This is a genomic window from Actinomadura rudentiformis (assembly GCF_008923185.1).
Classification (GTDB): domain Bacteria; phylum Actinomycetota; class Actinomycetes; order Streptosporangiales; family Streptosporangiaceae; genus Spirillospora; species Spirillospora rudentiformis.
In genome coordinates this window covers 171,620-398,426 of sequence record NZ_WBMT01000005.1, presented here as the reverse complement: position 1 = coordinate 398,426, position 226,807 = coordinate 171,620, and the positions used below count along the sequence as shown (strand labels likewise).

General features: G+C 70.1%; 215 protein-coding genes and 2 pseudogenes (1 of these 217 only partly in view). 105 read left to right on the top strand and 112 right to left on the bottom strand.

Annotated elements, in window-relative coordinates:
- Nucleotides 1-473 precede the first annotated feature (473 nt).
- The 3 genes from F8566_RS13260 to F8566_RS13245 form a co-directional block, all read right to left on the bottom strand.
- Entirely contained in the window at nt 474-677 is a 204-nt protein-coding gene (locus F8566_RS13260) for a hypothetical protein (RefSeq protein WP_151560482.1), read from the bottom strand.
- A gap of 138 nt (nt 678-815) precedes the next feature.
- Nucleotides 816-1,190, bottom strand: coding sequence for a DUF6086 family protein (locus F8566_RS13255; RefSeq protein WP_225993124.1), 375 nt, complete (start codon nt 1,188-1,190; stop codon nt 816-818).
- Between the two features lie 552 nt (nt 1,191-1,742).
- Nucleotides 1,743-2,345 carry a hypothetical protein gene (locus tag F8566_RS13245; RefSeq protein ID WP_151560480.1) on the bottom strand — a complete coding sequence of 201 codons (603 nt, stop codon included), beginning with the start codon at nt 2,343-2,345 and terminating at the stop codon, nt 1,743-1,745.
- Nucleotides 2,346-3,391: 1,046 nt separating this feature from the next.
- Here F8566_RS13245 and F8566_RS13240 point away from each other — a divergent pair.
- On the top strand, nt 3,392-3,721 hold the full coding sequence (locus tag F8566_RS13240; protein WP_151560479.1) for a hypothetical protein: 330 nt from the start codon (nt 3,392-3,394) through the stop codon (nt 3,719-3,721).
- Nucleotides 3,722-4,403: 682 nt separating this feature from the next.
- On the opposite strand, the gene F8566_RS13235 is transcribed toward F8566_RS13240, so the two are convergent.
- The 7 genes from F8566_RS13235 to F8566_RS13205 form a co-directional block, all read right to left on the bottom strand.
- Nucleotides 4,404-5,099 carry an SAM-dependent methyltransferase gene (locus F8566_RS13235; RefSeq protein ID WP_225993123.1) on the bottom strand — a complete coding sequence of 232 codons (696 nt, stop codon included), beginning with the start codon at nt 5,097-5,099 and terminating at the stop codon, nt 4,404-4,406.
- A gap of 569 nt (nt 5,100-5,668) precedes the next feature.
- Complete coding sequence (locus tag F8566_RS13230; protein ID WP_151560478.1) at nt 5,669-7,390, bottom strand: ABC transporter ATP-binding protein; 1,722 nt, start codon at nt 7,388-7,390, stop codon at nt 5,669-5,671.
- Nucleotides 7,387-9,120 (bottom strand): ABC transporter ATP-binding protein/permease, encoded by a 1,734-nt coding sequence (locus tag F8566_RS13225; protein ID WP_151560477.1) that lies wholly within the window; start codon nt 9,118-9,120, stop codon nt 7,387-7,389. The genes F8566_RS13230 and F8566_RS13225 overlap by 4 nt, the downstream gene beginning before the upstream one ends.
- 42 nt (nt 9,121-9,162) lie before the next feature.
- Complete coding sequence (locus tag F8566_RS13220) at nt 9,163-10,026, bottom strand: ABC transporter ATP-binding protein (RefSeq protein ID WP_151560476.1); 864 nt, start codon at nt 10,024-10,026, stop codon at nt 9,163-9,165.
- A gap of 32 nt (nt 10,027-10,058) precedes the next feature.
- The gene (locus tag F8566_RS13215; protein ID WP_151560475.1) at nt 10,059-11,132 is read right to left on the bottom strand and encodes a FecCD family ABC transporter permease; all 1,074 of its coding nucleotides are present in this window, start codon (nt 11,130-11,132) and stop codon (nt 10,059-10,061) included.
- On the bottom strand, nt 11,119-12,156 hold the full coding sequence (locus F8566_RS13210) for a FecCD family ABC transporter permease (RefSeq protein WP_151560474.1): 1,038 nt from the start codon (nt 12,154-12,156) through the stop codon (nt 11,119-11,121). Before F8566_RS13210 ends, F8566_RS13215 begins: the two co-directional genes overlap by 14 nt.
- Complete coding sequence (locus tag F8566_RS13205; protein ID WP_151560473.1) at nt 12,153-13,142, bottom strand: ABC transporter substrate-binding protein; 990 nt, start codon at nt 13,140-13,142, stop codon at nt 12,153-12,155. Before F8566_RS13205 ends, F8566_RS13210 begins: the two co-directional genes overlap by 4 nt.
- 282 nt (nt 13,143-13,424) lie before the next feature.
- On the opposite strand from F8566_RS13205, the gene rpsR reads away from it, so the two are divergent.
- The 3 genes from rpsR to F8566_RS13190 are packed head-to-tail and all read left to right on the top strand — an operon-like array spanning nt 13,425 to nt 14,934.
- Nucleotides 13,425-13,691 (top strand): 30S ribosomal protein S18, encoded by a 267-nt coding sequence (rpsR, locus tag F8566_RS13200; protein ID WP_151560569.1) that lies wholly within the window; start codon nt 13,425-13,427, stop codon nt 13,689-13,691.
- 35 nt (nt 13,692-13,726) lie between these two features.
- Nucleotides 13,727-14,203 (top strand): Fur family transcriptional regulator, encoded by a 477-nt coding sequence (locus F8566_RS13195; protein ID WP_151560472.1) that lies wholly within the window; start codon nt 13,727-13,729, stop codon nt 14,201-14,203.
- Complete coding sequence (locus F8566_RS13190) at nt 14,200-14,934, top strand: class I SAM-dependent methyltransferase (RefSeq protein WP_192809657.1); 735 nt, start codon at nt 14,200-14,202, stop codon at nt 14,932-14,934. Before F8566_RS13195 ends, F8566_RS13190 begins: the two co-directional genes overlap by 4 nt.
- Before the next feature lie 123 nt (nt 14,935-15,057).
- Here the strand turns inward: F8566_RS13190 and F8566_RS13185 are convergent, their stop codons facing one another.
- Nucleotides 15,058-15,360, bottom strand: a complete 303-nt coding sequence (locus F8566_RS13185) for a hypothetical protein (RefSeq protein WP_151560470.1) — start codon at nt 15,358-15,360, stop codon at nt 15,058-15,060.
- Between the two features lie 134 nt (nt 15,361-15,494).
- Here F8566_RS13185 and F8566_RS13180 point away from each other — a divergent pair, with 134 nt between their 5' ends.
- Nucleotides 15,495-15,782: a transcriptional repressor gene (locus tag F8566_RS13180; protein WP_151560469.1), complete on the top strand. Its 288-nt coding sequence runs from the start codon at nt 15,495-15,497 to the stop codon at nt 15,780-15,782.
- Nucleotides 15,783-16,036: 254 nt separating this feature from the next.
- Here F8566_RS13180 and F8566_RS49825 read toward each other — a convergent pair whose 3' ends face one another.
- The 5 genes from F8566_RS49825 to F8566_RS13160 are packed head-to-tail and all read right to left on the bottom strand — an operon-like array spanning nt 16,037 to nt 17,288.
- Entirely contained in the window at nt 16,037-16,432 is a 396-nt protein-coding gene (locus tag F8566_RS49825; RefSeq protein ID WP_192809656.1) for a hypothetical protein, read from the bottom strand.
- Nucleotides 16,433-16,444: 12 nt separating this feature from the next.
- Nucleotides 16,445-16,609, bottom strand: a complete 165-nt coding sequence (rpmF, locus tag F8566_RS13175) for a 50S ribosomal protein L32 (RefSeq protein WP_151560468.1) — start codon at nt 16,607-16,609, stop codon at nt 16,445-16,447.
- Between the two features lie 15 nt (nt 16,610-16,624).
- Nucleotides 16,625-16,930 (bottom strand): 30S ribosomal protein S14, encoded by a 306-nt coding sequence (rpsN, locus tag F8566_RS13170; RefSeq protein ID WP_151560467.1) that lies wholly within the window; start codon nt 16,928-16,930, stop codon nt 16,625-16,627.
- Nucleotides 16,930-17,166: a 50S ribosomal protein L28 gene (rpmB, locus tag F8566_RS13165; protein ID WP_151560466.1), complete on the bottom strand. Its 237-nt coding sequence runs from the start codon at nt 17,164-17,166 to the stop codon at nt 16,930-16,932. The genes rpsN and rpmB overlap by 1 nt, the downstream gene beginning before the upstream one ends.
- Nucleotides 17,166-17,288 (bottom strand): 50S ribosomal protein L31, encoded by a 123-nt coding sequence (locus F8566_RS13160; RefSeq protein WP_151560465.1) that lies wholly within the window; start codon nt 17,286-17,288, stop codon nt 17,166-17,168. Before F8566_RS13160 ends, rpmB begins: the two co-directional genes overlap by 1 nt.
- 65 nt (nt 17,289-17,353) lie before the next feature.
- On the opposite strand from F8566_RS13160, the gene F8566_RS13155 reads away from it, so the two are divergent.
- Nucleotides 17,354-18,526, top strand: coding sequence for a CobW family GTP-binding protein (locus F8566_RS13155; protein WP_151560464.1), 1,173 nt, complete (start codon nt 17,354-17,356; stop codon nt 18,524-18,526).
- 33 nt (nt 18,527-18,559) lie between these two features.
- Here F8566_RS13155 and F8566_RS51080 read toward each other — a convergent pair whose 3' ends face one another.
- From F8566_RS51080 to F8566_RS13130, 6 genes are read right to left on the bottom strand one after another with little or no spacing between them, the layout of a single operon-like run.
- Complete coding sequence (locus tag F8566_RS51080; protein WP_225993122.1) at nt 18,560-18,721, bottom strand: hypothetical protein; 162 nt, start codon at nt 18,719-18,721, stop codon at nt 18,560-18,562.
- Nucleotides 18,722-18,765: 44 nt separating this feature from the next.
- Nucleotides 18,766-19,479 (bottom strand): anchored repeat-type ABC transporter permease subunit, encoded by a 714-nt coding sequence (locus tag F8566_RS13150; protein WP_225993121.1) that lies wholly within the window; start codon nt 19,477-19,479, stop codon nt 18,766-18,768.
- Nucleotides 19,476-20,291 carry an anchored repeat-type ABC transporter ATP-binding subunit gene (locus tag F8566_RS13145; protein ID WP_192809655.1) on the bottom strand — a complete coding sequence of 272 codons (816 nt, stop codon included), beginning with the start codon at nt 20,289-20,291 and terminating at the stop codon, nt 19,476-19,478. Before F8566_RS13145 ends, F8566_RS13150 begins: the two co-directional genes overlap by 4 nt.
- A complete protein-coding gene (locus F8566_RS13140; protein ID WP_192809654.1) occupies nt 20,292-21,269 on the bottom strand; it encodes a TIGR03773 family transporter-associated surface protein in 978 nt (325 codons plus the stop codon).
- Entirely contained in the window at nt 21,269-22,846 is a 1,578-nt protein-coding gene (locus tag F8566_RS13135; RefSeq protein ID WP_151560462.1) for an anchored repeat ABC transporter, substrate-binding protein, read from the bottom strand. The genes F8566_RS13140 and F8566_RS13135 overlap by 1 nt, the downstream gene beginning before the upstream one ends.
- A 34-nt stretch (nt 22,847-22,880) precedes the next feature.
- Nucleotides 22,881-24,845 (bottom strand): TIGR03773 family transporter-associated surface protein, encoded by a 1,965-nt coding sequence (locus tag F8566_RS13130; protein ID WP_151560461.1) that lies wholly within the window; start codon nt 24,843-24,845, stop codon nt 22,881-22,883.
- A gap of 224 nt (nt 24,846-25,069) precedes the next feature.
- On the opposite strand from F8566_RS13130, the gene F8566_RS13125 reads away from it, so the two are divergent.
- Both F8566_RS13125 and F8566_RS13120 read left to right on the top strand, forming a co-directional pair.
- The gene (locus F8566_RS13125; RefSeq protein ID WP_151560460.1) at nt 25,070-25,717 is read left to right on the top strand and encodes a choice-of-anchor M domain-containing protein; all 648 of its coding nucleotides are present in this window, start codon (nt 25,070-25,072) and stop codon (nt 25,715-25,717) included.
- A 45-nt stretch (nt 25,718-25,762) separates the two neighbouring features.
- Nucleotides 25,763-26,401, top strand: a complete 639-nt coding sequence (locus F8566_RS13120) for a choice-of-anchor M domain-containing protein (RefSeq protein WP_151560459.1) — start codon at nt 25,763-25,765, stop codon at nt 26,399-26,401.
- A 63-nt stretch (nt 26,402-26,464) separates the two neighbouring features.
- On the opposite strand, the gene F8566_RS13115 is transcribed toward F8566_RS13120, so the two are convergent.
- From F8566_RS13115 to F8566_RS13100, 4 genes are read right to left on the bottom strand one after another with little or no spacing between them, the layout of a single operon-like run.
- Nucleotides 26,465-26,890 carry a MerR family transcriptional regulator gene (locus tag F8566_RS13115; protein ID WP_151560458.1) on the bottom strand — a complete coding sequence of 142 codons (426 nt, stop codon included), beginning with the start codon at nt 26,888-26,890 and terminating at the stop codon, nt 26,465-26,467.
- A 21-nt stretch (nt 26,891-26,911) separates the two neighbouring features.
- Nucleotides 26,912-28,315 (bottom strand): chromate efflux transporter, encoded by a 1,404-nt coding sequence (gene chrA, locus F8566_RS13110; protein ID WP_151560457.1) that lies wholly within the window; start codon nt 28,313-28,315, stop codon nt 26,912-26,914.
- The gene (locus F8566_RS13105) at nt 28,312-28,743 is read right to left on the bottom strand and encodes a chromate resistance protein ChrB domain-containing protein (RefSeq protein ID WP_151560456.1); all 432 of its coding nucleotides are present in this window, start codon (nt 28,741-28,743) and stop codon (nt 28,312-28,314) included. The genes chrA and F8566_RS13105 overlap by 4 nt, the downstream gene beginning before the upstream one ends.
- Nucleotides 28,740-29,309 (bottom strand): Chromate resistance protein ChrB, encoded by a 570-nt coding sequence (locus F8566_RS13100; RefSeq protein ID WP_225993120.1) that lies wholly within the window; start codon nt 29,307-29,309, stop codon nt 28,740-28,742. Before F8566_RS13100 ends, F8566_RS13105 begins: the two co-directional genes overlap by 4 nt.
- 245 nt (nt 29,310-29,554) lie before the next feature.
- On the opposite strand from F8566_RS13100, the gene F8566_RS13095 reads away from it, so the two are divergent.
- The 4 genes from F8566_RS13095 to F8566_RS49820 all read left to right on the top strand — a co-directional run bounded on the left by F8566_RS13095 (nt 29,555) and on the right by F8566_RS49820 (nt 32,224).
- The gene (locus tag F8566_RS13095; RefSeq protein WP_151560455.1) at nt 29,555-29,929 is read left to right on the top strand and encodes an arsenate reductase/protein-tyrosine-phosphatase family protein; all 375 of its coding nucleotides are present in this window, start codon (nt 29,555-29,557) and stop codon (nt 29,927-29,929) included.
- Nucleotides 29,930-30,330: 401 nt separating this feature from the next.
- Nucleotides 30,331-31,308, top strand: a complete 978-nt coding sequence (locus tag F8566_RS13090; RefSeq protein ID WP_151560454.1) for an ABC transporter ATP-binding protein — start codon at nt 30,331-30,333, stop codon at nt 31,306-31,308.
- Nucleotides 31,305-32,072, top strand: coding sequence for an ABC transporter permease (locus tag F8566_RS13085; RefSeq protein WP_151560453.1), 768 nt, complete (start codon nt 31,305-31,307; stop codon nt 32,070-32,072). The genes F8566_RS13090 and F8566_RS13085 overlap by 4 nt, the downstream gene beginning before the upstream one ends.
- Nucleotides 32,069-32,224: a hypothetical protein gene (locus F8566_RS49820; RefSeq protein ID WP_192809653.1), complete on the top strand. Its 156-nt coding sequence runs from the start codon at nt 32,069-32,071 to the stop codon at nt 32,222-32,224. Before F8566_RS13085 ends, F8566_RS49820 begins: the two co-directional genes overlap by 4 nt.
- A 17-nt stretch (nt 32,225-32,241) precedes the next feature.
- On the opposite strand, the gene F8566_RS13080 is transcribed toward F8566_RS49820, so the two are convergent.
- The 6 genes from F8566_RS13080 to F8566_RS13055 all read right to left on the bottom strand — a co-directional run bounded on the left by F8566_RS13080 (nt 32,242) and on the right by F8566_RS13055 (nt 37,786).
- Nucleotides 32,242-32,859: a TetR/AcrR family transcriptional regulator gene (locus F8566_RS13080; protein WP_192809652.1), complete on the bottom strand. Its 618-nt coding sequence runs from the start codon at nt 32,857-32,859 to the stop codon at nt 32,242-32,244.
- A gap of 140 nt (nt 32,860-32,999) precedes the next feature.
- Nucleotides 33,000-34,079 (bottom strand): cation diffusion facilitator family transporter, encoded by a 1,080-nt coding sequence (locus F8566_RS13075; protein ID WP_151560451.1) that lies wholly within the window; start codon nt 34,077-34,079, stop codon nt 33,000-33,002.
- A 168-nt stretch (nt 34,080-34,247) separates the two neighbouring features.
- On the bottom strand, nt 34,248-34,724 hold the full coding sequence (locus tag F8566_RS13070; RefSeq protein WP_151560450.1) for a GNAT family N-acetyltransferase: 477 nt from the start codon (nt 34,722-34,724) through the stop codon (nt 34,248-34,250).
- 214 nt (nt 34,725-34,938) lie between these two features.
- The gene (locus F8566_RS13065; RefSeq protein WP_151560449.1) at nt 34,939-35,913 is read right to left on the bottom strand and encodes an NHL repeat-containing protein; all 975 of its coding nucleotides are present in this window, start codon (nt 35,911-35,913) and stop codon (nt 34,939-34,941) included.
- A 44-nt stretch (nt 35,914-35,957) separates the two neighbouring features.
- Nucleotides 35,958-36,842 (bottom strand): SDR family oxidoreductase, encoded by an 885-nt coding sequence (locus tag F8566_RS13060; RefSeq protein WP_151560448.1) that lies wholly within the window; start codon nt 36,840-36,842, stop codon nt 35,958-35,960.
- A 2-nt stretch (nt 36,843-36,844) separates the two neighbouring features.
- Nucleotides 36,845-37,786, bottom strand: a complete 942-nt coding sequence (locus F8566_RS13055) for an EamA family transporter (protein ID WP_151560447.1) — start codon at nt 37,784-37,786, stop codon at nt 36,845-36,847.
- A gap of 94 nt (nt 37,787-37,880) precedes the next feature.
- On the opposite strand from F8566_RS13055, the gene F8566_RS13050 reads away from it, so the two are divergent.
- The 6 genes from F8566_RS13050 to F8566_RS13025 all read left to right on the top strand — a co-directional run bounded on the left by F8566_RS13050 (nt 37,881) and on the right by F8566_RS13025 (nt 42,502).
- The gene (locus F8566_RS13050; protein ID WP_151560446.1) at nt 37,881-38,405 is read left to right on the top strand and encodes a MarR family winged helix-turn-helix transcriptional regulator; all 525 of its coding nucleotides are present in this window, start codon (nt 37,881-37,883) and stop codon (nt 38,403-38,405) included.
- Nucleotides 38,406-38,548: 143 nt separating this feature from the next.
- Complete coding sequence (locus F8566_RS13045; protein ID WP_151560445.1) at nt 38,549-39,109, top strand: RNA polymerase sigma factor; 561 nt, start codon at nt 38,549-38,551, stop codon at nt 39,107-39,109.
- Nucleotides 39,106-40,092 (top strand): zf-HC2 domain-containing protein, encoded by a 987-nt coding sequence (locus tag F8566_RS13040; RefSeq protein WP_151560444.1) that lies wholly within the window; start codon nt 39,106-39,108, stop codon nt 40,090-40,092. Before F8566_RS13045 ends, F8566_RS13040 begins: the two co-directional genes overlap by 4 nt.
- Nucleotides 40,089-40,784, top strand: coding sequence for a hypothetical protein (locus F8566_RS13035; protein ID WP_151560443.1), 696 nt, complete (start codon nt 40,089-40,091; stop codon nt 40,782-40,784). Before F8566_RS13040 ends, F8566_RS13035 begins: the two co-directional genes overlap by 4 nt.
- The gene (locus F8566_RS13030; RefSeq protein WP_151560442.1) at nt 40,781-41,608 is read left to right on the top strand and encodes a hypothetical protein; all 828 of its coding nucleotides are present in this window, start codon (nt 40,781-40,783) and stop codon (nt 41,606-41,608) included. The genes F8566_RS13035 and F8566_RS13030 overlap by 4 nt, the downstream gene beginning before the upstream one ends.
- A gap of 33 nt (nt 41,609-41,641) precedes the next feature.
- Nucleotides 41,642-42,502 (top strand): ABC transporter ATP-binding protein, encoded by an 861-nt coding sequence (locus F8566_RS13025; RefSeq protein WP_151560441.1) that lies wholly within the window; start codon nt 41,642-41,644, stop codon nt 42,500-42,502.
- An 8-nt stretch (nt 42,503-42,510) separates the two neighbouring features.
- Here the strand turns inward: F8566_RS13025 and F8566_RS13020 are convergent, their stop codons facing one another.
- On the bottom strand, nt 42,511-43,152 hold the full coding sequence (locus F8566_RS13020; RefSeq protein ID WP_192809651.1) for a TetR/AcrR family transcriptional regulator: 642 nt from the start codon (nt 43,150-43,152) through the stop codon (nt 42,511-42,513).
- Between the two features lie 86 nt (nt 43,153-43,238).
- Between F8566_RS13020 and F8566_RS13015 the strand changes: the two genes are divergently transcribed.
- From F8566_RS13015 to F8566_RS13005, 3 genes are all read left to right on the top strand, one after another.
- Nucleotides 43,239-43,862 (top strand): DUF2867 domain-containing protein, encoded by a 624-nt coding sequence (locus F8566_RS13015; protein WP_151560439.1) that lies wholly within the window; start codon nt 43,239-43,241, stop codon nt 43,860-43,862.
- A 103-nt stretch (nt 43,863-43,965) separates the two neighbouring features.
- Nucleotides 43,966-44,163, top strand: coding sequence for a DUF5999 family protein (locus F8566_RS13010; protein ID WP_151560438.1), 198 nt, complete (start codon nt 43,966-43,968; stop codon nt 44,161-44,163).
- Between the two features lie 103 nt (nt 44,164-44,266).
- On the top strand, nt 44,267-45,142 hold the full coding sequence (locus tag F8566_RS13005; RefSeq protein ID WP_151560437.1) for an FAD:protein FMN transferase: 876 nt from the start codon (nt 44,267-44,269) through the stop codon (nt 45,140-45,142).
- Between the two features lie 59 nt (nt 45,143-45,201).
- On the opposite strand, the gene F8566_RS13000 is transcribed toward F8566_RS13005, so the two are convergent.
- Both F8566_RS13000 and F8566_RS12995 read right to left on the bottom strand, forming a co-directional pair.
- Nucleotides 45,202-47,343 (bottom strand): ATP-binding protein, encoded by a 2,142-nt coding sequence (locus F8566_RS13000; RefSeq protein WP_151560436.1) that lies wholly within the window; start codon nt 47,341-47,343, stop codon nt 45,202-45,204.
- Nucleotides 47,344-47,428: 85 nt separating this feature from the next.
- Nucleotides 47,429-49,795, bottom strand: coding sequence for an ATP-binding protein (locus tag F8566_RS12995; protein WP_225993119.1), 2,367 nt, complete (start codon nt 49,793-49,795; stop codon nt 47,429-47,431).
- Nucleotides 49,796-50,128: 333 nt separating this feature from the next.
- Here F8566_RS12995 and F8566_RS12990 point away from each other — a divergent pair, with 333 nt between their 5' ends.
- Nucleotides 50,129-50,329: a DUF5999 family protein gene (locus F8566_RS12990; protein WP_151560434.1), complete on the top strand. Its 201-nt coding sequence runs from the start codon at nt 50,129-50,131 to the stop codon at nt 50,327-50,329.
- Nucleotides 50,330-50,681: 352 nt separating this feature from the next.
- Here the strand turns inward: F8566_RS12990 and F8566_RS12985 are convergent, their stop codons facing one another.
- A complete protein-coding gene (locus tag F8566_RS12985; RefSeq protein WP_225993118.1) occupies nt 50,682-52,991 on the bottom strand; it encodes an ATP-binding protein in 2,310 nt (769 codons plus the stop codon).
- A 261-nt stretch (nt 52,992-53,252) separates the two neighbouring features.
- Nucleotides 53,253-54,182 (bottom strand): RNA polymerase sigma-70 factor, encoded by a 930-nt coding sequence (locus F8566_RS12980; RefSeq protein ID WP_151560432.1) that lies wholly within the window; start codon nt 54,180-54,182, stop codon nt 53,253-53,255.
- Nucleotides 54,183-54,377: 195 nt separating this feature from the next.
- Between F8566_RS12980 and F8566_RS12975 the strand changes: the two genes are divergently transcribed.
- The 5 genes from F8566_RS12975 (at nt 54,378) to F8566_RS12955 (ending at nt 60,031) form a co-directional block, all read left to right on the top strand.
- Nucleotides 54,378-55,889, top strand: a complete 1,512-nt coding sequence (locus tag F8566_RS12975) for an MFS transporter (RefSeq protein ID WP_151560431.1) — start codon at nt 54,378-54,380, stop codon at nt 55,887-55,889.
- Nucleotides 55,890-56,085: 196 nt separating this feature from the next.
- Nucleotides 56,086-56,637: an RNA polymerase sigma factor gene (locus tag F8566_RS12970; protein ID WP_151560430.1), complete on the top strand. Its 552-nt coding sequence runs from the start codon at nt 56,086-56,088 to the stop codon at nt 56,635-56,637.
- Entirely contained in the window at nt 56,634-57,740 is a 1,107-nt protein-coding gene (locus F8566_RS12965) for a CU044_5270 family protein (protein WP_151560429.1), read from the top strand. Before F8566_RS12970 ends, F8566_RS12965 begins: the two co-directional genes overlap by 4 nt.
- A 167-nt stretch (nt 57,741-57,907) precedes the next feature.
- Nucleotides 57,908-58,957 carry a serine hydrolase domain-containing protein gene (locus F8566_RS12960; protein WP_192809650.1) on the top strand — a complete coding sequence of 350 codons (1,050 nt, stop codon included), beginning with the start codon at nt 57,908-57,910 and terminating at the stop codon, nt 58,955-58,957.
- A gap of 87 nt (nt 58,958-59,044) precedes the next feature.
- The gene (locus F8566_RS12955) at nt 59,045-60,031 is read left to right on the top strand and encodes a hypothetical protein (RefSeq protein WP_151560427.1); all 987 of its coding nucleotides are present in this window, start codon (nt 59,045-59,047) and stop codon (nt 60,029-60,031) included.
- A 138-nt stretch (nt 60,032-60,169) separates the two neighbouring features.
- Here F8566_RS12955 and F8566_RS12950 read toward each other — a convergent pair whose 3' ends face one another.
- Nucleotides 60,170-60,760, bottom strand: coding sequence for a TetR/AcrR family transcriptional regulator (locus tag F8566_RS12950; RefSeq protein WP_151560426.1), 591 nt, complete (start codon nt 60,758-60,760; stop codon nt 60,170-60,172).
- A gap of 57 nt (nt 60,761-60,817) precedes the next feature.
- On the opposite strand from F8566_RS12950, the gene F8566_RS12945 reads away from it, so the two are divergent.
- Both F8566_RS12945 and F8566_RS12940 read left to right on the top strand, forming a co-directional pair.
- On the top strand, nt 60,818-61,252 hold the full coding sequence (locus F8566_RS12945; protein ID WP_225993117.1) for an ester cyclase: 435 nt from the start codon (nt 60,818-60,820) through the stop codon (nt 61,250-61,252).
- Nucleotides 61,252-61,725: a DUF3237 domain-containing protein gene (locus F8566_RS12940; protein ID WP_151560425.1), complete on the top strand. Its 474-nt coding sequence runs from the start codon at nt 61,252-61,254 to the stop codon at nt 61,723-61,725. Before F8566_RS12945 ends, F8566_RS12940 begins: the two co-directional genes overlap by 1 nt.
- A 40-nt stretch (nt 61,726-61,765) precedes the next feature.
- Here the strand turns inward: F8566_RS12940 and F8566_RS12935 are convergent, their stop codons facing one another.
- The 3 genes from F8566_RS12935 to F8566_RS12925 form a co-directional block, all read right to left on the bottom strand.
- Nucleotides 61,766-62,521, bottom strand: coding sequence for a hypothetical protein (locus F8566_RS12935; RefSeq protein WP_151560424.1), 756 nt, complete (start codon nt 62,519-62,521; stop codon nt 61,766-61,768).
- Nucleotides 62,521-63,078, bottom strand: a complete 558-nt coding sequence (locus tag F8566_RS12930; protein ID WP_151560423.1) for an RNA polymerase sigma factor — start codon at nt 63,076-63,078, stop codon at nt 62,521-62,523. The genes F8566_RS12935 and F8566_RS12930 overlap by 1 nt, the downstream gene beginning before the upstream one ends.
- Before the next feature lie 72 nt (nt 63,079-63,150).
- Complete coding sequence (locus tag F8566_RS12925; protein WP_151560422.1) at nt 63,151-63,702, bottom strand: hypothetical protein; 552 nt, start codon at nt 63,700-63,702, stop codon at nt 63,151-63,153.
- A gap of 166 nt (nt 63,703-63,868) precedes the next feature.
- On the opposite strand from F8566_RS12925, the gene F8566_RS12920 reads away from it, so the two are divergent.
- Nucleotides 63,869-64,747: a glycoside hydrolase family 19 protein gene (locus F8566_RS12920; RefSeq protein ID WP_151560421.1), complete on the top strand. Its 879-nt coding sequence runs from the start codon at nt 63,869-63,871 to the stop codon at nt 64,745-64,747.
- Between the two features lie 57 nt (nt 64,748-64,804).
- Here the strand turns inward: F8566_RS12920 and F8566_RS12915 are convergent, their stop codons facing one another.
- Entirely contained in the window at nt 64,805-65,005 is a 201-nt protein-coding gene (locus tag F8566_RS12915) for a hypothetical protein (RefSeq protein WP_151560420.1), read from the bottom strand.
- A 214-nt stretch (nt 65,006-65,219) separates the two neighbouring features.
- Complete coding sequence (locus F8566_RS12910; RefSeq protein WP_151560419.1) at nt 65,220-65,468, bottom strand: ATP synthase subunit c family protein; 249 nt, start codon at nt 65,466-65,468, stop codon at nt 65,220-65,222.
- A 415-nt stretch (nt 65,469-65,883) separates the two neighbouring features.
- Between F8566_RS12910 and F8566_RS12905 the strand changes: the two genes are divergently transcribed.
- The 10 genes from F8566_RS12905 to F8566_RS12860 all read left to right on the top strand — a co-directional run bounded on the left by F8566_RS12905 (nt 65,884) and on the right by F8566_RS12860 (nt 77,781).
- Nucleotides 65,884-66,912 carry a LacI family DNA-binding transcriptional regulator gene (locus F8566_RS12905; RefSeq protein ID WP_225993116.1) on the top strand — a complete coding sequence of 343 codons (1,029 nt, stop codon included), beginning with the start codon at nt 65,884-65,886 and terminating at the stop codon, nt 66,910-66,912.
- Between the two features lie 85 nt (nt 66,913-66,997).
- Nucleotides 66,998-68,152, top strand: a complete 1,155-nt coding sequence (locus tag F8566_RS12900) for a mandelate racemase/muconate lactonizing enzyme family protein (protein WP_151560418.1) — start codon at nt 66,998-67,000, stop codon at nt 68,150-68,152.
- A complete protein-coding gene (locus F8566_RS12895; RefSeq protein WP_151560417.1) occupies nt 68,149-69,156 on the top strand; it encodes a zinc-dependent alcohol dehydrogenase in 1,008 nt (335 codons plus the stop codon). The genes F8566_RS12900 and F8566_RS12895 overlap by 4 nt, the downstream gene beginning before the upstream one ends.
- A 39-nt stretch (nt 69,157-69,195) precedes the next feature.
- Nucleotides 69,196-70,245 carry a hypothetical protein gene (locus tag F8566_RS12890; RefSeq protein WP_225993115.1) on the top strand — a complete coding sequence of 350 codons (1,050 nt, stop codon included), beginning with the start codon at nt 69,196-69,198 and terminating at the stop codon, nt 70,243-70,245.
- A gap of 26 nt (nt 70,246-70,271) precedes the next feature.
- On the top strand, nt 70,272-71,399 hold the full coding sequence (gene chvE / locus F8566_RS12885) for a multiple monosaccharide ABC transporter substrate-binding protein (protein ID WP_151560416.1): 1,128 nt from the start codon (nt 70,272-70,274) through the stop codon (nt 71,397-71,399).
- A 5-nt stretch (nt 71,400-71,404) separates the two neighbouring features.
- A complete protein-coding gene (gene mmsA / locus F8566_RS12880) occupies nt 71,405-73,018 on the top strand; it encodes a multiple monosaccharide ABC transporter ATP-binding protein (protein WP_151560415.1) in 1,614 nt (537 codons plus the stop codon).
- A complete protein-coding gene (gene mmsB / locus F8566_RS12875) occupies nt 73,015-74,274 on the top strand; it encodes a multiple monosaccharide ABC transporter permease (RefSeq protein WP_151560414.1) in 1,260 nt (419 codons plus the stop codon). The genes mmsA and mmsB overlap by 4 nt, the downstream gene beginning before the upstream one ends.
- A 49-nt stretch (nt 74,275-74,323) precedes the next feature.
- Nucleotides 74,324-75,715: an aldehyde dehydrogenase (NADP(+)) gene (locus tag F8566_RS12870; RefSeq protein WP_151560413.1), complete on the top strand. Its 1,392-nt coding sequence runs from the start codon at nt 74,324-74,326 to the stop codon at nt 75,713-75,715.
- Complete coding sequence (locus F8566_RS12865; RefSeq protein ID WP_151560412.1) at nt 75,712-76,872, top strand: aldose epimerase family protein; 1,161 nt, start codon at nt 75,712-75,714, stop codon at nt 76,870-76,872. Before F8566_RS12870 ends, F8566_RS12865 begins: the two co-directional genes overlap by 4 nt.
- Before the next feature lie 48 nt (nt 76,873-76,920).
- The gene (locus tag F8566_RS12860) at nt 76,921-77,781 is read left to right on the top strand and encodes an SMP-30/gluconolactonase/LRE family protein (RefSeq protein ID WP_151560411.1); all 861 of its coding nucleotides are present in this window, start codon (nt 76,921-76,923) and stop codon (nt 77,779-77,781) included.
- Here the strand turns inward: F8566_RS12860 and F8566_RS12855 are convergent.
- The 10 genes from F8566_RS12855 to F8566_RS12810 all read right to left on the bottom strand — a co-directional run bounded on the left by F8566_RS12855 (nt 77,670) and on the right by F8566_RS12810 (nt 86,731).
- A complete protein-coding gene (locus F8566_RS12855; protein ID WP_264159307.1) occupies nt 77,670-78,299 on the bottom strand; it encodes a molybdopterin-dependent oxidoreductase in 630 nt (209 codons plus the stop codon). The genes F8566_RS12860 and F8566_RS12855 overlap by 112 nt on opposite strands.
- 66 nt (nt 78,300-78,365) lie before the next feature.
- Nucleotides 78,366-78,737: an STAS domain-containing protein gene (locus tag F8566_RS12850; RefSeq protein ID WP_192809649.1), complete on the bottom strand. Its 372-nt coding sequence runs from the start codon at nt 78,735-78,737 to the stop codon at nt 78,366-78,368.
- A gap of 55 nt (nt 78,738-78,792) precedes the next feature.
- A complete protein-coding gene (locus tag F8566_RS12845; RefSeq protein WP_151560409.1) occupies nt 78,793-79,869 on the bottom strand; it encodes a mandelate racemase/muconate lactonizing enzyme family protein in 1,077 nt (358 codons plus the stop codon).
- Nucleotides 79,866-80,675: an SDR family NAD(P)-dependent oxidoreductase gene (locus tag F8566_RS12840; RefSeq protein ID WP_151560408.1), complete on the bottom strand. Its 810-nt coding sequence runs from the start codon at nt 80,673-80,675 to the stop codon at nt 79,866-79,868. Before F8566_RS12840 ends, F8566_RS12845 begins: the two co-directional genes overlap by 4 nt.
- Nucleotides 80,672-81,553 carry an ABC transporter permease gene (locus tag F8566_RS12835; RefSeq protein ID WP_151560407.1) on the bottom strand — a complete coding sequence of 294 codons (882 nt, stop codon included), beginning with the start codon at nt 81,551-81,553 and terminating at the stop codon, nt 80,672-80,674. The genes F8566_RS12840 and F8566_RS12835 overlap by 4 nt, the downstream gene beginning before the upstream one ends.
- A complete protein-coding gene (locus F8566_RS12830; protein ID WP_151560406.1) occupies nt 81,550-82,485 on the bottom strand; it encodes an ABC transporter permease in 936 nt (311 codons plus the stop codon). Before F8566_RS12830 ends, F8566_RS12835 begins: the two co-directional genes overlap by 4 nt.
- Entirely contained in the window at nt 82,485-83,657 is a 1,173-nt protein-coding gene (locus F8566_RS12825) for an ABC transporter ATP-binding protein (protein WP_225993114.1), read from the bottom strand. Before F8566_RS12825 ends, F8566_RS12830 begins: the two co-directional genes overlap by 1 nt.
- On the bottom strand, nt 83,654-84,934 hold the full coding sequence (locus F8566_RS12820) for an extracellular solute-binding protein (protein WP_151560405.1): 1,281 nt from the start codon (nt 84,932-84,934) through the stop codon (nt 83,654-83,656). Before F8566_RS12820 ends, F8566_RS12825 begins: the two co-directional genes overlap by 4 nt.
- Before the next feature lie 29 nt (nt 84,935-84,963).
- Nucleotides 84,964-85,974 (bottom strand): LacI family DNA-binding transcriptional regulator, encoded by a 1,011-nt coding sequence (locus tag F8566_RS12815; RefSeq protein WP_151560404.1) that lies wholly within the window; start codon nt 85,972-85,974, stop codon nt 84,964-84,966.
- A gap of 76 nt (nt 85,975-86,050) precedes the next feature.
- Entirely contained in the window at nt 86,051-86,731 is a 681-nt protein-coding gene (locus tag F8566_RS12810) for a FadR/GntR family transcriptional regulator (protein ID WP_151560403.1), read from the bottom strand.
- A gap of 148 nt (nt 86,732-86,879) precedes the next feature.
- On the opposite strand from F8566_RS12810, the gene F8566_RS12805 reads away from it, so the two are divergent.
- The 4 genes from F8566_RS12805 to F8566_RS12790 are packed head-to-tail and all read left to right on the top strand — an operon-like array spanning nt 86,880 to nt 91,263.
- Entirely contained in the window at nt 86,880-88,193 is a 1,314-nt protein-coding gene (locus F8566_RS12805) for an ABC transporter substrate-binding protein (RefSeq protein ID WP_151560402.1), read from the top strand.
- On the top strand, nt 88,194-89,096 hold the full coding sequence (locus tag F8566_RS12800) for a carbohydrate ABC transporter permease (protein WP_225993113.1): 903 nt from the start codon (nt 88,194-88,196) through the stop codon (nt 89,094-89,096).
- A gap of 5 nt (nt 89,097-89,101) precedes the next feature.
- Nucleotides 89,102-89,932 (top strand): carbohydrate ABC transporter permease, encoded by an 831-nt coding sequence (locus F8566_RS12795; protein WP_151560562.1) that lies wholly within the window; start codon nt 89,102-89,104, stop codon nt 89,930-89,932.
- The gene (locus F8566_RS12790; protein ID WP_151560401.1) at nt 89,929-91,263 is read left to right on the top strand and encodes a glycoside hydrolase family 36 protein; all 1,335 of its coding nucleotides are present in this window, start codon (nt 89,929-89,931) and stop codon (nt 91,261-91,263) included. Before F8566_RS12795 ends, F8566_RS12790 begins: the two co-directional genes overlap by 4 nt.
- 283 nt (nt 91,264-91,546) lie before the next feature.
- Here the strand turns inward: F8566_RS12790 and F8566_RS12785 are convergent.
- Nucleotides 91,547-92,518, bottom strand: a pseudogene (locus F8566_RS12785) (S1 RNA-binding domain-containing protein); the annotation flags it as partial.
- Nucleotides 92,519-92,733: 215 nt separating this feature from the next.
- Between F8566_RS12785 and F8566_RS52245 the strand changes: the two are divergent.
- Entirely contained in the window at nt 92,734-92,862 is a 129-nt protein-coding gene (locus tag F8566_RS52245; RefSeq protein ID WP_264159306.1) for an LPFR motif small protein, read from the top strand.
- A gap of 166 nt (nt 92,863-93,028) precedes the next feature.
- On the opposite strand, the gene F8566_RS12780 is transcribed toward F8566_RS52245, so the two are convergent.
- Nucleotides 93,029-93,760: a DUF72 domain-containing protein gene (locus F8566_RS12780; RefSeq protein ID WP_151560399.1), complete on the bottom strand. Its 732-nt coding sequence runs from the start codon at nt 93,758-93,760 to the stop codon at nt 93,029-93,031.
- A 153-nt stretch (nt 93,761-93,913) separates the two neighbouring features.
- Here F8566_RS12780 and F8566_RS12775 point away from each other — a divergent pair, with 153 nt between their 5' ends.
- From F8566_RS12775 to glgX, 4 genes are all read left to right on the top strand, one after another.
- On the top strand, nt 93,914-94,330 hold the full coding sequence (locus tag F8566_RS12775; protein WP_151560398.1) for an acyl-CoA thioesterase: 417 nt from the start codon (nt 93,914-93,916) through the stop codon (nt 94,328-94,330).
- 47 nt (nt 94,331-94,377) lie between these two features.
- Entirely contained in the window at nt 94,378-94,926 is a 549-nt protein-coding gene (locus tag F8566_RS12770) for a DUF4262 domain-containing protein (protein WP_151560397.1), read from the top strand.
- Between the two features lie 25 nt (nt 94,927-94,951).
- Nucleotides 94,952-95,569 carry a GNAT family N-acetyltransferase gene (locus tag F8566_RS12765; RefSeq protein WP_151560396.1) on the top strand — a complete coding sequence of 206 codons (618 nt, stop codon included), beginning with the start codon at nt 94,952-94,954 and terminating at the stop codon, nt 95,567-95,569.
- Nucleotides 95,570-95,678: 109 nt separating this feature from the next.
- Nucleotides 95,679-97,778 carry a glycogen debranching protein GlgX gene (glgX, locus tag F8566_RS12760; RefSeq protein ID WP_151560395.1) on the top strand — a complete coding sequence of 700 codons (2,100 nt, stop codon included), beginning with the start codon at nt 95,679-95,681 and terminating at the stop codon, nt 97,776-97,778.
- Nucleotides 97,779-97,794: 16 nt separating this feature from the next.
- Here glgX and F8566_RS12755 read toward each other — a convergent pair whose 3' ends face one another.
- Complete coding sequence (locus tag F8566_RS12755) at nt 97,795-98,205, bottom strand: hypothetical protein (RefSeq protein WP_151560394.1); 411 nt, start codon at nt 98,203-98,205, stop codon at nt 97,795-97,797.
- Between the two features lie 237 nt (nt 98,206-98,442).
- Here F8566_RS12755 and F8566_RS12750 point away from each other — a divergent pair, with 237 nt between their 5' ends.
- Nucleotides 98,443-99,147, top strand: coding sequence for a pyrimidine reductase family protein (locus F8566_RS12750; RefSeq protein ID WP_225993112.1), 705 nt, complete (start codon nt 98,443-98,445; stop codon nt 99,145-99,147).
- Here F8566_RS12750 and F8566_RS12745 read toward each other — a convergent pair.
- The gene (locus tag F8566_RS12745) at nt 99,132-99,818 is read right to left on the bottom strand and encodes a dihydrofolate reductase family protein (protein ID WP_151560392.1); all 687 of its coding nucleotides are present in this window, start codon (nt 99,816-99,818) and stop codon (nt 99,132-99,134) included. The two genes, F8566_RS12750 and F8566_RS12745, sit on opposite strands and share 16 nt — an antisense overlap.
- Before the next feature lie 88 nt (nt 99,819-99,906).
- Here F8566_RS12745 and F8566_RS12740 point away from each other — a divergent pair, with 88 nt between their 5' ends.
- Both F8566_RS12740 and F8566_RS12735 read left to right on the top strand, forming a co-directional pair.
- Nucleotides 99,907-100,983, top strand: coding sequence for an ATP-dependent DNA ligase (locus tag F8566_RS12740; protein WP_151560391.1), 1,077 nt, complete (start codon nt 99,907-99,909; stop codon nt 100,981-100,983).
- An 8-nt stretch (nt 100,984-100,991) separates the two neighbouring features.
- Nucleotides 100,992-101,165, top strand: coding sequence for a hypothetical protein (locus F8566_RS12735; protein WP_151560390.1), 174 nt, complete (start codon nt 100,992-100,994; stop codon nt 101,163-101,165).
- 1 nt (nt 101,166) lies between these two features.
- On the opposite strand, the gene F8566_RS12730 is transcribed toward F8566_RS12735, so the two are convergent.
- Nucleotides 101,167-103,599 carry a HelD family protein gene (locus F8566_RS12730; RefSeq protein ID WP_151560389.1) on the bottom strand — a complete coding sequence of 811 codons (2,433 nt, stop codon included), beginning with the start codon at nt 103,597-103,599 and terminating at the stop codon, nt 101,167-101,169.
- Nucleotides 103,600-103,843: 244 nt separating this feature from the next.
- On the opposite strand from F8566_RS12730, the gene F8566_RS12725 reads away from it, so the two are divergent.
- The gene (locus F8566_RS12725) at nt 103,844-105,532 is read left to right on the top strand and encodes an alkaline phosphatase D family protein (protein ID WP_151560388.1); all 1,689 of its coding nucleotides are present in this window, start codon (nt 103,844-103,846) and stop codon (nt 105,530-105,532) included.
- A gap of 84 nt (nt 105,533-105,616) precedes the next feature.
- Here the strand turns inward: F8566_RS12725 and F8566_RS12720 are convergent, their stop codons facing one another.
- Nucleotides 105,617-107,083 (bottom strand): sulfatase family protein, encoded by a 1,467-nt coding sequence (locus F8566_RS12720; RefSeq protein ID WP_151560387.1) that lies wholly within the window; start codon nt 107,081-107,083, stop codon nt 105,617-105,619.
- Nucleotides 107,084-107,255: 172 nt separating this feature from the next.
- Here F8566_RS12720 and F8566_RS12715 point away from each other — a divergent pair, with 172 nt between their 5' ends.
- On the top strand, nt 107,256-108,701 hold the full coding sequence (locus F8566_RS12715; protein ID WP_151560386.1) for an aldehyde dehydrogenase family protein: 1,446 nt from the start codon (nt 107,256-107,258) through the stop codon (nt 108,699-108,701).
- 33 nt (nt 108,702-108,734) lie between these two features.
- Here the strand turns inward: F8566_RS12715 and F8566_RS12710 are convergent, their stop codons facing one another.
- From F8566_RS12710 to F8566_RS12700, 3 genes are all read right to left on the bottom strand, one after another.
- Entirely contained in the window at nt 108,735-109,232 is a 498-nt protein-coding gene (locus F8566_RS12710; protein ID WP_225993111.1) for a GNAT family N-acetyltransferase, read from the bottom strand.
- Between the two features lie 57 nt (nt 109,233-109,289).
- Nucleotides 109,290-109,757, bottom strand: coding sequence for a hypothetical protein (locus tag F8566_RS12705; protein ID WP_151560385.1), 468 nt, complete (start codon nt 109,755-109,757; stop codon nt 109,290-109,292).
- A gap of 112 nt (nt 109,758-109,869) precedes the next feature.
- Nucleotides 109,870-110,091, bottom strand: a complete 222-nt coding sequence (locus tag F8566_RS12700) for a DUF4236 domain-containing protein (RefSeq protein ID WP_151560384.1) — start codon at nt 110,089-110,091, stop codon at nt 109,870-109,872.
- Nucleotides 110,092-110,328: 237 nt separating this feature from the next.
- Here F8566_RS12700 and F8566_RS12695 point away from each other — a divergent pair, with 237 nt between their 5' ends.
- Together F8566_RS12695 and F8566_RS12690 are read left to right on the top strand one after the other, a co-directional pair.
- The gene (locus F8566_RS12695) at nt 110,329-112,281 is read left to right on the top strand and encodes a Xaa-Pro dipeptidyl-peptidase (RefSeq protein WP_225993110.1); all 1,953 of its coding nucleotides are present in this window, start codon (nt 110,329-110,331) and stop codon (nt 112,279-112,281) included.
- 253 nt (nt 112,282-112,534) lie between these two features.
- Nucleotides 112,535-114,826: a VPS10 domain-containing protein gene (locus F8566_RS12690; protein WP_151560383.1), complete on the top strand. Its 2,292-nt coding sequence runs from the start codon at nt 112,535-112,537 to the stop codon at nt 114,824-114,826.
- A gap of 102 nt (nt 114,827-114,928) precedes the next feature.
- Here F8566_RS12690 and F8566_RS12685 read toward each other — a convergent pair whose 3' ends face one another.
- Nucleotides 114,929-115,945 carry a DNA polymerase domain-containing protein gene (locus tag F8566_RS12685; RefSeq protein ID WP_449691556.1) on the bottom strand — a complete coding sequence of 339 codons (1,017 nt, stop codon included), beginning with the start codon at nt 115,943-115,945 and terminating at the stop codon, nt 114,929-114,931.
- 179 nt (nt 115,946-116,124) lie between these two features.
- Here F8566_RS12685 and msrB point away from each other — a divergent pair, with 179 nt between their 5' ends.
- Nucleotides 116,125-116,526: a peptide-methionine (R)-S-oxide reductase MsrB gene (msrB, locus tag F8566_RS12680; protein ID WP_151560381.1), complete on the top strand. Its 402-nt coding sequence runs from the start codon at nt 116,125-116,127 to the stop codon at nt 116,524-116,526.
- Nucleotides 116,527-116,613: 87 nt separating this feature from the next.
- Nucleotides 116,614-117,204: a TIGR04222 domain-containing membrane protein gene (locus F8566_RS12675; protein WP_192809648.1), complete on the top strand. Its 591-nt coding sequence runs from the start codon at nt 116,614-116,616 to the stop codon at nt 117,202-117,204.
- Nucleotides 117,205-117,226: 22 nt separating this feature from the next.
- On the opposite strand, the gene F8566_RS12670 is transcribed toward F8566_RS12675, so the two are convergent.
- The 3 genes from F8566_RS12670 to hemG form a co-directional block, all read right to left on the bottom strand.
- Nucleotides 117,227-117,823, bottom strand: coding sequence for a hypothetical protein (locus F8566_RS12670; RefSeq protein ID WP_151560379.1), 597 nt, complete (start codon nt 117,821-117,823; stop codon nt 117,227-117,229).
- 111 nt (nt 117,824-117,934) lie between these two features.
- The gene (gene hemQ, locus F8566_RS12665) at nt 117,935-118,705 is read right to left on the bottom strand and encodes a hydrogen peroxide-dependent heme synthase (RefSeq protein ID WP_151560378.1); all 771 of its coding nucleotides are present in this window, start codon (nt 118,703-118,705) and stop codon (nt 117,935-117,937) included.
- Nucleotides 118,614-120,149 carry a protoporphyrinogen oxidase gene (gene hemG / locus F8566_RS12660; RefSeq protein ID WP_151560377.1) on the bottom strand — a complete coding sequence of 512 codons (1,536 nt, stop codon included), beginning with the start codon at nt 120,147-120,149 and terminating at the stop codon, nt 118,614-118,616. Before hemG ends, hemQ begins: the two co-directional genes overlap by 92 nt.
- Before the next feature lie 88 nt (nt 120,150-120,237).
- Between hemG and F8566_RS12655 the strand changes: the two genes are divergently transcribed.
- Nucleotides 120,238-121,401 carry a hypothetical protein gene (locus F8566_RS12655; RefSeq protein ID WP_151560376.1) on the top strand — a complete coding sequence of 388 codons (1,164 nt, stop codon included), beginning with the start codon at nt 120,238-120,240 and terminating at the stop codon, nt 121,399-121,401.
- Nucleotides 121,402-121,443: 42 nt separating this feature from the next.
- On the opposite strand, the gene hemE is transcribed toward F8566_RS12655, so the two are convergent.
- On the bottom strand, nt 121,444-122,511 hold the full coding sequence (gene hemE, locus F8566_RS12650) for a uroporphyrinogen decarboxylase (protein WP_151560375.1): 1,068 nt from the start codon (nt 122,509-122,511) through the stop codon (nt 121,444-121,446).
- Between the two features lie 281 nt (nt 122,512-122,792).
- On the opposite strand from hemE, the gene F8566_RS12645 reads away from it, so the two are divergent.
- From F8566_RS12645 to F8566_RS12630, 3 genes are all read left to right on the top strand, one after another.
- Nucleotides 122,793-122,990, top strand: a complete 198-nt coding sequence (locus F8566_RS12645; RefSeq protein WP_151560374.1) for a hypothetical protein — start codon at nt 122,793-122,795, stop codon at nt 122,988-122,990.
- 217 nt (nt 122,991-123,207) lie between these two features.
- Nucleotides 123,208-123,789: a DUF3000 domain-containing protein gene (locus tag F8566_RS12640; protein WP_225993109.1), complete on the top strand. Its 582-nt coding sequence runs from the start codon at nt 123,208-123,210 to the stop codon at nt 123,787-123,789.
- 352 nt (nt 123,790-124,141) lie between these two features.
- The gene (locus tag F8566_RS12630) at nt 124,142-125,395 is read left to right on the top strand and encodes an HRDC domain-containing protein (RefSeq protein ID WP_404800299.1); all 1,254 of its coding nucleotides are present in this window, start codon (nt 124,142-124,144) and stop codon (nt 125,393-125,395) included.
- Between the two features lie 43 nt (nt 125,396-125,438).
- Here F8566_RS12630 and F8566_RS12625 read toward each other — a convergent pair whose 3' ends face one another.
- The 5 genes from F8566_RS12625 to F8566_RS12605 form a co-directional block, all read right to left on the bottom strand.
- Nucleotides 125,439-125,801, bottom strand: a complete 363-nt coding sequence (locus F8566_RS12625; RefSeq protein ID WP_151560373.1) for a hypothetical protein — start codon at nt 125,799-125,801, stop codon at nt 125,439-125,441.
- Nucleotides 125,802-125,990: 189 nt separating this feature from the next.
- The gene (locus tag F8566_RS12620; RefSeq protein WP_151560372.1) at nt 125,991-127,181 is read right to left on the bottom strand and encodes an ABC transporter permease; all 1,191 of its coding nucleotides are present in this window, start codon (nt 127,179-127,181) and stop codon (nt 125,991-125,993) included.
- Nucleotides 127,178-127,861 carry an ABC transporter ATP-binding protein gene (locus F8566_RS12615; protein WP_151560371.1) on the bottom strand — a complete coding sequence of 228 codons (684 nt, stop codon included), beginning with the start codon at nt 127,859-127,861 and terminating at the stop codon, nt 127,178-127,180. The genes F8566_RS12620 and F8566_RS12615 overlap by 4 nt, the downstream gene beginning before the upstream one ends.
- Nucleotides 127,858-128,898, bottom strand: a complete 1,041-nt coding sequence (locus F8566_RS12610) for a peptidoglycan-binding protein (protein ID WP_225993108.1) — start codon at nt 128,896-128,898, stop codon at nt 127,858-127,860. Before F8566_RS12610 ends, F8566_RS12615 begins: the two co-directional genes overlap by 4 nt.
- A complete protein-coding gene (locus F8566_RS12605; protein WP_151560370.1) occupies nt 128,895-129,404 on the bottom strand; it encodes a hypothetical protein in 510 nt (169 codons plus the stop codon). Before F8566_RS12605 ends, F8566_RS12610 begins: the two co-directional genes overlap by 4 nt.
- A 222-nt stretch (nt 129,405-129,626) precedes the next feature.
- On the opposite strand from F8566_RS12605, the gene F8566_RS12600 reads away from it, so the two are divergent.
- Complete coding sequence (locus F8566_RS12600; protein WP_151560369.1) at nt 129,627-130,187, top strand: Pycsar system effector family protein; 561 nt, start codon at nt 129,627-129,629, stop codon at nt 130,185-130,187.
- 164 nt (nt 130,188-130,351) lie between these two features.
- Here the strand turns inward: F8566_RS12600 and F8566_RS12595 are convergent, their stop codons facing one another.
- A complete protein-coding gene (locus F8566_RS12595) occupies nt 130,352-131,323 on the bottom strand; it encodes a hypothetical protein (RefSeq protein WP_151560368.1) in 972 nt (323 codons plus the stop codon).
- Nucleotides 131,324-131,416: 93 nt separating this feature from the next.
- Nucleotides 131,417-131,593, bottom strand: a pseudogene (locus F8566_RS52925) (helix-turn-helix domain-containing protein); the annotation flags it as partial.
- 322 nt (nt 131,594-131,915) lie between these two features.
- On the opposite strand from F8566_RS52925, the gene F8566_RS12590 reads away from it, so the two are divergent.
- Nucleotides 131,916-132,710: an SDR family NAD(P)-dependent oxidoreductase gene (locus tag F8566_RS12590; protein WP_151560367.1), complete on the top strand. Its 795-nt coding sequence runs from the start codon at nt 131,916-131,918 to the stop codon at nt 132,708-132,710.
- Here F8566_RS12590 and F8566_RS12585 read toward each other — a convergent pair.
- Both F8566_RS12585 and F8566_RS12580 read right to left on the bottom strand, forming a co-directional pair.
- Complete coding sequence (locus F8566_RS12585; protein WP_151560366.1) at nt 132,707-133,918, bottom strand: cytochrome P450; 1,212 nt, start codon at nt 133,916-133,918, stop codon at nt 132,707-132,709. The two genes, F8566_RS12590 and F8566_RS12585, sit on opposite strands and share 4 nt — an antisense overlap.
- Nucleotides 133,919-133,930: 12 nt before the next feature.
- Complete coding sequence (locus F8566_RS12580; RefSeq protein WP_151560365.1) at nt 133,931-134,425, bottom strand: hypothetical protein; 495 nt, start codon at nt 134,423-134,425, stop codon at nt 133,931-133,933.
- A gap of 57 nt (nt 134,426-134,482) precedes the next feature.
- On the opposite strand from F8566_RS12580, the gene F8566_RS12575 reads away from it, so the two are divergent.
- The 3 genes from F8566_RS12575 to F8566_RS12565 all read left to right on the top strand — a co-directional run bounded on the left by F8566_RS12575 (nt 134,483) and on the right by F8566_RS12565 (nt 137,084).
- Entirely contained in the window at nt 134,483-135,094 is a 612-nt protein-coding gene (locus tag F8566_RS12575) for a TetR/AcrR family transcriptional regulator (RefSeq protein ID WP_151560364.1), read from the top strand.
- Nucleotides 135,095-135,222: 128 nt separating this feature from the next.
- Nucleotides 135,223-135,876 carry a response regulator transcription factor gene (locus F8566_RS12570; RefSeq protein WP_151560363.1) on the top strand — a complete coding sequence of 218 codons (654 nt, stop codon included), beginning with the start codon at nt 135,223-135,225 and terminating at the stop codon, nt 135,874-135,876.
- Entirely contained in the window at nt 135,873-137,084 is a 1,212-nt protein-coding gene (locus F8566_RS12565) for a sensor histidine kinase (RefSeq protein WP_225993107.1), read from the top strand. Before F8566_RS12570 ends, F8566_RS12565 begins: the two co-directional genes overlap by 4 nt.
- Here F8566_RS12565 and F8566_RS12560 read toward each other — a convergent pair.
- Nucleotides 137,032-138,921 (bottom strand): AMP-binding protein, encoded by a 1,890-nt coding sequence (locus F8566_RS12560; protein ID WP_225993106.1) that lies wholly within the window; start codon nt 138,919-138,921, stop codon nt 137,032-137,034. The two genes, F8566_RS12565 and F8566_RS12560, sit on opposite strands and share 53 nt — an antisense overlap.
- A gap of 252 nt (nt 138,922-139,173) precedes the next feature.
- On the opposite strand from F8566_RS12560, the gene F8566_RS12555 reads away from it, so the two are divergent.
- The 5 genes from F8566_RS12555 (at nt 139,174) to F8566_RS12535 (ending at nt 146,080) form a co-directional block, all read left to right on the top strand.
- Nucleotides 139,174-140,376, top strand: coding sequence for a thiolase family protein (locus tag F8566_RS12555; protein WP_151560362.1), 1,203 nt, complete (start codon nt 139,174-139,176; stop codon nt 140,374-140,376).
- Nucleotides 140,373-142,475, top strand: coding sequence for a 3-hydroxyacyl-CoA dehydrogenase NAD-binding domain-containing protein (locus F8566_RS12550; protein ID WP_192809647.1), 2,103 nt, complete (start codon nt 140,373-140,375; stop codon nt 142,473-142,475). The genes F8566_RS12555 and F8566_RS12550 overlap by 4 nt, the downstream gene beginning before the upstream one ends.
- A 163-nt stretch (nt 142,476-142,638) precedes the next feature.
- A complete protein-coding gene (locus F8566_RS12545) occupies nt 142,639-144,123 on the top strand; it encodes an amino acid permease (RefSeq protein WP_151560361.1) in 1,485 nt (494 codons plus the stop codon).
- A 71-nt stretch (nt 144,124-144,194) separates the two neighbouring features.
- Nucleotides 144,195-145,550: an FAD-dependent oxidoreductase gene (locus F8566_RS12540; RefSeq protein ID WP_151560360.1), complete on the top strand. Its 1,356-nt coding sequence runs from the start codon at nt 144,195-144,197 to the stop codon at nt 145,548-145,550.
- 164 nt (nt 145,551-145,714) lie between these two features.
- Entirely contained in the window at nt 145,715-146,080 is a 366-nt protein-coding gene (locus F8566_RS12535; RefSeq protein ID WP_151560359.1) for a hypothetical protein, read from the top strand.
- Nucleotides 146,081-146,129: 49 nt separating this feature from the next.
- Here F8566_RS12535 and dxs read toward each other — a convergent pair whose 3' ends face one another.
- Nucleotides 146,130-148,043 (bottom strand): 1-deoxy-D-xylulose-5-phosphate synthase, encoded by a 1,914-nt coding sequence (gene dxs / locus F8566_RS12530; RefSeq protein ID WP_151560358.1) that lies wholly within the window; start codon nt 148,041-148,043, stop codon nt 146,130-146,132.
- Between the two features lie 175 nt (nt 148,044-148,218).
- Between dxs and idi the strand changes: the two genes are divergently transcribed.
- The 8 genes from idi (at nt 148,219) to F8566_RS12490 (ending at nt 155,001) form a co-directional block, all read left to right on the top strand.
- On the top strand, nt 148,219-148,800 hold the full coding sequence (gene idi / locus F8566_RS12525) for an isopentenyl-diphosphate Delta-isomerase (protein WP_151560357.1): 582 nt from the start codon (nt 148,219-148,221) through the stop codon (nt 148,798-148,800).
- Nucleotides 148,801-149,012: 212 nt separating this feature from the next.
- On the top strand, nt 149,013-150,332 hold the full coding sequence (locus F8566_RS12520) for an ABC transporter substrate-binding protein (protein ID WP_151560356.1): 1,320 nt from the start codon (nt 149,013-149,015) through the stop codon (nt 150,330-150,332).
- The gene (locus F8566_RS12515; RefSeq protein WP_318836405.1) at nt 150,329-151,294 is read left to right on the top strand and encodes a carbohydrate ABC transporter permease; all 966 of its coding nucleotides are present in this window, start codon (nt 150,329-150,331) and stop codon (nt 151,292-151,294) included. The genes F8566_RS12520 and F8566_RS12515 overlap by 4 nt, the downstream gene beginning before the upstream one ends.
- 68 nt (nt 151,295-151,362) lie before the next feature.
- Nucleotides 151,363-152,166, top strand: coding sequence for a carbohydrate ABC transporter permease (locus F8566_RS12510; RefSeq protein WP_151560552.1), 804 nt, complete (start codon nt 151,363-151,365; stop codon nt 152,164-152,166).
- Nucleotides 152,167-152,268: 102 nt separating this feature from the next.
- Nucleotides 152,269-153,129 carry a hypothetical protein gene (locus F8566_RS12505; protein ID WP_151560355.1) on the top strand — a complete coding sequence of 287 codons (861 nt, stop codon included), beginning with the start codon at nt 152,269-152,271 and terminating at the stop codon, nt 153,127-153,129.
- Nucleotides 153,122-153,706, top strand: a complete 585-nt coding sequence (locus F8566_RS12500) for a class F sortase (RefSeq protein ID WP_225993105.1) — start codon at nt 153,122-153,124, stop codon at nt 153,704-153,706. The genes F8566_RS12505 and F8566_RS12500 overlap by 8 nt, the downstream gene beginning before the upstream one ends.
- Nucleotides 153,707-153,912: 206 nt before the next feature.
- Entirely contained in the window at nt 153,913-154,356 is a 444-nt protein-coding gene (locus F8566_RS12495; RefSeq protein ID WP_151560353.1) for an ASCH domain-containing protein, read from the top strand.
- Between the two features lie 261 nt (nt 154,357-154,617).
- The gene (locus F8566_RS12490) at nt 154,618-155,001 is read left to right on the top strand and encodes a Uma2 family endonuclease (protein WP_225993137.1); all 384 of its coding nucleotides are present in this window, start codon (nt 154,618-154,620) and stop codon (nt 154,999-155,001) included.
- Here the strand turns inward: F8566_RS12490 and mug are convergent.
- Nucleotides 154,988-155,548 carry a G/U mismatch-specific DNA glycosylase gene (gene mug, locus F8566_RS12485; protein WP_151560351.1) on the bottom strand — a complete coding sequence of 187 codons (561 nt, stop codon included), beginning with the start codon at nt 155,546-155,548 and terminating at the stop codon, nt 154,988-154,990. The two genes, F8566_RS12490 and mug, sit on opposite strands and share 14 nt — an antisense overlap.
- Nucleotides 155,549-155,663: 115 nt before the next feature.
- Between mug and F8566_RS12480 the strand changes: the two genes are divergently transcribed.
- Entirely contained in the window at nt 155,664-157,199 is a 1,536-nt protein-coding gene (locus F8566_RS12480; RefSeq protein ID WP_225993104.1) for an FAD-binding oxidoreductase, read from the top strand.
- Nucleotides 157,200-157,205: 6 nt separating this feature from the next.
- On the opposite strand, the gene F8566_RS12475 is transcribed toward F8566_RS12480, so the two are convergent.
- Complete coding sequence (locus tag F8566_RS12475) at nt 157,206-157,925, bottom strand: sulfite exporter TauE/SafE family protein (RefSeq protein ID WP_151560349.1); 720 nt, start codon at nt 157,923-157,925, stop codon at nt 157,206-157,208.
- Between the two features lie 65 nt (nt 157,926-157,990).
- On the opposite strand from F8566_RS12475, the gene F8566_RS12470 reads away from it, so the two are divergent.
- A complete protein-coding gene (locus F8566_RS12470; RefSeq protein WP_151560348.1) occupies nt 157,991-158,602 on the top strand; it encodes a LysE family translocator in 612 nt (203 codons plus the stop codon).
- Between the two features lie 58 nt (nt 158,603-158,660).
- Here the strand turns inward: F8566_RS12470 and acnA are convergent, their stop codons facing one another.
- Nucleotides 158,661-161,426 carry an aconitate hydratase AcnA gene (gene acnA / locus F8566_RS12465; RefSeq protein ID WP_151560347.1) on the bottom strand — a complete coding sequence of 922 codons (2,766 nt, stop codon included), beginning with the start codon at nt 161,424-161,426 and terminating at the stop codon, nt 158,661-158,663.
- A gap of 371 nt (nt 161,427-161,797) precedes the next feature.
- Between acnA and F8566_RS12460 the strand changes: the two genes are divergently transcribed.
- The 3 genes from F8566_RS12460 (at nt 161,798) to F8566_RS12450 (ending at nt 164,436) form a co-directional block, all read left to right on the top strand.
- A complete protein-coding gene (locus F8566_RS12460; protein WP_151560346.1) occupies nt 161,798-162,550 on the top strand; it encodes a PadR family transcriptional regulator in 753 nt (250 codons plus the stop codon).
- Nucleotides 162,551-162,552: 2 nt separating this feature from the next.
- Nucleotides 162,553-163,050 carry a DUF1707 SHOCT-like domain-containing protein gene (locus tag F8566_RS52240; RefSeq protein WP_192809646.1) on the top strand — a complete coding sequence of 166 codons (498 nt, stop codon included), beginning with the start codon at nt 162,553-162,555 and terminating at the stop codon, nt 163,048-163,050.
- 156 nt (nt 163,051-163,206) lie between these two features.
- Nucleotides 163,207-164,436, top strand: coding sequence for a M28 family metallopeptidase (locus F8566_RS12450; protein WP_151560344.1), 1,230 nt, complete (start codon nt 163,207-163,209; stop codon nt 164,434-164,436).
- 20 nt (nt 164,437-164,456) lie between these two features.
- On the opposite strand, the gene F8566_RS12445 is transcribed toward F8566_RS12450, so the two are convergent.
- Entirely contained in the window at nt 164,457-165,122 is a 666-nt protein-coding gene (locus F8566_RS12445; RefSeq protein WP_225993103.1) for a response regulator, read from the bottom strand.
- Nucleotides 165,119-166,381 (bottom strand): sensor histidine kinase, encoded by a 1,263-nt coding sequence (locus F8566_RS12440; RefSeq protein WP_225993102.1) that lies wholly within the window; start codon nt 166,379-166,381, stop codon nt 165,119-165,121. The genes F8566_RS12445 and F8566_RS12440 overlap by 4 nt, the downstream gene beginning before the upstream one ends.
- A gap of 130 nt (nt 166,382-166,511) precedes the next feature.
- Between F8566_RS12440 and F8566_RS12435 the strand changes: the two genes are divergently transcribed.
- Nucleotides 166,512-169,067, top strand: coding sequence for an ABC transporter permease (locus F8566_RS12435; RefSeq protein WP_151560343.1), 2,556 nt, complete (start codon nt 166,512-166,514; stop codon nt 169,065-169,067).
- Nucleotides 169,068-169,101: 34 nt separating this feature from the next.
- Here F8566_RS12435 and F8566_RS12430 read toward each other — a convergent pair whose 3' ends face one another.
- The 5 genes from F8566_RS12430 to edd all read right to left on the bottom strand — a co-directional run bounded on the left by F8566_RS12430 (nt 169,102) and on the right by edd (nt 174,304).
- Nucleotides 169,102-170,307, bottom strand: a complete 1,206-nt coding sequence (locus tag F8566_RS12430) for an amidohydrolase family protein (protein WP_151560342.1) — start codon at nt 170,305-170,307, stop codon at nt 169,102-169,104.
- A 42-nt stretch (nt 170,308-170,349) separates the two neighbouring features.
- Entirely contained in the window at nt 170,350-170,730 is a 381-nt protein-coding gene (locus F8566_RS12425; RefSeq protein WP_151560341.1) for a PPOX class F420-dependent oxidoreductase, read from the bottom strand.
- A gap of 120 nt (nt 170,731-170,850) precedes the next feature.
- On the bottom strand, nt 170,851-171,480 hold the full coding sequence (gene eda, locus F8566_RS12420; protein WP_151560340.1) for a bifunctional 4-hydroxy-2-oxoglutarate aldolase/2-dehydro-3-deoxy-phosphogluconate aldolase: 630 nt from the start codon (nt 171,478-171,480) through the stop codon (nt 170,851-170,853).
- Nucleotides 171,477-172,487: a glucokinase gene (gene glk, locus F8566_RS12415; protein ID WP_151560339.1), complete on the bottom strand. Its 1,011-nt coding sequence runs from the start codon at nt 172,485-172,487 to the stop codon at nt 171,477-171,479. The genes eda and glk overlap by 4 nt, the downstream gene beginning before the upstream one ends.
- On the bottom strand, nt 172,484-174,304 hold the full coding sequence (gene edd / locus F8566_RS12410; RefSeq protein WP_151560338.1) for a phosphogluconate dehydratase: 1,821 nt from the start codon (nt 174,302-174,304) through the stop codon (nt 172,484-172,486). The genes glk and edd overlap by 4 nt, the downstream gene beginning before the upstream one ends.
- Nucleotides 174,305-174,423: 119 nt before the next feature.
- On the opposite strand from edd, the gene F8566_RS12405 reads away from it, so the two are divergent.
- The 11 genes from F8566_RS12405 (at nt 174,424) to F8566_RS12355 (ending at nt 187,520) form a co-directional block, all read left to right on the top strand.
- Nucleotides 174,424-175,536 (top strand): ROK family transcriptional regulator, encoded by a 1,113-nt coding sequence (locus F8566_RS12405; protein WP_151560337.1) that lies wholly within the window; start codon nt 174,424-174,426, stop codon nt 175,534-175,536.
- 199 nt (nt 175,537-175,735) lie between these two features.
- Nucleotides 175,736-177,016, top strand: coding sequence for an extracellular solute-binding protein (locus tag F8566_RS12400; RefSeq protein WP_151560336.1), 1,281 nt, complete (start codon nt 175,736-175,738; stop codon nt 177,014-177,016).
- Nucleotides 177,016-177,948: a carbohydrate ABC transporter permease gene (locus tag F8566_RS12395; RefSeq protein ID WP_151560335.1), complete on the top strand. Its 933-nt coding sequence runs from the start codon at nt 177,016-177,018 to the stop codon at nt 177,946-177,948. The genes F8566_RS12400 and F8566_RS12395 overlap by 1 nt, the downstream gene beginning before the upstream one ends.
- Nucleotides 177,945-178,808 carry a sugar ABC transporter permease gene (locus F8566_RS12390; protein ID WP_151560334.1) on the top strand — a complete coding sequence of 288 codons (864 nt, stop codon included), beginning with the start codon at nt 177,945-177,947 and terminating at the stop codon, nt 178,806-178,808. Before F8566_RS12395 ends, F8566_RS12390 begins: the two co-directional genes overlap by 4 nt.
- Nucleotides 178,809-178,817: 9 nt before the next feature.
- Complete coding sequence (locus F8566_RS12385) at nt 178,818-180,482, top strand: glycoside hydrolase family 13 protein (protein ID WP_151560333.1); 1,665 nt, start codon at nt 178,818-178,820, stop codon at nt 180,480-180,482.
- 55 nt (nt 180,483-180,537) lie between these two features.
- Nucleotides 180,538-181,563 carry a LacI family DNA-binding transcriptional regulator gene (locus F8566_RS12380; RefSeq protein WP_151560332.1) on the top strand — a complete coding sequence of 342 codons (1,026 nt, stop codon included), beginning with the start codon at nt 180,538-180,540 and terminating at the stop codon, nt 181,561-181,563.
- A gap of 148 nt (nt 181,564-181,711) precedes the next feature.
- A complete protein-coding gene (locus F8566_RS12375) occupies nt 181,712-183,013 on the top strand; it encodes an ABC transporter substrate-binding protein (protein ID WP_151560331.1) in 1,302 nt (433 codons plus the stop codon).
- 149 nt (nt 183,014-183,162) lie between these two features.
- On the top strand, nt 183,163-184,146 hold the full coding sequence (locus F8566_RS12370; RefSeq protein WP_151560330.1) for a carbohydrate ABC transporter permease: 984 nt from the start codon (nt 183,163-183,165) through the stop codon (nt 184,144-184,146).
- The gene (locus tag F8566_RS12365) at nt 184,143-185,030 is read left to right on the top strand and encodes a carbohydrate ABC transporter permease (protein WP_151560329.1); all 888 of its coding nucleotides are present in this window, start codon (nt 184,143-184,145) and stop codon (nt 185,028-185,030) included. The genes F8566_RS12370 and F8566_RS12365 overlap by 4 nt, the downstream gene beginning before the upstream one ends.
- Nucleotides 185,027-186,454, top strand: coding sequence for a GH1 family beta-glucosidase (locus tag F8566_RS12360; protein ID WP_151560328.1), 1,428 nt, complete (start codon nt 185,027-185,029; stop codon nt 186,452-186,454). The genes F8566_RS12365 and F8566_RS12360 overlap by 4 nt, the downstream gene beginning before the upstream one ends.
- Nucleotides 186,455-186,500: 46 nt before the next feature.
- The gene (locus F8566_RS12355) at nt 186,501-187,520 is read left to right on the top strand and encodes a LacI family DNA-binding transcriptional regulator (RefSeq protein WP_151560327.1); all 1,020 of its coding nucleotides are present in this window, start codon (nt 186,501-186,503) and stop codon (nt 187,518-187,520) included.
- Between the two features lie 78 nt (nt 187,521-187,598).
- Here F8566_RS12355 and F8566_RS12350 read toward each other — a convergent pair whose 3' ends face one another.
- The 13 genes from F8566_RS12350 to F8566_RS12290 all read right to left on the bottom strand — a co-directional run bounded on the left by F8566_RS12350 (nt 187,599) and on the right by F8566_RS12290 (nt 202,997).
- Nucleotides 187,599-188,996, bottom strand: a complete 1,398-nt coding sequence (locus tag F8566_RS12350; RefSeq protein ID WP_225993101.1) for an endo-1,4-beta-xylanase — start codon at nt 188,994-188,996, stop codon at nt 187,599-187,601.
- A 334-nt stretch (nt 188,997-189,330) separates the two neighbouring features.
- Nucleotides 189,331-190,308: an aldo/keto reductase gene (locus F8566_RS12345; RefSeq protein ID WP_151560326.1), complete on the bottom strand. Its 978-nt coding sequence runs from the start codon at nt 190,306-190,308 to the stop codon at nt 189,331-189,333.
- Nucleotides 190,309-190,356: 48 nt separating this feature from the next.
- Nucleotides 190,357-191,682, bottom strand: coding sequence for a pectate lyase family protein (locus tag F8566_RS12340; protein WP_151560325.1), 1,326 nt, complete (start codon nt 191,680-191,682; stop codon nt 190,357-190,359).
- A 43-nt stretch (nt 191,683-191,725) separates the two neighbouring features.
- On the bottom strand, nt 191,726-193,075 hold the full coding sequence (locus F8566_RS12335) for a Gfo/Idh/MocA family oxidoreductase (protein ID WP_151560324.1): 1,350 nt from the start codon (nt 193,073-193,075) through the stop codon (nt 191,726-191,728).
- The gene (locus tag F8566_RS12330) at nt 193,072-194,403 is read right to left on the bottom strand and encodes an ABC transporter substrate-binding protein (RefSeq protein WP_151560323.1); all 1,332 of its coding nucleotides are present in this window, start codon (nt 194,401-194,403) and stop codon (nt 193,072-193,074) included. The genes F8566_RS12335 and F8566_RS12330 overlap by 4 nt, the downstream gene beginning before the upstream one ends.
- 115 nt (nt 194,404-194,518) lie before the next feature.
- Entirely contained in the window at nt 194,519-196,099 is a 1,581-nt protein-coding gene (locus F8566_RS12325) for a glycoside hydrolase family 43 protein (protein ID WP_151560322.1), read from the bottom strand.
- Nucleotides 196,087-197,004 carry a DUF6807 domain-containing protein gene (locus tag F8566_RS12320; RefSeq protein WP_225993100.1) on the bottom strand — a complete coding sequence of 306 codons (918 nt, stop codon included), beginning with the start codon at nt 197,002-197,004 and terminating at the stop codon, nt 196,087-196,089. The genes F8566_RS12325 and F8566_RS12320 overlap by 13 nt, the downstream gene beginning before the upstream one ends.
- Entirely contained in the window at nt 197,001-198,167 is a 1,167-nt protein-coding gene (locus F8566_RS12315; protein ID WP_225993099.1) for a Gfo/Idh/MocA family protein, read from the bottom strand. The genes F8566_RS12320 and F8566_RS12315 overlap by 4 nt, the downstream gene beginning before the upstream one ends.
- 16 nt (nt 198,168-198,183) lie before the next feature.
- A complete protein-coding gene (locus tag F8566_RS12310) occupies nt 198,184-199,221 on the bottom strand; it encodes a mandelate racemase/muconate lactonizing enzyme family protein (protein WP_151560546.1) in 1,038 nt (345 codons plus the stop codon).
- A gap of 86 nt (nt 199,222-199,307) precedes the next feature.
- Nucleotides 199,308-200,219: a 5-dehydro-4-deoxyglucarate dehydratase gene (locus F8566_RS12305; RefSeq protein ID WP_151560321.1), complete on the bottom strand. Its 912-nt coding sequence runs from the start codon at nt 200,217-200,219 to the stop codon at nt 199,308-199,310.
- The gene (locus tag F8566_RS12300; RefSeq protein ID WP_151560320.1) at nt 200,219-201,151 is read right to left on the bottom strand and encodes an NAD-dependent epimerase/dehydratase family protein; all 933 of its coding nucleotides are present in this window, start codon (nt 201,149-201,151) and stop codon (nt 200,219-200,221) included. Before F8566_RS12300 ends, F8566_RS12305 begins: the two co-directional genes overlap by 1 nt.
- Nucleotides 201,148-202,080, bottom strand: coding sequence for a carbohydrate ABC transporter permease (locus F8566_RS12295; RefSeq protein WP_151560319.1), 933 nt, complete (start codon nt 202,078-202,080; stop codon nt 201,148-201,150). The genes F8566_RS12300 and F8566_RS12295 overlap by 4 nt, the downstream gene beginning before the upstream one ends.
- Nucleotides 202,077-202,997, bottom strand: coding sequence for a carbohydrate ABC transporter permease (locus F8566_RS12290; RefSeq protein WP_225993097.1), 921 nt, complete (start codon nt 202,995-202,997; stop codon nt 202,077-202,079). Before F8566_RS12290 ends, F8566_RS12295 begins: the two co-directional genes overlap by 4 nt.
- 325 nt (nt 202,998-203,322) lie before the next feature.
- Between F8566_RS12290 and F8566_RS12285 the strand changes: the two genes are divergently transcribed.
- The gene (locus tag F8566_RS12285; RefSeq protein ID WP_151560317.1) at nt 203,323-204,324 is read left to right on the top strand and encodes a LacI family DNA-binding transcriptional regulator; all 1,002 of its coding nucleotides are present in this window, start codon (nt 203,323-203,325) and stop codon (nt 204,322-204,324) included.
- Nucleotides 204,324-205,382, top strand: a complete 1,059-nt coding sequence (locus tag F8566_RS12280; RefSeq protein WP_151560316.1) for an aldose epimerase family protein — start codon at nt 204,324-204,326, stop codon at nt 205,380-205,382. The genes F8566_RS12285 and F8566_RS12280 overlap by 1 nt, the downstream gene beginning before the upstream one ends.
- Before the next feature lie 57 nt (nt 205,383-205,439).
- Here F8566_RS12280 and F8566_RS12275 read toward each other — a convergent pair whose 3' ends face one another.
- The 7 genes from F8566_RS12275 to F8566_RS12245 form a co-directional block, all read right to left on the bottom strand.
- Entirely contained in the window at nt 205,440-206,174 is a 735-nt protein-coding gene (locus F8566_RS12275; RefSeq protein WP_151560315.1) for a cupin domain-containing protein, read from the bottom strand.
- Nucleotides 206,168-207,085 carry a DUF6807 domain-containing protein gene (locus F8566_RS12270; RefSeq protein WP_151560314.1) on the bottom strand — a complete coding sequence of 306 codons (918 nt, stop codon included), beginning with the start codon at nt 207,083-207,085 and terminating at the stop codon, nt 206,168-206,170. Before F8566_RS12270 ends, F8566_RS12275 begins: the two co-directional genes overlap by 7 nt.
- Nucleotides 207,085-208,197, bottom strand: coding sequence for a Gfo/Idh/MocA family protein (locus F8566_RS12265; RefSeq protein ID WP_151560313.1), 1,113 nt, complete (start codon nt 208,195-208,197; stop codon nt 207,085-207,087). The genes F8566_RS12270 and F8566_RS12265 overlap by 1 nt, the downstream gene beginning before the upstream one ends.
- Complete coding sequence (locus tag F8566_RS12260) at nt 208,194-209,642, bottom strand: glycoside hydrolase family 30 protein (protein ID WP_225993096.1); 1,449 nt, start codon at nt 209,640-209,642, stop codon at nt 208,194-208,196. The genes F8566_RS12265 and F8566_RS12260 overlap by 4 nt, the downstream gene beginning before the upstream one ends.
- Nucleotides 209,643-209,721: 79 nt before the next feature.
- Nucleotides 209,722-210,630: a carbohydrate ABC transporter permease gene (locus tag F8566_RS12255; RefSeq protein ID WP_225993095.1), complete on the bottom strand. Its 909-nt coding sequence runs from the start codon at nt 210,628-210,630 to the stop codon at nt 209,722-209,724.
- Nucleotides 210,627-211,655 carry a carbohydrate ABC transporter permease gene (locus tag F8566_RS12250; protein ID WP_151560312.1) on the bottom strand — a complete coding sequence of 343 codons (1,029 nt, stop codon included), beginning with the start codon at nt 211,653-211,655 and terminating at the stop codon, nt 210,627-210,629. Before F8566_RS12250 ends, F8566_RS12255 begins: the two co-directional genes overlap by 4 nt.
- 7 nt (nt 211,656-211,662) lie before the next feature.
- Entirely contained in the window at nt 211,663-212,958 is a 1,296-nt protein-coding gene (locus F8566_RS12245; RefSeq protein ID WP_151560311.1) for an extracellular solute-binding protein, read from the bottom strand.
- 270 nt (nt 212,959-213,228) lie between these two features.
- On the opposite strand from F8566_RS12245, the gene F8566_RS12240 reads away from it, so the two are divergent.
- From F8566_RS12240 to F8566_RS12220, 5 genes are all read left to right on the top strand, one after another.
- Nucleotides 213,229-214,317: a LacI family DNA-binding transcriptional regulator gene (locus tag F8566_RS12240; RefSeq protein WP_151560310.1), complete on the top strand. Its 1,089-nt coding sequence runs from the start codon at nt 213,229-213,231 to the stop codon at nt 214,315-214,317.
- A complete protein-coding gene (locus tag F8566_RS12235; RefSeq protein WP_151560309.1) occupies nt 214,289-216,655 on the top strand; it encodes a glycoside hydrolase family 3 N-terminal domain-containing protein in 2,367 nt (788 codons plus the stop codon). Before F8566_RS12240 ends, F8566_RS12235 begins: the two co-directional genes overlap by 29 nt.
- Nucleotides 216,655-218,202 carry a glycoside hydrolase family 43 protein gene (locus F8566_RS12230; RefSeq protein WP_151560308.1) on the top strand — a complete coding sequence of 516 codons (1,548 nt, stop codon included), beginning with the start codon at nt 216,655-216,657 and terminating at the stop codon, nt 218,200-218,202. The genes F8566_RS12235 and F8566_RS12230 overlap by 1 nt, the downstream gene beginning before the upstream one ends.
- A gap of 164 nt (nt 218,203-218,366) precedes the next feature.
- A complete protein-coding gene (locus F8566_RS12225) occupies nt 218,367-220,949 on the top strand; it encodes a cellulose binding domain-containing protein (protein ID WP_151560307.1) in 2,583 nt (860 codons plus the stop codon).
- 247 nt (nt 220,950-221,196) lie between these two features.
- Nucleotides 221,197-221,406: a hypothetical protein gene (locus tag F8566_RS12220; RefSeq protein WP_151560306.1), complete on the top strand. Its 210-nt coding sequence runs from the start codon at nt 221,197-221,199 to the stop codon at nt 221,404-221,406.
- A gap of 50 nt (nt 221,407-221,456) precedes the next feature.
- Here F8566_RS12220 and F8566_RS12215 read toward each other — a convergent pair whose 3' ends face one another.
- From F8566_RS12215 to F8566_RS12200, 4 genes are all read right to left on the bottom strand, one after another.
- A complete protein-coding gene (locus F8566_RS12215) occupies nt 221,457-222,194 on the bottom strand; it encodes an alpha/beta fold hydrolase (RefSeq protein ID WP_151560305.1) in 738 nt (245 codons plus the stop codon).
- Nucleotides 222,195-222,427: 233 nt separating this feature from the next.
- Nucleotides 222,428-224,149, bottom strand: coding sequence for a glycoside hydrolase family 6 protein (locus F8566_RS12210; RefSeq protein WP_151560304.1), 1,722 nt, complete (start codon nt 224,147-224,149; stop codon nt 222,428-222,430).
- A 98-nt stretch (nt 224,150-224,247) separates the two neighbouring features.
- Nucleotides 224,248-225,732, bottom strand: a complete 1,485-nt coding sequence (locus F8566_RS12205) for a cellulase family glycosylhydrolase (RefSeq protein ID WP_151560303.1) — start codon at nt 225,730-225,732, stop codon at nt 224,248-224,250.
- A gap of 14 nt (nt 225,733-225,746) precedes the next feature.
- Entirely contained in the window at nt 225,747-226,526 is a 780-nt protein-coding gene (locus F8566_RS12200; protein WP_151560302.1) for a LolA-like protein, read from the bottom strand.
- A gap of 227 nt (nt 226,527-226,753) precedes the next feature.
- Between F8566_RS12200 and F8566_RS12195 the strand changes: the two genes are divergently transcribed.
- On the top strand, nt 226,754-226,807 hold the 5' end (the start) of the coding sequence (locus F8566_RS12195; protein WP_225993094.1) for a LacI family DNA-binding transcriptional regulator. The gene runs 1,191 nt beyond the window's last position; only the first 54 of its 1,245 coding nucleotides appear in the window; it begins with the start codon at nt 226,754-226,756; its stop codon lies beyond the right edge, outside the window.

Genomic DNA, 226,807 nt, shown 5'->3' with positions numbered 1-226,807 from the left:
GTGCTGTGTCATCGGCTACCTCCAGTCGGTCCCATCCGTCCCGCGACACCGATGGCCGGCCAGGCCCACCATGATCCAGCGGGAGCTCGCGTGGACGGTGATGTCCACGGGCAATCACGCTAGGTGCGGATCGGTAGCCAGCGCTTCTCGATTCCTGACCGGTCTGGTCACCTGATTCGCCACGGACGACAGCAACCACCTTCCCAATCAACATGAGGGCGCGGGGAGCCAGAACGTCAACATGTGCGAAAACCACTGCCCGGTCCGCTTGGGCGGCGCGCCCGAAGCGGTAGGGCACACTGCCTGCAGGCGTCCCCGCAGGAGCGGTGCGGGCGGCCGGTGGGTACCGCCTGCAGGAGTTTCCCGTAGCGGGGGCGGTGTGAGCTGTCAGGCTGGCACGGTGGCGGCGATGGTGAGGTAGGGGCCCAGGCCGGTGCAGGTCAGGGTCTGGCGCAGGGGGTGGCGGGGTTGGATCAGCAGGAGCCGTCCGCGCCCTTGGCGGTGATCTGTTTCCAGGCGCGGATCGGCAGGTTCAGCCCGGAGGAGTCACACAACAATGGATTCAGCGCGATCCTGGGCGGTGCGGCCTGCTGCGCTGCGGCGTGCAGCGTGTCGTCGAGGTGCGGGTGCAGCACCGGCACGGTGGCCATGTCCAACTCACCGCGCAGCACCAGCACTGCGCTACAGATCTGGTCCCAACGGGGAGGACGAGCTGGCCGTTGACGCCATCGCCTCCAACGACAGCTTCGGCATAGCGCACATGTTCCCGCGAACGCGTGTGAGGCGGTGCCGGAACTGCACAGATTCGAGTGCGGTCACCAGGCCATCGCGCTCTCGTGGCGGCGGCTGAGCTCTTGCAAGGCTTTGATGCTCGGGTCCTCGCTGGACGACCTCACCGTCGGCGGCTCGCCGCCACCGCGTTCCACCAGGGCCATTCCGGTGGCGAGAAAGCCCTCCATGAGCGATCGGAGAATCACGTGGTTCGAACGGGCGTACTCGCGAATCAGGGCGTCGATGAACAGCGTGAACGTCTCCATGTTGATCTCACACTCGTCCGCTTGCATGGGCCCGAGGCCGGACGGGAGATCAACGTGCAGGGCGAAGGATTCTGCGGCGCGCACGAATAGGTGGGAAACACCCATCGAGGGGTTCCATAGAACACGACCGCTGACTTGGAAGTACTGACTCATCCATCCTCAGTCTCTGTTGCCTGCCTCAATCGCGAGTTGAGGTCGACTGGCCGGTGGTCTCTTTCTGGCAGACGACCTTCGTCGATGCGGTCGGCGATTTAGATCGTGACGCCTTCGGGGTTCATCCCGAAGGCTGCAGCGACGGGTTCGGGGTCCATGGTGTCGACCATGCGGATGGAGCGCAGCACGCGAGGCCGAGATGCCGCACAGGTCCAGGACGTGGCTGACATGCGCGATCAAGCCGGAGCCTTCCCGGCCTTGGTGCCTCGGGTGACCATGAGGTGAGGGTCGTCGGTGTGCTGGGTCTGGCAGTGGGCCAGGCAGCGTCGCAGGACCGTCCAGCTCGCCCGGGTCCATCGGACCGGGTGCGGTCGCTGTGACCAGCAAGAATAGGCCGAACCAGCACACGGTCCAGAACGAGCGCGCCATCTGGTCCGCAACCAGCCTGCGACCAGCAAGGCAGGATGGGATTCCCTCAATGGCACAAAGCGAACTCCTCGACGCCTGTGTCACCACCGTCCCGAGCCCGATCGGTCACGCGCCTTCTGGTCACTATCCTGCATATGGCTCGGCGAGGAGGCCGAGGATGGTCTGGTCAGCCTCGGCAGACAGATCGAGGCTCGCCAGCATCTCGCGCCGTGCCGCCAGCTCGCGGAGGACACGGCCTGGCCCGTAGCGGGAGATCGTGTAACCGTCCTCGGGATAGACGGCGGCCTCCCAGAGAGGGCGACCGAACCCGTCGATGACCAGGCCCTGGCCGTCTTGGCGGTCCACTTCCCGCCAGTCGAAGTCCGGGCCCGCTTCCTCGATGGCCTCGCGAGCCAGGCGTTCCTCGCCGCGCCACCGCTCCAGCAGCAGGTCGGCGACCGGATCAGAGGGGGCACCACTCTGGGTGAAGATCGGCTGCCACAAGGGCCGGTAGCCGGGCATCCCGGCGTACACGTACGCCAGCAGCCCAATAAACACCGGGCGTTGGGTGCAGCGGGCCCGGATCTCCTGGTTAGCGTGAGGCTGGGCGGCCGAATGCCGGGCGCAGGAACGCAGATGCCGATCGAGCGCCGGAGGCAGCGGCGGACACTCATTCAGGTCCATCCGTCCGCCGTACTTGGCATCCGCGGCCAGGTGGCGGTCGAGAAACCTCGCGATGACGGTCAATGGACGCTCCAGGCACGCAGGGCTTGGCAAGAACGGTAGGAGGAGGCGGCCGTGCGCGGCAGGAGTCTTGGAGGCAGGGTCAGCCGGCCATTGGCCAGGTTCCGCATGAGGCCGATGCCCGCCGGTGGCGTGGTAGACGCGTCGCGTTTGCGACGGCAGTCCGCGCAGGATGTTCCACCATTTCATGTGCGCGAAGGCATGCTCGACACGGGCGCGGACCCGCTTGTGACCAGTGTTGAGCTCGATCTGCGAGGCGGGCAGCTCGCCACCGTCGCCGGGGGCACCGGTAGGGCATGATGACCTGCGCATTTCCTTGATAGCCGCCCTCGGCCATCACGTTGACGCCATGGCAGGCTCGGTCGGCACCCGAGTCGCGGAACGCGGTGCAATCATTGTGGTCGCCCGGCACCGGCCGCCCGACTTCGACCGCCGGCCCGGCAGTAGCATCCGCAGATCACCCGGCGGCTGCCCGCTGAGCACGCCCGCCATGATCGCTCGATCGCCGGTGCCGGGGAACAGAGCATGGCAAGGATCTCCCGGACCTCATCACCCTCCTGGAGCGGCATGTCGACCTCGGCAATCTGGAACCGGAACCGCACCGTGCGATCCCGGCGTCCTCGATCCTGACGCACACCGCGATCAAACGGTGCCCAGGCATCAATGACTCCCCAACAGTTCGGTGATGAAGTCACTCGACCGGAGCGACACCAGCCGATCAATGCCTCAAGTTCGCTGACAAATGCCTACGGATGCCTGGCCTTCGATGGCAATGCCGCGGATTCACTGGCGAGGGACAGCCACTGTCCTGTCTCAATGAGGATGACGCGGAGATGGTGCCCTGGGGTCGCCTGTGGTGTTGGTGTAGTTGGGCCATCCGCGAAGCGTGCGGCTCGTTCTCAGTGAGCAACCTGCCCAGCTCAACTGGGTCCTTACAGAAAAGCCGCACCTTCCCGACTCTTCACTCAAATGATCATCAACTGCTAGTGTCCGACGCGGAGGGCCGGGCAGCACTGGTGGGGTCCTTCTGGGGAACGGAAGGATCCATCGTGAAAAGAGTTCTCAGTACCTCCGCAGCGCTGGCCGCCTTTGCTCTCGCAGGAGTGGGACTCGCAGGTCCGGCCTCTGCCGCCCAGGTCCAGTCGGCGGCGTCCTGCCCGATCTCCAAGGTCAAGGCGAAGGAGAATCTGAAGATCCGCGTTTCGCCGACCAACAGCACCACCTTGGGGCTGATGCTCAAGGGTGCCGTCTCCTGCAGCTTCGACTTCAAGGCGGGCACTACCTACACCGCCTGCGGCGCGCGCGACAACCACTACTCCAAGATCACTTCCAGAGGCATCACCGGCTGGGTCGTCGACACCTGCCTGCTCCCTGCCTGAGCTGCTCCCTCGACCTGAGCCCTGACCTCTGCTCCGGCGGCGACTTGAGCTGCCGCGCGTACAACATCGCGGGCCTTGAGTGTGCCGCCTAACTGCTCGGCATGGTTGTCCGGCTCGGTAACGCGATCCCAGAGTGCCGCGTCCAGGGCGGAACGCAGCTGGGTGTAGCTCGCGCTCAAGGACGATCTGAACTGCTGGGACCTGGGGATGTGCGGAAGAGGTCTTCCGACCAAGGTGCGCCAACAGCCACATCGTGGCCTTCGAGCCCAAAGCTCGTCAGCCGGATCTCAGGCACGCGCAGCGTGGCCCTGTCCATCAGCGTCGCGGCGGGCAAGCGCGTCGAGGACCACCAGACGCTGCAGGCGATGACCACCGGATCGTCGACGACGTGCTCTGCGACGCGGGCCGTCCCGCGCCCGGCCAGAGGCGGTGATCGTGATCGCGTCGGTGGGCCTCACCACCAGGTGAGTCGGCCCGACCGCGTCTGACGGCCGGTCGTCGAGGCCGACAAGATCCGGGCTCCAGTCAGTGTCTGCGGCAGGTCGGCGCACGGTCGCCGAGGCGGGACCTGGGCAGGTTGGAACCGTGGCCGGAGGGCGATCAGGGAAAGGGGTACTCGTGGCTCCTCCGATGCAGCCTTGCACTCGGCGAAGACGATTCGACCTCGCGCATTCCGAATGCTTCAACTGTGATGCAAGGGGTGCTTGGTGTACGTCACCGGAATCGATGTGATGGGCTCATCGAGGGTGACCTCGGGTCGACGGCGAGCAACTGCGCGAACGTAGCCGAGGTGGCGTCCCTGGTCGGTGGCGAGGGCGTCGATCTCTGCCCGGTTGCCGGGGGCGACGGTGTGCTGCCATTCCAGCCAGTGTTTCCAGCCGTCGGTCATGGTGTCGGCCACCTCGACGTGGGCGATGGTGCTGCGTTCCCAGTGTTGTCGCCACCAGCCGGCCGAGTGCAGGCAGGCCATGCTCGGCTCCCACCACGCCTTGAGATGGTCTGGGACAGGACCGTCGATCTCCTGGACGAGCCCGGCACCGGCGATCCCGATCTGGCCCCCGGGTTTGACGAAGCGGGCGAGATAGTTCAGATAAAGGTCATCGGTGCCGTAGTAGACGAACGAGTCGATGCTGAGGATGGCGTCGAAGAAGCCGGCGGCGAACGGCAGCGCCCGGGCGTCGGCGTGGATCGGGAAGACGGCGTTTTCGGTACCGGTGTCGCGGATGCGTGTTAGGCGTTCGTCGGCGCTGAACCACAGGTCGGTGGCCCACACCTGCACATCGAACTCCTGGTGCAGGAAGATCGACGACGCCCCGCGGCCGCACCCGAGATCCAGGACCGCATTCCGGGCCGCAGGTGCATCGCCTCGGTCAGCCATTCGGTCAGCCACAGTGAGTTGGCTCCGCCGCTGACGCTGGAGCGAATCCAGTCCTGGTGATAGCGCGACGTTCGCGGAAACCGCTGCGCCTGTGACGAGGGTTGTGTGGTCATGCCCCCATAGTCGCCGGACTGCTCGGTCGGGCACATCCGTGCGGGCTACTGATGTTGGCTGGGCGCGAACGCACGCAACTGGGTTCGATTGGCCGTTCCGGTTTTGGTCAGGAGTCGGCTGACGTGCGTTTTCACGGCTCATACGGACAGATGCAGGCGTGCTGTGATCTGCGCGTTGCCCAGCCCTTGGGCGACCAAGTCGAGCACCTCCATCTCCGGTGATGCCGAGTGCGCGCAGTCGGGGTGGCACCGTCGTGCCCGGGTACGGCGGGGCGGCGCCCCGATCAGCCGCAGCTGTGCCGCCAGCTCGGCGCAGCGGCGCGCTGGATCGGTTGACCAACCGGCCTCCAGCCATCTGGATCCCCAAAACCGCCTGAGCCATGAAGGCGAAGAGATGCCTGTGAGCCAGAGACTCCTCGACGCTGCGCCGGGTGTCGGCTCTTGTGAGGGTGTCGTTCAGCTTCGGCTTTCGCTTGAGGTTCGGGTCAGCAGGCGGGTCAGTGCGCTGGGGGCTGCGGTGAGGGTGGCCCAGGTGCCTTCTTCGACGATCCGGCCGCTTTCGATGACGGCGATCTGGTCAGCGCGGCGGATGGTGGCTGGACGGTGGGCGATGACGATCGTGGTGGTGTCGCGTGCACCAAGGCGGCGGGCGAGTTCGGCGTCGCCGACCGTGTCGATGTGGGCGGTGGCTTCGTCGAGGATCAGCACTCTGGGGTCGGTCAAGAGGGCTCGGGCGAGGGCGACGCGGGCTCGTTGGCCGCCGGAGAGGGTTGCGCCGCGTTCTCCGACGATGCTTTCCAGACCGTTGGGAAGGGTGGCGGCGATCCGGTCCACGCCGCACTGTTCGATGATGTGGTCGAGGCGTTCGGCGGTGGCCTGGGGAGCGGCCATGCGCAGGTTGTCGCGGAGCGTTCCGTGGAACAGGGCGGCGTCCTGGCCGACGAGGGCGACGGCAGAGCGCAGGTCGTCGTCTGTCAGATCCCTCAGGTCGACGGCTTCGTGGACGTTGGTGAGTTCCACCGTGCCTTCGGTGGGATCCCAGAAGCGGGCCATGAGGTGGGCCAGTGTCGTCTTGCCTGCGCCGGAGGCTCCGGCCAGTGCAATGGTGCTGCCCGGGGGGACGGTGAGGTCCAGGCCGCGCAGCACGGGGGTGTCGCCGTAGGAGAAATGGACGTTGCGTAGGTGGACACCGAGCGGTCCGTCAGGAAGCGGCCGCGGTCGCCGAGGGGGCGGCGCGGTCGGCGGGGCGGTGGTCGCGGCCTTCACCCGTGCGGCGGCGGCACGCAGGCTGCCGGCTTGGCGCAGGGCGTCCGCGGAGGCGGCCACCGGGGCAAGAATCGAGACCGCCAGCGCCAGTGCGGCCGGAGCCCAGGTGTCCTTGCCTGTGACGGCGGTGACCACGGCGATCAGGGCCAGCGCCACCAGGACATCTTGGACGGCGGTGAAGGCGCCGTCGTGACGGGCCTCCGCGCGCTGGGCCAGGGCGAGCCGGTGGCCGGCGTCGACAAGTCGCCGGCGGTGCCGGTCGAAGGCGTCGCGGGCAAGGAGTTCGCGCATGCCGTCGACGGTCTCGACAGCGTCGGCCGACAGGCGGGCCGTGGCTGTACGGACCTCTTCCCCGCGGGCGGTTCGGCCGCGGTCTCCCAGGAACGGATGCGCCATCAGAGCGACGGCCGTGGGCAGGACGGCGAGGGCCAGCCAGGGGTCGAGCACGCCGAGCGCGATCGTCCCGGAGCCGACGACCACGCCGGAGGCCACCAGTTGGGCGGTGGCGTGGGCGTAGAAGAACTCCAGCTTCTCGATGTCGTTCATCGCGGTCGCCGCCAGGTCCCCGCTGCGCCGCCCGGCGATGCGGGCGGGGGCGCTGCGGGAGAGGCCGTCGTAGATGCGCACCCGCAGCTCTGCGAGCACCCGATACGCCAGGTCGTGCGACAGGTCCATCTGCCGCCAGGTCGCGACGGCACGGAGGAGGACCAGCCCGGCGAGGGCGCAGACGGTGGGGAGGCCGGGTGCGGCTCCGTCGATGACGGCTCGTCCGACGCTGTGTGCCGACCAGGTGACCAGGACGATGAGCGCGACCTGGTCGGTCAGGCACGCGACCATCGTGCGCAGGACCATCCGGCGGTGCGGCCGCAGGGCGGGAAGGAGTCCGCGCAGGGCGTGCGAGCGGCCGCTCATCCGGTCTCTCCGTGGCTCAGGTCGGCGGTGGCCAGCGCCGTGTAGGTGCCGCCCGTGCCGACCAGGGTGTGGTGGTCACCGACCGCGTCGACGCGGCCGTGGTCCAGGACCACGATCTGGTCGGCGTGCCGGACGGCGGCCAGCCGATGGGCGACGATCAGACAGGTCCGGTCCCCCGCGGCCCGGAGCAGCATTTCGGTGATCTCGTGTTCTCGCCGTTCGTCCACCGCGCTGGTGGCCTCGTCGAGCAGCAGGAGCGGGGCGTCGCTGAGCAGCGCGCGGGCCAGGGCCAGGCGCTGGCGCTGGCCGCCCGACAAGGTGGCGCCGCGTTCTCCCAGTACGGTCGCGTACCCGTCGGGGAACGCGGCGATCTCGTGGTGGATCCCGGCGTCGCGGCAAGCGGCGAAGAGCCGCCCGTCGTCGGCGTCGGGATCGGCCAGCCGCAGGTTGTCGGCGATGGATGCGGCGAAGAGATGGACGTCCTGGGAGACCACGGCGACGGAACGGCGCAGCGCGGTCAGCGACAGTTCGCGGAGGTCGACGCCGTCCAGCAAGATCGCTCCGCCGTCAGGGTCGTGGTGGCGTTGCAGGAGTGCCAGGAGTGTGGACTTGCCCGCTCCGGACGGTCCGACCAGCGCGGTGGTGCGGCCCGCGGGACAGTGGAAGTCGATGCCGTCGAGGGCGGGACGGTCGGCGCCCGGATAGCTGAAACGGACGTTGACGAACGAGACGGCGGGCGGCTCCGACACTGGATGTGTGAGCGTCCCGGTGTCCGGCACGAGGGGCCGGGCGGTGCGCAGCGCCGCAATTCCGTCGGCGGCGGAGACGCCCACGTATCCGGCGTGCCATTCCCTGGACAGGTCGCGCAGTGGCCGGAAGCACTCGGAGGCGAGCATCAGCAGCAGGTAGGACTCGGCGCCCGTGGCCCGGCCGGTGGCGGCCGACAGGCAGGCCAGCAGGACGGCGAGGAGGGTGCCGGCCTGGATGGCCAGGTCGGTGAGGCCGGTGTCGACCAGCGAGACACGCAGCTTGGCGACAGTGGCCCTGTGCAGGTGCTGTGACCGTTCTTCGAGGGACGCGCGCTTGCGCAGGACGGCTCCGGTCGCGCGCAGGGTGGGCATCTGCTGCAACGCTTCCAGGTAGTCGGCGGCCAGGTCTTCGTAGCTGTCCCAGTGCTCTCTGCCGCGCTCCGCCAGCGCGCGGTCCCACAACCGCGGGACAAGGAGCGCCAGCACGACCGCCACGGTGAGGACGGCGGCCGCTTGCGCGTGGATGACGGCGATCGCCACCAGCAGCGCGGGTGTGACCAGGCACACCGCGGCGAACTGCGGCAGGTAGCGCGACAGGTAGGTGTTGACGCCCTCGACACCGTCGACCACGGTGGCGCGCAGCGCCCCGGCCCTGGCGGTCCCGAGGTGCGCCGGCCCGAGACGGCTGAGCTGGACGAGCAGTTCGTCGCGCAGCTCCGACCGGATCCGTGCTCCGGCGTCGGCGGCGGTGATTCGCTGCCGCCAGGTGAGGAGCGTGCGCAGGAGCAGCACCGCGGCGACCGCACCGAGCAGCACCGGCAGCCGGTCGGTACGGCCACGGACCAGGGCGGCGAGGGCCATGGCGAGCAGCACTGCCTGGGCGGCATGGGCGCAGGTGACCGCGATCAGCAGGCCGGTGGCGCGCACCAGAGGAGCCGGAGCGGTACGGGCCGCACGCAACAGCTCGGGGTGAAGCATCATCGGCGGTCGCTCCCGGGATAAGGAGGGATGGGGAAAGGGTGTTCAAGGGAGGCGGAGGGGCCGATCGGGATAGCAGACCGGCCAGCCGCGCTCGGGATCGCGGCCGACCCGTCCCTCGATGCCGAACACCTCCCGAAGCAGTCCGGGCGTCACCACACTGTCCGGCGGGCCCTCCGCGGCCACGTGCCCGTCCCGCAATGCCACCAGACGTTCGGCGAAGCGAGCGGCCAGGTCGAGATCGTGCAGGACCATCAGGACCGTGAGCCGCCGCTCGTCGCGGAGCCGTCCCACCAGTTGCAGCACTTCCAGCTGGTGCCGCAGATCCAGGTAGGTGGTCGGCTCGTCGAGCAGCAGGACGGGTGTGTCCTGGGCCAGTGCCAGGGCGAGGCGCACGCGCTGCCGTTCGCCGCCCGACAGCGCGTCCACCGGCCGGTCCGCCCAAGCGTCGACGCCGACGTCCCGCATCGCCCGGACGGTCACCTCGTCATCGCCGACGCGGAGCATGCCCAGCGGACCTCGCGCTGCGTAGCGGCCCTGCCGGACGAGCTGGCGTACGGTCAGCCCCGGCACGGCGGGGGCTGCCTGATGGAGCAAAGCGACCTTGCGGGCCGCCTCGCGGCGTGAGGTCCGGGCCATGTCGGCACCGTCCACCGACACCCGTCCCGACTCCGGACGTAGCACGCCAGCGGCAAGGCGGAGCAGGGTGCTCTTGCCGCAGCCGTTCAGGCCCACCAGGGCGACGAACTCGCCGGGCCGGACCCGAAGGCTCACCCGGTCGAGCACCCGCCGGCCGGGATAGCCGAAGCTCACCCGGTCCACGTCCAGTGCGGCCGCAGGCCCGGGGGTGGGAGCGTCCGCGGCCGAATCGGTGGTCGCGGACTCGGGATCGCCGATCAGCTCTGACACGGTCGGTGCACTCCTCGTTCGGAAAGGACGGATCACGGTTCGACGGCATGCCGGCGGGCGACCACCAGGAGCACGCCGGCGCCCACGAAGGTGGTGACGGCGCCGACCGGGACGCTGAGCTGCTCGGCTCCCCAGGCATTGACCGCCCGCGACATCAGCTGGGCTGCGGCGTCGGCTCCGCACACCGCGACGGCGCCGGCGAGCGCCGCCCCGGGCAGCGCGACGCGCAGGTCGGCCCCGAACAGGGCCAGCGCGGCATGCGGCACGACGAGTCCGATGAATCCGAGGGCCCCCACCGAGGCCACCGCTCCCGCAGTCAGGGCCACCGCGCACAGCAGCGCCAACCCGCGTGCCCTGGCCGGGGCCAGGCCCGCCGCCTCGGCCACGTCCTCGCCGCAGCGCAGCAACATGAGGGGACCGGCGGTCAGGCAAGCCAGAACGCCCCAGCCCAAGGCCCAGGGCCAAAGCAGTGTCCAGTGCTGCCAGGTGCGTGCCTCGGTGGTACCGACCATCCACTGCACGACGCTGCCGATCTCACCCGGCGCAGCCAGCAGGGTCACCGCCGTCAGCCCACCGAGGGCCGCCGAAACGAGTACGCCGTGCACCGCGATCCCGGCCGGGTCGGCGTGTCTGCGGCCGGTCAGCAGCCACAGCAGGCCCGCTCCTCCGAGGCCGCCGCCGACCGCGGCGAGCATGACGGCGGCCGGTGACGCCCAGTCGGCCAGGCCCGCTCCGGTGGCGGCGACCGCGCCGAGCACCGCGCCAGGGGTGACGCCGGTGACCTCGGGCGCCGCCAGCGGGTTGCGCAGGGCCGCCTGGAGGATCAGACCCGCGAGGCCGAGCGCGGCTCCGGCGCCGAGCGCCACCAGCACCCTGGGCAGCCGGACCTGCCAGACCAGGTGGTGCGCCGTCGAGTCCGCCGCGCCGCCGGTGAGTGCCTGCCACGTCTCGCCGATCGACAGAGCCCGTCCCGCGACGAGGTCGAGCATGGCCGCCAGCGGGACGGCGAGCAGCAGCGCACCCAGGACGAGCACGGGCCGTCGCCAACGTGGCGTGGACCGTTCCGGCTCAGGAGCCGCGGTAGGCGCGCGCTCAGTGAGCGTCATCGGGCACCCCTCTCGGCTCGGTACGCAGGCCGCGCCGCAGCGCCACCCTCGGGGTCCGGAGGCCGCGCAGGAGCGCCACCCCCAGGGGTATTCCGACCAGCGCGGTCCAGGCCCCGACCGGGGTCTCCACCGGCTTGAGCGCCAGCCGGGCAGCCTGGTCGGCCCATACGGTGACCACCGCCCCCCACACCACCGCCCAGGGCAGCCAGCGCACCACGTCGGCCTCCGGGCGCAGCCGCCGTGCCAGGTGCGGGGCGAGGAAACCGACCCAGGCGATCGGGCCGCAGACCGCGACCACCGGGGCGATGAGCAGCACGGCGACGGCCAGCGCGCCCAGCCGCGCATGCCGCACCCGGAGCCCGAGGGCGGCGGCGTCCTCGTCGCCGAGCCGCAGCACGGCCAGCATCGGGACGCACAACACCAGCAGCGGCACGGCCGCCAGCAGCCACGGCCAGACGCCCTGCCAGGCCTGCCAGGTACGGCCGGACAGGCTGCCCAGCAGGTAACGGAAGATCACCTGGAGATCGAGCTGGTCGGCCATGAGCATCAGCACCAGCAGCGCGGCCTGGAAGGCGGCCGCCACTGCCGCCCCGGTGAGCAGCACCGCCGACGGGCTGCGGCCGAACCCGGCCGCGACCAGCGTCACCACCCCGCCCAGCGCGGCCCCCGCCAGGGCGAGCATCGGATACGCCCAGCCGGGCAGCGCGAGCGTGAGGACCAGCGGAGCGGCGACGCCCAGGGCCGCGCCCGAGGAGACGCCGAGCATCTCCGGCACGGCCAAGGGGTTGCGCAACGCCTCCTGCATGACGAGGCCGGCCGCACCGAGGCAGGCGCCAGCGACCAGGGCCAGCAGCAGCCGCGGCAGCCGGATCTCCCGGACCACCAGAGCCTCAAGCCCGTCCGCCGGACCGCCGGGCGCCAGGGCGGCCAGCCGGTACGGCGGGATGTTGGGCGTGCCGAGGCAGAGCGCGCAGAGCACCGCCGCGACCAGCAGCCCCGCCGCCAGAGCGACCGTCCGGCTCATCGCAGTGCGGCCGTCGCCTCGTCCAGGACGATGCCGAGGGACCGGGTGCCGCGGCCCTTGGCCCACACCTCCGGGTCGACCTCGATCACTTTGCCGTTCTTGACCGCCGGGATCTGCGACCACAGGGGGTTGCTCCCGGCCATCTTCTCCGACAGCTTCTTGCCGGGTGCCCCGAACGCGATCGTCTCGACGAAGAGCACGTCGACGTCCTTGGCCAGGATCTCCTCCAGGCTGTAGGTGCCCTCGATGCCCCGGTCCTTCCATGGATAGTCGGAGATCTGGGGGAACATCCCGGCGGCCACGTCCCTGCCCGGCGAGGCCACACCGAAGTTCTCGTCGCTGCCGAACACGATCAGCGCGGTCTTGCCGCTCTTGGCCTTCTCGGCGCGGGCCAGCTTGTCGCGCAGTCGCTGTTCGGCGGCGACCGCCTTGTCTCCCCGGCGGGTCAGCGCGGCCAGGTCGCGCAGGTAGGCGACGCTGTCCTGCCATTTGGTGGGCTGCACGGCCCAGAACGTGGTGGCGCCCCGCAGCGCCGGGGCGAGCTTGCCGTGGGTGTCCTCAAGCCCGATGACCAGATCGGGCTTGTGGGACAGGATCGCCTCTACCTCAGGGCTGATGAATCCCCCTGGGATGACCGCGACCTGCTTGGCCTTCTCCTTGCCGAGGAACTGCGGATGGGCCAGGAGCAGGGAGTTGGTCGCGGTCGGCACCATGCCGAGCTCGGTCAGCATGTCGTCGCAGAGGGCGACAAGGCAGACGATGCGTTCGGGTGTGCGCTTGGGCGCGACCTTCTGACCCCGCACGTCGGTGATGCTGTCGGCGTCGGCGACCGGTGAGACGGGAGCCAGGCTCGTGGCCGCACCGCTCTTGGCGCCCGCGCCCGCACCGGGACCTTCGTCAGCGGAGTCTCCGCCACAAGCGGACAGCACGGCGCCGGCGATGGCGAGCACGACGGCATGCCGCAGGAGGCGGTTCAGAGTGCGCATGATCGGGGGTCTCTTTCGTTCTGGAGCGGTCGCACGCCGGTGGAAGTCGCCTCACCCAGGCGTTCCCGCAGGCAGTGCCTCGGGATGATAATCGTTTTCATTGCCTTTGTACACTCGTCGAACGCCGGGGCCGGACCCTGCAGATGAAAACGATTATCGCTATCATCTCACCATGAAAGGTCGGCGGGCGATCGTCCGCGCCCACTGCGTCGCCGGCCGCCCACCCTCGCCTCACGACAGGTCCAACATCGACGAGAGCCCGAAAGGAACGTGCCAGTGACCATGTCCCGGCACCGCCGCCCCGAGCGGCGCCCCGAGCGGCGCCACAAGCCGAACCCGCTGCACGGCATCACCTATGTCGATTACAAGGACGTGGACCTGCTGCGGCGGTTCATCTCCGACCGCGGCAAAGTCCGCAGCCGCCGCGTCACGGGCGTGACCCCCCAGCAGCAAAAGCAGCTGGCCAGAGCGATCAAGAACGCGCGCGAGATGGCACTGCTCCCCTACGGCTCCCCACCCTCAGCCAGGAAGGCGGGCGGGAGAAAGTGAGCCCCGCGATCGGCCCGCGGTAGCCGGACTGGATCATGGGCGTTGACGAGCGGTCCACCGCGTCTGAGGACACCCGCGACCTTCGGGCTTGGGGCATCCCCGCGACGGCGCGCCGGCTGTTGGTACTGGAGGCGCTGGCCAGGCAGACCGTCCCACGGAGCGCGAACGAGATCCATGTGGAGCTACGCGCCCATGGCGTGAAGATCGGTTTGACGACGGTCTACCGCGCGCTCGCGACGCTCAGCCAGACCGATCTTGTGCACGCCTTCGAACGCGGCGGCGAGACCGTCTACCTGAAATGCGGCGAACACCGCCACATCCACCTCATCTGCCGGACCTGCGGGCAGGTCTTGGAAGCGGAGCTACCCGCGCTTCGCGGCCCCGCCGGCGGCGGGCGGGTGACCGACTTCCTGGCCGAGGAGGTCTACGGCACCTGTGGGGGCTGCCGGAGCAGGACCTTCCGAACACCGCCACCTCGGTCGTCTCCGACCTCCGCGAAAGGACCCCGATGAACGAGACAGCACGCGCCGAACACGGGCTCGGATACGCCGTCAACGCGCCGTACTACGACCTGATCTTCCCGGCTCCGGTACGGGCGACGCTGGAAGGCGCTCTTCAGACGCTGCTGCCGAACGCGCGTGCCGTCGCCGAAATCGGCCCTGGCACGGGAATCTTCACCGAAGCCCTGGCCCGCCTGCTCGGCCCCAAGGCCGAGATCTTCGCCATCGAACCCGCGCGCATCATGCGCGCAGCCCTGATGACACGGCTGGCACGATTGCCCGAGGCGAACGTGACGGTGCTTCCCGACGACGCCCTCACCGCGGAACTCGATGTCGAGCTCGATGCCGTCGTCCTCTTCAACCTCATCATGCACTTCGGCCCGGATGACCGCGCACGCTTGTGGCGCAAGTGGGCCGGCGCCCTGCGTCCCGGCGGGACGCTCATCATGGAGACCCAGTTCCCGCAGAAGGCGACCGCCGTTCCGGAAGCAATCGTGCCCGGCGGCGTCCTCGGACGGCACCGCTATGACACCGTCGCCCGCGCCGACGTCATCGACCAGGACCGGATCCGCTGGCTGATGACCTACCGCACCTGGGCAGGCAACGATCTGGTACGCACGGAGACTGCGGATTTCGACTGCTACGTGATCTCCGATGAGCTTCTCGCGCAAGAGCTCTCGGCCGCCGGGCTGGTTCCCCACCCGGCGGCACCCGCAGATATCCAGGCTTGGCAGCGCCCCTAGCGAGTCGCTCCTCGGGGAGGAAACTCTATTCACCGGCATACATTTTCAGGTGAAATGCTTTTCGCGTTCGCGAGGGGCGGGGCAGGCTGCCCGGCTAGCGGTCCCTCTCAGCGGCACGAAGGGTCAGTGGTCGTCCCAGTGCCCGTTGTGTGCCGCGTGGCGATGCCCGTCGTGCAGGTAGTCGACATGGTCACCGTGAGGGACGGCGACGTGGCCACAGCCGTGCCCGTGCTGATGCTCATGGGCCTCGTGCACCACGTGGCCGGCCAGGGCGCATTCGTCGACATGGTCATCGTGTACGCGGTGGATGTGGCCGTCATGCAGGTAGTCGAGGTGATCGTTGTGCGGGAACGCCGCATGGCCGCATCCCTCGCCGTGAACGTGCTGGTGATCGCTGTGCGTACGGTGCTCGGTCTCAGTACTCACTGCCAGACTCCTTGCCGCGAAGGAATTCTGCACTCGTCGCGGGCGTCACTACAGCTCTCAACTGACAGAAGGAGCTGCGGAACGCTCCCATCACAAACACATTAACACCTGGCAATCCACTATCCATTGGCCACATGGCTGCGATGGTCACGGGCGCTTGTGCGAGGAGTGGTCCCGGCACCCTTCCTGTCAGGTGCGGCGAGCGGCTGTACCGGCCGCGCCCCGCCGACGGGCACCGCCACTATCTGATCTGCCGATCGTGCAGCCGCAGCCGACCGGTGGACTCCGAGGCGGTGGAGGCATGGGCCGACCACGTGGCCAAGGCCACCGGATTCGCCGCGGTCGAGCACACCGTCGAACTCGCCGGGATCTGTGCCGCCTGCCGGCCCGCCGGCCACGAGGAAGGATCGTCATGCCGCTAGGAGCCAGCCCACCCCGGCGACGGCCGCAGACGCTCGCACTGAAGCAGACCGTGCGCCGCTCTCGGGCTGGACGACGACACGGCGGTGACTCAGCAGCTGGCCTGCACCGAGCCCGGCTGCCCGCCGATTGGACTCCCGGGCCCGCCTCTGAGCCAGATATCCGGCCAGCCTCGGACAACCGTTGGTCACCGGGCGATCCGGCAGGCGAGCCATGTGGAGTACGCCCGCGGCCGTCGGGCGTGTGAGCCACTGCGTCAGGCGGGCTGCCACCGGACGCGAAGCCGCGGATCGAGTCGATCGGCGTCCAGATCACCATCTGCCAGCCAAGCCTCGACGGTCTGGACGTCATCTCGGCTGACGACCGGTCCAACAGCAATCGCCGCACCGTACGGCTGTCGAGCGGTGTCGCAGGGTTGGACCAGTAGATAGCAGCCGCTGTCGTGCGCCGCACCTGCCTGGCAGCGCGGCGCACGAAGCAGGCAGCCGGTGCGGACGAGCACGCCTTGCGGGCATTGCCTGACGACGGCGGCCAGCCATGGCATGAAATCCGGACCGGACCCGTGCGGACGACACGGACCCGCCTGGCAGACCACCGCGGTGAACGGCTGGTCGGTCACTGAAACGGCGTGGGGACTGTCCACGCTGGTCATCCCAGCAAGAGGTCAGGCGCGGATGAGCCCGGTCTGGTAGGCGCGGACAAGGCGGCGCGGCACCAGCACCTCGCGGCCCTCGACGGTGATGGGGACCAGGTCAGCAGCCTGCGCCTTCCACTGGGAACGGCGATGCCGGGTGTTGGATCGGGATTTCTTTCGCTTGGGCACGGCCATGACGGTTCGTTCTCCTTACCAGCTGGATTTGGTGACGCCGGGCAGTTCGCCGCGGTGTGCCATCTCCCGGAAGCGGACCCGGGAGAGGCCGAACTTGCGCAGGTGGCCTCGGGCGCGGCCGTCGACGGCGTCCCGGTTGCGCACGCGGGTGGCGCTGGCATCGCGTGGCTGGCGGCGCAGCTCCGCGACGGCCGCCGCACGGATCTCCTCGGCGGTGTGCGGGCTGTTGATCAGGCGTTTGAGCTCCGCGCGGCGGGCGGCGTGGCGCTGCACGGTCGCCTTGCGGCGCTCATTGGCGGCGATCTTGCTCTTCTTGGCCATCAGACCTTCTCCCCCTGGGCACGGATGCGCGCCACGGCCGCCTCGATGCCGATCTTGTCAATCGTCTTGATGCCGCGGGCCGACAGGCGCAGCCGCACGTATCGGCCCTCGCTCGGCAGCCAGTAACGCTTGGACTGGATGTTGGGGTTGAACCGGCGCGAGGTGCGCCGGTGCGAATGCGACACCTTCTTGCCGAACTTCGGCTCGGCACCGGTCAGCTGGCACCGCGCAGCCATCAGCGCCCCCCGTAGCGCTGCTTGAAGCGCTCGACGCGGCCGGCGGTGTCGAGCGTGCGGGCACGGCCGGCGCGGAAGACCACCGGATGGTGGTCAGGGTGAATTAGCTCGTTGCGAGCCATCGGATCTCCTCTCGACCCATGGCATGATAACGGAAACGGTTTTCATTTTCTGCCTGGGAGGTCCGATGTCCGTTCCCGTGGTGCTTGTGGCCGGGCTGCACGGTCCCGCCCGCACCGCCGTCGTCGACCGGTTGCTGCGCGAGCACCCCGGCTCCGTGGCGATCCATCACGAACTGCGCCGGATCACCGACGGGGAGGCCGTCAGGATCGTCCGCGACGCCGGCGGGACCAGGCAACGAGCGCAGGTCCGCCTCGCGCACGGATGCACGACGTGCACCGTCCGTGAGGACCTCATCCCCCAGCTCCTGATGCACGGCCCTCACACCGGCCTGCTCGTCGTGGATCTGTGGGACTCCGTCGAGCCCAGGACCGTGGCCGAAGCCCTCGACCACCCCGATCTGCGTGACGATCTGCGGCTCACCGCCGTGCTGGCCGCCGTCGACCCCGAACTGGCCCCCATTGACATCTGCCGCGGCGAGACGCTGGCCGAGGCGGGCAAACCGGCCGCCGCCGGTGATGAACGTCACTTCGCCGAAGTCCTGGCCCGGCAGATCGAGTACGCCACCACCCTCGTTCTGCCCGAGGTGATCCCCCTGCCACTGCCGCAGGCCGAGGAGGAGGCCGTCGACCTGTGCCGTGAGATCCTCGGCCATCTCGTCCCCATGACTCCGGTCATCTCGCCCGGGCAGCCCCTTCCCACGCTCACCGGCTCCGCATTGTGCACCGAGGAGCTCGCGACCATGGTCGATCCGGCCACCGCGCAACTGCCAGGCGAGTCACACACCCCCGCCGCGCACACTGTCGTCTGGCGGCGGACCCGCCCGCTGCATCCGGAACGGTTCTTCGACGCCCTGGACGTCCTGGCCACCGAGTCGGTACGCAGCCGTGGCCGGTTCTGGCTCGCCAACCGCCCCGACCGCATGATCGCCTGGGATGCGGTCGCCGGCATCGTCACGATCGAGGACGCCGGCCCCTGGCTGGCCGCCCTCCCCGACGCCGCATGGGAGATGGTGCCGCCCGCCCGCCGGCTGGCCGCGGCCCTCGACTGGTCTCCCGGCACCGGCGACCGTGTCCAGCACCTGGTCTTCACCGGTCCCGAGCTGGACCGCCGGGAGATCCACGTGCTCCTCGACTCCTGCCTGACGGTCCCTGAGGCCTCCGCCATCGGCGACGACCCCTTCGCCCCCTTCCTCGATCTTCCAGATGGCCCGCATGTCGACACCCGGCCGAACCGATGACAGCGCCAGTCATCACAGGGAAAGCCTTGAGGGTCAGCCGCCGATGGCCACGGGGTCGGGGATCTCGCGCGGCGGTGTGTCGTCCGTCATCGTGTGCCGCCGCCCGCGGGTGGTGCGCAGGCGGGCGATCAGGCCGTGGCGTGGGGCGGCGCACCAGCAGACCAGGAACATCGCGGTCACGACGAGCACGATCATTCCGCCCGAGGCCAGGTTGCAGGTGTAGGAGAGGTACAGGCCGATCAGGGAGGCAGCCGCCCCAGCACCGGGCCGAGGATCATCATCACGCCGAGCCGGTCGGTGAGCAGCCGGGCGCAGGCGGCCGGTGTGATCAGCAGCGCGAGCACCAGGATGTTGCCGACCGCCTGGATGGAGATCACGATCGCGACCGTCACCATCGAGTACAGCGCCAGGTCGAGGCCGAACACCGGCAGGCCGGCGGCGCGGGCGGTCTCGCGGTCCAGGCCTACGGTGACCAGTTGCCGGTGCAGCAGGAGCACCAGCAGCAGTAGCCCGGCGCCGGTCAGCGCCACCGTCAGGACGTCTGCGTCGCTGATGCCGAGGATCTGGCCGAACAGGAATGACTCCAGTGAGCCGCTGTAGCCGGGCGCGGTGCTCAGAATGACGATGCCCAAGCCGAACGCGGCGGCGAAGAAGACCCCGATGACACTGTCCTCTTTGAGCCGCCGGTTCTGGGCGAACACCGCCACCAGCAGCGCGGTCAGCAGGCCTGCTACCGCGCCGCCGAGGGTGAGGTTCCAGTGGAATACGAAGGCCACGGCGACACCGGGGAAGGCCGAGTGGGCCACCGCGTCGCCGATGAAGGCCATGCCGCGCAGCACGACATGGCAGCCGATCACGCCACAGACGATGCCGCACATGGCCGCGACCAGGAAGGCGCGCCGCATGAAGACATGCTCCCAGGGCCCGGCCAGGAAGTCGGCCAGCGCGCTCACGCGGACGCCTCCAGGAACTCCAGGAAGCGGCCGTTGCGGGCTCCGCCGAAGGCGCGCAGCCAGACTGCGGGGTCGCGCAGCTCCGAGGGTGGCCCGTCGGCGATCACGGTCTCGTTGAGCAGGCACAGCCGTCCGCAGGTGAGGGCCGCACCCTGCAGGTCGTGGGTGGTCATCAGTACCGCCTTGTCCTCGCGCAGCCGCTGGAGCAGTTCGATGAGCAGTTCCTGGGTGGGCACGTCCAGGCCGGTGAACGGCTCGTCCAGCAAGAGCAGCCGTGGCCGCAGTGCCAGCGCGCGGGCCACCAGCACCCGTTGGCGTTGTCCACCGGACAGTTCCCCGATGGGCCGCCTGCGCAGATCCGCCATGTCGACGCGTTCCAGCGCCTCTGTGACGGCGGACCGGTCGTCCCGCCCGGCGCGGCGGAACCGGCCGAGATGGTGGATCCGGCCGCTCATCACGGCTCTTTCCACCGAGATCGGGAAGTCCCAGGCGAACTCGTGGCGCTGCGGTACGTAGCCGACGGTGCCGCGGGCCGCCGCGGGCGGTACGCCTTCGATCCGTATCCGGCCGGAGACCGTGGAGATCAGGCCCAGGGCGGCGCGTAGCAGGGTGGTCTTGCCGGCGCCGTTCGGGCCGATCAGTCCCACGAGCTCACCGACGGTGACACGCATGCGCACGTCGGTCAGGACACGGCGTCCGCCCAGCTCCACGGCCAGGTCTTCGACGTCAAGAGCCGGCAAGGCCGGGGACTGATCGGCCACGGCGAGTTCCGCGTTCGAGTCAGCGTTCGGGCCCGAGGTGGTCCTGGACATTCAGGCCTCCTTTCCGGCCGCCGCAGCCGCGCGGCGGGAGGGCCTCCGCGCCATGACCGTGATGGTGATGGCGACCACGACCGCCGCCCCCGCGACGCCGATGATCAGCCAGGCCCATCCGGGGAAGCCCTGGCCGGATTCGGCGCGTCCAGTACCGGGGGTCGTGCCACCGGCGACGAAACCCGCCGGCGCCGGGACGCTGAACGCCGCGTCGGGAGATCCTGCGCCGACGAAGATGCGCAGCAGGCGCCGGTCGTTGACCTGCCTGCCGTCCAGGGTCCGTCCGCTGATGTCGATGTCCAGCAAGTAGGTGCCCGGCGCCGAGAACACCCAGTTGCCGTGCGCGTGGGTGTTCAGATCGATGCCCATCTGCTGCGGATAGGGCCGCGAACCGTCGAAAAGGACCTTCGGAGCGCCGAAGTCGCCGTTGACGAACAACGCGAAGCGTCCAGGGCCGGTGACCCCGCGCAATGACCAGGTCACCTCGCGGTTGATGGTGGAGGCGACCTGCGGGTCCTGGGTGTTCCAGCCGGGCCAGAGCACGCCTTGCTGCTGCACCTGCGGCAGGACCCACACCTCGGTCCCCGGCTTGCCGAGAAAGGAGAACTGGCTGCCTTCGGGGACCTTGACCTTGGCCGCGTCCACGGTGTGCAGGACGACGTCCTCCACGTTCCGCCACACCGGCGGGCGTACGGTGTCGTCGCGGACCTGCACGGTCCACTTGCCGTCGAGGAAGCGCGGCCCGATGTCGACGTGCCCGTCTGCGATCACTGTCCGTCCGGTGACGGTCCGTTCCCCGGCCTGGACCGAGGGGGAGGGCGACGGCGTGACCCGCGCCGCCGCCTGGACCGAGGGGTGGAGCGACGGCGTGACCCGCGCCGCCGCGTCCACCGCCGGCAAGAAGGACATGACGGCGGCGGCGAGCGCCGCGAGCAGGCCGGTCCAGCCGGCTGCCGTCCTGGGCCTCAGGTTGGACATCAGGCGTCTCCCAGGCATTTGCGCAGTTCGGTGGCGTTGTGCCGCATCATGGCGACGTAGTTGCGTGCGGCGTCGTCGAAGGCGTCGCCGTAGAGCTTGCAGACCTTGACACCCTGGTCCTTGGCCACCTGGGTGAGCACCGCCGAGCGCCGCGCGAGGCCCGGTTCCATGAAGACCGCGGGAACCCGCAGGTTGCGGATGGTCTGGGTGAGCTTGGCGACCTGCTCGGCGCTGGGTTCCTGGGCGGGGTTGGGCACGACGAATCCGGCGACGGTCATGGAGTACGCCTGGGCGAGGTAGCCGAACGCGTCGTGTGTGGTGATGAGTTGCCGCCGATCGGCCGGGATCTGCGCGACCTGTGCGCGGACGAAGGCATCGAGCTTGTCGAGGTCGGCCAGGTACGCGCGGGCGTTCCGGTCGTAGTCGGCGGCGTGGCCGGGGTCGCGTTTGCGCAGTGTGTCGCGGATGAGCTGGACGTAGGCCTTGGCGTTGCGGACGTCCTCCCACAGGTGGGGGTCGATCTCACCGTGCACGTGCTTGCCGATCACCGCCTGCGGCAGCTGGTGGACCTGTGCACCGGGCTTGCCCAGGAACGAGAACGCGCGATCGTCAGGGACCTTCTCCAGAGCCCGGTTCGGCACGTCGATGATGACGTCCTTGACCGGCACCTTGCGCTGAGCCGCGGCGGCGCCTCCGGGGGATCGCGCCCCCGGCCGTCCGATGTCGGTCCAGGCGTACAGCTCGGCGCCGTCCAGATCCACCGCCAGGTCGGTGTGACCGTCGTCGAGGATCGTCGCCTTGTCGGCTCCGCCGATCGTGCGGGGATCGACGCCGACGGCGAAGGTGAACGTGCCCTTGCCCATGGGGACCGGTGCTGTGTTGGCGTTGCGCAGCTTGGCCTCCAATGTCAGCCGGTAGACGCCGGGCTTGGAGAACGCCCAGTTGACGTGCGTGTGCGCGGCGGGCGGCAACGCGACGACATCCTTGGCGTCCAGCCCGTCGGCAGAGTTGAAGTACACCTTGGGCTGGCCGAGCGCCTCGGTGAGGTAGACCGCCAGCTCACCGGGGCCTTCCAGGTCGGTCGCCGCGAGCTCAACGTCCGACGACCGTGTCGCCCCCCGCCCGGTGCCCTCGCCGCGAACAGCCAGGCCGAGCCAGATGACGTCGAGGCCGATGTTCTCCACCAACGGGATGACGTTGGCGCCGTACGATTCGGCGGCCTCGGCCAGTGAAACGTTCGGCACGCCCTTGCGGACGTTGGAGTCGATGGTCTTGATCAGTGAGTGTTCTTCGAGCAGCAGGTGGTTGGTGAACGTCGCATCCGCCTTCGAGACCTTGGCCGCGTCAGCGGGCGCCGGCTCGTAGGAGTGCGGATCGCCGCCCGGGGGCACGATCGAGTCGACGCGCACCCGGTCACCGCCCACGTTCTTGACCAGGTCGGCCAGGATCTCGGTGGTCGTGACCACCCCGAGGGCCCCGCCGCCGGCCCGGTCGCGGCCACCCGCGCACCCCGTCGCCAGCACGATCAGGGCCACGATCGCTGCGCCCGCTCGTGCGGCCCGATGAAGGACGTGCATGGGCCTCCCTACCTCTCCGCCAGGAACGATCACGTCACACATCGGTCGGCGTGCCGGTCCGGCGGCGCCGGACGAAAGTGAGGCCGACGGTCGTCCCGCCGGCCGCCAGCAGGGCCGCGCCCAGCCCGGCCGGAACCAGGAGCGCGGATCCGGTGAAGGGCAGCTTGCCCGTGCGGCAGGCGTTGGGGCCGCTCACCGCCCGGCTCGGCGACGGGCTCGGCGAGGTGCTCGTGGTGGCCGTGCTCGTCGGCGTGCTCGTCGGCGTGCTCGATGCCGCGCTCATGGGTGTGCTCGACGCGGCCCTCCGGGCCGTCAGCGGCCGCAGCCCGGCCGACTGCGGTGAGGCCCCCGATGCCTGAGCCGATCTGGGGTCCACGTTGCCGACCGCGAATGTGACCACCTCGGTGTCACTGGACTTGGCGCCCGATGCCAGCGTCGCGGTGTGGGTGAAGGTGGCCTTGTAGATGCCTTCCTTGGTGAAGGCCCAGTTGCCGTGCGCATGTGTGCCCAGCCGGATGCCGTAGGTATCGGGCATCCCGTCCCCGCTGTTGAAGATGATCCTCGGTTGGCCGAACGTGCTGTACTCATAGACGGCCAGGGTCCCCGGGCCCTCCACCTTGTCCAGCGACCAGGAGATGTCGCCCTTGACCTGAGAGCTTCGCAGCTCTTCGGTGTTCCAGCCGAGCCAGGGGACGCCCGCCTTCTGGGTTTGCGGGATCTGCCAGATCCTCGACCCCGGGCTCCCCAGGAAGCCGAACCCCGCCGGCACCTGCGTGGCGGCCTCCGCCTTGAGGTGGAACACGACCGCGGAGGGCTCCCGCCACGTCGTCCGGCCGGCCTGCGTGCCGTCCTTCACCGCCGACTGCAACCCGCCGCCCATCACACGGGCGGCGTAGTCGACGTGGCCGTCGTCCAACACCACCTTCTCGGTCGAAGGGCTCCCGCCGCCGTCGCCATCACCATCGCCGTCGCCACCACCTGAGCCGGAGGGCGTCGGGGTCGCGCATTTGGCGCTCCCCGCGGCGTCCCCACTGCCCCCACCTCCAGAGCCACCACCGCCACCGCCACCGCCACCACCGCCGCCCGGCGACCGCGTGGCCGAGGGACTGGCGCTCGGACGAGGGGGGCCCGGCGTTGTCGGCCGTGGTCCAGGCGTCGTGTTACGTGTCGGACTGGTCGTGGGCGAGGTCGTCGGCGTGACCGTCGGTGAGGTCGTCGGGGTCACGGTCGGAGTGACCGTCGGAGTTGTCGTGGGAGTGGGGGTGACCAGTTCGGGGGGCACGTCGCCCGCGATCGTGCCGCCCACGTACCAGTTCAGCGTCACGGGGGCGGCGACGTGCCTGGTGCCGTTCTTGTCGGTCGCCGCCACCTCGAACGTCAACGAGTAGGCGCCCAGAGCGCTGAACGCCCAGTTCACATGGTGGTGCGTGCCGACGGACTCCTTGAAGGTCTTGAACTGGGCGTCCGCCGAGCTGAACAGCCGCACCGGGAGACCGGCCCCGTCGACGTTGAAGATCTCCAGCACCCCTGGCCCGGTGAATCCGATCAGCGTGAGCTCGACCGTGCGGGCGCCGAACTCGAAGATGTCATGCGGCAGGTTCTCGGTGGACCAGCCCGGCCAGATCAGCCCCGGGACCTCGAGCTCCGGCGCCACCCACACCGGGCTTCCCGGCGCACCGAGGAAGGCGAAGTCCGTTCCTTCGGGGACCGGCAGCTTGGAGTCGGCATTGTCCTTGAGCTGGACGACCACGTTGCCCGGGTCCTCGATCTCAAAGGAGCCGGTGGCGCCGATGCGCGTGCGCACCCGTAGAGCGCCGCCCTCGTACACCGGGTCCAACAGGTCGGCGTGGATGTCGTTGATGACCCGTCTCGTTTGGGGGGCGGACGGTTCTGCGGGAGTGGCGAGTACAGGCACCGCCGGCACCGCGGCGAGCAGGGCGAGCGTCGCCAGGCCCGCGATTCCCAGCAACAAGCGGCGCCCCGGCATGGTGCGTCGCATCAGAGGCGCTCCTTGTGATCGATGACGGCGGTTCCTGTGGCGGCCCAGGTCGGCCCTGAGAGTCGAGCGGCAACGACCACATGAAAATGATTACTATTTTCGTTATTGTCGATCAAGGTGCCCGACCTGTCCGACTTCGGCCAGCCGCGAGTGAGTGAAAATGATTATCGTTCACTCCATTCGGGCGCACCCCGCGCTCTCACCCCTCCGAAGGAGTCCTCACAGTGCAGCCACGCTCTGCGCTCTCGCTGATCTCGGCCGTGCTCGCGGCGGCGCTCATCAGCGCGGTGCCCGCCCACGCCGGCGGGCGCGTCACCTTGGACACCGGCCATGTGGACGTGATCGACATCGAGTACGAAAACGGCGCGCTCGAGGTGCACGTCCACGACGAGACCGTCGAGCCGGACGTGACCAGGGAACCCGGCGAGGTCCTCTTCCGGGCCCTTCCCGAGTCGCGCACGACCGTGCCCGACGGCTCCGCGTACGCCTTCCTCGGCAAGCCAGGGGCACCCGTCTGGGTGCTTCCGGAGGTCGATGACCCTGGTCTGCTCTGGCCCGGCGTCAGCACCGAGGAGTTGTCCTCGGGCGTCTTCTCCGCCGACTCGGTCACCCTCAAGCTCAGGAACGTCCGTGGCCCAGGCCGGTTCAGCATCTTCACCGAAGGCGCCGCCGGCGCGCCCGACGTCCTGGTCAACTCCGGCGACGGCCTGCCCGACGCCACGGCCCTGTCCGTCGGCGGCCACAAGCACGCCAGCTGGGCGTTCTCCGCGCCCGGGACCTACTGGCTGACGTTCCAGGTGACCGCTCAGCTCACCGGCGGCAGTCAGCGGGTCGCCTCGGAACCGGTGACCTACCTCTTCAAGGTCGGGTGAACGGAAATGACGCCTCACATCCCTTCGACCCGTAGGAGCACGGCCATGCTCGGAGCCCGGGCCGTCGTCGCGCTCGTCGCCACAGTCGTCGCACTGCTGGCCACCGCCGCACCCGCCAGCGCGGCTGTCACCCTGACCAGCGGGCACGTCGACGTCATCGACGTCAACTACGCCTCCGGCAACCTCGCCGTCCAGGTCCGTGACGAGACCACGGGTACCGCGGTAGAACGCAGTCCCGCCGACGTCGTCCTCCAAGTCCCGGCCGCAGCCAAGATCACTGTGCCCGGCGGCTCTCAGTGGAGCTTCCTGGGCGCTGCGGGCTCGACCGTCTGGGTGCTACCGCAGAACCAGGTCGCCGGGCTGCTGTGGGCGGGCTGGAATGCCAACGACGTGGCCACCGGCGTCTTCACCAATAACCAGCTCACCTTCGAATTGGTGAGCGTGACCGGCGGCCAGTTCAGCATTTACACCACCACCCTCGGCAACCCCACCGTCAGGTTCCACAGCCGCAGCGCGGGTCCGAAGACCCAGCTCGTCTCCGCCAAGGCTCACTCCCACGCCAACTGGGCGTTCAACACCGCTGGCACCTACACGGTGACCTTCAAGGTGACCGGAACCCTCGCCGGGACCACGACCACCAAGACCTCAGGCAACGTCTCCTTCACCTTCCAAGTCCTCAACTGATCCACCCACCGGACAACGAGTACTGACAAGCGCGGGGGCGGCCTCCCGCAGGTGAGACCGCCCCTACGTCGCAAACCCCGGGCCGACACCACACCGTCCCCGGCGAACTTCGGTGTCCAGGATGCCGTTGGTGGCGGCCTCCGGTCCCTTGCCGCCGATCTTTGCGTGGATCGCCGACACCATGCGCCTGTCGCCGCCGGTCATCTCGTGCATCGCCCCGTCCCATTGACGGGTGAGGGCTTGTGCCGCCTGGTCGGCTGGATCGGTCTCCCGATGGACCTCGGCTTTGATCTTGTCGGCAAGGTCGTTGACGTCCCCGTCGAGGGTCTGGGCGATTTCACGCAGGGGCATTCCGAGCTGGCGCAGTGCGATGATCCAGGTCCCCAAGCCGTACGCGCACCCGCACCAGTGGCAGTCCGACGTGCTGCTCCTGTCCCTGCTCGCGGGAGGCGCCGCCGCACTGCTGCTGTCGACGATCCTCGTCGCCACCAGGAGTGCTTCCCCGGACGGTCACCACACAAGTGTGGTGACCAGGCCCAGGGCGGCGCAGGCACCGAGGGTGCGCAGCACACTCCACCGGAGCCGGAAGATCATGAGCAGGGCGGCGAGCGTGATGGCCAATGCCGTCGGGCGCCAGGTGGTCAGGTCGGGGACCTGGAGGTGAACGGGCCCCCAGTCGCGGTCGTCGGTCGTGCGGAAGAGGGTGTGGACGGCGAAGTAGAGGGCGAGGTTGGCGATGACGCCGACGACGGCGGCGGTGATGCCGGTGAGGGCTGCTGAGATCGACTTGTTGCCGCGGAGCCGTTCGACCGATGGGGCGCCGAGGAAGATGAACACGAAGCAGGGCACGAACGTGACCCAGGTGGTCAGCAGCGCACCGAGCAGGGCGGCGGTCCACGGGTCGAGGTCGCCCGGGTCGCGGTAGGCGCCGACGAACGCGACGAACTGCACGACCATGATGAGAGGGCCAGGGGTGGTCTCGGCCAGGGCCAAACCACGGACCATTTCGCCGGGGTTGAGCCAGCCGTAGGTGTGCACGGCGCTTTGGGCGACGTAGGCGAGCACGGCATACGCGCCGCCGAAGGTGACCAGGGCGGCACCGGAGAAGTACAGACCCTGGGTGGTGAACACGCTGCCAGCGCCGGTCGCCGCGGCCACGATGGCCAGCGGAATGCCCCAGGCCACCAGCCCGACCGCCAGGACCTTGAGGGCTCGGCGCCAGCTGGGAGGTTCGTGGTGCAGGGCGTCGTCGGAGATCAGCGGTGGCGGGCCATCGTCACTGCCGTGGCCTTTCTTGAGGGTGAAGATGTGCGGGCGGGCGCGGGCCAGCAACCATCCGGCCAGAGCAGCCGCGGCGATGACGACGGGAAACGGGACGGCGAACACCGCGAGCGCGGCGAACGAGGCGACCGCCAGCACGATCAGGACGGGATGGGTGAGGGAACGGCGCCCGACGCGCATGACGGCCTGGGCGACGATGGCGAGCACGGCCGGGGCCAGACCGGCGAACAGGCCGGTGATCAGAGTGGTGGTGCCCCAGCCGACATAGATCGCGGACAACGCGAGCAGAGCCAGCACACCAGGCAGGACGAACAAGGTGCCCGCCACCAGGCCACCTCGGGTCCCGTTGAGCAGCCAGCCCACGTAGATCGCCAGTTGCTGGGCCTCGGGGCCGGGCAGCAGCATGCAGTACGACAAGGCGTGGTTGAAGCGTTGCTGGCCGATCCAGCGGCGCTCCTCCACCAGGGTGCGTTGCATGACGGCGATCTGCCCGGCGGGGCCACCGAAGGTCTGCAGTGAGACGGCGAACCAGGCCCGTACGGCGTGCCGGAAGGGCACCACGTCGGCAGTGCCCTCAGGCCCGGTCGCCGAACCGGGCACCGGCGATGTGGAGGATGTCGGCTCGGTCGTCATGCAGGGTCTCGTCCCAGGAGCGTGGCGCGGCGGAGGTATTCGTACAGCCCGTCGAACAGCGGTCTGGTGAGCTCGATGACGCGGTCGTCGTCGCAGACCATCGACAGTCCGCGCAGTGCGACGTCGAATCCCACCGCCTCAGGGGCGTCGTAGCGTTCGTCGTCCAGGTCGGCCTCGTGCACGATCTCGGCGATCCGCCACAGCACCGGATCGGCCATGTCGTAGCGACGCAAGATGGTCTCGAAACTGCAGTCGGCGCCGTGGTGTCCAAGCTCGGCTCCGCGCATGTCGAACGGGGTCGCGCCATCAGGCACCTCGGCGGGATCGGTGACGAAGACGAATTCGGCCGATTCGTCGAGGTGACGGCGGATCAACCATGCGCACGCGGCACGGTCGATATGGATCCCGGCACGGGTCGCCCATCTCATGGTTGTGGCGTCTCCTGGGATGTGGGGACTGGTGGGGAGGGCTCGGCGGCCGCGTCGCCGGCTGGGGTGCCGGTGGTCAGGGCCTCGACTGCGGCACGGGCGTGCTGGCGTTCGGCGGGCGGGAAGTAGTCGCGCCGCGCGATCCGGCGCAGCTCAGCCCGCAGCCGCCGCAGCGCCGCCAGTGCGGCCGCCGAGCCGGGTTCGGTGGCCTCGGCGGCTTGGCCGGCCCGGGCCGCGACGGCGGCGTACTCGGCGGCGCGGGCGGCCGCCATCTGCGCGGCCAGCTCGCGCTCTTGGGCGAGGGTGGCGGGGCGAGCGAACCAGATGGTGGCGTTGCCGCCGGCGTCGGTCACCTCATCGGCGATCCACTCAAGGTGCTCACGGGTGCGCGCATCAGCGGGCAGCGCCACCAGCCCGTCGGAGATCTGCGCGACCCCCAGCCTCTTGAGCTTGCGCCACACACTGATGCGCGGCGTCGAAGGCTCGCGCGGCAGCCGGTAGGACAACAACACCCATTCCCCAGGACCGTGCTGCCCGGCCGCCTGCGCGGATGGTGGTGGGGTCACTCGCACCGCTCACCCACACCGAGCACGCGCGCCACTCTGGACAGCCCGGCAGCGGCGATCAGCACGACCACCACATCGTCGATGTGCGGGACCGCCGTATCACAGGGCATGTAACCATGGTTGCACGCCTCCATCACCCCCTGCCAAACCGGGGCCGTCTCCGCCAGGGGATCGACAGTCGGTACATCAGTGCAACCACGGTTACATTGGGCGGGACGTTTGTTGCCGAACGTTGGAGGGGCGTGGTGGCACACACGGTGGTGTTCGTCTGTCCGCATGGGGCGGGTAAGAGCCGGGTGACAGCAGCGCTGTTCGAGGTCGCCGCCGGCGCAGGTTGGCAGGCGAGCTCAGCCGGGCTGGAGCCGCAAGAGCAGGTCAGCGAGCATGCGGTGGCTCTGTTGGCCGATGACGCCGCCGGGGTGTTGCTGGATCATTCCGCACCGCGCCGGCTTACTCGGGCGGCGAGCGGCGATGTGATTGTGGCGATCGACTGCGAGGTCGCCGGTGCTCGCCGATGGACGTTGACCGAGTCGTGGCCTGGCCCGGCGGTGCGCGAGGAACTGCGTGGTCTGACTGCGGCGTTGGCTGGGGAACTGCTCGGCAGGCGAGCCGTGCGGTGAGTGACCACCGGATGCTCCGATCCCGGGCGTCCCTCCCACGGCTCCGTCCGTCTCCGGAGCACTGCGCACCGCACCTCGACCGTCCTGTTTGATCGTGCCGAGCGACTCCGTCTCTGGACCGAACCTGTGCTGAACGGCACGTTCGCCGGCTGGCGCACTCCAGCGGCAGGTCGTCACCGGGGCGGGCGAGGTACGTCGGCGTTGTCCACACTCATAGTGATCGACAACGAGCGCGAATCTGGCCCAAAGTAGGCCGAACTCGGACATCGTCCCCTGGACTCGGCGACCAACTCTGTGACGGCGAGCCTTCCGCTCACCCGAGCCCCAAAGAACCAAAGCCGAGAAGATGCCGACAAAGTGCTACTACAACCCGTAGTATCAGTTTGTCGATGGAGGTGATCATGCCAGTGAGCCAGTACGCCACGGCGGCCGGCGCGACTTTTGATGCGGTGAAGGCCGACGACTGTCCCCTCTATGAGGTCGCCGGTCTGGGCAAGAGCTATGGTGATGCCGCGCGGGCGCTGGACGGGGTGGGCTTCGAGGTTCGGGCGGGCGAGGTGTTCGGCGTGCTGGGGCGTAATGGCGCCGGCAAGTCCACGTTGGTGCGGCACCTGGTCGGGTTGCTCCGGCCAGATGCCGGAACCGTGCGGCTGCTCGGCACTGAGATCGGTCAGGAACCGCGGAAGGCGGCCGAACATGTCGCTTATCTGCCCCAGGCCGAGAGCGCCCTGTCGGACATGAGCGTTCGGGTGGCAGTGGAGACGACCGCCCGGCTTCGTGGGATCCGGCGGAAGCAGGCGCGCGGCGAGGCCGCGCGGTTGCTGGACGAGCTCGCTCTCACTCCGCTCGCCGACCGCCGGATCGGGCGGCTGTCGGGTGGGCAGCGGCGCCTGGCGGAAGTGGCGACCGCGCTGGCGGGCGACCGCCGGGTTCTGGTGCTGGACGAGCCGACGACCGGGCTGGACGTCGACACCCGGCACCGGGTGTGGGGCGCGCTGCGGCGCCGTCGTGATGCCGGGGTCGCCATCGTGCTGGTCACGCACAACGTGGCCGAGGCGGAGACCGTGCTCGATCGAGTGCTTGTGCTGCGCGGCGGCCGGATGGCGGGCTACGACACTCCGGGTGGGCTGAAGGCCGAACTCGGTGACGACGTGCGGCTGGATCTGGCGTGGCGGGATGTTCCGCCGGAACCACTGCCGGAGGCGATCACCGCTCGCGCGGTGATGTCGGGACGGCGCTGGTCGTTGCGGTTGCCGAGCGCTGAGGCCCGGGGTCTGCTGTCGGAACTCTTGGACGGGCCGGCGTTCGCGGCGCTCGACGATTTCACGCTCCGCACGCCTTCACTGGAGGACGTGCTGCTGGCGGGTGAGGAGCAGTGAGCGTCGCTGGACGGAGCGGCCCGACACCGCTCGCGGTCGCGGTTGCGGCCATCTACAGTGCGCAGCTCAGCCGGGCCAAGGCGGGCGGCGGTGCGATGGCCGTAGTCGGCACGCTGCAGTCGGTGGGCATCGTCGTGCTGCTGCACGGCACCGGTGGAACGGCTGCCGAGGAGTCACGGGCCACGATCGTCGCCGGAGCGGCCCTGGGCGTGGTGGCGTTCCTGGCCCTCAACCTGCTCGCCCAGCGGTTCGGGGCGCTCAAATCCGGCGGTGGGCTCGACTACTACGGCAGCCTCCCGATCCGGCCAGCCGCGGTCGTGCTGGGACTGTCGAGCGGGTACGTCACGTTCGCGATTCCGGGTGCGGTCGTCACGGCGGCGATCGGGACGGCCCTGTTCGATCTGCCGGTCACCCACGGCTGGATGTTGGTCGTCACGACGGTGACGTGCGGCATCACGTTCAGCGGGATCGGTGCGTTGTGCGGGCTGATGCCCTCCCGTCCGGAGATCGCCACGCTGGCCGGCCAACTGGGGTTCACGCTCGTGCTCATGCTGGGCGTGATCCCGCCCGCCTCCTGGCCGTCCGTGCTGCGTCCGGTCAGAGCCGCGCTGCCACTCACCTACGACATCGACGCACTCGCCAGCGCTCTGACGAGCACGCCGGGCTGGCCGGGGATCGCCACCCGTCTGGCCGGATCAGCCGCCTTCGGCGCCTGCTGCCTCGCTGTCGCCGCCCGCAGTTACCGCAAGGCCCTCGATCAGTGACCAAGGAGGACCTCGCACCATGCCCGCCGATGCCCGCCGCCCGGCTCTTGGCGCGCGGCGCGGTGTCGCTCACCCTCGTCGGCTGGCTACTGCACCTCGGCCAGATGACCAGCCGTGGGCTCGCCGCCGAGCACTCCTACTCCGGCATCTGACACCGATGGAACGGTCGCTACACATCCGATCGTCCGCCGTTGGTCTCGGCACCGAGGCTGCGCAGGACGAAGGTGGTGACCCGTTCGGTCGTCTCCTCAAGGTCACGGTGGCCCTGCCCGAGCGGAAACCGTTCCGCCCCCAGGCACGCATGAACGAGGTTGGCGGTGGCCGCCGGATCACTCGGTGCGAACTCCCCCGCCTCCACCCCTGCCCGGATGATGTCAGTGAGGAGCATGCCGAGAGGCTGAACGTGCGCATGCATCTCCCGGTAGCCGTCGGGTCCAAGCAGGGTGGCGAGCTCGGGCCCGGCGGGCTGTGGGTAGGCCGCGAAGTCGGCGAGCTGCTGGTGAACGTAGGCGACGATCTGCTCGGTCGCCGTCGCGGCAGAGCCCAGCGCCCCGGTCAGCTCGTCCATGAACCGTTCGGTCTCGTACCGCGCATGGGCGATCAGCAACGCCCTGACATCCGGGAAGTAGTTGTAGACAACGCTGCGGTGCAACCCCGCCCGTCCCGCAACCTCGGCCATCGTCAGCTTGTCCACCCCGTCGGAGGCCATCACGTCCCGGACCGCAACAAGGATCTTCTTCCGGGTGGCGGTGCGATGCTGGTCAGGGCTTCCGGAGATGCGAGGCACGTTCTGCATGGTAGGAGACACAGCTCATGCACACGTCTTCACCTTCCCGCGCGGCCAAGTATGTCGAGGAGCCGCTCGAACCCGGCATCTCCGCCCTCATGCTGAAGACCCTCATCAACTCCACCGGCTGAGGCCTGCCATCAGACGGTGTGATGCCCGTGCAGCACGGCATGGTGGTCAGTTCCGTCATGACTGTCAGGATCGGTATGCACCGTGGCCGCGCGCAGGCGGGGCAGGTCATGAATGAGCCTGTGCTCGGCGTCCACCGCCACGGCATGCGCCTGCGCCAACGACAGATCCGGCGCCAGCACGATGTCGGTCTCGGCACGCAGCGCATGACCGACCCAGCGCAACCGCACACGGCCGACCCGCCGGACGCCGTCCACCTGAGCCAGGATCTGCTCGGCCTCGGCGACCAGCGCGGGATCCACCGCGTCCATCAGCCGGTGATAGATCTCCCTGATCGCATCCCGCAGCACGAAACAGATCGCCACCGTGATGAGCAGCCCGATGATCGGATCGGCGATCGGATACCCGAGCGCGGCCCCGGCCGCACCGGCCAGGACCGCCAGTGAGGTGAAGCCGTCGGTGCGAGCATGGAGCCCGTCGGCGACCAGCGCCGCCGAGCCGATCTCCCGGCCCGCCTTGATCCGATAGCGCGCCACCCACTCGTTCCCCAGAAAGCCGACCACGGCCGCGGCGGCGACCCACCACAGCGCGCGAACATCCTGCGGATCGACCAGGCGCCGGAACGCCTCGTACCCGGCCAGCGCCGCCGACCCAGCAATGATCACCACGATGACCAGGCCAGCGAGATCCTCCGCCCGCCCGTACCCGTAGGTGAACCGCCGCGTGGCCGCCCGCCGCCCGATCAGGAACGCGATGGCCAAGGGCACCGCCGTCAACGCGTCCGCCACGTTGTGCAGCGTGTCTCCCAGCAACGCGACCGACCCCGAGAACACCACGATCACTGCCTGGATCGCCGCCGTGATCATCAAGATCCCGAACGACAACCCGAGCACGCGCAGCCCGCGCCCGCTGGACTCCAACGCCTCATCGGTCTTGTCCGCGCTGTCGTGGCTGTGCGGTGTGAGCAGATGCCGGACCCGACCCAGCAGCGACCGGACCGCCCCGGCGTCCCGTCCATGACCGTGCCCGTGCGCATGGCCGTGGCCGTGAGGGTGCCCGTGCGGGCGCTGTCTCTTGTGGGTGTCGGACACTGCGCTCCTCCCTTGCAGATGGTGTTCTGGCCAACATATGTAGACATGTGCGCACGCGGCTACAAGGCAGGTGCCAGTCCATTGCAAGTGCCAACAGCCACCAGAAACCGCCTGCCTTGATTGCCTAGGGGTCTTGGGCGTCGCAGGGGTCGTTCGGGGCGCTGGACGTCAGGTTTCGCGGAGGGTGTAGCGGATCTTGGGCTCGCCGTGCGCGCCGGATCTGTCGTAGAACCGGATGGCATCGTTGTTCCAGGAGGGGGTTTGCCATTGGATCTGTGTCACGCCGATTTGCCGAGCGATGCCGCGCAGGTGGTCCAGCAGTTCGGCTCCCAGACCGCGGCCACGGTAAGCCTCGGTGAGGAAGACGCAGTCCATGTGGAGGAATTCCGCTGCCTGCCATGTGGAGAATTCGAGCGTGTAGGAGAGGTAGCCCACGAGCTCGTCCGCCGCGCAGACGACCAGGCACCACAGCCGGGGTTGTGGCGCGAACAATGCCGGCCGCAGGCGGTCGGCGAGGTCGTGGAGTGGCGGCGCCGCGCGCTCGAACTCGGCGTGTGCGGCACACAGCAGCGCCAGCTCCGCGAGGTCTTCTGGCTGGACCGGACGGATCGTGTACGCCTCGGTCGGGCGCCCGTCAGCAGCCACAGCTGACGGTGGAGAAATGGGCGACCGTGTCGCCAGGTGCGGCCAGGGCGATGGAGAGAACAGCGCTCATGTGATCAATGGTGCTGGTGGTCACCATCCGGAGCCAGCGGTGTGAACGCCGATGTCCGCTGATATCTCGCCATCACCTCCACCAGGGTGGCCGCCGGGCGCACCTGCCCGAACACCTCCCGACGGGCCCTGGCGACCCGCTCGCCTATAGATCATCGTTGTGAACTCGCGCAGAATCCGGGCGGGGGATGGAAACGGCGTTGTACGGGGTCTTCGAGGTCGGCGGTGTGGTGAAGCGGGCGTTGGGGAGGTACAGCCGGGAGCCGACGGCGGCCACGGTCGTCGGTACGTCGAACCGGGTGTCAGTCGCCCGCCGTACGACACGGCCGCTGGTCCCTGCCGCGTTCAACCGCAGGACGGCCACGGTGTTGTCGCGGTTCTGCACTGCGTACAACGTGCGGCCGTGCAGCAGAAGGCCGTCGCCGTTGGGCAGTGACTCGCCGTGCAGGTTCACCCGGCGGGTCGTACCGGTCCGGCTGACACGGAACAGCCGGCCGGTGTTGGACTGGACGATGATCAGGCCTCGGCCGTCGGGGGTTGGTGTGATGCCGTTGGCATTGAAGCCGGTGCCGTACGCCAGGTCGCCCGTGAGCGGGATTCGCGTTGCGGCGGCGGGTAGCCGTCCCCCGCGTAGCGGCAGCTTGTAGAGCACCGGGTTGGTGGAGTCGGTGAACCACGCCGCGCCCTGGGTGAGGGTGACGTCGTTGACGAACGCCGGACCGGTGGCCAGCCGGTAGGAGGCCAGCACCCGGCCGGTGCGGATGTCGATGACCCGTGCGTCACCGCCCTCACCGCCCGCCACGAACAGCCGTCCGCGCGAGTCGGTCTTCAGCCCGAGGGCCGGTGTGCCGGGTCCTCGGCTGACGATCGCGCCCCGTCCGGTGCGCAGGTCGGCGCGGTAGATCGAACCGTCGGCCCGGGAGCCGACGAAGGCGACCGGGCCGGGTCCGATCGCGATGCCCTCGGGGCGGAACCCGTTCGGAAGCCCGATCGTGGTCGGGAACACCGTCGCCTCGGGGCGGTGGCCGCGGGCTTGGTGGTCGGCGGACGCCTGGGCCGGTGCGGCCATCGCGGCGACCAGCCCGAGCACGAGCACGGCGGATGTTCTCTGAGGTCGCATGAGGCGCTCTCCTTGACGCGGGTGCGTGGCTGCGGGCGGCGGTTTCAGTTGTCGTTGGCTGGGGTGAACGCTTCGGTGTGGTCGTGGGCGAAGTCGGCGATGTCGCGTGGTGGGTGGCCCAGGAGGTCGGTGACGGTGTCGGTGGTGAAGTCTCCCCAGCCGGACACATAGGCCTGTGCGTATTCCTGGAGCATGTCGATGGTCCAGGCCGGCAAGCCGTAGCCGAGCAGGGTCTTGCGCTTGGCGTCGTCGCTGACCGGCAGGTAGCTGATGGGCCTGTCGAGGGCGGCTGCCAGGTGGTGGGCGACGTGGTCGAACGTCAGTGCGCGGGGGCCGGTGAGGGTGTAGATCTGGCCGTGGTGGCGGCCGGGGTCCTCCAGCAGCACGCGGGCGGCGGTGTCGGCGATGTCGCGTGCGTCGATCATGCCCAGGCGGGCTGCGGCCATGTTCAGCGAGAAGGTGCCGGTGGCGGCGATGTCGGCGGCTTCGTTCAGCAGGTTCTGCATGAACCAGTGCGGGCGCAGGATCGTCCAGCCCAGGCCGGATCGTTGGAGCTCCTGATCCGACAGGGCGTGCAGCCTGCCACTGCGGGTCGGCGCGTCGTGGGCCGCGCCGACGACCGACAACCGCACGATGCGGTCCACACCGGCCTGGCGTGCCGCCCACACGGCGTTCATGCTGTTCTCCGGAGCACGCGGACCGTTCGGGGTGAGCAGCCACACGTCCTGCACACCCTCAAAGGCGGGCGGCAGCGACCCGGGGTCATCAAGGTCCCCGACGAAAACCGCGGCGCCCTGCTCACGCAGGCGCTTTGCTTTGGATTGGTCGCGGACCAGGGCTCGCAGGTCGACGTCGGCGCCTTCCAGCGCGTTCATCAGCGCGGTGGACACGGTGCCGGTGGCTCCGGTGATCAGTACGGTACGCGCCATGATCATTCTCCTTTGGTGGCGGCGGGGACACGGGCCAGGCTGCGGAGGACGTCGGGGGTCAGCTGAGCGGCGGCGATGGCGGTCAGCGCGAGAACGAACCCGACGCCCTGCAACGGCGTCAGGGATTCACCGAGGAACAGCCAGCCCAGGATCGTGGCGACCGTCGGTGACAGCAGAGCGAGGAACGCCGCGGCGACCACGGGCAGCCGGCCGATGCCGTGGAACCAGATCGGGAAGGAAAGCAGGGCGGCCACAACGGACAGCCACGCGTAGCCGCCGACCGCACGAAGATCCAGCCCGGGCGGAAGCCCCTCGAACGCAAGGGCGAGCGGAACGAGCACGAGACCGCCGGCGGTGAGCTGCCAGCCGGCGATGGTCGCCGCGCCGGCGCCCTCCGGGCGTCCCCAGCGTTTGGTCAACACGATCCCACCGGCCAGCACGCCGGCGGCTGCGAGGCCGGCCAGGATGCCGAGCAGGTCGAAGGCGAACTGGCCGCGCAGGACCATCAGCCCGACGCCCACCACGCCGATCAGGGCCCAGCCGAGCCGCCAGCGCGTGGGCTGCTCACCGAGCAGCAGGAAGGCCAGGCCGATGACGAACAACGGCAGGGCGGCGGTGAGGGTCGCCGCGACGCCGCCCGGCAGCCGGTAGGCGGCGACGAACAGCAGGGCGAAGAGCGCACCGATGTTGAGGGTGCCGAGCAGCAACGAGCGCCACAGCCACGTGCCGTGCGGCAGCCGGCGCGTGATGGCGAGCAGGATCAGCCCCGCCGGCAGTGCGCGGATCACCCCGGACACCAGCGGGTGGCCGGGTGGCAGGAACTCGGTGGTGACCAGGTACGTGGTGCCCCAGCTGACCGGAGCGGCCGCGGTCAACGCGGTCAGTCCCACAGTGCCGCCGGCGGGCGCGAGCGGGGCGGGCGCGGCATGCGACACGGTGCCCATGTAAGCCAACCTTTCAACGTTGAAATCTTCAACGTTGCCGACCGTATGCCCGGTGATACGTTGACGTCAAACAGTTCAACCTTGAGGAGTGCTCGTGGCACGTGATGCCGTCGACCTCATCGTGGAGCAGTGGGCTCGCGCCCGGCCCGACCTTGACGCGACCCCTGTGCAGGTCCTCGGCCGCCTCTCCCGGCTGACCCGGATCGCCGAGCGCGAGTTCCAAACGCTCTTCAGCGAGTTCGGGCTGCAGATGGGCGAGTTCGACGTCCTCGGCACCCTCCGCCGCGCCGGCCCGCCCGACGGCATGACCGCCGGCGCGCTGGCCCGCCACTCGATGAAGACCGCGGGCGCCATCACCAACCGGCTCGACCGGCTCGTCGCCAAGGGCTACGTCACCCGCGACGTCGACCCCGCCAACCGGCGCACCGTCATCGTCGCTCTCACACCTGCCGGCCGCGAGCTCATCGACCGCGCCGTCGCAGCCCACCTGGACAACTCACGACGCATCCTCGCCGCACTCGACCAGCACCAACAGGACGACCTCGCCGCGACCCTGCGCACCCTGCTGCTCAGCCTCGGCGACGAGGCGAGCGACCCCAGGGCAGTGGGCGACGCCTGAGCCTCCGGGCGTTCCGGAGACGGCGTTTCACGTCATCATCGCTTCAGGCGCGAACGCGGCCACCGAAGGCGCGGTGAGCCCAGGCTCGGTGAACCGTTCGCCCCTCGGCTCGCTACCTACCTTCAGACGGAGGAGGTGTGCGGATGGCGCGGCCCGAGGCGGGCAGCGACGAGGCGCTGTTGCGCTCGGTCGCCGCCGGCGACGCGTCCGCGCTGACCCGGCTCTACGAGCGGCACGCGGGCGCGCTGTTCGGCTACCTGTACCAGCTGGCCGGCGACCGGATGGCCGCCGAGGAGATCCTCCAGGACACGATGCTGGCGGTCTGGCGGTCGGCCGCCGCCTTCGAGGGCCGCTCGAAGGCGACCACATGGCTGTTCGGGGTCGCCCGCCGCCAGGCGCACAACCGGTTGCGCGGCCGGTCCGGCCCGGAGACCATCGGCGTCCCCCTGCCCGATCGGCCCGACCAGGGCGCCGGCCCCGACGAGGTGGCGATCGCGGCGGCGGGCGGCACACCGGTGGCCGCCGCCGTCGGCCGGCTGCCCGACCACCACCGCGACGTGATCGCCCTGGTGTTCGTGGCCGGCCTGCCGCTCGCCGACGTCGCCGAGGTGCTCGCGATTCCCGTCGGCACGGTGAAGAGCCGGCTGCATCACGCCCGGGCCGCCGTCGCCGCCGCGCTCACCGCTCAGGAGGTGCCCGAATGAACGAGATGCTGCCCGCGTACGCCGCCGGCTCGCTGAGTGGTGCAGACCGTGACCGGGTCCGCGCACACCTGGCGGACTGCGCGCGCTGCCGCGCGGACCTCACCGCCTGGCGGGCGATTGCGGACGCCGTTGCCCCGGTCGACGCGGCCCCGGTCGACGCGGCCCCGGTCGACGCGGCACCGGACGCCGCGGCACCGGACGCCGCGGCACCGGACGCCGCGCGGATGGTGCGGGCCGTGCTGATCCGGAGCGCGATCGAGGAGCCCGCCGGCCCACCGGGTGACGGTCCCTGGACGAGACGCCTGCGGTACGCCGCCGCGCTGGTCGTCGCCGAGGCCCGGCTGATCCGGCTGGCCGTGCCCGTCGCCTCGGCGCTGGTGATGGCGCTCGGCGTGGCCGTCGTCCTGGTTCAGACGACGGCCGCCGCGCGTCCCGAGACCGGCGCCGACATGGTGCTCGCGCTGGTCGCCCCGATCGTGGCTGCGGCGGGTGTCGCCGGCACGTACCGGTCACGACGCGACCCGGCCACCGAACTGGTCGCCGCCACCCCGACGGCGGGACCGCTGTTGCTGCTGGTACGCCTCGCGCTGGTGTTCGGGTACGACCTGGTGCTCGCGGTGGCGGCCTCCGCCGTGCTGGCCGCCGCCGCGCCGGACGGGGCGGCGAGCCTGCACGCGCTGATCGCCGCCTGGCTCGGTCCGATGGCGCTGCTGTCCTCGGTCAGCCTGCTGGTCGCCGTCCGGTTCGGTCCGGACGTCGCGCTCGGCGCAGCCGTCGGGCTGTGGGCGGTACGAGTGCTGGCGGGCGGCGTGCTCGTCCGCGACGACTGGCCGACGAGGTTCATCCTGGACGCCTGGTCCACGAACGCGGCGGTCCTTGCCGTGAGCGCCGTGTTCGGGGTCGCCGCCGTGGTGATGGCCGGGCGCATTGGTCCGTTCGGCGGTGAACCGCACGGCGGCCGGCGCGCTACCCATCAGACGTGAGACCAATGACGCTCTGGTGGTACGAGGCGCGCCGGGCGGGATGGGCGGCCCTGCTCGGTCCGCCGATCGCCGTCACACTGGGCGTCTCGGCCGCGTTCGCCAACCCGCAGCCGGGCGACACGACGACGGCCCGCATCCTGCTCGGCGCCCTGGAGATGGCGGTTCCGCTCGCCGCCGGTGTCGGCTGCGCCTCGCTGGTGGGGCGGGATCCCGCCGTGGAACTGCAGCTCGCCGCGCCCACGCCGTACCGCGTCACGCTGCTGCGGCGCATGGCGGTGACGCTGGCATGGGCCGCGATGGTCGCCGGGCTGACTGCGGCCGTACTGATCGCGACCGGCTGGTGGGCGCGCTGGCCGGCCAACCACGGGCCGTTCGCCGGGCAGCTCACCTGGGCGGCGCCGACCGTCGGCCTGGGCGCCGTGGGCTTCGCGGCCGGCGCCGTGTTCCGCAGCCCGGCGGCGGCCGGTGCGCTGGTCACCACGCTCTGGACGATCCAGCAGTTCTTCGCCGAACCGGCGCAGCAGCACCTGCCGGGAAGGCTGCTCTACCTGTTCGCCACGACCCGCGGCGCGGTGCCCGGCGACTGGACCGGGAACCGGCTGGCGCTGCTCGGCACGGCGGCCACGCTCGTCGCGCTGACGCTGGTCCTGCTGGCGCGCTCGGAACGGCTCATAGGCGAGGAGGAAGAATGACCGGCCAGACCGCGAGCACGCTCGGCGCGAGCCTGAGGTACGAGTTCCGCATGCAGTTCCGCAAACGGTCGGTATGGATCGTGCCCGCGCTGACCGTCGCGCTGTTCCTGCTGATCGGCGGCAGCCTGCTGCGTGACCTGTTCGACCCCGGCGAGCGGCCGGCCGAGGCCAGGTCCGCCGTCGTCGGCCTGGCGGTCCAGGTGCACGCGCTGTTGTCGATCGGGTACGGCTGCCTGCTCGCCGATCGGCTCATCCGTGACGACGGGCTGCGCGTGGCGCCGATCCTGGACGCCACGCCCGCGCGGCCGGGTGCCCGGCTCGCCGGCAAGTACCTCGGTGCGGGGGCCGCGACGGCCGTACCGATCCTGGCGGTGTACTTCGGCCTCGCCGCGGCGTACGCGGTGCACACCGGCGCCCCGCACGCGCTCGGCTGGGCGCTGGCCACCTGCGCCGTGGTGATCGTGCCGGGTCTGCTGTTCGTCGCCGCCTTCGCGCTGACGGTGCCCCTGATCATGCCCGCTCCGCTGTTCCGCGTGATCTTCGTCGGCTACTGGCTCTGGGGCAACGTGGTCGCGCCGGACATGATGCCGACGCTCGCGCGGACCCTCATCCACCCGCTCGGCGGCTACCCGCTCGACGCGCTGCTCGACTTCCACGGCATCGACGGCGACGACACCCTGGCCGGCCCGGTGCCCGGCGCCACGCTGAACGTCCTGCGGCCGGACCCGACGCCGGCGACCGCCTGGCTGTCCATCGCGGTGCTGCTGGTGCTCGCGGCCGCCGCGCTCGCCGGGGGCCACGCGGTACGAGCCCGCCGAGCCTGACGCCACCCGAACGACGACGAACAGAGGACACCGATGCGGATCGAGATCTCCGGCCTGACGAAGACGTACCGTGGCGGGGTGGCCGCCCTCGACGGCCTGGACCTGGTCGTGCCCACCGGCATGTTCGGGCTGCTCGGCGCGAACGGCGCCGGCAAGACCACGCTGATGCGCATCCTCGCCGGCTTGGTCCAGCCGACGTCCGGCCGGGTCACCGTGGGCGGGCACGACCTGAGCACGGGCGCCGGGCGCACGGCCGTGCAGCGCGGCCTCGGCTACCTGCCGCAGGACCTCGGCGTCTACCCCGACCTGACGGCACGCCAGTTCCTGGACTATCTCGCGCTGCTCAAGGGCATGGACGACCGTACGGCGCGCCGGCGGCGCATCGGGGAACTGCTCGAGGTGGTCGCTCTCACGGGGGACGCCGACCGCCGGCTGCGCGGCTTCTCCGGCGGGATGCGGCAACGGGTCGGCATCGCTCAGGCGTTGCTCGCCGACCCGCAACTGCTGATCGTGGACGAGCCGACCGCGGGACTCGACCCGGAGGAGCGGATCCGCTTCCGCACCTTGCTGGCCCAGTTCGCCGGCCGGCGCACCGTGCTGCTGAGCACGCACATCGTCGACGACGTCGCGCAGACCTGCCGCGAGGTGGCGGTGCTCTCCCGGGGCCGGCTCATCTTCCGCGGCACGGTCGAGGAGCTGACCCACCGCGCGCGGGGCCGGGTGTGGTCGGTCGTCACCGACGGGCCGCCGCCGGCCGAAGGCACGGTCGTGTCCGCACTGCCCCACGAGGGCGGCATGCGGTACCGGGTCGTGGCGCCCGCGTCGCCGGCGCCGCAGGCGCGGCCGGTGGAGCCCGCCTTGGAGGACGGGTACCTCGCGCTGACCGCCCGGTGAACCTCGCACTACGTCGCCACTTCACTGTCGGAATCGTCTGGGGCGGCAGCCGGCCGGGGACTGGTGATGGCGAGTGCCGCGTCGACAAGTGCGGAGGTCAGTGCGGGGAGCTGGTCCGGGGATTCGGACAGCAGGAACAGCCAGGCGAAGATGGGGCCGACCAGCAGGGCGTTGAGGACGGCCGGGTCGGGGCCGGTGGTGAGCTCGCCGCGTGCGACCGCGCGGTCCAGGATCTCGGTGAGGGTCCGGCGCTGGGCGTCGAGGTACTTCGCGTCGAACCGGTCAAGCAGCGCGGGGTCGGCGTGGATATCGGCCAGCAGGCCGGGGACCGTCCCCGGCGGGGGTGAGGCCATGCTGTCCGCGATCTCGGCGAGCACGGCGGCCAGGTCGGCGCGGAGCGATCCGCGGTCGGGCGCCACGGCCAGGAACTGGCCCTGCACGAGGACGTCAAAGATCATCTCTTGCTTGGTGGCGTGGCGCCGGTAGATCGCCGCCTTGCCCACGCCGGCACGCGCGGCCACCTCCCCCATCGTGAGCCGGGCGTACCCCACCTCGGCCAGCAGGTCCAGCACGGCGGAGGCGATGGCGCCATCGACGCGACCGTCCCGGGGACGGCCTCCCTGGTTTCGGGCTTGCTTTCGAGCGGACATGCGCCCATCATACGGAACCATAAGTATCGAAACCAATGGTTCCGAAACTAGTGGTTTCGCCGACGATGGCCCGGAAGGAATGACAGATGCGAATCCCCAAAGCCGCCCACACCGCACAGCCGTGGCGGATCCACGAGTTCACCCGCGACTTCCGGATCGAGGACGTGTGGTCCTTCCGTGCCCCCGGCGCCGGACCCGACGACTTCCCCGTGATGCTCGACGCGCTGAAGGCGGCCTATGACACTCGCAAGGAACCCGCCGCGACCCGGTTCCTGTTCGCGGTGCGCTGGAAGCTCGGCGCCCTGCTCGGCTGGGACAACCCCCAGGCGGGTCTGGGCAGGCGCGTTGTCTCGCTGCGCGACCGCCTCCCGTGCGACCTCGCGCAGACCGCGAACGACGCCACCCCCTGCACCGACCCGTTCACCGAGGTGTACCAGCTCGGCAACGAGGCCGCCCGCGAGTTGGCCAACAAGACCGTCCACGACATCATGCACCTGGGCTGGGTGCCGACCGGCGACGGCGGATACGAACTGCGCATGGCAGCCCTGGTCAAACCGAACGGGCTGTTCGGACGACTCTACATGGCCTTCATCGCACCGTTCCGCTACCTGATCATCTACCCGGCACTGACCCGCCAATGGGAACGGGCCTGGCAAGACCGCACCCGCCTGCTCACCAAGGCCGCGACCTACGGGGTGGGTAACGGATAGGTGGCGATATGGGGGTTTACCCCCTCCCGCCTCGGAGGGCGCCGGAGGCAGGCTCGTTGAAAGCCGAGCTTTACGCACCCGGCGTCAACCGAAGGTCCGAACCATGTGCCAGCACCAGCCAGCCTGCCCGTCCGCCAGCGCTCCCGACCACGACGCGGCCCGCCTCGTCGCCTACCACCCCGAACAGGGGTGGGGCCTGCTCTGCAACGGGGTCGTGATCTTCGATGACAGCGGCGAACTGCTGCCCGACGGCCGGGCCGTTCCGGCTCCCCGGGCCGCCGAGCCCGTGGGCGTCGCATAGAAGACTTTTCGCTCAATGCCCTTGATCGATATGACCGGCGACAACCCAAGGGGGATGGACGTTGTTGACTGATCCTTTCCATGCCGAGGCGGAGACCTTCCCTATGGAGCCGCTCGAGGCCGGCAGGGCGACGTTCGGAACGGAGCGTTTTCCGCTCTGGGGCGAGGTCGCCACGCTGATGGTGACCGACCCCGATCGGCTCAGCGCCGCGCGGCGGGCCGTCGACCAGGTGATCGCCGACATCGACGCCGCCTGCGGCGTGCACCGCGAGGATTCCGATCTTGCCCGGGTCCACGCGGGGGCCGGCCGGCCCGTCCCGGTGGGCGCCACGTTGCACGCGTTGCTCTGGACGGCCCTGCACGCGGCGGAGGTGACCGGGGGCCTGGCCGATCCCATCGCGAGCGGCCCGCGCGGAGCCTGGCGGTCGATCGTGATCGACGAGCCGCAGGGCACCGTGACGCTGCCTCCGGGGACGGCCCTGGACCTGTGGCCCATGGCGACGGCGTTCGCCGCCGACCGGGCCGCGGAGCTCGCCACCGGCCAGGCAGGATGCGGGGTCCTGGTGTCCATTGCCCGGAATGTCGCGGTGGCCGGACCGGTTCCGACCACGGGCTGGCCGGCGCGAGCGACCAACGGCCACCGCGAGGTCGCGTTCAGCCAGGACGTCGTACTGCGAGTCCCGGGCGGCCTGGCCACCCGGAATCTGACCGCGCCGCAGCGCACGCCGGCGGGCGGACGGGGCGTCCCGCACGCCGTCGACCCGCGCCCGGGCCACCATGCGCGCGGCCCCTGGCGCTCGGTCTCGGTCACGGCCGGGAGCTGCGTCGACGCCGGCACGGCCGGGACGGCCGCGCTCGCCTCCGGACATGACGCCGTCGACTGGCTGAGGTCCGTGGGGCTGCCGGCCCGCCTTGTGCACGCAGACGGCTGGGTGCACACGGTCGGGAACTGGCCCGCGGATCCCGCCTCGCCGGCCTGAGAGCCCCGCGCGGTCGCCACACGCTCGATCCTCGGCTGGGCCGCCCGCCGGCCAATTGCTCAGCCGAGTGACTCTCCCCCGTCCTCGAGCGCGTAGGCGACCGCGCGGTCCAGTTCGAGCCGCGCCCCGGCGTGGTGGGTCGTGGCGTACGCCTGGGGTCCCAGTACCCGGCGCGCCGCGGCCTCGCAGTCCCGGTGCGAGTCCGCGAGGATCTGCAACTCGACCGGCGGGGTGTCGAGGGTCTGCCACAGCCGCCCGGTCGCGCCCATCAGCCGCGCCGACCGTTCGTGCCGCCCGTTCATGCAGGCGGTCCAGGCAAGGGCCTCCAGGCACATGAGCAGGCCCCAGCGGTCGCTGGCGATGCCGAGGGTCCGGACCGCCCGGCGCATCCTGACCTCGCACGTGCCCGAATCGCCCTGCCGCCAGGCGGCGAACCCCAGCGCGAGCAGCGCGTACGCCTGGAAGAGCGGGGCTTCATGGGCCTCGGTCAGGGCGAGGAGCTCCCTGCCGAGGGCGGCGGACACCTCCGGGCTCTCGGTCACGCCGACCGACGCCGAGTAGTACAGGTTGATCCCGACGGCGGGAAGATCCCCGACGGCCTGGAGGCGGGCCCGCGCCTCCCGCATCAGCTCGAACCCGCGCCTGCTGTCCCCCGTCGCCAGCGCGATCATGCCGGAGGTCTCGACGGCGAACGCGGAGGCCGTCGCGTCCCCGGTCCGTTCCGCGAGCGTCCGGCACTCGTCCGCCCGCTGCGTCGCCGCAGGGAGATCGTCCTGGTGGAGGGCGAACAGGGCGGCGGCCCAGAGGGCCTTCGCGCGGGTGGTGCCGGTCTGCGGCCCCAGCGCCAGGCCGCGTTCCGCCCAGTACCGTCCCTCGCTGATCGCGCCGCTGAGGAGGAAGTGCCCCCACAGCGCGAACGCGATCTCCAGCCCCGCCGAGGGGTCGCCGCGCTTGAAGCACAGGTCGAGCGCCACGCGCAGGTTGGGAAGCTCCGTCCGAACCGTCCGGATGCGGTCGAGCTGGTTCGGCGCCAGCGCGTCGATCCGGTTTCCGGTGGCCAGGCGCAGGTAGTGGTCGCGATAGCGCTCGTACAGGGCCTGCTCGTCGTACGGTGCCCGCTCGCCGCCCGATGCCCGCTCGGCGCCGTACGTCAGCTGCTCGCGGCCGTAGGCCCGGATGCTGTCCAGCATGCTGAAGCGGACCTCGTGATCACTTCGTTCCGTGGACAGGATGGACTTGTCGAGCAGCCCGGTGAGCAGCTCGAACACGTCCTCGGGCGCGATCCCGCCGCCCGCGCACACCGCCTCGGCGGTGTCCAGGTCCACCCCGCCGGGGAAGATCGACAGCCGCGCCCACATGAGCCGTTCCCCGGGCGAGCACAGCCCGTAGCTCCAGTCCATGGTCGCGCGCAGTGTCTCGTGGTGCGGCGGCGCCGAGCCTCCGACCTGGGACGGGTCACGCCGCGCCAGCACATCGAAGCGATCATCGAGCTTGCGCACGAGCTCGTCCAGGGGCATCGTGCGCAGCCGCGCCGCAGCCAGCTCGATGGCCAGCGGGAGGCCCTCCAGGCGCTGGGACAGCCGGGCGACGGCGGGGGCGTTCGCCGCGTCCACGACGAATCCCGGCCGCACCTCGGCCGCCCGTTCGGCGAACAGGCGCACCGCTTCGCTCCGCGCGATGTCGCCGACGGTCGCACCGGCCGGCGGGACGGGGAGCTCGGGCACGGCCAGGACGTGCTCGCCCGGCACACCCAGCCGCTGCCGGCTGGTGACGAGGATCCGCAGCCGCGGGGCGCCGTGCAGCAGCCGGTCCACCAGGTCGGCGCACGCCTCCAGCAGGTGCTCGCAGTTGTCTAGGATGAGCAGCATGCGCTTGTCGGCCAGATGGTGCACCAGGACGGGCATGGCCTGCCGGCCGCTGTGGCGGAGCCGGAGGGCCGATGCGACGGCCGATTCGAGGAGGGCGCCGTCCTCCAGGGTGGCCAGCTCCACGAACTCCACCCCACCGGGGAACCACCCCCGCAGGGTGCGCGCGGCCCGCCGGGCCAGCCGGGTCTTGCCGACCCCGCCCGCACCGGTCAGCGTCAGCAGCCGCGCCTTCGGCAACATCCGGCGCAGTTCGGCCATCTCCGGCCCGCGCCCGATGAGCTCGGACAGGCCGACCGGCCGTCCGTTCGCCATCATTTCGTTATAAGCAGTCATTTCGGCTCATCGCCCTCGGCTGATCACCCTCGGCTCATCGGCTCGTTTCCTCAGTCGCACGTTCGCTCATCACACCCTCGGACCATCACTCGCGTGGCGCCTCGTCCCCTGGGCGTCCGGGGGGCCGCCGCGCCTTCCGAGTCTTCGCCTGCCGGCTCTGGGAGGCGGAACGGGGAGATTCATCCTGGGAGGGCCGGTCTCCCACCCACGCGGCGATCTGGGCGCGGGAACGAAAACCGAGCTTGTTCATGATGTGTTCGATGTGACCCTCGACGGTGCGCTGCGCGATCACCGCCGCCGCCGCGATCTCCTTGTTGCTCATCCCCCGCGCGACCAGCCCGGCGATCTCGGTCTCCCGCGGGGTCAGCGGTGAGGGGGCCGCGCCCGGCCTGGATCCGGCGCCCGGCCGTGTCGCGGCGGCCGCCGCCGTCCGTTCCTCCAGGGCGTAGGCGAGCGCGTCGTCGTACGGCAGACCCGCGCCCCACTGGAGGTCCTCGTCGAACGCCGCCGGGCCGAGGGCCTCGCGGGTCCGGGCCTCGCACTCGTCGTGGAAGTGCACCAGGTGCCCGTATCCGGACAGCGGAGCGCCGATCGCCTTCCAGGCGGTCTCCACGATCCCCAGCAGCCGGGCCGCCCTCGGGTACTGCTCCTCGGTGGCCGCGATCCAGGCCAGTACCTCCAGGTTCACCCCGATGCCGAGCGGGTCGTCGAGGGAGCGGTTGAACCGCAGGCTCTCCTGCTCCATCTCGGTCGCGCGCCGCACGTCGCCCTGCCGCCAGATCTCGATCCCCAGGGCCATCTGGGCGTACGCCTTGTGCCAGCCCTCCCCGTGGGCCTCGCAGACGGCGATGCCCTCTTCGCCGACGGCGATGGCGCGCGCCGAGTCGCCGAGGAAGGAGTGGGCGAGGGAGAGCCGGATGAGCGCCAGCGCCAGGCCCACCGGGTCCCCGGTGGAGCGGTGGCGGGCCACGGCCTCCTCGTAGAGCGCGATCGCCTTTTCGGGCTCCTGCGCGTACATGGCGATCATCCCCGAGAACACGGCCACGTAGCCGAGGACCGACTCCAGCTCCAGTTCCTCGCCGATGGCCTTGCTCTCCTCCAGCATCTCCCCGGCCTTCGCCGGCTCGGCCTGGATGATGGCGAGCCAGCTGTCGGCCCACAGCGCCCGGGCCCGGACCTCGCCGCGTTCGGTACAGGTCGCCAGGGCACGGTCCAGCCAGCGGCGCCCCTCGACCAGGTAGTAACTGGTGATCCAGTGGTAGAGCAGGTCGGCGGCCATGCCCGCGCCGACCGGCGCGTCCTCCGGCCTGGCGAAGCAGTTGGCCAGCGCAGTACGCAGGTTGGCGTGCTCAAGCTGCAGCCGGGCGAGCCAGCCGACCTGGTCGGGGCCGAACAGCCGGCGGCGGGCCTCGGCCGCCAGCCGCCGGTAGTAGTCGCGGTGGCGCCGCACGAGCTCCTCCGACTGGCCGGAATCGGCGAGGCGCTCGCGGCCGTACTGGCGGATGGTCTCCAGCAGCCGGTACCGGACCGTGGCCGGGTGCTCCTCCCTGGTCAGGATCGACTTCTCCACCAGGCCGATGACCAGGTCGACGACGTCCTCCCGGGCGATCCCGTCGCCCGCGCAGACCGCCTCGGCCGCCTCCAGGTCAAGGCCGCCGCTGAAGACCGAGGCGCGCGCCCACAGCAGGCGTTCCTGCTCGGTGCACAGGGCATGGCTCCAGTCGATCAGCGCCCGCAGCGTCTGGTGGCGGGGCAGGACCGCCCGTGACCCGGTGGTCAGCAGCCGGAAACGGTCGTCCAGCCGGTCCAGCAGCTGCCAGACCGACAGCACCCGCAGCCGCACGGCCGCCAGCTCGATGCCCAACGGGAGGCCGTCGAGCCGCCGGCAGATCAGCTCCACCGCCTCCCGGTTGTCCTCGGTGAGTTCGAACTCGGGCAGGACGGCTTGGGCGCGCTCGGTGAACAGCTGCACCGCGTCCGAGGCCGCCGCGCCGTGGGACCCCGAGTCCGGCACCGGCAGCGTCGGCACGGGGAACGTCTGCTCGCCGGCGATTCCCAGCACATGCCGGCTGGTGGCCAGAATCCGCAGGTCAGGGGTGGCGCGCAGCAGCGTCTCCGCCAGGACGGCGCACTCGTGCAGCAGGTGCTCGCAGTTGTCCAGGACGAGCAGGGCCTGCCTGCCGGCCAGATGTTCGATCAGGACGTCCATCGGCGGCCGGTTCGAGTGATCCCGGATCTCCATGCTCTCCAGGACCGTCGGGACGAGCAGCTCCGGCTTTTCCAGATCGGCCAGCTGGACCAGCCACACGCCGTCGGCGAAGGACCGCTCCATGATCGTCGCGACCCGGATGGCGAGCCTGGTCTTGCCGACGCCCCCCACGCCCATCAGGGTCACCGTCCGCGAGGTGGAGAGCATGCGCCGGACCTCGGCAACCTCGTGCCGGCGTCCCACGAAACTCGTCACCTCGGCCGGGAGCCTGGACACCTGCCGCCGTCTCGAGGCGCTCGATGCCGCTACAGCCATACATGCCTCGCGCCACGATCACCACGCGTCTGGACCGCATCGAACACAGCCACTTTATGCCCTGGCACGCTCCGGTTGCACGTGCATGAGCTGGAAAACGCCCTGGTCGGACCCCCATGCCCGCTGCGGGTCCATACCTACGTACGTGGAATGGGTATGCATACGGGGGTTCTCCCGGTCCCATGGGTATGGCTCGCCGGCGCATGCTTGAAGCGTCCAAAGAACCACGCCGTCCACGGCGAGGATCGAGGTACGAGAGCCATGTGTCAGCATCAGCCCGAATGCCCGGCAGCACACGCGCCTGATCATGACGCGGCCCGGCTCGTGGCGTTCCACCCGGAGCAGGGATGGGGCCTGCTCTGCAACGGCATCGTGATCTTCGAGGACGGCGGCGAACTGCTGCCCGACGGACGCAGCGTCCCCGTCCAGCGCGCCGGCCGTAGCTACGCGAAGGCCGCCTGACAGACCCCGGAAGCACGGGACGCGACCAAGGAGAGTCACGCGATGCAAAGGATCCAGATCACCAAGCGGCCGAAGCGGCCCGCCGAGGTCGAGCTCGACCGGCGGACCCCCTCGGGACGGATGTTGCCGTACTGAGCGGCGGATCCTGAGCGGGCGGATCCTGAGCGTCCACCAGAACCGGGCCTCCGTTCGGCCTGCGGCGAGCACCGATCGGAGGCCTCCAAAGCCACTCTCCCCGACGAGACACCGGGGCCGTCAGGTCACCGCTGGTGACGGTCCCGGTGTCTCGCCCCCCATGACCGGCCGGGCGGCCCTGCCCCCTGTCCCCCGTTCCCCCCGGGGCCGCCCGCCGTCAGACCTCGCCGGTGGAAGCGCCGTCGCCGTCCAGGGCCCGGTCCAGCTGTCCGATATAGACCGCGATCTGGGTACGGGACTTGAAGCCGAGTTTGTTCATGATGTGCTCGATGTGGCCCTCGGCGGTCCGCCTGGAGATCACCAGTGCCGCCGCGATCTCCTTGTTGGTCAGCCCCTGTGCGACGAGGCGGGCGGTCTCAAGCTCCCGGGGCGTCAGCGGCGACTCCGCGACGGCCGTCCCGGACGTCTCGTCCACCGGCGCCTTCTCCCCCAGGGCCACCGCCACCGCCTGCCGCAGGTCGAGCCCGGCGCCCTTGGCCATGATCGAGTCGAACTTCCTGGCGCCGAGGCCGTCTCGCGCCCGCCGCTCGCAGTCCTCATGGAACGCCCGCAGGTAGTGGAACAGTGATCCGCCGACGGACCGCCACATGGGGCCGAGGGCTCCGAGCAGCAGGGCGGCACGTTCGCAGTCGTCCTCGCCGGCCGCGATCCAGGCCAGGATCTCCACGCACAGCGCGGTGCCCAGCCCGTCGTTGAACGGCTCCTTGAGCCGGATGCTCTCGTGCTCCAGCTCGATCGCCCGCGCCGGGTCACCCTGCCGCCACACCTCCAGCCCGTAGACGCACTTGGCGTACGAGGTGAACCAGTTCTCGCTCCGCGCCTCGCACCTGCGCAGGCATTCCTCGAACAACGTGACGGCCGTGTCGGAATCGCCGAGGAACGAATGGGCGATGGCCAGGTACATCATCGAGTTGACGACGCCCATCTCGTCGCCGATCTCGCCGTACCAGTCGTACGTCGCCTCGGCGAGCAGCTTCAGGGCCTCCGGCAGCCTCCCCTGGAACAGGGCGGCCAATCCCGACACATATCGGACCTGCGCGATGATCGATCCGTCGCCGAGCCGCTCGGCCAGGACGCGGCTCTCCTTCAGCCCCGACTCCGCCGCGGCGAAGTCGTTCTGCAGGATCGCCAGCCTGGTCAGCATGCACAGGGCCAGGGCACGGACGTCGTCGGGGGCGGCCTGCGAGGAGGCGAGCCCGCGCTCCACCCAGGTCCGCCCCTCGCGCAGGAAACCCGCCGCGATCCAGTAGTAGCGCAGCGCCGTGGTCATGATCAGGGCCTGTGCGTGCTCGCCCGGCGTGGCGAAGCAGAAGTCGAGGGCGGTGCGCAGGTTGCCGTGCTCGCTGCGCAGCCGCTCGAACCAGGTCACCTGGTCGGGGCCGAACCACTCCTCCTGGGCATGAACGGCCAGGTCCCGGTAGTAGTCGCGATGCCTGCCCCGGAGCCTGTCCTCGTCCCCGGACTCCCGGAGCCGGTCGAGGCCGTACTGGCGGATGGTCTCCAGCAGGCGGTACCGGACGCCGCCCGCCTGCTCCTCCCGGGTGAAGACCGACTTGTCCACCAGCCCGGCCACCAGGTCGATGATCTCGTCGCGGTCGATGCCGTCACCGGCGCAGACCGCCTCGGCCGCGTCCAGGTCGAGGCCGTCCGCGAACACCGAGGCCCGCGCCCACAGCAGGCGTTCCTGCTCGGTGCACAGAGTGTGGCTCCAGTCGATCAGCGCCCGCAGCGTCTGGTGGCGGGGCATGACCGTCCGCGACCCGGCCGACAGCAGGCGGAACCGGTCGTCGAGCCGGTCGTTCAGCTGTTCGATGGACAGCACCCGGAGCCGCACGGCGGCCAGTTCGATGCCGAGCGGGATGCCGTCGAGGCGGCGGACGATGCGTTCGACCACGCCGCGGTTGGCGTCGTTCAGCGTGAAGCCGGGCAGCACCGCGACCGCCCGGTCGGTGAACAGCTGCACCGCGTCCGCCCCGGCGAGCACGTCTGCCGGGTCCTGCCTCCCGGAGTCCGGCAGCGGCATCGGCGGCACGCCCATCGTCTGCTCGCCCACGATGCCGAGCGCCTGCCTGCTGGTGGCGAGGATGCGCAGGTCGGGCGCGGCGCGCAGCAGCTCCCCGGCCAGCATGGCGGTCTCACCGAGCAGGTGCTCGCAGTTGTCCAAGATCAGCAGCGCCCGCCTGCCCTGCAGATGGTCGACGAGCACCCGTATCGGCGACCGGGACGTGCGGTCCTGGATCTCCAGGGTGTCGATCACGGTCTGGACCAGCAGCTCCGGGTTCTGCAGGGCGGCGAGTTCGACCAGCCACACCCCGTCCGGGAACGCCCGCTGCACGTCGGCCGCCACCCGCGAGGCCAGCCTGGTCTTGCCGACGCCGCCCGGGCCGGTGAGCGTCACCATCCGGGATCTGGTCAGCATCTGGCGGACGTCGGCGATCTCGCGCCGGCGCCCGACGAAGCTCGTCACCTCGGCCGGTAGACGCCCTGGCCGACGCGTGCTGGAAGTCGCCGTAGTCATACACGCCTCACGCCGGCCCCGGTTCGCGGGTCACCGTGCGCGAACTCGTACGGCCGACAAAATCCAGGTTATGCCCCGCCGTTTCCGGTCGCACACCTCATCGATGCCGAGTCGCACGGCACTTTCTGCCGTCTTTGCCGACAATCCGCTCAGCCACGGGGCGGCTGGGGGCACGTTCAGGAGATCGGCGGGCGTCCGATCCCCTGGGACTCAGCGGCTCAGTGTGGTCTCCCGATCCACGCGCGCCAGCTTCTCCGGATTGCGTACGACGTAGAGGCCGGTGATCAAGCCGTCCTCGATCCGCATCGCCACGATGCCCTCGACTTCCCCGTCGAGCCGCAGGAGCAGGGCCGGGCCGCCGTTGACCTGGACCGGTTCGACCGATACCGCACCGTCGGCCGCGTTCAAACCGGCGGCGAAGAGACGCACCACCTTGCCGGCCCCCACGATGGGCCGCGGGATGGCCTGCTTGACGCCGCCACCGTCGCCCAGGGCGACGACGTCCGGCGCGAGGATGTCGAACAGGCTCTGCAGGTCGCCCGTATCGACCGCCCGCTGGAAGGCCTGGAGCGCGGCCCGGGTCTCGCCTGGGGAGGCGATGCCGCGCGGTCGTCGCTCGGCGACGTGCGCCCGTGCCCGGTGGGCGATCTGGCGGACCGTGGCCGGGCTCTTGTCCACGGCTTCTGCGATCTCGTCATACCCGAGTTCGAACACCTCGCGCAGCACGAACACCGCCCGTTCGGTCGGCCCGAGGGTCTCCAGCACCAGCATCATGGACATCGAGACGCTCTCGGCCAGCTCGACGTCCTCGGCGACATCCGGCGCGGTCAACAGCGGCTCGGGCAACCAGGGGCCGACGTAGGACTCCTTGCGCCGGGCGAGCGTCCGCAGCCGGTCGAGCGCTTGGCGAGTGGCGATCCGCACCAGGTATGCGCGCTGGTCCCGCACCGTGGCCAGATCGACGCCCACCCACCGCAGCCAGGTCTCCTGCAGCACGTCTTCGGCGTCTGCGGCCGAACCGAGCATCTCGTAGGCAACGGTGAAAAGCAGGTTTCGGTGAGCGACGAACGCCTCGGTGGCGGAGTCCATGCGGCCGCCACCGGCAAGCGGCTCGGTCGTGCCCGTTGTTCGCTCGCTCATGCCTGGCTCCTGCCTCTTCGCCGTCAACGCGCTCACGCACAAGACGCCGGTGCCCACGGCTTTGTGACATCCGCAGTCGGTGGTGCACGTCACATGACCGCACTGTCACAGGGATCGGATCGGCCGCGTCTCGTGGTCGTCAGCGCCGCGCGAACGATCCGCCCGGCACGCAACTCCACGAGTGAGGACGAAGTCATGGCAACCACGAAGGCGCAGGCCCCGCCGGCCGCCTCGCGCCGCTGGGCCGCGCTGCTCTTCATCGGGCTGGGCCAGCTCATGATCATCCTGGACGTCACCGTCGTGAACATCGCGCTGCCGTCGCTCCAGCGGGATCTGGGGATCTCCGACGGCGACCGGCAGTGGATCATCACCGCGTACACGCTGGCGTTCGGCAGCCTGCTGCTGCTCGGCGGCCGGATCGCCGACTACACCGGCCGCAAGCGGACCTTCCTGATCGCGCTGCTCGGCTTCGCCGCCGCGTCGACACTCGGCGGCGCGGCGACCAACTTCGAGACGTTGCTGACCGCCCGCGCCCTCCAGGGCGCGTTCGGTGCCCTGCTCGGGCCGTCCGCGCTGTCGCTGCTGACCGTGACGTTCACCCACCCGAAGGACCGTGCCAAGGCGTTCGGGATCTGGGGCGGCATCGCTGCCGCCGGCGGTGCGATCGGGCTGCTGATCGGCGGTGCGCTGACCGAATACCTGGACTGGCGCTGGTGCATGTACGTCAACATCCCGATCGCCCTGATCGCGGCGATCGGCGGGTACGCGGTGCTGACCGAGTCGCGGAGCGAGGGCAAGGCCCGGTTCGACATCCCCGGCGTGCTGCTGGTGACCAGCGGGCTGGTCGCGATCGTGTACGGCACGAGCCAGGCCGAGTCCGACGGCTGGGGCTCGGTGACGGTCATCGGCCTGCTGGCCGCCGGCGCGGTGCTGCTCGCCGCGTTCACCTTCGTCGAGAGCCGGGTGTCGCAGCCGCTGTTGCCGCTGCGCGTGATCGCCGACCGCAACCGCGGTGGCGCCTACCTGGCCGTGGGACTGGCCGTCATCGGAATGTTCGGCGCGTTCCTCTTCATGACCTACTACATGCAGGTCGTCATGGGATACTCGCCGGTCAAGACGGGCGTGGCGTTCCTCCCGATGACCACGGCGGTCCTGCTGTCGGCCGGCGGGCTCACGACCCGGCTGCTGCCCAAGGTCCCACCGCGGGTGCTGATCGTGCCCGGCATGCTCATCAGCTCCTTGGGCATGGCGTGGATGCTCACTCTGGAGGCCGACACCACCTACGCGAGCGGCGTGCTGGTCGCGCAGCTCCTGCTCGGCTTCGGGGCTGGCATGATCATGCCGGTGGCCCTCAACTGCGCCACGCACGGCGTCGATGAGAACGACTCGGGCATCGCCTCGGCCAGCTTCAACACCGCGCAGCAGATCGGCAGCTCGATCGGCACCGCGCTGCTCAACACCATCGCCACCAGCGCGACCGTGGACTACCTGGCCTCGCACGCCTCGCAGGGCAGGAGCCCGGCCATCGCCAGGCAGGCGGTGGTGGAAGGCTTCGCGGCCGCCAGCGCCTGGGCCGCGGGAATCATCGTGGTCGGCGCGCTGATCGTCGCCGCCCTGATGAACGCCTCACGCCCCGGGACCCAGCCCGTCGCCGAAGAGGACACCGGAGACGCCGAAAGCACCGAACCGCTGCTCGCACACTCCTGATCCCCCGCGAATGAAATGGCCTTGCGGCACCCTCTACGTCCGCTAATTGGTCGACCACTCACGTTCATCGGATAACTCACGTCCCACCGACAGGATCCAACCGTCGGTGGGACGTTTGTCGTCCCAGGGAGCGAAAGCCGATCGGGGGATCGGCGAAGTACCCCGTGAACGACGCAGTCAAGGAGAGGGGTGGAGTTTGTCCACAGATCTTGAGGACACGGGCGAGCTCACGCTTCCCGAAGATCTTGAGGCGTTCCCGGCCGTCTACGACCGGTACTTCGACCAGATCTACGCCTACGTGGCGGGGCGCCTGGACTCCCAGGCCGCCGACGATCTCGTTGCGGAGGTGTTCACCGAGGCGTTCCGGTGCAGGGAACGGTTCGACCCGGAGCGCGGAAACCTCAGGTCGTGGCTGTTCGGAATCGCGACGAATCTGGTGGCACGGCATCGGCGGGCCGAGGCGCGGCACTACCGGGCGCTGGCACGAGCCGCACCGGAGCCGGACACCGACAGTCATGAGGGCCGGGTCGTCGCGTCGGTGAGCGCGCAGCGCCTGCAACCGGCGCTGGCCAAGGCCCTTGCCGGACTCACCGCGAAGGAACGCGACGTCGTGCTGCTCGCGGCACTGGCCGAGCTCAGCCATGAGGAGATCGCCGCAGCGCTCGACATCCCTTACGGGACCGTCGGCTCCCGGCTCAGCCGAGCCAGGGGGAAACTCCGTACCGCATTGGAAGGCACCGAACGATGAACGAACTCCAGTCACTGAAGGAGCTACTGGCCAAGCCGAGAGCCGCGCAGGAGGTCCGCGATGACGGAAGGCACCGGCTCCAGCGCACGATCCACGGCCATGGCCCGGTGACCCGGCGCCGGCGCACACCGTGGCTGGCAGGAGCGCTCGGCCTGACCGCCGCCGTGACCATCGTGATCGCCAATCTCGGCACACCGGCCCCGCATGAGCCCAACAGCCCGCCGACCACGAGCACCCCGCGGCAGGTCGTGCTCTCCGCGGACGCGGTCCTGCTCGCCGCCGCCTCCTCGGCACGCAACCAGCCGGCGAACGGGGCGTACTACCGGATCGCAACGACTATGAGCTCGAACAAGGTCCGGGTCCCCGGCAAGGGCTACTGGATCCAGAGGTCCGTGGCCAAGGAGGTATGGATCTCACCTGCGGATGAGAGCTGGGTGATCTTCCAGGATCTGGGCTGGGCGCCTGCCACCGACACCGACCGCGCCGCCTGGAAGGCCGACGGCTCCCCGGCTTCATGGCGCCTCAAGCTCCGCTCTGGCGCCTTCTGCAGGAAGGCCGAGAACAACGGGGCCGAAAACCTGTGCAAGGAACAGGTCGCCACCACCACGGCCGGTCCACGGAAAGCCGAACGGGGCACTCCGGGAATCAGGCGCCCGGGGATCGTCGGGAGTCTGGGCAACTATGAGATCACCATGGACCAGGTGCGGCGCCTGCCGGCCGACCCGAAGAAACTGCGCGCACAGATCAAACGCCGTCTCCCGGGCGCCGGAAAGATGCTCGACACCATCACCTACGAGGCCGGCACTGGCCTGATCCTGGAACTGCCGGTCTCGCCGGCGGTCATGGCGGCCGCCTACGAGATGCTGGCTGCGACGCCCGGCGTCCGTTCAGCGGGGGAAGTGACCGACTCCCTGGGACGCAAGGGCCACGCCGTCACCATGGGCGCCGACGGCAGCAAGAGCATCAGGAACAGAACCATCATCGATCCGTCCACCGGACTTCCGCTGGGCACGCAGACCTACCGGGCCAAGGACGGCGTCGTGCTGGGCTCCGAGACCGTCACGAAGATCGGCTGGACGAACGAGCAGCCCGACCTGCCCTGACACCGGCCCCGCCGTCCCGGCCCGTCACGGCCGGGACAGCGGACCTTCATCGAAATATGCTCAGAACTCATTCCAGATCTCTCCGTCAATCCGCAAGCGCGCGGAACGTCTGCGGCCACCCGGAAAATGAGTGGCTCGGCCGTCTGGCCGCGGGTACGTTGCGCCCCGTGGCGCAGATCCAGGGGAGCTGTGACGGCCGGTTCAGCAAGGTGGCTGAGGCGTTGGCGGCCTCACTGGACGCCGAGGATGTGGGCGCTTCGGCGGCGGTCCACATGGACGGCGAGCCGGTGGTCGACATCTGGGGTGGCTACGTCGATACGGCCGCCGGCATCCCGTGGGAGCGCGACACCATCACCAGCGTCTGGTCCACGACCAAGACGATGACGGCCCTGTGCGCGCTGATCCTCGCCGATCGCGGCGAGCTCGACTTGGACGCGCCGGTCGCACGCTACTGGCCGGAGTTCGCGGCCGCGGGCAAACAGGATGTGCGGGTCAGGCACCTGCTCGGGCACACCGCGGGCCTTCCGACCTGGGACAAGCCGGTCACGGCCGCGGACCTTTACGATTCCCAGGCCGTCACCGGACTGCTGGCCGCGCAGGCCCCGCAATGGGAGCCGGGTACCGAGGCGGGCTACCACTCGATCACGTTCGGCTTCCTCGTGGGCGAGGTCGTCCGTCGCGTCACCGGACGCGGCCTGGGCGCGTTCTTCGCCGAGGAGGTGGCCGGGCCGTTGGGCGCCGATTTCCACATCGGCCTGCCCGCCGAGCACGACCATCGTGTCGCTCCGCTGATCGCCGATCCCCAGGGGGACAAGCCGGAGGGTTTCCCGGTCGGGGTGTCCGACGCCAACACCTCAGCCTGGCGGCGTGCCGGAATACCGGCCATCGGAGGTTTCGGCAACGCCCGCTCGGTCGGCGCCGTGCAGTCGGTGCTGGCAAGCGGGGGCGCACGCCTCTTGTCGGAAGCCGGCTGCGAGCGCGTCTTCGAGGAGCAGTACAGCGGAGAGGACCGCATCCTGGGCATACCGGTCCGCTGGGGCATGGGCTACCGCATCGAGAACCACACCTGCTCATGGGGCGGATGGGGCGGTTCGCTGGTGCTCGTCGACTTCGACCACCGCATGACGGTGTCGTACGTGATGAACCAGGTGCTGTGGGACGGCGGCTATGACAGGGCGTTGAGCATCGTCCTGGCCGCCTACGACGCGATCATCTAGCTCGAGGACCGCTGGCGGTCAGCCGAGCCGGTGAGCAGCGTGCGTGGGATCATGCGGCTTTCCGGACGGCAGGGAGGGTGCGGGGTCATGGCGGAGACACGGTATTTCGAGAAGAACGACAAGGGCGTCGTCCGACGCTGGCACATCACCCTGGACGGCATCCGCTGCCACATGGGCTGGGGCGTGGCCGGCGGCGCCATGCGCGGGTCGAGCATGACGCTCGACGACGAGGCGCACGCGCTCCGCCACGTCACCATGAAGATCAGCGAGAAGGAGCGGGCCGGGTACGTCGAGGTCGCGCCCGGGCCACAGGCGAAAGCGGAGCCCGATACCGAGGCGGACGTCCGGCTGCTCGAGGTGATCAGGTACGGCGACAAGTACGAGCCGGTCGCCGGGCACGCAGGCGTGGTCGTGAGATTCCACGACCGCATGGCCGGGCCCGGGCCGTTCTACGACTACTGCATCCTCGGCGAGGACGCGGGCCGGGGCCTGTCCCTGGTGGTGAAGAAGCCCGGTCACGACGAGGCGATGGTGTCGGCCTTCCTGGACTTCGTCCGGCCGCGCGTCGGGCTGGCCTTCGACGGCCGCTCTCACCACAAGGTGCCGCTACCCGCGCCGATCGGCCCGTTCGACCACGTGCTGTTCTGCGGGCCCTCGCTGACGGCCGTGAACTATGGGGGCAGGCTCGGCAGGGTCTTCCCGATCCGCGACTGCGAGATCGGCGACGAGGACACCGAGACGTTCGTCGAGGCACGGATCCAGGGGCGCAACTCGATGCCCTCCACCACGTGGGACCGCGAGCCGTTCCCCGTCATCGACCTGAAGTTCGACCTGCGGCGGGCGGACGGCTTCGAGGACATGGGCGGCCGCACGTCGTTGCGGGAGAAGACGTTCAAGGTCTACCCGCGGGCAATGGTGGAACGGGCGCTACGGCTCATGCCGCAGGCGGACGCCGGTAGCGTGCTGGAGATCCGCAACTACCGGCACCACGTCCTGAAGGTGACACCCGAGCAACCGCGAACGCTCGACGAGGCCGACCGCTTCCTGCTCGGACCGGCCCTGACGGCATCGTGACACCGGCTGGAGCGCTTCACGCCGACGCCTGGACCTCATGCGCGCAGTAAGCATCCGTCCGCCGGGCATAGGCGACGTACACCTTGCCCTTGGCTGTAATACGACCTCGGCGCCGCATGACCGGCTCTGAATCCGGGGCTATGAGGTCACAACGGAATTGATGATGCGGCGTGCCGTGGCCGTTGCCTTGGGGGTGTTCAGGCGTAGGGCCGTGTTGGTCGCCATGAGGACTGCGTCGATGTGGAAGGCGGTCATTTCAGGGTCTTTCGCGGCCAGCTCCCCGGCTTTGATGGCGTGGGTCAGCTCTGTCGAGAGGAGGGTGCGCCAGCTGTTGTGCTGGTTCACCAGGGCGTCGCGGACGGGACCTGGTCGGCTGTCGAAGTCGGGGAGGTTGGCGGCCCAGAAGCAGCCGCCTTCGAAGAGTGGCGTCTCGGCGTAGACGATCCAGCGGTCTATCAGGGCGCTGAGACGGGCCAGGCCTTCGGGTGCGGGGAGGGCGGGCGCCACGACCGCTTCGTAGAACTCCCTGGCCGCCGTGTCGATGGTGGCCAGGTGGAGGTTCTCCTTGGTCCGGAAGAGAGTCTGGATGCCGCTCTTGCTCAGGCCAAGGTCGGTGGCGAGGCGGCCGAGGCTGAGGCCGTTGAGGCCCTCCAGGGAGGCGACGTCCACGGCGTGGCGCGTGATGGCCTGCCTGGATCGGGCGCCGCGCAGGAGTCTTCCGTCGGTCATCGAGTCATCTCTTCGCACCCTTGCAGTATACGTACGTACGACCGTATGTTTTGTTGCATGGACAGTGATCGCATGTTCGGGCTGGCGCAGGCGCTGGCCGAGGCGAAGAGCAGGCAGGACGTTCCGGCGGCGATGAAGCTGCTGCACGAGGAGATGGTGCTGGAGGCCCCCGCCTTCGGGTCGGTGGCGAGGGGGACGGAGGAGAACGCCAGGGCGCTGACCGGGTTCTTCGCGGTCTTTCCGGACTACGAGGTCGAGCTGGAGGGCCACGCGTCCGACGGCGAGACGCTGGTGTGCTGGGGAACGGTACGGATGACCATGACCGGGCCGGCCTACGGAGTGACCCCCAACGGGCGGCGGGCCGAGCTGCCGGTCTTCATCACGTTCACCTTCAAGGACGACCTGATCGTGAGTGAACGGTTCTTCTTCGATCTGGCGGCGCTCTGTTCACAGTCGGGTGTCTCCACGGACAAGGTGCTGGCGGTGCGGTGATGGACTCCCGGGTGAAGGACGTCGACGAGATCAAGACCGGCTTCCTGTTCGACATCGTCGTCGATCTGCAGACCCCGGTGGACGTGGGCGACGGGCCGTTCGGCCGGCGCATCATGTTCGGCGCCAAGGGCGGGACCTTCGAGGGGCCGAAGCTGCGCGGCGAGGTGCTGCCGGGCGGTGGTGACTGGACGTTGTTCCGGGCCGACGGGACCATGCATCTGGACGTCCGGCTGATCCTGCGCACGGACGACGGCGCGCCGATCTACATGACGTACGGCGGGCGGTGGGTCAGGCCCGCGGAGGTACGGACCGGCAAGCCCGAAGAGGTCGATCCCTCGCGGTACTACTTCCGGACCACCGTGTTCTTCGAGACGGGCGCGGAGCAGTACACGTGGCTGAACGACGTCGTGTGCGTCGCGTCCGGCTACCTGGTGGACGGCGGCGTCGCCTACAAGGTCTTCGAGGTGCTCTAGCGCCGTCGGTGTGGCCGGTCGGCCACACCGACGGCGGTGATCAATCCGGGGGTGTTCGCAGGATGAGCTGCCGCGTGCCGCCGGGGATCTGCCTGCCTCGCTCGTCGAGATACGTGAGGCTGGCAAAGGTGGTGGATGCCGGCAGTGTGAGGGCGATGTAGCGGGGTCCGTTCGGATTGTCAGCGCGAGGGAGCGTTGAGGCGGACCGGGGCTTGCCAGATGTGATGACCCGGACGGTGCGAACGTCGGGATGGAAAGCGCCGATGACGGCCCAGGCTCTCTCCGGGTCGTTCCGATTGCCTAGACGCGTGGCCAGGAGATCGGCCTCACCCGCACGATCAAACGTGACTTCACCTGCGGGGCAGCCGCTCCGTCGCTGGCCGACCCCGGCGGTGTCCCATTCGGCTCCGAGGATGTTTCGCCTCTTGGAGACCAGCTCCACCCCGGATTCCGGCCTCTGGCAGGTGTCCTTGTGGAAGGACGGCACCAGCCAGTACTCGTCGCGCCCCGCCTTCCCGTGAACGAGTGCGTTCTCGGTCGGCAGCCGGTCGACGTACTCGGACTCGACGTGGAGGTAGGAGAAGCCCAGCAGCGGCACGGTGGCCAGGGCCAGCCCTCCTGCCACGATCGCGCGGCGCCGCCTGGACCGTGGCCGTCCGGTCGACGGGGCGACCGGGGGCTCGGCAATGATCGCCTTCAGCAGGACCTGGGCTCCTTCGTCGGACGCGTCGCAGCCGAGCTCGTGGTCGCGCAGAGCGGCGGTGCTCGTCAGCAACGCATCGATACGGGAAGTCATCAGCAACGGCTCCCTTCAGCCTCGGGGCGAATCGAGTCCGCGCCTTGAAAATCTGTGATGCCGGCGGCGTCCAGCGCCCGTGCGAACCGCCTGCGGGCACGATGCAGCCTGATGGCCACGGCGTTCCGAGAGCAGTCCAGGACCTTGGCGATCTCGCCGTGGTCCAGGCCCTCCCAGGCCATCAGGGCAAGGACCTCCCGATCACCCTCCGGCAAGGTCTGGAAGACCTCCACTGCCGGTGAGGTCCGGTACGTGTCGGCGTGCGCGACCGCCGGCTGGACAGCCAGTTCGGCAGAGAGCACGGCGGTCTTCTTCTGGTGGCGCTGCTGCCCGCGTTTGTGGTTGGCGATGACGCGGCGTGCCACGCCATAGAGCCACAGGCGCGCGTCATCGCCTTCGGGCAGGTCGTCGATCCGCCGCCATGCCGTAACGAACGTCTCAGCGACGATGTCGGCCGCGTCCTCCGCCGAACCGCAGCGGCGCAGAACGAAGCCGAGGATGGGGCGATAGGTCTGCCGGTAGACCGCTTCGAAGCGGTGCGCAGGGTCCTCACCCATTCAGGTTCCTCGCCATGTCGGTCTCCCAGTGGTCGGGGCTCACTGTCACAGAGACCATGTCCGGGAGGACCGTCATCCTTTCGTGTTCGGGAATCCTCTCGTGTTCGGGAATCCTCGTTCGGGCTCCTCCACACGGACGAAGCCGTGGTGCGCCAGGATCTCGGCCAGCCGCACACCCACCGGGCTCAGCGCGCGCCCGGTGCCCCCGCAGTCATGGCACGGCACCTGGCGGGAACCCGCTGGTTGCGCCGCGTCATGCTCGTTCATCGCGCGCTCGACCGCCGCGACGATCGACGGCGCCCCGACCGCCGTGTCCGTGGGAGCCGCCGCCCGGAAGCCGTTTCCGCCCCCTCCAGGGCGCAGTCCGGCGGCGCGGCGGGCTGCCTCGGCGACCCGGGCGAGTTCCTCCGCGCGCTCGTACCACGCCCTCCAGGAACGGCTCGTCACGTCGCCTTGGCCCCCGCATGTCACGCACGCCGTCTCCAGCGCGTCCAGGAAACGACTCCACTGGGCGACCAGGCCATTTTCGGGATTGTCACGCGACACGAGCCACCAGCGATCCACCGATCCGCAACCAAGGGATCCGGACTCGACCGAGATCCGCACCTGAACACCGATACGCACGGAACGGCTCCGGGGTTCAAAAAAGGCTGCCGATACCAGTCGAGGTGGCTCTGTCGACCAGGTTTTTCGGCGGGAGTTGGGTCTTGCCGCGCGGGATACGGCATGTCACGATCGCGCCAATTCTTAGGAAACTTTCCTAAGAATCATCTCGGGAAGGAGCGATCGGATGCGACGGATGGTGGTACTGCTCGCGGCGGTGACGCTGCTGGCAGGCCTGCTCCCGGCCGTCCTGTCGACGGCGGCGGAGGCGGCGGCCTGCGCGACGCGGTGGAACGCCTCCACCGCCTACCACGGCGGCGCGGTGGTGTCCCACAACGGGCACAACTGGTCGGCGAAGTGGTGGACGCAGAACGAGACGCCCGGCAGCGCCGACGTGTGGGCCGACCAGGGCACCTGCGGCGGCGGCACGACCGACCCTGGCCCCGGCGGCTTCGTGGTGAGCCAGGCGCAGTTCGACCAGATGTTCCCGAGCCGGAATTCGTTCTACACCTACAACGGCCTGACCTCCGCGATGAACGCCTTCCCCGCGTTCGCCAAGACCGGCAGCGACACCGTCAGGAAGCAGGAGGCGGCAGCCTTCCTGGCCAACGTCAACCACGAGACCGGCGGGCTGGTCCACATCGTGGAGCAGAACACCTCCAACTACCCGCACTACTGCGACCGCAGCCAGCCCTACGGATGCCCTGCGGGCCAAGCCGCGTACTACGGGCGCGGCCCCATCCAGCTCAGCTGGAACTTCAACTACAAGGCCGCGGGCGACACCCTCGGCCTCAACCTGCTGAACGACCCGTGGCTGGTGGAACGGGATGCCGCTGTCTCGTGGAAGACCGCCCTCTGGTACTGGATGACGCAGAGCGGCCCCGGCACCATGAGCGGTCACAGCGCGATGGTCAACGGCCGCGGATTCGGCGAGACGATCCGCAGCATCAACGGCGCCCTGGAATGTGACGGCAGGAATCCGGCCACAGTGCAGAGCCGGGTGAACGCCTACCAGCGCTTCACGCAGATCCTGGGCGCGCCCCAAGGCAACAACCTGTACTGCTGACAACGCCTGATCGAGGCTCCTCCTTCGCGTGAGGGGCCTCGACGTCGGTCTGAGGAGCTAACTCAGCCCACGGTCACCCATGGCCAGGTCCCAAGCACCGGCCGGAACGATGTCGACTTCGGCGCCCTCCATGTAGCTCTCGCCGTACAACTCGTACGCCTCTTCGAGCGATGCCGCGTAGACGTTGTCGTAGTACGTGCGACCTTCCTTGGTGCGGGTTCGCTTGGAGAACGCCTTTTGGGGCTGCTGTTCGTCCATCTCCACAGCATAAGGAGCCGGTCTGACAGTCCCTCACCCGTTCGCCAAGCGGAGCTGTCGCGCTCTCAGTCATCGGCTGTGAAGTCCGCCGGAAACCGTCGCCCCCTTGAAGGGGCGACGGTGCGCGTCTTTGGTGCTGCCCTGCCTTGTGGGTCAGGCCTCGGGCCCTGTTACAGGTGTTTCTGGAGTTACAGGTGTTTCAGTCGAACAGTGTTCAGTCGAGCCTCGCGTACACGAACGGTACGACGAAGGCGATGAGGGCCAGCGCCTCGGCCAGCGAGAACCCCAGAATCATGGTCTGGCGGATCGTCGCGGTGAGCTCCGGCTGCCTGGCGATGGCAAGGACGCCCATCCCGAAGATCAGGCCGATCGCGATGCCGGGGCCGACGGTGGCGATACCGAAGGCGATGGCGGCGATGTGACCCTTCACCTCGGCGACGACGGGCAGTGGTGCGTCGGACATGCGTTTGATCTCCTCACTGGTGGTGAGGCTCTCGTAGTCGCCGGCGACGCCCGCTATGGAGGATGGCTAACAAACACAAGAACCTCTTTCCGACGTGGATGACTCACGGGGAGACATGCCCCGCACACCCCCGGCAGACGACTGCCCGGGGCGGCCGGAACCGGCCCCCCACAGCCAACAGATCTCTGATAGGGGCCCTGCTCAGACGGGCCGCCACTCTCGGCGTTAGCGCATAACATTCCCGTAACCTTCAAAGCTTGTGATCATGCGAATCTGCTGGTCAGAGCGGCAGTGGGCGGTCCGGCCTGAAGATCACCAAATGTTTGCGCTATCAAAATCTCCACGTCAGGTGTTGACAGGCACTGGGCGTTAGCGCAAACATTTCGGCAACGTTACGAGTGTGTAGGAGATCACATTGAGCACCGCCGCACCTGCCCCCGCCGGGCGTTCGCGCGGCGCGGTGATGGAGGACGTCGCCGCGCTCGCGGGCGTCTCGGCGATGACGGTGTCCCGTGTGCTCAACAGCCCCGAGAAGGTCCGGCCGAAGACCCGTGACAAGGTGCTGGCCGCCATGCGGGAGCTGGACTACCGGCCCAACTCCGCGGCGCGCGTCCTGGCGACCGGCCGCTCCGGGGTCCTCGGCGTGGTCAGCTTCGACACCACCCTGTACGGGCCGGCCTCGACCCTGTACGGGATCGAGCAGGCCGCGCGCAGCGCGGAGTACACCACCACGATCACCAGCCTGGACACGTTGAACCGGGGAGCGATCGAGGACGGCGTGAACCGGCTCCGTTCACAGTCGGTCGACGGTGTCATCATCATCGCTCCCCATCTGTCGGCGGTGGACGAACTGCGCAGGCTGCCGCGCGACTTTCCCGTGGTGGCGGTCCGGGCCGCCGACGACGTCCAGTTTCCGGTGGCCGCCGTGGACCACCACGCGGGCGCGGCGCGGGTCACCCGCCATCTTCTGGATCTCGGGCACGAGACCGTGTGGCACCTGGCCGGGCCGTCCGACTGGGTGGACGCCGCGGCGCGCGTCGCGGGCTGGCGGGAGGCGCTGGCCGGCCGGGAGGCCCCGACCCCGCTGATCGGCGACTGGAGTGCCCGGTCCGGTTACGAGCAGGGCCGGCTGCTGGCCGCCGACCCCGCGGTGACGGCGGTGTTCGCCGCCAACGATCCGATGGCGCTGGGCCTGCTGCGCGCGCTGCGCGAGGCGGGCCGGCGGGTCCCCGACGACGTGAGCGTGGCGGGCTTCGACGACGTGCCCGAGGCGCCCTACTTCGCACCACCGCTGACCACCGTCCGCCAGCCGTTCGGCGAGGTCGGACGGTACGCCTTCCAGATGTTGCTCGAACGCCTCGACGGCGCGACGGGGGCTCCCCGGCGCACCGCCGAGCCTGAACTGGTGGTCCGGGAGAGCACCGCTCCCAGACCGCGCACCTGACCACCCACGAGATCGCACCCGTATCCGGCGCGCCGGAATGTTAGCGCTAACCAAAGCTAATGCTAGTTAGGTAAGGAAACAGCTCGTGCGCATCACCAAGATCGACACGCACGTCGTGGGAACGCCCTGGCGGAACCTCACGTTCGTGACCGTTCACACCGACGAGGGCCTGACCGGTGTCGGCGAGACCAGGATGCTCGGTCACACCGAGGCCCTGCGGGGTTACCTGGCCGAGGCCGAGCGCCGGCATGTCGTCGGCAGCGACCCGTTCAACATCGAGGACCTGGTCCACCGGATGAAGTACGGCGACTACGGCCGTGCCGGCGAGATCGTCATGTCCGGGATCGCGTGCGTGGAGATGGCGTGCTGGGACATCGTCGGCAAGGCCCTCGGCCAGCCGGTGTGGCGGCTGCTCGGCGGGAAGGTGCGCGACCGGGTCAAGGCCTACGCCAACGGCTGGTACACCGTCGACCGCACCCCGGAGGAGTTCCACGCCGCCGCCACGCGGGTCGTCGAGCGCGGTTACCAGGCGCTCAAGCTCGACCCGTTCGGCGCGGGCCAGATGGAGCTCGACCATGCCGAGACGATGCGTTCGATCAGCCTGGTGGAGGCGGTCCGCGACGCGATCGGGCCCGAGCGGGAACTGCTGGTCGAGATGCACGGCCGGTTCTCCCCCGCCACTGCGATCCGGCTGGCCGGGCTGCTCGCGCCGTACGCCCCGGCCTGGCTCGAAGAGCCCGTCCCGCCGGAGAACCTCAAGGCCCTCGCCAAGGTCTCCGAGCACACCGATCTGCCGATCGCGACCGGCGAGCGCATCCACGACCGGATCGAGTTCCGCGAGCTGTTCGAGCTCCAGGCCGCCGACATCATCCAGCCCGACGTCGGGCACAGCGGCGGCATCAGCGAGGTCCGCAAGCTGGCGGCCACCGCCGAGACCCACTTCATCCAGGTCGCCCCGCACAACGTGGGCGGTCCGGTGCTCACCGCCGCCTCGCTCCATCTGGGGGTGTGCGTGCCCAACTTCAAGATCCTCGAACACTTCAACGACTTCGCCGACGCCGCGATCAAGGGGGTCGCCACCGGCCTGCCCGAGGTCGTGGACGGCTACTTCGGGCTTCCGGAGGAGCCCGGCCTGGGCGTCCATCTCGACCTGGACGCGGCCGCGGAGTTCCCGCAGCAGAATGCGGACTTCGACCTTTTCGCCGAGGACTGGCACCTGCGCCGCGGAACCGGCAAGTGAGCCGCGCGCTGCTGGTACCCGAGCCGGGCCGTTTCCAGCTGGTGCCGGAAGACCCGCCGGAGCCGGGTCCGGGCGAGGCGCTCGTCCGGGTCGCCGCCGCGGGACTGTGCGGCAGCGACCGCGAGCTCTACGACGGGACCCGCCCGGCCGACTTCGCCAAGTACCCGATCGTGCCGGGCCACGAATGGTCGGGCACGGTCGCCGCGGTCGGCCCCCAGGCGGACCCCGCCATGGTGGGGGCCCTGGTGGTCGGCGAGGGGTTCCGCGGCTGCCTGGTCTGCGGTCCGTGCCGGGACGGCTCCCCCAACCTGTGCCTGGCCGGTTACGACGAGACCGGGTTCACCCGGCCCGGCGCATTCGCCGACCACCTGCTGCTGCCCGCGCGCATGCTGCACGTCCTGGCGCCGGGCGCGGACCTGCGGGCGGCGGCGCTGCTGGAGCCGGCCGCCGTGATCGCCGCCGTGGTCCGGCAGGTCTCGCTGCGGCCGGGAGAGTCGGCGGCGGTGGTCGGCGCGGGCACCCTCGGGATGTTGACGCTGCAACTGCTGTCCGCCGCGTCCCCCGCGCGGCTGGTGGCGATCGACCCGCGGTCCGAACGCGGCGAGACCGCGATCGAGGCGGGCGCGACCGAGTTCCTGCGCCCGGGCGAGGCCGCCGAGGGCACCTTCGACGTCGTGGTGGAGACCGCGGGCGCCCCCGGCACCGCGCACGCGGCAGTGGCGCTGACGCGCCGCGGCGGCCGGGTGGCGGTCACCGGGATCCCGGCCGACCCCGCCGACGCCGTCTCCACGTCTCTGCTGGTCACACGTGCCCTTAGGCTGCATACGGTCTTCGGCGCGGGCCCGGCGGACTGGGCTTACGCGGTACGCGCGTTCGACTCCGGGGTGCTCCGGCCCGCCTCATTGATCACCCATGAGCTGCCACTCGCCGAGTTCGAGGCCGCGCTGAGCCTGAGCGGCTCCGCGGACGCGGGCAAGGTCCTGCTCCGCCCTGACCTCGACTGACCCGACAGCAGACTCATCCGACGCATGATCGAGGACTTCATGACTTCCACACCCATCAACGACCGGCCCGATGGAGCCGACGCGTTGGCATCCGATTCGTACGCCGCCAATGCGTACGCCCACCGCCCGGCGGCCCGCCGGCCCGGCGAGCACGCTCTGGAAGATCTCGGCTTCCCGCCCAGCGCCGAGACGGTCCCGTCCTCCGCGCACGCCTTCCCCGACGGTGGAACGTGGCGGACCGAGCTGCCGTCCTGCGAGGGACCGGCCGTGCTGGAGGCCGTCCTCGCCGAGAGTGCCCGGCTGGCGGTGCCGCTGCACCGCATCAGCCAGGGCAGTGGCGTGTGGATGCTGACCGACGCCGAGATCATCCAGATGGTCGCGGCCTGCGACGAGAACGACATCGAGCTGTGCCTGTTCCTCGGCCCGCGCGGGACCTGGGACCCGGGCGCCGGCGGCCGCGCCTACCTGGCGTCCGGGCCGCGCGCCCGGGGCCGCGACCAGCTCGCGCAGTGCGTGGAGGAAGCGGAGCGCGCCACCGCGCTCGGGGTGCGATGCCTGCTCGTCGCGGACGAGGGCGTGTTGTGGACGCTGCACAAGATGCGCGCCGCCGGCCGCCTGCCCGCCGACACCACGTTCAAGGTCTCGGCGCTGGTCGGGCCGGTCAACCCCGCCTCCTACGCGGTGTGGGAACAGCTCGGCGGCGACTCGCTGAACGTGCCCAGTGACCTCACCCTCGCCCAGATCGCCGAGATCCGCGCGGTCAGCACTGCTCCCATGGACTTCTACGTGGAGACACCCGACGACCTCGGCGGCTTCGTGCGGATGTACGAGGCGGCGGAGCTGATCCGCTGCGGCGCCCCGATCTACCTGAAGTTCGGCCTGCGCAACGCGGCGCCGATCTACCCGATGGGCCGTCATCTGAACGCGCTGGCCGTGGAAAGCGGCCGTGAGCGTGTCCGGCGCGGCCGGCTCGTCCTCGATCTTCTCGCCCGGCTCGGCGCCGACGGCGGGATGTCCCCACTCGGTTCACGAACCCCTGGCCCGCTTCGGCGGTTCCCGCTCGCCGAAGCGGCCGCCCTCACCACCTGAGAAACACCCACCCCAAGGAGAACGACATGAAACTCGGGCGTCTCACGACGGCGGTCACCGCCCTCGCCCTCACCATGGCGGCGGCCGCGTGCGGCTCCGCCGAGAAGGACATCGACAAGAAGCCCCAGGCGGGCGACGCCAAGGGCGCGCTGATCGGCGTCACCATGCCGACCAAGTCGTCCGAACGCTGGATCAGCGACGGCAACAACGTCAAGTCCAGCCTGGAGAAGCTCGGCTACAAGGTCGACCTGCAGTACGCCGAGAACGACATCCCCACCCAGGTCAGCCAGATCGAGAACCAGATCACCAAGGGCGCCAAGCTGCTGATCGTCGCCTCCATCGACGGCACCACCCTGACGACCCAGCTCCAGCAGGCCGCCGACAGCAAGATCCCGGTGATCGCTTACGACCGGCTGATCCGCAACAGCCCGAACGTCGACTACTACGCCACGTTCGACAACTTCAAGGTCGGCGTGCAGCAGGCGACCTCACTGCTGGTCGGGCTCAAGCTGAAGAACGCCGACGGCTCCGAGGGCAAGGCCAAGGGCCCGTTCAACGTCGAGCTCTTCGCGGGCTCCCCGGACGACAACAACGCCACGTTCTTCTTCAACGGCGCGATGTCGGTGCTCAAGCCCTACATCGACAAGGGCACCATCGTCGTCAAGAGCGGCCAGAAGGACTTCAAGACGATCGCCATCCTGCGCTGGGACCCGGCCACCGCCCAGAAGCGCATGGAGGACCTGCTCACCAAGACCTACCGCGGCGGCGCGAAGGTCGACGGCGTGCTGTCGCCCTACGACGGCCTGTCCATCGGCATCCTGTCGGCCCTCAAGAGCAACGGCTACGGCACCGGCTCCCAGCCGTACCCGATCGTGACCGGGCAGGACGCGGAGCTGGCCTCGGTCAAGTCGATCAACGCCGGTGAGCAGTACTCCACCATCTTCAAGGACACGCGCCAGCTCGCCGCCGAGACGGTGAAGATGGCCGACACCGTGCTCAAGGGCGGCAAGCCCGCGGTCAACAACACCAAGGACTACGACAACGGCAAGAAGGTCGTCCCGTCGCAGCTGCTGCAGCCGGTGATCGTTGAGAAGTCCAACGTCAAGTCGGTCCTGCTCGACAGCGGCTACTACACCCAAGCGCAGCTCGGCTGATCATCATGGTTGACGACATTCTCACGATGTCCGGGATCACCAAGACGTTCCCCGGCGTCAAGGCCCTCGAAGACGTCTCACTGTCGGTGCGGCGCGGCGAGATCCACGCGATCTGCGGGGAGAACGGCGCGGGCAAGTCGACGCTGATGAAGGTTTTGTCGGGGGTGTACCCGCACGGCTCGTACGAAGGCGAGATCCGCTTCGACGGCGAGCCGTGCCGGTTCGCCGGCATCCGCGACAGCGAGGCCCGCGGGATCGTCATCATCCACCAGGAGCTCGCGCTGTGCCCGCAGCTGTCGATCGCCGAGAACATCTTCCTCGGCAACGAACAGGCCAAGCGCGGCGTGGTCGACTGGAACCGCACCAATCACGAGGCCGGTCGGCTGCTGGAACGGGTCGGGTTGCCGGCGAACCCGGTCACGCCGATCGCCGACCTCGGCGTGGGCAAGCAGCAGCTCGTCGAGATCGCCAAGGCGCTGTCCAAGCGGGTGCGCCTGCTGATCCTCGACGAGCCGACCGCGGCGCTCAACGACGAGGACTCGGCGCACCTGCTGGACCTCATCCGCGGGCTCCGGGACGAGGGCATCACCTCGGTGATCATCTCGCACAAGCTCAACGAGGTGCTGGCGGTCGCCGACACGATCAGCATCCTGCGTGACGGCCGGATGATCGAGACCCTCGATCCGTCGACCGGCGGCGTCACCGAGGAGCGGATCATCTCCGGCATGGTCGGCCGCGACCTGGAGCACCGCTATCCCCCGCGGGAGCCGGAGATCGGCTCGGAGGTGCTGCGGATCGAGGACTGGACGGTGCACAGCCCGTCCCAGCCCGACCGCCCGGTGGTGTCGGGGGCGAACCTCCGGCTGCGCCGCGGCGAGATCGTCGGGCTGGCCGGGCTGATGGGCGCCGGCCGGACCGAACTGGCCATGAGCGTGTTCGGCCGTTCCTACGGCACCGGGGCCTCCGGTCGCCTCTACAAGGACGGCAAGGCGATCGAGGCACGTTCGGTCGGGGCGGCGATCCGGCACGGTCTCGCCTACGCGACCGAGGACCGCAAACGGTACGGCCTCAACCTGATCCAGAACATCAAGCTCAACGTCGCGAGCGCGGGCCTGTCCAGGCTGGCCCGGCTCGGCTGGGTGCACGACCACCGCGAGTACCAGGTGGCCGAGGAGTACCGCACCAGCATGAACATCAAGGCGCCCGACGTGCTCGCGGTGACCGGCAAGCTCAGCGGCGGCAACCAGCAGAAGGTCGTGCTGGCCAAATGGATCTTCACCGATCCGGACGTGCTGATCCTGGACGAGCCCACCCGCGGCATCGACGTGGGCGCCAAGTACGAAATCTATTCGATCATCAACCGGCTGGCTGCCGAGGGGAAGGCGATCCTGCTCATCTCCTCGGAGCTGCCGGAGCTGCTGGGCATGTGCGACCGCATCTACACCATGGCGGCCGGCCGGATCACCGGTGAGGTCGACCGCGCGGACGCCACCCAGGAGCGCCTCATGCACCACATGACCATGGACCTCACCACCAACGGCGCCAACGGCGCCGACACAGCCAACCCCTCCGACACAGCCAACCCCGTCGACACCATCACCAAGGAGCAGGCCGGATGAGTGACACCGCCACCTCCGCGAACACTGCCGCGGCGAAATCCGCCGCGGCCGGGCCGCGCCGGCCCGCGCCATCGCCGCGGCTGTCGTTCAACCTCCGGCAGAGCGGCATCTATGTCGCGTTCGCACTGATCGTCGTGCTGTTCTCGGTTCTCACCGGAGGAGACCTCCTCCAGCCGCAGAACATCTCCAACATCATCGTGCAGAACTCCTACATCCTGATCCTGGCGATCGGGATGATCTTGATCATCATCTCCGGCCATATCGACCTGTCGGTGGGCTCGGTCGTCGGCGTCACCGGCGCCATCGCGGCCGTGCTGATGGTCAACCATGACATCCCATGGGCGCTGGCCCTGGTGCTGACGCTGGTCGCCGGGGCGGCGATCGGCGCATGGCAGGGCTACTGGACGGCCTACTTCGGCATCCCGTCGTTCATCGTCACGCTCGCGGGGATGCTGCTGTTCCGCGCGCTGACCCTGACGGTGCTCGGCAACCAGGGCATCGGCCCGTTCCCCGACTCGGTCCGCACGCTGTCGAACGGGTTCACCGGGGGCTACCTCGGCAATGTCGCACTGGGGCCGCTCGGCGGCGCCGACCTGTTCAGCCTGCTCGCCGCGGCCGCCTCGATCGCGGCGCTGGCGGTCACCCAGTGGCGCACCCGGCAGGCACGCCGGGGGTACGGGCAGACGGTCGACCCGCTGCCGGTCTTCATCGGCAAGATCGTCGCGGCGGGCGCCCTCATCATGGCGGTCACCGTGCAGCTCGCCCGCTTCCACAACCTGCCCTGGGTGCTGGTCCTGCTGGCCGCGCTCGTGCTCGGGTACTCGCTGCTGACGGGCCGGACGGTCTTCGGCCGCCACATCTACGCGGTGGGCGGCAACCTGCAGTCGGCCGTGCTGTCGGGCGTCAAGGCCAAGTCGGTGGTCTTCTGGCTGTTCGTCAACATGGGCGTGCTGAGCGCCCTCGCCGGGGTCATCTTCGCCGGCCGCCTCAACCAGGCGGGCCCCACCGCGGGCAACGCGTTCGAGCTCGACGCCATCGCCGCCGCGTTCATCGGCGGGGCGGCCGTGCAGGGCGGCGTGGGCAAGGTGGTCGGCGCGATCACCGGCGGTCTGATCATGGCTGTCATCAACAACGGCATGTCCCTGATCGGCGCACCGAGCGAGCGCGTGATGCTCGTGAAGGGCCTGGTCCTGCTGGCCGCCGTCGCCTTCGACATCTGGACCAAGCGCCGCTCCGGGGCCCCGCTGCTCCGCTAGGGCGTCTCTGCACACCGTAGCGATCGCCCCATTCATCCGGAAGGACACCATGACCGACCACACCGTGGCCCAGGTCGACGACGCCTGCGCCGCGGCGGGCCACGCCGCCGCCGAGTTCGGCGACCTCACCGCCGTGCCGCTGACCGCGCGGGCCGCGTTCCTGCGCGGCATCGCCGACCGGCTCGACGAGGCCACCGGCGAGCTGATCGCCCTGGCCGCCGAGGAGACCGGCCTCGCGGCCGACCGTCTCACCGGTGAGATGTCCCGCACGACCGGGCAGCTCCGGCTGTTCGCCGACGTCGTCGAGGACGGCGGCTTCCTGGACATCGTGATCGAGGAGGGCGACCCGGCCCTGTACCGGCTCAACCGGCCCATCGGACCGGTCGCCGTGTACGCGGCGAGCAACTTCCCGTTCGCCTTCTCCGTCGCGGGCGGCGACACGGCCACCGCCCTCGCCGCCGGTTGCCCGGTGGTCGTCAAGGCGCACCCGGGCCACCCGCGGACGTCCCGGCGGACGGCCGAGCTGGTGCGGGACGCGCTGAACGAGGCACCGGTCAAGGCCCCGGAGGGCACGTTCGCGATGGTCGAGGGGTTCGAGGCCGGCCGCGCGCTGGTCCAGCACCCCGCGATCAAGGCGGCGGCCTTCACCGGCTCGACCCGGGGCGGGCGGGCGCTGTACGACCTCGCGAGCGGCCGTCCGGACCCGATCCCGTTCTACGGCGAGCTGGGCAGCGTCAACCCGGTGTTCGTCACGCCGTCGGCGGTGCGTGAACGTGCCGACGAGATCGCCCGTGGCTTCACGGCGTCGTTCACCAACAGCAGCGGCCAGCTCTGCACCAAGCCGGGCCTGCTGTTCCTTCCGGCGGGGCACGGTTTCGGGGACACCCTGAACCGCCTCGCCGAAGAGATCACACCGCGCCCCCTCCTGACGAGCGGCATCCAGGACGCCTTCGCCGAAGGCCTGGACGACCTGGCCGAACGTCCGGGGGTGTCACTGCTGGCCGGGCGGCGGTCCGACGGCGACCCCGCCCCGGCCGTGTTCTCCGTCCCTGCGAGCGAGCTGACGCCGGAGTTGTGGGAGGAGCACTTCGGCCCGGCCACGCTCATCGTGGAATACGACACCGAGGAGGAACTGCTCGCCGCCGCCAGCGCCATGCCCGGCTCGCTGACGGCCACCGTCCACGCCGAGCCGGAGGACGACCGGCTCGCCGACGCCCTCCTGGACAAGGTCCGCGACCGCGCGGGCCGCATCGTCTTCAACGGCTGGCCGACGGGCGTCGCGGTCACCGCCGCCATGCACCACGGCGGTCCCTGGCCCGCGACCACCGCGCCGTCCCACACCTCGGTCGGCACGGCCGCGATCCGCCGTTTCCTAGTCCCTGTCGTCTATCAGAACGTTCCTGTCCGGCTCTTGCCCGCACCCCTGAAAGGCCGTTCATGAAACTCACCCGACCCGTGGCCACCTCCGCCGCCGTGCTCACCGCGACGGCCCTCGTCCCGGCCGCGGCCGTCTCCGCCGCGGCCGCCCCGTCCGCCGCCCCCAAGATCTCCAAGGAGGCCTTCGGCGCCCTCCCCTCGGGCACCAAGATCGAGCGCTACACGCTGTCGAACGGCCGGGGGATGCGGGTGCGCATCCTCACCTACGGCGGCATCGTGCAGTCGCTGGACGTCCCTGACCGGCGTGGCCGCAGCGGCAACGTCGCGCTGGGCTTCAAGTCGCTCGCCGGTTACCTCAGCGAGGCCTACGCCACCGAGAACCCCTACTTCGGCGCCATCATCGGGCGGTTCGGCAACCGCATCGGCAAGGCGAGCTTCACCCTTGACGGCAAGACCTACAAGGTGCCCGCCAACGACGGCGTCAACAGCCTGCACGGCGGCAACAACGGCTTCGACAAGCGGGTCTGGAAGGCCCAGCCGATCAAGAAGGGCCGCGAGGTCTCCCTCCGCCTCACCCGCGTCAGCCCCGACGGCGAGGAGGGCTACCCCGGCAACCTCACCACCGCCGTCACCTACACCCTCACCCCGCGCAACGAGCTGCGCATCGGCTACAAGGCGACCACCGACAAGCCCACCGTGGTCAACCTGACCAACCACACCTACTTCAACCTGGCCGGTGAGGGCTCCGGCGGCGTCTACGACCACTCGATGCGCATCAACGCCAAGCGCTACACCCCCGTTGACACCGGCCTCATCCCGACCGGCAAGCTCGCCCCCGTCGCGGGCACGCCGCTCGACTTCACCAAGCCGCACAAGATCGGCCAGCGCATCCGCTCGAACCACCCGCAGATGGTGCGGGGACGCGGCTACGACCACAACTGGGTCCTGAACGGCCGGCACGCCGCCCGCGTCACCGAGCCGCGCAGCGGCCGGATCATGGACGTGCTGACGACCGAGCCGGGCCTGCAGTTCTACTCCGGCAACTTCCTGACCGGCCGTCTGGTCGGGACGAGCGGTCGCGCCTACCGTCAGGGTGACGGCTTCTGCCTGGAGACCCAGCACTTCCCCGACTCGCCCAACAAGCCCAACTTCCCGTCGACGACGCTGCGGCCCGGTAAGACCTACAACACCACCACGACCTACGCCTTCTCCGCCCGCTGACCCGTCCAGGGCGGGCGGCCCAGCCGCCCGCCCTTTCGGAGACACCTCATGAAATGGGACATCGCCCTCCCCGCACAGGCACAGCTCGGTGAAGGCCCCACCTGGGACCCCGCGACCCGGAGGCTCCTGTGGGTGGACGTGCTCGCTTCCGAGATCCACACCTACGATCCGGGCACGGGTTCGGACGACGTCTTCAGCGCCGACCAGCACGTCGGCGCCGCCAAGCCGCGGGCGGGCGGCGGCCTGGTGGCCAACCTGCGTGACGGCGTCGGCCTCTACGACCCGGACGGCACGTTCCACTGGCTCGCTCACCACCCCGAGGACGGCTGCCGGGCCAACGACGCGGCCGTCGCCCCCGACGGCGCGCTGTGGGCGGGCACCATGCGCTACGACGAGGCCCCCGGCGGCGGCAAGCTCCGCCGCGTCACCGCGGACGGCACCGTCACGACGATCCGCTCCGACGTCACCGTCAGCAACGGCATCGCCTGGAGCCCGGACCACAGCCTGATGTACTACGTGGACACCCCGACCCGCCGGATCGACGTCCTCGACCATGGCTTGCCGGGCTCCGGTCGTGCCGGCTCTGACGTCCCCGATCCGGTGTTCCGCCCGTTCGTCCATGTCCCCGGCCTGCCGGACGGCCTCACCGTGGACGCTGACGGCTGCGTCTGGGTCGCCCTGTGGAGCGGCGGCCGGATCCTGCGCTACACCCCCGCCGGGGCCCTCGACCGCACCGTCGAGATCCCCGCCCGCCAGACCACCGCGTGCGCCTTCGGCGGTCCGGATCTGCGCGACCTTTACGTCACCACCGCCACGACCGGTGCCCCGCCCGACGACTCCCACGCCGGATCGTTGTTCGTCGTCCCCAACGCGGGCCAGGGCCTGCCCTCCCCCGCGTTCCCCGGCTGAGGCCGTGGCCTCGGGGCCGAACTCAGCCCAGCAGGAGGGCCTGGGGGCTCATCTGCTTGATGTTGGCGTTGATCCAGGAACAGCTGGCCGGTCGTGTAGAAGCCGATCGAGCCGGGCCCGCGCTCGTCCAGCAGTGCCGTGGAGCGCCGGACGACCTGGTCCATCGCGGTGTCCCAGTCCGTCTCCACCAGCTCGCCGCGGACACGGATCAGGGGGCGGGTCAGCCGGTCGGGGGACGCACCCGCCTGCCAGCCGTACAGGTCCTTCGGCCCGAGCCGTCCATGGTTGACCCGATCGCCCGCCCGGCCGCGCACCCCCACCATCCGGCCGTCCTTGACGGCGATGTCCAGCGCGTCGCCGCTGGAGTGCAGGATCGAGGCCGTGGGCACCCACCGCTCGACCTGCTCAGGGGTGATGCCTTGGCGCAGGAACGCGTCCACGCGGACCGGCCAATCCTTCCCCGGCCCGTACGGTGTCCGGATGCCCCACAGGTCCGTTATCCGGTCAGCTTGCCCCATAGCGCCCACCAATGCCCCGGTTGGGAAACAGCGTTCGCCGAGGTACCTGACCGAAAAGGGCCTGATCTAACGTCCGGCGGGGCGGCGGAGGGCCGTAAGGGCCTCCTCGGTGGTGGAGTAGATGTCCAGAGAGGCGTTCAGGCCGGTGACGTCGAGGGCCCGGCCGGCGCGTGGCTGCACCGCGCTCAGCGCCATGCGGCCGCCCGCCTCCTGGACCCGGCGGAACACGTGGATGAGCACGCGCAACCCCATCGAGTCCATGAAGTCCACGCCGGCCAGGTCCAGCAGCAGATCACGGCGCCCCTCGCCGACCGCGCCGCGCACCAGCCCGGCCAGCCGGTCGCGGACCTCTTCGGCGCTCCCGAGGGCCAGGTCCCCGGCCAGCGTCACCACGGTGACGGTGCCCTCCACCCGTTCCAGGACCTGCATTTGACTCATCGTGCCGCACCTCCACAGATCCATCTGAGGCAACGACAAGATCGTTTCACACGGATCAGGAGTGCTGGGTTTCGGCCAGGCGTGCGCAGTCGAAGGCGAGCCCCAGACCCCGGTGGTCGCCGGGGGTGAGCATGCCGTCGGCGATCTGAACCGGATGCGGCTCCCGCAGCAGGCCCAGCGCGGCGAACGACGCGTCCTCGACGTCCTCGACCATGGTGGGCATCGGGAGGCAGCAGGCGAGCTGGCCCGAGATGTCCGGGAGCAGGTGCGGGAACGCCGGGACGTCGAAGGTGCGGGCCAGCTCGGCGACGCGCAGGAACGGGGTGATGCCGCCAACGCGGATGACGTTGGGCTGGACGATGTCGCACGCGCCCGCGACGAGGAGGTCGCGGAACTCGTAGGGCGTGTAGGTGTTCTCGCCCAGGGCGATCGGGACGTCCACGCTCGCGCGGAGCCGGGCGTAGGCGTGGACGTCGGCGGCCGGCAGCGGCTCTTCGACGAGGTACGGGTCGTACGGGCGGAACGCCTCGATGGCGCGCAGGGCCCGGGGCAGGTCCCAGCGCTGGTTGGCGTCCAGCATGAGCTTGGCGCCCGGCCCGATCACATCGCGGACGGCGGCGACGCGTTCGACGTCGTCGGACAGGTCGTCCAGGCCTACCTTGATCTTGACCGCGGTGTAGCCCTGCCCGGCCCAGCGTTCGGCCTGGGCGACCAGCTCCTGGAGGGTGTAGTGCCGGTTGACGCCGCTGCCGTAGACCTCGACGGCCTCACGGCGCCGGCCGAGCGTCCGGACCAGGCCGTCGGTGGCGCTCAGATCCCAGAGGGCGAGGTCCACGGCCGCCAGGGCGGTGGTGACCAGCCCGCCCCGGCCCGCCTCGTGCAGATGCCACCAGAGCCTGTCGTAGACCACTCCAGGGTGGGCGGGCAGGCCCACCACGGCGTCCTTGATATCGGATTCGAGCAGAGCGTGGACCGCCCGGCCGCCCACCCACGGCGCCCACGAGAAGCCCGTGCCGGAGCGCTCGTCGTCCGTGGTCAGCACAGTGACGATGACGTGGATGTGCGTCATCTCCGGGCTCCACGGGCGGATCATCGGGACCCGGTGGAGCGTGCTGCTCAGATCGGTGATCATGCGGGCCGGCCACCGTCTCGCTGCTGCTCCCTTGCGTCTCGCTGTTGCTCCCTGCCTTCTCGCTGCTGCTCCTGAGACGGATCGGTGCGCAGGCGGGCGTGCAGGCCGCCGTCCACCCGGAGCACGTGCCCGTTGAGCTGCGCGGCGGCGGGCGAGGCGAGGAAGAGGGCGGCGTCGGCCACCTCCTCGGGCGCCGTCGTCCGGCCCGAAGGGAGGTCGGTGGCGGGCCGGACCTCTCCGACGACGCTCGCCGGGGCGATGCAGTTGGCACGGACGCCCTGGCCGCCGAGCTCGACGGCGATCGCGCGGGACAGGGCCTCCAGGGCCGCCTTGGTCACGTCGTAGGCGGCCTGGTTCTCGTGGGCCCGCGAGCCGCCCGGCGACGACATGGTGATGATGACGCCGCCGCGCCCCGCGTCCCGCCAGTAACGGGCCGCGCGGACCGACAGGAGATAGGCCGACCGCAGATTGGCGGCGACCATCTCGTCCCACAGGGCCGTGCCGATGTCGATGAACGGGGTCCTGACCTCCGTGATCGCGGCGTTGTTGACCAGCACGTCGAGGCCGCCCGCCCGGTGCAGGCGGGCGAAGACGTCATCGGCGACCTCCTCCCGGGACAGGTCACCGGCCACCGTGGTGACCCTCGGCACGTGCCTGAAGGCCTTGAGCCCGTCGGCGTCGCAGTCCACGGCCACGACGTCGGCGCCGCATTCGGTGAAGCGGGCCACCAGCGCGCGCCCGATCAGCCCGGCGGCGCCGGTCACCAGCACCCGCTCGCCCCAGTAGTCGAATCTCACGGCGCTCATTCGGCGGTCGCCTCCCTCACCTGGGTCACGATCTGTGTCGGGTTGACGAACACCAGCGCGATGATCAGCAGCACCGCCGACAGCGCCATGTAGATCACGGCCATGGCGTCGATGGCCTGCGCCGCGCGGATGCCCGGGGTGAACGCGGCGCTGTAGAGCGCCACGATGAGGGTCTGGCTGTCGGCGTCGGCGACCAGGAAGGTCAGCTCGAACATCGCGACGGTACGGACGAGAACGAGGATGCCGGCGGCCAGGATGCCGGGCAGCAGGAGCGGCACCAGCACACGGGTGAACACCTGCCGGGTCCGCGCGCCGCACATCCGGGCAGCCGACTCGACATTGGTGTCGATCTGCTCGACGAACGGCGTCATCACCAGCACCACGAACGGCAGCGCCGGCACGAGGTTCGCAGCGACCACACCGGTCATCGTCCCGGCCAGATGGAACTTGTAGAGCACGGTCGCGAGCGGGATGCCGTACGTGATGGGCGGGAGCAGCACCGGGAGCAGGAGCAGCAACAGCACCACGCGCTTGCCCGGGAAGTCGCGGCGGGCGAGGGCGTACGCGGCGGGCACCCCGAGGAGCAGCGACAGCGCCACCACGGCGAGCGTCACGGCGAGCGTGGTCTGCAGCACCTCACCCAGCGCGAATTCCGACCACGCGTCGGAGTACCACGCGGTGGTGAAGCCCTGCGGCAGCCAGCCGGCGAACCAGCTGGTGCCGAAGGAGTTGACCACGACCGACAGGATCAGCGCGGCCAGGTTGAACAGGAAGAACGCGACGCAGCCCCAGGTGATCCAGCTGCCCAGGCGCCCTGCGGGCAGGCCGCGCCGGTGGGATGCGGCGCGGGACGCGGGGTGGGAACGGGCGATGCTCATGCGCCTTTGCCTCCCGCCGACGGCCCGGTGTAGAGACGGCCGCGCACCAGGAGCGTGACCGAGATGACCAGCAGCTCGAACGCGCCCATCAGCACGGCGATCGTCGACGCCATCGAGTAGTCGTACTTCTCGAACGCCGACTGGTAGGCCGCGATGGCCATCACGCGCGTCTCGTCCGCCGGTTCACCGACGAGGTTGGCCGACGGGAAGACCGAGAAGGCGAGCACGAAGGCCAGCACGAACGTCGTCGCGAGCCCCGGCGCCAGCAGCGGGAGCAGGATGCGCCGCATCCGCTGCCACGGCCCCGCGCCGAGCGTGGCCGCCGCCCGTTCCAGGGTCGGGTCGATGCCCGACATGTAGGCCAGCACGAGCAGGAACGCGAACGGGAAGCCGGTGATGATCAGCGAGAACAGCACGCCCCAGTAGTTGTAGATCAGCCGGACCGGCTGGTCGACCAGGCCGAGGTCCAGCAGGATCCGGTTGAACCAGCCCTTCGGCCCGAGGTAGCGCAGCAGCCCGTCGGCGACCAGAACCGTCCCGAGCGTGACCGGCAGCACGAGGATCGCCGTCAGCGCCCGCCGCCCCCGGAACCTGCCGCGCAGCCGGTACGCGATCGGCACCGAGACGCCCACGTTGATCAGCGCGGCGGGGAGCGCGAGCCGCAACGTCTTCCAGATGGTGTCGCGCTGGTACGGGTCGTCGAAGAACGCGCGGTAGTTGGCGAGCATCCCGCCGCCCTTCTGCGGCTGCAGGGAGAGCCCGACCCCGTACATCATCGGGTAGAGGAACAGCAGGATCACGACCAGGAGCGCGGGCACCAGCAGGAGCAGCACCCGGTCGACACCGCGTTCCGCCAGCCGGTGCCGGAGACCTCCGGTCCGCCGTGGTGCTCGCGGGGTTCCGGGGGTCGTGCGTTCGGTGTCGACCGCCATCACGCCTCCTCCGGCCCGGCCGCGTCCGCGGGACCGGCGGCCTCGCCGGTCCGAGCTCCGGTGCCAGCTCTGGTGCCAGCTCCGGTGCCCGCGAACACCAGCACGCGTTCCACGGGCACCGCGAGCTCGATCCGCTCCCCCGGCGCGACCCGTTCCGGCAGCCGGAAGTGGATGACGTGCCCGCCCTCGGTGACCCCTTCGGCGGCGACCTCCCGGCCGTGGAACTCCGACACCTCCACACGCACGTCGAGGGTGTTCCGATCGCCCGGCCCGGCACGCCGGAAGTCCTCCGGCCTGACCGCGGCGACCGCGCGCGGCCCGGAGACCCGCTCCTGCGGGACACCGGTCAGCCGGAACGCGCCCTCCCCCACCACGACCCGGCCGTTCTCCGTCGTCACGGCTGGAAGCCCCAGCAGGTTGCGGTAGCCCATGAAGCCGGCGATGTACGTGCTGGACGGGTAGGTGTAGACCTCCTCGGGCGTGCCTATCTGCTCGACCTTCCCGGCACGCAGGACCACGAGCCGGTCGGCGAGGGCGAGCGCCTCCTCCTGGTCGTGCGTCACGTACACCGTGGTCAGTCCGAGGTCCTGGTGCATCCGCCGGATCTCGGTCCGCATCTGGACACGCAGCTTGGCGTCGAGGTTGGACAGCGGCTCGTCCATGAGCACCAGCCGCGGCCGCAGCACGACCGCGCGGGCGATCGCCACCCGCTGCTGCTGCCCGCCCGACAGCTGGCCGGGCAGCTTTCCGGCGTGCTCGGTGAGCTCGACCAGGGCGAGCGCCTCGTCCACCCGGCGCCTGATCTCGGCCTTGCCGACCCGCCGCACCGAGAGCCCGAACGCGACGTTGCGGCGGACCGACAGATGCGGGAAGAGCGCGTAGTTCTGGAACACCATCCCGAACCCACGGCGCTCCGGCGGCAGCCCGTCGATCCGTTCGCCGTCGAGCCAGATCGAGCCGGCCGACAGCGGGAGCAGCCCGGCGAGGCAGTTGAGGGCGGTGGACTTGCCGCAGCCCGAGGGGCCGAGGAGGGCCAGGAACTCGCCCCCCTCGATCCGCAGGTCGAGCTCGCTGAGCGCCACCGCCGAACCGAAGCGCCGGGTCACGCCCTCCAGCCGCAGATGGTCGAACGCGGCGCGCCGCTCGCCCGCCATGACGGTCTCCGGCGTCATGACTTCTTCACCTTCTGGCCGCCGACCTCCTTGTCCCATTTATCGAAGGCGGCGACCATGTCCTTGGCCTCCAGCGGCGGGACCTTCGGGTTGTCCGCGATGAGCTTCTCGTACTCAGGCCGGCCGAACTCCCTGATGACCTGCTGGCTCGCGGGCGGCGCCATCGTCACCGGCACGCCGTTCACCGCGGGCCCGGGATAGAAGTAACCCTTGTCATAGGTGATCGCCTGCTGCTCCGGAGTGAGGGCGAACTTCATGATGTCGGCGAGCAGGCCGAGCTTCTCCCCCGAGATGCCCTTCGGGACGACCATGTAGTGGGCGTCGGTGACCCACGAGAAGCCCTTCAGCGACTGCGTCTTCATCTCCTTGGGCACCTGCTGCAGGACGCGCGGGTTGATGTCCCAGCCGGTGGTGGTGAGGATGATGTCGCGCGACCCTTCGCCGAGCTCCTTCATGGTCTGCGAAGTGCCCGTCGGGTAGTACTCGACGTACTTGTCCAGCTCCTTGAGGTACGCCCAGGTCTTGGACCAGCCATTGACGGGGTCCTTGGGGTTGGAGTCCTTGAGGATGTAGGGCAGTCCCATCAGCCACGTACGGCCGGGTCCGGAGTTGGCTGGCCTCGCGTACATCAGCTTCTTGGGGTGCGCCTTGGCCCACGCGAGGAGCTCCTGCGCCGTCTTCGGCGGGTCGGGCACGGTCTTGGGGTTGTACTCGATGAGCGGACCCGACGGGTAGTAGGTCACGACGACACCCTTGCCATGGGCGAGCTCCTGCATCTTGGCGGCGGGCGGCTGGTAGAGGCTGTTGACGTCGGGGAGCTTGTCGGCGTACTTGCCGAGCAGGTCGACCCACAGGTTCTGCTCCAGCCCGGCCGACAGCCCGTCGGTGCCGGTCAGCACCAGGTCGATGTCCAGCCGTCCCGCGTCCTGCTGAGCCTTGACCTTCCCGGCCAGCTCCGGAGCGGTGACCTTGGTGTAGGTGATGTTCTTGACGAGTTTGGGGTTCTTCGCCTTGTAGTTCTCGAAGATCTGCTGGGTGAGCTGCAGGTTGCCGGCCACGTCGATGACGTTCAGCGTGACCTGCTTGCCGGGGAGCTTGACGTCGGCGGCCGCGGGCTCGGCGGCCGGCTTGGCCCCCGAGTCCGGGGAGCCGCACGAGACCAGCCCGGCGAGCAGGCAGCCCGCGGCGGCGAGGGAAACGGCGGAACGGGCGGAAGAGACTGAGGTGGCGGAGGTGGCGGAGGTGGCGGAGGGGGCGGAGATGCGCGGAGATCTCATGGGGGTGGTCCTCCTGGACGAGCCGGCTCTTACGTCGGCCCGGTGGTGCTCCGGATGACGAGACGGGTCGCCAGCTCTGGTGCCGGCGGAGGTGGCGGCGCCCCCGGCGCCCCACCGACGAGTCGCGCGAGCAGCATCGCGGCGGCGCCCCTGGCCACGGCCGGGACCGGGACCGCCACGGTGGTGAGGGGTGGCGAGGTCATCGACGCCATCGGGATGTCGTCGAAGCCCACCACGCTGATCTCGCCGGGTACGCGCACGCCGCGGCCCTCCAGCCGGGACCGCACGCCGAGCGCGACGAGATCGTTGTAGGCGAAGACCGCGGTGACGTCCGCGGCCAGCACTTCGTCGGCGGCACGGTAACCGCCGGTGAAGCGGGGTTCGTACGGGCCGAGGACGACCAGCTCGATGCCGCGCTCCGCACACCTGTCATGCAGGGCCTTGCGCCGCTGCCGGTTGGACCACGAGTCGCGCGGGCCGGACAGGTAGGCGCACCGCCGGTGCCCCAGGGCGTGGATATGGGTCACCGCCTGCTCGATGCCCGGCTGGACGTCCATCGAGATCGACGGCACCGTGCGGCTGAGCCGGTGGGCCAGCACGACGGGGAGCTTGGCCGCGATCGACCGCACCCGCATGCCCGACATGCGCGGCGAGCACAGGATCAGCCCGTCCGCGCGTTCCACCATGGCCTCGGCGAGGCGCACCTCCGTGGCGCCGTCCTCGTCGGTGTCGGCGAGGAAGACCGCGTAGCCGGTCTGCCGGAAGTAGGCCTCCACGCCCTTGATGAACGGGGCGAAGAAGGGGTTGGCGATGTCGGGGACGATCAGGCCGACGCTCATCGTGCGGCCCAGGACGAGGGACTGCGCCGCGCGGTTGGGCTGGTAGCCGAGCCGTTCGGCGCATTCGAGCACGCGGCGCCGGGTCTCGGCGTTGACGAGCTCGGGGTTGTTGAGCGTGCGCGAGACCGTGGACGGGGAGACACCGGCCAGAGCCGCCACCGCCCGGATCGTCGCCCGGGCGCCGTCCTCGGAGGCACCCATGCCCGGGAGTATGAAAACGTTTGTGGTACGAGTCAATAGGGCCCAGTGGTCAATAGGGCTCGGCAGTTGACAGGGCTCAAGAGTCGAGCAGGGAGCGGCGCAGCCACTGCTCGACGCCTGCCACGTGGACGGTCGCCCAGCCTCGCGCCACGTCGGGCTGCCGGTCGGCGATCGCGTCGAGGATGGCCTGGTGCTCGGCGTGCGTCCGCCCCCAGGCGCCCTCCTGTGTGAGCCCCCGCCAGATCCGGCCGCGCATGGTGGGGCCCGACAGGTTCTCCAGGAGGGAGCACAGGACCGAATTGCCCGACGCCTCGGCGATGCGGCGGTGGAACTCCAGGTCGTTCGCCACCAGGTCATCGGCGGACGAGTCGGCGCCGACCCGGTCCAGATGGGCGCGCAGGTCCCCCACCTGCTCGTCGGTCATGCGCAGGGCCGCCATCGCGACCGCGTGCGGCTCCAGCAGCCTCCGCACCTCGAAGAACTCCAGCACGGTCGTGTCGTGGTGGACCTCGACGACGAAGCTCAGCGCGTCGAGCAGCAGGTTCGGCTCCAGGCTGGTGACGTACGTGCCGTCGCCCTGCCGCACGTCGAGCACCCGCATCAGGGACAGCGCGCGGACCGCCTCGCGCAGCGAGTTGCGCGACAGGCCGAGCTGGGCCGCCAGATCGGCCTCGCGCGGCAGCCGGTCGCCGGGACGCAGCGCCCCGGAGACGATCATCTCCTTGATCCGTTCGATCGCCTCATCGGTGACTGCCATGCTCGCTCCCCCAATAGATCCGATGTATCACGCCCGAGACTGCCACAGCGCCGACCGATCCCCGTTGACAGACCCATAGAGGTCGGATCTAATGCGCCTACCGGCCACCCAGTTCCATCCGCTCACGATGCGAGAGGGAGGACCCGGCATGAGAAGACGTCCGGGGGCCTGGACATCCACGCTATCGGCGGCGCTGTGCCTGGCGCTCGGCGCGGCGGCGCTCGGCGCGGGCGGCTGCTCGGTCAAGGACGGCTCGGGCGGCGCGTCCGGCTCGGGGTCGAAAGAGATCACGTTCCTCGTCTTCGAGACGCCGAACCTCACCCCGCAGGTCTGGGACGCGAACATCAGGCGCGTCACGTCCAAACACCCCGACATCAAGGTGAAGAAGCTCGTCGCGCCCACCCAGGACCGGACCGCGTACGCCAAGCAGCTTCTCACCTCCGGGCAGTTCCCCGACGTGATGGTCGCGGTGTCGCCTGCGGGGTTCGCCGAGAGCGGCAACCTGTACGCGTGGCAGCCGGGCGAGCTGAAGGACTTCACCAACCCCGGCAACGGCGCGGTCGGCGGCAAGATCTACCAGCTGCCGGCCAATACGCAGACGATCCCCGTCGTGTACTACAACAAGAGCCTCTTCACGAAGGCGGGCGTCACGGCCCCGCCCAGGACCTACGCGGAGTTCCTCGACGCGTGCGCCAAGCTCAAGGGCAAGGGCATCACGCCGCTGGTCGTCGGCGGCGGCCATGACGCGCTCGGCCCGACGTGGGCCGGGATCCTCGGCACCGAGGTCTACGCCAAGAACCCGAGGTGGATGCACGACCGGCGCGCGGACAAGGTGAAGTTCACCGACCCCGCGTTCGTCAGCGGCGCCCGCAAGCTCGCCGACCTGGCGGCCAAGGGCTACATCGACAAGCGCGACCTGTCACGTGACTACGCGGCGACGCAGCAGGCGTTCATGGACGGCAAGGGCGCGATGTACGCGATGGGCAACTGGTTCGCGGCGGCGGCCGACAACCCCGAGACCAAGCCGACGTTCGAGATCGGCCAGTTCTTCTGGCCGTCCGACGACGGGAAGCTGGTCGTGCCCGCGTTCACCGGCGGCGGCCTGCTGGTCAGCGCCAAGGCCAAGAACCTCGACGCGGCCAAGAAGTTCGCCTTGGGCTTCCAGCTCGACAAGACCAACCTCGACACCTCCACCGCGAACGACGGGCTCTTCCCCGCGATCAAGGGCTACACGCCACCGGCGAACGCGGGCCCCGTCTTCAAGACCGGCTATGACCTCTACCAGCAGGGCGTCCGGGCGAACGCCGTCGTGCCCGCCTTCGGGTTCGAGGCCGGCGACGACGGCATGCCCGCGGGCGTGGTGGAGAAGTGGGACTCCGCCGCGCAGGACCTGGTCACCGGCCGCCGCACGCCGGAACAGGTCGCGAGGTTCCTGGACGGCGAGTGGGCCAAGGGATCCTGAGTGTCCCGGGGAGCGCGGACCCGCCGTCCGGTCTGGCCGGGGCTGTGGCACTTCCTCACGTTCGGGGCGCCGGGGATCACGGTGTACGTGTGCTTCGTGCTGGCGCCGATCGTCGTGAGCTTCGGCTACAGCCTCACCAACTACAACCCGTTCGGCCCGCCGACCCGGTTCGTCGGGCTCCGCAACTACCGGCTGCTGATGCAGGATCCGGAGTTCCTGCTCTCGCTGCGGGTCACGACCATCCTCACCGTGATCGTGGTCGTGGTGCCCAACGTCCTCGGTCTGGCGATCGCGGTGGTGCTGGACCGGCGGGGCTGGTTCTACAACGCGCTGCGGACCGTCTTCTTCACGCCGGTCGTCCTCAGCACCGTCGTGGTGAGCATCATCTGGATCCGGCTCATGGCCGACGACGGGCTGATCAACCAGGCGCTGCGCGGGCTCGGCGTCGCCGGGCCGCCGGGCTGGCTCTCCGACCCCGCGTACGCGCTCTACTCGCTCGGGATCATCCTGTCCTGGCAGATGCTCGGCTTCTGCGTCGTCGTCTACCTGGCCGGCCTGCAGGGCGTGCCGCAGGACCTCCAGGAGGCGGCCGCGATCGACGGCGCCGGGCCGGTGTCGCGGTTCCGGCACATCACCTGGCCGATGCTGGCCCCGGCGCTGACCATCAACACCGTGGTGATGCTGATCTCGGCGTTCAAGGTGTACGACCACGTCCAGGTCATCACCAAGGGCGGGCCGGGCACCGGCACCACCGCCACGGTCGCCTACAACGTGATCCAGACCGGCTTCGTGGCCAACCGGCAGGGCTACGCGTCGGCCATGGCGATCGTGATGCTGGTCATCATCGCCGTCGCCTGCGCGGTCGCCCTCAAGATCCTGCAACGACGCGAGGTGCAGCTGTGACCGCGATGCGCGGCGAACGGGCGCCGTGGGCAAGGCCGCTCACGGCGCTCGCGGTCGGCACGATCTTCTTCGTTCCGCTGTACGTGGCGTGCGTCAACGTCATCAAGGAGGGGCCGCGGATCGCCAGGGAACCGGCGTCCCTGCCCGTTCCACCCACCCTGGACAACCTCCAGGCGGTGCTGAGCCGCCCTGACCGGCTCTTCTGGGTGAGCCTCACCAACAGCCTCATCGTCACCGGGCTCTCGGTGGTGATCCTCACCGTGCTGTCGGCGATGCTCGGCCACTACCTGGTGCGTTCTGGCGGCCGCTGGTCACGGCTGGTCATGCTGCTGCTCCTGTGCGGGCTGATGATCCCGCCGCAGGTGATCCTGCTGCCCATCACCCGGGTGCTCGCCACGTTCCACCTCATGACGACCGTCCAGGGCCTGGTGCTCTTCAACGTGGGGTATTACGTGCCGTTCGGCGTGTTCGTGTTCGCAGGGTTCATGCGTTCCATCCCGGTGGAGCTGGAGGAGGCCGCGGCGATCGACGGCGCCGGGCGGTGGACGGTCTTCTGGCAGGTCGTCTTCCCGCTGCTGCGGCCCGCCACCGCGAGTGTGCTGATCTTCCTCGGGGTATGGATCTGGAACGACTTCCTCAATCCGCTGATCATCCTCGGGCCCGGCCAGGGCACCACGGTCACCACCGGCGTCTACCGCTCCATCGGCCAGTACCAGGCCGACTTCGGCGGCGTCTTCGCGATGATGTTCCTGGCCACTCTCCCGGTGCTGATCCTCTATCTGCTGTTGCAACGGCACTTCGTCAAGGGACTGACGGGAGGGGCGACGAAGGGATGAACCGCATCGCCGAGGTGCCCGTCGACGCCGATCGCGGGCGCGTGTACGAACACGGATGGCAGAGCTGGAGCCCGTCCGCCACCTATCCCGTGACGGCGACGAGCGAGCGGCCGCGCCTCCGGCCCGGCGTCATGCAGACGATGTGCTGGCGGCCTGGCCGCCCCGGCCCCGCCCGCGGCTTCCAGGGCGAAGGCCTGCTCGCGGTCGATCCGGGCGACGGTTCTCCGGTGCGCCTGTACGCGGCGCGTGACGGCCGGGTCGAAGTCCCGTCGATCCGGGCCGTCCTCGACGGCGACCGGCTCGCCATCGAAACCGACGCCGACACCGACGGCGACGGCGACGTCGAGGAGATCGGCCACTCCGGCACCATCGAGTCGGCCCTCGCGGGCTGGGCGGACACCTTCGCGTGGGGGAACGTGCCCCGCAGGCCGCCCACGGTCTGGTGCTCCTGGTACCACTACTTCGGCGGGGTCACCGCCGCGGACGTGATGGAGAACGTGGCCGCGATCGCCGACCGCGGGTTGCCGGTCGACGTCGTGCAGATCGACGACGGCTGGCAGGCCGGGATCGGCGACTGGCTGGCCACGTCCCGCCCGTTCGCCGATCTGCCCGGGCTGGCGGCCCGCATCCGCGACGTCGGCCACCGGTGCGGGGTGTGGGTCGCCCCGTTCCTCGCCGGCGAGCACAGCACCCTCGCCCGCGACCACCCCGAATGGCTGATGGGCGACGCCGGCCGGAACTGGGGCCAGAGCCTGCGCGCCCTCGACGTCACGCACCCGGGTGCGGAGGCCTACCTGCGGGAGGTCTTCACCCGCCTGCGCGGCCTCGGCTTCGACTACTTCAAGGTGGACTTCCTCTACGCGGGCGCGCTCGACGGGCGGCGCAGCACGGACATGCCCGGCCCGGCCGCCTACCGGCACGGGCTCGAGGTGATCCGGGAGGCGATCGGGCCGGACGCCTACCTGCTCGGCTGCGGCGCGCCCATCCTGCCCAGTGTCGGCCTGGTGGACGCGATGCGGGTCGGGCCGGACATCGGCCTCACCGTGCGTCCGCCGTCCGGTGACATGTCCCGGCCCTCCCAGCTCGCCGCCACCGCGACGACCGTGGCCCGGGCCTGGCAGCACGGCCGTTTCTGGGTGAACGACCCGGACTGCCTGGTCGCGCGGCCCGCCATGGAGGAACGGGAGGCCTGGGCGCGCACGGTCGAGCGCTTCGGCGGGCTGCGCGCGTCGTCGGACCGCATCCTCGACCTCGACGCGTGGGGCCTGGAGACCACCCGCCGCCTCCTGGCCGGCCCGCCACCCCCGACCCCGTTCAAGACCGCCGGGTAGGCGGCGTTCAAGACCACCGGGGTAGGCGGACGGTCCCACGCGTCCAGCCCGCCCCTCGGTCCCCGCCTGCTCACCGCGGGTCGTCGAAAAATCGGCCACAACCCGCCATCCGGCCTGGGCGTATTGATCGATGGCCCGGCCGGGGGGAGACTTCAAGTGCTGGGGAGGGCCAGGGTTTCCTCACAGACCGGCCCCCGCCAGGCAAGGCCTCGGTCGTGCCATGCCCCCGTTGGCACGGCTGGGGCCTTGTCGCCGCTCAGCTCCCCCCGGCCTCGCCGGAGCCCTCGATCAGCCTGCGGTGGTGCTCGAACCGCGCCCAGGCCTCGGCGTATTGCTGCTCCCAGGTGTCACGCTGCTCGTCGAAGCCCTCAAGCCATTCACCGGTCTCGGCGTCGAAGCCCTCCGGGTACTTGTAGTTGCCCTGGTCGTCGTACTCGGCGGGCATGCCGTAGAGGGTCGGATCGAAGTACTCGTCGCGCGTGTCCGCCTCGTTCGCCTGCTTGAGCGACAGGCTGACACGGCGCCGCCCGGGATCGATGTCGACGATCTTCACGAAGATCTCGTCGTTGACCCGGACGACCTCCTCGGGGGTCTCCACCCGGCCCTCGGACAGCTCGGAGATGTGCGCCAGGCCCTCGATGCCGTCTCCGACCTGCACGAACGCGCCGAACGGCATCAGCTTGGTGACGCGGCCCGGCACGAACTGCCCGACCTGGTGGGTCCGGGCGAACCACTGCCACGGATCTTCCAGTGTGGCCCTCAGCGAGAGCGAGACGCGCTGGCGCTCCATGTCCACGCCCCGGACCTCGACCGTGACCTCCTGGCCGACCTCGACCACCTCGGACGGGTGATCGACATGCTTCCAGGACAGCTCCGACACGTGGACCAGGCCGTCCGCGCCGCCGAGGTCCACGAAGGCACCGAAGTTGACCACCGAGGAGACCACGCCCTTACGGACCTGTCCCTTCTCGAGGCTGTCAAGGAAGCTCTGGCGGGCCTCACCCCGCGTCTGTTCCAGGTAGGCCCGGCGGGACAGCACCACCTTCTCGCGGCTCCTGTCCAGTTCGGTGACCTTGGCCTCGAGCACCCGGCCGACGTACGGCCGCAGATCACGGACCCGCCGCAGTTCCACCAGAGCGGACGGCATGAAGCCGCGCACGCCGATGTCGAGGACCAGGCCGCCCTTGACGGCCTCGACGACCGTCCCGGTGACGACGCCGTCCTCGTCCCTGGTCTTTTCGATCGCGTTCCAGGCATTGTCGATCGCGTCCGAGGCCTGCTCAGGCTGGGCGCTCTCCGTCCCCGTGGGGACCGCTTCGTGGTCGTCGATGTCGTGGATCCTCATCTGTGCACCGGTGGAAACCGGGTACCGGCATGGCGGCACATATCGTGCCAGGTCTCAACGTTTACCGAAGTGTAGAAAACGGACGGCGGGTATGGGATGGGCGTAACCAAAAGGAGGAACCTACAATGCGCCGCATCAGCGCCGCACTTCAAGCCATCATCTCAACCCTCGTCAACGTCATCACCCTCCCCTTCCGGGTGCTCGCCAGTCTGCTGTCGCCCTCCCGCCGCCGCTCGCGCCGCCGGGCCGCGTGACGTTCCGGGCCATTCGGCCGTGTCGGTGACCTGAGTGAACGCGATGATCAGATCATCGCGCAGCGTCAGGTCATGCGCGAAGGCCGCCTCGAAGGGCACGCCGGTGGCCCTGACCCTGCCCCGGTAGTGCCCGAGGGCCACGCAGCGCTCAGGCTTGCAGGGCCGCTCAGGCTTGCAGGGCCAAAGTCTGGCCGGCCAGCTCGGCGAACCGGACCGCGTTGCGGACGGCCGCGCCGGTCGGGTCGTTGTTGAAGTAGACGTAGGCCTCGTCGTACTCGGCCTCGTTGATGCGGCTCACCCATGTGGCGAGGGCCTGGTCACCGTACGTGGGCCAGGGCTGGGCCGCGCCCTCGTGGAACCGCACGTACAGCCAGTCCGTGGTCCGCCACAGCGGGGTCAGCGGGCGGCTGTGCCGATCGGCCCAGCACAGCGCGGCGCGGTGCCGTTCGAGTACGGAACGCACCTCGTCGGACCACCACGAGGGATGCCGCGGCTCCACCGCCACCCGGATCCGATCGGGAAAGCACCGCAGGCAGGCGGCGAGGCGCTCCGGCTCGGCCTGCAACGTCGGAGGCAGCTGGAGCAGGATCGGCCCCAGCTTGGGACCGAGCCCCTCGGCGACGCTCATCAGCCGGGCCACCGGCTCCTCCGGCTCCCGCAGCCGCTTCATGTGCGTGAGGAAACGGCTGGCTTTCACGGCCATCACGAAGCCGTCCGGCGTACGGTCCCGCCAGCTCTCGAACGTCTCCCTCTTGGGCAGGCGGTAGAAGGCGTTGTTGTTCTCGACCGTGGTGAAGCTCTCCGCGTACCGCTCCAGCCACCGCCGCTGGGCCAGCCCGCTGGGGTAGAGCACCCCGCGCCAGTCGGCGTACTGCCATCCGGACGTGCCGATCAACATCGCGCCTCCCACAGCGCCCGCCTCCGGGAGGACCCGTACCCGCGAACCGCGCCCTCATGACGGCTTCGCCGATCCGCCGAGCACGGCTCGGGCCGGCTCTGTCACACCCCGCGCGTACGATCGACCGACGCCCCGACCCGTGATCGGATTGCCATGACCTTCGCGACCCGTGTCGCCGTTCGCGCCTACGAACTCGACACCCAGGGCCACCTCAACCAGGCGGTCTACATGCAGTACGCCGAGCATGCGCGCTGGGAGTGCCTGCGCGCCGCCGGGCTGCCCGGAGACAAGCTGCTGGCCACCGGCGTGGGCCCCGTCACACTTGAGACCAACCTCAAGTTCCGCCGGGAGCTGCGCGGCGGCGACGAGGTGGACGTCACCTGCAGGTTCGTCTTCGGCGACGGCAAGACGTTCCGGATCGAGCAGGAGATCCGCCGGACGGACGGCACGGTGGCGGCCGAGATCACGAGCGTCTGCGGCCTGCTGGATCTCACCGAACGGCGTCTCCTCCACTCACCCGGTGACCATTTCGCCTCACTCGCCGAGCGTCCAGAGACGCTCGGCGGCTAGCCTTCCGGGGTGAGATGTCGCCACACAATGATCGTAAGCTGAAGGTCATGTCCGACGGCCGCCCCGGGTGTCACTGCATCATCGATCACGACTACGGTGACCGCGACCGCCTCGACAATTTCGAGCTCCGTACGATCGTGCACGTCAGCCAGTACGGGTGGAGCGTCGTCCTGGTCCCCGGCGACGCCGAGGGCCCCGGCTGGGCGTACACGATCGGGCTCTGGCACAGCTTCCGCTCCTCCGAGCTGGCGATGTTCGGCGGCGACATCTACGAGATGGAGGCCATCCTCAACACGCTCGGCCAGCAGACCGCCGAGGGGGACGCGCCCGAGGACGGCGGCCGCCGGGAGGACGTGGTGCGCGGCCAGACCGCCGCCTTCCGGACGGTCGACCCGCGCTGGTACGACGGCATGTTCAAGGGGGCGCTGTCGTTCTACCGCCGGCCCCCGCTGCCCTTTCTGCAGGTCGTGTGGCCCGATGACCAGGGGCTGTACCTGTGGCAGCCCGGCACCGAGCTGATCTTCCGCCACTCGCAGCCCTGGTTGTGGCTCAACCCGCGGCAACACCCCGAGGGGGCGTGGACCCGGCACCTGTGAGCCCCGCCCGGCGTAGGGTCGGCGGGTGTTCGGGCCCATCGCCGAGATCATCGAGACCCAGCGCCTCATCCTGGAGCCGCCGGCCGTCCACGACGCCGACGAGATGGCCGAGGTGCTCGGTGATCCCCGCCTTCATGACTTCATGGGCGGCGAGCCGCTGACCGCCGCCGAGCTGCGGGCCCGCTACGAGCACCTGGTCGCCGGCCCGGCTCCGTTCCACCAGGAATGGTGGCTCACCTGGATCGTCCGCCGCCGCCGCGACCGGCGGGCCGTCGGCTACGTCCAGGCGACGGTCACTCCGGGGACAGCAGGGACTCCTGAGGCGTCGGGCGCTCGCGAGGCGTCAGGCAGCCCCGAGGCGCCAGGCACCCGCGAGGCGCCAGGCACGCCCGCGCTGCGGGCGGACGTCGCCTGGGTCATCGGGATGCCCTACCAGGGCTTCGGCTTCGCCACCGAGGCGGCCGCCGCCATGCTCCGCTGGCTTCGCGATCACGCCGTCCGGGAGATCACCGCCGCCGTGCATCCCGGCAACGAGCCCTCCGCCGCCGTGGCCCGCAAGCTCGGGCTCCATCCGACCGCCAGCCGGTCGGGCGACGAGGTCGTATGGAGGGTCGTATGGAAGGACATGCGTAAGGACGAGTGAGAGATCCGGATCAACGGGTAACACCTCGATCTCGTTCTGTGGCCGCGAAACCCTGGCGGGTACGCAACAATCGACGGGCCACACACTCAACGGTCAGGGAGTGGGAACGATGCCGGAGGTCTGGCCTGGCGAGCCGTATCCGCTGGGCGCCACCTGGGACGGCACGGGCACCAACTTCGCGCTGTTCTCCGAGGTCGCCCACAAGGTCGAGCTGTGCCTGTTCGACGACGCGGGACGCGAGGAACGGTACGAGCTGCCCGAGGTCGACGGATATCTCTGGCACGGGTACATGCCCGGCATCGGCCCGGGCCAGCGCTACGGCTACCGCGTGCACGGGCCGTTCGAGCCGCGCGACGGCCACCGTTGCAACCCCGCCAAGCTGCTGCTCGACCCGTACGGCAAGGCCGTGGAGGGCGGCGTGCAGTGGCACGAGTCGCTGTTCTCCTACCACTTCGGCGACCCGGACACCCTCAACGACGCCGACAGCGGCCCCTACATGCCGAAGAACGTCGTGATCAACCCGTTCTTCGACTGGTCCGACGACCGGCCGCCGCGGACCCCGTACCACGACACGGTGATCTACGAGGCGCACGTCAAGGGCCTCACCAAGCTCCACCCCGCCATCCCGGAGGAGCAGCGCGGCACCTACGCGGGCCTGGCGCACCCGGTCATGATCGACCATTTCCTCGATCTCGGCGTGACCGCGGTCGAGCTGATGCCCGTCCACCAGCACATCCCCGAGCACGCGATGGTCGCGCGCGGCCTGACCAACTACTGGGGTTACAACACCATCGGCTTCCTGGCCCCGCACAACGCCTACAGCGCCTCGGGCGAACGGGGGAAGCAGGTCCTGGAGTTCAAGGCGATGGTCCGCACACTCCACGAGGCGGGGATCGAGGTCATCCTCGACGTCGTCTACAACCACACCGCCGAGGGCGACCATCTGGGGCCGACGCTGTCGTTCCGCGGCATCGACAACGCCTCGTACTACCGGCTGCGCGACGACGACAAGCGCTACCACCTCGACTACACGGGCTGCGGCAACTCGCTCAACGTGCGCAGCCCGCACGCGCTCCAGCTCATCATGGACTCGCTGCGTTACTGGATCCTGGAGATGCACGTGGACGGGTTCCGGTTCGACCTGGCGTCGGCGCTGGCGCGCGAGCTGCACGACGTCGACCGGTTGTCGGCGTTCTTCGACCTGGTCCAGCAGGATCCGGTGGTCTCGCAGGTCAAGCTGATCGCCGAGCCGTGGGACGTCGGCGAGGGCGGCTACCAGGTGGGCAACTTCCCGCCGCAGTGGACCGAGTGGAACGGCAAATACCGCGACACCGTCCGCGACTTCTGGCGGGGGCAGCCCGCGACGATGCCGGAGTTCGCGTCCCGGCTGACGGGGTCGAGCGATCTGTACGAGCACAGCGCACGGCGCCCGTGGGCCTCCATCAACTTCGTGACCTGCCACGACGGCTTCACGCTGAACGACATCGTCGCGTACAACCGCAAGCACAACGACGCCAACGGCGAGGCCAACCGGGACGGCACCGACGACAACCGCTCCTGGAACTGCGGTTACGAGGGGCCCACCGACGATCCCGCGATACTCGAGCTCCGGGCCCGCCAGCGCCGCAACTTCCTGGCGACGCTCTTCCTGGCGCAGGGTGTGCCGATGTTGTCCCACGGCGACGAGCTCGGCCGCACCCAGCGCGGCAACAACAACGCCTACTGCCAGGACAACGAGCTGTCGTGGATCGACTGGCACAACGTCCGGCATGAGGACCTGGAGTTCGTCCGCTCGCTCGCCCAGCTCCGCAAGGACCATCCGATCTTCCGCCGGCGCCGCTTCTTCAAGGGCGGCCCGCTGAACGGCGGCCCCGCCGACATCGCCTGGCTGACACCGGCGGGCGTCACGATGACCGACGACGACTGGACGGTGGGCTTCGCCAAGTCGCTCGGGGTCTTCCTCAACGGCGAGGCCATCACCGAGCCCGACCCGCGCGGCCGCCGCATCACCGACGACTCGTTCCTCCTGCTCATCAACGCGCACTCGGAGTACGTGGAGTTCACGCTGCCCGGTCCGGAGTACGGCGAACGCTGGGAGTACGCCCTCGACACCGCCGCGCCCACCACGCTGGGCGAGCGCGAACGCCTCAAGGCGCAGGACCAGATCGACGTGGCCAGCCGCTCCCTGATCGCCCTCCGCCGCATCTGATCGCCCTCCGGCGTGTCTAACTGCGGCTCACCTCGATGGCGGTGAGGAAGACCAGAACGAACGTCGCGACCGCGACGACGCCGTGGACCAGCACGGCGGTCGCGGGGAAGTCCTGCTCCGCTCCCCTGGCGTGCCGCCCGCCCCGGCCCACCAGCCAGCGCGTGAAGAGCAGGAAGCCCTGGAGGATCACCACCAGCAAGGCCCCGAACGCACCCCAGGCATAACCGGCCTCATCGGTGACCAGATACGCGATCCACACGACGAGGCCCACCACGGCCGCGAGCGGGTGACCGACCACCACCAGCGTCGGGAAGCGCGTCACCTTCGTCGCCTGCCGTCGCAGTCCCCCCGTCCGCGTCCAGATCATCAGCAGCTGGATCCCCACGACGGTGCTCAGGACCCAGGCGGCAAGCGCGACGAACTCCACCCCCGCTCCCTTCGGTGCGGTGCGTTCCCTGTCCTGATTGTCGCCCTGACTCAACCCCACCATGACCGATTCGTGAATATGAGGACACAGACCGTTATCGGCCACCGCTCCCCGCACGGGTGCATGCACGCCGGACTTCCAGGGCAAAGCACCTGTCTAGGGTGGAAATCGAACTCGCATCCGAGACGTGGGGGGTGGATGATGCAGCGGCTCTCTCCTGCTTCCAATTCTGATTCTGTGGCTTCCGGCCCGGTCGACCTGGCCGAGGCCTATGCGTATCCAGCGGAGGGGGCGTGGTTGCGGGCCAACATGATCTCCACGCTGGACGGGGCGGCGTGGTCGCTGGAAGGGCGCAGCGGGGGGCTCGGCAACGAGGCCGACCGGCAGTTGTTCTCCCTCATGCGCGGGCTCGCGGACGTGGTGATCGCCGGAGCGGGGACGGCCCGCGTCGAGGGGTACGGCCCCGTCGCTCCCGGGCCGGGGTGGGAGGAGCTGCGGGCCGGGCGGACGGCCGTGCCGCCGCTGGCCATCGTGTCCCGGCGGCTCGAGCTCGACCTGGGCGGGCCGCTGTTCACCGACGCCGACCCGCCGACCATCCTGCTGACGGTCGAGGACGCGCCCGCCGACCGGCTCCAGCTGGCACAGGAGGTGGCCGACGTGATCATCGCGGGCGAGCACGCGGTCGACTTCGCGATGGCCGTCAAGCAGCTGGAGGCGCGGGGGCACCGGCGGCTGCTGTGCGAGGGCGGGCCCCATGTGCTCGCTCAGATGGTGGAGGCCGGGGTGCTCGACGAGCTGTGCCTGACGTTGAGCCCGATGATGCTTTCGGGGATGGCCTCGCGCATCCTGAACGGGACGACGCTGGCGGCGCCGTCGAACATGAAGCTAGGGCAGGTGCTCGAGGAGGAGGGTTACCTCTTCATGCGCTACTGCAAGACGTAGCGGAGGAAGAGAACGGCCTCGTCCTCGTAGAGGGCGGTCAGGGCGAGGTCCATGGGGGCCGGAAGCTCGCCGAGGAGACGGGTGGTGCCCAGCAGTGTCGGGGCGATGTTGAGGCAGAGCTCGTCCACCAGGCCCTCCCGGATCAGTGAAGTCGCCAAGGCCGGGCCGCCCTCGCAGAGCAGGCGTTCAAGGCCGAGGGTCTCGCGGAGCTCGCGGATCGCCGCGGGCAGGTCCAGGTCTTCTTGACCTGCGGCGACGACCTGGATGCCGGAGGGCACGGCAGGGGCGGCCGCACCGGTGGTGACCACGATCGTGGGCGTCTCGGCCTCGGTGAAGAGCGGCAGCGTCCAGTCGAGGTCGAGGCTGCGGGACACGACGACGATGGGGGCGGGCGGGCCGCCCCGGCGCTCGCGCAGGTCGGATCGGAGGCGGGCGGGGCCGAGCCGGCCGGTCCGCACGGTCGCCGCCCCGACGAGGATCGCGTCGGCCAGGGCGCGGAGGGTCCGGAAGACCCTGAAGTCGGCCTCTCCCCCGAGGCCGTCGGTCCATCCCTCGGTATCGGTCACCGAGCCGTCGGCGCTCATCACCATGCCGATCCGGAGGCCGGGCGCGTCCCCGTACGCCTCGTACGGGTCGACACCGGTGGCGGGATCGGGCAGCAATCGGCGCATGACCTGCACATTAGACGAAGGATTCGACAGGGACGGGAGGGGCGGACCGGCGTTTCGCTCTGTCGGTGGCGTGGGGGAATATGGGGAGATGGAGCTGCCGATCAGTCCGCCGCTGGCGCCGATGCTGGCCAAGGCGGTCAAGACCATGCCCAAGGGCGATGTGCTGTACGAGCCCAAGTGGGACGGCTTTCGTTGCATCGTGTTCCGCGATGGGGACGAGGTGGAGCTGTCCAGCCGCGGCGAGAAGCCGCTGACCCGGTACTTCCCCGAGCTGGTCGAGGCGGCCAAGCGGGAGCTGCCCGAGCGGTGCGTGGTGGACGGTGAGATCGTGCTGCGGAAGGGTTCGCGGCTTGATTTCGACAGTCTCCAGCAGCGGATCCATCCGGCGGCGTCGCGGGTCAAGCTGCTGTCGGAGGAGACTCCCGCCTCGTTCATCGCGTTCGACCTGCTCGCCCTGGGCGACGAGTCGCTGATGGAGACCCCGCTGGGCGAACGGCGCCAGCGGCTGGTCGACACGCTGGCGGGGGTCAAGGCGCCGGTCCATGTGACGCCGGCCTCGGATTCCTACGAGCTGGCGCTGAAGTGGTTCGACGAGTTCGAGGGCGCGGGCCTGGACGGAGTGATCGCCAAGCCGCGCGACACGCCCTACGAGCCGGATAAGCGAGTCCTGTGGAAGGTCAAGCACGAGCGGACCGCCGACTGCGTGGTGGCGGGCTTCCGCTGGCACAAGTCGGGGCCCATCGTGGGGTCGCTGCTGCTGGGGATCTACAACGACGAGGGCCATCTGCAGCATGTGGGCGTGGCGGCGTCGTTCACGATGAAGCGCCGCGAGGAGCTGGTCGACGAGCTGAAGCCCTATCTGCTGGAGGATCTGTCCGAGCATCCGTGGGGGGAATGGGCACAGCAGAGCGAGGCGACCGTCGACCGCATGCCAGGGGCGATCTCCCGCTGGACCGGCAAGAAGGATCTGTCCTGGGTGGCCCTGCGGCCTGAGCTGGTCGTCGAGGTGGCGTACGAGGCGATGGAGGGCAACCGGTTCCGGCACACCGCGCGGTTCCGGCGGTGGCGGACGGACCGTACGCCCAAGTCGTGCACGTACGAGCAGCTGGAGGTGCCGGTCGCCTACGACCTGGACGACATCTTCGCGGGCGGCGCAGGTTCCTGAAGGAAACAATGCGGGCAGAGCTGCGGCAGGTGGTGAAGGGTGCCCGGCCCGGACGGCGGGACGCGGCGGAGATCGTGGTGTTCGACTCCACCGGCACCGCCGTCCAGGACGTCGCGGCCGCTGGCCGTCCATCGCGCGGCCGTACACGAGGACACGGGCTTGCCGTTGCCCTCTGGGACTGAGCTACGCGATCGCCGAGAGGAGGGCCGGCAGTTCGTCGTGGTGGACGACGGTCAGCCGCCGCGTGGCCCGGGTGATCGCCACGTAGAGGTCCTGGCCGCCGCGCGGCGACTCGGCCAGCACGCCGTGCGGATCCACGACGATCACCGAATCGAACTCCAGGCCCTTGGACTCCTCGGCGGTGAGCACCACGACGGGGGAGTCCAGTGCCTCCGGCGTCGCGCCCGCCTCCGCGCCGGGAAGAGCCGCGCGCACCGCGCCGTGCGCCGCCCCTGAGGCGATCACAGCGAGACGGCCCTCGCCCGCGCCGCCGGTTTCGATCTCCGCCAGCTCGGCCGCCACCAGGTCCGGCAACTCGGCGGTGATCCGGCCGGCGGGCAACCGCACGGCCACCGGCGGCGGGCCGTCGTCGCGGACCGGCTCGGGCGGAATCTGGTCGGGTGCGACGGTGGCCAGCACGTCCGCGGCGACCTTCATGATGGCGGCGGGCGTCCGGTAGTTGACCATCAGGCGCTGCTCCCGCCAGCGGCCGGACACGTACCGGTCGAGCATCTGGCCCCACGAGCGGGCGCCCGCGGGGTTGCCGGTCTGGGCGATGTCGCCCACCACCGTGAGGGACCGCGTCGGCACCTTGCGCATGACCGTCCGCCAGGCCATCTCCGACAGCTCCTGCGCCTCGTCCACGATGACGTGCCCGTACGCCCATTCGCGGTCGGACGCGGCGCGCTGCGCGGTGGTGAGCCGGAGGCCGTCGTCGTGCTGGCGTTCGGCCAGTTCGAGCGCGTCCTCAACGTGCCGTTCGGCCAGTTCGCGCACGTCGAGCTGGTCGATCTCGGGGATGCCGGTCTGCTCGATCCCGGTGGACTGGATGACCTCGCGCGCGTAAAGCTCCTCGGCCTCCCGCTCCCGCTCGACGGCGCGGCGGCGGGCCCGTTCGGCCGAGTCGTCGAGGGCGCCCAGGAGCTCGGCGGCCTCGTCCAGCAACGGCACGTCCGACACCGTCCACTCGGTGCCGGCCGGGCGTACGAGGGCGGCCTGCTCGGCCGGGGACAGGCCCGCCTCAGGACCGACGCGCCGCAAGGCCTCCGGGTCGCCGAACAGATCGGTGAGCAGTTGCTGTGGTGTCAGCTCCGGCCACAGGCCGTCGATCGTCTCGCGGACGGCGGGCTCCTGCCAGAGGGCCTCCTTGGCCAGCTTCAGCTCGGCCCCGTCGAGAAGGGGCTGCTCCTCGGCCTCGTCGAGGAGCTCCTGGAGCCACTGGGGGACGTTGCCGGAATCGAGGATCTCCTGGAGCGGCTCGTCGGTCATCTGGTCGTACTGCTCGGCGCGGTTCACCGCGAGAGCCTGCAACATCTCGTGCACGAAGAGCCGGCGCTGCCGGTTGTGCGGCGCGCGCAGCGCGCGGGCGCGGTCGCGGATCTCCAGCGTCGTCGCAGGGTCGACGCGCAGGTCCATCCCGTCCGACTCGACCTCGACGCCCTCCTCCGGCGCGCGCTGCCGGTCCCTGACCGCGGCGTCGACCAGGCTCGCCATCCTCAGGTCGCCCTTGAGGACGGCGATCTCAGGGCTCTCGGCCGCGGTGGCCCGCACTCCCGGGAAGAGCTCGCCGACCGTGGCCAGCGCCACGTCGGTCTCGCCGAGACCGGGCAGCACCTGCTCGATGTAGCGCAGGAACGTCGCGTTCGGGCCGACGACCAGCACGCCGCGGCGTTCGAGCACGTCGCGGTGGGTGTAGAGGAGGTAGGCGGCGCGGTGCAGCGCGGCGACCGTCTTGCCGGTGCCGGGGCCGCCCTGCACGACCAGGACGCCGGGCAGCCCGGCACGGATCACCTGGTCCTGCTCCTCCTGGATCGTCGCGACGACGTCGGACATCCGGCCGGTGCGGCCGCGGCGCAGCGTGGCCAGCAGCGCCGCCTCGCCGACGATCGTGCTCTGGTCGGCCGCGGTCAGCCCGTCCAGGTCGAACACCTCGTCGTCGAGCCGGACCACCTCGCGGAGGCGGAGGTGCAGATGGCGGCGGCGGGCCAGCGTGCCCGGAGAGGTGGGCGTCGCGGTGTAGAACGGCCGGGCGGCGGTGGCCCGCCAGTCGATCAGCAGCGGCTCGCGGTGCTCGTCGCGCAGCCCGATCCGGCCGATGTAGAACGTGTCACCGCGCCCATCGCCGTCGGCCCGGTGGTCGATACGGCCGAAGCACAGCCCGCGCTCCACGCCGGTCAGCCGGTCGAGGTGCCGGGCCGCCTCGTCGGTGGCGACGGCGCGTTCGAGCCTGGCCTGGAACACCCCGCCCCCTCCCGTGGACGCCGGTCCCTCGCGCAGGGTCCGCTCGGCCTCGGCGCGCTCCCGGTCGAGCCGGTCGTAGACGCGGCTGACGTAGTCCTGTTCCTCTCGCAGTGCGGCCTCTGGGGACTTGACATCGTCGGCTTGACGGGTCTCCATACCTCGGCTACACTCCTATTCATAGGATCGGTGTTGTGCGTCCTCTTTGACGCAAGTTGTCAGATTACCATCCTCATGGTCCGCTGTCGCGCGGGCCTTTTCTTCGTTTCTGAGCACCCCTCTCCCCTCTCGTCCAATTGATCGTTTCTGTTGGACTGGACGTCATCTGCGCGGTGTTCAGCGGCCATGGACCGCCATGAGGCTGTCGGGCGATTTGCCCTGGCATCCCCTTGAAAGGCCCCCCATGGCTGACGCACCACGCGCGCTCAACCGGAGATCCTTCCTCGTCACCTCAGGCCTGGCGGTCGGCACCGCCGCGGCCGTGACCGGCGTTCCCGGCACCGCCCATGCCGCCTTCGGCCGCCCTGGAACTCTCCCCACCGACCCGTTCACCCTGGGCGTCGCCTCCGGCGACCCCGACTCCGAGGGCTTCGTGCTGTGGACGCGGCTCGCACTGAACCCGCTCGCCGAGGACGGCCTCGGCGGAATGCCGGACAAGACCTATCCGGTGGAGTGGCAGGTCTCCTCGGACGCGCGCTTCCGCCGCATCGTCCGCCGCGGAGTCGCCGCCGCGCGTCCTGGCTCGGCCCACAGCGTGCACGTCGAGCTGCGCGGGCTGCGTCCGGGCCGGGAGTACTGGTACCGCTTCCGCGTCGCCGGCCATCTCTCCCCGGTCGGCCTCACCCGGACGGCGCCGCGCGCCGACTCGTTCGGCCCGGCGCTGGCGATGGCGTTCGTCTCCTGCTCGCAGTTCGAGCATGGCTATTTCACCGCCTACCGGCGCCTGGCCGAGGAGCAGCCCGACCTGATCCTGCACCTGGGCGACTACCAGTACGAGTACAAGAAGGGCGTCTACAACGTCCCGGGCGGCAACGTCCGCGACCACGAGGGCCCGGAGACCGTCACGCTCGCCGACTACCGGCAGAGGCACGCCCAGTACAAGTCCGACCTCGACCTGCAGGCCGCGCACGCCGCCGCGCCATGGCTGGTGGTCTTCGACGACCACGAGGTGGAGAACAACTGGGCCGACGAGGTGCCCGAGGCCGGCTCCGACACACCCGACCCGGCCGCCTTCCGCGAGCGCCGCGCAGCGGCGTTCCAGGCGTACTACGAGAACATGCCGCTGCGCCGCAGCTCCGTGCCCAAGGGTTACGACATGCAGCTCTACCGGCGGGTCCGCTGGGGCCGCCTGGCCAATTTCCACATGCTCGACACGCGGCAGTTCCGCGACGACCAGGCCTGCGGCGACGGGTACAAGGACTGCGCGGCCGCGTCCGACCCGGCGCGGTCCATCACGGGCGCCGCGCAGGAGAAGTGGCTGCTGGACGGCTTCCGCCGGTCGGGCGCCCGCTGGGACGTGCTCGGCCAGCAGGTGTTCTTCGCCCAGCGCGACAACACGGCCGGGCCGGTGAAGAAGACCAGCATGGACGCCTGGGACGGGTACGTGGCGTCCCGTGACCGCATCACCAAGGGCTGGCTGGACGCCGAGGTGCGCAACGCCGTCGTGCTCACGGGTGACGTGCACGCGCACTGGGCCAGCGATCTCAAGGCGAACTACGACGACCCGGACTCCGCGGTGGTCGGCTCCGAGCTCGTCTGCAGCTCGATCACCAGCGGCGGTGACGGCGCCGACTCCGACCCGGCAAGCCACCCGTTCCTCACGATCAACCCTCATCTGAGGTTCTACAACAACCAGCGCGGCTACGTGCTGACCAGGATCGACAAGCAGGAGATGAAGGCCGACTTCACGACGCTGCCGACCGTGCGCACGCCCGGCGCCGCCGCGTCGGTCAAGGCGACCTTCGTCATCGAGGATCGCGTGCCCGGCGTCAAGCAGACCTACCTGCGGCCGTACGCCGCGCCCAAGGCCCGAACGAAGTCGGACCGCGACATCATCCAGGAGACCATCGAGAACGAGACCGCGCGCCCGTAACACCCGCCGCGCGCGCCGCCGAAGCATTGGCACGGCATGGCCGGGCTCTCCATCGCAAGGGAGAGCCCGGCCATCAGTCTGCAGTCAGGACGCGTACGGCAGAAGCTCCTTGTCGATCTCCTCCCAGCGGGCCTTCAACCGCTTGAGCACCTCGGGATCGCGGAGGGCGAGGTTGGCCTGTTCGCGCGGGTCGATCGTGAGGTCGTACAGGCGCTCGGTCGTGGCCCCGCCGCCTTCCACCGGGCCACTCAGGTACTTCCAGCGGCCGCGTCGCAGCGCCCGCGAGGACTTGGTGCGCCAAAACAGGTCGTGTTGCGGTTCGCGTGTTCCGCGGAGGAGGTACGAGGCGAGGCTGTGCCCGTCGAGCGGAAAGCCGGCGGCGGGCTTCGTCCCGGCCACCTCCAGGATCGTCGCGGTCCAGTCCTGGGTGATGACGGGGACGCGGCTGACCTGGCGCGGACGGACGCGGGCCGGCCAGCGCAGGATGTTGGGCACCCGGATGCCGCCCTCGTTCAGGCTCGCCTTCTGGCCGGACAGCGGCCACTGATGGGAGAAGCGCTCGCCGCCGTTGTCGCTGGAGAACAACACGAACGTGTCTCGTTCCTGCCCGGTCTCGCGGAGTGCGCGCAGCACGCGGCCGACCGCCGCGTCCAGGCTCTCGACCATCGCGCGGTACGTGTCGAGCGACCCTCCGTCCTCGTGCCAGAGCGCCCGGCTGTCGCCGGCCTTCACGCGCGCGGTGATCTGAGCGCTCACCTCGCGGTCCCCCGGCGCCTCCCAGGGCCAGTGGGGCGTCGTGAAGTTGAGGTTCAGAAGCCAGGGATCGTCGTGGTCACGCCGTTCGCGGACGAAGTCGGCGGCGCGGGCGGCGATGGTGTCGGTGTAGTAGCCGAGGTCCTCGACCGGCACCTCCCCCTCGAAGAGGTCCACGCCGGTGCTGGTGACTTTGGAGTAGTAGTCGACGGCGCCGGAGAGATTGCCGAAGAAGGTGTCCCAGCCGGACTTGACGGGGCTGTACCAGGGCAGGAAGCCGCAGTGCCACTTGCCGAACATCGCGGTGGCGTAGCCGGAGTCCTTCAGGAGCGAGGCGAGTGTCGGATGGCCCGGCGGGATGCCGTGCAGTTTGTCGGGACGGGCGATCGGCTCTTCCAGCCCGCCGCGAAGCCGTCCCGGATAGCGCCCGGTGTAGAGCCCGAACCGCGTGGGCGAGCAGACCGCAGCCGCCGAGTAGGCGTCGGTGAAGCGCACACCCTGCCGTGCCAGCCGGTCCAGATTGGGGGTGCGGATGTGCGGCGATCCATAGCAGCCAAGGTCCGCCCAGCCGAGGTCGTCGCCGAGGATGACCAGGAAGTTGGGGCGTCTGGCGGACGTGGCCTGCGGGTTCGCACGGAACCGCCGTTCGAGCGTCGAGTCCGAGGCGGAGGCGTCGGACGTGCCCGCACCGAGTGCCACGCCCGCCACAGTGCCCGCTGCCGTGGCGGCCGCCACCGTGCCGAGGGCCGCCCCCGCACCGCGCCGGGTGACCCCCGGGGCGCCCTGATCTTCAGCCACGATAAAACCCTACTTTCCCTACTAATTTAGTTAACTTGATCGGGATAGTAGGGAATGGCTGATCGTCCGCGCAATACCGACCTGGCGTGACCTGGACCGCCCCGGGCTTCCGTTCGAGGGTTGACCAAGCGTACGCTTGGTCGCCGTACGACCGTAGGCAGAGGGGACGGCGATGACAGAGGTCCGGGACTACTCCAACCTGATCGGCGGCGAGCTGCGGCCCGCCGCGGACGGCCGCACGCTGGACTCGGTCAATCCGGCGACCGGCGAGGTCTGGGCGACGATCCCGCGCTCCGGCGCCGCGGACGCGGCCGCCGCCGTCGAGGCCGCCCGCGCCGCGTTCCCCAAGTGGTCGGGCATGCCCGCCGCCGGGCGGGCGCACTACCTGCGCAAGGTCGCCGAGGTGTTCGCCAAGAACGCCAAGGAACTGGCCGAGCTGGAGACGATCGACAACGGCAGGCTCATCACCGAGACCGCCAAGCGCGACCTGCCCGGCATGACGTATCTGTGGACCAACGCCGCCGCCGAATGCGCCGCCGCGGTCGAGGGCCGCAGCGTCGACTTCGGCCCGGGCAGCCAGGGCCTCACGCGGCGCGAGCCGTACGGCGTCGTCCTCGGGATCATCCCGTGGAACTCCCCCATCTCCACGCTCTCGGCCAAGGCCGCGTTCGCGCTGGCGGCGGGCAACACCGTCATCATCAAGCCCGCGGAGCAGGCCACGGTGTCCTCGCTCCGGGTGGGCGAGCTGCTGCGGGAGGTGCTGCCGCCCGGCGTCCTCAACATCGTGTCCGGCCTCGGCGAGGAGGTCGCCGATCCGATGGTGCGCAGCCGGGGGGTCAACAAGGTCAGCCTCACCGGCTCCGTCGGCACCGCGCAGATCATCACCCGTGCCTCCGCCGAGTCGCTCAAACCGCTCGCGCTGGAGCTCGGCGGCAAATCGCCCAACATCGTCTTCGCCGACGCCGATCTGGACAGGGCGGCCCCGGGCGTCACCACCCAGGCGATCTTCACCGCCAATGCGGGCCAGATCTGCTACGGCGGCTCGCGCATCCTCATCCAGCGCCCGGTGTACGACGAGATGATCTACCGGATGAAGGAGATCGCCGCGGGTGTCCGGCTCGGCGACACCCTCTCGCCCGACACCACGATGGGCCCCATCGTGTCGGCGGAGCAGTACGAGCGCGTCACCTCGTACCTGGAGATCGGCGCGAAGGAGGGCGCGGAGCTGGTCTTCGGCGGCCGGTTCGGCGCCGAGCTCGTGGACGAGGCGCACGCGGGCGGCTACTGGGTCGAGCCGACGCTGTTCGCCACGTCCGACAACTCGCTGCGCGTCTGCCAGGAGGAGATCTTCGGCCCCGTCGCCGTGGTGCTCCCGTTCGACACCGAGGAGGAGGCGGTCGCCCTCGCCAACGACTCGGTCTACGGGCTGGCCGCCGGGGTGTGGACCCGCGATCTGGGCACGGCCCAGCGCATGTTCCGCCGGCTGGACACCGGGACGGTCTGGGTCAACACGTACCGCAAGGTGATGTTCCCGCTCGAAGGCACCAAGGACAGCGGTTACGGCAACGACTCGGTGCTCGCGTACACGCGCGAGAAGGCCGGTCTGTTCGAGTTCTGACCCTGCCAGATGCCGCTTCGGCGCGGCGTGACCCTAGACGACGATGTCGCTGCGGCGTTCCAGGAGGACCACGTCGCGCCAGACCGACCGGCCGCCGAAGTCGTGGCGGCCCAGGTGTTCGCGCACGCCGACCAGCCGGAAGCCCAGGGACTCGTGAAGCCGGATGCTGGCGGCGTTCTCCGGGAAGATGCCCGCCTGCAGGGTCCAGAGACCGCCGCGCTCGCTGGAGTCGATCAGGGCGCCGAGCAGCGCGCGGCCCGCGCCACGGCCCTGCGCCTCGGGGTGGATGTAGATCGACACCTCCGCGACCCCGGCGTACACGGGACGGTCGGAGATCGGTGAGAGCGCCGCCCAGCCGAGGACGCGATCGGCGTCCCGGGCCACGAAACGGTGGTCGGCCAGCTTGCCCGCCGAGAACTTCTCCCACGCCGGGCAGGTGGTCTCGAACGTCGCATTCCCGCTGTCGATCCCGGCCTGGAAGATGGCCAGCACCTCGTCGGCATGCTCGGGCAGCATCCGCGTGATTTCCACGCCACCACTGTACGGACCGGACGAACAGCACCAAAAAGGACCCGGGTGCGGCGGATCTCAGGTGCAGACGACCTTGCCGCCGACCGCCCCCTGGATGGCGGTCGCCACCTCCTTGCTCTCCGGTGTGACCAGCCAGGTCATATCGTCGGTCACGCTGCAGACCTTGGCACCCGTGCCCTTGATCATCGTGCGGGCCGCCTCATAGCCGGCCGCGGAGCTGTAGAGCTCGATGTTGGTCTGCTCGCCCTTCACCGTGCAGCTGACCTTGGTGCCGCCGGCCACCTGGCCGGCCCTGGGCGCCGTGCAGCCGAGCCCGGCCTGGCTGATCTTCTTGGCGAGGCCCTGCAGTGCCGGAGCGCCCTTCGGAGCGGGCTCGGCCTCTGGACTCTGGGGCGCCACGCCACCGGACCCCGCCGCCTTGGGAGTCCCGGACGTGGCGGACGCGGCGGGCTTGTCGTCGCCTCCGCACCCGGCGACGGCGAGACCCAGGGCCAGTCCGATAACGGGCAGAAGGCTACGACGCAACACGACCTCCATCGGCGGGGGGTGGATCGGAAGAGCAAGATCGTAGCGCCTGCCCGGCACAGCAAGGCCGCCGTCGACCCGCGCAGCGGGTCGACGGCGGCCGGGGTGGTGGTCAGCCGCGACGGCGGCGGGGGCGGCGGCGGTCCGAGCGGCGGCCCATCGGGCGACGCCAGGACAGGCCGGTGCCGGGGATGCGGAACGTCATCTCCCGGCGGCCGTCCGCCGTGCGGGTGTAGCGGGCGCCGCGTCCGCCGACGCTGTGTCCGACGCCCGACTTGGACAGATTGATCCGGAATGGACCCATCTTGATTGATTTTCGGTAACCCCAGCCCATCGTTCCTCCTGATCGACTCGAGACCTTCGCTGGGTGCCCGGACACCCGACAACCACCCGTACCCACCCAAAACAGACAGGGCGGAACCGGCATAGGGGTCCACCCGGAACCGCAACGGCAACAAGTGACCAAACCCGGCCAGAGTTACTGGAGCCTGGATATTTACCTGGCGCCTGTCAGCGAGGAACCTGTGCCTCCGTAGAGATCAACCTTTCGATTCCCCTCCGGAGGTGCGGGTTGCCCAGGAGATCCCTGAGACGAACCCCGCAAACGATCGCGATCGCCGTCCTGTCCGGTACGGCGTTGATCGGCGCGGGCGGCGTCGCCGACGCCCAGGCCGCGGCGCCCAAGATCGTGGTGAAGGGCGGCGTCACACAGCCGGTCTTCTCGTACAAGGACGCGATCCGCGAGTACGTGTACGTCGAGTCGTCGCTCGACAGCGACGGCGACGGCAAGCGCGACAGGGTCCGGGTCGACATCGTTCGGCCCAAGGAGACGCAGAAGGGGCTGAAGTCACCGGTCATCATCGACAACAGCCCGTACTTCGACAACCTCGGCCGCGGCAACGAGGCCGAGAAGAAGACCTACGACGCGGCGGGCAATCCCCTCAAGTTCCCGCTGTTCTATGACAACTACTTCGTGCCGCGCGGGTACGCCTACCTCGCCATCGACATGATCGGCACGACCAAGTCCGACGGGTGTCCCGGCACCGGCCAGGTGCAGGACATCGCGGGCGGCAAGGCCGTCATCGACTGGCTGAACGGGCGCGGCACCGCGTACGGCGCCGACGGCAAGAAGGTCAAGGCGAGCTGGCACAACGGCCGTTCCGGCATGATCGGAAAGTCGTACGACGGCACCCTGGCCAACGGCGTGGCGGCCACGGGCGTCAAGGGCCTGTCGACCATCGTGCCGATCTCGGCGATCAGCAGCTGGTACGAGTACATCCGCAGCAACGGCGCCAAGTTCGCCAACAACTACCACGACTACCTGGCCAAGGTGGTCGACAACGATCCCGACGCCAAGTGCGAGGCCGTCCGCCAGGCGCTGCACGTCGGCGAGGACGACGCGACCGGCAACTACAACAAGTTCTTCGCCAACAGCAACTACCGGCACGGCACGTACGGCGACGTCCGCAAGGTCCGCGCCAGCGTCTTCGTCATCCACACGGTGAACGACCTCAACGTGCAGCCGGTGCACTTCTCGCGCTGGTGGGACGGGCTAAAGAAGCAGGGCGTCAAGCGCAAGATCTGGGTCGGCCAGTACGGCCACACCGACCCGTTCGACTTCCGCCGCGAGACCTGGGTGCCGGTGCTCCACCGCTGGTTCGACAGCGAGCTCTTCAAGATCAACAACGGTGTCCATCGCACCCCCAAGGCCGATGTCGAGGTCGCACCGGGTCAGTGGATCAAGGAGCCGGACTGGCCGGCCGCACGCAGCCGCAAGGTCGCGCTCCGGCCCGGCACGGGCGGCTCGCTCGGGCTGAAGGCCGCGCCCAAGGGCAGCACCGCCTCGTTCACCGACACCGAGGCGTCCGAGGCCGACCTGGTCGCCGACCCGACGACGGCCAAGCCGTACCGCCTGGCGTACGTGTCGCAGCCGCTGCCGGGCAACGCCCGACTGTCGGGCACCCCGGTCGCCGACCTCAAGGTCAAGCTCGACAAGCCGACCAGCAACCTCACCGCGATGCTGGTGGACTACGGCACCGACGCCCGCGTTGACTACCTCGGCGCCCGCGGCGGCTTGGACGAGCTGCCCGCCGAGGACTGCTGGGGTGAGAGCATCCCGGCCGACGACGCCTGCTACAAGAAGACGCCGATCCGCACGGTCACGAGCCCGGTCAACGTCGTGGCGCGCGGCTGGATCGACGCCCAGAACCGCCTGTCCCTGACCAACCCGACCCCGCTCACGCCGGGCAAGTTCCACCGCGTGAAGTGGCAGACCCTCCCGCAGGACTACGTGTTCAAGAAGGGGCACCGCCTGGCCCTGGTCATCGCGGGCACCGACACCGACTACCTCGCGGAGACCGCCACAGGCGCGCAGGTCACGGTGGACCTCGCGGGCAGCAGCATCACCGTCCCGGTCGTCTTCAGCGGCTCGGGTGCGTCCGCCCTCGCCGCCCCGCAGACCAAGTCCGCGTGGCGCGGCCCGACCAAGGTCAACATTCCCGTCCAATCCCGTGAACTGAAGTAACCCGTCCCGACCCAGGGCCGCCGTCCCCGCCAGGGGCGGCGGCCCTGCCATTCGGCGGCCCTGCCATGTGCGGCTTGTGGGCGGCCAGCCTTGGCCAGGGGGACCCGCCGGGCACGGCGATCAGCAGCAGACTTCGCGACAATTGGGGCGAAACGCACGGAAGTTCGTGAACAGCTGTGGATGTACGGCGCGAGGGCGCCGGGTTACGAGTGGTGCCGGAGGCGATCGAACACGATCCCTGGAGGCACCCCTCATGCCGTTCCCCTCACGTTCCCCTGTCCGGCGCGCCGCGCTCGCGCTGGGTCTCACGGCCGTTCTCACGTCCTCGACACTCGCCGCCCCCACCGCGGCGCAGGCGGATCGGGTACCCCCGCGCCTGGGGCCGGCGGCACCGGGCGAGTTCAAGGCCCTGCAGGACACCTCGGGCGGCCTGGGGCTGCCTGAACGCGCGCTGATCCAGGCCGGTGCCGCGGCGAGGCAGAAGCCCGGCATCGGCGTCCGGTGGCGTTCGGAAGGACCCGACAACATCGGCGGACGGGTCACCGGCATCGCGGTCGACCCTCGCCGGGCGGACACCGTCTACGTCGCGGCGGCGAGCGGCGGCATGTGGAAGAGCACGGACCGGGGCCGCACGCTCACCGCGATCTGGCCCGAGTCGTATCCGCAGGCCATCGGCGCGGTCGCCACCAGCTCCGACGGCGCGATCTACGTCGGCACGGGCGAGTCCAACCCGGGCGGCGGCTCGATCACATATGAGGGGGACGGGATCTACAAGTCCACCGACGGCGGCCGGACGTGGAAGAACATCGGCCTCCGCCGGTCGGCCACGATCTCGCTCATCGCCGTCGACCCGGCGAACCCCAAGCGGATCTACGTCGCGGCGACCGGCTCGCTGTTCCGGCCGGGCGGTGAACGCGGCGTCTACGTCTCCTCCAACGGCGGCCGAAGCTGGACGCGCAGCCTGGACGTGCCGAACGCCACGACCGGCGCCAGTGGCCTGGCCATCGACCCGGCGAATCCCAAGCGCCTCTTCGCCACGCTGTGGGACCGGCGCCGCGAACCCGACCTGCGCCGCTACGGCGGTGTCGGCTCGGGCCTCTATCGCTCGCTCGACGGCGGTGCGTCCTGGACGCGCCTCGACAACGTGACCGCGCCGACGCCCGGTGACGACATCGCGCTGCGCAGCGACCCGCGGCTGGGCCGGATCGGCGTCGGCATCGCGCCCTCACGCCCGGACCGGGTCTACGTGCTGACCTCGACGTACGGGCAGTTCGGCAACCACAAGGGCTTCTACGTCTCCGACGACGGCGGCGACTCGTTCGCGACGGCGGCGCTGCCGCCCGGCAACGTGCCGTACTGGTGGACCGGCTACGTCTGGATCGACCCGGCCGACCCCGAACGCGTGCTCATCCCCTCCGCCTCGCTCTTCGAGTCCACCAACGGCGGCAAGAGCTGGACGTCCAACGAGGGCATGCACGTCGACCACCATGCGATCGCCTGGGACCCCAAGGTGCCGGGCCGCGTGTACGAGGGCAACGACGGCGGCGTCTACCGCTCCGACGCCAACGGCCGCAGCGGCACCTGGCAGATGGCCGTGAACCACCCGTTCACCCAGTTCTACACGCTGACCGTCAGCGCGCAGGACGCCACCCGCATCGCCGGCGGAACGCAGGACAACGGGTCGCTGCGCACCTGGGGCGGCCCGCGCTGGAACGAGTTCCAGGGCGGCGACGGCGAGGCCAACGTCATCGACCCCGCCGACCAGAACATCGTCTACAGCTGCTACCAGTTCGGCTTCTGCTCGCGTTCGACCGACGGCGGTGACACCCTCGTGCCGTTCCGCGGCCTGGCCGAGGAGGACCGGTACAACTGGCTCAGCCCGGTCGTCCTGCAGCCCGGCGCGACCGGCACCGTCTACTTCGGCAGCAACCGGCTCTACCGTTCGACCAACGGGCTGGACTACACGCCCGTGAGCCCCGACCTGACCGGCGGCCCGGGACGCGACGAGGTGTACCCGTTCGGCACCCTCACCACGATCGCGCCGAGCGCCACCGACCCGCGGTCGATCCTGGTCGGCTCCGACGACGGCCGCGTCTCGGCCACGACGGACGGCGGCCAGAGCTGGCGCCTCCTGCTGAAGGACCAGCCGTGGGTGACCCGCGTGGCGGTCGATCCGCGGAACGCCCGGCGCGCGTTCGCCACGCTCTCGGGTTATCGCGCGCAGGGCACCGGCGGCCACGTGCTGCTCACCACCGACGGCGGCGCCAACTGGCGGGACGTCACTGGAACCCTGCCCGAGGCACCGGTGAACGACATCGTCATCGGCCCGGCCGGGATCCTGTTCGTGGCCACCGACGTCGGCGTCTACGCAGGCGCCCCGTCCGGCCGCTTCTGGCTGCGCCTGGGCCACCTTCCGCTGGCGCCGGTGAACGACATCGAGTTCAACGCCGTGTCCGGCCGCCTCTTCGCGGCCACCTTCGGCCGCGGCATCTACAGCACCCAGATCACCCCCGCCATGCAGGCACGCCTCCAACGCGGCCGCTGACCGGACCTTCGACCTGGGGCCCTGGCTCCTGCCGGGGCCCCGCGCCGTCAGCCGTCCTTGCGCGCGTCAGCCGTCCTGCGGGCGTCAGGTGTCCTGCGGGCGTCAGGTGTCCTTGCGGGCCTTGCTCGGCTGAACGCGCTTGGGCTCGCCGGCCATCTTCGGATAGTTGGGCGGGTACGGGGCGTCGCCGAGGCCGTGGTCCTTCTCGTCGCGATCGGCCATCTCCAGGAGCGGCTCCAGCGAGAACGACCGGTCGTCGATGGCGGCGTGCAGGTCGCCCAGCTCGGCGAAGCGGGCGGGCATGGTGGCGATGGTGAAGTCCTCGGGCTCGACGTCCGGGAGCTCCTCCCAGGTCACGGGCGCGGAGACGGGCGCGTGCGGGAGCGGCCGGATGCTGTAGGCCGAGGCGATCGTGCGGTCGCGCGCGTTCTGGTTGAAGTCGATGAAGACCTGCTCGCCGCGTTCCTCCTTCCACCATTTGGTGGTGACCAGCTCGGGGATGCGGCGTTCCACCTCGCGGCCGAACGCCAGCGCGGCGCGGCGCACGTTGGTGAACGTCCAGCGCGGCTCGATCCGCACGTAGACGTGCAGGCCGCCCTTGCCGGAGGTCTTGGTGAAACCGGTGTAGCCGAGCTCGTCCAGCAGGTCGCGGGCCGGGCCGAGCGCGACCTTGACCGCGTCGTTGAAGTCGGTGCCGGGTTGCGGATCGAAGTCGATGCGCAGCTCGTCCGGGTGGTCGACGTCATCGCGGCGCACCGGCCAGGGGTGGAACGTCAGCGTGCCCAGGTTGGCGGCCCAGGCGATCACGGCCACCTCGGTCGGGCAGACCTCGTCCGCGGACCGGCCGCTCGGGAACTCGATCCGCGCCGTCTGCACCCAGTCGGGCGCGCCCTTGGGAATGCGCTTTTGGTAGAAGGCGTCGGACTTCCCGGCGCCCATGCCCGCCTGGCCGCGCGCGTAGTCGACCCGGGTGGCGAGCTTGGCGCCCTCGAAGACGCCGCCGGGCCACCGTTCGAGCGTGGTGGGACGGTTGCGCGTGGCGCGGAGGATGCCGTCCCCGACCGCGATGAAGTACTCCACCATCTGGCGCTTGGTATAGCCATGTTCTGGAAAGAGCACTTTGTCAGGATTAGACACTTTGACGAGCCGATCCCCTACCGGGATCTCGATGAACGGCGAGGCCATACACGCACGTTAACCCACGGGTCCGACATGATCACGTCCCCGTCCTTGAACGGCCGCCGACGTCACATTCCCCGCGCCGCGCGCTCCGGCACCCGCGAGGTAACGTCGAAGGCATGGAGAAGATCCACAAGAGTGATGAGGAATGGCGGGCCCAGCTGAGCCCCGAGGAGTACCACGTGCTCCGCGAGGCGGGCACCGAACGTCCCTTCACCGGGGAGTACACCGACACCAAGACCGTCGGGGTCTACCGCTGCCGGGCCTGCGGCACCGAGCTGTTCCGTTCGGACACCAAGTTCGACTCGCACTGCGGCTGGCCGAGCTTCTTCGAGCCGTCCAAGTCCGAGGCGGTCACCCTGATCGAGGACCGGTCACTGGGCATGGTCCGCACCGAGGTCCGTTGCGCCACCTGCGACTCCCACCTCGGGCACGTGTTCCACGGCGAGGGCTACCAGACCCCGACTGACGACCGCTACTGCATCAACAGCATCAGCCTGACCCTGGAGCCCGCAGAGTAAACGGCCGGATTGAGTCTGCTGCGCCAACCGCGTCGCGGGATGAGCCGTCCAATCGAACGGAAGGCTCTTCCGATCCGAAAGGACGCCATGGCCGCCGAGCTCGATGCGTACGAAATCTCCTATCTCTGCGGCGGCCCGGACCGGGCGGCACGCGCCGCGCTGGTCGCCCTCTGCGCCGACGGCAGGGCCCAGATCTCCGACGAGGCCCCATACCGCCTGGTCATTGTGAGACGCGCAAGTCTTCATCTTGTCGAGAGGGCCGTTCTCGACAAGATTCCCAGTAGCGGCCTGCCGTTGAAGCTGGTCCTGCGCACCACCGTCGACTCAGCGGCGGTCCGCCAATGCGCGGGGACGTTGCTCAAGAAGAAGCTGTTGCGCCGGTCGTTCCGCGGATGGGTCGGGCCGTCGCCGGCGGGCGAGGAGGAGCGCCGACGTCTCGCCGAGACCCCGCCCGATGAGCTCGTGAAGCAGTTCGCCGCCGAGGGAGTCACGGCGCTGCCCGAGGGCCCTCTCCGCGACGCCCTGGCGGCGCTCCCGCCGGAGCAGGAGTTTCCGATCAAACTTCCGAAACCGGGAGGTGGCCGAGGCTACGACGACCGGGGGGGCGTCTACGGGGGCTGGGGAGGAATGCCTCCCGGCGGGGCCGTCGAAGGAAGCCACGGAGCCAGCGGCCCCTGAGCCGGCGGTCCCCCCGGCCCCGTCAGCGGGTCTCGTCGACGCCGCAGTCGTCCTTGTCGCTCTGCTTGTTGGCCAGGACCACCATGCCGTTGCCCTCGCTCTTGCCGTGGATGAACACGCGCGGGGCGCTGTCACCGGTCTCGCGCAGGAACTGGGTGGTCCACTCGCACAGGGACTTGGCGGGGGCCGAGTTCTCGTCACCCTCGTCGAGGTCGGTGTAGACGCGCAGGAACGTACCGCTGCGGCGCACGTCCGTGACGTACTTGACGATCTTCTTGTCGGGGTCCTTGGACTCGAAGAACGGCATCGCGTCCGGGACCTCGTCGGGGTCGGCGGCGACCTTCTCCGCACTGGTGCTCGGGCTGGGCGAGGAGGTGTTGCTCCGCTGCGCCGCGACGGCGGCCCGGGGCGTGCGATCGTCACCCGTCGCCGCCGAGAGACCGGCGAGCCCGGCGACGCCGAGCAGCGCCACCGAGGCCGTGCCGGTGCCGACCACGACCAGCCTGCGCCGCCCGGGCTCCCCCATGGCGTTCTTGATCATGCGATCCCAGCGAACGGCGAACTCGGAGGGCGGCTTGGCATGCCTGCCACGCGCGTGTTTTGGGGGAGCTTTGGTCACGGCCAGCACCTTACTGGCACTTTGCCTTCCGTTCCCCCCAGATTGGACAACCTGGACCGTACGTCCCAGTGCCTGCGGAGGGGTCCTGTGGTTACCGGAGCGCCCCTGTGATCACGGAAGAGTCTTGAGGAGCTCGGTGATCGGCTTGCGGCGGCCGGTGTAGAACGGGATCTCCTCGCGGACGTGGCGGCGGGCCGTCGAGCCGCGGAGGTGGCGCATCAGGTCGACGATGCGGTGCAGCTCGTCGGCCTCGAACGCCAGCATCCACTCGTAGTCGCCCAGCGCGAACGAGGACACCGTGTTGGCCCGTACGTCCGGGTAGCCGCGGGCCATCTTCCCGTGCTCGGCGAGCATGGCGCGGCGCTCCTCGTCCGGCAGGAGGTACCACTCGTACGAGCGGACGAACGGGTAGACGCAGACGTAGTCCCGCGCTTCCTCCTCCGCCAGGAACGCCGGGATGTGGCTCTTGTTGAACTCGGCAGGCCGGTGCAGGGCCATCTGCGACCAGACCGGCTCGCTGGCGCGGCCGACGGCGGTCCGGCGGAACCGGCTGTAGATCTCCTGCAGGTCGTCGGAGGTCGGCGCGTGCCACCAGAACATGTAGTCCGCGTCGGCCCGCAGACCGGACACGTCGTAGAGGCCGCGCGTGACCACGTCCTTCTGCGCCGCCTGGTCGAGCAGGTCCTGAACCTCGGCGGCGTCCCGCTCCTGGATCTCGCCGGCGTTCCTGACCCGGAAGACCGACCACATCGTGTAGCGGATGACCTGGTTGAGATCGCGCGCCTTCGGCTTACCCGCCGGCTGCGGCGCCTGGCCCGCCGCGTTCTCCGCGTTCTCCGCCACCTGTGCCTGAGGCTCCTGCCCCTGCTCCGTCGCTGCCATGGCTCAATTCTCCCCGACTGTCGAGATGCTCCAGCACCCGGGCCGCCGCAGCGCGCGCGGTGGCGATGCAGGCCGGGATGCCCAGTCCGTCATACGCGGCGCCCGCCACGGCCAGGCCGGGTTGCCCGGCGACCGCCGCCCGGATGCGGGCGACCCGGTCGGCGTGGCCCACGTTGTACTGCGGCAGGCCGCCGCCCCAGCGTGTCACCCGCGTCTCCAGCGGCAGCTCCGAGACACCGCAGGTGGCGGCCAGCTCGGTCATCGCCGCCGCCTTCAGGTCGTCGTCGGCGCGCTGCAGGGTGTGCTCCTCGCCGAAGCGGCCGATGGAGCACCGGACGGCGATGATCCCCGGTGCCTTGTCGCGCAGGTGCGGCCACTTCACCGAGCTGAACGTGACGGCCTTGACCTCGCGTCCCTCCACGGCGGGCACGAGGTACCCCGAACCGCGCGGCAGGCGGGGGAACGCGGAGACGGCGTACGCGAGTGTGACGATCGCCATGCTCGCGTACTCGATCCGTTGCAGCTCCCGGGTCGCCGCCGGCACGTCCCCGGCCAGCAGCCGGGCCGCCGGGGTGGCGGGGACCGCGATGATCACGCCATCGGCGTCCATGGCCTCGGGCGCGCGGGCCGAGCCGAGCGTCAGCCGCCAGCCGCCGGGCCGGCGTCGCAGTTCGCGGACCATCGTGCTCGTACGGATCGTTCCACCATCGGCGACGATCGCCTCGCTCAACAGCCGCGGCAGCGTTCCCAGCCCATCGGGCAGGGTCGCGAAGATCGGACCGGCGTCCTTGGGCGCCGCGTCCCGCACGCCGCGCGCCGCCGAGATCAGCGAACGGTGCGCGCGGGCGGCCGTCGCGACGGCGGGCAGCGTCGACTCGAAGGAGAGCTCCTCGGTGCGCCCGGCGTACACCCCGCCCAGCAGCGGCTCGACCAGCCGGTCGACGACCTCGCGCCCCAGGCGCGCGCCGACGTAGTCGGCCACCGAGACATCGGTGCCGCGCGGCGTCTCGGGCAGGACGAGGTCGAGCGGGACGCGCGCCAGCCCCACCGGAGAGAGCACCTGCGACGCCGCGAGCGCGCGCAGGTCGGAGGGAACACCCATCACCTGCCCGGCCGGCATCGTGCGCAACGCCCCGTGACTGAGGATCGCGGCGGAGGTCGTACCGGGGTTGACCAGTTCGTCCCCGTGGCCGAGGTCGCGTACGAGATCGAGCCCCTCCGGGCGGCGGGCCAGCATGGACTCGGCGCCCTCGTCCACCGGCAGCCCCGCGATCTCGCTGATGCGAAGCTTGCCGCCGACCAGCGGCGAGCCTTCCAGCACGGTCACCCGCACGCCGCCACGGCTCAGAAACCGGGCGGCCGCCAGGCCTGCGACACCACCTCCGACCACAACGACATGCGCCCCGCCCCGCGCGGCATCGACGGATCTCCCAGAGGTGGTCATGACATCCACGATCCCAGATGCCCGCCGGAACCCGGCAACAGGGCACCCCCACTGGACGAGAGGATCATGCCAGTAAATACTGGCGCGCATGACCCGTGCGACGTCCGACCGCCCGAAAAGGCTCCTCACCGCAGGCGCATGTGCACTCCTGATCGGCATGACCCTCACGCCTCCGGCACACGCCGCACCGGCGCCCGTCACCCACGCCACGCAGGCCGAGGGTGACTTGCGCAGGATGCGACTGCCGTGGTTCTGGCCGAACAACTACCTGTACGACGTTTCAGCGGCGGCAGCGGACAGCGTCTGGATCAGCGGTACGCAGGGCGAACTGGTCATCCCCGGGCCGATTCCGGGCACCGGCACGACCGTTCCGGGCAGTCCGGTCGTGCGACGGTGGAACGGGACCGCCTGGCAGGAGCATCCCCTTCGCGGTTGGAGCGGCAACGGCTCGATCTCGAGCGTCGCGGCCGTCGCGCCGGACGACGTCTGGGTGAGCGGCCCGCGCTACGCGAACGGCACCTACTCCGGGGTATATCTGGCGCGCTTCACCGGAACCGGATTCGACCCCGTGGCGCCCCCGGAAGGCGTCCGGGGAGCCGATCTATGGGCCACGCCAGCCGGTCTCCTGCTCACAGCCGAGGTCGGCGGCGACGCCCGGGTCTTCCGGCGTTCGGGCGACTCGTGGAGCGCCTATCCCCCGCCAGGAGTGCGAACGCACGCGATCCACGCCCGTACGCAGGACGACGTCTGGATCTTCGGCGACACCAGCGCGGCACCCGGCAGGCCCATCGCCAAGCACTGGAACGGCACCGGGTGGCATTCAGCGCCACTGCCGCCGATCCAGGGCGAATACGCGTCCATCACTGGCGCTTACGCGCTCAGCGCGAACGACGTCTGGGCGGTGGGCACCGACCACACCAGGACCGACCCGCCGGGTACGCCGATGGTGCTTCACTGGGACGGCGCCACCTGGACCCGGGCCGCCGTTCCGACCAGCGGGATCAACGAACTCGGCGAGATCGAGCGGGACGGCACGGGCGCCCTGTGGATCAGCGGGCACGCCACCGACACGCCCAACCGGCCCGCCCTGCTGCGATATGACGGGCAGCGGTGGGAGAGGCTGCAGACTCCGGCGGTCTCGGGTCAGTCCAACGTGCACATGCTGCAACTCGCAGCCGTCCCCACGTCCGACAAGGTCTGGATCATGGGCAGCGGCAGCATCGGCGGCCCCATCGTCATGACCAACGGCTGACGCGTCATGACCAACGGCCGACCCAGGACGTTCACCGGCGGCTCAGCCCTTGGCGGAGACCTCGTGGACCAGGTCGGTGAGGCGGGCCAGCACGTCGGGGTCGGTGGACGGCAGCACGCCGTGGCCGAGGTTGAAGATGTGCCCCTCAGCCGTACGGCCGCGGGCCAGGACGTCGCGGGCCCGCTGCTCGACGACCTCCCACGGCGCGAACAGGATCGCCGGATCGAGGTTGCCCTGGAGGGCCTTGCCCGGCTCCACGCGATGCACGGCCTCGTCCAGGGGGACCCGCCAGTCGACGCCGACGACATCGGCACCGGCCTCGCCCATCAGGCCCAGCAGTTCGCCCGTCCCCACGCCGAAGTGGATCCGCGGGACGCCCAAGGACTCGATCGCGTCGAAGATCTTGCGGCTGTGCGGCAGGACCGACTCCCGGTAGTCCTGCGGGCCGACCGCCCCCACCCACGAGTCGAACAGCTGGATCGCGCTCGCGCCCGCCTCGATCTGGACCTTGAGATAGTCGATCGTCATGTCGGCCAGCCGGTCCATGAGCTCGGCCCACAGTTCGGGCTCGCCGTACATCATGGCCTTGGTGTGGTCGTGGTTCTTGGACGGCCCGCCCTCGATGAGGTACGAGGCGAGCGTGAACGGGGCCCCCGCAAAGCCGATCAACGGCGTCGAGCCCAGCTCGCCCACCAGCCCCTGGATGGCCTCGGTGGTGAACGGCACGTCATCGGGGGTCAGCCGGCGCAGCCGCTCCACGGCCGCCTTGTCCCGGATCGGGTCGGCGATCACCGGGCCGACGCCGGGCTTGATGTCGAGGTCCACGCCGATGGCCCTGAGCGGCACGACGATGTCGCTGAAGAAGATCGCCGCGTCCACCCCGTACCGCCGCACGGGCTGCAGCGTGATCTCGACGATCATGTCCGGCCGGGCGCAGGCCTCCAGCATCGGAACGCCCTCGCGCACCCGCAGGTACTCGGGCAGCGAGCGGCCCGCCTGCCGCATGTACCAGACGGGGGTGTGCGGCACCGGCAAGCGGCGGCACGCCCGTACGAAGGCGCTCTCCTCCGGACCGGAGGCTTCATTCGAACCAGCAACGTCAACAGCCACGTGCCGATGGTCCCACGAACCAACGGCCGCCACACACCAGGGTGAGGAAGGGCCAAGGTACAGCCCGGGCGTACATAGTCTGTGCGCGGTTTGGGAGTGGATCTGGGAGAGCTTGGGAGTCTGCTGCGGAGATGTGGTCCAAGGGGCGTAATGGACGTGAGTGTGGTGTGGGGCCGGAAGCGGCCTGGGGCACAGAAGTTCCGGACACGCCGAGCGAAGTCCCGCATTCTGTCCCTGGCTCATGCGAACGTGATCCGTGTCATAGCCGAGGGAGGTCCCCCTTGTACTGTTCCACCTGCGGTGATGAACGCCTGTTCGAGCAGCCACCCTGCGAGGACGGGCACGGCGCCGAATGCCCCGAGCGGATCTGCACGGAATGCGGCACGGCGATGCTGATCGGTCTCCCGGTGGCCTCGCCCGCGACGCTTGAGCATGCCGGGGCGAACGACGCCTCATCCCCCGCCGAGCGGGCCGCCTGAACGGCGTGACCCACGAACCGAAACCTGAGCCGTGTCACCTTCTCCGCCCCCATTCCCCGCGACTCTGCCCGGCGGCCCGGCCGGCCGTGACGGCCTCGGCTGCCCGACCGGCACCATGCGCCCCCTCGTCCTCGGACCGCCCGGAAAGACGGGCACCGTCGGGAAACCCGGCGTGGCGCCGCCCGGCTCCGCGCGCCCCGCGACCTACGCTCGCCACATGGCCGGTCCTGGCATGACCCCTCCCCCGTTCCAGCGGGTCCTCGACACGCTGCAGGCGATCCTCGATGGCCCCTCCCTCCGCCCCGAACTCGAACTGGAGGACATGCCCGCACCCCAGCGGCTCGCGCCGTACGCCGCCGCCATAGCCGGCAGCGTCTACCGCGAGGACGACTCCGAGGTCGCCATGGGCCGCCTGATCGTGCTGTACGACCCGGAGGGCCGCAGCGGCTGGACCGGCGAGTTCAGGATCGTGGCGTACATCCGGGCCGATCTGGAGCCGGAGATCGCCGCCGACGAGCTGATCGGCTCGGTCGCCTGGAGCTGGCTGCTGGAGGCGCTGGAGCCCGCCGGGTACGCCGGTGTCTCCGGAACGATCACCCGAGCGGTGTCGGAGAGCTTCGGCGACAAGAGCGACGAGCCCTCCACGACCGAACTGGAGTTGCGCGCGTCATGGTCCCCGACCGGCGAAGATCTCACCGGTCACGTGGCCGCCTGGTGCGAGGTCATGTGCACCACGGCGGGCCTGCCGCCCACCGGGATCAGCGCTCTGCCGGACCGCAAGGGCGGAACGGTGAATTGAGCGACGTACGGTAGGGGACGTGGGTAGCAGAGCGTCCGAAGCCGAGGCGGCCGGCGAGAGCACGGAGATCTCAGCAGTGTCCGACACCCAGCCGCCCCCGCCCGCCCGGGCGGCCCCGGGTGGTGCCGGGCCCGCCGCCGGCCGCCCGACGGCTCCCGGCGAGGCCGGGGCGGCCGGCGGTCCGGCCGCGCCCCCCGCAGGCACGACCAGCGGCCCCGCAGGCAAGCCCGACGGCCCCGGTGGCAAGCCCGACGGCCGGCGCGGCAAGGCCGGCGGCTCCGCCGGCGAGGCCGTGGCCGTGGCCGGAGCCGAGCCCGTGCCGGCGGACGAGGCCGTGGCGGCCGACGAGATCGTGCCGGCGGACGAGGTCGTGGCGGCCGACGAGGCCGTGGAGGCGGCCGTCCCTCTCCTGGAGCCGCGCGACGGCGTGCCGCCTGTGATCGAGACCGTCGCGGATCTGGAACGTGTCATTGACGCGTTCGCCGCCGGGACCGGGCCGGTCGCCGTGGACGCCGAACGCGCCTCCGGCTACCGCTACGGGCAGCGCGCGTACCTCATCCAGCTGCGCCGCCGCGGCGCGGGCAGCGCCCTGATCGACCCCGTCGCGCTGCCGGATCTGTCCGAGCTGGGCGACGTGCTCGCCGACACCGAGATGGTGCTCCACGCCGCCAACCAGGATCTTCCCTGCCTGGCCGAGGTCGGCATCGTGCCGAACCGCCTGTTCGATACCGAGCTGGCCGGGCGCCTCCTCGGCCATCCGCGGGTCGGGCTGGGCTCGATGGTCGAGAACGTGCTCGGCTACGTTCTGGAAAAGGGCTACTCCGCGGCCGACTGGTCGACGCGGCCGCTTCCCGAAGACTGGCTGCGGTACGCGGTGCTGGACGTCGAGCTCCTCGTCGAACTCCGTGACGCGCTCTACGCCGAGCTGACGGCCTCCGGCAAGCTGGACTGGGCGCTGGAGGAGTTCGCGGCGATCCTCACCACGCCGCCCAAACCGCCACGCACCGACCCCTGGCGCCGTACGTCCGGCATCCACCGCGTCCGCAACCGCCGCGCCCTGGCGGTCGTACGCGAGGTCTGGATGACCCGCGACAAGATCGCCCAGGAACGCGATCTCTCCCCCGGCCGGGTGCTCCAGGACGCGGCGATCGTCGAGCTGGCGCTCAGTTCGCCCAAGACCCCCACCGAGCTGCAGGCCCTGCCCACCATGCGGGGCCGCGGCGCCCGCCGCCACCAGACCGCCTGGCTGCGCGCGGTCTCCAAGGCCCGAGGCCTGCCCGACCGGGCCCTCCCGGAGTCCAACCTGCCAGGCGACGGCCCGCCGCCCGCCCACCGCTGGGCCGAACGCGACCCTGAGGCGGCCAAGCGCCTCGCCGCCGCCAAGGCCGTCGTCGCCGCCCTCGCGGACGAGCACACGATGCCGACAGAGAACCTCCTGCAGCCCGACTCCGTCCGCCGCCTCTCGTGGTCACCGCCGGACGACCTCACGCCCGAGGCGATCGCCGACGTGCTCCGCGAGCTGGGGGCCAGGCCCTGGCAGATCAACCTGGTGGCCAAGCCGCTGGCCAAGGCCTTCGTACGACTGGAGTGCAAAGGCGACCTCTGACCACCGGGGTTCGACGAGCCCGGCCGGGACCATCCGCTGAACGTCAGAGATCTGGAAGCGGATCCCGGGGCAGGCTGTCCCGCGCGAAGACCTCCGCGTCCGCCGCGTTGATCACCGCCACGTACTCGTCGTCGACCTCGAACGAGGCACCCGAGAACTCGAACGACGCCCCCGTCCCCGTCTCCACCGGCCCGATCCGGGTGCCGCGGGGATAACTGCCCCAGACGCTCTTGGGCTTGGTCCGGCTGAGCGCCCCGGTCGAGATCACCGCGACCTGGCTGTCGGTGACCACGAAGATGAATCCCGCACCGCCCCCGTAACTGAACGCGGGGAAGATGTAGCGGATCTCGTCCTCGATGCCCAGGAACTCTCGGCAGCGGTCGCGAAGCGGACGTGGCACGGGCATGACGGCGGAAGCACCTCCCCCGGGGAAACGGTCGTCGTTGGGCAAAAATCTACCCCGGCGAGCGCACCTCGGCCGAGCGCACCACCAATCGCGCCTCAACTGTTTCGATCTTGCTCCCCACCCGCCCTCATCCCTTGCGCCACCGCACTCCTGACAACCACCCCCAACCACCCATGACCTCCGCAACCGTCAGACGGTGGCCAGTGCGGCGGTCGGAGCCAGGCGGGCGGCGCGCATCGCGGGGTACAAACCGGCCACCGTGCCGATGGCGAGAGTGGCCACCAGCGCCCCGCCGAGAGACCAGGAGGGCACGACCGGCGGCCAGCCTCGGTAGAGGGCGAACCCCACGGTGACGACGGTGCCGAGCACCACCCCCACGATCCCGCCGAACGCCGACAGCAGCAGCGACTCCGCCAGGAACTGGACTCGCACCTGCCCCCTCGTGGCCCCCAGGGACCGCCGCAACCCGATCTCGCGCCGCCGTTCGAGCACCGAGATCACCATCGTGTTGGCGACCCCCACTCCACCCACCAGCAGAGCCACCGCGCCCAACCCCAGCAACAAATTGGTGAACGCCCCGGCTGCGGCCGCCTTGGCCTCCAGCGCGTCCGACGGGCGGCTGACCTCGACCTCCTCTGGATTCTCCGGGTTGACCGTCCGCGCGAGGACCTCACGCACATCCGGCACGGCGGCGTCCGCCGACCTCTCGTAGATCGTCGTCGGATGCCGGTCGAAGCCCAGGTACTTCTCGGCGGCGTCCCAGCCCACCAGTGCCGAACGGTCGATCTCCGGCGCCAGCTCGGCCGGACGCAGGATCCCGATCACACTGAACCACCGGCCGCCGATCCACACCTGGCTGCCGGCCCGGTCGAAGCCCATCCGCCGTGCAGCCTCCGACCCCAGGACCACCGCCGGATAACGCCCCGTCCCCGCGTTCAACCACGTCCCCGTGCGCACCGACACGTTCAGCGTGCCCAGCAGATCCCCCGACGCCGCTTGGACGGCGATGCCGCTCGTCACCTCTTCGGCGATCCGGTCGGTCCGGCGCATCGACGCGTCCACCGTGCCCGTCGCCGCCACATGCGTCACAGGTCCGATCCGCGCGACCATCTCTGGCGCCTGCTCAGGCAACTTCGCGTTCTCCCCGAAAAGCGTGTCGCCCGGCGAAACCGTCAACAAATTGGTGCCGAGCCGGTCGATGCGCCGCAGCAGTTCCTCCTTGCTCGACGACGAGATCCCGATGACCGACACCATCGTGGCGATGCCGATGGCGATCCCGAGCGCCGACAACACCACCCGAGTGGGCCTGGCCCTCAGACCGCCCAACCCGACCCGCACCACGTCCCGCCCGTCCAGCCGCGCCGGCGCCAGCCCGCTCATGACGCGTACACCCGTTCGGACTCGTCCGCGACGATCAGCCCGTCCCGCACCCGCACCCGTCGCGGCGCCCACGCCGCGATCTCCATGTCGTGCGTGATGACCGCAACGGTCGTCCCACCCCGATGCAGCCCACCCAGCAACTCCAGCACACCCTCGCCCGCCGCCGAGTCCAGATTCCCCGTGGGCTCGTCCGCCAGCAACAGATCCGGCTCGCCCACCACAGCCCGCGCAATGGCGACCCGCTGCCGCTCACCACCGGACAGCTCATTCGGCCGGTGCCGCACCCGAGCTCCCAACCCGACCCGCTCCAAGGCCGCCGCAGCCCGTGCCCTCCGCTCCTTCAGCGGAACACCCGAATACAGAAGCCCATCGGCGACATTGTCAAGCGCGCTGACGCCATCCGCCAGGTGAAACTGCTGGAACACAAATCCAATATGCCGAGCCCGCAAGGCCGACAATTCCCGATCGCTCAACTCGGCGACTTCGTGCCCGGCAATACGAACCACACCCGCACTGGGCCGGTCCAGCGTCCCGATCATGTGCAGCAACGTGGACTTGCCCGACCCCGACGGCCCCACGATCGCAACGAGCTCACCCCGCTCCACGACCAAATCGACGCCCTTGAGAGCGGCCACCCCCGGATATTCCTTGGTCACACCTAGAAGCTCAACAATGGTCATGAGACCGGTACCCCGACCTTCATGCCCTCCTTGAGCCCGGCACCGCGAACCTCCACGCGCCCGCCCCCAAAAGCCCCAGTGGTAACGGCGACCACCCGCCGCGTCCCGTCCACCACCTCGACCCCGAAGCCGCCCTCCTTCAGAGCGAGCAGCGCCTCCACAGGCACCGACAGCACACCCTTCGTCCGCTCACTCTCCAACTCCACCGTCACCGGCGCCTGATCGAGCCGCCCCGTCTTGGCACCCTTCTCAAGCCCGATCTCCACGTCCACAGTGGTCGTGGCGTTCTGCTCCGATCCCGTCTTCTCCGCGACGTTCCCCACCTTGGAGATCCGCCCCCGCACCACGTTCCCGTCCGGCAGCTCGACCTCCACCCGCGCACCCTTCCGCGCAAGATCCTGCTTCTCGGCCTCAAGGTCCACATGAACGACCCGCCGCACCCCGGTAACCGTCATCACGGCCTGCCCCGCCACGGCCCGCGCGCCCTCCCCCGCCTTCACGTCCTTGACCCGAGCCGCCCCCGGCAGGAAGACAACCTGCCCGACATCAACGACCCCCGAGACCTCCAGCCCCCGATCGTCCTGCCACTCTTCGACAGCCGCCGCCGTAGCCCCCGTGAACTCTCGATCGACAGTCAGCCCGCCATACCCGAGTACCTCCAAATTCCTCTCCAACTGCTCAACATCACTCCCTTCCACCCCCTCCTTCAGAACCCGATACATCGGCTCACCCCCATAAAAAAGCGTGACCGGTTTCCCGTTCACCTTGAGCAGCGTCTTCCCCCGCTGCACAACGCGCCCTTCCTCCGGAGCCGCCGTAACGGTCCCCGTCACCCCCACCGACACAACACGCTCACCCTCATAAGTGAGCGTCCCGTCGACCTTCTCGCTATCCACCAGATCGCCCCGAGTGATCTGCGCAGTCCCCAGCGCCTGCTCCTCAGCCGTGGCCTCAGACCCGTCCCCCCGACTAAGCCCGAACGCAAGCCCGCCGCCCGCGAGCACAACAACGGCCACAACCGCCACCGCCCCCTTCACCTGCGTCCTCCATTCGGCATGAGGTGCCTGCAGGCCTCCCGGGCCTTGTCCGCCCTCTCCCGGCTGATGCCCTCCCCGAGCGGGATCTTCATGGACCCGTCAGCCCCCGGGTCCGGCATGTTGATTCCGTTCTGCCGCATGCACTGCGCGAACTTCGTCGCCGCATCCCTCACCTTGGGATCCTTCAGATCGGGCATCTTCCCGCCCGCCTCAAGGAACGGCCGGCACTTCTTCATGGCCGCCTCGAGCTTGCTCCTGTCCACCCCCTTACCGCCCAGCCGTATGTCCCGCTTGTCGGTCCCCGGCTTCGGATCCGGAACGTTGATCCCGTTCTGCCGCATGCACTGGGCGAACTTGAGCTCCGCCTCCTCCGGCGACAGCGACCGAGAAGGCGAAGCCGAAACAGCCTTCGTTCCCCCAGCCGAAGCCACTCCACCCCCTCCGTCACTCCCGCAAGCCCCCAAAACCAGCCCGACCCCGACCAGCCCCAACACCCGCACCAACATCCGATCGCTCCCCTCCGCCAAGGCCACACACCCCAGCGAGAAGCAATTCGACAAGCCAAGGGGTTAAACCCGCATTAGCCCGGCTGGGGATGGCGGGCACGTATCGAGTGGTGACGATCTTCTGTCTCAGGTGACTACCTGACGGACACATCCTCGTACCGCTGAATCCTCCCGGCCGCGCCGCGACGTCTTAGGGAGTGGAGCCACTGCAGCGGAGGGAAGATGACTGCGTCGGATCACCAGACCTCAGATCGACACGACCAGCGGTCCGAGCCCGAGCAGGAGGCATTCGAGACCTACGCGTGGCGTGTTCACCAGGCGTTGCATGACTGGACCGCCAAAGTGGACGCGAAGGCCTCTGTGATCCTCACGCTCGAAACCGCGATGCTGAGCATGATCGTTGTCTTCGCGGGGTCTGGGAAGCGGCTCAGCCGGCTTACGGGCTTGGAGGTCTGGACTTTCCGAATCGGCATTGTGCTGCTGGTATGTGCGATCATCCTTGCGGGGTCGGCGGTTTTCCCGCAGCTCAATCGCCGAGAGGCGCGACGGAACTGGCGCCGCAACTACGTATACTTCGGGCATCTGCGGCGTTGGGATCCGGCGGATTTGGTGAACGCCCTAGAGAGCGGACACGGTCAACCCAACAAACTCGTCCTGAGCACGCAATTGATTGCACTCTCCAGGATTATCTGGCGCAAGCACTCGTTCCTGCAGTGCTCCATGATTCTGGTAGTCATCGGCAACATCGCAGTATGGATGCCGCTGCTACTAGGCCGTCACTGACATCGCCTGACGGCTCGTTCGCCGGCGTGCTCAGTGGGACACCGAAAGAATGCGGACACCGAGCCGGGGCTGTCGCGTGCTGGGCCGGATAGGCGGGACGCCTCGGGGCGCACTTCACTCGCGCCGTTGTGGGCTGATTTAGGCACCCATCCCGGGGTGGGCGCTCACAGCGTCCCGGTCACGGTCTGGGCGATCACTGTGGTGTAGCGGATCACTCCGGGGGAGTTGACTGTGCAGCGGTCGCGGATGGTGCTGGTGCTGCGGCAGAGCTGGCGGGAGTCGTGGTCGGGGTGCAGTTGGGTGACGCCGCCGAACGCGCGTGGGTGGCTGCAGAGGCCGTAGCGGCGCTCGGTTTCGTCGCAGGGCAGGAAGGCCGTCCAGCGGTAGCGGCCGTCGCGGACCACCTCGTAGACGTTGGCCGCCAGGCTGATCTGATGGCCGGCGTCGGAGACGAGGTCGCCGAATTCGTCGGCGACGGGCTGGTAGACCTCCTCGTTCAGGCGGCGGACGCGGTCCGGGCGAGCACGGTCCGGGCCTTGGAGGATCCAGACGATGCGGGGGCGAGGGATGCCGAGGCGTTTGGCCTCCTGGCCGATCTGCTGAGCGGCCTGCCGGGCGGCGGAGAGGTAGCGGGTGAAGTACTCGTCGCTGCCGGGGCCTCCGCTGCCCGTGCAGCCGGTGGTGGTCGAGCTGTGGCCCCAGAACTGCAGCAATACCAGGCGTGGTTTCGTCCGTGCTATCAGGGCGGGCAGGCGATCCGGGCGCAGGTAGTCGCACAGTGCGGCCTGCTTACGGGTAGAAGAGACGACTCTGGCCTTGCCGCTGCGGTGGACGAAGTAGGTCAACGCGCTGGAGGTCTCGGCGGCGATCGAGTCTCCGACGTAGAGCACCGTGGGCGCGCCGGGCGGAGCGGCCGGGGGCCTGCGCAACTGAGCCTCGGTTGGGGGTGGGAGGCGAAGGGCTGCGGGAGGCGTCGGCTGGGCACTCTCGGCTGACAACGGTTGCCGCTGCGCCGGACCATCTGAGGAGTTGTTGAGGGTCACAACCACGGCGATCAGCACCGCGAGTGCTACCAGCTCGACCACCAGGCGTCCGCGCCACAGCTTTCTGGCTAGGCCGTTCTGTTGAACGGTCACTGGTGGCGTCGTCTTTTCTGGCTCGGCTTCTGGAGGGGGCGGGGTCGCTTCTGCTACGGCTACGCGCCGGCGGGCTGCTGCCCACTCCTCTACTTCGGCTTCGCCGCAACCGCAGGCTCGGGCGAACGCGGTGACCAGATGTTCCTGCGGTACGCGGTCACGTGCCAATGCCGAGGTCACGGTTGTACGTGGCAATGCCTCCCCGAATTGGGCTGCGCGCCTTTCCAACTGCCGAAAGCTCAATCCCGCCCAGGTCTTCAAATGCCGCATGGCCGCGACGAAGTCGGCAGGAGTCGCGGCATGGCGGGGCGTGGGCCTGTCCTCTGAGACCACTACGGCACCTCCTTCATCCCTAGAGAGCAGGGGAACAATCGGTCACCCCGCCCTCACGACGAGACAACAATGCCCGCCCGTTCGGCCGCCTTCGGAGACTTGAGACTCAAGAGACCGGAAGCGGTCTCATGGAACGCACCAGAGTTGACAGAGCGGACGCGGACTGGATCCCGCCAACTTCGTGGAGTTCGTGCCAGGCCGTTCGGCGGTCCCTTGGGCGATCCGGGTAGGCCCGGCCGGGGTGGGGAAGGGCTGGGGTATGTTGATCGATCTTTCGGGGAAGACGGCCTTGGTGACCGGGTCCACGCAGGGCATCGGCGCGGCGATCGCCACCGGGCTGGCGCGGGCGGGGGCCCGGGTGGCTGTCAACGGGCGCGGCGAGGAGGGCACGGAAGAGGCGGCCGGACGTCTGGGGGCCGAGGTTCCGGGGGCCCAGGTGGTGCCGGTCGCGGCCGATCTCGCGACGGAGGAGGGAGCGCGCCGGCTCGTGGACGCGCTGCCGGACGTCGACGTCCTGGTCAACAATCTGGGCGTCTTCGAGTCCCGGCCGGCGCTGGAGATCACCGATGCGGAGTGGCGGCGGTTCTTCGAGGTGAACGTGCTGGCGGCGGTTCGGCTGACGAGGGCGTATCTCCCTGGGATGGCGGAACGGCGATGGGGGCGGATCCAGTACGTCGCCAGCGACTCCGCGGTGGCGATCCCGACGGAGATGATCCACTACGGCATGTCCAAGACGGCGTTGCTGGCGGTCTCCCGGGGGTTCGCCAAGGAGGCCGCGGGGACGGGCGTCACGGTCAACTCGGTCATCGCGGGACCCACGCACACGGGCGGGGTCGAGGACTTCGTCTACCAGCTGGTCGACCGTGACCTGCCGTGGGAGCAGGCGCAGCGGGAGTTCATGCGGGCGCACCGGCCGCAATCCCTTGTGCAGCGCCTGATCGAGCCCGAAGAGATCGCCAACATGGTGGTGTACCTCAGCTCGTCTTTTGCGTCCGCCACGACGGGTGGCGCGCTGCGGGTCGACGGCGGGTATGTGGACTCGATCCTCCCTTAGACCTTGATGGGGAGGGTGGCGGGGCCGCGTAGGTTGATGCGGCCGTTCCACTCGACCTCGCCTGCGAAGGCCAGGTCCGGGAAGCGCTGTACGAGGCGTTCGAACGCGACGCGGCCCTCCAGGCGGGCCAGTGCGGCGCCCAGGCAGTGGTGCGGGCCGACGCTGAAGGCCACGTGCTGCCGGGCGTTCTCGCGGTCGATCCGGAGCGTGTCGGCATCGGGTCCCCAGAACTTCTCGTCCCGGTTGGCCGAGGCCAGGCAGGCGATGACGAAGGCCCCGGCCGGGATCTCGCGGCCGTGGGCGACATGCGGTTTGAGGGTGATGCGCCTGGTCTGCTGCACCGGGCTGTCGTACCGCAGGAACTCCTCCACGGCGTTGCCCGCCAGCTCCGGACGGTCGCGGAGCAGCGTGAGCTGGTCCGGGTGGCGCAGCAGCGCGATCGTGCCGTTCGCGATCAGGTTGACGGTCGTCTCGTGGCCCGCGACGTAGAGAAGGATGACCTGGGCGACGAGTTCGTCGTCATTGAGCCGGTCACCCCTGTCCTCGGCGGCGATGAGCGCGCTGAGCAGATCGTCCGCGGGGTCGGCGCGCTTCCACTCGATGAGCTCCCGGGTGATCGCCGTCAGCTCCGCACCGGCGTCGGAGATCTCCTTGAGGACGTCCGGGTCGAAGACCGGTTCCAGGGAACGGACGAGCTTGCCGCTCAGCCGGCGGATGCGGACGTGGTCGGTGGGCGGCATGCCCAGCATGTTCGAGATGACCGCGAAGGGCAACGGGAACGCCAGCTCCTCGACCAGGTCGGCCTGGCCCGCCGCTGCGATCCGGTCGAGTGAGGCGTCGACGAGGCCCGTGATCTCGGGTTCGAGCGCGGCGATCGAACGCGGCGTGAACACCTTGGACACCAGGGAACGCAGGCGCGTGTGGTCGGGCGGGTCCCGGTCGAGCATGGACATGTTGATCACGTCGAGGCCGTCCCGTTCCAGCTGCGCGAAATGCTCCTGCGCCGCGCCCTCGACGGTCGTCAGCCGCGCGTCGACCGAGTGCCCGGCGCGCAGCAGCGCGACGACGTCCTCGTGATCGCTCAGGAACCAGAAGCCCAGCGGGTGCTCCTGCACCGGGTCGTCCTCGCGCAGCAGGCGGTACGCCGGATACGGGTCGGCGGTGAAGCCGGGCTCGAACGGGTTGAACAACGTTTCCGTCTCTGCCATCGGGTGCTCCCCTCAGAAAGCGGAGATCCATCTGCATGGCTGGATCAGGCGTTGCGAGCGCGCGGACGACATCACCGAACTGGTGGTGGTGCCCACATGCGACGGTGTCGTCGCGAGCCGGGGCCAGTCGTCCGGCTTCCGGTAGACGCCGGTCGCGGCGTGCAGCAGCAGCTGGTGCCGAGCGTGCAGGGGCGCCAGCGCCTGATGGTGGAGGTGTGCGTCCAGCACGAACCTGGCGGTGGGCATGGTGCCCGAGAGGTCGAGCCACAGCTTGTCGAGCGCGGCCGGCAGATCCGGCGGCCAGTCTTCGAGCAGGGCGTCCAGGCGTGCGTCGAAGGCCCGGTACCACCGCAGTTGGAGCTCCAGCAGGAATCCTTCGAGACCGCCGAACTCGGCCTCCACCTCCGCTCGTCGCCGTTCCGGAAGCTCCGGCCGGCCGTCGCCCGCGATGTCCGCCAGCACCTGGTGAACCAGCTGGTGGCGGCGGTGTGCCCGGCTCCACGACATAGTGAATACCTACTTCGAGTTGGAGACATACGCTGTGTATGTTCGTATACTCCTTGCATGTCACCTGTCAAGAGCAGGCGTGAGCAGTACTCGGACGAGACCCGGGCCGCCCTGCTCGACGCGGCCACCCGCCGGTTCGCCGAGCACGGCTTCGCCAAGACGTCCCTGGAGGACGTCGCCACCGACATCCGGGCGACCCGCGGCGCGGTCTACCACCACTTCCCCAACAAGACCGCCCTGTTCGAGGCCGTGTTCCACGAACTGGAGTCCGAGATGATCCGCCGGGTCACCGAAGTGGCCGCAGGTGAGACCGACCCCTGGCAAGCCGCGATGAGCGCCGTGCGGCAGTTCCTCGACGGCTCGTGCGACCCCGTCTACGGGCGCATCGTGTGGCAGGAGGCCCCCATCGCGCTCGGCTGGCGGCGCTGGCGCGAATGCGAGGAGAAGTACGCCTACGGCCTCATCGAGCAGACGATCCAGTCCTTGATGGAGAGCGGCGACATGCCCGACCTACCGCTCGAACCGGTGTCCCACATCACCTTCCACATCCTCGGCGCCGCCGGGATGGCTCTGGCCGAGGCGCCCCCAGACGAGAAGACCCGCGTCCGTGACGAGTACGCACGGGCCATCCGCCACATCCTCAATGGCGCGCGCCTCCCCCGGACGTAACGTCGCGCGCATGACTCCCCCGGCCGGAAAGGGAACGGCTGACCACCGGCTTATCGGGGTTTAACGCCCTGACCGGCATGCTCCTGGCGGGAGTGTGGCGGCATGCTCCGGCAGGGGGTGTGGCAGGCATGCGGGTGTTGATCGTCGAGGACGAGCGGTTGCTCGCGGACACGATCGCGGACGGGCTGCGCGAAGAGGCGATGGCCGTGGACGTGGTGTACGACGGGGACGTCGCCCTGGAACGGGCCGCGTACATCGAGTACGACGTGATCGTGCTGGACCGCGACCTGCCCACCGTGCACGGTGACGACGTCTGCCGGGAGCTGGTGGCCGCGCAGGGCGCCGGGCGGATCCTGATGCTGACGGCCGCCGGTGAGGTCGAGGAACGGGTGGACGGGCTCCTCATGGGCGCCGACGACTACCTCCCCAAGCCGTTCGTCTTCAGCGAGCTGGTCGCACGGGTCCGGGCGTTGTCGCGCCGGTCGGCGCCGCCGGTGCCACCGGTCCTGGAGAAGGCCGGGATCAGGCTCGATCCGTACCGCCACACGGTCGAACGGGACGGGCGGGAGCTCAAGCTCACCAAGAAGGAGTTCACCGTGCTGGAGGAGCTGCTACGGGCCGGCGGGGGCGTGGTGAGCGCGGAGCGCCTGCTCGACCGGGCCTGGGACGAGAACATCGATCCGTTCAGCAACATCGTGCGGGTGACGATGGCCACGCTGCGCAAGAAGCTGGGTGAGCCGGCGGTCATCGAGACGGTGACGGGCTCGGGGTACCGGCTGTGACGCGCCTGAGTGTGCGGGCCCGGCTGACGCTGGTGTACGGATCGTTGTTCCTGGTCACCTCCGCGATCCTGGTCGGCGTGACGTACCTGCAGACGGTCAAGGCCATGGACAAGCGGTTCGACGTCAGGTTCCAGACGGAGAAGACCCCGGCGATCCGGTCCCTCCAGGGGCTGGACCAGTTGCCGCGCGCACAGCAATTCGAGCGGCTCGCCACCGCGCGCGGCGAGATCCAGGCGGAGGTCGCCAAGCGTCTCCAGGAGCAGAAGCAGGAGGTGCTGGAGCAGATGTTGCAGAGCACGATGGTCACGCTGCTCTTCCTGGGACTTGCCGGCATCGGGATCGGTTACCTGGTGGCGGGGCGGACGCTGCGGCCGATCCATACGGTGACGGCGACCGCGCAGCGCCTGTCGGAGAGCAACCTGCATGAACGGATCGCACTGACCGGTCCGCAGGACGAGATCAAGGATCTGGCGGACACGTTCGACCGGATGCTGGACCGGCTGCACCGCGCGTTCGACGCCCAGCGGCGTTTCGTGGCGAACGCGTCGCACGAGCTGCGCACACCGCTGACCATCAACCGGACGGTGCTGGAAGTGGCCATCGCGAGCCGCAAGAACCCACCGGAGACCAAGGCTTTGGCCGATGTGCTGCTGGGCAACACGGCGCGGCACGAACGGCTGATCAACGGTCTGCTGCTGCTGGCGCGTTCCGAACGGGAGCTGAACGCGCCGACGCCGACGCCGCTCGAGGACGTGGTGCGCAGCGCGGTCGACCACCTGGACGAGCTCGCGGGCGAGACGGACGTGGATGTGACCGTGGAGGTCGCGCCCGCGACGACCGTCGGCGATCCGGTGTTGCTGGAACGGTGCGCGGTCAACCTGCTGGAGAACGCGCTGAAGTACAACGTGCCCGGCGGTCAGGTCTGGGTCAGAACGTGGCGGCGGCGAGATCAGGTGATGCTGCGGGTGGAGAACACCGGCCGGCCGGTCCCCTCGTACGAGCTCGCCACGATCTACGAACCGTTCCGCCGGCTGGGCGCCGACCGGATCGGGTCGGCCGACGGCGCCGGGCTCGGCCTGTCGATCGTGCGCGCGGTGGTGCGCGCCCACGGCGGCACGCTCGACACGGTGTCCCGCCCGGACGGCGGGCTCGCGATCACTGTGCGGCTGCCTGCGGCCCCTGCGGCCGCTCTTCCGCAGGCTCGGTGACGTAAGGAGCCGCGAGCGGCATCGCCTCGGAAACGGGCGGTGGCGGCCAGGCGGAAGGCCAGCTCACCCGCCCTTCCAGGCCCATCTCCTCCTCGCTCACCTGACGGCCGGCGCGGGTCGGGGGCTTGGCGGGGGGTGAGTCTTCGGTTGAGGGCGGAGGAGGGACGGCGGTAGGGATGATGGGGGTGGCGGTGCGGGGGGCGGCGGTCAGCCAGCGGTGGACGACCTTGCCTGTCGCGTTGCGAGGCAGTTCGGCCAGGAAGTGCACGTCGCGCGGCACCGCGTAGCGTGCGACCTGGGTGTGCACGTACGAACGGACGTCCTCGGGGTCGAGGTCCGCGCCGGGCCGGGTCACGATGTAGGCGGCGAGGCGCTGGCCCCACTCGTCGTCGGGCACCCCGACGACCGCGACCTCGTGCACGCCGGGCAGCTTGAGGAGGGCGTCCTCCACGTCGCGCGGCACCACGTTCTCCCCGCCCGACACCACCAGGTCGTCGGCCCGGCCGTCCACGAACAGCAGCCCGCGGTGGTCGACGTGGCCGAGGTCGCCGGTCGACATCAGGCCGTCCCGTACCTCGGTCGGCTCGCCGCCCGTGTACCCCTCGAACAGCAGCTCGTTGGCCGCGAAGATCCGTCCGATCGTGGAACGCGCGGCCGGGCGGTCCCGGTCGTCCAGGATGACCAGGCGCGTGTTGCGGGGAGGCCGCCCTGCCGTGCGCGGGTCGGCGCGCAGGTCGCGCGGCGTCGCGATCGACACCCAGGACGCCTCGGTGGACCCGTAGACGTTGTAGAGGACGTCGCCGAACGCGTCCATGAAACGGGTGGCCAGTTCCCCGGGCAGCGCCGCGCCCGAGAGCGCGACGATCCGCAGTGAGGACGTGTCGTACCTCCCCCGGACCCGTTCGGGCAGGTCCATGATGCGCTGGATCATGACCGGCACCGCGAAGACGACGACGTCGCGGTGCCCGGCGATCGCGCGCAGCGTCCCCTCGGCGTCGAACCTGCGGCGCAGCACCACCGGAGCACGCAGGCCCCACGCCATCTGCAGCGCCGCGTACCCCCACGTGTGGAAGAGCGGCGCCTCGACGATCATCGTCTGGCGGGCGCGCAGCGGGATGCGCGAGGTCATCGAGGCCAGCGGCCACAGGCCGGGGCGCGGCGGCCGGCGGGCGCCCTTGGGGCGGCCCGTGGTGCCGGAGCTGAGCACGATCGTCCGGCTGTTGATCTGCGGCGGCCGCAGCTCGGGCGCCGGGCTGGCGTACACGATCTGCTCGATCGTCCGGCCGGCCCCGGCCGGATCACCGGGCCGGTCGGCCCATACGACCACGCGCCGGAGGGACTGCGGCAAGGCGGCCAGCAGCGGCGCGAACTCGGCGTCGGCGACCACCAGGTCCATCCGCAGCTCGGTCAGCACGTTGCGCAGCTGCCCGGCCCCGAACCCCGTGTTGAGCAGCACGACCTCGACGCCGCGCTTGCTGCAGGCGACCAGCGTCTCGACCATGCCGCGATGGTTGCGGCAGAGCACACCGACGCGTGGCCGCGGGCCCTCCAGGGGCAGCCCCACCGCGAGGCGGGTGGTGCGGTCGTCGAGCTCGGCGAACGTCAGGATGCCCTCTTCGTCGATGACGGCGGGACGGTCCGGGCTGCGGGCCGCACCGGAGACGACCACGCCGGCCAATGTCGTGCCCCACAGCCGGAGCAGGCCGAACTGGTGGAACAGGCGCTGCGGCGAGCCGCTGAGCAGCAGGCCGGTGCGCGTCAGCAACGCCGCGAGATCCCGGATGTGCCCGATACGCTGCAGCGGCCCGGGGCGATAGGCGGGCCTGACGTGCGCCACCGCTTCCTCCTCCCCGAAACCGGCGGAGCCGGCCGGGGGGGCTGCCTTGCTTCAGGGTCGTCCCCCCACAGGGAACTATGACCTTCCGGTCACGGTACCTACGGGCCCGTGGGCGAACAAGAGCGCGCCTGCCCCCCGGCCACGTGTCAGTGGTTACTGACGAGTAGTATGAGCGGTTACCAACGAGTAGCATCGGTGGTAGTCCGTCCGTCAACCAGCAGTCCGTCCGTCAGCCAGCAAGGAGGGCGACCCGTGCCCCGTACCGCACGCGACGTCGTGTTCGTCGACGGTGTCCGTACACCGTTCGGCAAGGCGGGCCCCAAGGGCCTGTACGCGGAGACCCGCGCCGACGACATGGTCGTCCGCGCCATCCGCGAGCTGATGCGCCGCAACCCGTCGCTGCCGCCCGAACGGGTCGACGAGGTCGCGATCGCCGCCACCACCCAGACCGGCGACCAGGGCCTGACCATCGGCCGGTCCGCCGCCGTGCTGGCGGGCCTGCCCAAGTCGGTCCCGGGTTACGCCGTCGACCGCATGTGTGCGGGCGCGATGACCGCCGTCACCACCACCGGCGCGGGCATCTCCTTCGGCTCGTACGACGTGGCCATCGCGGGCGGCGTCGAGCACATGGGCCGGCACCCGATGGGCGAGGGCATCGACCCCAACCCGCGGTTCCTGGCCGACAAGCTCGTCGACCCGTCCGCGCTGGTCATGGGCTCGACCGCGGAGAACCTGCACGACCGGTTCCCGCAGATCACCAAGGAGCGCGCCGACGCCTACGCGGTGCGCAGCCAGCAGAAGGTCGCCGACGCGTACGCCGCCGGCAAGATCCAGCCGGACCTGGTGCCGACCGCGATCCGCTCGGGCGAGAAGGGCTGGGGGCTGGCCACCGAGGACGAGCCGCCGCGCCCCGGCACGACGCTGGAGGACCTGGCCAAGCTGAAGACCCCGTTCCGCGTGCACGGCAACGTGACCGCGGGCAACGCCGCCGGTCTCAACGACGGCGCCACCGCCTGCCTGATGGTCGCTGAGGACGTGGCCGCCGAGCTCGGCCTCACCCCGAAGATGCGCCTGATCGACTTCTCGTTCGCCGGGGTGGAGCCCGAGGTCATGGGCGTCGGCCCGGTGCCCGCCACCGAGAAGCTGCTGGCCCGCAACTCCCTGACCATGGACGACATCGGCCTCATCGAGATCAACGAGGCGTTCGCCGTCCAGGTGCTCGCGTTCCTGGAGCACTTCAAGATCGCTGACGACGACCCGCGCGTGAACCAGTGGGGCGGCGCGATCGCGTTCGGCCACCCGCTGGCCTCCTCGGGCGTGCGCCTGATGAACCAGCTGTCGCGGCAGTTCGAGGAGCGCACCGACGTCCGCTACGGCCTCACCACGATGTGCGTCGGCATGGGCATGGGCGGCACCGTCCTCTGGGAGAACGTGAACTGGGAAGGCGCCAAGTGAGCACGCAGACTGGCACGGACATCAAGGACATCTTCGCGGACGAGGTCGTCACGCACGCGCGGGTACGCGACGTCGCGCTCCCTTACGGGGCGGGCACGCTGGCGCTGATCACGCTCGACAACGGCTTCGACCACACCAAGCCCAACACCTTCGGCCCGAACGGACTGACCGAGCTGAACGAGGCCATCGACGCCGTCGCCGCCCGCGACGACATCGTGGCCGTCGGCGTGACCGGCAAGCCGTTCATCTTCGCGGTCGGCGCCGACCTCAAGGGTGTGCCGCTGGTCCAGAAGCGCGAGGACGCCCTCGCCATCGGCAAGCTCGGCCACGACGTCTTCCGCCGCCTCGGCGAGCTCGACGTCCCGTCGTTCGCGTACGTGAACGGCGCGGCGATGGGCGGCGGCGTCGAGATCGCGCTGCACTGCTCGTACCGCACCATCTCCTCGGGCGTGCCCGCACTGGCGCTGCCGGAGACGTTCCTCGGGCTCGTGCCCGGCTGGGGCGGCACCTACCTGCTGCCGAACCTCATCGGCGCGGAGAAGGCCCTCAAGGTCGTCATCGACAACCCGCTCGCGCAGAACCGCATGCTCAAGGGCAAGCAGGCGTACGACCTGGGCATCGCCGACGCGATCTTCGAGCCGGCCGACTTCCTGGAGGAGTCGCTCGCCTGGACCGCCCGCGTGCTCACCGGCGCGCTGGAGGTCAGGCGCCCCGAGGTCGACAAGGGCAAGGCCTGGGACGACGCGGTCGCGCTCGCCCGCTGGAACATCGAGGGCAAGCTGCACGGCGCCGCGCCGTCCTACGTTCGCGCGCTGGACCTCGTGGCCGCCGCCAAGGACCGTACGCGCGACGAGGGCTTCGCCGCTGAGGACGAGGCGCTCGCCGACCTCATCATGAGCGACGAGCTGCGCGCCGGCCTGTACGCGTTCGACCTGACCCAGAAGCGCGCCAAGCGGCCCGCCGGCGCACCGGACAAGAGCCTCGCCCGCAAGGTCACCAAGGTCGGCGTCGTCGGCGCGGGCCTGATGGCCGGGCAGCTGGCGCTGCTGTTCGCCCGCCGCCTCGAGGTGCCGGTGGTGCTGACCGACCTCGACCAGGAACGCCTCGACAAGGGCGTCGCCTACACCCACGGCGAGATCGACAAGCTGCTCGCCAAGGGCCGGGTGTCGGCCGACAAGGCCAACCGCCTCAAGGGCCTGATCAGCGGCTCCCTCACCAAGGACGCCTTCGCCGACGCCGACTTCGTCATCGAGGCGGTCTTCGAGGAGATGTCCGTCAAGCAGAAGGTGTTCGCCGAGCTGGAGGAGTACGTCTCCCCCGAGTGCGTCCTGGCGACCAACACCTCCTCGCTGTCGGTGTCGGAGATGGGCGCGCACCTCAAGCACCCCGAGCGGGTCGTGGGCTTCCACTTCTTCAACCCGGTCGCGGTGCTGCCGCTGCTGGAGATCGTGCGCGGCGAGCGGACCGACGACGCGGCGCTGGCCACCGCGTTCGCTGTCGGCAAGCAGCTGAAGAAGTCCTGCGTGCTGGTCAAGGACGCCCCGGCGTTCGTGGTCAACCGCATCCTGCTGCGCCTGATGGCCGAGATCATCCAGACGGTGGACGAGGGCACCCCGATCGAGGTGGCCGAGCGGGCCGCCGCGCCGCTGGGCCTGCCGATGCCGCCGTTCGTGCTGATGGGCCTGGTCGGCCCGGCGATCGCGCTGCACGTGAACGAGACGCTGCACGGCGCCTTCCCCGACCGTTTCCCGCTCTCGGAGAAGTTCGCCAAGTTCGTCGCGGCCGGGAAGAAGGGCGTCTACCTGCCCGACTTCACCATCGACAGTGACGCTCAAGCGATCTTCGGCGGCGGCACGAGCCCGTCGACCGAGGAGCAGGTGCTGGAGCGCGCCCTCGACGCGCTCGCCGGGGAGATCAAGCTCATGCTCGACGAGGGCGTGGTGCAGGCCGCGCAGGACATCGACCTGTGCATGATCCTCGGTGCCGGCTGGCCGTTCCACCTGGGCGGCATCACGCCGTACCTGGACCGCAGCGGCGTCGCGGAGAAGGTCAACGGCACCCGCTTCCTGGAGCCGGGCGTCGCCAGCACGCCGCGCTGAACCGCGCCGGCCTGCCGCATGGCGGGAGGAGGAGGCGTCCCGAGCTTTTCGGGGCGCCTCTTTGCGTGCTTCCTGCGGTTTGACCGACTGCGGCGTGTTTCGGCCGTGCGGAACCGGTGATGATCCTCCCGGTCGTGTCACCCGGCGTGAAGGGTCAAGAACGGTGAGCCTGTTTCGCACCAAGTCCGTCGAGCAGTCGATCCAGGACACCGAGGAGCCGGGCCACCGGCTCCGCCGCGATCTGTCGGCGCTCGACCTGGTCATCTTCGGCGTCGGCGTGATCATCGGCACCGGCATCTTCGTGCTCACCGGGCAGGTGGCCAAGGACAAGGCCGGACCGGCGGTCGCCATCTCGTTCATCCTCGCCGCCGTCGTCTGCGGCCTCGCCGCGCTCTGCTACGCCGAGTTCGCCTCGACCGTGCCGGTGGCGGGCTCCGCCTACACGTTCTCGTACGCGACGCTCGGCGAGTTCCCCGCCTGGATCATCGGCTGGGACCTGATCCTGGAGCTGGCCCTCGGCGCCGCCGTGGTGTCGGTCGGCTGGGCGGGCTACGCCGCCTCACTGCTGGACGACATGGGCATCACGCTGCCCGCGTCCATCAGCAATCCGCCGGGCGAGGGCGGCACCGTCAACATCCCGGCGATCCTGCTGGTCCTGGCGGTCACCGCGGTGCTCGTGCTCGGCATCAAGATCACTTCTCGGGTGAACGCGGCGGTCGTGGCGATCAAGGTCTCGATCGTGCTGCTGGTGATCATCGCGGGCCTGTTCTTCATCAAGGCCGACAACTACACGCCGTTCATCCCGCCGTCGCAGTCCACCCCCTCGGTGGAGGGGATGCACGCACCGCTCATGCAGGTGCTGTTCGGCATCACGCCGGTGAGCTTCGGGTGGCTCGGCATCTTCGCCGCCGTCGCGCTGGTGTTCTTCGCCTACATCGGCTTCGACATCGTCGCCACAGCGGCCGAGGAGTCCCGGCGCCCGCAGCGCGACATGCCGATCGGCCTCATCGGGTCGCTCGCCATCACCGCCACGCTGTACGCGGCGGTGTCCCTGGTCGTCGTGGGCATGCAGAACTACAAGCAGCTCAGCACCGACGCGCCGCTGGCCGACGCGTTCAAGGCCGCGGGACGTTCGGGGTTCGCCACCGTCATCAGCATCGGCGCCGTCGTCGGGCTCACGACCGTGGTGCTGATCCTCCTGCTCGGCCAGAGCCGCGTCTTCTTCGCGATGAGCCGCGACGGTCTCATGCCGCCCTGGTTGTCGGCCGTCCACCCCAGGTTCGGCACGCCGTACCGTTCGACGATCATCATGGGCGTGATCGTGGCGGCGCTCGCCGGATTCATCCCGCTGTCCAAGCTGGCCGAGCTGGTCAACATCGGCACGCTCTTCGCCTTCGTGGTCGTGTCGGTCGGCGTGGTGATCCTGCGGCGCACCAGGCCCGAGCTGCCCCGCGCGTTCCGTACTCCGATGGTGCCGCTGACCCCGATCCTGTCGGTGCTGGCCTGTCTCTTCGTGATGCTCAACCTGCCGGTGGACACCTGGCTGCGGTTCCTGGCCTGGATGGCGGTCGGCGTCCTGATCTACTTCGGGTACGGCCGCCGCCACAGCCGCCTCGGCCTCGACCGGGCCGGCGCGAAGGCTCCCTGACCCCGGACGGCGTACGACACGGGCCCCGATGATCCGGTTCCCTGTGTCCTTTTGCCGCTCGCCTGGGCACAATGGCGCCCATGGCAGCTCCTCTGCAGGTTGCGGTGATCGGATCGGGACCGGCGGGCCTCTACGCCGCCGAGGCCCTGGTGAAGCAGACGGACGGCGAGGTGAAGGTCGACGTCTTCGACCGGCTGCCGACGCCGTACGGGCTGGTCAGATACGGGGTCGCCCCGGACCACAAGTCGATCAAGTCGATCGCCCGCTATCTGCAGCGCGTGCTGGAGACCGCGGACGTGCGGTTCTTCGGCTGCGTGGAGCTGGGCCGTGACGTGACCCGCACCGACCTCCTCGACTGCTACGACGCGGTGATCTACTCGACCGGCGCCATGGTCGACCGGCATCTGGGCATCCCCGGCGAGGACCTGCCCGGCAGCGTCGCCGCCACCGACTTCGTCAACTGGTACTGCGGCCACCCCGACGCCGCCGACCACGCGTTCGACCTGTCGGTCGAGGAGGTCGCCGTCATCGGCGTCGGCAACGTCGCCGTCGACGTCGTGCGGATCCTGGCCAAGACCGCCGACGAGCTGCGCGAGACCGACGTTCCCGAGCACGTGCTGGAGGCGCTGTCCAAGAGCCGGGTGCGCCGCATCCACATGATCGGGCGACGCGGGCCGGCGCAGGCCAAGTTCACGACCAAGGAGGCGCGCGAGCTCGGCGATCTGCCCAACGCCGAGATCCACGTGCGGCCCGAGGACATGGAGCTCGATCCGGCGAGCGCCGAGGTCGCCGAGAACGACCGGCACGTGCGCGGCAACATCAAGGTGCTGAACGGCTGGACCGGGGAGCCCGCAGGTGACCGGCCGCGACGGATCGACGTGCGATTCTGGCTCGCCCCCAAGGAGATCACCGGCACCGGCCGGGTGGAGGCGCTGCGCCTGGAACGCACGCGTCTGGACGAGACGGGCCGCGTGGCGGGCACCGGGGAGTACGAGACGCTCCCGGTCGGCATGGTGCTCCGCTCTGTCGGCTACCAGAGCGTCGCGCTGGAGGGCGTGCCGTTCGACGAACGTTCGTACGTGGTGCCGAACGAGGGCGGCCGCATCATCGGGCCCGACGGCGCGCAGATCCCCCGCGAGTACGTGGCGGGCTGGATCAAGCGCGGCCCGACCGGCGTCGTCGGCACCAACAAGGCCGACGCCGCCGAGACCGTGCGGCACCTGCTCGCCGACCTCTCGGGCCGGGAGGAGCCCCCCGCCCACAAGATCGAGGAGCTGCTGGAGTCCCGCGGCCTGCCGATCGTCACCTACGCCGACTGGCTCAATCTGGATGCCGCCGAGATCGAACTGGCGCGTTCACTCGCCCGGGGCGAAAGGGTCAAACTGGCCCACTGGGAAGCAATGCGAAAGGCCTGTCACCCGTCCTGAAAAGCCGGAACGAGCGGGTCGAAACCGCCGAAGAGTCGCTTTACCCCGGCGTGTCCTTCCGAATCGCACAATCTTCCGGGCCAATCGCGGCAAACTCCCGAAAGAGCGAGACATGCCGTGCGGAAGTAGTGACGGGAGTGTGATCGGAGCGCTACGGTGCGCGTGTGACCGGCGGTCCAGAACTGTACGGATTCCCCCCGCCCGGCATGCTGCCCGATCTGCGGTGGCTCGGTCCGGACTACGTCTCCGTACTCGTCTACGACCTGACGCGGGGCCTGCTGCGCCAGGACGCAGGCACGCAGGTGATGGGAGTGCGCTGCGAAGGCGAGCCCGAGCTGGCGGCTGCCGTCGATCCGGCGGGCGTCATCAGGGCCCACGACGTGACGTTCCCGCTCCAGATCTTCGTCCGCGACGGCGCCGGCCGGCCGTGGCGCCTGACCGGCCGCTGGACCTATTCCGGTCGCGAGCTCGGCACGCCCACGGCGTCCATCACCCACTTCTGGCAACTCCACTCCGCCGAAGGCGTCTGAGCCCGCCGCCGTGACGAGCGGCTCAGACGGTCTCCGGCGGAGCGGGTGCTCAGTCGGCGGGGGCCGGGTGCGGGGCCTCGATGTTGGTCACCTTGGCGAAGGCCTCGGTGATGTCGCGGGCGAGGTCCTGCTCGTTCAGGCCGATGTCGGTGAGGATCTCGCCGCGCGAGGCGTGGTCGAGGAACTCCTGCGGGATGCCGAAGGTGCGCAGCGGGATGTCGACGGCGGCGTCGCGCAGGAGACGCCCCACGGCGTCGCCCACGCCGCCGGTGCGGCCGTTGTCCTCGACCACGGCGACCAGGCTGTGCTCGGCGACCAGCCCGGCCAGGGCGGGGTCGAGCGGCTTGACCCAGCGCGGGTCGACGACCGTGACGCCGATGCCCTGGGCCTGCAGCCGGTCGGCGGCGGCGACCGCGGCGGCGGCCATGGGGCCGACGCTCACGATGAGGACCCGGGCGCCGTTGGCGCCGTCATGGCGGGCGAGCACGTCCATCCCGCCGACGGTGTCGATGCCCTCGATGTCGGCGCCGACCGGGCCCTTGGGGTAGCGGATCGCGGTCGGGCCGTCGGAGATCGCCACGCAGTCGCGCAGCAGCTCGCGCAGCCGGGCGCCGTCACGCGGGACGGCCAGGCGCAGGCCGGGGACCAGCTGCAGGATCGACAGGTCCCACATGCCGTTGTGGCTGGCGCCGTCGTTGCCGGTCACGCCGGACCGGTCGAGGGCGAACGTCACCGGCAGCTTGTGCAGCGCGACGTCCATCAGCACCTGGTCGAACGCGCGGTTGAGGAACGTCGCGTAGAGCGCGACCACCGGGTGCAGCCCGCCCATCGCCAGGCCGGCGGCGGAGGTGGCGGCGTGCTGCTCGGCGATGCCGACGTCGTAGATGCGGTCGGGGAACGCGTCGGCGAACGGCGCCAGGCCGACCGGGTGGAGCATGGCGGCGGTGATGCCGACGACGTCGCGGCGCTCGCCGCCGATGGCGAGCATCTCCTCGCCGAACACCTTGGTCCAGCTCGGGCCGCCGCCCTTGGCCTTGATCTCGCCGGTGACCGGGTCGAACGCGCCGGGGCCGTGGAAGCAGTCTTCCTCGTGGTTCTCGGCGGGGGCGTAGCCGCGGCCCTTCTGGGTGATGCAGTGCACGATCACCGGGCCGCCGAACCCGCGGGCCTTGCGGAGGGCGCGCTCGACGGCCTCCTCGTCATGGCCGTCGATGGGTCCGACGTACTTCATGCCGAGGTCCTCGAACATGGCCTGCGGCTGCAGGACGTCCTTGAGGCCCTTCTTGATGCCGTGCAGCGCCTCGTAGGTGAGATTGCCCACGATCGGGGCCCTCGGCACGGTCTTCTTGATGAGGTCGAGCGCGTGCTCGTAGCCCTGCGTCACCCGCAGGTTGGCCAGATGGCTGGCCAGCCCGCCGATCGTCGGGGAGTAGGACCGGCCGTTGTCGTTCACCACGATGATGACCGGGCGGTCCTTGCCCGCCGCGATGTTGTTGAGCGCCTCCCAGCACATGCCGCCGGTCAGCGCGCCGTCGCCGACGACGGCGACGACACTGCGCGACTCGCCGCGCAGCTGATAGGCCTTGGCCAGCCCGTCGGCGTACGACAGGGCGGTGGAGGCGTGGGAGTTCTCGATCAGGTCGTGCTCGGACTCGGACTGGCTCGGGTAGCCCGACAGGCCGCCGCGCTGGCGCAGCAGCGCCCAGTCGTGCCGGCCGGTGAGCATCTTGTGCACGTACGCCTGGTGCCCGGTGTCGAAGAGGATCTTGTCGTGCGGCGAGGCGAAGACCCGGTGCAGGGCCATGGTGAGCTCGACCACCCCCAGGCTGGGGCCCAGGTGACCGCCGGTCTTGGAGACCGCGTCCACCATGAACTCCCGGATCTCCCTCGCGAGCTGCGGCAACTGCGTGGCGTCCAGTCGCTTGAGGTCCTCCGGACCCGTGATCGACTCCAGCAAGCTCACCCCACCTACCTCCCCTTCCCCCTTCAGGTTGCTCCGTCGGGGACGCGTGCCCCAGGCTCCCCCCGGGTCTTGCCGAGTTTAGTCCCGCTTTGCCAACGATGGGCCTTGGGGCAAGGCCTCCCGAGTTTCTCTACACCGAATCTCCACAGGCCCTGAGTGCGGTATCTGTAGAGCCATGGGTGCCGAGGAGATAGTCCTGCTCAACGAGGCCGACGAAGCAATTGGTACCGCCCCGAAAGCGGAGAGTCACCATCGCGATACCCCTTATCACCTGGCCTTTTCCTGCTATCTGGTCGACCCGAACGGCCGGGTGCTGATCACCCGGCGCGCGCTGGACAAGCGGACCTTCCCGGGGGTGTGGACGGGCAGCTGCTGCGGCCACCCCGGCCCCGGCGAGGGACTGCGCGCGGCGGTGCTGCGGCGCCTGGAGACCGAGCTGGGCGTGACGGCCGACACGATCACGTCGGTGCTGCCACGCTTCCGCTACCGGGCGACGGCCTCGGACGGCGTCGTCGAGTACGAGCGCTGCCCCGTCGTACGGGCGGTCACGGCGGAGGCCGAGCCCCGCCCCGGACTCGATCCCGCGGAGGTGGCCGAGGCCGAGTGGCGGTCGTGGGACGAGTGCCTGGAGCTCGTCCGGCACCCCGACTCCTCGCCCTGGTACCGGCTGCAGCTCGCCGAGCTCGCTCCGCTCGGCCCCCCGCTCGGCTGGCCCGACGCGGGCACCGGCGACCTCCCACCGGCCCTCACCTGGTGATCTCACCCGCCCTCACCTGGCGATCTCCATCGGCGTGCCCCCCGGGCCGGGACGCCACCCCTGGATACGCTCTCACCAGGCTTATAACCGGACGATTTCGGTTCGCTCGCCGGTGTTGACCCGGCGCGCCCACCGAACGGACGCTTGTTAGTGCGGCTGATCCGGCCGGAGGGTCGGGCGGGGTGGATTGGTCGGATGAGGGAGGACGGACGATGCACGTACCTCAGGTCCATATCCGATGGAAGACACTCGCCGCGGTGGCGGTCGGCGGAGCGCTGCTGATCTCCGGTTGCGGCGGTGGTGATGACGACGACGGCGGCAAGGGCGGCGGAGACACCTCGCAGGTCGAGGTCTTCTCCTGGTGGACCGGCCCGGGCGAGGCGGACGGCCTGAACGCCATGAAGGCCGACTTCGAGAAGAAGAACCCGGGGACCAAGTTCGTCAACGCCGCCATCGCGGGCGGCTCCGGCACGCAGGCGCAGGCCGTGCTGGCCAGCCGCCTCCAGAACCGCAAGCCCCCGGACTCGTTCCAGGGCCACGCGGGCGCGGAGCTCCTCGACTACATCAAGCAGGGGCAGATCGAGTCGCTCGACGCGTTCTACGATGAGAACAACCTGCGCCAGGCCTACCCGCAGCAACTGCTGGAGCAGATCTCCTACCAGGGCAAGATCTACTCGGTGCCGGTGAACATCCACCGCTCGAACATGCTGTGGTACAACCCCGGGATCCTGAAGGACGCCGGGCTGTCGGGCCCGCCCAAGTCGGTCGCCGAGTTCATCACGGCGCTCAAGGCGGTCAAGGACAAGACCGGCAAGGTCCCGCTGTCGCTGGGCGCCCAGTGGACCGCGAACCACCTGCTGGAGAGCGTGCTGCTCGGCGACCTCGGCACCGACGCCTACAACGCGCTCTGGAAGCCGGGCGCCGACTGGGGCAGCGCCGCCGTGACCAAGGCGCTGACGGACTTCGCCGAGATCATGAAGTACACGACGGCCGAGGCCGCCTCCACCGACTGGCAGGGCGCGTCGAAGGCGGTCGTGGACGGCAAGGCCGCGTTCAACATCATGGGCGACTGGGCCTACGGCTACTTCACCGGCTCCGCGCCCAACGGGCTCGGCAAGAAGGACGGCACCGACTTCAAGTACGCCGCCTCCCCCGGCACTGACGGCACGTACATGTGGCTGTCCGACAGCTTCACCCTGCCCAAGGGCGCACCGCACCGCGGCGGCGCCCTCGCGTGGCTGAAGGTCGCGGGCAGCAAGGAGGGCCAGGACCTCTTCAACCCGAAGAAGGGCTCCATCCCCGCCCGTAAGGACGCCGACAAGAGCCTCTACAAGGGCTACCTGGAGTACGCGCTGAACGAGTGGAACAAGCCGGGCATCAAGCTGGCCGGCTCGTTCTGGCACGGCGTCTACTCCAGCAAGCGGTGGCACGCCGACATCGACACCGCGGTCGGCCTCTTCCTCCAGAACAAGGACGTGGCCAAGCTGCAGAGCGCGCTGGTCACCGCCGCCAAGAACAACAACACGCAGTGACGAGCCCGGACGTCACGCCGCCCGTGGCCCGCGAGTCGATCGAGGGCCGCGGGCGGCGCGGGCGGCGCGCATGGCGCCGCCGTGCGCCGCGCTGGCTGCCGGGGCTGCTGCTGCTCTCGCCGTCCATCGTGGCGATCGGCCTGTTCGTGTACGGGCTGATCTTCTGGAACACCCGGGTCGCGGTCAGCGGCAAGCACGACATGGTGTCCCCGTACGGGTTCGACAAGGGCAAGAACTTCGTCGACCTGTGGGACGTGCCGAGCTGGCCCGGCGCGGTGCGGCACGCGCTGCTCTTCACCGCCGTCTTCGTGATCGGAGCCCTGGTGCTGGGCTTCTTCCTGGCGTTCCTGATGGAGAAGGGCATCAAGGCCGAGGCCGGCTTTCGGGCGATCTATCTCTTCCCGATGGCGGTGTCGTTCATCGCGAGCGGCGTCGTCTGGCGGTGGCTGATGAACCCGGCGCCGCCCGAGCGCGCGGTCGGGCTCAACCAGCTGTTCAACAAGCTCGGGCTCGGCGCGCTCGGCAACGACTGGTGGCAGAACCCCCGGCTCGGCATGGCCGCGATGGCGCTGCCGGCGATCTGGCAGATGTCGGGGTACGTGATGGCGCTCTACCTGGCGGGCTTCCGCGGCGTGCCCGAGGACCTGCGGGAGGCGGCGCGGGTCGACGGCGCCTCCGAGTGGAAGGTCTACCGGTACGTGGTGCTCCCCCAGCTGCGGCCGGTCACGCTGTCGGCGCTGATCATCCTGGGCCACATCTCGCTGAAGGTGTTCGACCTCATCATGGCGATCGCGGGCAAGCAGATCATCACGTACGTGCCGGCGGTGGCCACCTATGTCGAGGTGTTCGACCGGGGTGACCCGGCCAACGGCGCGACCATCGCCACGTACCTGCTGGTCGCGGTGGGGCTGCTGGTGATCCCCTACCTCGTGTGGTCCGTACGGGCGGAGCGTGAGCGATGACCGCGACGACCACGGCCGCCACCCGCCCGCGGCGGCGCGTTCCGCTCCTCGGCCCCGGCGGCATGCGGATGATCCGGTTCGCCGTGCTGCTGGCATTCGTGGTGGTCTTCCTGATCCCGGTGTACGTGCTGGTCGTGACCAGCTTCAAGTCGCTGCAGGAGGCCGATCCGTCCACCGCGTGGAGCCTGCCGAAGGACTGGAGCCTGGACGGCTGGCGGTCGGCCTGGGACACCCTCCGGCCGGGTCTGGAGAACAGCTTCAAGATCTCCGTCCCGGGTGCGCTCATCTCGGCGGTGCTCGGCTCGCTCAACGGCTACGTGCTGTCGAAGTGGCGTTTCCCGGGAGCGGACGCGGTCTTCACGCTGTTCCTGTTCGGGATGTTCATCCCGTACCAGGCCGTGATGATCCCGCTGCAGGGCCTGCTCACCGATCTGGAGCTGGTCGGCAGCATCCGCGGGCTGGTGCTGGCGCACGTGGTGTACGGCATCCCGATCTGCACGCTGATCTTCCGGAACTACTACGTCACGATCCCGAACGAGCTGATCGAGGCGGCCCGGGTCGACGGCGCCGGGATGCTCCGCACCTACCGTTCGATCGTGCTGCCGGTGTCGGGTCCCGCGTTCGCGGTCGTGCTGATCTGGCAGTTCACGTCGATGTGGAACGACTTCCTGTTCGCGGTCTTCCTGGGCTCGCAGGAGAGCTGGCCGGTCACGGTACTGCTCAACAACACCGCGGGGTCAGGCGCGGTCGCCGTCCAGTACAACCAGCAGATGGCCTCGGCACTGCTGGCGTCGCTGCCGACTCTGGTGGTCTACATCGTGCTCGGCAGGTTCTTCATGCGAGGCCTGATGGCGGGTGCACTGAAGGGGTGACCTGATCCGGCCATCACGTGACACGCACAACAGGCTCACAGATCGTTACAATCCGCATTCAATTGACAGGCTCCCCAATAACCCCGAGGTGGTTTGAACCTCATGGGCAACAGCCGATTCGCCGCCGGCGCCTTCTCCGGTGCCGCCCTGGCGGCCCTCGCGATCCCCGGTCCGAGCGCGTTCGCCGCCCCGATCGACAAGCCACAGGCCACGTACAGCCCCAAACGGTTCACCCCGGGAGACAACCTCTGGGTGCGCATCACCGGCTGCGCCGGCGAGCCGCGCCTGGCGGGCACGAACGAGGTGTTCGCCGAGGGCGAGCCCGGCTCGTTCGAAAGGTCGGGCGAGGCCTGGACCGGCATCGGCGGCACCCTGCGCGGCCTCAAGTCCGGCAACTCCTACCTGACCCGTTTCGGCTGCTTGACCGGTCGGGGATTCCAGACGTTCCCGCTGTGGGTCACGCCGCCCGACAAGATCCCACCGGCACCGCCGAGCCCTCCGGGCAGGCCACGCCCGGAGCCGCCCCCAGGTGAGGGCTTCAGGTTCGGCTACGGCGACGTCGAGCTGTCCACCCGCACGGTCACGCCCGGCGGCAGGCTAGGCATCCGTGTCACCTGCCCCAGCTCGGTGCGGGCGACGTCCGCCTCCTTCGTGTCCGAGCCGCGCTTCTCCCAGGTGGGCAAGGACGAGCACAAGGCCACCGCGCGCTTCGAGTCGAGCCTGCCCTCGATCGTCAAGGTCCGCGTCGAGTGCCGCGGATACGGCTCCGTCACGTTCAGCACCCGGCCCGGGCAGAAGGACGTCGATCCCGGCGACCAGGACATCCCCCAGGGCTCACCCAACACCGGTGACGGCTCTCTGGCGAACACCCAGGACGGCCCCGACTACACGTTGGCCGCGGCCGGTGCGCTCGCCCTCGCCTACGTGCTGCACCGCCGGAGGAGAGCGCCTGAACGTGCGTAAGGCAGCCCTGCTCGCCCTCGCCCTCGGCCTCACCGCCTGCGGCGGGGACAACTACGGCGGCGGCCCCATCGACCCCGGCTCCGGCAAACGCCCGGCCGTGAGCTTCGCCAAGCCGCTCCCCCGCTCGCTGCCCGCCACGATCAAGATTCCCAAGCTGGGCGTCACGGCGCCGGTCTCCGAGCTCGGCCTCCAGTCCAACGGCCGCATCCAGGAACCGCCGCTCACACAGCCCAACCTGGCGGGCTGGTGGAAGAACGGGCCGACGCCCGGCGAGGGCGGTCCCTCGGTGATCCTCGGCCATGTGGACGCCCGCGGGAAGCGCGCGGTGTTCCACCGGCTCAGGGACCTGCGTCCCGGCGACCGCGTCCAGGTCACCCGCCGCGACGGCACGACCGCGACGTTCGCCGTGCAGAAGGTCGAGAACGTGTCCAAGGACTCCTTTCCCGGTGAGAAGATCTACGCCGAGGACCTCGACTACGCGGCGCTCCGGCTGGTCACGTGCGGTGGCACATTCGACACCACGAGGGGTCATTATTCGGACAACGTCATCGCCTACGCACGCCTCGTGCGCGCCTGAGGCGGCGCGCCGATTTGCGTCCAGCCCCCCTCTTATGAGAAATCACTCTTTGAACCTTTTGCCCATCCGTTCCGTGTGCATATCGTTGACCTTTCATCTTGCTGAACGGTTACGGCTGTCTGGCGCTCCAGTAGGGATCGCTCCGGCGGTGAACGGGCAGCAGGCTTCGACAGGTCCGGCCAAGATGGAGAACGGGAGGTGACCGCGTGCAGGCGATCAGCGTTCAGCAGCCATGGGCGTTCGGGATCGCGAGAGGCGTCAAGGCCGTCTCCAACCAGAGCCTGCCCACCGCCTACCGCGGGCCGCTCCTGATCCACGCCTCCATGCGCGTCGACCTCAAGGCCTGCGACTCCCCTCACATCCAGGCCGCCGGCTGGGACCCCCGCGACCCGCTCGCCACGATCGGCGCCGTCATCGCCATCGCCGAGCTCACCGACGTCTGCTCCGCCGCCATCCGCGACGAGCCGTGCGACTGCGGCCCCTGGGCCGACCCGGGCGCCTACCACTGGCGCCTGACCTCCGTCCGCGCCCTCCCCCGCCCCATCGTGGCCCTCGGCCGCCCCGACATCTGGGAGCCCAAGCCCACCCTCGTCATCGAGGTCCAAGCCATGCTCGAAGCCGAAGCCGCCCGCCTGGTCCAACAAGACTGACCAGAACCACCGCCCAGCGGGTTAGCCAACGACTACGGTCGGTGTCGATGGAGTCACACACCGACTTCGGACCGTACACGGTCGAGGACCTTCACCTCCGCGAGGACGACGGCAAGGGGCCTCGAGCTTGAGGACGGGTGGCTGGTGGAGCTGTCCACGAGCGCACCGCACAGCTGGGCTGCCAGCAAGCTTCGGGACATCCTCAATGCCGCCGCTGTGACCGCTGACGCCTCCGTCTTCATCGCCGGTGGTGAGTGAGAGATCAGCACCCCGGCGGGCATCCGGAAGCCGGATGGCTTCATGGTGCCGACGGAGGTTGCACGCGCGTCCATCGTGGATTGCAGCCCGATCACCATCCCGGGGCGCGACGTGCTGATGGCGGTGGAGGTCATCTCGCCGGGCAGCGGGAGCGAACGCACCGATCGGGTACGGAAGGTCAGGGAGTACGCCGCCCTGGGCATCCCGCAATACTGGCTCGTCGAATACTCGCCCCAGCCGAGGGTGCAGGTCCTGACGCTGGCTGACGGCGTCGACGTCTACCAGGCAGGACCCGTGGTGGCCGCAGGGGCGACGTTCACGGCCGAGGCCTTGGCGGACAAGGCGATCTCGGTGAGGTTTGATCCGGGGACGCTTACGGAGTTCTGAGCTCGGCGGCGGTGCGGAGGCGGGCGAACTCGGCGGCGATCTTGTCGAGGGTCCAGCTGGCGTTGAGGCCGCTCGGGTTGGGGAGCACCCAGAGGTCGGACGGGCCGATCTTTTCGGGTTGGGGGCCTATCTGGGTGCGGGGCTTGCCGAAGGCGGTGCGGTAGGCGGTCACGCCTGCCACGGCCAGGTAGGCGGGTTGGTAGCGCTCGACCAGCTTGAGGAGGCGTTCGCCGCCCTCGCGGAGCTCCTCGTCGGTGAGCTCGTCGGCGCGGGCGGTGGTGCGGGGGGCCAGGTTGGTGATGCCGAGGCCGAAGGCGGGGAGGAGATCCTGCTCGTTCGGGCTCAGCAGGCGGTCCGTGAAGCCTGATTTGTAGAGCGCGGGCCAGAAGCGGTTGCCCGGGCGGGCGAAATGGTGGCCGGTCGCGCCCGAGTAGAGGCCCGGGTTGATCCCGCAGAAGAGGACGCGCAGCGGCTCGTTGTCGGCCGGGAGGACATCGGGGATCACGCGGTCGCGGGCGGCCTCCAGATCGGCCTTCGTGGGGCGCATCAGATCAGAGTATGTGGGGTTTCCTCCACCCTGTGGGGGGTGGAAGCTCCCTGGTGCCGGTGATCACGTGTGCTTAGCGTCGGTGCGTGGGCGGCTCCACATGAGGAGGGCACGCGTGGTCACTCGCAGGACTGTTCTGCGCAGCGGCGGCATCGCCGTCGCATCCGTACCGCTGGCCGGGCAACTGGACGTCACGACCGAGCCGGTCACGATCGGCCCCGGCGATCCCCGTTATCGATCGTTGGTGCTCCGCGGGTACAACCGGCGCTTCGAGGGGAGGCCTGAGGAGATCCGGGTGGCCACGTCCACCGAGGATGTCGTACGGGCCGTCCAGAGCGCGGTGCGCACGGGCCGGCGGCTGGCCGTCCGCGGCGGCGGTCACTGCTTCGAGAACTTCGTCGACGATCCCTCGGTGCGGGTGCTCATCGACCTGTCCGGGATGACGGCTGTCGACTACGACCGGCGGCGCAAGGCGTTCATGGTCGAGGCGGGCGCCACCCTGGGCGAGGTCTACCGCCGGTTGTACGTGGGGTGGGGCGTGACCATCCCCGGGGGCACCCATCCCGATGTCGGGGTGGGCGGGCACATCGCGGGCGGCGGTTACGGGGTGCTGTGCCGGCGGGACGGCCTATCCGTGGACCATCTCTACGCGGTGGAAGTGGTCGTGGTGGACAGGGCGGGGAAGGCACAGAGCGTCGTCGCCACGCGGGAGGCCTCCGATCCCAACCGTGACCTGTGGTGGGCCCACACGGGAGGAGGCGGCGGCAACTTCGGCGTGGTCACGCGCTACTGGTTCCGGTCCCCGGGAGCCCAAGCGGCACTGCCAAGGCCCCCTGGCAGTGTTCTGACCTTCTCTGTGGACTGGCCGTGGGCGAAGCTCGACCAGGAGACCTTCGTGCGGCTGCTGCGCAACTACGGGGAGTGGGGGGAGCGCAACTCGGCTCCGGGCTCGCCGATGGGGGTCCTCTACGGCGAGTTCGGCTTCACCAGCAAACCCAGCGAGAACGTCACCCTGACGGGACAGGTGCTCAAGGACAGCGGCGGAGAGCGGGTGCTGGACGATTTGCTGGGTGCTCTCGCGCGGGGGATGGACGTTCGTCCCCAGCCGCGGACGTCCACCATGACGTGGCTCCACGCGACACGGCACGGCTTCGGCGGCGGCCCCGGGCCGTTCTACCGGATCAAGATCAAGTCCGGGTACCTGCGGCGGCGCTTCACCGACGAGCAAGCCGCCATCGCGTACCGGCACCTGACCCGCTCCGACTTCGACCATCCGCACGGGCACTTCTTCATCAACACCTACGGCGGCCAGGTCAACGCGGTGGCGCCGGGGGCGACCGCCGCGGCGCACCGGGACTCGATCTTCAAGGTCGGTTTTCTGACGGGTTGGGAGGACGCGGCCGAGGACGCCCGGCACCTCGCGTGGATCCGTGAGTTCTACCGGGAGGTCTACGCGGCGAGCGGCGGTGTCCCGGTTGACGGCACGTTCATCAACTATCCCGACGTCGACCTGGCCGACCCACGGTGGAACGACTCGAACGTTCCGTGGCACACGCTCTACTACGGCGACGGCTACGCGCGTCTTCAACGGGTCAAGCGCCGCTGGGACCCGCGCAACGTGTTCCAGCACGCGCTCTCGGTCCGCGCGTGACCGAGCTCAGATCAGGCTACGCACGATCAGGGCTACTGCTGATGTGCCCACCACGATGAGGATTGCGGTCCGCATGCGGCCATCGTCCAGGTAGCGCCGTATTGGGCCGGCCAGGAGAAAGCCCACTAGGACGAACGGGGTCAGGGCTAGGCCGGCTGTTACTTGGCGTAGGGGGAGTTGGTCCACAGCTGCCAGGGTGAGGAGCGACATGAGAGCGCCGATCGTGAAGAAGACGGCGAGCGTGGCGCGGACCCGAGGGCCGCTCTCCTTCTGGTAGAGCAGCGCGATGGGCGGGCCGCCGATCGAGGACGCGGTGCCGGTCGCCCCCGCGATCAAGCCCGCGGTGGCCAGCGTGCCGGGGTTGCGCGGCACGTTCGCCGACCATGCGCTCGCGCCGAGGGCGGCCAGCACCACCGCGCCGACCACCATGCCCAGGGCACGCGTGGGCACGGCCACGACCACCCAGACGCCGACCGGCGTGCCGACCACGCGGCCGCTGAAGGCCCAGCCGAGACCCCGCAGGTCCGCGTGCTTCACCTCCTGGGCCAGCGTCGCCAGGGGCAGCACGGTGGCCGCCACCAGGATCGACCCGGGCATCAGGGACGGGAAGAGCATGGTGACGACCGGCGCGGCCACCAGGCCGACGCCGAGGCCGACGCTGCTCTGGACGATCGCGCCGAGCAGGGCGGCCAGGCCACCGAGGACGAGGAACTCAAGATCTGGCATAACGGTTTGGAACGTTACATCTCCCTATTTCCGGTGGGACTTCCCGCATTCATAGGATGAGTGCCATGCTCACCGCCTGCCTGGCGTTCGCCGCCGTCGCCGCCCTGGTCACGATCACGCCCGGACTGGACACCATGCTGGTGCTGCGCACCACGGTGACCAGCGGCCGCCGGATCGGTTACCTGGCCGCGACCGGCATCGCCGGGGGGTGCTTCGTCTGGGCCATCGCCGGTGCGCTGGGCCTTACTGCATTGCTCGCGGCGTCCGAAGTGGCCTTCAACGTCGTACGCATCGCCGGTGCCTGCTATTTGTTCTGGCTGGGCGTCCAGGCTCTGTGGCAGACGCGCCGCCGCACGGTCGAGGAGGAGCTTCCCGCGGTCTCCGGGGCAGGAGCCCTCCGCACGGGCTTCGTCACGAACCTGCTCAACCCGAAGATCGGCGTGTTCTACATGAGCCTGCTGCCGCAGTTCGTCCCGGACGGCGCCCCGATGTTGTGGACGAGCCTGCTCTTCGCGCTGATCCACGTGGCGGAGGGCCTCGTGTGGTGTGCGCTGCTCGTCTTCGCGGCCAGCGCCGCACGGCGTACGCTGGCCCGCCCCGCGGTCAAGCGCCGCTTCCAGCAGATCACCGGGCTGGCCTTCATCGGCTTCGGCGTCCGGTTGGCCACCGACCACTGAACCGGCGAAAAGGGCCGCCTCCCCGTCTGACGGGGAGGCGGCCCTTCTCAGGTTCTGCTTACTTGCGCAGCAGGTTGCGGAGCACGTACTGCATGATGCCGCCGTTGCGGTAGTAGTCCGCCTCACCCGGGGTGTCGATGCGGACGACGGCCTGGAACTCCTTGCCGTCCGCCTTGACCGTCACCTCGCGGGGGACCTCGCCCTCGTTCAGCTTCTCGACACCGATGACCTCGAAGGTCTCGGTGCCGGTGAGGCCCAGGGACTCGGTGCTCTCCCCGTCCTTGAACTGCAGGGGCAGGACGCCCATGCCGATGAGGTTCGAGCGGTGGATGCGCTCGTACGACTCGGCGATGACGGCGCGGACGCCGAGGAGGGCGGTGCCCTTGGCGGCCCAGTCACGGGACGAGCCGGAGCCGTACTCCTTGCCCGCGATGACCACGAGCGGGGTGCCCTGGGCGGCGTAGTTCTGCGCGGCGTCGTAGATGAACGACTGCGGCGCGCCCTCCTGGGTGAAGTCGCGGGTGTAGCCGCCCTCGACGTCGTCCAGGAGCTGGTTGCGCAGCCGGATGTTGGCGAACGTGCCGCGGATCATGACCTCGTGGTTGCCCCGGCGGGAACCGTAGGAGTTGAAGTCCTTGACCGCGACGCCGTGCTCCTCCAGGTACTGCGCGGCGGGCGTGCCGACCTTGATGGAACCGGCCGGGGAGATGTGGTCGGTCGTGACCGAGTCGCCCAGCTTGGCCAGCACCCGGGCGCCGTGGATGTCGGTGACCGGGGCGGGCTCCATCTCCATGCCGTCGAAGTACGGGGCCTTGCGCACGTACGTGGAGGACGGGTCCCACTCGAAGGTGTTGCCGGTGGGAATGTCGAGGCCGCGCCAGCGCTCGTCGCCCTTGAAGACGTCGGCGTAGTTCTTGGTGAACATCTCCTGGCCGATCGACGACTCGACGATCGCGGCGACGTCGTCGGGGTTGGGCCAGATGTCCTTGAGGTAGACCGGGCCGTCGGTGCCCTCGGCGATCGGGTCGTTGAGGATGTCGATGTCCATCGTGCCCGCGAGCGCGTAGGCGATGACCAGCGGCGGCGAGGCCAGGTAGTTCATCTTCACGTCGGGGCTGATGCGGCCCTCGAAGTTGCGGTTGCCCGACAGGACCGAGGTGACGGCCAGGTCGTTGTCGTTGACCGCCTTGGAGATCTCGGGCTGGAGCGGTCCGGTGTTGCCGATGCAGGTGGTGCAGCCGTAGCCGACCAGGTTGTAGCCGATCTTGTCGAGGTACGGGGTGAGGCCCGCGCGCTCGAGGTAGTCGGTGACGGCCTGGGAGCCGGGGGCGAGGGAGGTCTTCACCCAGGGCTTGCGGGTGAGGCCCTTCTCGACGGCGTTCTTGGCCAGCAGGCCGGCGCCGACCATGACGTACGGGTTGGAGGTGTTGGTGCAGGACGTGATGGCGGCGACGGCGACGTGGCCGTGGTCCAGCTCGAAGCTGCTGCCGTCCTCCATGGTCACCGTGACCGGGTTGTGCGGGCGGCCGCCGTTGCCGGTGACGGTCTCGCGCGGCTTGTCGCCGTTGCCGTCGTGGCTGATGGCCGGGGAGTCCGAGGCCGGGAACGACTCGTCGGACGCCTCGTCGACGGGGCCCTGGATGCTGGAGGCGTAGTTCTTGACGTCGCGGCGCCAGGTCTCCTTGGCGGCCGACAGGGAGATGCGGTCCTGCGGGCGCTTGGGGCCGGCCAGCGACGGGACGACCGTCGTCAGGTCGAGCTCGAGGTACTCGGAGAACTCCGGCTCGACCGACGGGTCGAGCCACATGCCCTGCTCCTTGGCGTACGCCTCGACCAGCGCGATCTGCTCCTCGCTGCGGCCGGTGAGGCGCAGGTAGGACAGGGTCTCCCCGTCGATCGGGAAGATGGCGCAGGTGGAGCCGAACTCGGGGCTCATGTTGCCGATGGTGGCACGGTTGGCCAGCGGCAGCGCGGCCACGCCCTCGCCGTAGAACTCGACGAACTTGCCGACGACGCCGTGCTTGCGCAGCATCTCGGTGATGGTGAGCACCAGGTCGGTGGCGGTGGTGCCGGGGTTGAGCTCGCCGGTCAGCTTGAAGCCGACGACCCGCGGGATGAGCATGGAGATCGGCTGGCCGAGCATGGCCGCCTCGGCCTCGATGCCGCCGACGCCCCAGCCGAGGACGCCGATGCCGTTCTCCATGGTGGTGTGGGAGTCGGTGCCGACGCAGGAGTCGGGGTAGGCGACGCCGTCGCGGTCGAAGACGACGCGGGCGAGGTGCTCGATGTTGACCTGGTGGACGATGCCGGTGCCGGGCGGGACGACCTTGAACTGGTCGAACGCGGTCTGGCCCCAGCGCAGGAACTGGTAGCGCTCCTTGTTGCGCTCGTACTCGACCTGGACGTTGCGCTCGAACGCGTCCGGCGAGCCGAAGTAGTCGACGATGACGGAGTGGTCGATGACCATCTCGGCCGGGGCGAGCGGGTTGATCCTCGCCGGGTCGCCGCCGAGGTCGCGCACCGCCTCGCGCATGGTCGCCAGGTCCACCACGCACGGCACGCCGGTGAAGTCCTGCATGATCACGCGGGCCGGGGTGAACTGGATCTCGTGGCTCGGCTGGGCGTTCGCATCCCAGCCGGCGAGCGTGCGGATGTGGCCGGCGGTGACGTTGGCGCCGTCCTCGGTGCGCAGCAGGTTCTCCAGGAGAACCTTGAGGCTGTACGGGAGACGGGCCGAGCCCTCGACTGCGTCCAGCCGGTAGATCTCGTACGACTTGTCGCCCACCCGCAGCGTGTTACGGCTGCCGAAGCTGTTCGCGGACACGGACTCCTCCTCCGTCAACGCCGCACGTCCGGTCCGAGACGTGAGCGCACGGCGTTCTTCGCTGACTTGTCGATCCTGCTCCCGGCTCAGCCGGCATGGGTGAATCACGCCGGAAAAGGCCCAGGGCGGGGATTCATCCCCACTGAATCCTGCCCTAGTCCGGACCCTGCTCAGGACTCAGGTTCGCCTAACTTCGCCAGGATTTCTCTCGACGTCAAGCTATCGCCGATTTATCTCGATATCAAGTTACTCACACGTAGGCCGATCTTCCCCTCGCGGGCCGGGAACCATCTAGCGCCCTTTACCGTTTCCGATATATCGTTGTCGTATCGCGAGAGATCAAAGAAAGATCTCGGAAGGCTGTGAAGAACATGAGCGCGACGCACCACGGCCCCGACCTCCGCTGGGCCTTCGCCGCGGCCGCCCTGGGCGCCAAGGCCGCGGCCCACGCGAGCCGCCACCACCAGCACGGTTGCGGTCCCCGGTCGAGGCACGGCATGCCCGACTTCGGTTTCCTGTTCGGCGGCGGCCCGGGCCCGTGGGGGCCGCCCGGTGGCGGCGGCCCTTGGGGACGCGGCCCGTGGGGACGCGGCGGCGGGCCTTGGGCCAAGGGCCAGAAGGCGCGCAAGGGGAACGTGCGCGCGGCGATCCTGGCGCTGCTCGCCGAGGAGCCGCGGAACGGCTACCAGATCATCCAAGAGATCAACACCCGCAGCCACGGCGCCTGGAAGCCGAGCCCCGGCGCGGTCTACCCGGCGCTCCAGCAACTGGCCGACGAGGGGCTCATCGTCGGCGAGGAGGGCGAGGGCCGCAAGACGTTCCGTCTCACCGACGAGGGCCGCGCGTACGTCGACGAGCACGCCGACGAGCTGTACGAGCCATGGGCGGAGATGACGCCCGACTTCGGCGAGGGTGTGCCCGACCTCTTCAAGCAGGCCGCGCAGACGGGGGCCGCGGTCATGCAGATCGTGCACTCCGGCTCGCCCGAGCAGGTCGCCCAGGCCAAGACCGTGCTCGCCGACACCCGCCGCAGGCTCTACCGCATCCTCGCCGAGGACGACCTCGACGACACACCACACAGCGACACACCACACAGCGACACACCCGACGCATCCGAGGAGTAGTGGTGACACGTCCCGACGAGATCCGTATCGGCGACGCCGAACGGGACGCGGTGACCTCCGCCCTGCACGACCACTTCGCGGCGGGGCGGCTGGACCAGGCCGAGCTCGACGAACGCCTGGACGCCGCCCTCGCCGCCAAGACCGGGGGCGATCTGCGCGCCATCGTGCGCGACCTACCCGGCCAGAACGGCCTTCCCGAGGCCGTTCTCGCCGGGCACCCTCACCGCGGGCACCCCAACCGCGGCGACCATCCGTACGCCCACTGGCATCCCGCCTTCCAGCACGGCCCGCCCGCCTGGGACCGGCACCACCCGGCCTGGGCGGGCCGCCGCCGGCCCGGTTTCCCGGCGTTCCCGATCCTGCTCGGCGTTTTCCTGATCGTCACGTTCACCGCCGGTCCGGCCACCGCGTTCTTCGCAGTGTTCCAGCTCGCCCTGCTGGTCTGGATCGTCCGGGCGATCATGCTGGCGGCGACCTATCGCCGCGCCCAGCGCAGATGACGCGGACGACGGTCCGGATCCACCGATCACCAGGCGGATTCACCGGCCCCGGGGTCCGCTGACCCGGCCGCGGGACCACGACCCCCGAGCGCGGTCCCGCGGTCGCCACGCAGCACTCATGGACCGTTACCGGAGGTTCGTGAAAACGTCGTAGGTATGCCCTCCGAGCGATTCCTTCATCCGGTCTCGCCGGTGGCCCGGCCGGCTGAGGAGACCCTGCGCGCCACGATCGAGCGGCTCGCCGCCATCGAACGGCCTCCCTGCTCGCCGGGCGAACGCGAGGCGGCGCACCTCATCGCCGACCGCCTCAGCGCGCTGGGCCACTCGGCCCAGGTCCAGGAAGTCCCCGCGTACGGCTCGTACACCTGGCCCGTCGGAGCCCTCGCCGCGCTCTCGACGCTCGCGGGCCTGGCCGGCGGGCGCCTCCGCTGGACCGGCACGCTCGGGGCCACGATCCTGACCGCCGCCCTGGCCGACGAGATCACCTACGGCCGCCAGCTGGCGCGCATCGTGCTGAGCCCGCGCCGTACCGCCTGCAACGTCGTCGCCGACCTGACGCCGCCACGCGCCCAGCGCCAGGCGCCGCACCGGACGCTCGTCATCATGGCGCACCACGACGCCGCGCCCTCGGGCACCGTCTTCGACCAGAGCCTGGCCCGCTGGTACGCGCGACGTTTCCCGCGCGCGGTCGAGCGGATGACCGAGAATCCCCCCATCTGGTGGCCCGTGGTGGCCGGGCCCGCGCTGGTCGCGTTCGGCAGCGCCACCCGTTCCGGCGCCCTCCGCCGCACCGGCACCGTGCTCAGCGCCCTCACCGTCGCCGCGATGGCCGACATCGGCTCGCGCAAGGCCGTGCCCGGCGCCAACGACAACCTGAGCGGTGTCGCCGCGCTGATCGCGCTGGCCGAGTCGCTGGCCCGCCGCCCGATCCCCGGACTGCGAGTGATCCTCTTCTCGGCGGGCGCCGAGGAGGCGCTCCAGGAGGGGGTACGGGGGTTCGCCCACCACTACTTCCCCGATCTCCCCCGCGAGAGCACCTGGTTCCTCAACCTCGACACCGTGGGCTCCGGCAACCTCGTCCTCCTCGACGGCGAGGGCCCGTTGCGCGTCGAGCCGTACGACGCCGCCTTCGGCGACATGATCGCCCGTTGTGCCCTGGAGCAGGACATCGAGGTCCGGCGCGGCGTCCGGTCACGTGGCAGCAGCGACGCGCTGGTCCCGCACCGCCACGGCTATCCCACCGCCTGCCTCGTCTCCGTCGACGACCAGAGGCTCGTCCCGAACTACCACCTGCCCACCGACCTCCCCGAGTACGTCGACTACCGCTGCGTCGCCGACGCGGCCCAGCTGGCCGAGACCGTGGCCCGCGCCCTCGCCACCCACTGAACGCGGGGCCCGCCCACCGGTCAGAGGCCGGCCTCGTGGGCGAGGAGACCGGCCTGGGTGCGGTTGGCGCAGCCCAGCTTGTCGAGAAGGCGGGAGACGTAGCCCTTGACGGTCGCCTCACTGAGATGGAGGCGCCGCGCGATCTGGGCGTTGGACAGGCCCTCGCCCAGACATGCCAGCACCTCGGTCTCGCGTTCGGTGAGATCACCGATCCGTGCGCGATGGCGATCCTGTTCCAGGGAACGGGCGGCGGCGGAGGCGACCAGCCGGCGGGTCGCGGCGGCCGACATGACCGTGTGCCCGTCGGCGGCGACGCGGACGAGTTCGATCAGATCCTCGGGTGGCGTGGACTTCAGCAGGAACCCGGCGGCACCGGCGCGCAGCGCGCGGAGCACGTAGTGGTCGGCGTCGAACGTGGTGAGGGCGACGACGGCGGGGTGGGGGGTCGTCCCCCCTCGGGTGCTGCCGAGGGCGGCGATGCGGCCGATCGCGGTCAGGCCGTCCACGCCGGGCATGCGGAGGTCCATGAGCACGACGTCCGGGCCGTGCCGGAGGACGGACTCGACCGCGGCGGCGCCGTCATAGGCCTCGTCCACGACCTCGATGTCGTCCGCCGCGCTGAGGATGGTCCGCAGGTGCGCGCAGACCATGCGTTCGTCGTCGACCAGCAGGACCCGGATGCTCACGTGACGGCCTCTGGCGCGGGCGTCGGGACGAAGGCGGGGAGAGAAGCGTCCACCCGGAAGCCGCCGTCGGGGGTGGGATCGGCGGTGAACGTGCCGCCGATCAGGTCCACCCGCTGCCCCAGTCCGGTCAGGCCGGTGCCGGAGCCGCTGGCGGCGAGGTCGCCGTCGGCGGGCCGGGACGGCGCCGAGTTGAGGACGGTGAGGCGCACGCCGTCGGCACGGTAACGGATCTTCACACGGACGCGGGCGCCGGGGGCGTGCTTGCGCACGTTGGTGAGGGCCTCCTGCACGATGCGGTACGCGGTGCGCCCGACGACCGGGGAGGCCAGGGGCGGATCGCCCTGCTCGTCCAGGTCCACCGGCACGCCGACCGAGCCCGACTCCGCGATCAGTGTGGACAGGTCCGGCAGGGGTCCGTGCTCCCCGGCCTCGTCGTCCGGGCCCTCGTCGGTGCGGCGGAGGAGGCCGATCACGTCGCGCAGCTCTTCCAGGGCCTTGGCGCCGGTGCCGCGCATCTCCTCGGCCGCCTGGCGTGTCTCGTCGTCGCGGGCGCGGACGCGCAGGGCGCCCGCCTGCAGGACCATCAGCGTCACGCGATGGGCCACGACGTCGTGCATCTCGGCGGCGAGCCGGGCCCGTTCCTCCGCCCGGGCCTGCTCGGCCGCCCGTTCGGCGCGCTCCCGCAGCCCGTCGAGCACCCGGCGGCGGGCCGACACGTACATGCCGAGCAGCGCGCCGCCGATGACCAGGACGGCGCCGCGGAAGGCCATCGCGCTGTCGGAGTCGGTGCTCTGACCGGCGATCGGATGAATGGCCGCGTCGGGGATCACCCTCGGGGTGGCCACGAGGACGAGGGTCAGGGTGGCGATCGGCAATGCCCGGAGCCAGGCCGGCTGGTCCGCCTTGGGAAACGCGGTGACGGCGTACGCGGCGAAGATCGCGCCCGGCGGCCACAGCGAGATCGACTCCACATCGATGTCGCCCTGGGTGTACAGCAGCGTTCCCCGGGCCAGAAGCTCGACGACCAGCACCACGGCCGGGATCGCGATGGTGATCCAGATGACCGTGAGCGGCGCCCGGCGGCGGAAGAACAGGGACAGGCCGGCCAGCAGGAGCACGAGCCCGGTCACGCCGTGATAGGGCCGCAGGATCGACCTGTCGTCCAGCGCCGTCAGGAGGCTGCCCGCCACGGCGAACGCGACCACCAGGGCGTCGGACACCACGGCGCGGACCGGCCGGGCCGGGAGGCTTGGTTGCACAAGCAACACCGTACGCACCGGGACGGCGGCTGCCACCCTACGAAAGTCGCTTCCGGACGCGACGACCGTCGGTGCGGGTCCATCCGTTGCCCGCTGCCGCGCGGCGCGGTGCCCGCGCTCGAATCGACGCATGATGATGTCAAGGCTGGCGCTCCGGAGTTTGATCGCGCACAAGGCACGGCTGGCGCTGACAGCGGTCGCGGTGGTGGCCGGGGTCGCGTTCGTCTCGGGCACGCTGATCTTCGCGGCCACGCTCGGCCGCTCGTTCGACAGCGCCTTCGACGACCTCGGCCGGGGCACGGACACGGTCGTGCGGGCGAAGAAGGCGTTCGGCGACGAACTGGGCGCACGGGACCGGGAACGCCCGCTGGACGCCTCGGTCCTGACGGCGGTGCGCAAGGCGGACGGCGTCGCGAAGGCCCGCGGGGAGGTCAGCGGGTTCGCCGCCGTCGTCGACCGCAACGGCAAGATCGTCGGGCCGGAGCCGCAGGTCGGGATGGACTGGAACGCCGATCCGGACCTGTCCCTCATGCGCCTGGAGTCCGGGACGGCGCCCCGGCGGCCGGACGAGATCGTGATCGATGCCGCCACCGCCCGCGCCGCCCACTACACGGTCGGCGACCGGGTACCTGTGGCGCTCGCGTCCGGCAGCAAGACCTTCACCGTGACCGGCGTCCTCCGGTACGGCGACAGCGAGATCTCCAACGCGCTGACGGCCACGGCGTTCGAGCCGAGGACGGCGCAGCGGCTGCTCATGGAACGGCCCGGCTATACGCGGATCACCGTGCACGCCGCCGACGGCGTCTCCCAGGAGCGGGTGCGCGAGGCGGTCGCCGGGACGTTGCCGAACGGGCTGGAGGCCATCACCGGGCGGCAGGCCATCGACGAGCTGGCCGAGCCGCTCCGGGAGATCCTCACGATGCTGCGGACGCTGCTCATGGTCTTCGCCGCGATCGCGGTGTTCGTCGGCTCGTTCATCATCTTCAACACGTTCTCGATGCTGGTGGCCCAGCGCACCCGGGAGATGGCGCTGCTGCGCGCGGTCGGGGCGGGCCGTTCCCAGGTCACCCGCGTGGTGCTCGGTGAGGCCGCCGGGGTCGGCCTGATCGGCGCGACGGTGGGGCTCCTCGCGGGCGGCGGCCTGGCACTCGGGCTGGCCGAGCTGATGTCGCTTGTCGCTGGTGAGGCACTGCCGTTCGGCACCCCGGTCGTGCCCGCCTCGGCCGTCATCGCCGCCTATTCGGTCGGGCTCCCCGTCACGCTGGCCGCCGCGTACGTCCCGGCACGGCGCGCGGCGAAGATCCCACCCGTGGCCGCCCTCCGCGAGGAGAGCGGGACGCCCGCACGTTCCCTGCGCGTCCGCACACTCACCGGCGGCGCCGCGATCGCGGTGGGCACGGCCGGGATGGCCGCCGGGCTGGTCGCCGGGAATGGCAAGATCGCGCTCTCTCTCGCGGGCGGCGGCGCCATGGCGTTCTTCGTGGGGGTCACGACGCTGAGCCCGATCATCAGCCGCCCGCTGGTCTGGGCCGTCGGCTGGCCGCTGGCGCGCTTCGGCGGCGCTGTCGGCAGGATGTCCCGGCAGAACGCGCTGCGCAACCCCCGGCAGACCGCCGCGACCGCCTCGGCCCTCATGATCGGCCTGGCCCTGATCGGCACGGTCTCGGTCATCACCCAGTCGATGTCCACCACCGTGGACGAACAACTGGAGGCGGGCCTGACCGCCGACTACCGCGTCGTCGGGCGCAGCCAGGTCACCCCGGTCGGGCCCGCGGCGCTCACGGCCGTGGCCACGGCACCGGGCGTACGGACCGCGGTCGCGATCCGGTCGGCCCAGATCAAGCTGGACGGGAAGGTGCAGACGGCGACAGCCGGACGACCGCAGGAGCTGACCGGCCATTTCCGGCTCGTGGTGAACGAGGGGACACCGGCCGTCAAGGGCACCGATCTCCTCGTCAGCCGGACGACCGCAGACGCGAACCGGTGGAAGGTCGGCACCACGGTGCAGGGAGAGTTCCAGGACGGCGCCAAGGCCGCGTTCCGCGTCGCCGGCGTCTACGCCGCCCAGAAGGCGATCTCCCACCCCGCCCCAGAAATGATCATCGACTACGCCGCGTACCGCCCGCACGCCCCCGACGCGACGATCGACCGGATCGACCTCACCCTCGCCCCCGGCGCGGACGCCGCCGCGACCCGGCGCGGCCTGGAATCGGCTCTCGCCCCATGGCCCAACCTCGAAGTGAAGGACCGGGAGACCATCAAGGCCGACGCGGCCGGGGACATCGACCTTTTCCTCCAGCTGATCCTGGCGCTCCTGGTGCTGTCGGTGGTCATCGCCGCCCTCGGCATCGTCAACACGCTCGCGCTGTCGGTCGTCGAGCGGACCCGCGAGATCGGCCTGCTGCGCGCGGTCGGGCTGCAGCGGCGCCAGCTGCGCCGGATGATCCGGTACGAGGCGGTCATCATCTCGATCTTCGGCGCGCTGCTCGGCCTGGCCATCGGGGTCGTCTTCGGCGTCACCGTCCAGAACGCCATGGCCGAGGACGGGGTGACCGAGCTCGCCGTACCCGTCGGGCGGCTCCTGCTCTACGTCCCCGTGGCGGCCGTCATCGGGGTGCTCGCCGCCGTCTGGCCCGCCCGCCGGGCCGCCCGGCTCAACGTCCTCGACGCCGTCAAGGCGGCGTGATCAAGCAGGACAGTGTGATCAAGCAGGACAGTGATCAAGATGCGGGGACGAGTTCGCCGTCGCGGGCGACCACCCGGCCGTTCTTCAGGACGAGGTCACGGACCGGCCGGGTGACGACGGCCGCCGCCGGCGTCTCCGCCTGCACCACGACGAGGTCGGCCGGGGCGCCGGGGACGATCCCGTAGGCGCCCAGGCCGAGCAGCCGGGCACCGCCGTGCGTGGCGGCCTCCAGCGCCAGCTCGATGTCGTCGTCGCGCCGGAACGTGTTGCGGTAGGCCAGGTGCATCGCCCGTTCCAGCATGTCGCCGCTGCCGAACGGGCCCCACAGGTCACGGATGCCGTCATGGCCGCACGCGACGTTCGCCCCGGCGGCGCGCAGCTTCTTCACCGGCGGCACGGGGAAGTCGTAGACGGCACCGGTGACCAGCGAGACGCCCGCCGCCGCGAGCCGTTCGATCAGCCGCTCGCGCGGCGCGGCGTCGATCTGCGGCAGGGCGTAGCCATGGCTGATCGCGACCCGGCCGCCCAGCCCGGCCGCCTCGGTCCGCTCGATGATCAGCTCGAACTCGAACGCGCCGAGCGTGCCGCCGTCGTGCAGATGGATGTCGATCCCGGCGCCGTACCGTTCGGCCAACCCGAAGATCAGATCGAGCTGGCCGACCGGATCGCGGTCGAACCCGGCGGGGTCGATGCCGCCGATCGTCTCGACCCCGCCCTTGAGCGCCTCTTCCAGCAGCTCGGCGGTGCCGGGATTGACGAGCACGCCGTGTTGAGGGAACGCGACCTGCTCGACGGTGACGCGCCCGTCCAGCCGTGCCGCCGCGGCCCGCACCGCCTCGACCCCCCGGAGCCCGACCTCCGGATCGACGTCGGTGTGGGAACGCACGTACGAGGTGCCCGCGGCGACCATCCGTTCCAGCAGCGCGGTGATGCGGTCGACGTCCGGGATGCCGAGCTCTCCACGCCTGTTCCGGTCGTTGGCGATGCGTTCGGCCAGCGGCTCACCGGCCGAGTGCGGCACCCACGGGCCGCCGTAGAGCGTCTTGTCGAGGTGGCAGTGCGCCTCGACCAGCCCCGGCAGGACGAGCCGCCCGGGGATGTCGATGACCGCCGCGTCCGGGGAGTCGTCCGTCCCGGCCCCGACCGCGGCGATGACGCCGTCCCGGATCAGGATGTCCGCGCTCTCCACGTCCAGTCCCGGCTGCCAGACCAGCCCACCGCACAGCAACGTCTCGCCCATGCGTCCCACCTCCGGCCCCCACTATCGGGCACAGATGGATCATCAGTCGAGGATGAGTTCGTAGTGCAGCGTCTTGTAGCGCTTCAGCTTGTGCAGGACCGGCACGGCGATCCCCTGCTGGATCGGGTGCTTGCGGGCGAGCAGGCGCCGGACGGGCTTGGCCTCGGCGTCGCTGAGCAGCCGCACGTGGCCCTTCACCGCGTCACTGCTGGTCTTCCCCAGGTAACTACTGTGCGCCACCTCGACGTTCGGGTTGTTACGCAGGCGCTTGGCCTTCCAAGCCTTGTCATACGTACGGAAGTAGGCCCGGCCGTCCTTCACGACGACGTTCACCGGTGTGCCGACCGGGGTGCCGTCCCGCTTGAACGTGGTGAGCAGGACCGTGCGTTGCTCGGCCAAGGTCTCCAGTGTCGGGGTGCTCATCGCGATTCCTCCTCAGGTCTGTGACCTGGAGACGGGAGGAGGCTCGCGAATGTGACATGCGGGGCGGATGCGGCGGATCGGCCTGCCGGGCGCCAACTCGTCAGGCCGACCCGCCGCAGATCAGGGGGCCGGACGCAGGGCGGCGGCGGCCTGGGCCAGGGCCTCGATCTTGTCCCAGGCACCGGCGCGCAGGGCGTCGGAGGGCGTCAGCCAGGAGCCGCCAACGCAGCCCACATTCGGCAGGCGCAGGTAGCGGGGTGCGGTGTCGATCGTGATGCCGCCGGTCGGGCAGAACCGGATCTGCGGGAGCGGGCCGCCGAGCGCCTTCAGGTAGGGCAGGCCGCCCGCCGCCTCGGCGGGGAAGAACTTCATGACCGTGATGCCGTGCTCCAGCAGCGCCATGGCCTCGGAGGCCGAGGAGACGCCCGGCAGGAACGGCAGGCCGGTGGCGGCCATCGCCTCGCGCAGGGCGGGAGTGCAACCGGGGCTGACCAGGAAGCGCGAACCCGCCTTCTTCGCGTTCTCCGCGTCCTCGGGGCTCACGATCGTGCCGGCACCGATGACCGCGTCCGGCACCTCGGCGGCGATCCGCTCGATCGCGGCGAGCCCGGCGGGCGTGCGCAGCGTGACCTCGATGACCGGCAGGCCTCCCGCCACGAGCGCGCGCGCCAGCGGCACGGCGGTGTCGGCGTCGTCCAGCACGACGACCGGGATGACCGGGGCGAGATCGAGCAGCTGGTCTGCGTTCACACGTACTCCAGGGGCGAGGTGGCGAGGGTCTGCGCCAGGCGGGCGGTGGCACCGACGAGCGCGGGATTCGGATGGACGATCAGCGCGGTGGGGATGGCTCGAACGTACTCCTCCACCCGGGGCTTGGCCTCGAAGCGCCGCCGGAAATCGCTGGATTCGAGCACGTCGGCGATCCGCGGGAGGATACCGCCGCCCAGGTAGACGCCGCCTCGCGCGCCCAAGGTGAGGGCCGCGTTGCCCGCGAACGCACCCAGCAGCGCGCAGAACATCTCGATCGTCTCGACGCAGAGCTTGTCGCGCCGGACGCAGATCTCGGCGGCCGTGAGGGGTTCGACCCGGTCGCCGTGGACCGTCGCGAGCAGCCGGTAGAGCCGGGCCAGTCCGTCTCCGGACAGCAGGAACTCGGCGTTCGCCGCGCCCTGCTCGGCGCGGAGCAGCCGCATGACCTCGACCTCGCGGTCGGTGCCGGCGGGCACGTCCACCTGGCCGCCCTCGCCGGGCAGCGGCACCCATCCGCCGGGCGTGGGGATCAGTCCCGCCATGCCGAGCCCGGTCCCGGGCCCCAGCACCGACAGCGGCGCCGAGCCGTCCCGGATCGGCAGGTCCCGTCCGCCCACGGGGCGGAGGTCGGCCTCACCGATATGCGGCAGGGACAGGGCGAGCGCCTCGAAGTCGTTGAGCACTTCGACATGGGCCAGGCCGAGGTGGGCTCCCACCCGTTCGGCGGTGTCCGGCTCCCAGTCCGCGTTGGTGAGCCGGAAACGCCCGCCGACCACCGGCCCGGCGACCGCGAGGCAGGCCGCGCCCGGCTGAGTCCCCTCAGCGTGCTCGGCGAGGTAGGTCGCGGCGGCCTCCGCCAGCCCGGCGTGGTCACGGCTGGCGAGCGTGCCGATGCGGCTCGGCGCCGCGCCCGGCTCCTCCACCAGCGCGAAGCGGGCGTTGGTGCCGCCGACGTCGGCGACCAGCCAGGGATGCGCGGCGCCGTGCGCGGATCCGGCGGGGCTCATCCGAAGACTCCGGCGCCGCGCTCGGCCGGGCCGACGGCCTGGCGGAACGCGTGGAAGAGCTCCCGGCCGGTGCCCGTCCACTCGTCCTCGGCGGGCGCGCGCCCGCTGGGCGCCCGTTCGGCGAACTCCTCATCCGGCACCAGAACCTCCAGCAGTCCCTTGTCGGCGTCCAGCCTGATGACATCGCCGTCGCGGACCCTGGCGAGGGGCCCGCCCGCGGCCGCCTCCGGGGAGACGTGGATGGCGGCGGGCACCGCGCCCGACGCACCCGACATCCGTCCGTCGGTCACGAGCGCGACCTTGTGGCCGCGGTCCTGGAGCACCGCCAGCGGCGGGGTGAGCCGGTGCAGCTCGGGCATGCCGTTGGCACGCGGACCCTGGTAGCGGACCACCGCGACCATGTCCCGTTCCAGCTCGCCCGCGGCGAACGCCTCCTGCAGTTGTTCCTGTGTCTCAAAGACCCGGGCGGGGGCCTCAATCAGGCGGCACTCCTCCGGTACGGCCGACACCTTGACGACGGCGCGGCCGAGGTTGCCGTCGACCGTGTGCAGGCCGCCGTGCTCGTCGAACGGCTCGCGCACCGGGCGCAGCACGGCGGTGTCACCCGACAGGCGCGGCGCGTGCTGCCAGACGAGGCCCTGCTCGCCCAGCGCCGGAGCCTCCCGGTAGGCGGCAAGGTCACCGCCCCCGACCGTACGCGCGTCCTCATGCAGCAGCCCGGCGTCCAGCAGCTCCCCGATCAGGAACGCGGTGCCGCCCGCGGCGTGGAAGTGATTGATGTCGGCGGTGCCGTTGGGATAGAGCCGGGTGAGCAGCGGCGTGACCGCCGACAGTTCGTCGAAGTCGTCCCAGGTCAGCTCGATGCCCGCGGCGGCGGCCATGGCGACCAGGTGGAGCGTGTGGTTGGTGGAGCCGCCGGTGGCGAGCAGGGCCACCACGCCGTTCACGAAGGCCCGCTCGTCCAGCAGCTCGCCGATCGGGGTGTAGGCCTCGCCCCGCAGGTCGGTGAGCTCCAGCACCCGCCGTCCCGCCTCGGCCGTGAGCGCCTGCCGCAGCTCGGTGCCCGGCGGGACGAAGCTGGCGCCCGGCAGGTGCAGGCCCATGACCTCCATCAGGAGCTGGTTGGAGTTGGCCGTCCCGTAGAACGTGCAGGTGCCCGCCGAGTGGTACGAGGCGGCCTCCGCGGCCAGGAGCTCGTCCCGATCGGCCTCGCCCGCCGCGTAGCGCTTGCGGACCTTGGCCTTCTCCGCGTTCGGCAACCCGGAGTGCATCGGCCCGGCGGGCACGAGGATCACCGGCAGATGGCCGAACGACAGCGCCCCGATCACCAGCCCGGGCACGATCTTGTCGCACACCCCGAGCAGCAGCGCCGCGTCGAACATGTCGTGCGACAGCGCGACCGCGGTCGCCATGGCCACGACATCCCGGCTGAAGAGCGACAGCTCCATCCCGGCGCGCCCCTGGGTGATGCCGTCGCACATGGCGGGCACTCCCCCGGCGAACTGCGCCGTGCCGCCCGCGTCGGCGATGGCCGCCTTGAGGATGTCCGGGTAGTCCTTGAGCGGCTGGTGCGCCGAGAGCATGTCGTTGTACGAGGACACGATCGCCACGTTCGGCGTCACGTTCCCGCGGAGCTGGAGCTTCTCCAGCGGCCCGCACGCCGCGAACCCGTGCGCGAGATTGGCGCACCCCAGGCCGCCCCGGGCGGGACCGGTGGTCCGCGCGTTCTGGATCCGCGCCAGATACGACGCCCGCCGATCGGCGCTGCGCTCGGAGATACGCCGTGTGACCTGCTCGACCACCGGATGAAGGCTCATGTACCAGAAAACTACCGGCACTTACGCCATCGAAACAACCCACTTACGAAGGAAAACTTACCTAAGTCATGAACTTGATCGGCTCGACATGCCGAAGTCGCCCGTGCTTCACTGATCGGATGCGCCGCCCGTCCACCAGCGGCGACGTGCTCCGGCTGATCCGCGAGGAGGGCGTCGACACCCGCGCCGAGCTGGCCAGGCTCACCGGCCTGTCCCGCCCCGCCATCGCCCTCCGGGTGAACGAGCTGATCGCGGGCGGCCTCCTGGTCGAACGCGCCGACGGCCCCTCCACCGGCGGCCGCCCACCGGCCCGGCTGGAGTTCAACGCCGCCGGCGGCACCGTCCTCGTCGCCAACCTGGGCAAGTCCCGAGGCCAGGCCGCCATCTGCGACCTTTCCGGCGAGGTCCTCCTCCAGGCTCCGTTCGAGCAGCAATCGACCCGCACGCTCCCCGCCCTTCTCGACCAGTGGGACGAACTCCTGACCAAGGCCGGTCTGCCTTCCGCCACCGTCCGGGGCGCGGGCATCGGCATCCCCGGCACGGTCGAGTTCGCCGCCGCGGAATGGGACGGCACCCCCATCCGTCCCGCCATCGACGACCGTTTCGGCGTCCCGGCGTTCCTGGACAACGAGGTCAACATCGCGGCCCTCGGCGAGCACCGCGCGGCCTACCCCGAGCTCGGCGACCTCCTGTTCGTCAAGGTCTCCACCGGCATCGGCGCCGGCCTCATCACCGGCGGCCGGATCCAGCGCGGCGCGCTGGGCGCCGCCGGGGAGATCGGCCACATCCCCGTCCAGGACGGCGACGGCACCGCCTGCCGCTGCGGCAACCTCGACTGCGTCGAGGCCGTCGCGGGCGGCGCCGCCCTCCTCGCGCGCTCAGGCGCCTCCGACCTCGCCGCGTTCTCCGCCCTCGCCCGCGACGGAGACCCCGCGACGGTCGCCCTCGTCCGCGATGCCGGCCGCCGCATCGGCGAGGTCATCGCCGCGGCCGTCAACCTCCTCAACCCCGCCGTCGTCGTCCTCGGCGGCGACCTCACCGGCGCCTACGAGCCCCTGATCGCGGGCGTCCGCGAGGTCGTCTACCAGCGCGCCACCGCCCTGGCGACCCGGCGTCTCCGCATCGAGCCCAGCCGCCTCGGCGACCGCGCCGGCCTCAGCGGCTGCGCCGCGATGGTCCTCGACCACATCCTCACCCCCGAGGCCGTGGACGCCACCCTTCCCACTCCCTGAGCCACACCGGCACTCCGGCCTGCAGGGCCGTTTCTTCGGGCTGCACCCGTTCTTTCAGGCTGCACGCGTGTGTGATCTTGATAACAGAATGAGCACGATCTTTCTGAAAGTTTCTGCAAGGGATTTACCGGTTTGCAAGGGCGTTGCTACCGTCCTCCACCCGACGGGCCGGTCACCGGCCCCTTGACAAGGAGGAACGATGCGGCGCACCCCCCTGGCAGGCATTGCCGCCTGTCTTGCGTTCGCTCTTGCCGCCTGCGGCGGCGGTGGCGACAAGCCCCAGTCCGGCACGTCCATCGACCCGGCGACCGTCAGCGGCACGGTGACCTACTGGGACACCTCGGACGCGGCGGTGGAGGGCCCCGCGTTCAAGGAGCTCATCGCCGAGTTCAAGGCCAAGCACCCGAAGGTCACGGTCAACTACATCAACGTGCCGTTCGGCGAGGCGCAGAACAAGTTCAAGACCGCCGCGCAGAGCGGGTCGGGCGCGCCCGACGTGCTGCGCACCGATGTCGGCTGGATGACCGAGTTCGCCTCGCTGGGCTACCTCGCGCCGCTGGACGGAACGTACGCGCTCGACAAGCCCGACGACTTCCTCGCCGCGCCGGCGGGGAGCGTGAAGTACAACGGCAAGACGTGGGGCGTGCCGCAGGTGACCGACTCGCTCGGCCTGCTCTACAACAAGGACCTGCTCAAGAAGGCCGGGCACGACACCCCGCCCAAGACCATCGCCGAGCTCAAGCAGACCGCGCTGGACGTCAAGTCCAAGACGGGCAAGACCGGGCTGACGCTGAACGTGGACGCCTACTTCCTGCTGCCGTTCATCTACGGCGAGGGCGGCGACCTGGTGGACGCGGGCAGCAAGAAGATCACGATCAACTCCCCGCAGAGCGTGGCCGGGCTCAAGGTCGTGGAGGACCTGATGACGTCGGGCGCCGCTCCCAAGCCCGCCATCACCGACAGCTACACCGCGGCCATCACCGCCCTCAAGGAGGGCAGGACCGCGATGATCTACAACGGCCCGTGGTCGGCGACCGACGCGCTCAAGGGCTCGGCGTTCAAGGACAAGGCCAACCTCGGCGTGGCGCCGGTGCCGGCGGGTTCGGCGAAGGCGGCGGCGCCGACCGGCGGGCATGACTACACCGTCTACGCCGGCTCCAAGAACCTGGACGCCTCGTACGCCTTCGTGCGTTTCATGGCCTCCACCGAGAGCCAGGCGAAGATCGCCGGCAAGCTGGGGCTGCTGCCGACGCGCACGTCCGCCTACGCCGTGCCGGAGGTCAAGAACAGCGAGCTGGTCAACACCTGGAAGCCGATCGTCGACACCGCCGTGCCGCGGGCGTGGATCCCCGAGGGCGGCCAGCTGTTCGAGCCCCTCGTGCAGGCCTACCAGGGCATGGTGAGCGGCAACACCGACGCCGCGGGCGCCGCCAAGACGGTGGACGGCAAGTACCGCGGCCTTCTCAAGGGCTGGGGCTGATGCGCCCCTTCACCAGGAAGCGCTGGACCTCGGCGCACTGGTACGCGTGGACCATGGTGGCCCCGGTGGCCATCGTCATGGGGGTACTCGTCGGGTACCCCCTGGTCCGCGGCGTCTACCTGTCGCTGACCGACGCTAACGAGGCGAACGTGGGCCGGACGATCGGGATGAACGAGATCCCGGCCACCTACTCGTTCGTCGGCCTGGACAACTACCTGCAGATCATGCAGGACGACACGTTCTGGCTCCGGCTCGGCTGGACCGCGCTGTGGACCCTGGCCTGCGTCTTCCTGCACGTGAGCATCGGGCTCGGGTTGGCGATGCTGCTCAACCGGCGCGTGCGGTTCCGGGGCGTCTACCGGATGCTCCTGGTGTTGCCGTGGGCCGCGCCGGCGTTCGTGTCCACGTTCATCTGGCGCTACCTGCTCAACCACGACTTCGGCCTGGCCAACGGCATGTTGCGGGCGGCCGGGCTCCCCGCGGTGAACTGGCTGGACGATCCGACGATGGCCAAGATCTCGGTCATCACGGTGAACGTGTGGCTCGGCGTGGCGTTCAACATGGTGGCGCTGCTGGGCGGGCTGCAGTCGATCCCGGGCGAGCTGTACGAGGCGTCCCGCGTGGACGGCGCGTCGGCGTGGCAGCAGTTCCGCAACATCACGCTGCCGATGTTGCGGCCGGTCAGCCAGACCGTGATCCTCATCGGCACGATCTGGACGTTCAACCAGTTCCCGGTGATCTTCCTGCTCACCCGGGGCGGTCCCGACAGCGCCACCGAGATCCTGGTGACGGCCGCGTACCGGGACGCCTTCACCGGGATCCGGGACTACAGCGGCGCCGCCGCCAACGGCCTGGTGATCCTCGCCCTGCTGGTCATCATGGCCTGGGCCTACCGCCGCTCGCTCCGCAAGCACGGGGAGGTCTGGGGATGAGCACCCGTGATGGGAAAAAGCTCCGTGAGGGGAAAAAGCGCAGCGTGGTCGCCTCCGTCGGGCTGCATGCCGCTCTGCTCACGGCCAGCGCGATCTCGCTGATCCCGCTGGCGTGGCTGGCGCTGACCTCGTTCAAGCCCAAGGGCGCCTGGATCTCCAGCGACGTGCGGTTCTTCGACCAGCCGACGCTGGACAACTACCGCTACGTGCTGACCGAGACCTCGTTCCCGCGCTGGCTGCTCAACTCGGTGCTGGTGGCGGGCATGACGATGGTGATCGGGGTGCTGATCGCGGCGTCCACCGGGTACGCGATCAGCCGGTTCCGGTTCGCCGGGCTCCGTACGATCCTGTGGTTGTTGCTGGTCACCCAGATGTTCCCGGTCGCCGTCCTGATCGTGCCGCTCTACAATCTGCTGGGCAGGCTCGGCCTGATCAACCAGTATCCGGGCCTGGTCGTCGCCTACCTGACCGTGGCGGTGCCGTTCAGCGCCTGGATGATGAAGGGCTACTTCGACACGATCCCGACGGAGATCGACCAGGCCGGGCAGATCGACGGGCTGACCCCGTTCGGCGCGTTCTTCCGGCTGATCCTGCCGCTGGCCAAGCCGGGCCTGGCCGTCGCCGCGTTCTACTCGTTCATCACCGCCTGGGGCGAGGTCGCCTACGCGACGGCGTTCATGACCGGCGACGACCACTACACGCTCGCGCCCGGCCTGCAGCAGTTCGTGAGCCAGACCCGCGCCGAGTGGGGCTGGCTGACCGCGGCGGCGGTCCTCATCACGATCCCGGCCGGCGCGGTGTTCCTCGCCGTGCAGCGGCACCTGGTGACCGGCCTGACCGCCGGCGCCTCCAAGTCCTGAAAGGACCCGATGACACAGCACAGCACGACCGTGTCCACGACCGCCGCCGTGCCCGCCACGGGTACCCGGTGGTGGCGGGACGCGGTGATCTACCAGGTCTACGTCCGCAGCTTCGCCGACTCCGACGGCGACGGCATCGGCGACCTGGCGGGCATCCGCAGCCGGCTGCCCTATCTCGCCGAGCTGGGTGTGGACGCGCTCTGGCTCACGCCGTTCTACACGTCGCCGATGGCCGACTTCGGCTACGACGTCGCCGACTACCGGGACGTGGACCCGATCTTCGGCTCGCTGAACGACGCGCGGGCGCTGGTGCGCGACGTTCACGAGCACGGCATGCGGATCATCGTGGACGTGGTGCCCAATCACAGTTCCGACATGCACGCCTGGTTCCAGGAGGCGCTGGAGGCGGCGCCGGGCGGGCCGGAGCGGGCACGGTACGTCTTCCGCGACGGGCGCGGGCCGGACGGCGCCGAACCGCCCAACGACTGGGAGTCGGTCTTCGGCGGACCCGCCTGGACCCGGGTGCCCGACGGCCAGTGGTACCTGCACCTCTTCGCCCCCGAGCAGCCCGATCTCAACTGGGAGAATCCCGAGGTCCACCGCGAGTTCGACGACGTGCTGCGGTTCTGGCTCGACCTGGGCGTGGACGGTTTCCGCATCGACGTCGCGCACGGCATGGTCAAGGCGCCCGGCCTGCCCGACCTCGGCTACACCGACCAGATCTCCATGCTGGGCCGGGAGGTGCTGCCGTACTTCGACCAGGACGGCGTGCACGACATCCACCGCGGGTGGCGGCGGCTGCTGGACTCCTACGAGGGCGAACGGATCGGCGTGGCGGAGGCGTGGGCGCCGACGCAGGAACGCCTGGCCGACTACGTGCGGCCGGACGAACTGCACCAGGCGTTCAACTTCCACTACCTGACCGCAGACTGGAGCGCCCGCGACAAGCGCGCCGTCATCGAGGAGTCGCTGCGCACGGTCGACCGGGTCGGCGCCCCCAGCACCTGGGTGTTGTCCAACCACGATGTCAAGCGGCACGTCACCCGGTACGGCGACGGCGAGGTCGGCGTCCGGCGGGCCCGTGCCGCCGCGCTGCTGATGCTGGCGCTGCCCGGCTCGGCGTACGTCTACCAGGGCGAGGAACTGGGGCTCGCCGAAGTACTCGACCTGCCCGAGGAGTACCTCCAGGACCCGCAGCGCGGCCGCGATCCCGAGTCGGGACGCGACGGATGCCGGGTGCCGCTCCCCTGGTCGGGCGACGCGCCGCCGTTCGGCTTCGGGCCGGGCTCCAGCTGGCTGCCCATGCCCGAGGGCTGGCGAGACCTCACGGTGGAACGGCAGGAGGCCGACCCGGAGTCGATGCTCGCGCTCTACCGGGCGGCGCTGCGGATCAGGCGGGAGCACCCCGCGCTCGGCGACGGAACGCTGCGCTGGCTCCCCGCCCCCGATGGCGCGCTGGTCTTCGAACGCGGCACGGCCGCGGACGGCACGGGCGCAAGCGAGGGCACGGGCGGGCGGCGGCTGGTCTGCGCGGTCAACCTCGGCCAGGACACGGTGCGCGTGCCCGCGTACGGCCGGCCACTCCTGGCGAGCGCGCCGGTCCGCCCGGACGGTGACCGCCTCGTCCTGCCGCCCGACACCGCCGTCTGGTGCGAGGCCATGTCCGGTCAGTGAAAGTGCCCGGTCAGTGACCGGGGAGACAGCGAACGGGAAAGGTAAGTTAATGCCCATGACGATGCGCCTGGCCGATATCGCGGCCCACGCGGGGGTCAGCGAGGCGACCGTGAGCCGGGTGCTCAACGGCAAGCCGGGCGTGGCGGCGGGGACCCGGCAGGCGGTGCTCACCACGCTCGACGTCCTGGGCTACGAGCGCCCGGCCCGGCTGCGGTCGCAGCGGGCCGGGCTGATCGGCCTGATCGTGCCCGAGCTCAGCAATCCGATCTTCCCGGCGTTCGCGCAGGTCATCGAGAACGCGCTGGCGTTGTCGGGCTACGCGGCGGTGTTGTGCACGATGACGCCCGGCGGCATCCGCGAGGACGACTACACCGAGCTGCTGCTCGAACGCGGAGTCGCAGGCATCATCTTCGTCAACGGCGAGCACGCCGACTCCCAGTCCGATCCGTCGCGCTACACCCGCCTGATCGACCGCGGCCTGCCGATCGTGCTGATCAACGGCTTCCGGTCCGAGATCCGCGGTCCGTTCATCTCCAACGACGACACCGTCTCGCTGGAGATGGCCGTCGCGCACCTCGCCGCGCTCGGGCACCGCCGCATCGGCCTGGCGGCCGGCCAGTCACGGTTCGTGCCCTCGATCCGCAAGACCGAGGGATTCCGCCGCGGCATGCAGGAGCAGCTGGGCGCCACCGACGTGGACGACCTCATCGTCAACACCCTGTTCACCGTGGAGGGCGGCCAGGCCGCGGCGCAGGAGCTCATCGACCGCGGCGCCACCGCGATCTGCTGCGGCAGCGACATCATCGCCATCGGCGCGATCCGGGGCGTGCGGCAGCGGGGACTGCGGGTGCCCGAGGACGTCTCGGTCGTCGGCTTCGACGACTCACCGATGACCGCCTTTCTCGATCCGCCGCTGACCACCGTCCGCCAGCCGGTCCGTGAGATGGGACTGGCGGCGGTGGCCAACCTGCTGGAGGAGATCGGGGGCACCCGGGCACCGCGCGCCGAACTGCTCCACCGGCCTGAGCTCGTCGTTCGCCGTTCCACCGCGCCCGCGCCCGTGGCCGCCGCCTCCCGCTGACGGCTCCTCTGATCCCTGCGCCGGATCCCCGGTGGGGCGCGACCGGTAAGTAACGGTTGCGTTGCGACAACTTGACAGTGACATGGCTCACGGTCTTTCCTTCGTGGGAGCGCTCCCACAAGTGATCGAGGCGAGAGGGGTCCGGGGAATGAGACGCGGGCTGACAACAGGGATCGCCACCGTACTGGCCGGGCTGCTGGCGGTGGCGGCGGCCGGCTGCGGTGGCGACGACGACGGCGGCGACAAGGCGGGCGGCAACATCGAGCTGACCGTCGACATTTTCGGCGAGTTCGGTTACGACCAGCTCTACAAGCAGTACGAGGCGGCGCACCCGAACGTCAAGATCAAGCAGCGCAAGGTCGACACGCTCGACAACTACAAGCCGCGTATCCAGCAGTGGATCGCGACCAACAGCGGCGCCGGCGACATCGTCGCGCTCGAAGAGGGCATCCTCCCGCTCTACATGCAGCAGAAGAACAAGTTCGTCAACCTCTTCGACCACGGCGGCCGGTCGCTGCAGAACAACTTCCTGCCCTGGAAGTGGCAGATGGGCGTCAGCCCGGACGGGCAGCACCTCGTCGGCCTCGGCACTGACATCGGGCCGCTCGGCATGTGCTACCGGAAGGACCTGTTCAAGAAGGCGGGCCTCCCGACCGAGCGGGACGAGGTCTCCAAGCTCTGGCCGACCTGGGACGCCTACTTCCAGGCCGGGCAGAAGTTCACGGGCAAGGTGTCCGGGAGCAAGTGGCTCGACGGACCGACCGCGATCTTCCGTACGACCGTGCTGCAGAACTCCGGTGCCGGACCGGGCTACAGCTTCTTCGACAAGAGCAACAACCTGGTCTTCGACACCAACCCGGCCATCAAGACCGCGTTCGACACGGCGCTGAAGTTCGAGCAGGCCAAGATGACCTCGGACATGTCGATCTTCACGCCGCCGTGGCAGACGGCGCTCAAGCGCGACACGTTCGCCACGATCCCGTGCCCGTCCTGGATGCTCGGCGGCATCGAGGAGTTCTCCGCGGGCTTCGGCAAGGGCAAGTGGGACGTCGCGGCGGTCCCGGGTGGCAGCGGCTACTGGGGCGGCTCGTGGCTGGCGGTGCCCAAGCAGACCAAGCACCCCAAGGAGGCAGCCGACCTCGCCAAGTTCCTGACCAACCCGCAGGGGCAGGCGGCCGCCTACAAGGACAAGAACGTCTTCCCCTCGTCGCCGCAGGCGGCCCAGGACCCGACGGTGTCCGGCAGCAAGAGCGCCTACTTCAGTGACGCCCCGGTCGGCAAGATCTTCGGCGACATGGCCGCCCAGGTGAAGCCCGTCTACCTCGGCCCGAAGAACGAGGACGTGCGGTCGGCGGTCGAGAACGTCCTGATCGCGGTCGGCCAGGGCAAGATCAAGCCCGAGGAGGCCTGGGCCAAGGCGGTCGAGGCCGCCAAGAAGGCCGCCAGGTAGTTCCTCCGCAAGGGAAATCCGCCGGGGACCTCCCCAGGCACATCCAAGCCGCGGCGGTGGTGCCGTGATCGAGCAGGACGATCCGGCCCCACCGCCGCCCCCACACGTCACCCCCACACGTCGAACCCGACACGTCGAAAGGAGGGCGTATGAGCGTGGACCTTCGCCCCACCCGGAACGGCGGCCCGCCGAAGGCCGCAGAGCCGCAGGACCCGCGCCGGTCATGGCGATCCCGCCTGGCCCGGTTCGACCTGAAGGCCTCCCCTTATATCTTCATCTCGCCGTTCTACCTGGTCTTCCTGGTCTTCGGTGCGTTCCCGCTCCTCTACACGCTCTGGGTCTCCCTGCACGACTGGGGGCTCGCCTCCGGGACGCGCAAGTGGGTCGGCCTCGACAACTACAGCTATCTCCTCGGCGACGAGGACTTCTGGCACGCCGTGGTCAACACGATCGGCATCTTCGTGCTGTCGACTGTTCCGCAGCTGCTGCTGGCGCTCTTCCTCGCGAACGCGCTCAACCGGCGGATGCGGTCGCCCACGCTGTTCCGCATCGGGATGGTCGCGCCGCTCATCACCTCGACCGCCGCCGTCGCGATCGTGTTCACCCAGCTCTTCGACCGTGACTTCGGATTCGTCAACTGGGGCCTGGACCTGGTCGGCATCGGCGCGATCGACTGGCAGGGGAACCGCGGCTGGTCGTGGGTGGCGATCTCGGCGATGGTCAACTGGCGCTGGATCGGCTACAACGCGCTCATCTACCTGGCCGCCATGCAGGCGATCCCCAAGGACCTGTACGAGGCGGCGTCGATCGACGGGGCCTCCCGGATCCGGCAGTTCTGGCAGATCACCGTGCCGATGTTGCGGCCCACGATCATCTTCACGGTGATCATCTCCACCATCGGCGGGCTGCAGCTGTTCACCGAGCCGGTGTTGTTCAGCGTCGGCACCCCCAACCGCATGGACGGCGGCCCGGTCCACCAGTTCCAGACCGTGACGATGTACATGTTCGACAACGCGTTCGGCCATGACCGGTACGGCTACGGCGCCACCGTCGCCTGGGCGCTCTTCCTCCTCATCATCGTCTTCTCCCTGCTCAACTTCCTGTTCGTGCGGCGCACCGGAGGGACCAAATGACCACGCGCACGCTCCCCACGCGCGGCCGGTCCGGGCGGACCCCGGCGCGTCGCCTGCGCGGCCTCTGGGACGCCAGCCCGCTCACCTACATCACGCTGATGGCGGCGCTGGTGCTGTCCCTCTTCCCGATCTACTGGATGATCGTCGTGGCGACGCGCACGAACGACGTCGTCTCGGATGTGCCGCCGCCGGTCCTGCCGGGCGGAAAGTTCGGCGACAACGTGAGCCGCCTGTTCGGCACCGAGGACGTCTACTTCGCCAAGGGCCTGATCAACTCGTTCATCGCCTCCGGCGCGGTGACGATCTCGACGGTGTTCTTCGCCTCGCTGGCCGGTTTCGCGTTCGCCAAGCTGCGCTTCCGCGGCAAGAACGGGCTGCTGCTGACGATCATCGCCACGATGATGATCCCGGTGCAGATGGGCATCGTCCCGCTCTACATGATCATGGTGGAGCTGGGCTGGCAGAACCAGCTGCAGGCGGTCATCGTGCCGTTCCTGGTCACCGGGTTCGGCGTGTTCATGATGCGGCAGTACGCCGACCAGGCGGTGCCCGACGAGCTGATCGAGGCGGCCCGCGTCGACGGCTGCACGACGTTCGGCATCTACTGGCGGGTCGTCCTGCCCGCGTTGCGGCCCGCGGCGGGCGTGCTCGGGCTGTTCACGTTCATGCAGACCTGGAACGAGTTCATGTGGCCGCTGGCGGTGCTGACGCCCGACAACCCCACCGTGCAGTTGTCCATCAACAACCTGGCCAACGCCTACTTCAAGGACTACACGCTGATGTTCGCCGGGACGACCATCGCGATCCTCCCGCTCCTCATCGTGTTCGTCGTGTTCGGCCGCCAGATCATCGGCGGAATCATGGAAGGTGCGATCAAGGCGTGACCTCAGTACAGCACAGCAACAGCGCGTCGCCGGTCGCCGCTTTCCCCGCGGGGTTCCGCTGGGGAGCCGCCACCGCGGCCTACCAGATCGAGGGCGCCGCCGCCGAGGACGGCCGCGGACCGTCGATCTGGGACACCTTCTGCCGCACGCCCGGCAAGGTCCTGAACGGCGAGAACGGTGACGTGGCCGTCGACCACTACCACCGGTTCCGCGACGACGTGGCGCTCATGGCCGACCTGGGTCTCACCGCCTACCGGTTCTCGATCTCGTGGCCGCGGGTCCAGCCGTCCGGCGCGGGCAAGCTGAACCAGGCGGGCATCGACTTCTACCAGCGGCTGGTGGACGCCCTGCTGGAGGCGGGGATCGAACCCTGGCCCACGCTCTACCACTGGGACCTGCCGCAAGAGCTGGAGGACGCGGGGGGCTGGCCCGAACGCGACACCGCCTACCGGTTCGCCGACTACGCCGGGCAGGTCGGGGCCGCCCTCGGGGACCGGGTGCGGCAGTGGATGACCATCAACGAGCCGTGGTGCGCCGCGTTCCTCGGGTACGCGTCCGGCGAGCACGCGCCCGGACGGCGGGAGCCGGCCGCGTCCCTGCGCGCCGCCCACCACCTGATGCTCGGTCACGGGCTGGCGGTGGAGGCCATGCGCGCCCGCCACCCGGACAACCGGTTCGGCGCCGCCGTCAACCTGTACGCGATCTCGCCGGCCAGCCAGCTGGAGGCCGACCTCGACGCGGCCCGCCGCATCGACGGGATGCAGAACCGTTTCTTCCTCGACCCGCTCCTGCGCGGCGCCTACCCCGCGGACGTGCTGACCGACCTGGAGGGGCTCGACTTCGACGTCGCCATCAAGGAGGGCGACCTGGCGACGATCAACCAGCCCATCGACCAGCTCGGGATCAACTACTACTCGCGCTTCACCGTGAGCGGCACCCCGGGCGACGCGACCCAGGCGGTGTCGTCGCCGTTCTCCTCCCACTCCCCCTGGGTGGGCAGCGACCGCGTGCGGTTCGTGGACGGCGGGCGGCCGGTCACCGGCATGGGCTGGGAGATCGACGAAAGCGGCCTCCATGAGGTCCTGACCCGGCTCCACCGCGAGTACCCGCCCGTCTCGCTCTACATCACCGAGAACGGCGCCGGCTACGACGAGGCCCTCACCGACGGCACCGTCAACGACGGTGAACGCATCGCCTACCTGGACGCCCATCTGCGCGCCTGCCACACCGCCATCGCCGAGGGCGTTCCGCTGCAGGGCTATTTCACGTGGTCGTTGCTGGATAATTTCGAATGGGCATGGGGGTACTCGAAGCGGTTCGGCCTGGTCCACGTCGACTACGCCACGCAGCGCCGGGTGCCCAAGGACAGCGCGCGCTGGTACGCGGCAGTGATCCGGCAGGGCGGATTGCCGGATCACCGTTGACGGGCCGCGCCCGATGAAAGGGCCGGAACGACACGATGAGGGGCCGATGACGATGCGGCGCGCGCGGCAGGCGCGCCCCACCCTGGAGGAAGTGGCGGCCCGGGCCGGCGTAGGCCGGGGCACGGTCTCGCGGGTCATCAACGGCTCGCCGCGGGTGAGCGCGCAGGCTCGCGAGGCCGTGCTGCAGGCGATCGACGAGCTCGGCTACGTGCCGAACCGGGCCGCCCGCACCCTGGTGACGCGGCGCACCGACACCGTGGCGCTCGTGGTGGCCGAGTCGGAGCAGCGGCTGTTCGACGAGCCGTACTTCGCCGGCATCATCCGCGGGATCAGTTCGGAGCTGAACGCCACCGGGCTGCAGTTGCTGCTCGCGCTGGCCCAGTCACCCGACGAGTACGCCCGCCTGGAGCACTACCTGACCGGGCAGCACGTGGACGGGGTGCTGCTGACCTCGTTGCACGGCGACGACCCGCTGCCCGCCAAGCTGGAGGCCAGCGGCGTGCCGACGGTGCTCGGCGGCTGCCCGCCGGGGCTGTCCCCGGTGAGCTATGTGGACGTCGACAACCGCAAGGGCGCGCGTCTCGCGACCGAGTACCTCCTCGAAAAGGGGCGGCGCAGGATCGCGGCCATCGCCGGTCCGCAGGACATGGGGGTGGGCGTGGACCGGCTCGCCGGCTACCGCGACGCGCTCGCGGCGGCGGGGGTGCCCGAACTGGTCGCCTACGGCGACTTCAGCGAGGGCAGCGGGGTCACGGCCGCGGCGGAGCTGCTGGACCGGGCACCCGACATGGACGCCGTCTTCGCCGCCGACGACCCGATGGCGCTGGGCGCCATGCAGGTGCTCCACAAGGCGGGCCTGCGGATCCCGGACGACGTCGCGGTCATCGGTTTCGAGGACTCCGCCCGGGCGCCGCTCGCCGACCCGCCGCTGACCACGGTGCACCAGTCGGTCGAGAACATGGGCAGGGAGATGGCCCGGCTCCTGATCGCCCGCATCCGCGGCGAACGGGTGACCGATCCCGTCGTCATCCTGGAGACGCACCTGGTCCTGCGCGAATCGGCCTGACTCAGCCGAGGCGAGGCGACCCGCTGCCGACCGCTCTCGCGGCGGCAGCGGGTCGTTCCTGTCAGAGGGTCGCTCCCGTCAGCCTGCGGTGCAGTTCTGGTCGTTCAGGGTGAAGGCGCCAGGTGCGGTGTTGGTGCCGGTGTACGAGCCGTTGAAGCCGATGGTCGTCGAGGCGCCGGCGGCGAGCGTCCCGTTCCACGACGCGTTCGTCGCCGTCACGGCCGCACCGGACTGCGCCCAGCCCGCGTTCCAGCCGTGGGTGACCTTCTGGTCGCCGGGGAAGGAGAACTTCAGGTTCCAGCCGTTGATGGCGCCGGAGCCGGTGTTGGTGATGGTGACGGAGCCGGTGAAGCCGGTGTTCCACTGGCTGGCCACCTTGTAGGCGACCTTGCAGGAGGTGGGATCGCCCGGCTTCCCGCCGAGTGCCGTACGGAGCGCGGCATAGGCGGGCTTGGGCCGGAGGTTCTCGTCGTACGGAAGCGCGGCGCCCTCCCCGGGGAAGACACCAGGGATCCACGAGTACTTGTCGGTGTAGTCCCACACCGTGATCCCGACGCAGCGGGAGACCGCCAGGCACGCCTTGGTGACGTCGGAGTACCAGGTGGCCTGCGTGGCGAGCTTGGTGGCGTCCGCCGGGAGGATCATGCGGATGTCCAGTTCGGTGATGGCCACGTCCACGCCGAGATCGGCGAAGCGCTGCAGGTTCTCCTGCATCCTGTTGGGGAAGCCGTACTGCAGCGCCAGGTGTCCCTGGAATCCGACGCCGTCGATCGGAACGCCCTGCGCCTTGAGCGACTTCACCAGGTTGTACATGCCGTCGCTCTTCGCTCCGAGCCCGTCGGTGTTGTAGTCGTTGATGTAGAGCTTGGCACCGGGGTCGGCCGCGCGGGCGGCGCGCAGCGCGTCGGCGATGTAGCTCTCGCCGAGCGTCCTGTAGAAGACCGAGTCACGGAACGTGCCGTCCTCGTTGAACGGCTCGTTGACCACGTCCCAGTGCGCGACCTTGCCCTTGTAGTGGGAGGCCACGGTGGTGACGTGGTTCCGCAGGATCGAGCGCAGCTCGGCGGCGGGGAAGCCGCCGTTCGACACCCAATCCGGTAGCTGGCTGTGCCAGACGAGGGTGTGCCCGCGCACCATCTGGCCGTTCCGCTGTCCCAGTGCGACGACCTCGTCGCCCTTGGCGAAGGTGAACTGCCCTCGTTGTGGTTCGGTGGCCTCCCACTTCAGCGAGTTGCCGGGTGTGATCGAGTTGAATTCGCTCCCCAGGATCGCGACGTAGGGGGCGTCGGTCAGCTCGGGGTTGTCGGTGGCCGAACCGAAGTACCGGCCCTTGGCCGCGGCGAGCTCGCCGAGTGTCGGCTCCGCGGCCTGTGCGGGCGGAACGGCGAGGGCCGCCAGCACGACGAACGCGGAGACGAGAGCGAGAAGGAGCCTGGAGAGATGGGGCGGGAACATCGAGGGATGGGGTGGGAGCATCGATACGCCTTTCTGCGCGTGGAAATGCGGATCGGCCCCAGATATGGGAGCGCTCCCATATCGCCTCGACGATAACCCGCCCCGCAGGCGCTGTGAAGGGCCGTGCCGGTAGAGAAAGCGCCGCAGAAAACCGGTCCAGAAAACCGATCTTCACCGGCAACCTTCCCGCGGCGCCGGACGACTTGCCCTACGGAACCATCCCCGGGGATCCGCTCTCAACCCGGGCGGTTCGCCGCCCGCCCCGTCGGCCCCTGGGGCGGGCGGCCACTCTTGCCGAGCACGCATACCTGTGGAGGCCGTCTCTACGGAGAACTGACCCGCATCCGGCCAGTGGTCACCACTTGTGATGGACCTGAGGGCGGATCAGCTCGTCGTAGACGGCGTGGACCTTCTCCAAGGTGGCCTCCGGGAGCGGAGGCAGCGCGGCGGCTGCGGCGTTGGCCGTCGCCTGGGCCGGATTGCGCGCACCCGGGATCACCACGCTCACACCGGGCTGGTCCAGGATCCAGCGCAGAGCGAACTGGGCCGTCGTCGCCCCTTCGGGTGCCAGCGGGACCAGCCGGCGCACCGCCTCCAGACCTGTGGCGAAGTCGACGCCGGAGAAGGTCTCGCCCACGTCGAAGGCCTCCCCGCGCCGGTTGTAGTTGCGGTGATCGTCGGCGGCGAAGGTGGTGTGCTCGTCGTAACGCCCTGAGAGCAGCCCGCTGGCCAGCGGCACACGCGCGATGATGCCGACACCGGCGGCGCGGGCGGCGGGCAGCACCTGCTCCAGCGGCTTGAGCCGGAACATGTTGAGGATGATCTGGACCGTGGCGACGCCCGGCCGGGCGATCGCGGTCAGCGCCTGGTCGCAGGTCTCCACGCTCACGCCGTACGCGGCGATCTTCTGCTCCGCGACCAGGGTGTCGAGGGCGTCGTAGACGGCGTCGCTGGAGTAGACGGGCGTCGGCGGGCAGTGGAGCTGGACCAGATCGAGGGTGTCCATGCCCAGCTTGGCGCGGGACCGCTCGTTCCAGGCACGGAAGTTGGCCATGACGTAGTTCTCGGGGACCTGCTCCAGGCGGCGGCCCATCTTGGTGGCCACCGTGAGCCCTGGGGTCCGTGCGGCGAACCGGCCGACGATCTCCTCGCTGCGGCCGTCACCGTAGACGTCGGCCGTGTCGATGAAGGTCACCCCGGCGTCGACCGCCGAGGCCAGGGTCGCGACCGCGTCGCGTTCACTCACCTGGCCCCAGTCGGCGCCGAGCTGCCAGGCGCCGAGGCCCACGACACCGACCTCGCGCCCGGTCCTGCCCAGAATCCGCTGTTCCACGACAGCAGCGTACTGGTCGTTCTCCGTCCCGATCGTCGGGGGATCGGGTCAGCGGAGAGAATGCCAGCCGAGCCTGCCCGCGCCGGCGAAGGCTGCGACCAGGCGCGGCACCGCTTCCGGCCGGTGCACCGTCGTGCGGAGCGACGGCGTCCAGCCCACGTCGCCGGACAGGTCGGGGTCGTACGCCTCGTTGTGGGCGGCCAGGAGGTCCACCGGCGCACCGTTGACGAGGTTGCCGCCGGTACGGATCGCGGTGCCCTTCCAGTACTTGATGACCTGGGCGGGCTTGATCGTCGCCGGCAAGGTGAAGGCGTTGTGCTCGGCGACGATCGCGGACTTGACCCCGACGCCGAGGCTGTAGGAGTAGCCGTCCGCCGCCGTCTGCGCGAAGTGGTTGTTGTAGACGTCGACCTGGCCGTAGCGGACGCGGGGCACCCGCTGGCCGAGGTTCCTGAACTCGTTGTGGTGGAACGTCACCCGCAGGTGCCCGGCGTCGGTCGTCTTGGAGTCGCTGTTGCCGATCAGCGAGGTCTTGTCGTGGTCACGGAAACGGTTCCAGGACGCGGTCACGAAGTCGGAGGCGTTGATGACGTCGAAGAGCCCGTCGTGCACCTGGTAGGGCTCGCCGAAGTACCTCGGCTGGGCGCTGTCAGGGTTGCCGGCGTCGCTGAGCGTGGTGTGGTCGAGCCACACGTGCGTGGCGCCCGAGAGCGTGATGTTGTCGTACTCGGAGTTCCAGGCGCCGTTGGCGCCGTCGGTCGGGTCCCACGCGGGGAAGCAGTCGTGGGCGTCGCGCAGGTCCAGGTTGCGGATGATGACGTTGTCGACGCCCCTCAGCATGAGGTTGGCACCCTTGATCGTCGCCCTGCCGAGCCCGACGATCGTGGTGTTGGAGCCTACGTTGATCTTCACCCGGGCGTCCTGCCTGGCCTGCGAGGCGGCGCGGGCGTCCTCCAGCGGCCCGGAGGGGTCGGCCCTGCCCCAGGTGGCGGGGTCGTAGGCCTTGAGGAAGGCGTCCAGGCTGTAGCCGTCAGCCGCATAGTCCGCGCAGGTCAGCGGCTTTCCTTGGTCGTCGACGTTGGCGTCGAACGCACCCTTCACGTACACGATCTTCGGTGTGTTCCCGGCGACCGCCCTGGCCAGGGCGTTGCGGTCGCGGACGACGAAGACGTTCTCCTGGGTGGCCGCCGCCCCGCCGGTGGTCCCGGTGGAGTACGAGCCCCAGCCGTCTCCGGCGGGAAGGGTCTGGCGGCCGATGTCCCGTCCGGCGAAGCCCGGAGCCGTGGCTGCGGCTGTGGCTGGGGCCGACGGTAGCGCGGTGAGGGCGACGGCCGTCCCGGCCAGCGCCGTGGTGAAGCACGATCTCTTGCGCATGACGTTCCTCAGGGGGGTGGGGGTCTGCCTGCGGACGTGGCCCCTACAGCAGGCTCTTGACCTGCACTGGGAGGCCGGTGGAGAAGGACTGGCCGGCGGCCAGGCCGGTGAGCAGCGCGTGCACGCCGTCGCGGGGGGTCGCGAGCGTCTCCGCGCCGGGTGCCCCCGGATCGAAGAGCGCGGCGAGCATGCGGACGTCGCCGCCGCCGTGACCGCCGTGGCTGAACTCGACCTCGACGTCCCGTGGCGGCGCCCACATCGGACGGACACGGAGCCGGTACGACCCGGCGTTCTCCGCCTCCGCGTCCCCGTGCAGGACGGCCCCGCTGGTGACGCTGCCGGTGGCACTGCTCGCCGCGGTGGCCGGTCCCGCCCAGATGTTCTCCTCCACCTCCAGTTCGATCCGGCCGCGAGTGCCGTTGAAGGCGATGCGGTAGCCCTCCCACGGCGCGTACGCGGTGAGGTGGTAGGTCATGCTGGCACCGGTGTCATAGGTGATCAGCACGGCCATGTCGTCCTCGATCGAGATGTCGCCGTCGAAGACGTTGCGGTCACGGACGTAGCCGTCGTCTCCCTCGGCTTGCAGATAGAGGTCGCGGAGCTCGGGGTTGGCGTCGAGCCGCAGCGCGAACGGGTCGTCCGCCGCGGCGGGGCTGCCGTGGGCACGTTCGTAGTCGCGGCGCAGCCCGGTGCGCGTGCCGTTGCGGGCCCCGTAGAAGGCAAGCCTGCCGACGCCGTACACCGTGACGGGTTCCGCGCCGAGCCACCAGTTGACCAGGTCGAAGTGGTGGCCTGACTTGTGGACCATCAGCCCGCCGCTGTTGCGCCGGTCGCGGTGCCAGCGCCGGAAGTAGTCGGCGCCGTGGCGCACATCGAGCATCCACTCGAAGTGCACCGACAGCACGTCCCCGATCTCACCGGCGGCCAGCAGTTCACGCACCGCGCCGTGCAGCGGGTTGAACCGGTAGTTGAAGGTCACCGCCAGGTCGCCGCCGGTCCGGTCGGCGGCGTCGAGCACCTGGCGGGCCTGCTCGGCCGTGGTCACCATCGGCTTCTCGGTGATCACCCGGCAGCCGGCGTCCAGGCCCGCCAGGATGTGGCGGGCGTGCAGCGCGTCCACGGTGCACACCACGAGGGTGTCGACACGTTCCGCCCGGAGCATGCGGTCGATGTCGCCGGGATCCCACTGCGCCGCGGCCGGCCTGCCGTGCTCCCGCGTGAGGATGCGGTTGTGCACGGCCATCCGGGTGGGGCTGACGTCGCTGAGGGCGACGACCTCGGTGTGATCGCGCTCGGCGAGCGCGCGGGTGAACATCTGGGCCCGGGCTCCGGTGCCGACGATGGCCACCCGCCGCGCCGCCGCGCCCGGGTCTCCCGTGGACGAGAGGGTCATCCGCCCTTGCGCTCCTTGTACTTGGTCTGGGCCTCGTTGAGCTTGCCGGCCAGCTGGTCCAGGAACTCCTTGACGGTCATCTGGCCGAGCAGGACCTTCTGGTAGAGCGGCTCGCTGTCGGCCTTGGTGATGGCGTTGAACTCCGGCAGGTAGTACGGCATCTGAACGATCTTGGTCTTCGGGTCGCTGACGACCTTGACCGCGCTCTCGAGCGTCGGGTTCTCCTTGACCCAGGCCTCGTTCGCCGAGTCGACGTTCGCCGGGATCTGGCCCACCTTGGAGTTCCAGTAGTCGCTCATCGCCTTGCTGGAGACGAACTCGGCGAACTTCCAGCCCGCGTCCTTCTTCTTGCTCTTCTTGAACACCGACAGGCCGCCCACCGGGCTGGACAGCAGCACGTGCGAGCCGTCGGGCGACGGCGGCACGGTGGTGCCGGCGAACTTGCCCTTCAACGCCTTCTGGTGGTCGACGTACGACCCCAGGTTGTGCTGCATCATGGCGATGGAGCCGCCGTCGAACTGGGCGTTCATCTTCAGGTAGTCGTTGTTGACGTCAGCGCTCGGAGTGTTCTTCTTGTAGAGCGCCACGACCTTCTCGACGGCCGCGACGTTCTGGGGGGCGTTGACGGTGGTCTTGCCGGAGGCATCCCAGAACTGCGAGATCCCCGACTGGGCGTAGGCGAACTCCAGGATCTGGGCGATCGACCCGGCGCCGCCGCGGATGGTGAAGCCGAACCTGTTGTTGCCGGAGTCGGTGAGCTTGTCGGCGGCGGTGTAGAAGTCGGCCCAGGTCAACGGGGGCTTGACGTTCTTCTCCTTGAACCAGTCCGACCGGTACCACAGGATGCCGGTGTTGGTCGTCTGCGGCAGCTCGTAGAGCTTGCCGTCGGGGCCGGCCGCCTTCACCAGTTCCAGCAGCTTGGGCGACAGCTTGCCGTTGAGCGAGCTGCCCGCCAGCCGGTCGTCGAGCGGCTCCAGGGCCTGCTGACCCGCCACGTTCGCCAGCAGCGAGGTGGACATCAGGCCCACGTCGGGGGTGCCGCCGGACGCGATCGCGGTGTCGTACTTCGCCTGCGCCTGCGCGATGGGGAACGAGACGTACTTGACCTTGATCTTGGGGTTGCTCTTCTGGAACTCGCTGATGATGTGCTGCCAGACCGGCGTACCGGAGGCGCTGGCGTTGCTGTCCCAGAAGGTGATCTCGGAGTCGCCGCCGGACGACTCGCCGGAGCCGCCGCACCCGGTGAGGGCGAGACAGGCGCCGACGGCGATCGCCGAGGCTGCCGTGAGCCGGGACCGGAGTCCGGGCAGGGGGCCGCGTCGTGACATCGTCGTTCTTACCTTTCCTGAATGACGCGGCATGGTGCCGCGCCGGCCTGTGGTGATCCCCGATGTGGTTCGCCGGGCTCGTGCTCGCTGAGCCCTCAGCCGACCTGTCGTGCGGTCATCCCCTCTCCTCTCCCAAGACTTCGAAGGCGCCGAACAGGGCGTGACCAGCGGGCCCGCGCCCTTCGAGCGCCCTTTTCTCAGGCGCAGTGGCGAAGAGGCCGACCGACGCCCCGACCCAGCGTCCGGGCGTGGCGGTGAACTCCCCGCCGAGCGGCTCCCATCCGGCTCCGCGATCCGCCCGGAACGTCACCCGGGCATCCGCGCTCACCTGGACCATCAGCCGTACGGTCGTCGTGCCCGGGGGCAGCGGCCGCCGCGCGGACGCGTCATCCTCCGGCTCGTCGACGGCGGGGGCGACACGATGCACCAGGGACGGCCCGTCACCGGTCTCCTCCAGGCCGACCCAGGCGTAGGAATCGCCGATCACGGTCAGCCCGGCACGAGCGCCCGGCGAGGCGCCCACGAGCGTCACGCTCGTGGTGGCGGTGAACGTGGTGGCGGGCAGCCGCTGGGCGAGCACGTTGGGCAACGCACGCAGGTCTCCGGACGCGGTGTCCTGGCGGCAGGCCAGCCGCAGCAGGCCCGGCTCCCGCAGCGACCACCACGCCGGGTCGGGAAGGCCGTGCCAGCCCCACTGCGCTCCGGGGGCCGCGCCGGTGAAGTCGTCGCTCGTCGCGGGCGCGGACGCCGGTCCCGTCCAGCCGGTGTCCGGCTTGCGGTGGCCGAGCACGGGCGCCCCGTTCGAGCCGAGGACGGGCCAGCCGTCGTCCGGCCGCCACCGCATGGGCTGCAGGTGAACGACGCGGCCGTACGCGCCGCGGTCCTGGAAGTGCAGGAACCAGTGCTCGCCGCCGGGGGTGTCGACCCAGGCCCCCTGGTGCGGCCCGTTGATCTCGGTGTCGCCCTGCGCGAGCACGATGCGGTGCTCGTACGGTCCGAAGGGCTCGCCGGCGCGGAACACCGACTGCCAGCCGTGCTCCACGCCCCCGGCGGGTGCGAAGATCCAGTACTCGCCGCCGTGCCGGTAGATCTTGGGGCCCTCCAGCGTGCGGCAGCCCGGGATGAGGTCGCCGTCCACGACGACGGTGCCCGCGTCGAGCAGCCGCCGCGCGTCCGGGCTCATCCGGTGTAGGGTGAGCCGGTTGTTGAACCCGGCACGGCTCTTGGCCCAGGCGTGCACGAGGTAGGCCGTGCCGTCCGCGTCCCACAGCGGGCACGGATCGATGAGTCCCCGGCCGGCCTTGAGAAGGTGCGGGCGGCTCCACGGCCCGGCCGGGTTCTCGGCCGTCACCATGTACAGCCCGTGGTCGGGATCGGGATAGAAGATCCAGAACAGTCCGGCGTGGTGGCGGATCGCCGGGGCCCAGACGCCGCATCCCCACCGGGGGCGGGCGTAGGCCTGCTCCGGTTCGGGCGTGGGCAGCGCGTGCCCGATGATCGTCCAGTTGACCAGGTCGCGGGAGTGCAGGATCGGCAAGCCGGGCACCCGGTGGAAGCTGGAGGCCGTCATGTAGTAGTCGGCGCCGACCCGGACGACGTCGGGGTCGGACCAGTCGGCGTTGAGCACCGGGTTGCGGTAGTGGCCGTCGCCCAGGTCCGCGACCCAGGGAGGGGCGGCGGCGCTCAGCGGGCCCATAGGTCCTCCAGCCCTGCCTCGATGTCGGAGGGCGACAGCACGCCGTCGGCGACGATCGTGACCACGCGGCGCTCCACCACTCCCCCGGGCGGCACTTCCAGCACGTGTTCCCAGGCGAGCGCGGAGCCGACCCCGGGATACTCGGAGGCCCTGACGAACCACGGGTCACGCCGGGTGGTCTCGTCGCCGCCCGCGAAGGCCAGCGTCCATGTCTTCTCGGCAGGGCTCCCCTCGGCACCGATGGCGCGGGCGCCGGTGCCGCTCATGGCGACCCAACCGGTCACGGCGCCGTGCACCTTCTCCTCGCCCTCCGCTTCGGCGCTGAACACCCTGATGTCCGTGGACGTCCCGGGCGCCCGCCAGAAGAAACCGCCATAGCCCGCGCCGGCGCGTCCCTTGGTGGCGCTACTGCCGAGCTGCAGTGGCGTGCCGAGCACGTTGGTCAGCCGGAAGGTGAGGTCGAGCGCCCAGTGGTCGCCCACGGGGACCGCCGTGGCCTCCCGCTGCTCGCGGAGCACCACCGCGTTCTCCCGGTCGATCCAGGCCAGCGACTCGCGGAACTCCCCAGCCGCGCGGCGCGTCCAGCCGAGATGCCGCTGGAGGCCGTGGTCGTCCCGCCAGACGGGCCCGCGATCGCGGACGTAGGTCCGCCCGCCCCAGAAGTTGCGGCCGCTCACGTCCGCGATGGCGACGCAGACCCCCAGATGGTGGGGATGGTCCTCGGGCGACAGCTCGGTGACCTCGGTGCCGCCCAGCGTCCGGACGGGATGCAGGTAGGGCCGGGGCGCGAGGCCCGCTGCCAGGTACGACCGCGTGACGTACCTGGCCACGGGCCGCCCGCCGACGCTCAGTTCAACAGGGTCGCTCAGTTCGACGGGGTCGCTCAACTCGGTGCGATCGCTCACGCGAGCTCCTTCCGGGTCGCCCAGGGGAGGTCGAGTTCGGAGAACAGTGCGAGCCGCTCCGCGCTCGCGGCGACCTGGTCCTCGATGCCGGGAAGGACCCGGCGCGTGACCCCGTCCACGACGGTCACCTCCTGTGCCTCCTCGGGGATCGGCAGCGGCTCTGCGGCCACGCGCACGGCCTCCACCGCGCGCATGAAGGCCGCGGTCCGGTGCAGCGGCACGAGCAGGTCCGCCGTGCCGCGCACGTGCGCGACCAGGTTTTCCAGCAGGTCGGTCCGGGAGTGGTCCAACGTCTCAGTGACGCCGTCCCGCTCCAGCACGACCCGGTCCAGCGTGTAGGTGAACGTGATGCGGCCCCGCTCGCCGTGAACGACCACGTACGGCTCGTTGCGCTTGGGGGCGCACAGGCTCACTGCGACGGAAACGACGGTGCCCCGGGCCGTGGTCATCCGCAGGCAGCCGGTGTCATCACTCTCGATCGGGAACGCGTGGAAGAGTTCGACCTCGATGTCACCCCCCCCGTCACCCACGCTGCCGGGCCCTTCGCTGCCGTCGATGGCGAGCGCCGTGGCCAGGGCGTGCGCGAACGGGTTGGTGAGCGCGCCGTCCACCACGTCGGTGCCGTCCACCCGGCGCCGCCCGGCCCACGGCGACCGCGCGAAGTAGGAGGAGTCCCGGAACCAGGCTCCGGCCACTCCGATGCCGCGCACGCGGCCGATCGCGCCCTCGTCCACCAGCGTCCGGATTGCCGGGATCGCAGCCGAACCCAGGCTCTGGAAACCCACCTGGCAGGCTCGGCCCGCCTCCCGCACTCCGGCCAGCGTCCGCTCGAACCCGGCGTACGTCGCGGCGGGCGGCTTCTCCAGCAGCACGTGGGCTCCGCTCGCCACCGCCGCGAGCGTCAGGTCCTCGTGGGTGTGGATCGGCGTCGCCACGATGGCGATCTCCGCTCCCGTCCGATCCAGCAGCGCGGCGAGGTCCGGGCCCTGCTCCGGCTCGCCCAGGCCCGCGAGCGCCTCGGCGCCCACCGGGCTGAGGTCGCAGATCCCGGCCAGCCGGACCAGGCCGGTGCCGGTCAGGCGGCGCAGGTTGTCCAGGTGCCAGCGGCCGTGGCCGTGGCCACCGACGAGCACCACGTTCACCGGGTCCATCGGGGTCTCCATCGGGTCTCTCCCTCGGTCAGATCCGCGTGCTCTTCAGCCGGTCCTCGTCGAAGCGCAGGCCGAGCCCCGGATGGTCGCCGGGGCGCAGCAGCCCGTCCTCGATCCGCACCGGGTAGGGCTCGGTGAGCAGCCCGAGCGCGGCGAACGACGCGTCCTCGACGTCCTCGACCATCGCCGGGAGCGGCAGGCAGCAGGCCAGCTGCCCGGAGATGTCGGGAAGCAGGTGCGGGTACACCGGGACGCCGAACGTGCGGGCCAGTTCGACGATCCGCAGGAACGGGGTGATCCCGCCGACCCGGACCACGTTGGGCTGGAGGATGTCGCAGGCCCCGGCGGTGAGCAGGTCGCGGAACTGCCAGGGCGTGTGGGTGTTCTCGCCGAGCGCGATGGGGACCCCCGCGGCGTCCGCCCGCAGCCGGGCGTAGGCCTGGACGTCGTCGGCGGGGAGGGGCTCCTCGATCCAGCAGGGGTCGAACCGGCGAAGCGCTTCGACGGCCCGCAGCGCACCCGGCAGGTCCCAGAGCTGGTTGGCGTCCAGCATCAGCCGCACGTCAGGCCCCATCACCTGCCGCACGGCCTCGACCCGCTCGAGGTCCTCCGGCAGGTCACGGCCGCCGACCTTGATCTTCACGGCCCGCGTTTCGGCCTCGGACCACCGCTCGGCCTGGGCGATGATCTCGTCCAGCGAGTAGTGCCGGTTGACGCCGCTGCCGTAGACCGGCACGGCCTCGTGCCGCCGGCCGACGGCGGCGGTCAGGCCGGCCGCCGCGGACAGGTCCCACAACGCCAGGTCCACGGCGGCCAGCGCCATCGTGGTCAGCCCGCCGCGGCCCGCCTCGTGCAGGTGCCACCAGAGCCGGTCGTACGCGACGGCCGGGTGCGCGGGCAGCCCGAGCGCGGCCTCGCGCACATCGCTCTCCAGCAGCGCGTGCACCGCCCGGCCGCCGACGTTCGGCGCCCAGGAGAACCCCGTGCCGGTCCGCCCGTCGCCGGTCGTCACCGCGGTGACCACCAGATCGATGTGCGGCCGGGAAGGATTCCATGGCCGGGGCATGGGGACTCGGTGCACGGTGCTGCGCACCTCGGCGATGACCGTCCCTGTGTTGGCCGTCCCTGTGTTGGAGGACACGGTGTTGGCTGTCACGGTGCCGCCCCGACCATGGCGAGTCCGGCCTTCGTCAGCCGTTCCAGCTCGGCGAGGTGCTCGGGCGCGGGTTCGACCAGCGGTGCCCGCACCGGGCCCGTGTCCAGTCCGCGCAGCCGGACGGCGGCCTTGACCAGTGACACCGCGTATCCGGGTACCTTGCTGCGCAGTTCCACCAGCGGGGCGTAGAAGTCGGTGATGAGCCGTTCCGCGAGCGCGGAACCCCCTCCGTCGAGGGCCTCGCAGAAGGCGGCGGCCACCTCCGGCACGAAACAGAAGGCCGCCGAGGAGTAGAGGCCCACGCCGATGGCGCGGTAGGCGGGCTGGGTGAGCTCTGCGGTGGGCAGGCCGTTGAAGAACGTGAAGTCCGGGCCGATCTCGCGCCGGATCGCCAGCACGATGCGCGCCATGCGGTCGATGTCGCCGTTGCCGTCCTTCAGGCCGGTCACGCCCGGGATCCGGGCCAGTGCGACGGCGCTGGCCGGGTCGAGCACCACCCCGCCGCGCTGGTAGAGGATCACCGGCAGGCCGGCCGCCTCGGCGACGGCGGTCACGTAGGATCGCAGCCCCTCGGCCGGCCCCTGCGCCAGGTACGGCGGCATGAGGAGCAGGCCGTCCGCCCCGGCCGCCGCGGCCTGGCGGGCCTGCTCCAGCGCGGCGCCGAGCGGCCCGCCCGCACCGGCGATCACCGGGACCGCGCCGCCGGTGGCCTCGACGGCGGTACGGACCGCGACCTCATGCTCGGCGATGGAGAGCGAGGGGAACTCCCCGGTGCCGCATGCGACGAAGACCCCGCCGGGCCCGTGCGTCAGGCCGGTCCTGATGTGCTCGGCCAGCACGTCGGCGTGCACGCCGCCCTCCAGGGCGAAGGGCGTCACCGGGAAAAAGAGGACTCCGCTGAGCTGCATCAGATCTCCGTGGAAAGTTCGGTCCGCCAGCTGCGCTCGGGCCGCCAGCCGAGCAGCCGCTCCGCCTTCGCGCTGCTGAACGCCGGTGCGGTCCCGGACAGGGCGGCCGCCTGCGGCGCGGTCGAGGGAAGGATCCGGGGCAACAACTCCGCGAGGGGTTCGCGGGCCAGCGCGTCGGCCGCGCTCGCGAAGAAGACCTCGCCGTTGGGCAGCTCCGGCATCGCGTCCAGCAGGACGCGCAGCATCTCCGCCGCGTCGCGCGCGTCGATGTAGTTGAACAGGGACACCCCGCCCAACTCGGGCCGATCCAGCCGTTCGGCGATGGAATGGCCGCTCTGCGTGGGAGCGCCCTTCCACTCCTCAGGCGCGACGACGAAGCACGGCCGGACGGCGGCGAACTTGATCCGGTCGCCCGCGGCCTTGGCGAACGTCCGCATCGTCTGTTCGGCAGCCAGCTTGGAAAGGCTGTAGGCGTTCCAGGGCTCGGCCGGGTGGTCTTCGTCGATGGGCAGGTAGGAGGGGCTCCAGCCGTGCGGCGCGCCGTAGCCGATGACGGTCGGGCTGCTGGCCACGACCACCCGCCGTACCCCGCTGTGCACCGCGGACTCGCACACGTTGAAGGCGAGCTGGGTGTTGGTGCGGTAGGTCACGGCGTCAGTGCGGCTGAACGGGGTCGCGATGGCCGCCAGGTGCACCACGGCCGACGGCCGGAAGCGGGACAGCACCCCGTACGCCTCACCCAGGTCGGTGAGGTCGGCCGGGAGCACGCTCGCGCAGCCGACCGGCGTCCCGGGCGCCGGGTCGATCCCGATGACCTCGTGTCCGGCCGCCACCAGCTCCGCGACCACGCTGCGGCCGAACCGTCCGGCACTTCCGGTGACGAGGACCCGGCTGCCGGGCTCCAGCGGCCCGCTCGTCCCTGCACCGCTCATCCCTTCACCGCCCCGGCGCTCAGGCCCTTGACCAGGTAGCGCTGGATCAGCGCGAAGATCACGATGACCGGCAGCGCGGCGACCACGCCGCCGGCCGCCAGCGAGCCCAGATCGCTCCCGGACTCGCCGATGGTGTAGCTGAGGCCGACGGGCACGGTGTACTTCTCCTGGTCGCTGAGGAACATCAGGGCGAAGAGGAAGTGGTTCCAGCTGTGGATGAAGGCGAAGGAGCTCACCGCGATCAGCCCGGGACGCAGCAGCGGCAGCACCGTGACCAGGAACCCGCGCAGCCGCGAGGCGCCGTCGACCCAGGCAGCCTCCTCCAGCTCCATCGGCACGTTCCTGATGAAGCCGCTGATCAGGATGAGCGAGAGCGGCAGCTGGAAGACCGTCTCGGCGACGATCACGCTCCAGAGGCTGTTGACCAGTTCGAGCTTCTTGAAGATCTCGAAGAGCGGGACCAGCATCAGCGCGCCGGGGATGAACTGCGTGCACAACATCGCGAGCATGAAGGTCTTCCTGCCGCGGAAGTCGTAGCGCGCGAGCCCGTACCCGCCGGCGAGTGCGACGAAGGTCGTGGCGAACATCGAGATGACGCCGACCTTGACGCTGTTGGCGAAGTAGGTGCCGAAGCCGATGTCGGTCCACACGTGCCGCAGGTGGTCCAGGGTCAGCGGCCAGGGGGCCAGGCCCGTCGTCCCGTTGGGCCGGAACGCGTAGAGCAACATCCAGTAGAACGGGATGAGCGTGAACAGCAGGTAGAGGCCCAGCGGCAGCCAGATCTCCCACTTGCGGACGTTCTCATCGTTCCGCCGCCGCTTGACGGCCGCCCGCCGGCGGGCGGCCGGGGGGCGTGGCGGAGCCGCCGCGGGGTCCGGTGCCTCGGCATCCGCCTGGCCGCCGGCCGTCTTGGTCGTCAACCGGGTCATTTGCGATCACCGCCGAACTTGCTGAGGCGCAGGTAGAGGATGGAGCAGAAGAGCAGGATGAAGAACGCCGCAGCGGTGAGCGCCGAGCCGTACCCGAACTCGTGCGCCACCGTCGCCTTGTGCGCGACGTAGAGCGGCAGCGTGGTGGTCTGGTTCGCGGGCCCGCCGTTCGTGAGCGTGTAGAGCAGGTCCACGTTGTTGAACTCCCAGACCGCGCGCAGCAGGGTCGAGAGGACGATGGCGTCCCGCAGGTGCGGGAGCGTGATGTGCCAGAAGCGGCGCAGCCGCGACGCCCCGTCCACCGACGACGCCTCGTACAGGTCCTTGGGGATGCTCTGCAGGTCGGCGAGCAGGAGGATGGCGAAGAACGGCACTCCACGCCACAGCTCTGTGAGGACGGCGGCGGGGAACACCGCGCTCGGATCGGCCAGCGGGGAGGAGCCGTGCTGCACCAGTCCCAGGTCGGCCAGGTACTTGGTGAACCCCGTGGTCGGGTTGTAGAGCAGTACCCAGATGCTGGTGGTGAGAACGCCGGAGACCGCCCACGGTGAGAACACCAGGGCCCGGGACAGCGCCCGGCCCACGAACGACTCGTTCACCAGGAGCGCCAGGCCCAGCCCCAGCAGCAGCTGGAACCCGACCGTCGCCGCGACCCATTTGGCGCTGAAGCCGAGGCTCTGCCAGAACAGGTCGTCGCCGAACATCTGCCGGAAGTTGTCCAGCCCGGCGAACCCGTTGTCCCATGGCTTGGTGACGTTGTAGTGCTGCAGGCTGTAGTAGAAGATGCTGGCCATCGGGTAGACCAGGAAGCCCAGCATCAGCAGCACGGCGGGTGCGATCAGCGCGTAGGGCGTTCGGGGCCCGCGATTCGATCGACGGCGTTTGCGCCGGATCCCGCTCACCTCGGCGGTCGCCACGGGCACCTCCTCTCACTCGTCGGCGGGCCCACCTTCGGAAAGCGCTTACTCTCCGGTGCGACGGGCGGCTTCGTCGGGACATCGGGGTCGGTGGAATGCCAGCGATGAACTGTGTGTCTCATCACACGGCAACCGGTTGCAGGAAACCATGACGTCATCTGCCGGAAACGTCAAGAGGTAGATCCAACCGTGACCTTTTCCTCCAGCTCAGGCGCTACGAGCACGAGTAGCCGCAGGCCATCACCGTCCGCAACCGTTCCCGGAAGGGCTTTGCACAAGCTGCAATCGGTTGCATAATGGCCCCGCCCCAAGGAGAGGAAACACCGTGGCCGTAACGATCCGTGACGTCGCCCAGGCCTGCGGTGTGCACGTCTCCACGGTGTCGCGCACCTTTTCGGCGCCCCACCTGGTCAACCCCGAGACCCGCAACCGTGTCCTGGCGGTCGCCGAACAGCTCGGCTACAGGCCCAACCGGGCCGCCCGCGCCCTCACCACGGGCCGCACGCACAACATCGGCCTCATCGTCGCCGACATCGCCAACCCGTTCTTCCCACCGCTGATCAAGGCCGCCCAGTCGCACGCCCGCCAGCGTGACTACCACGTCTTCGTCGCCGACACCGACGAGGACCCGCGGGTCGAGGAGGAGCTGATCCAGGCCCTGGCCAAGCAGGTGGACGGGGTGCTGCTGTGCAGCCCGCGCCTGTCCAACCGCACGATCGACCGGCTGCGCGAGGACGTGCCCTTCGTCGTGATAAACCGCCACGTCAAAGGGCTCCCGGCGGTGCTCATGGACGTCGGTCACGGCGCCCAGCAGGCGATCGAGCACCTGGTGGCCCTGGGACACCGCAGGCTCGGACTGTTGTCGGGGCCGCCGGGCTCCTCGAACAGCCGCCTGATCCACGACGCGGCGGCCGCGGCGGCCGCCGACGGCGCCGCGGACCTGACCGTCATCGGCCCCAACTCCCCCACCGAGCAGGGCGGCCAGATCGCCGCCGCGGAGGTGCTGGCCGCGGAGGTCACCGGGGTGCTCGCCTACAACGACCTGGTGGCGATAGGGCTCGTCGAGGGGCTGGAGGAACTCGGCGTGCAGGTGCCCGCCGACATCAGCGTCATCGGCATCGACGACATCATGCAGGGGCGGCTCAACCGCCCCAAGCTCACGACGGTGGCGATGCCGACCATCGCCGCCGGCCGCACGGCCGTGGACATGCTGCTCCAGCTGGTCGGCACCACGGACGTGGGACCGGCCGTGACCAGCCTGCAGACGACGCTGGTCGTCCGCGACTCGACCGCGGCACCCATCCGACTGCCACGCGAGGTCACCTGATGATCGAACAGTTCGGTGTCACGCCCGACGGCGCGACCGTGGATCGTTACACCCTGGAGAACCGCCATGGCCTGCGTGTCCGGGTCCTCACCTACGGCTGCGTGCTGCAGACGCTGGAGGTTCCGGACCGGCACGGCGAGCGGGCCAACATCGTCCTCGGGTGCTCGACCCTTGACGACTACCTGACCAAGAGCCGGTTCTTCGGCGCGGTCGTCGGCCGCTACGGCAACCGGATCGCGGGCGGGAGCTTCGAGCTCGACGGCCGGGAGTACCGGCTGCCGCGCAACAACGGCACCAACAGCCTGCACGGCGGCGAGCACGGATTCGACAAGAAGATCTGGGAAGTGACCAGCGCGAACGCCACCTCGCTGACGCTCGCCTATGTCAGCGCCGACGGCGAGGAGGGCTACCCGGGCACGCTGCGCGCCGAGGTGACCTACTCCCTCGACGGCGACGCGCTCCACATCGGTTACCGGGCCACGACCGACCGCCCCACCGTCGTCAACCTGACCAACCACTCCTACTTCAACCTCGCCGGCGAGGACTCCGGAGACGTCTACGACCAGCTCCTCACCCTGGACGCCGACCGCTACACCCCGGTCGACGAGAACCAGATCCCCACCGGGGAGCTCGCCCCCGTGGACGGCACGCCGTTCGACTTCCGGAAGCCGCAGCCCATCGGGGCACGGATCCGCGAGGCGCACCCCCAGTTGCTCATCGGCGGGGGCTACGACCACAACTTCGTCTTCAACGGCTCACGCGACACCGAGCCGGTGTTCGCGGCCCGAGCCGAGGACCCGGCTTCTGGCCGCGTGATGGAGGTGCTCACTACGCAGCCGGGCGTGCAGTTCTACTCCGGCAACTTCCTCACCGGCTCCATCGTGGGCACCAGCGGGCGGACCTACCGTCAGGGCGCCGGTTTCTGCCTGGAGACCCAGCACTTCCCTGACTCCCCCAACCAGCCCGCCTTCCCGTCCACGGTGCTGCGGCCCGGCGAGGTGCACGAGTCGGCGACCGTCTTCCGCTTCCCCTCCGCGGAGCTCCCCTCCGCGGAGTAGGACAAAGTTGAACGTGGCCGCCGGAGAACGGGGCCGTTGTTCTCCGGCGGCCACGGGTCAGCCGTCCCCTCCCAGGTCGTAGAGGTCAAGACGCCCGCACATCCCGAGCCTGGGACCGGCGGGTTCGGGAGTCTGGCCGATGCGCACCACGGCGCGTCCAAGATGGCTGTGGTCGCCGCGCCGCAATGCGGTGAGCTGCGCGCCTGTGGCTTCGGCGGTGGCGAGCGCGCCCGAGCGCCAGCGTTCCTCCCACTCGGCGAACCGGGCGGCCTTCAGCCGGACCGCCATCCGGTAGAAGTCCTCCAGCGCCGCCGGATCGCCCGCCTCGGTCGCACGCCGCAGCTCAAGGAATCCCTCGATCGCCAGGTCACGGCGGCGGCGCGCGGCGTCCTCACCGGTGGCGTGCACGTGGGTGCCGTCGGCGAGCGCGGCGGCCCGGTGGTAGGCCTCCACGTCGGCGAGCGTGGCGGCGGGGAACGTGAAGACCGCGTCGCCCGCCTCGGGCAGGCCGCCGTTCTGCATGATGACGACGATGCGCAGCGCACCGTCGTCGTTGATCAGCCGGTGGATCGTGCCCGGCGTGAACCACACGACGGCCCCGGCCTCCAGCGGGATCTCGGCGGACCCGCTCCGGGTGAGGGTCTGTACCCGCCCGGCTCCGCCGACCACGACGTAGGCCTCCGCGCAGGCCAGATGGATGTGCGGGGAGCCGCCACAGAGCCCGTCGGCGGTGGGCCAGTCGTACACCGAAAGCCCGGACACGCCGACGCCGCCGGGGAAGGTGCTCACCATGGGTGCGCCTCCACGTAGGTCTCCAGCCGGTCCCGGTCCCAGGCACCGTCAGCGACCACGATCCGGTACGTGAGGTCGAGGGTCTCCCCTGGCGCGAGGGTGAGCTCACGGTGGAAGGCGAACGAGGGATTCACCGCGGCGAACGGCGTGGTCCGCACAAACCAGTCGGCGGGCTCCGCCTTGCCCTCTGGGCCGTCGATGAACAGCAGCGTGGAACTCCGGTCAACCTCGTCATGGCGGCCGACGTAGGCGAGCCAGCGGGCACGCCGCCCCATCATCTCCGGGCCGCCCTGCCCGTCGGCGGCGATGACCTGGCCATCGGTGAACGCACGCGAGCCTCGCCAGAACAGTCCTGTGTATCCCGCCAGCTCCCGGCCGTTGGTCGCGGGACTGCCGAACACCAGCGGTTCACCGCGTACGTTGCGCAGCGAGGTGGCGAAACGCAGGGAGTACGACGCGGCTCCGGCAACCGACCCGCGCTCGACATCGCTGACCGTGAGAGAGCGCGTCTCGTCCACCCAGTGCTCGCCGCCCTGGGTGTGCCAGCTCAGCCGCTCGACGAGCTGGACCCGGTCACCGTCGTCGTGTGAGGCGGCCTCGACGAACTCCTCGTGCCGCATGGTGCCCACGTTCGGCAGGTCCACGTAGCCCTGGTCGCGCACGTAGCTGCCGCCGCCCCAGAAGTTCTGCCCGGAGACGTGCGAGGCGGTCATCTGGATGCCCTTGTGCCAGCGATGGTCGTGCGGCCGGTAAGCCGTCACCACGTCCCCGGCGAGGGTACGGACCGGATGCAGGTAGGGCTTGGGTCCCTCGAACGGATCCATCACGGGCCGGTGCACGTACCGGAGGATCTCCACCTCCCCCGCACAGACCGAGACCGCGTCATCGGAACGGTCGAGCCGCAGCGTCATCACGGGACCTCCGGGGCCCATCCGGGCACGTCGCCGTGCATCCGGTGGTAGAAGGGGTCGTCCGGCCCGATCTCGCCGCGGGTGACCGGCTGCCCGGTGAACGCCGACTTGTAGAGCGCCGCGACGAGCTCCAGCGTCCGCCTGGCGCCGTCACCGCTGGTGGAGGGCCGCTCGCCGCGTTCGTACGCGTCGAGCAGCGCAGCCAGCTGGGCGGTGTGCGAACTGGGCGTCTCCCGGATCGTCACCGGCCAGATCCCGGCCCGGTCGGCCGCGACGTGCGGGGCCGGGGTGTAGGTCCAGTCGGCGTCGCCGTAGCCGTACAGGTGCCGGAGCTCCACGGACGCGTCGGTGAAGTCGAAGCGCAGATAACTCTCCTCGCGCGGCGACACCACGCTGTTGACCACACTCGCCATGACACCGGAGGCGAACCTCACCATGGCCAGGGACACGTCCTCGGTCTCGACCCGGCGGTCCGTGCGACCGGCCATGGCACGCACTTCGGACCATTCACCCAGCGTCGCCAGCATCAGGTCCATCTGATGGATGCCGTGCCCCATCGTGGGCCCGCCGCCTTCGGTGTCCCACCGGCCACGCCACGGGACCTCGAAGTACGCGTGGTCGCGGTACCAGGCGGTCACGCACTGCGCGACCAGCGGCCTGCCCAGCTCCCCGGCGGCGATCAGCTCGCGCAGCCGGACCGCGCCGGATCCGAACCGGTGCTGGAAGACGAACGCGGCGTACGGACCGCCCTCGCTCTCGGCCGCGGTGATCGAGTCGTACTCGGCCAGCGACCGGCACGGCGGCTTCTCGCACCACACCCAGGCGCCCGCCGCCAGGCAGGCCACCACCTGCCGTGCGTGCACGCTGGGCGGGGTGCAGATGTGCACGAGATCGGGCGCCGACTCCGCCAGCATGCGGTCGAGATCGTCGTGAACGGCGGGGACGCCGTGCTCGGCCGCGAACGCCTTGGCCCGGCCGCCGTCCACGTCCATGACCGCGACGAGCTCGGCCCGGTCCCGTTCGGCGCGCAGCGCGGGCAGGTGGCAGATCCCGGCGATGCCGCCGGTCCCCACCAGGGCCACCCGTGCCGGCCGGGCCGGCCGTGACGTCACCGGGCCCCGTCCAGCACGATCGTGGTGAGCGACCGTGGTGCCAGGCGCGCGGTCAGCCGCCCGCCGGGTCCGGTCGTGACCGCGCCGGTGCGCTCCAGCGAGTGCGCCGTGTCGGTGAGATAGGCGGCCGCCCGCCCGGCCCGGCCGATGGACAGGTCGGCCCGGGTGGCCGTGGTGCCGGAGTTGAGGATCTGCACGACCCGGGAGCCGTCGCGGTTGCGGAAGGCGGAGATCTTCAGTGCCGGGTCGGCGACGGAGGCGGCGACCCGGGCCGCGCCGGGCCGGATGAACCGGCTGTAGGCGGCAACAGCCCACAGGCGCTTGGAGACCCGGTAGTTCTCGCCGTCGAGCTGGATCAGGCCGCGGGTCGTGCCGAGCGACGCCCCGAACCAGTAGACGTAGGCGTTGGCGTTCCCGGTGGTCAGCGTGCGGTGGACGTCCTCGGCCACGGTGAACCCGTCGTACCCGCTGCCGTCGTCCCAGTTCTCGTTCCAGGTGGTCCCGTTGGGCGACCACTCCGACATCCACACGTGACGCCGCCGCTGGTCGGCCACCGGTTGCGGCTCGGTCACCGGGCTGACGTACGGGTGGCCGGTGTAGGTGGCGATCCAGCGCCGTGCCTGCGGATCGGCCTCGATCGCCTCGGTGTAGGGCCGCTGCTCCTTCCAGCCGGCCACGTCGCAGCAGGCGAGCCTCATCGGCAGCCCGGATCGCCGGACGACGGGGCCGAGCACCTTGGTGAACTCGACCGCCTGGGCCGGAGTGAACCGCATCGAGGCGTACGAGACCGTCAGGTCGGGTTCGTTCGTGAACCCGAGGTCGGTGATCGCGATGCCCTCCTTGCGGTAGAACTTCGCGTACTGCACGAGGTAGTTCGCATAGGCACGCCGCCAGTCGCCGCTTGCGCAGTTCGTTCCTGCCAAGCCGCACAGCGTGCCGCCGTTGCTGTCGGTGCCGTTGTCCTTCATGTAGCCAGGGGCACTCCAGGCATCGGCGTAGAAACGCTTGACGCCGTACGCCTTGGCCTCCTTCGCGAGCCAGACCTGGCCGCCGTCGTCACCGTCCCAGACGTACTTCGGCGGGGCGTCCGGGCCGCCCGGATCGACCGGCTGGATCGAGCGCATGTGGTCGTACACGTCGTCCGCCGACGATCCGATGCCCAGCCTCAGGATCGAGAGGCCGGCTCCCTTCTGGCGGCTGAGCAGCAGGTCGAGGACCTCACGCTGCTTGGCGGGCGGCAGGCCACGGGCACCGCGCATCACCGCGGCGCGCTGGAACGCCTGCGAGAACCCGAAGCCGTCGATCGTCTGCGCTCGCGCCGAGAAATCGACTCTTCCGGTGGTGGTGTCGGCCGCGGTGGTCGCCGTGGTCGCGGCGGCCTGGGCGGGCAGCGTTCCCCCGCAGAGCACGACGGTGAGCATGGGGATCGTCCAGCGCTTCAGCATGCGTTCCTCCGTTCCATCGGTCGCCTCTTCATCGGGTCAGCCCTGCGTCTTCATCAAGTCAGCCTGCGTCTTCATCGCGTCAGCCCTTCGTCGCGCCGGCGGTGAGGCCGCCGATGAGCTGGCGTTCGGCAACGGAGTAGAAGGCCAGCGCGGGCGCCATGGCGAGCACGACGTAGGCCAGGATGCGGGCGGTGTCCTCCGCGTACTGCCCCTTGAACTGCTGCACGCCGACCGGGATGGTCCACCAGTCCGGTTCGGTGAACACCAGCAGCGGCAGGAAGAAGTTGTTCCAGCTCGTCACGATCGCCAGCACCGAGACCGTGGCCAGCGCGGGCCGCGCCATCGGCAGCAGGATGCGCCAGAAGAAGCCGAACGCGCTGCAGCCGTCGATGATGGCCGCCTCTTCCAGCTCGCCGGGGATCGTCCGGAAGAACCCGCGCAGGATGATGATCGTCATCGGCAGGCCGAACGCCGCCTGCGGCAGGATCACCCCCAGCGGGTTGTCCAGCAGGTCGAGGGCCCGGAGCATGAGGAACAGGGGCAGGACCGCCACGGCGAACGGGAACATCAGCCCGATCGTGAAGAACGTGAACACCAGCTCCCGGCCGCGGAAGGCGAAGCGCGCGAAGACGTACGCCGCCAGCGCCGACACCGCGACGGTCACCAGCGCGGTCGCCGCCGCGATGAACGTGCTGTTGAAGATCTGCCGCCAGAACGAGCCGGAGCCCAGCAGGCCGGTGTAGTTCTCCGGGACCCAGTCCTCCGGCAGGCCGAAGGGGTTGGTGGACAGCTCGCTGGTGCTCTTGAAGCCGGACAGCAGGCCGTACAGCAGCGGCACGACGATGAGCGCGCCGACGATCCAGATGAGCGCGTGCATCGACAGGCCGCGGACCCTGGCGGCGGTGCGGCCCGTAAGGCGGCCTGCCGGGCGGCCACCGGGACGGTCCGCGCGGTGGCGTGGCGGGCGGCGGGGAGGGGAGAGCGTCATCGGCGGCCTCGCATGCTGGTGACGGCGCCCTCGAGATCGCGCCGCAGGACGTAGCGCTGGTAGACGAGGGCGAAGACAAAGCAGATCAGGAACATCACGACGCTGATCGCGCTGGCGTAGCCGACCTGGTAGCGCTTGAAACCGAACTGGAACATCGTGATCGCCATCGTCTCGGAGGCGTGCACCGGACCACCCGCGGTGATCACCCACACCAGGTCGAAGAGCTGGATCGCCCCGATGATGGACAGGAAGACGCTGATCCGGATCGTCGGCCCGAGCAGCGGCAGCGTGACGTGACGGAACCGCTGCCAGGCACTCGCGCCGTCGATCGCGGCGGCCTCCAGCACGTCCCGCGGAATGCTCTGCAGCCCGGCCATGTAGAGGATCATGTGGAAGCCGAAGTACTTCCACGTCATGACCAGGAACAGGGTGACCAGGACGGTCGAGGAGTCGGCGAACCAGGTGATCCCGAGATCGCCCAGCCCCACCAGATCCAGCGCGTGGTCGGCGAGCCCGGAGTCCGGCGCGAAGATCATTGTGAAGAGCACACCGGTGATCACTTCGGACAGCACGTACGGCGCGAAGAACAGCAGCCGGTAGAACGCGCGGCCGCGCAGCTTCTGGTTGAGCAGCACGGCCATGGACAGCGCGAACGGAAGCTGGATCCCCACCGACAGCGCGATCAGGACAAAGCCCCGCCACAGGTCGCCGAGGAAGACCTCGTCCTTGAACAGCGTCCTGAAGTTCTCCAGGCCGACGAAGTTCTCCGGGGCACCGAAGCCGCCCCACTTGAACAGGCTGGTGTACAGGGCGTAGAGGATCGGCACCAGCACCAGCAGGGCGAACAGCAGCATGGCCGGTGACAGGAACGCCGCGATCGTCACCGAGTCGACGAGACGGCGGCGGCGGGCCGTGCGGCCACGCGGGCCCCCGCCCGCGGGACCCGCCGCCGTCGCCTTCCCGGCAGGCCGCTTCTCGAGGGCTGAGTCCTTGACGGCCGAGTTCTTGAAAGCCGAGTGTGCCATCGGCCGGCTACTGGCTCTTGGCGGTCTTGGTGATCGCCTGCGCGACCTGCTCGGGGGTGGCCTTGCTCGCGACGAGCGCGGCGACCTGGTCGTTGACCTCCTGGCCGACGGCGGGCGGGAACGCCTGGTCGAGGAAGAGCTGGAATCCGGTCGCGTTGTTCAGCGTCTGCGACACGGTCTTGAGGTTGGGGTCGGTGATCGCGCTCTCGGCGCCCTTGGCGATCGGCAGGAACGCCTTGGAGGCCACGCGCTTGCGGTCGTTCTCGACCGAGGCGAAGAACTTGAGGAAGTCGAGCGCCTCGGCGGGGGCGTCCTTGCTGAGCGCGTTCCCGCCGCCGCCACCGAAGACCTCGGTCGCGGCGCCGCTGCCTCCCGCGACGGTGGGGAACGGGAAGAAGCCGAGGTCGTCACCGAGGCCCTTGCCCATCTCCTTCTGCACGTTCGGAGCCCATTGGCCCATCAGCTCCATGGCCGTCTTGCCGTTGGACATCTGGGCGGCCTGCCCGTCGGTCGTCGGGTAGCTGGCACCCTGGAAGCCGTTCTGGAACGGGGCCAGGTCGACGAGCTCCTTGAGGCGCTGACCGGCCTGCACGAAGGGCGCGCCGCTGAAGTCCTTGGTCTCGGCGGCCTGCTTGAGCGCGGCCACGCCGCCGATGCGAATGGCCAGGTAGGACCAGTAGTAGTGGCCGGGCCACTTCTCCTTGCCCGCCAGCGCGATCGGGGTGACACCGGCACTCTTGAGCTTCCGGACGGCATCGAGGAGCTCGGCCCACGTGGCGGGCGGAGCCTTGATCCCGGCCTTGGCGAACAGCGCCTTGTTGTACCAGAACCCGACCATGCCGATGTCGTACGGGACCGCGTAGGTCTTCCCGCCGAGCTGGTAAGGCTGCACGGAGATCGGGGACAGGTTGCCGATCCAGGGTGCGACGCCTCCGGTGATGTCCTTGACCAGGCCCGCCTCGACCTGCTGCTCCAGCACGCCGCCACCCCAGGTGTGGAAGATGTCCGGCAGCTTCCCCGAGGCGGTCTGCGCGGTCATCTTGGACTTGTACGCGTCGTTCTCCAACGAGGTCATCTTGATCTGCACGTTGGGGTGCGCGGCCTCGTACGCCTTGGCTGCCTGCGGCCACAACGTCCGGCCCGGCTCGGTGGTGGCGATGTTCCACCACTCGATGGTGACCTTCTTGCCTGAGCCGCCCGAGTCGTCGGAGTCGCCACCGCAGGCGCCGAGAACGGGCACGGAGATGCCTGCCAGCCCGGCGGCGGCGAGGAACGAGCGGCGGGAGAGAGGTTCGGTGCCCATGGGGCCTCCTGACGGGGTGGGCTGTGCCGGTGACAGGTTGCCGGTGACAGGTGGATTGATAGCGGAGTCACTGCCGAAAATGTTTCGAAAATTCTCGGAAACATCCCTGTGCCGGAACTCTAAGAAGGCGCATTCTCTGGGTCAAGACCTCAGTTATGTCCCCATCTGGACGGGTGTGAGGCTTCGAAACATTGCGATACTGTTCGCTGTCGTCATGCTCACGAGACGTCACGCTCACACGACGTCGTGCTCAACAGCCGAAGGAGGGCCATGAGCGACCGGCCGTCGCGCCCCACGCTCGCGGTGATCGCGGCGGAGGCGGGGGTGTCGCCCGCCACGGTGTCCAAGGTGCTCAACGGGCGGACCGATGTCGCCCCGGGGACCCGCGAGCGGGTGGAGGAGTTGCTGCGCTCGCACAACTACCTCGCGCCGGGCGGCGCCCGGCGGTCCCGGCGCTCGGGCCTGGTGGACCTGGTGCTGGCCGGGCTCGACAGCCCCTGGGCGGTGGAGATCCTCCGCGGGGTGGAGGCCGAGTGCGCCGTCCACGGCACCGGCGTGGTCGTCTCCCAGGTCCATGAGGACGACGCGCGCCCGCCGAGCTGGCAGAACCTGCCGGTCCTGCACCACAGCGACGGCGTGATCCTGGTGACCTCCCGGATGACGGCGCAGCAGCGCGCGCAGCTGGAGCGCGCCGGGGTGGCGCTGGTGCTGATCGACCCCGTCAACCTGCCCGACCGCGACATCGCCAGCATCGGCGCGACCAACTGGGCGGGCGGGACGGCGGCCACCGACCATCTGCTCGCACTGGGCCACCGCCGGATCGGGATGATCGGCGGCCCTGCCGACATGTTGTGCACCCAGGCGCGGGTGGACGGATACCGGAGTGCGCTGGAACGGGCCGGAGTCGAGGTCGACCGGGACCTGATCCGTTACGGCGACTTCCGGCACGAGGGCGGCTTCGCCCGGACCCGGGAACTGCTGGCGCTCCCCGATCCGCCGACCGCGATCTTCGCGGGCAGCGACCAGCAGGCCATGGGCGCCTACCAGGCGGCGCGGCAGGCCGGGCTGCGCGTTCCCGAAGACCTCAGCGTCGTCGGCTTCGACGATCTGCCAATGTGCGAATGGCTCTCCCCGCCCCTCACCACGGTGCGCCAGCCGCTGGAGGAGATGGGCCGGGTCGCCGCGCGGACACTGCTCCAGCTGCTGGACGGGCAGCCGCTGCTGACGCCCCGGATCGAGCTCTCCACCGACCTGCGCATCCGGCACTCCACCGCGCCGCCTGCCATCGTCCCGTCTCCCCCCAGCCCGCCCGCATCCCCCGGAGGATCCCATGACGGACGCAGCCGAGCCGTGGCGTGACCCCAGCCTTCCCGTGGCCGACCGGGTCGCCGACCTGATCGCCCGCATGACCGTCGAGGAGAAGGCGGGACAGCTCTCCTCGTTCTGGGCGATGACCGCGGCGGCCGGCGCCCCGGTCGCGCCGATGGAGGACGACAGCGGCGAGGACGCGCCCGCCCTGGACGAGCTGGCCAAGCACGGGCTCGGCCAGCTCACCCGGGTGTTCGGCACCGCACCGGTCTCCCCCGCCGACGGCGTCGCCCGGCTGCGTGATCTCCAGGAGCAGATCTCGGCCGCGAGCCGGTTCGGCCTCCCTGCGATCGTGCACGAGGAGTGCCTGACGGGCTTCATGACCTGGCGCGCGACCGTCTTCCCCAGCCCACCGGCGTGGGGCGCCTCCTTCGACGCCGAGCTCATCGAGGAGATGGCCGCCGCGATCGGGGCGAACATGCGCCGGCTGGGCGTGCACCAGGGGCTGGCCCCCGTACTGGACGTGGCCCGCGACCCCCGCTGGGGGCGTACGGAGGAGTGCGTCGCCGAGGACCCCTACCTGGTCGGCGTGATCGGCACCGCCTACGTCCGCGGGCTGGAGCGCTCGGGCATCGTGGCGACGCTCAAGCACTTCGCCGGCTATTCGTCCTCACGCGGCGCCCGCAACATGGCCCCCGCCGCGATGGGCCCCCGGGAGCTGGCCGACGTCGTCATGGAGCCCTTCGTGCTGGCGCTGCGCGAGGGCGGCGCACGGTCGGTCATGCCTTCCTACACCGACATGGACGGCGTGCCCGCCACGGCCGACGAACGGCTGCTCACCGGCCTGCTGCGCGACACGCTGGGCTTCACCGGAACGGTGGTCGCCGACTACTTCGGGGTCTCGTTCCTCCAAAGCCGGCACGGGATCGCCGGATCCCGTGCCGAGGCCGGCGCCGCCGCGCTCCGCGCCGGGCTCGACGTCGAGCTCCCCACCACACGGTGCTACGGCGAGCCCCTCGTCGCCGCGGTGCGCGGCGGCGCCGTCCCGGAGGACCTGCTGGACCGGGCGGCCGCCCGCGTGCTCACGATGAAGGCCGAGCTCGGCCTGCTCGACGGCGGCTGGCGCGCCGAACTGGACGAGGCGGAACGATTCGCGGCGACCGCGGAGCCGGAGGCCCTGCTGGACCCGCCCGAGCACCGGAGGCTGGCCCGCCGCCTCGCCGAGGAATCCGTGGTGCTGCTCGCCAACGACGGCGTCCTCCCCCTGCGGGGCGGACGGGACGGCGGCCTGCCCCTGCGGGCCCGGCGAATCGCCCTTGCGGGGCCGCTCGCCGACGACCCGCTCGCCATGACGGGGTGCTACTCCTTCCCCAACCATGTGGGCCCCCAGCATCCCGAGGCACCTCCGGGCGTCCACGTGCCGTCCCTGGCGGAGGCGCTCCGCGCGGAGATGCCCGACGCAGACATCAAGGTGGAGCTTTCGAGCCTGCTGGTAGAGCAGGACTCCGACATCGCCGCAGCCGTACGGGCCGCGCAGGAGGCCGAGGTGTGCGTGCTCGCCCTCGGGGACCGCGCGGGCTTGTTCGGGCGAGGCACCTCCGGCGAGGGCTGCGACACCGCGTCCCTCGCGCTTCCCGGCCGCCAGCGTGAGCTCGCCGAGGCGGTGCTGGCCACGGGCACGCCCACCGTGATCGTGCTGATATCCGGCCGCCCCTACGCGATGGGCGGACTCGCGGAGCGGGCCGGCGCGGTGGTCCAGGCGTTCTTCCCCGGTGAGGAGGGCGGTCCCGCGATCGCCGGGATCCTGTCCGGCCGGGCCGAGCCGTCCGGCCGGCTCCCGATGAACCTCCCGCGCCACGCGGACGATCCGGCCGGCGGCCACCTGCGCTCCCGGATGGAAGGCCCCCACGACTGGAGCACGGTCGACCCGACGCCGCTCTACCCGTTCGGCCATGGCCTGACCTGGACCGGCTTCTCCTACGACGAGCTGCGCGTCGATCCCGCGGCGCCTACCGATGGCGTCGTGCACATCTCCTTGACCGTCACCAACACCGGAGACCGCGCGGGCACCGAGGTGGTCCAGCTCTACCTGTCCGATCCGGTCGCGTCGGTGGTGCGCCCGGCCCGGTGGCTGGCGGGCTGGGCCCGGGTCCGGCTGGAACCCGGCCGGTCCGCCCGGGTCGAGTTCGAGGTGCACGCCGACCGCACGTCCTTCACCGGGCCCGCGATGCGCCGCATCGTGGAACCCGGCGTCATCGAGGTGGCGGTCGGCGGCTCCAGCGCGGACGAGGACCTGGTGCTGCGCGGCGCGTTCACCCTGGAAGGACCGGTGCGGGAGCCGGGCGACGACCGGGTCCTCACCGTCCCCGTCCACATCGCGCAGCTCTGATGCCCGGCAAGCCGCCGTTCGAGAACCCGCCGTTCGAGAACCCCGTCCTGCCCGGCTGCCATCCGGACCCATCGATCTGCCGGGTCGGTGACGACTTCTACCTGGTCACGTCGTCGTTCGAGTGGTTCCCCGGTCTGCCGATCTTTCACAGCCGGGACCTGGTGCACTGGCGCCCGCTGGGCCACGTCCTGGACCGGCCGGAACAGCTGCCGCTCGACGGGGTGCGGGCGTCCGGCGGGTTGTACGCGCCCGCCATCCGCCACCACGACGGCACGTTCTTCGTGGTCTGCACGCTCGTGGACGGCACGCGGTGGTCCGGGCACTTCGTGGTGACGGCCACCGACCCCGCCGGGCCCTGGTCGGAGCCGCACCGTCTGGAGGGCGAGGGCTTCGATCCCTCGTTGTTCTTCGACGACGACGGCCGCGCCTGGCTCACCGCCACCCGGCTCACCGGCCGGTACAAGGGGCACACCGAGATCTGGCTGCGCGAGTTCGATCCGGCGGGCATGCGGCTGACCGGCGAGGAGCACGTGATCTGGGACGGGGCGGTGCGGGGCGCGATCTGGTCAGAGGCGCCCCACCTCTACAAGATCGGCGGCCGTTACCTCCTGATCACCGCCGAGGGAGGCACCGCCGAGGATCACGCCGTCATCGCCGCCCGCGCCGACCGGGTCACCGGACCGTACGAGGGCGACCCGCGCAACCCCGTGCTCACCCACCGGCACCTCGGCCTCGACCAACCGATCATGGCGACCGGTCACGCCGACCTGGTGGAGACGGCCCGCGGGGAATGGTGGATGGTGCTCCTGGCCGTCCGCCCGTACGGCGGATACTTCGCCAACCTGGGCCGTGAGACGTTCCTGACCCCCGTCCGATGGGAGGACGGCTGGCCGGTGGCCGGGCCCGTTGAGCCGCTCCACGCCATGCCCGACCTGCCCGAGCACAGGTGGCCTGCGGAACCCTCGTGCGACCACTTCGACGCACCGGACCTCGCCCCGTGCTGGAATGTGCGGCGGACCCCACGCAAACACTGGTGGACCTTGACCGAACGCCCAGGACATCTGCGGCTGCGGGTCCGCCCGGAGAGCCTGGCGGACACCGACTGCCCCTCCTTTGTGGGGCGGCGGCAGCAACACCGGGACTTCGCCGCGTTCACCGCGCTGGACTTCGTCCCTGCCGACGAGCACGCGTGCGCGGGCCTGGCGCTGGTCCAGAACGAGGACTTCCACGTTCGGCATGTGCTCGGCTCGAACGGATTGCAGGTCGTACGGCGCGAGCAGGGCATCGACACGGTACTGGCCGAACAGCCGGCGCCGCCGGGCCGCGTCTACCTGGGCGTCGAGGCGCGCGGCCAGTCGTACCAGATGCGCTACGCCGTGGAACCCGGCCGCTGGCAGTCACTGGGCGACCCGGTCGACGGGCGGCTGCTCAGTTCCGAGGTCGCCGGCGGTTTCACCGGTGCCTACCTCGGGATGTACGCCAGTTCGCAGGGCCACCCAGCCGATGGGGTCGCAGACTTCGCGTGGTTCGAGTACATGCCGCTGTGACGACTTTCACGCGTTCATTCGCCGGAACGGGACGTTGACGCAGCTCACACCCGCCCCCAACACCCACAGCCGCTGAAAACCGCCATCCGGACCGGCCTCACCCTTGCCTCATCGAAGCGATTCGACCATCCTCCGGCCAGTCGCAGTACGAGGAGGAACCGTCCATGCGAAGAGCGCTCGCCGGTGGCATCACGGCCGGGCTGGCCATCACCGCGGCGGCCCTGGTACCGGCCGCCCCGGTACAGGCAGTGGCAGCCGAGTCGTACTCCTGGAAGAACGTCCGGATCGACGGCGGCGGCTTCGTGCCCGGGATCGTCTTCAGCCGCAAGGAGAAGAACCTCATCTACGCCCGCACCGACATCGGCGGCGCGTACCGCTGGGACCAGGCGGGCAAGACATGGATCCCGCTCCTCGACTGGGTGGGCTGGGACAAGTGGGGCTATAACGGCGTGGTCAGCATGGCCGCCGACCCCGTGGACGCCGACCGGGTCTACGTGGCCGCCGGGATGTACACCAACTCCTGGGACCCCAACAAAGGGGCGATCCTGCGCTCCGCCGACCGAGGGAAGACCTGGCAGGCCACCGAACTCCCGTTCAAGCTCGGCGGCAACATGCCGGGCCGCGGCATGGGCGAACGGCTCGCGGTCGACCCGAACGACAACCGGGTGCTCTACCTCGGCGCCCCCGAAGGCAACGGTCTCTGGAAGAGCACCGACCGCGGCGCGACCTGGTCCAAGGTCTCCTCGTTCACCAACCCCGGCGACTACGCCGAGGACCCGAGCGACCCGAACGGCTATGGCAGCCACCGCCCCGGCGTCGTATGGGTGACGTTCGACGAGAGCACCGGCACGTCCGGCACCCCCACGAAGACCATCTACGCCGGCGTAGCCGACAAGGCGAACACCGTCTACCGGAGCACCGACGCGGGCGCGACCTGGACCCGCCTCGCCGGCCAGCCGACCGGCTACATCGCCCACAAGGGCGTGCTGGCCGGGGACTCCCTCTACATCGCCACGAGCGACACCGGCGGCCCCTACACCGGCGCCAAGGGCGACGTCTGGAAGTACGACACCAAGACCGGCGGATGGACGCAGATCAGCCCGATCCCGTCGAGCAGTTCCGACGACTACTTCGGCTACAGCGGGCTGACCGTCGACCGCCGGCGACCCGGCACCCTCATGGTCGCGACACAGGTGTCCTGGTGGCCCGACATGATCCTCTTCCGCAGCACCGACGGCGGCGCGACCTGGACGCGCATCTGGGACTGGAACGGCTACCCCAACCGCAGCTTCCGCTACACCCACGACATCTCGTCCGTGCCGTGGCTGACGTTCGGCGCCAACCCGTCACCGCCCGAGGTCACCCCCAAGCTGGGCTGGATGAACGAATCAGTCGAGATCGACCCCTTCGACTCCGACCGCCTGATGTACGGGACCGGGGCAACGATCTACGGCTCCGAGAATCTCTCCCAATGGGACGCGGGCGGCAAAATCACCATCAAACCCATGGTGAAAGGCCTCGAAGAAACAGCCGTCCTGGACCTGATCAGCCCGCCCTCCGGAGCGCCCCTGGTCAGCGCCCTGGGCGACATAGGCGGCTTCCGCCACCCCGACCTCACCACGGTCCCCGCCACAATGTTCACGCAACCCGTCTTCACCAGCACCACCAGCCTGGACTACGCCGAGGCCAATCCCAACATCCTGGTGCGGACGGGCAACTTCACCGACTCCGACCGGCCGAACGACAGCCACGTCGCGTTCTCGACCGACGGCGGGGCCAACTGGTTCCAGGGCACCGAACCAAGCGGCGTCAACCAGGGAGGCACCGTCGCAGCCGCAGCAGACGGCTCCCGTTTCGTCTGGGCACCGGGCGACTCCGGACAGCAGGTCGTCCATTCCACCGGCTTCGGCACAACCTGGAGCCCCTCCTCCGGCGTCCCCGCCAACGCCATCATCGAGTCGGACAGAGTCAACGCCAGCAAGTTCTACGCGTTCTCCAACGGACGTTTCTACGTGAGCACCAACGGCGGCCAGAGCTTCACACCCGCCGCCACAGGCCTACCCACGACCGGAGTGCACTTCAAAGCACTACCCGGCAAGGAAGGCGACATATGGCTGGCCGGTGAAACAGGACTCTTCCGCTCCACCGACTCGGGCGCCACGTTCACCAAGCTCCCGAACGTGTCCAAAGCCGTAAACGTGGGATTCGGCAAGCCCGCCCCCGGCCGCACCTACCAGGCCCTCTACGCCGTCGCCACAATCAACAACGTCACCGGCCTGTTCCGCTCCGACGACGCCGGCGCCACCTGGGTACGTGTGAACGACGACCAGCACCAATACGGGAACATGGGCGAGGCCCTGACCGGCGACCCACGTGTCTACGGCCGCGTCTACCTCGGCACGAACGGCCGAGGCATCATCTACGGCGACACGAGCACCACACCGACCGATCCACCCTCCAGCTGCACCGCCACCTACAAGACGACCAGCTCATGGCAGGGCGGCCACCAGGGCGAAGTGACGGTCACCAGCACCACACCGACCAAGAGCTGGAAGGTCGGCTGGACGTTCCCGGGCGACCAGAAGGTCACCCAGCACTGGAGCGCCAAACTGACCCAGCAGGGCTCGACCGTGACCGCGGCCAACGAGTCCTGGAACGGCTCCCTCCCCGCCAACGGCACAACAACATTCGGCTTCGTAGCCAGCGGCGCAACCGCATCGATCACCCCGACCTGCACCACCGACTAACGCGTTGTCATCGCCGAACTCAGAGAGCGCCCCTTCGCAATCATGAGCCGGTCAGCCATCCAGGATTGATCCAGAACAGCGCCCCAAGGTGACCTCAACCCTGCTCGCATCCCATCTCCATCACCCGCGTCCCCCGCGCGGCCGGTCCGGGACGGCGTTCCACAAACGTGCCGTCCGCCCGGAACCCCAGGTCCCACCAAGAGCGCCGCGCGGACGCAACGGATGGCTGAAGGTCTACAAACACCGCATGGCAACCGGTGTCCACGATCAGGGCGGAAGTCCCTCACGGCGGCTCTGCGGCCAAGGTTCACGACTGCCGGGCCTTTCAGCAACTGGCGCGCCAGGCTGGCATCAGACCATCGCGCGGCGGGTCATCGAAACCGGCGAACGCCTCGGGGGCTACCGCTGGAAGATCGAAGGCACCGTCGCCCGGCTCACCGTCTGCTACGAACGCTAGTTGTTCGCTGCGATTCTTATCCTCGTTGCCACCGTGCTGGGAGGAGCTCGCTACGTGACGCTCTTGTGCAGGAAGGTCTCAAGCCGTTCGGCGAAGCCCGGTGCTGCCGCGACGAAGTGACCAGCGCCCGGATGAACGCTGCGCTCGCCGCCGAGCGCATCAGCAAGAGCGTCGCAGATCCGCTCAAGCGCGGCCGTGTGGTCTCCGGAGGCGACGAGCACTGGGACGCCGGCGTCACGGATCGCGTCGAGCTTTGGGCGCGCTTCGCTGGGCGGCCGACCACCGTGCGCCCGCCGAACGCTGGCGACGACGTGCTCGGGGAGCGGGCCGTCGCCGATGGGTGCGCCCGCCAGGTGGAGGAACTCCCGCAACTCGGTCGGGTCCATGTCCATGCCGTGGGTGAGGACCCCATCGCCGATGCGCGCGAGCCGCGCCACCTCGGGATCGTCAGGGACTAGGTAGTTGAGCGGTGGCTCGATCAGGGTGAGCGAGCGCACGCTGCCCGGGGCGGCAGCGGCCGCGATCAACGTCCCGAGGACGCCGTAGGAGTGGGCGACAACGTGCGGGCGTTCGATGAGCAGTGGTGCAAGGTCCAGGGCGTCCACCTCGAAGTCCTGACTCTTCTGCGGTGGTGGACTCGGCGGATAGCCACGGCGATGGACGTATGCCAGCGTCCACCGATCGGCCAGCGGAGCCAAAGCGCCCCACGTCGTCCGAGGGCCGGCACCGCCATGCACAAGCAGGATCTCCGGCCCAGAGCCATCGCGCACCACCACGATCTCGCCCACGAGGCGAGCATAACGACGCCCCCGTGGGACACGTTCCAAACCACGGAAGTCCTGACGACTGCTCCCTGCAGGATCAGCACCTCCAATGTCTGATGCCTTAACGCAAGGCGAGCAGGAGGCACTGCGGCCAGCGCGGTACGACGACCGTCGGCTGGCGCGTTCGGCGCGTGATGGGCTAAGGCAAATGAGCGGGCCGCCCAGGGACATTCCTGGGCGGCCTGCTACATGGAGCGTCAGTTGAGCGGCGGGTTGGCGTTCCGCATCAGCTCCTGGAACTGGGCGGAGAACCAGTGGCCGGACAGCGGCGCGTCACCTAGGGCACCGCTCATGTTGTAGTTGTTGCGCGCGTTGCCCTCGTACGTCGGGTCGCACATGCGGTCGAAGCCCTTGCCTTCCTCGTTCTGGATCTCCTTGCTGGCACCGTCGGACTCGCCCGGGGGCTTCATCCAGACGTAGGCGTCGATGCCCGCCTCAGGTGCCGCCTTGGGTCGTTCGCCGAGGCCGGCGCCGGACTGGTTGCACCAGTTGCCCAGGTGGATGCGGCGGTCGGTCCGGCCGCCGTTGACGTAGTCGTCGACCGAGGTCCGCGGGCCGGGGCCGGTGGGCCGGGCGGCGCCGCCCCAGCCGTTGCGGCTGGTGTCGATCAGCATGCCGATGTTGTTGCCGAAGGACTGGGCGAGTCGCTGGCGCATGCCGAGGGCGTAGGACGTCTCGTCCACGTAGCGGTTCCAGTCGACCCAGTCGGACTCGCGGACGGAGGTGCTGCCCACCACGTCGTTGATGGTGAAGTACGGCTCCTTCGTGGCGCCGTAGTTGGCGGTGTTGGTGATGAAGCCGTGCACGTTCGACATCGCGCCCGAGTCCCGCGCCACCTGGGCGAGCAGGTCGGCGGTCGGGCCGAAGTTGTCGTCCCAGCCGATCCAGCCGTGGTGGCCGATGTCGATGTAGTTGTAGACGTTCGGGATGGCGCCGAGCTTGTTGAGGGCGTACGCGATGCCCTTCTGGTAGTTGCCGTTCGCCTTCATGATGTCGCAGTTGGGGGTGTACGTCGGCCGCGGCGACACATTGGTGATCAGGTTGGGCAGCGAGTCGATCTCGACCACCGTGACGATGCGCAGGTTCGCGTACTTGGCGTCCTTGAGGATCGCGGCGATCGGGTCGATGAACTGCGTCTTGTACTTGTCGATCTCGTCGGCCTTCAGTTCACCGTTGGACGCGAGCGCGGAGCAGTCACGGCCAGGAAGGTTGTAGACGACGAGCTGGATCAGGCCGGCGCCCTGTGCGACGGCCCGGTCGAGATGGGCGCGCAGGCCCATGCCGCCGTTCACGCCCTGGATCGCCGCGGTGCGGTCGAGCCAGACGCCGGTGGGCTGATCGGCGATCCGGCTTCCGCCCGGCTCGGCCGTCGCCTTGGCGGCCCACTCGGGGTTCACGTACGCCTTGGCGCCCGCGTACGGGTTGTCCACCCGGTTGCCCGGCGGATCGGTGGGCGGGTCGGTCGGGCCCGTGGTGCCGGTGCACACCACGCCGTTCAGCTTGAACTGCGCGGGTTTGTCATTGGTGCCCGAGAAGGTGGCCTGGAATCCGGGGTTGGCCGACGCCCCGGTCGCGAGCGTGGCGTTCCAGTCTGCGTTCTTCACGGTGACGTGCTTGCCGGACTGGGTGAACGTGGCGTTCCAGCCGCTCGTCACCTTCTGGTCTCCGGCGAAGTCCCACTCCAGGGTCCATCCGTTGAGCGTGTCACCGAGGTTGGTGAGCGCCACGCTCGCGGTGAAGCCGGTGCTCCACTGGTTGACGGTGTAGTCGACCTTGCATCCGGCGGCGGCGCCCGCCTGGGCCGAGGTGAGCGCGACGGCCCCGCCGGCGAGCAGCAACGACGCCGCGCCGGCCGCGGCCGCGCGCAGCCACGACCCACGGGGACTCTTCGATGGCGAGCTTTTCGGTACTTGTGTCATGCGGTTCGGCAACCTTTCGGGGGTGGTGGGGCGACTGAAGAGCAGAGCCGGGCACCGGGGCCGTCCGTAGTGGGAGCCAAGCGGCCTCGGTGCTCCGGTCAGCGAAGGGATCGGAGGTGCTCGCGCAGTCCCGCGCCGTACGGCGTGGGCGTGCCGTCGTACGAGCTGATCAGGGAGGGGCCGCTGGCGCAGTTCCAGGTGTTCCACGTCCAGCCGAGGTACGACGCGCCGTGCCTGTCGAGCCAGGCCATGAGCGTGTCGATGTAGGAGTGAGCGCAGGTGTTCTCGCCGATCTCACCGGCGACGAGCGGCACCTGCGCGGCGAGCGGTGCGAGCTGCTGGTCCCAGCAGGTGGCGTCCTTGCAGTAGTTGAAGTTGTAGGAGTGCCAGGCCGCGGCCATGTTCCCGGTGGGGTCGGACGGCTTGTTGGCGAGCCACTGGCTGAGGTCGTTCGAGTAGCTGGTGCCAGGGATCAGGACGACGTTGGCGGCACCGGTGCCGCGTACGGCGTCCAGCAGGTCCTGCATCCCGGCCGCCTCGTAGGTCAGGCCTGGGCACGCGTCGCCGCCGTCGCGCCAGCACTTCCAGGACTGGTTGTAGTCCATGACCTGGAGGTTGTTGGGGTACGGCTCGTTGAAGACGTCGAAGACGACGGCGGTGTCGCCCTTGAAGGTGTTCGCGACCTGTTTCCAGAACTCCGGTGAGTGTTGCGCGTCGGGCATAGGTTTCTGGCACTCGGCGTTGGCCGTGGCGCAGTGGCTGTTGTAGCCCGTCCAGAGGCCATTGCTCCAGTGCAGTTCGAGGATGGGTGTGATGCCGTTCTCCAGCAGTAGGCCGACGTAGTTCTTGACTGCGTTCTGGTACGCCGTGCCCCTGTAGGCGGCGTTGACGTTCGGTAGTCCGAGCCAGCAGTCGGAGTTGAGCGGCACTCGGACTGTGTTGACACGCCAGGTCTTGATGGCGGCCACGGAGGCGGCGTCCATCGGGCCGTCCCAGAAGCCGTTGTTCTGGACGCAGGCGAACTCGCCGCCTGAACGGTTGACGCCACGCAGGACGACGGTCTTGCCGTTCGCGTCGACGAACGTGTTGCCGGAGACCTTGAGCTTGGGCGCGGGGCCTGTGGGTGGATCGGTCGGGGGCGTTCCGCCGCAGGTGGTGCCGTTGACGCTGAACGTGGCCGGGTCGGTGTTGGTGCCGCTGTAGGTGAAGTTGGCTCCGACCTGGACCGTCGCCCCGGCGGCCACCGTGCCGTTCCAGCCCTCGCTGCCGACGGTGACGGTCGCGCCCGACTGGGACCATTGCCCGTTCCAGCCATTGGTGAGCTTCTGGTTCCCGGTGTAGGAGTACGTCAGTTCCCAGCCGTTGAGCGCCGCCGTGCCCTGGTTGGTGATGCCGATGGCGGCGGTGAAGCCCGAGCCCCAGTCGTTCTTGGTGTAGTCGACCTTGCAGGACACCTCGGCATGGGCGGCGGCGCCGAGCGAGCCGAGTCCGGTGACGAGGGAACTCGCCAGGCAGAGGACCCCGGCCAGCGAGGCGGCCGCCGCGGTGCGGGAGGACGCGGTGCGGGCAGAGAACGGTCTCATGACGTCCTTCACCTTCAGTCGCGCTTGGTCGTGGGGAGGGAGTCGAGAATCTGCGCGCCGGTGGGCTCCTGGACGTTCGGGCGGGCACCGAAGTCCGACAGCTCGACGGTCCCCGTGATCTTCTTGGCGTCGCCGGCCGGGGTGAGGCGGATGCGGTTCGGGCGGCCGGCGTCGTCGGTCCACAGGTCGAAGCCGGTCGTGGCGGGCAGCGCGGACGCGAACGCCCGTACCGCCGGATCGGGGATCTTCCGCAGCGCGACGGTCCGGGCGATCGTGCCGCGCACATGCCAGGTCGCGCCCGCCTCGGCGGTCACCGACGGCCGCTCGGCGGTGCGCAGCACCATGGCGAGCCGGTGAACGTCGGGGAAGTCGGCGAACGTGCGGGTGCCGCGGGCCGCCCGAAGCCAGGTCCGGCCGGTGCGCTTACGGATGTTCGGCGGCACCGAGACGTATTCGGTGCCGCCGATCGACAAGACCGTGGCGCGCGCGCCCTTGAGCACGCCGTCCATCCGCCCTGCCTGCTGCCGGGCGTCCCAGACACCCGACATGTCCAGCCGGTACGCCGCGCGCCCCTTCTCAGCGGGCATGGCGATCCGCGTGGTCAGCCGGAACGAGGCGGAGCCCTCGAGGTTGCCGGTGCCTGCGGCGAGCAGGGTGGGCGCGTCGTGTGGGAAGCGTGTCGTGGCGGCCCGCTGTTGCGGGTCGGCCGACCCGCCACAGCCGGACGCGAGCAGCGATGCGGCCGCCACGACCACCACCACCGTCGGCACCGCCGACCTCGGCAAGGGCTGCATCGAACCTCCTGTGCGTCGACGGTGCTTTGGGAGCGCTCCCACTCCTGATTGCGACGTGAACGTAGAACGCGCCGGCGCCGAGCGGAAAGAGTCGTTCCACGGCTTTTCACAAGTCCCGTTACGGCTCTTGACAGTCTCCGCTCATGAACGGATTCTTGGGAGCGCTCCCACTACTCCCCTCCTCCGGCCGATCCCGACGGCCGGAGCACCCCGAAGGGAGTGCCAGCGTGACGATCCTCGAACCGTCCACCGACCCGGCCGTCACGATCCGCGCAAGTCGG

Excerpts from the sequence above, each read along its gene's own strand:
- F8566_RS13255 (WP_225993124.1), bottom strand. The coding sequence starts at position 1,190 with ATGAGTCAGTACTTCCAAGTCAGCGGTCGTGTTCTATGGAACCCCTCG.
- F8566_RS13235 (WP_225993123.1), bottom strand. The coding sequence starts at position 5,099 with ATGGCTGACCGAGGCGATGCACCTGCGGCCCGGAATGCGGTCCTGGAT.
- F8566_RS13230 (WP_151560478.1), bottom strand. The coding sequence starts at position 7,390 with ATGAGCGGCCGCTCGCACGCCCTGCGCGGACTCCTTCCCGCCCTGCGG.
- F8566_RS13225 (WP_151560477.1), bottom strand. The coding sequence starts at position 9,120 with ATGATGCTTCACCCCGAGCTGTTGCGTGCGGCCCGTACCGCTCCGGCT.
- F8566_RS13215 (WP_151560475.1), bottom strand. The coding sequence starts at position 11,132 with ATGACGCTCACTGAGCGCGCGCCTACCGCGGCTCCTGAGCCGGAACGG.
- F8566_RS13210 (WP_151560474.1), bottom strand. The coding sequence starts at position 12,156 with ATGAGCCGGACGGTCGCTCTGGCGGCGGGGCTGCTGGTCGCGGCGGTG.
- F8566_RS13205 (WP_151560473.1), bottom strand. The coding sequence starts at position 13,142 with ATGCGCACTCTGAACCGCCTCCTGCGGCATGCCGTCGTGCTCGCCATC.
- rpsR (WP_151560569.1), top strand. The coding sequence starts at position 13,425 with ATGTCCCGGCACCGCCGCCCCGAGCGGCGCCCCGAGCGGCGCCACAAG.
- F8566_RS13195 (WP_151560472.1), top strand. The coding sequence starts at position 13,727 with ATGGGCGTTGACGAGCGGTCCACCGCGTCTGAGGACACCCGCGACCTT.
- F8566_RS13190 (WP_192809657.1), top strand. The coding sequence starts at position 14,200 with ATGAACGAGACAGCACGCGCCGAACACGGGCTCGGATACGCCGTCAAC.
- F8566_RS13180 (WP_151560469.1), top strand. The coding sequence starts at position 15,495 with ATGGCTGCGATGGTCACGGGCGCTTGTGCGAGGAGTGGTCCCGGCACC.
- F8566_RS49825 (WP_192809656.1), bottom strand. The coding sequence starts at position 16,432 with ATGACCAGCGTGGACAGTCCCCACGCCGTTTCAGTGACCGACCAGCCG.
- rpmF (WP_151560468.1), bottom strand. The coding sequence starts at position 16,609 with ATGGCCGTGCCCAAGCGAAAGAAATCCCGATCCAACACCCGGCATCGC.
- rpsN (WP_151560467.1), bottom strand. The coding sequence starts at position 16,930 with ATGGCCAAGAAGAGCAAGATCGCCGCCAATGAGCGCCGCAAGGCGACC.
- rpmB (WP_151560466.1), bottom strand. The coding sequence starts at position 17,166 with ATGGCTGCGCGGTGCCAGCTGACCGGTGCCGAGCCGAAGTTCGGCAAG.
- F8566_RS13160 (WP_151560465.1), bottom strand. The coding sequence starts at position 17,288 with ATGGCTCGCAACGAGCTAATTCACCCTGACCACCATCCGGTGGTCTTC.
- F8566_RS13155 (WP_151560464.1), top strand. The coding sequence starts at position 17,354 with ATGTCCGTTCCCGTGGTGCTTGTGGCCGGGCTGCACGGTCCCGCCCGC.
- F8566_RS51080 (WP_225993122.1), bottom strand. The coding sequence starts at position 18,721 with ATGATCGTGCTCGTCGTGACCGCGATGTTCCTGGTCTGCTGGTGCGCC.
- F8566_RS13145 (WP_192809655.1), bottom strand. The coding sequence starts at position 20,291 with ATGTCCAGGACCACCTCGGGCCCGAACGCTGACTCGAACGCGGAACTC.
- F8566_RS13140 (WP_192809654.1), bottom strand. The coding sequence starts at position 21,269 with ATGTCCAACCTGAGGCCCAGGACGGCAGCCGGCTGGACCGGCCTGCTC.
- F8566_RS13135 (WP_151560462.1), bottom strand. The coding sequence starts at position 22,846 with ATGCACGTCCTTCATCGGGCCGCACGAGCGGGCGCAGCGATCGTGGCC.
- F8566_RS13130 (WP_151560461.1), bottom strand. The coding sequence starts at position 24,845 with ATGCGACGCACCATGCCGGGGCGCCGCTTGTTGCTGGGAATCGCGGGC.
- F8566_RS13120 (WP_151560459.1), top strand. The coding sequence starts at position 25,763 with ATGCTCGGAGCCCGGGCCGTCGTCGCGCTCGTCGCCACAGTCGTCGCA.
- chrA (WP_151560457.1), bottom strand. The coding sequence starts at position 28,315 with ATGACGACCGAGCCGACATCCTCCACATCGCCGGTGCCCGGTTCGGCG.
- F8566_RS13105 (WP_151560456.1), bottom strand. The coding sequence starts at position 28,743 with ATGAGATGGGCGACCCGTGCCGGGATCCATATCGACCGTGCCGCGTGC.
- F8566_RS13090 (WP_151560454.1), top strand. The coding sequence starts at position 30,331 with ATGCCAGTGAGCCAGTACGCCACGGCGGCCGGCGCGACTTTTGATGCG.
- F8566_RS13065 (WP_151560449.1), bottom strand. The coding sequence starts at position 35,913 with ATGCGACCTCAGAGAACATCCGCCGTGCTCGTGCTCGGGCTGGTCGCC.
- F8566_RS13060 (WP_151560448.1), bottom strand. The coding sequence starts at position 36,842 with ATGGCGCGTACCGTACTGATCACCGGAGCCACCGGCACCGTGTCCACC.
- F8566_RS13055 (WP_151560447.1), bottom strand. The coding sequence starts at position 37,786 with ATGGGCACCGTGTCGCATGCCGCGCCCGCCCCGCTCGCGCCCGCCGGC.
- F8566_RS13045 (WP_151560445.1), top strand. The coding sequence starts at position 38,549 with ATGGCGCGGCCCGAGGCGGGCAGCGACGAGGCGCTGTTGCGCTCGGTC.
- F8566_RS13040 (WP_151560444.1), top strand. The coding sequence starts at position 39,106 with ATGAACGAGATGCTGCCCGCGTACGCCGCCGGCTCGCTGAGTGGTGCA.
- F8566_RS13030 (WP_151560442.1), top strand. The coding sequence starts at position 40,781 with ATGACCGGCCAGACCGCGAGCACGCTCGGCGCGAGCCTGAGGTACGAG.
- F8566_RS13025 (WP_151560441.1), top strand. The coding sequence starts at position 41,642 with ATGCGGATCGAGATCTCCGGCCTGACGAAGACGTACCGTGGCGGGGTG.
- F8566_RS13020 (WP_192809651.1), bottom strand. The coding sequence starts at position 43,152 with ATGTCCGCTCGAAAGCAAGCCCGAAACCAGGGAGGCCGTCCCCGGGAC.
- F8566_RS13015 (WP_151560439.1), top strand. The coding sequence starts at position 43,239 with ATGCGAATCCCCAAAGCCGCCCACACCGCACAGCCGTGGCGGATCCAC.
- F8566_RS13010 (WP_151560438.1), top strand. The coding sequence starts at position 43,966 with ATGTGCCAGCACCAGCCAGCCTGCCCGTCCGCCAGCGCTCCCGACCAC.
- F8566_RS13005 (WP_151560437.1), top strand. The coding sequence starts at position 44,267 with ATGGAGCCGCTCGAGGCCGGCAGGGCGACGTTCGGAACGGAGCGTTTT.
- F8566_RS13000 (WP_151560436.1), bottom strand. The coding sequence starts at position 47,343 with ATGACTGCTTATAACGAAATGATGGCGAACGGACGGCCGGTCGGCCTG.
- F8566_RS12990 (WP_151560434.1), top strand. The coding sequence starts at position 50,129 with ATGTGTCAGCATCAGCCCGAATGCCCGGCAGCACACGCGCCTGATCAT.
- F8566_RS12980 (WP_151560432.1), bottom strand. The coding sequence starts at position 54,182 with ATGAGCGAGCGAACAACGGGCACGACCGAGCCGCTTGCCGGTGGCGGC.
- F8566_RS12975 (WP_151560431.1), top strand. The coding sequence starts at position 54,378 with ATGGCAACCACGAAGGCGCAGGCCCCGCCGGCCGCCTCGCGCCGCTGG.
- F8566_RS12965 (WP_151560429.1), top strand. The coding sequence starts at position 56,634 with ATGAACGAACTCCAGTCACTGAAGGAGCTACTGGCCAAGCCGAGAGCC.
- F8566_RS12955 (WP_151560427.1), top strand. The coding sequence starts at position 59,045 with ATGGCGGAGACACGGTATTTCGAGAAGAACGACAAGGGCGTCGTCCGA.
- F8566_RS12950 (WP_151560426.1), bottom strand. The coding sequence starts at position 60,760 with ATGACCGACGGAAGACTCCTGCGCGGCGCCCGATCCAGGCAGGCCATC.
- F8566_RS12945 (WP_225993117.1), top strand. The coding sequence starts at position 60,818 with ATGGACAGTGATCGCATGTTCGGGCTGGCGCAGGCGCTGGCCGAGGCG.
- F8566_RS12940 (WP_151560425.1), top strand. The coding sequence starts at position 61,252 with ATGGACTCCCGGGTGAAGGACGTCGACGAGATCAAGACCGGCTTCCTG.
- F8566_RS12935 (WP_151560424.1), bottom strand. The coding sequence starts at position 62,521 with ATGACTTCCCGTATCGATGCGTTGCTGACGAGCACCGCCGCTCTGCGC.
- F8566_RS12930 (WP_151560423.1), bottom strand. The coding sequence starts at position 63,078 with ATGGGTGAGGACCCTGCGCACCGCTTCGAAGCGGTCTACCGGCAGACC.
- F8566_RS12920 (WP_151560421.1), top strand. The coding sequence starts at position 63,869 with ATGCGACGGATGGTGGTACTGCTCGCGGCGGTGACGCTGCTGGCAGGC.
- F8566_RS12915 (WP_151560420.1), bottom strand. The coding sequence starts at position 65,005 with ATGGACGAACAGCAGCCCCAAAAGGCGTTCTCCAAGCGAACCCGCACC.
- F8566_RS12910 (WP_151560419.1), bottom strand. The coding sequence starts at position 65,468 with ATGTCCGACGCACCACTGCCCGTCGTCGCCGAGGTGAAGGGTCACATC.
- F8566_RS12890 (WP_225993115.1), top strand. The coding sequence starts at position 69,196 with ATGACTTCCACACCCATCAACGACCGGCCCGATGGAGCCGACGCGTTG.
- chvE (WP_151560416.1), top strand. The coding sequence starts at position 70,272 with ATGAAACTCGGGCGTCTCACGACGGCGGTCACCGCCCTCGCCCTCACC.
- mmsA (WP_151560415.1), top strand. The coding sequence starts at position 71,405 with ATGGTTGACGACATTCTCACGATGTCCGGGATCACCAAGACGTTCCCC.
- mmsB (WP_151560414.1), top strand. The coding sequence starts at position 73,015 with ATGAGTGACACCGCCACCTCCGCGAACACTGCCGCGGCGAAATCCGCC.
- F8566_RS12870 (WP_151560413.1), top strand. The coding sequence starts at position 74,324 with ATGACCGACCACACCGTGGCCCAGGTCGACGACGCCTGCGCCGCGGCG.
- F8566_RS12865 (WP_151560412.1), top strand. The coding sequence starts at position 75,712 with ATGAAACTCACCCGACCCGTGGCCACCTCCGCCGCCGTGCTCACCGCG.
- F8566_RS12860 (WP_151560411.1), top strand. The coding sequence starts at position 76,921 with ATGAAATGGGACATCGCCCTCCCCGCACAGGCACAGCTCGGTGAAGGC.
- F8566_RS12855 (WP_264159307.1), bottom strand. The coding sequence starts at position 78,299 with ATGGGGCAAGCTGACCGGATAACGGACCTGTGGGGCATCCGGACACCG.
- F8566_RS12850 (WP_192809649.1), bottom strand. The coding sequence starts at position 78,737 with ATGAGTCAAATGCAGGTCCTGGAACGGGTGGAGGGCACCGTCACCGTG.
- F8566_RS12845 (WP_151560409.1), bottom strand. The coding sequence starts at position 79,869 with ATGATCACCGATCTGAGCAGCACGCTCCACCGGGTCCCGATGATCCGC.
- F8566_RS12840 (WP_151560408.1), bottom strand. The coding sequence starts at position 80,675 with ATGAGCGCCGTGAGATTCGACTACTGGGGCGAGCGGGTGCTGGTGACC.
- F8566_RS12835 (WP_151560407.1), bottom strand. The coding sequence starts at position 81,553 with ATGAGCATCGCCCGTTCCCACCCCGCGTCCCGCGCCGCATCCCACCGG.
- F8566_RS12830 (WP_151560406.1), bottom strand. The coding sequence starts at position 82,485 with ATGGCGGTCGACACCGAACGCACGACCCCCGGAACCCCGCGAGCACCA.
- F8566_RS12825 (WP_225993114.1), bottom strand. The coding sequence starts at position 83,657 with ATGACGCCGGAGACCGTCATGGCGGGCGAGCGGCGCGCCGCGTTCGAC.
- F8566_RS12820 (WP_151560405.1), bottom strand. The coding sequence starts at position 84,934 with ATGAGATCTCCGCGCATCTCCGCCCCCTCCGCCACCTCCGCCACCTCC.
- F8566_RS12815 (WP_151560404.1), bottom strand. The coding sequence starts at position 85,974 with ATGGGTGCCTCCGAGGACGGCGCCCGGGCGACGATCCGGGCGGTGGCG.
- F8566_RS12810 (WP_151560403.1), bottom strand. The coding sequence starts at position 86,731 with ATGGCAGTCACCGATGAGGCGATCGAACGGATCAAGGAGATGATCGTC.
- F8566_RS12805 (WP_151560402.1), top strand. The coding sequence starts at position 86,880 with ATGAGAAGACGTCCGGGGGCCTGGACATCCACGCTATCGGCGGCGCTG.
- F8566_RS12795 (WP_151560562.1), top strand. The coding sequence starts at position 89,102 with ATGCGCGGCGAACGGGCGCCGTGGGCAAGGCCGCTCACGGCGCTCGCG.
- F8566_RS12790 (WP_151560401.1), top strand. The coding sequence starts at position 89,929 with ATGAACCGCATCGCCGAGGTGCCCGTCGACGCCGATCGCGGGCGCGTG.
- F8566_RS52245 (WP_264159306.1), top strand. The coding sequence starts at position 92,734 with ATGCGCCGCATCAGCGCCGCACTTCAAGCCATCATCTCAACCCTCGTC.
- F8566_RS12780 (WP_151560399.1), bottom strand. The coding sequence starts at position 93,760 with ATGTTGATCGGCACGTCCGGATGGCAGTACGCCGACTGGCGCGGGGTG.
- F8566_RS12775 (WP_151560398.1), top strand. The coding sequence starts at position 93,914 with ATGACCTTCGCGACCCGTGTCGCCGTTCGCGCCTACGAACTCGACACC.
- F8566_RS12770 (WP_151560397.1), top strand. The coding sequence starts at position 94,378 with ATGTCCGACGGCCGCCCCGGGTGTCACTGCATCATCGATCACGACTAC.
- glgX (WP_151560395.1), top strand. The coding sequence starts at position 95,679 with ATGCCGGAGGTCTGGCCTGGCGAGCCGTATCCGCTGGGCGCCACCTGG.
- F8566_RS12745 (WP_151560392.1), bottom strand. The coding sequence starts at position 99,818 with ATGCGCCGATTGCTGCCCGATCCCGCCACCGGTGTCGACCCGTACGAG.
- F8566_RS12740 (WP_151560391.1), top strand. The coding sequence starts at position 99,907 with ATGGAGCTGCCGATCAGTCCGCCGCTGGCGCCGATGCTGGCCAAGGCG.
- F8566_RS12735 (WP_151560390.1), top strand. The coding sequence starts at position 100,992 with ATGCGGGCAGAGCTGCGGCAGGTGGTGAAGGGTGCCCGGCCCGGACGG.
- F8566_RS12730 (WP_151560389.1), bottom strand. The coding sequence starts at position 103,599 with ATGGAGACCCGTCAAGCCGACGATGTCAAGTCCCCAGAGGCCGCACTG.
- F8566_RS12725 (WP_151560388.1), top strand. The coding sequence starts at position 103,844 with ATGGCTGACGCACCACGCGCGCTCAACCGGAGATCCTTCCTCGTCACC.
- F8566_RS12715 (WP_151560386.1), top strand. The coding sequence starts at position 107,256 with ATGACAGAGGTCCGGGACTACTCCAACCTGATCGGCGGCGAGCTGCGG.
- F8566_RS12700 (WP_151560384.1), bottom strand. The coding sequence starts at position 110,091 with ATGGGCTGGGGTTACCGAAAATCAATCAAGATGGGTCCATTCCGGATC.
- F8566_RS12690 (WP_151560383.1), top strand. The coding sequence starts at position 112,535 with ATGCCGTTCCCCTCACGTTCCCCTGTCCGGCGCGCCGCGCTCGCGCTG.
- msrB (WP_151560381.1), top strand. The coding sequence starts at position 116,125 with ATGGAGAAGATCCACAAGAGTGATGAGGAATGGCGGGCCCAGCTGAGC.
- F8566_RS12675 (WP_192809648.1), top strand. The coding sequence starts at position 116,614 with ATGGCCGCCGAGCTCGATGCGTACGAAATCTCCTATCTCTGCGGCGGC.
- hemQ (WP_151560378.1), bottom strand. The coding sequence starts at position 118,705 with ATGGCAGCGACGGAGCAGGGGCAGGAGCCTCAGGCACAGGTGGCGGAG.
- hemG (WP_151560377.1), bottom strand. The coding sequence starts at position 120,149 with ATGACCACCTCTGGGAGATCCGTCGATGCCGCGCGGGGCGGGGCGCAT.
- F8566_RS12655 (WP_151560376.1), top strand. The coding sequence starts at position 120,238 with ATGACCCGTGCGACGTCCGACCGCCCGAAAAGGCTCCTCACCGCAGGC.
- F8566_RS12640 (WP_225993109.1), top strand. The coding sequence starts at position 123,208 with ATGGCCGGTCCTGGCATGACCCCTCCCCCGTTCCAGCGGGTCCTCGAC.
- F8566_RS12625 (WP_151560373.1), bottom strand. The coding sequence starts at position 125,801 with ATGCCCGTGCCACGTCCGCTTCGCGACCGCTGCCGAGAGTTCCTGGGC.
- F8566_RS12620 (WP_151560372.1), bottom strand. The coding sequence starts at position 127,181 with ATGAGCGGGCTGGCGCCGGCGCGGCTGGACGGGCGGGACGTGGTGCGG.
- F8566_RS12615 (WP_151560371.1), bottom strand. The coding sequence starts at position 127,861 with ATGACCATTGTTGAGCTTCTAGGTGTGACCAAGGAATATCCGGGGGTG.
- F8566_RS12605 (WP_151560370.1), bottom strand. The coding sequence starts at position 129,404 with ATGTTGGTGCGGGTGTTGGGGCTGGTCGGGGTCGGGCTGGTTTTGGGG.
- F8566_RS12600 (WP_151560369.1), top strand. The coding sequence starts at position 129,627 with ATGACTGCGTCGGATCACCAGACCTCAGATCGACACGACCAGCGGTCC.
- F8566_RS12590 (WP_151560367.1), top strand. The coding sequence starts at position 131,916 with ATGTTGATCGATCTTTCGGGGAAGACGGCCTTGGTGACCGGGTCCACG.
- F8566_RS12585 (WP_151560366.1), bottom strand. The coding sequence starts at position 133,918 with ATGGCAGAGACGGAAACGTTGTTCAACCCGTTCGAGCCCGGCTTCACC.
- F8566_RS12580 (WP_151560365.1), bottom strand. The coding sequence starts at position 134,425 with ATGTCGTGGAGCCGGGCACACCGCCGCCACCAGCTGGTTCACCAGGTG.
- F8566_RS12575 (WP_151560364.1), top strand. The coding sequence starts at position 134,483 with ATGTCACCTGTCAAGAGCAGGCGTGAGCAGTACTCGGACGAGACCCGG.
- F8566_RS12570 (WP_151560363.1), top strand. The coding sequence starts at position 135,223 with ATGCGGGTGTTGATCGTCGAGGACGAGCGGTTGCTCGCGGACACGATC.
- F8566_RS12540 (WP_151560360.1), top strand. The coding sequence starts at position 144,195 with ATGGCGCCCATGGCAGCTCCTCTGCAGGTTGCGGTGATCGGATCGGGA.
- idi (WP_151560357.1), top strand. The coding sequence starts at position 148,219 with ATGGGTGCCGAGGAGATAGTCCTGCTCAACGAGGCCGACGAAGCAATT.
- F8566_RS12520 (WP_151560356.1), top strand. The coding sequence starts at position 149,013 with ATGCACGTACCTCAGGTCCATATCCGATGGAAGACACTCGCCGCGGTG.
- F8566_RS12510 (WP_151560552.1), top strand. The coding sequence starts at position 151,363 with ATGATCCGGTTCGCCGTGCTGCTGGCATTCGTGGTGGTCTTCCTGATC.
- F8566_RS12505 (WP_151560355.1), top strand. The coding sequence starts at position 152,269 with ATGGGCAACAGCCGATTCGCCGCCGGCGCCTTCTCCGGTGCCGCCCTG.
- mug (WP_151560351.1), bottom strand. The coding sequence starts at position 155,548 with ATGCGCCCCACGAAGGCCGATCTGGAGGCCGCCCGCGACCGCGTGATC.
- F8566_RS12475 (WP_151560349.1), bottom strand. The coding sequence starts at position 157,925 with ATGCCAGATCTTGAGTTCCTCGTCCTCGGTGGCCTGGCCGCCCTGCTC.
- F8566_RS12470 (WP_151560348.1), top strand. The coding sequence starts at position 157,991 with ATGCTCACCGCCTGCCTGGCGTTCGCCGCCGTCGCCGCCCTGGTCACG.
- F8566_RS12460 (WP_151560346.1), top strand. The coding sequence starts at position 161,798 with ATGAGCGCGACGCACCACGGCCCCGACCTCCGCTGGGCCTTCGCCGCG.
- F8566_RS12450 (WP_151560344.1), top strand. The coding sequence starts at position 163,207 with ATGCCCTCCGAGCGATTCCTTCATCCGGTCTCGCCGGTGGCCCGGCCG.
- F8566_RS12435 (WP_151560343.1), top strand. The coding sequence starts at position 166,512 with ATGATGATGTCAAGGCTGGCGCTCCGGAGTTTGATCGCGCACAAGGCA.
- F8566_RS12430 (WP_151560342.1), bottom strand. The coding sequence starts at position 170,307 with ATGGGCGAGACGTTGCTGTGCGGTGGGCTGGTCTGGCAGCCGGGACTG.
- F8566_RS12425 (WP_151560341.1), bottom strand. The coding sequence starts at position 170,730 with ATGAGCACCCCGACACTGGAGACCTTGGCCGAGCAACGCACGGTCCTG.
- glk (WP_151560339.1), bottom strand. The coding sequence starts at position 172,487 with ATGAGCCCCGCCGGATCCGCGCACGGCGCCGCGCATCCCTGGCTGGTC.
- edd (WP_151560338.1), bottom strand. The coding sequence starts at position 174,304 with ATGAGCCTTCATCCGGTGGTCGAGCAGGTCACACGGCGTATCTCCGAG.
- F8566_RS12405 (WP_151560337.1), top strand. The coding sequence starts at position 174,424 with ATGCGCCGCCCGTCCACCAGCGGCGACGTGCTCCGGCTGATCCGCGAG.
- F8566_RS12400 (WP_151560336.1), top strand. The coding sequence starts at position 175,736 with ATGCGGCGCACCCCCCTGGCAGGCATTGCCGCCTGTCTTGCGTTCGCT.
- F8566_RS12395 (WP_151560335.1), top strand. The coding sequence starts at position 177,016 with ATGCGCCCCTTCACCAGGAAGCGCTGGACCTCGGCGCACTGGTACGCG.
- F8566_RS12390 (WP_151560334.1), top strand. The coding sequence starts at position 177,945 with ATGAGCACCCGTGATGGGAAAAAGCTCCGTGAGGGGAAAAAGCGCAGC.
- F8566_RS12385 (WP_151560333.1), top strand. The coding sequence starts at position 178,818 with ATGACACAGCACAGCACGACCGTGTCCACGACCGCCGCCGTGCCCGCC.
- F8566_RS12380 (WP_151560332.1), top strand. The coding sequence starts at position 180,538 with ATGACGATGCGCCTGGCCGATATCGCGGCCCACGCGGGGGTCAGCGAG.
- F8566_RS12375 (WP_151560331.1), top strand. The coding sequence starts at position 181,712 with ATGAGACGCGGGCTGACAACAGGGATCGCCACCGTACTGGCCGGGCTG.
- F8566_RS12370 (WP_151560330.1), top strand. The coding sequence starts at position 183,163 with ATGAGCGTGGACCTTCGCCCCACCCGGAACGGCGGCCCGCCGAAGGCC.
- F8566_RS12365 (WP_151560329.1), top strand. The coding sequence starts at position 184,143 with ATGACCACGCGCACGCTCCCCACGCGCGGCCGGTCCGGGCGGACCCCG.
- F8566_RS12355 (WP_151560327.1), top strand. The coding sequence starts at position 186,501 with ATGACGATGCGGCGCGCGCGGCAGGCGCGCCCCACCCTGGAGGAAGTG.
- F8566_RS12350 (WP_225993101.1), bottom strand. The coding sequence starts at position 188,996 with ATGCTCCCACCCCATCCCTCGATGTTCCCGCCCCATCTCTCCAGGCTC.
- F8566_RS12340 (WP_151560325.1), bottom strand. The coding sequence starts at position 191,682 with ATGCGCAAGAGATCGTGCTTCACCACGGCGCTGGCCGGGACGGCCGTC.
- F8566_RS12335 (WP_151560324.1), bottom strand. The coding sequence starts at position 193,075 with ATGACCCTCTCGTCCACGGGAGACCCGGGCGCGGCGGCGCGGCGGGTG.
- F8566_RS12330 (WP_151560323.1), bottom strand. The coding sequence starts at position 194,403 with ATGTCACGACGCGGCCCCCTGCCCGGACTCCGGTCCCGGCTCACGGCA.
- F8566_RS12325 (WP_151560322.1), bottom strand. The coding sequence starts at position 196,099 with ATGGGCCCGCTGAGCGCCGCCGCCCCTCCCTGGGTCGCGGACCTGGGC.
- F8566_RS12315 (WP_225993099.1), bottom strand. The coding sequence starts at position 198,167 with ATGGAGACCCCGATGGACCCGGTGAACGTGGTGCTCGTCGGTGGCCAC.
- F8566_RS12310 (WP_151560546.1), bottom strand. The coding sequence starts at position 199,221 with ATGCCCCGGCCATGGAATCCTTCCCGGCCGCACATCGATCTGGTGGTC.
- F8566_RS12305 (WP_151560321.1), bottom strand. The coding sequence starts at position 200,219 with ATGCAGCTCAGCGGAGTCCTCTTTTTCCCGGTGACGCCCTTCGCCCTG.
- F8566_RS12300 (WP_151560320.1), bottom strand. The coding sequence starts at position 201,151 with ATGAGCGGTGCAGGGACGAGCGGGCCGCTGGAGCCCGGCAGCCGGGTC.
- F8566_RS12295 (WP_151560319.1), bottom strand. The coding sequence starts at position 202,080 with ATGACCCGGTTGACGACCAAGACGGCCGGCGGCCAGGCGGATGCCGAG.
- F8566_RS12280 (WP_151560316.1), top strand. The coding sequence starts at position 204,324 with ATGATCGAACAGTTCGGTGTCACGCCCGACGGCGCGACCGTGGATCGT.
- F8566_RS12275 (WP_151560315.1), bottom strand. The coding sequence starts at position 206,174 with ATGGTGAGCACCTTCCCCGGCGGCGTCGGCGTGTCCGGGCTTTCGGTG.
- F8566_RS12270 (WP_151560314.1), bottom strand. The coding sequence starts at position 207,085 with ATGACGCTGCGGCTCGACCGTTCCGATGACGCGGTCTCGGTCTGTGCG.
- F8566_RS12260 (WP_225993096.1), bottom strand. The coding sequence starts at position 209,642 with ATGCTGAAGCGCTGGACGATCCCCATGCTCACCGTCGTGCTCTGCGGG.
- F8566_RS12255 (WP_225993095.1), bottom strand. The coding sequence starts at position 210,630 with ATGACGCTCTCCCCTCCCCGCCGCCCGCCACGCCACCGCGCGGACCGT.
- F8566_RS12250 (WP_151560312.1), bottom strand. The coding sequence starts at position 211,655 with ATGGCACACTCGGCTTTCAAGAACTCGGCCGTCAAGGACTCAGCCCTC.
- F8566_RS12245 (WP_151560311.1), bottom strand. The coding sequence starts at position 212,958 with ATGGGCACCGAACCTCTCTCCCGCCGCTCGTTCCTCGCCGCCGCCGGG.
- F8566_RS12240 (WP_151560310.1), top strand. The coding sequence starts at position 213,229 with ATGAGCGACCGGCCGTCGCGCCCCACGCTCGCGGTGATCGCGGCGGAG.
- F8566_RS12235 (WP_151560309.1), top strand. The coding sequence starts at position 214,289 with ATGACGGACGCAGCCGAGCCGTGGCGTGACCCCAGCCTTCCCGTGGCC.
- F8566_RS12230 (WP_151560308.1), top strand. The coding sequence starts at position 216,655 with ATGCCCGGCAAGCCGCCGTTCGAGAACCCGCCGTTCGAGAACCCCGTC.
- F8566_RS12225 (WP_151560307.1), top strand. The coding sequence starts at position 218,367 with ATGCGAAGAGCGCTCGCCGGTGGCATCACGGCCGGGCTGGCCATCACC.
- F8566_RS12220 (WP_151560306.1), top strand. The coding sequence starts at position 221,197 with ATGGCAACCGGTGTCCACGATCAGGGCGGAAGTCCCTCACGGCGGCTC.
- F8566_RS12210 (WP_151560304.1), bottom strand. The coding sequence starts at position 224,149 with ATGACACAAGTACCGAAAAGCTCGCCATCGAAGAGTCCCCGTGGGTCG.
- F8566_RS12205 (WP_151560303.1), bottom strand. The coding sequence starts at position 225,732 with ATGAGACCGTTCTCTGCCCGCACCGCGTCCTCCCGCACCGCGGCGGCC.
- F8566_RS12200 (WP_151560302.1), bottom strand. The coding sequence starts at position 226,526 with ATGCAGCCCTTGCCGAGGTCGGCGGTGCCGACGGTGGTGGTGGTCGTG.